This is a genomic window from Neorhizobium sp. LjRoot104 (assembly GCF_964253725.1).
Classification (GTDB): domain Bacteria; phylum Pseudomonadota; class Alphaproteobacteria; order Rhizobiales; family Rhizobiaceae; genus Neorhizobium.
This window is the reverse complement of sequence record NZ_CAXURS020000001.1, coordinates 3,116,787-3,347,472: the sequence shown is the minus strand read 5'-3', so window position 1 is coordinate 3,347,472 and position 230,686 is coordinate 3,116,787. Positions and strand designations below refer to the sequence as shown.

General features: G+C 62.0%; 170 protein-coding genes (2 of these 170 only partly in view). 99 read left to right on the top strand and 71 right to left on the bottom strand.

Annotated elements, in window-relative coordinates:
* The 14 genes from ACSQ8R_RS16645 to ACSQ8R_RS16580 form a co-directional block, all read left to right on the top strand.
* On the top strand, positions 1-64 hold the 3' end of the coding sequence (locus tag ACSQ8R_RS16645) for a manganese/iron ABC transporter ATP-binding protein (RefSeq protein ID WP_436254408.1). It extends 842 nt beyond the left edge of the window; 64 of the gene's 906 nt are visible here — the last part of the coding sequence; its start codon lies off the left edge, out of view; the stop codon is at positions 62-64.
* Positions 61-921: a metal ABC transporter permease gene (locus ACSQ8R_RS16640; protein ID WP_436254407.1), complete on the top strand. Its 861-nt coding sequence runs from the start codon at positions 61-63 to the stop codon at positions 919-921. The genes ACSQ8R_RS16645 and ACSQ8R_RS16640 overlap by 4 nt, the downstream gene beginning before the upstream one ends.
* Positions 918-1,763, top strand: a complete 846-nt coding sequence (locus ACSQ8R_RS16635) for a metal ABC transporter permease (protein WP_436254406.1) — start codon at positions 918-920, stop codon at positions 1,761-1,763. The genes ACSQ8R_RS16640 and ACSQ8R_RS16635 overlap by 4 nt, the downstream gene beginning before the upstream one ends.
* Positions 1,764-1,916: 153 nt before the next feature.
* Positions 1,917-2,303 carry a hypothetical protein gene (locus ACSQ8R_RS16630; RefSeq protein ID WP_436254405.1) on the top strand — a complete coding sequence of 129 codons (387 nt, stop codon included), beginning with the start codon at positions 1,917-1,919 and terminating at the stop codon, positions 2,301-2,303.
* A 228-nt stretch (positions 2,304-2,531) separates the two neighbouring features.
* On the top strand, positions 2,532-3,059 hold the full coding sequence (locus ACSQ8R_RS16625) for a YcnI family copper-binding membrane protein (protein WP_436254404.1): 528 nt from the start codon (positions 2,532-2,534) through the stop codon (positions 3,057-3,059).
* A 33-nt stretch (positions 3,060-3,092) separates the two neighbouring features.
* Positions 3,093-4,709, top strand: a complete 1,617-nt coding sequence (locus ACSQ8R_RS16620) for a copper resistance CopC/CopD family protein (protein ID WP_436254403.1) — start codon at positions 3,093-3,095, stop codon at positions 4,707-4,709.
* Positions 4,710-4,926: 217 nt separating this feature from the next.
* Positions 4,927-6,279 carry an oxygen-independent coproporphyrinogen III oxidase gene (gene hemN, locus ACSQ8R_RS16615; protein ID WP_436254402.1) on the top strand — a complete coding sequence of 451 codons (1,353 nt, stop codon included), beginning with the start codon at positions 4,927-4,929 and terminating at the stop codon, positions 6,277-6,279.
* 313 nt (positions 6,280-6,592) lie between these two features.
* The gene (locus ACSQ8R_RS16610) at positions 6,593-8,197 is read left to right on the top strand and encodes an ABC transporter substrate-binding protein (RefSeq protein WP_436254401.1); all 1,605 of its coding nucleotides are present in this window, start codon (positions 6,593-6,595) and stop codon (positions 8,195-8,197) included.
* Positions 8,198-8,263: 66 nt separating this feature from the next.
* On the top strand, positions 8,264-9,280 hold the full coding sequence (locus ACSQ8R_RS16605) for an ABC transporter permease (RefSeq protein ID WP_436254400.1): 1,017 nt from the start codon (positions 8,264-8,266) through the stop codon (positions 9,278-9,280).
* 1 nt (position 9,281) lies between these two features.
* Positions 9,282-10,187: an ABC transporter permease gene (locus ACSQ8R_RS16600; protein ID WP_436254399.1), complete on the top strand. Its 906-nt coding sequence runs from the start codon at positions 9,282-9,284 to the stop codon at positions 10,185-10,187.
* A 26-nt stretch (positions 10,188-10,213) separates the two neighbouring features.
* Positions 10,214-11,071, top strand: coding sequence for an ABC transporter ATP-binding protein (locus ACSQ8R_RS16595; protein ID WP_436254398.1), 858 nt, complete (start codon positions 10,214-10,216; stop codon positions 11,069-11,071).
* On the top strand, positions 11,068-11,826 hold the full coding sequence (locus ACSQ8R_RS16590; protein WP_436254397.1) for an ABC transporter ATP-binding protein: 759 nt from the start codon (positions 11,068-11,070) through the stop codon (positions 11,824-11,826). The genes ACSQ8R_RS16595 and ACSQ8R_RS16590 overlap by 4 nt, the downstream gene beginning before the upstream one ends.
* A 33-nt stretch (positions 11,827-11,859) precedes the next feature.
* Positions 11,860-12,594: a FadR/GntR family transcriptional regulator gene (locus ACSQ8R_RS16585; RefSeq protein WP_436254396.1), complete on the top strand. Its 735-nt coding sequence runs from the start codon at positions 11,860-11,862 to the stop codon at positions 12,592-12,594.
* Entirely contained in the window at positions 12,591-13,649 is a 1,059-nt protein-coding gene (locus tag ACSQ8R_RS16580; RefSeq protein ID WP_436254395.1) for a dienelactone hydrolase family protein, read from the top strand. Before ACSQ8R_RS16585 ends, ACSQ8R_RS16580 begins: the two co-directional genes overlap by 4 nt.
* Positions 13,650-14,128: 479 nt before the next feature.
* On the opposite strand, the gene ACSQ8R_RS16575 is transcribed toward ACSQ8R_RS16580, so the two are convergent.
* Positions 14,129-15,277 (bottom strand): mandelate racemase family protein, encoded by a 1,149-nt coding sequence (locus ACSQ8R_RS16575; RefSeq protein WP_436254394.1) that lies wholly within the window; start codon positions 15,275-15,277, stop codon positions 14,129-14,131.
* Positions 15,278-15,580: 303 nt separating this feature from the next.
* On the opposite strand from ACSQ8R_RS16575, the gene ACSQ8R_RS16570 reads away from it, so the two are divergent.
* The 3 genes from ACSQ8R_RS16570 (at position 15,581) to ACSQ8R_RS16560 (ending at position 18,095) form a co-directional block, all read left to right on the top strand.
* A complete protein-coding gene (locus ACSQ8R_RS16570) occupies positions 15,581-16,318 on the top strand; it encodes a FadR/GntR family transcriptional regulator (protein ID WP_436254393.1) in 738 nt (245 codons plus the stop codon).
* 88 nt (positions 16,319-16,406) lie between these two features.
* On the top strand, positions 16,407-17,339 hold the full coding sequence (kdgD, locus tag ACSQ8R_RS16565) for a 5-dehydro-4-deoxyglucarate dehydratase (protein WP_436255502.1): 933 nt from the start codon (positions 16,407-16,409) through the stop codon (positions 17,337-17,339).
* A gap of 309 nt (positions 17,340-17,648) precedes the next feature.
* The gene (locus ACSQ8R_RS16560; protein WP_436254392.1) at positions 17,649-18,095 is read left to right on the top strand and encodes a pseudoazurin; all 447 of its coding nucleotides are present in this window, start codon (positions 17,649-17,651) and stop codon (positions 18,093-18,095) included.
* 55 nt (positions 18,096-18,150) lie between these two features.
* On the opposite strand, the gene ACSQ8R_RS16555 is transcribed toward ACSQ8R_RS16560, so the two are convergent.
* The 7 genes from ACSQ8R_RS16555 to ACSQ8R_RS16525 all read right to left on the bottom strand — a co-directional run bounded on the left by ACSQ8R_RS16555 (position 18,151) and on the right by ACSQ8R_RS16525 (position 26,466).
* Positions 18,151-19,236: an extracellular catalytic domain type 1 short-chain-length polyhydroxyalkanoate depolymerase gene (locus ACSQ8R_RS16555; protein ID WP_436254391.1), complete on the bottom strand. Its 1,086-nt coding sequence runs from the start codon at positions 19,234-19,236 to the stop codon at positions 18,151-18,153.
* A 105-nt stretch (positions 19,237-19,341) separates the two neighbouring features.
* Positions 19,342-21,003 carry an ABC transporter ATP-binding protein gene (locus ACSQ8R_RS16550; protein WP_436254390.1) on the bottom strand — a complete coding sequence of 554 codons (1,662 nt, stop codon included), beginning with the start codon at positions 21,001-21,003 and terminating at the stop codon, positions 19,342-19,344.
* Positions 21,000-21,911, bottom strand: coding sequence for an ABC transporter permease (locus ACSQ8R_RS16545; RefSeq protein WP_436254389.1), 912 nt, complete (start codon positions 21,909-21,911; stop codon positions 21,000-21,002). Before ACSQ8R_RS16545 ends, ACSQ8R_RS16550 begins: the two co-directional genes overlap by 4 nt.
* Entirely contained in the window at positions 21,911-22,918 is a 1,008-nt protein-coding gene (locus ACSQ8R_RS16540) for an ABC transporter permease (RefSeq protein ID WP_436254388.1), read from the bottom strand. Before ACSQ8R_RS16540 ends, ACSQ8R_RS16545 begins: the two co-directional genes overlap by 1 nt.
* Positions 22,919-23,026: 108 nt before the next feature.
* Entirely contained in the window at positions 23,027-24,619 is a 1,593-nt protein-coding gene (locus ACSQ8R_RS16535; RefSeq protein ID WP_436254387.1) for an ABC transporter substrate-binding protein, read from the bottom strand.
* Positions 24,620-24,652: 33 nt separating this feature from the next.
* Complete coding sequence (locus ACSQ8R_RS16530) at positions 24,653-25,333, bottom strand: AroM family protein (protein ID WP_436254386.1); 681 nt, start codon at positions 25,331-25,333, stop codon at positions 24,653-24,655.
* 176 nt (positions 25,334-25,509) lie between these two features.
* Complete coding sequence (locus ACSQ8R_RS16525; protein WP_436254385.1) at positions 25,510-26,466, bottom strand: AroM family protein; 957 nt, start codon at positions 26,464-26,466, stop codon at positions 25,510-25,512.
* 145 nt (positions 26,467-26,611) lie between these two features.
* Between ACSQ8R_RS16525 and ACSQ8R_RS16520 the strand changes: the two genes are divergently transcribed.
* The 4 genes from ACSQ8R_RS16520 (at position 26,612) to ACSQ8R_RS16505 (ending at position 31,654) form a co-directional block, all read left to right on the top strand.
* Positions 26,612-27,691 (top strand): DUF917 domain-containing protein, encoded by a 1,080-nt coding sequence (locus ACSQ8R_RS16520; RefSeq protein ID WP_046611245.1) that lies wholly within the window; start codon positions 26,612-26,614, stop codon positions 27,689-27,691.
* Entirely contained in the window at positions 27,688-29,262 is a 1,575-nt protein-coding gene (locus ACSQ8R_RS16515; protein ID WP_436254384.1) for a hydantoinase/oxoprolinase N-terminal domain-containing protein, read from the top strand. Before ACSQ8R_RS16520 ends, ACSQ8R_RS16515 begins: the two co-directional genes overlap by 4 nt.
* 211 nt (positions 29,263-29,473) lie before the next feature.
* Positions 29,474-30,865 (top strand): FAD-binding oxidoreductase, encoded by a 1,392-nt coding sequence (locus ACSQ8R_RS16510; protein ID WP_436254383.1) that lies wholly within the window; start codon positions 29,474-29,476, stop codon positions 30,863-30,865.
* Positions 30,866-30,883: 18 nt separating this feature from the next.
* Positions 30,884-31,654 (top strand): FadR/GntR family transcriptional regulator, encoded by a 771-nt coding sequence (locus ACSQ8R_RS16505; protein ID WP_436254382.1) that lies wholly within the window; start codon positions 30,884-30,886, stop codon positions 31,652-31,654.
* Here ACSQ8R_RS16505 and ACSQ8R_RS16500 read toward each other — a convergent pair whose 3' ends face one another.
* From ACSQ8R_RS16500 to ACSQ8R_RS16470, 7 genes are all read right to left on the bottom strand, one after another.
* Positions 31,655-33,031 carry an FGGY-family carbohydrate kinase gene (locus ACSQ8R_RS16500; protein WP_436254381.1) on the bottom strand — a complete coding sequence of 459 codons (1,377 nt, stop codon included), beginning with the start codon at positions 33,029-33,031 and terminating at the stop codon, positions 31,655-31,657.
* On the bottom strand, positions 33,028-33,348 hold the full coding sequence (rhaM, locus tag ACSQ8R_RS16495) for an L-rhamnose mutarotase (RefSeq protein WP_436254380.1): 321 nt from the start codon (positions 33,346-33,348) through the stop codon (positions 33,028-33,030). The genes ACSQ8R_RS16500 and rhaM overlap by 4 nt, the downstream gene beginning before the upstream one ends.
* Positions 33,348-34,346, bottom strand: a complete 999-nt coding sequence (locus tag ACSQ8R_RS16490) for an ABC transporter permease (RefSeq protein ID WP_436254379.1) — start codon at positions 34,344-34,346, stop codon at positions 33,348-33,350. The genes rhaM and ACSQ8R_RS16490 overlap by 1 nt, the downstream gene beginning before the upstream one ends.
* Complete coding sequence (locus ACSQ8R_RS16485; protein WP_436254378.1) at positions 34,343-35,332, bottom strand: ABC transporter permease; 990 nt, start codon at positions 35,330-35,332, stop codon at positions 34,343-34,345. Before ACSQ8R_RS16485 ends, ACSQ8R_RS16490 begins: the two co-directional genes overlap by 4 nt.
* Positions 35,333-35,342: 10 nt before the next feature.
* Positions 35,343-36,878, bottom strand: coding sequence for a sugar ABC transporter ATP-binding protein (locus ACSQ8R_RS16480; RefSeq protein ID WP_436254377.1), 1,536 nt, complete (start codon positions 36,876-36,878; stop codon positions 35,343-35,345).
* 71 nt (positions 36,879-36,949) lie between these two features.
* The gene (rhaS, locus tag ACSQ8R_RS16475; protein WP_436254376.1) at positions 36,950-37,957 is read right to left on the bottom strand and encodes a rhamnose ABC transporter substrate-binding protein; all 1,008 of its coding nucleotides are present in this window, start codon (positions 37,955-37,957) and stop codon (positions 36,950-36,952) included.
* Positions 37,958-38,005: 48 nt separating this feature from the next.
* Positions 38,006-38,821: a DeoR/GlpR family DNA-binding transcription regulator gene (locus ACSQ8R_RS16470; RefSeq protein ID WP_436254375.1), complete on the bottom strand. Its 816-nt coding sequence runs from the start codon at positions 38,819-38,821 to the stop codon at positions 38,006-38,008.
* Positions 38,822-39,022: 201 nt separating this feature from the next.
* On the opposite strand from ACSQ8R_RS16470, the gene ACSQ8R_RS16465 reads away from it, so the two are divergent.
* Together ACSQ8R_RS16465 and rhaI are read left to right on the top strand one after the other, a co-directional pair.
* On the top strand, positions 39,023-41,119 hold the full coding sequence (locus ACSQ8R_RS16465) for a bifunctional rhamnulose-1-phosphate aldolase/short-chain dehydrogenase (RefSeq protein ID WP_436254374.1): 2,097 nt from the start codon (positions 39,023-39,025) through the stop codon (positions 41,117-41,119).
* 174 nt (positions 41,120-41,293) lie between these two features.
* Positions 41,294-42,586: an L-rhamnose catabolism isomerase gene (gene rhaI, locus ACSQ8R_RS16460; RefSeq protein ID WP_436254373.1), complete on the top strand. Its 1,293-nt coding sequence runs from the start codon at positions 41,294-41,296 to the stop codon at positions 42,584-42,586.
* A 110-nt stretch (positions 42,587-42,696) separates the two neighbouring features.
* Here the strand turns inward: rhaI and ACSQ8R_RS16455 are convergent, their stop codons facing one another.
* From ACSQ8R_RS16455 to ACSQ8R_RS16445, 3 genes are all read right to left on the bottom strand, one after another.
* On the bottom strand, positions 42,697-43,845 hold the full coding sequence (locus ACSQ8R_RS16455; protein WP_436254372.1) for a MalY/PatB family protein: 1,149 nt from the start codon (positions 43,843-43,845) through the stop codon (positions 42,697-42,699).
* 255 nt (positions 43,846-44,100) lie between these two features.
* Positions 44,101-44,346, bottom strand: a complete 246-nt coding sequence (locus ACSQ8R_RS16450; RefSeq protein ID WP_436254371.1) for a DUF982 domain-containing protein — start codon at positions 44,344-44,346, stop codon at positions 44,101-44,103.
* A gap of 73 nt (positions 44,347-44,419) precedes the next feature.
* Complete coding sequence (locus ACSQ8R_RS16445) at positions 44,420-45,577, bottom strand: fumarylacetoacetate hydrolase family protein (protein ID WP_436255501.1); 1,158 nt, start codon at positions 45,575-45,577, stop codon at positions 44,420-44,422.
* Between the two features lie 329 nt (positions 45,578-45,906).
* Here ACSQ8R_RS16445 and ACSQ8R_RS16440 point away from each other — a divergent pair, with 329 nt between their 5' ends.
* The 5 genes from ACSQ8R_RS16440 to ACSQ8R_RS16420 all read left to right on the top strand — a co-directional run bounded on the left by ACSQ8R_RS16440 (position 45,907) and on the right by ACSQ8R_RS16420 (position 51,193).
* On the top strand, positions 45,907-47,433 hold the full coding sequence (locus tag ACSQ8R_RS16440) for an ABC transporter substrate-binding protein (RefSeq protein ID WP_436254370.1): 1,527 nt from the start codon (positions 45,907-45,909) through the stop codon (positions 47,431-47,433).
* A 204-nt stretch (positions 47,434-47,637) separates the two neighbouring features.
* Positions 47,638-48,579, top strand: a complete 942-nt coding sequence (locus tag ACSQ8R_RS16435) for an ABC transporter permease (protein WP_436254369.1) — start codon at positions 47,638-47,640, stop codon at positions 48,577-48,579.
* Entirely contained in the window at positions 48,579-49,451 is an 873-nt protein-coding gene (locus tag ACSQ8R_RS16430; RefSeq protein WP_436254368.1) for an ABC transporter permease, read from the top strand. The genes ACSQ8R_RS16435 and ACSQ8R_RS16430 overlap by 1 nt, the downstream gene beginning before the upstream one ends.
* Positions 49,452-50,660, top strand: coding sequence for an amidohydrolase/deacetylase family metallohydrolase (locus ACSQ8R_RS16425; protein ID WP_436254367.1), 1,209 nt, complete (start codon positions 49,452-49,454; stop codon positions 50,658-50,660).
* Between the two features lie 20 nt (positions 50,661-50,680).
* Positions 50,681-51,193, top strand: a complete 513-nt coding sequence (locus tag ACSQ8R_RS16420; RefSeq protein ID WP_436254366.1) for a RidA family protein — start codon at positions 50,681-50,683, stop codon at positions 51,191-51,193.
* Positions 51,194-51,203: 10 nt separating this feature from the next.
* Here the strand turns inward: ACSQ8R_RS16420 and ACSQ8R_RS16415 are convergent, their stop codons facing one another.
* Positions 51,204-52,043, bottom strand: coding sequence for an IclR family transcriptional regulator (locus ACSQ8R_RS16415; RefSeq protein WP_436255500.1), 840 nt, complete (start codon positions 52,041-52,043; stop codon positions 51,204-51,206).
* A 102-nt stretch (positions 52,044-52,145) separates the two neighbouring features.
* Between ACSQ8R_RS16415 and ACSQ8R_RS16410 the strand changes: the two genes are divergently transcribed.
* Positions 52,146-53,342, top strand: coding sequence for an aminotransferase class V-fold PLP-dependent enzyme (locus ACSQ8R_RS16410; protein WP_436254365.1), 1,197 nt, complete (start codon positions 52,146-52,148; stop codon positions 53,340-53,342).
* Between the two features lie 152 nt (positions 53,343-53,494).
* Positions 53,495-55,330: an ABC transporter ATP-binding protein gene (locus tag ACSQ8R_RS16405; RefSeq protein ID WP_436254364.1), complete on the top strand. Its 1,836-nt coding sequence runs from the start codon at positions 53,495-53,497 to the stop codon at positions 55,328-55,330.
* Positions 55,331-55,349: 19 nt separating this feature from the next.
* On the opposite strand, the gene ACSQ8R_RS16400 is transcribed toward ACSQ8R_RS16405, so the two are convergent.
* The 3 genes from ACSQ8R_RS16400 to ACSQ8R_RS16390 all read right to left on the bottom strand — a co-directional run bounded on the left by ACSQ8R_RS16400 (position 55,350) and on the right by ACSQ8R_RS16390 (position 58,967).
* The gene (locus tag ACSQ8R_RS16400) at positions 55,350-56,903 is read right to left on the bottom strand and encodes an acetolactate synthase large subunit (protein ID WP_436254363.1); all 1,554 of its coding nucleotides are present in this window, start codon (positions 56,901-56,903) and stop codon (positions 55,350-55,352) included.
* Between the two features lie 99 nt (positions 56,904-57,002).
* The gene (gene gabT, locus ACSQ8R_RS16395) at positions 57,003-58,310 is read right to left on the bottom strand and encodes a 4-aminobutyrate--2-oxoglutarate transaminase (protein ID WP_436254362.1); all 1,308 of its coding nucleotides are present in this window, start codon (positions 58,308-58,310) and stop codon (positions 57,003-57,005) included.
* Positions 58,311-58,382: 72 nt separating this feature from the next.
* Entirely contained in the window at positions 58,383-58,967 is a 585-nt protein-coding gene (locus ACSQ8R_RS16390) for a cupin domain-containing protein (protein ID WP_436254361.1), read from the bottom strand.
* Between the two features lie 662 nt (positions 58,968-59,629).
* On the opposite strand from ACSQ8R_RS16390, the gene ACSQ8R_RS16385 reads away from it, so the two are divergent.
* Together ACSQ8R_RS16385 and ACSQ8R_RS16380 are read left to right on the top strand one after the other, a co-directional pair.
* On the top strand, positions 59,630-59,905 hold the full coding sequence (locus tag ACSQ8R_RS16385; RefSeq protein WP_436254360.1) for a hypothetical protein: 276 nt from the start codon (positions 59,630-59,632) through the stop codon (positions 59,903-59,905).
* Positions 59,906-60,143: 238 nt separating this feature from the next.
* A complete protein-coding gene (locus tag ACSQ8R_RS16380; RefSeq protein ID WP_436254359.1) occupies positions 60,144-60,410 on the top strand; it encodes a DUF6894 family protein in 267 nt (88 codons plus the stop codon).
* A 14-nt stretch (positions 60,411-60,424) separates the two neighbouring features.
* Here the strand turns inward: ACSQ8R_RS16380 and ACSQ8R_RS16375 are convergent, their stop codons facing one another.
* Positions 60,425-60,958, bottom strand: a complete 534-nt coding sequence (locus ACSQ8R_RS16375; RefSeq protein ID WP_436254358.1) for a hypothetical protein — start codon at positions 60,956-60,958, stop codon at positions 60,425-60,427.
* Positions 60,900-61,712 carry a response regulator transcription factor gene (locus tag ACSQ8R_RS16370; protein ID WP_436254357.1) on the bottom strand — a complete coding sequence of 271 codons (813 nt, stop codon included), beginning with the start codon at positions 61,710-61,712 and terminating at the stop codon, positions 60,900-60,902. The genes ACSQ8R_RS16375 and ACSQ8R_RS16370 overlap by 59 nt, the downstream gene beginning before the upstream one ends.
* A gap of 633 nt (positions 61,713-62,345) precedes the next feature.
* On the opposite strand from ACSQ8R_RS16370, the gene ACSQ8R_RS16365 reads away from it, so the two are divergent.
* The 5 genes from ACSQ8R_RS16365 (at position 62,346) to ACSQ8R_RS16345 (ending at position 71,747) form a co-directional block, all read left to right on the top strand.
* On the top strand, positions 62,346-64,016 hold the full coding sequence (locus ACSQ8R_RS16365; RefSeq protein WP_436254356.1) for a hypothetical protein: 1,671 nt from the start codon (positions 62,346-62,348) through the stop codon (positions 64,014-64,016).
* 123 nt (positions 64,017-64,139) lie between these two features.
* Positions 64,140-66,170, top strand: a complete 2,031-nt coding sequence (locus ACSQ8R_RS16360) for a hypothetical protein (protein ID WP_436254355.1) — start codon at positions 64,140-64,142, stop codon at positions 66,168-66,170.
* A gap of 12 nt (positions 66,171-66,182) precedes the next feature.
* Positions 66,183-68,336: a type I secretion system permease/ATPase gene (locus tag ACSQ8R_RS16355; RefSeq protein WP_436254354.1), complete on the top strand. Its 2,154-nt coding sequence runs from the start codon at positions 66,183-66,185 to the stop codon at positions 68,334-68,336.
* 10 nt (positions 68,337-68,346) lie between these two features.
* A complete protein-coding gene (locus ACSQ8R_RS16350; protein WP_436254353.1) occupies positions 68,347-69,687 on the top strand; it encodes an HlyD family type I secretion periplasmic adaptor subunit in 1,341 nt (446 codons plus the stop codon).
* Between the two features lie 974 nt (positions 69,688-70,661).
* Positions 70,662-71,747 (top strand): acyltransferase family protein, encoded by a 1,086-nt coding sequence (locus ACSQ8R_RS16345; RefSeq protein WP_436254352.1) that lies wholly within the window; start codon positions 70,662-70,664, stop codon positions 71,745-71,747.
* A 94-nt stretch (positions 71,748-71,841) separates the two neighbouring features.
* Here the strand turns inward: ACSQ8R_RS16345 and ACSQ8R_RS16340 are convergent, their stop codons facing one another.
* Entirely contained in the window at positions 71,842-73,416 is a 1,575-nt protein-coding gene (locus ACSQ8R_RS16340; protein ID WP_436254351.1) for a hypothetical protein, read from the bottom strand.
* 291 nt (positions 73,417-73,707) lie between these two features.
* On the opposite strand from ACSQ8R_RS16340, the gene ACSQ8R_RS16335 reads away from it, so the two are divergent.
* On the top strand, positions 73,708-75,285 hold the full coding sequence (locus ACSQ8R_RS16335) for an O-antigen ligase family protein (RefSeq protein WP_436254350.1): 1,578 nt from the start codon (positions 73,708-73,710) through the stop codon (positions 75,283-75,285).
* A gap of 41 nt (positions 75,286-75,326) precedes the next feature.
* Here ACSQ8R_RS16335 and ACSQ8R_RS16330 read toward each other — a convergent pair whose 3' ends face one another.
* The gene (locus tag ACSQ8R_RS16330) at positions 75,327-76,340 is read right to left on the bottom strand and encodes a glycosyltransferase family 2 protein (protein WP_436254349.1); all 1,014 of its coding nucleotides are present in this window, start codon (positions 76,338-76,340) and stop codon (positions 75,327-75,329) included.
* A gap of 244 nt (positions 76,341-76,584) precedes the next feature.
* On the opposite strand from ACSQ8R_RS16330, the gene ACSQ8R_RS16325 reads away from it, so the two are divergent.
* Positions 76,585-77,790 carry a glycosyltransferase family 4 protein gene (locus ACSQ8R_RS16325; protein ID WP_436254348.1) on the top strand — a complete coding sequence of 402 codons (1,206 nt, stop codon included), beginning with the start codon at positions 76,585-76,587 and terminating at the stop codon, positions 77,788-77,790.
* Positions 77,791-77,812: 22 nt separating this feature from the next.
* Here the strand turns inward: ACSQ8R_RS16325 and ACSQ8R_RS16320 are convergent, their stop codons facing one another.
* From ACSQ8R_RS16320 to ACSQ8R_RS16305, 4 genes are all read right to left on the bottom strand, one after another.
* On the bottom strand, positions 77,813-78,802 hold the full coding sequence (locus tag ACSQ8R_RS16320) for a glycosyltransferase family 2 protein (protein WP_436254347.1): 990 nt from the start codon (positions 78,800-78,802) through the stop codon (positions 77,813-77,815).
* Complete coding sequence (locus ACSQ8R_RS16315) at positions 78,802-79,563, bottom strand: hypothetical protein (RefSeq protein WP_436254346.1); 762 nt, start codon at positions 79,561-79,563, stop codon at positions 78,802-78,804. The genes ACSQ8R_RS16320 and ACSQ8R_RS16315 overlap by 1 nt, the downstream gene beginning before the upstream one ends.
* 104 nt (positions 79,564-79,667) lie before the next feature.
* Positions 79,668-81,155, bottom strand: coding sequence for a GumC family protein (locus ACSQ8R_RS16310; RefSeq protein WP_436254345.1), 1,488 nt, complete (start codon positions 81,153-81,155; stop codon positions 79,668-79,670).
* Between the two features lie 54 nt (positions 81,156-81,209).
* Positions 81,210-82,463, bottom strand: coding sequence for a polysaccharide biosynthesis/export family protein (locus ACSQ8R_RS16305; protein WP_436254344.1), 1,254 nt, complete (start codon positions 82,461-82,463; stop codon positions 81,210-81,212).
* A gap of 366 nt (positions 82,464-82,829) precedes the next feature.
* Here ACSQ8R_RS16305 and ACSQ8R_RS16300 point away from each other — a divergent pair, with 366 nt between their 5' ends.
* The 6 genes from ACSQ8R_RS16300 (at position 82,830) to ACSQ8R_RS16275 (ending at position 88,824) form a co-directional block, all read left to right on the top strand.
* Entirely contained in the window at positions 82,830-83,807 is a 978-nt protein-coding gene (locus ACSQ8R_RS16300) for a hypothetical protein (RefSeq protein WP_436254343.1), read from the top strand.
* 213 nt (positions 83,808-84,020) lie between these two features.
* Positions 84,021-85,067, top strand: coding sequence for a glycosyltransferase 61 family protein (locus ACSQ8R_RS16295; protein WP_436254342.1), 1,047 nt, complete (start codon positions 84,021-84,023; stop codon positions 85,065-85,067).
* Positions 85,064-85,693, top strand: a complete 630-nt coding sequence (locus ACSQ8R_RS16290; RefSeq protein WP_436254341.1) for a serine acetyltransferase — start codon at positions 85,064-85,066, stop codon at positions 85,691-85,693. The genes ACSQ8R_RS16295 and ACSQ8R_RS16290 overlap by 4 nt, the downstream gene beginning before the upstream one ends.
* 25 nt (positions 85,694-85,718) lie before the next feature.
* Positions 85,719-87,356: an AMP-binding protein gene (locus tag ACSQ8R_RS16285; RefSeq protein ID WP_436254340.1), complete on the top strand. Its 1,638-nt coding sequence runs from the start codon at positions 85,719-85,721 to the stop codon at positions 87,354-87,356.
* Complete coding sequence (locus tag ACSQ8R_RS16280) at positions 87,353-87,586, top strand: acyl carrier protein (protein WP_436254339.1); 234 nt, start codon at positions 87,353-87,355, stop codon at positions 87,584-87,586. The genes ACSQ8R_RS16285 and ACSQ8R_RS16280 overlap by 4 nt, the downstream gene beginning before the upstream one ends.
* Entirely contained in the window at positions 87,586-88,824 is a 1,239-nt protein-coding gene (locus ACSQ8R_RS16275) for a type III PLP-dependent enzyme (RefSeq protein ID WP_436254338.1), read from the top strand. Before ACSQ8R_RS16280 ends, ACSQ8R_RS16275 begins: the two co-directional genes overlap by 1 nt.
* A 23-nt stretch (positions 88,825-88,847) precedes the next feature.
* On the opposite strand, the gene ACSQ8R_RS16270 is transcribed toward ACSQ8R_RS16275, so the two are convergent.
* Positions 88,848-90,287, bottom strand: a complete 1,440-nt coding sequence (locus ACSQ8R_RS16270; protein WP_436254337.1) for an exopolysaccharide biosynthesis polyprenyl glycosylphosphotransferase — start codon at positions 90,285-90,287, stop codon at positions 88,848-88,850.
* Positions 90,288-90,641: 354 nt separating this feature from the next.
* On the opposite strand from ACSQ8R_RS16270, the gene ACSQ8R_RS16265 reads away from it, so the two are divergent.
* On the top strand, positions 90,642-92,231 hold the full coding sequence (locus ACSQ8R_RS16265; protein WP_436254336.1) for a GMC family oxidoreductase: 1,590 nt from the start codon (positions 90,642-90,644) through the stop codon (positions 92,229-92,231).
* Positions 92,232-92,273: 42 nt separating this feature from the next.
* On the opposite strand, the gene ACSQ8R_RS16260 is transcribed toward ACSQ8R_RS16265, so the two are convergent.
* From ACSQ8R_RS16260 to ACSQ8R_RS16250, 3 genes are all read right to left on the bottom strand, one after another.
* Positions 92,274-93,470 (bottom strand): glycosyltransferase family 2 protein, encoded by a 1,197-nt coding sequence (locus tag ACSQ8R_RS16260; protein ID WP_436254335.1) that lies wholly within the window; start codon positions 93,468-93,470, stop codon positions 92,274-92,276.
* Between the two features lie 332 nt (positions 93,471-93,802).
* Complete coding sequence (locus ACSQ8R_RS16255) at positions 93,803-94,438, bottom strand: 4'-phosphopantetheinyl transferase family protein (protein ID WP_436254334.1); 636 nt, start codon at positions 94,436-94,438, stop codon at positions 93,803-93,805.
* Between the two features lie 17 nt (positions 94,439-94,455).
* Positions 94,456-99,036: a MupA/Atu3671 family FMN-dependent luciferase-like monooxygenase gene (locus ACSQ8R_RS16250; RefSeq protein ID WP_436254333.1), complete on the bottom strand. Its 4,581-nt coding sequence runs from the start codon at positions 99,034-99,036 to the stop codon at positions 94,456-94,458.
* Positions 99,037-99,380: 344 nt separating this feature from the next.
* Between ACSQ8R_RS16250 and ACSQ8R_RS16245 the strand changes: the two genes are divergently transcribed.
* From ACSQ8R_RS16245 to ACSQ8R_RS16235, 3 genes are all read left to right on the top strand, one after another.
* A complete protein-coding gene (locus ACSQ8R_RS16245; protein ID WP_436254332.1) occupies positions 99,381-105,932 on the top strand; it encodes a type I polyketide synthase in 6,552 nt (2,183 codons plus the stop codon).
* Positions 105,933-106,056: 124 nt separating this feature from the next.
* Entirely contained in the window at positions 106,057-107,523 is a 1,467-nt protein-coding gene (locus ACSQ8R_RS16240) for an oligosaccharide flippase family protein (RefSeq protein WP_436254331.1), read from the top strand.
* A gap of 429 nt (positions 107,524-107,952) precedes the next feature.
* Positions 107,953-108,738 (top strand): LuxR C-terminal-related transcriptional regulator, encoded by a 786-nt coding sequence (locus tag ACSQ8R_RS16235; RefSeq protein ID WP_436254330.1) that lies wholly within the window; start codon positions 107,953-107,955, stop codon positions 108,736-108,738.
* Between the two features lie 394 nt (positions 108,739-109,132).
* On the opposite strand, the gene ACSQ8R_RS16230 is transcribed toward ACSQ8R_RS16235, so the two are convergent.
* The gene (locus ACSQ8R_RS16230; RefSeq protein WP_436254329.1) at positions 109,133-110,245 is read right to left on the bottom strand and encodes a hypothetical protein; all 1,113 of its coding nucleotides are present in this window, start codon (positions 110,243-110,245) and stop codon (positions 109,133-109,135) included.
* Positions 110,246-110,700: 455 nt separating this feature from the next.
* Between ACSQ8R_RS16230 and ACSQ8R_RS16225 the strand changes: the two genes are divergently transcribed.
* The 8 genes from ACSQ8R_RS16225 (at position 110,701) to ACSQ8R_RS16190 (ending at position 133,339) form a co-directional block, all read left to right on the top strand.
* The gene (locus tag ACSQ8R_RS16225; protein WP_436254328.1) at positions 110,701-112,035 is read left to right on the top strand and encodes a glycosyltransferase family 4 protein; all 1,335 of its coding nucleotides are present in this window, start codon (positions 110,701-110,703) and stop codon (positions 112,033-112,035) included.
* Entirely contained in the window at positions 112,035-113,135 is a 1,101-nt protein-coding gene (locus tag ACSQ8R_RS16220) for a hypothetical protein (protein ID WP_436254327.1), read from the top strand. The genes ACSQ8R_RS16225 and ACSQ8R_RS16220 overlap by 1 nt, the downstream gene beginning before the upstream one ends.
* Positions 113,136-113,712: 577 nt before the next feature.
* The gene (locus tag ACSQ8R_RS16215) at positions 113,713-115,029 is read left to right on the top strand and encodes a DUF5801 repeats-in-toxin domain-containing protein (protein ID WP_436254326.1); all 1,317 of its coding nucleotides are present in this window, start codon (positions 113,713-113,715) and stop codon (positions 115,027-115,029) included.
* 47 nt (positions 115,030-115,076) lie between these two features.
* The gene (locus tag ACSQ8R_RS16210) at positions 115,077-127,343 is read left to right on the top strand and encodes a T1SS-143 repeat domain-containing protein (protein WP_436254325.1); all 12,267 of its coding nucleotides are present in this window, start codon (positions 115,077-115,079) and stop codon (positions 127,341-127,343) included.
* 513 nt (positions 127,344-127,856) lie between these two features.
* Positions 127,857-129,215: a TolC family outer membrane protein gene (locus ACSQ8R_RS16205; RefSeq protein ID WP_436255499.1), complete on the top strand. Its 1,359-nt coding sequence runs from the start codon at positions 127,857-127,859 to the stop codon at positions 129,213-129,215.
* 18 nt (positions 129,216-129,233) lie between these two features.
* The gene (locus tag ACSQ8R_RS16200; protein WP_436254324.1) at positions 129,234-131,390 is read left to right on the top strand and encodes a type I secretion system permease/ATPase; all 2,157 of its coding nucleotides are present in this window, start codon (positions 129,234-129,236) and stop codon (positions 131,388-131,390) included.
* A gap of 38 nt (positions 131,391-131,428) precedes the next feature.
* Positions 131,429-132,679 carry an HlyD family type I secretion periplasmic adaptor subunit gene (locus tag ACSQ8R_RS16195; RefSeq protein ID WP_436255498.1) on the top strand — a complete coding sequence of 417 codons (1,251 nt, stop codon included), beginning with the start codon at positions 131,429-131,431 and terminating at the stop codon, positions 132,677-132,679.
* Between the two features lie 30 nt (positions 132,680-132,709).
* Positions 132,710-133,339 (top strand): ribbon-helix-helix domain-containing protein, encoded by a 630-nt coding sequence (locus ACSQ8R_RS16190; RefSeq protein WP_233954151.1) that lies wholly within the window; start codon positions 132,710-132,712, stop codon positions 133,337-133,339.
* A gap of 40 nt (positions 133,340-133,379) precedes the next feature.
* Here the strand turns inward: ACSQ8R_RS16190 and ACSQ8R_RS16185 are convergent, their stop codons facing one another.
* The gene (locus ACSQ8R_RS16185; RefSeq protein ID WP_436254323.1) at positions 133,380-134,357 is read right to left on the bottom strand and encodes a transglutaminase-like cysteine peptidase; all 978 of its coding nucleotides are present in this window, start codon (positions 134,355-134,357) and stop codon (positions 133,380-133,382) included.
* A gap of 262 nt (positions 134,358-134,619) precedes the next feature.
* On the opposite strand from ACSQ8R_RS16185, the gene ACSQ8R_RS16180 reads away from it, so the two are divergent.
* The 3 genes from ACSQ8R_RS16180 (at position 134,620) to ACSQ8R_RS16170 (ending at position 138,684) form a co-directional block, all read left to right on the top strand.
* Positions 134,620-135,774 (top strand): ABC transporter substrate-binding protein, encoded by a 1,155-nt coding sequence (locus ACSQ8R_RS16180; protein WP_436254322.1) that lies wholly within the window; start codon positions 134,620-134,622, stop codon positions 135,772-135,774.
* A gap of 86 nt (positions 135,775-135,860) precedes the next feature.
* Positions 135,861-136,922: an aldo/keto reductase gene (locus tag ACSQ8R_RS16175; RefSeq protein ID WP_436254321.1), complete on the top strand. Its 1,062-nt coding sequence runs from the start codon at positions 135,861-135,863 to the stop codon at positions 136,920-136,922.
* A gap of 151 nt (positions 136,923-137,073) precedes the next feature.
* Positions 137,074-138,684, top strand: a complete 1,611-nt coding sequence (locus ACSQ8R_RS16170) for a GMC family oxidoreductase (RefSeq protein WP_436254320.1) — start codon at positions 137,074-137,076, stop codon at positions 138,682-138,684.
* On the opposite strand, the gene ACSQ8R_RS16165 is transcribed toward ACSQ8R_RS16170, so the two are convergent.
* From ACSQ8R_RS16165 to ACSQ8R_RS16155, 3 genes are all read right to left on the bottom strand, one after another.
* Complete coding sequence (locus ACSQ8R_RS16165) at positions 138,674-139,933, bottom strand: O-antigen ligase family protein (protein WP_436254319.1); 1,260 nt, start codon at positions 139,931-139,933, stop codon at positions 138,674-138,676. The two genes, ACSQ8R_RS16170 and ACSQ8R_RS16165, sit on opposite strands and share 11 nt — an antisense overlap.
* 7 nt (positions 139,934-139,940) lie before the next feature.
* The gene (locus ACSQ8R_RS16160; protein ID WP_436254318.1) at positions 139,941-141,197 is read right to left on the bottom strand and encodes a polysaccharide biosynthesis/export family protein; all 1,257 of its coding nucleotides are present in this window, start codon (positions 141,195-141,197) and stop codon (positions 139,941-139,943) included.
* Between the two features lie 106 nt (positions 141,198-141,303).
* The gene (locus ACSQ8R_RS16155; protein ID WP_436254317.1) at positions 141,304-141,984 is read right to left on the bottom strand and encodes a sugar transferase; all 681 of its coding nucleotides are present in this window, start codon (positions 141,982-141,984) and stop codon (positions 141,304-141,306) included.
* A 729-nt stretch (positions 141,985-142,713) separates the two neighbouring features.
* Here ACSQ8R_RS16155 and ACSQ8R_RS16150 point away from each other — a divergent pair.
* Together ACSQ8R_RS16150 and ACSQ8R_RS16145 are read left to right on the top strand one after the other, a co-directional pair.
* Complete coding sequence (locus tag ACSQ8R_RS16150) at positions 142,714-143,010, top strand: exopolysaccharide production repressor protein (protein WP_436254316.1); 297 nt, start codon at positions 142,714-142,716, stop codon at positions 143,008-143,010.
* Positions 143,011-143,097: 87 nt separating this feature from the next.
* On the top strand, positions 143,098-144,102 hold the full coding sequence (locus ACSQ8R_RS16145; RefSeq protein WP_436254315.1) for a glycosyltransferase family 2 protein: 1,005 nt from the start codon (positions 143,098-143,100) through the stop codon (positions 144,100-144,102).
* On the opposite strand, the gene ACSQ8R_RS16140 is transcribed toward ACSQ8R_RS16145, so the two are convergent.
* Positions 144,093-145,034 carry a polysaccharide pyruvyl transferase family protein gene (locus ACSQ8R_RS16140; protein WP_436254314.1) on the bottom strand — a complete coding sequence of 314 codons (942 nt, stop codon included), beginning with the start codon at positions 145,032-145,034 and terminating at the stop codon, positions 144,093-144,095. The two genes, ACSQ8R_RS16145 and ACSQ8R_RS16140, sit on opposite strands and share 10 nt — an antisense overlap.
* Positions 145,035-145,078: 44 nt before the next feature.
* Positions 145,079-146,047, bottom strand: a complete 969-nt coding sequence (locus ACSQ8R_RS16135; RefSeq protein ID WP_436254313.1) for a glycosyltransferase family 2 protein — start codon at positions 146,045-146,047, stop codon at positions 145,079-145,081.
* 806 nt (positions 146,048-146,853) lie between these two features.
* On the opposite strand from ACSQ8R_RS16135, the gene ACSQ8R_RS16130 reads away from it, so the two are divergent.
* The 8 genes from ACSQ8R_RS16130 (at position 146,854) to ACSQ8R_RS16095 (ending at position 156,311) form a co-directional block, all read left to right on the top strand.
* Positions 146,854-148,002, top strand: a complete 1,149-nt coding sequence (locus ACSQ8R_RS16130; RefSeq protein ID WP_436254312.1) for an acyltransferase family protein — start codon at positions 146,854-146,856, stop codon at positions 148,000-148,002.
* Positions 148,003-148,005: 3 nt separating this feature from the next.
* A complete protein-coding gene (locus ACSQ8R_RS16125) occupies positions 148,006-148,803 on the top strand; it encodes a glycoside hydrolase family 16 protein (protein ID WP_436254311.1) in 798 nt (265 codons plus the stop codon).
* 69 nt (positions 148,804-148,872) lie between these two features.
* On the top strand, positions 148,873-150,033 hold the full coding sequence (locus ACSQ8R_RS16120) for a glycosyltransferase (protein ID WP_436255497.1): 1,161 nt from the start codon (positions 148,873-148,875) through the stop codon (positions 150,031-150,033).
* An 8-nt stretch (positions 150,034-150,041) separates the two neighbouring features.
* On the top strand, positions 150,042-151,052 hold the full coding sequence (locus tag ACSQ8R_RS16115; protein ID WP_436254310.1) for a glycosyltransferase family 2 protein: 1,011 nt from the start codon (positions 150,042-150,044) through the stop codon (positions 151,050-151,052).
* Positions 151,052-151,981, top strand: coding sequence for a glycosyltransferase (locus tag ACSQ8R_RS16110; protein WP_436254309.1), 930 nt, complete (start codon positions 151,052-151,054; stop codon positions 151,979-151,981). Before ACSQ8R_RS16115 ends, ACSQ8R_RS16110 begins: the two co-directional genes overlap by 1 nt.
* Positions 151,978-153,003 carry a glycosyltransferase family 2 protein gene (locus ACSQ8R_RS16105; protein ID WP_436254308.1) on the top strand — a complete coding sequence of 342 codons (1,026 nt, stop codon included), beginning with the start codon at positions 151,978-151,980 and terminating at the stop codon, positions 153,001-153,003. Before ACSQ8R_RS16110 ends, ACSQ8R_RS16105 begins: the two co-directional genes overlap by 4 nt.
* Complete coding sequence (locus ACSQ8R_RS16100; RefSeq protein ID WP_436254307.1) at positions 152,994-153,899, top strand: UTP--glucose-1-phosphate uridylyltransferase; 906 nt, start codon at positions 152,994-152,996, stop codon at positions 153,897-153,899. The genes ACSQ8R_RS16105 and ACSQ8R_RS16100 overlap by 10 nt, the downstream gene beginning before the upstream one ends.
* A 75-nt stretch (positions 153,900-153,974) precedes the next feature.
* Entirely contained in the window at positions 153,975-156,311 is a 2,337-nt protein-coding gene (locus ACSQ8R_RS16095) for a polysaccharide biosynthesis tyrosine autokinase (RefSeq protein ID WP_436254306.1), read from the top strand.
* Positions 156,312-156,350: 39 nt separating this feature from the next.
* Here ACSQ8R_RS16095 and cysG read toward each other — a convergent pair whose 3' ends face one another.
* From cysG to ACSQ8R_RS16050, 9 genes are all read right to left on the bottom strand, one after another.
* Positions 156,351-157,823 carry a siroheme synthase CysG gene (cysG, locus tag ACSQ8R_RS16090; RefSeq protein WP_436254305.1) on the bottom strand — a complete coding sequence of 491 codons (1,473 nt, stop codon included), beginning with the start codon at positions 157,821-157,823 and terminating at the stop codon, positions 156,351-156,353.
* Complete coding sequence (locus ACSQ8R_RS16085; protein ID WP_436254304.1) at positions 157,795-160,449, bottom strand: nitrate reductase; 2,655 nt, start codon at positions 160,447-160,449, stop codon at positions 157,795-157,797. Before ACSQ8R_RS16085 ends, cysG begins: the two co-directional genes overlap by 29 nt.
* 283 nt (positions 160,450-160,732) lie before the next feature.
* The gene (gene nirD / locus ACSQ8R_RS16080; protein WP_436255496.1) at positions 160,733-161,071 is read right to left on the bottom strand and encodes a nitrite reductase small subunit NirD; all 339 of its coding nucleotides are present in this window, start codon (positions 161,069-161,071) and stop codon (positions 160,733-160,735) included.
* A 4-nt stretch (positions 161,072-161,075) separates the two neighbouring features.
* Complete coding sequence (nirB, locus tag ACSQ8R_RS16075; protein ID WP_436254303.1) at positions 161,076-163,538, bottom strand: nitrite reductase large subunit NirB; 2,463 nt, start codon at positions 163,536-163,538, stop codon at positions 161,076-161,078.
* A gap of 5 nt (positions 163,539-163,543) precedes the next feature.
* Positions 163,544-164,341 (bottom strand): ABC transporter ATP-binding protein, encoded by a 798-nt coding sequence (locus ACSQ8R_RS16070; RefSeq protein WP_436254302.1) that lies wholly within the window; start codon positions 164,339-164,341, stop codon positions 163,544-163,546.
* Positions 164,342-164,352: 11 nt separating this feature from the next.
* Positions 164,353-165,246 carry a nitrate ABC transporter permease gene (gene ntrB, locus ACSQ8R_RS16065; RefSeq protein WP_436254301.1) on the bottom strand — a complete coding sequence of 298 codons (894 nt, stop codon included), beginning with the start codon at positions 165,244-165,246 and terminating at the stop codon, positions 164,353-164,355.
* Positions 165,247-165,309: 63 nt separating this feature from the next.
* Positions 165,310-166,608: a CmpA/NrtA family ABC transporter substrate-binding protein gene (locus tag ACSQ8R_RS16060; RefSeq protein WP_436254300.1), complete on the bottom strand. Its 1,299-nt coding sequence runs from the start codon at positions 166,606-166,608 to the stop codon at positions 165,310-165,312.
* Between the two features lie 351 nt (positions 166,609-166,959).
* Complete coding sequence (locus ACSQ8R_RS16055; protein WP_436254299.1) at positions 166,960-168,237, bottom strand: CmpA/NrtA family ABC transporter substrate-binding protein; 1,278 nt, start codon at positions 168,235-168,237, stop codon at positions 166,960-166,962.
* 37 nt (positions 168,238-168,274) lie between these two features.
* Positions 168,275-168,862 (bottom strand): ANTAR domain-containing response regulator, encoded by a 588-nt coding sequence (locus ACSQ8R_RS16050; RefSeq protein ID WP_436254298.1) that lies wholly within the window; start codon positions 168,860-168,862, stop codon positions 168,275-168,277.
* Between the two features lie 152 nt (positions 168,863-169,014).
* Here ACSQ8R_RS16050 and ACSQ8R_RS16045 point away from each other — a divergent pair, with 152 nt between their 5' ends.
* Positions 169,015-171,468: a DNA translocase FtsK gene (locus ACSQ8R_RS16045; protein ID WP_436254297.1), complete on the top strand. Its 2,454-nt coding sequence runs from the start codon at positions 169,015-169,017 to the stop codon at positions 171,466-171,468.
* A gap of 171 nt (positions 171,469-171,639) precedes the next feature.
* Here ACSQ8R_RS16045 and ACSQ8R_RS16040 read toward each other — a convergent pair whose 3' ends face one another.
* From ACSQ8R_RS16040 to ACSQ8R_RS16020, 5 genes are all read right to left on the bottom strand, one after another.
* Complete coding sequence (locus ACSQ8R_RS16040; RefSeq protein WP_436254296.1) at positions 171,640-171,969, bottom strand: hypothetical protein; 330 nt, start codon at positions 171,967-171,969, stop codon at positions 171,640-171,642.
* Between the two features lie 29 nt (positions 171,970-171,998).
* Complete coding sequence (locus ACSQ8R_RS16035) at positions 171,999-173,168, bottom strand: pyridoxal phosphate-dependent aminotransferase (RefSeq protein ID WP_436254295.1); 1,170 nt, start codon at positions 173,166-173,168, stop codon at positions 171,999-172,001.
* A gap of 93 nt (positions 173,169-173,261) precedes the next feature.
* Entirely contained in the window at positions 173,262-173,798 is a 537-nt protein-coding gene (locus ACSQ8R_RS16030; protein ID WP_436254294.1) for a flavin reductase family protein, read from the bottom strand.
* Positions 173,795-174,682: an aldo/keto reductase gene (locus tag ACSQ8R_RS16025; protein ID WP_436255495.1), complete on the bottom strand. Its 888-nt coding sequence runs from the start codon at positions 174,680-174,682 to the stop codon at positions 173,795-173,797. Before ACSQ8R_RS16025 ends, ACSQ8R_RS16030 begins: the two co-directional genes overlap by 4 nt.
* Positions 174,683-174,696: 14 nt before the next feature.
* Entirely contained in the window at positions 174,697-175,854 is a 1,158-nt protein-coding gene (locus ACSQ8R_RS16020; protein WP_436254293.1) for an LLM class flavin-dependent oxidoreductase, read from the bottom strand.
* 100 nt (positions 175,855-175,954) lie between these two features.
* Here ACSQ8R_RS16020 and ACSQ8R_RS16015 point away from each other — a divergent pair, with 100 nt between their 5' ends.
* On the top strand, positions 175,955-176,659 hold the full coding sequence (locus tag ACSQ8R_RS16015) for a GntR family transcriptional regulator (protein WP_436254292.1): 705 nt from the start codon (positions 175,955-175,957) through the stop codon (positions 176,657-176,659).
* Positions 176,614-178,671: an alpha-glucosidase gene (locus tag ACSQ8R_RS16010; protein ID WP_436254291.1), complete on the top strand. Its 2,058-nt coding sequence runs from the start codon at positions 176,614-176,616 to the stop codon at positions 178,669-178,671. The genes ACSQ8R_RS16015 and ACSQ8R_RS16010 overlap by 46 nt, the downstream gene beginning before the upstream one ends.
* Before the next feature lie 180 nt (positions 178,672-178,851).
* Here the strand turns inward: ACSQ8R_RS16010 and ACSQ8R_RS16005 are convergent, their stop codons facing one another.
* Genes ACSQ8R_RS16005 through ACSQ8R_RS15995 form a run of 3 tightly spaced genes read right to left on the bottom strand, consistent with a single transcriptional unit; the run spans position 178,852 to position 181,847 of the window.
* On the bottom strand, positions 178,852-179,493 hold the full coding sequence (locus ACSQ8R_RS16005) for a ThuA domain-containing protein (protein WP_436254290.1): 642 nt from the start codon (positions 179,491-179,493) through the stop codon (positions 178,852-178,854).
* Between the two features lie 17 nt (positions 179,494-179,510).
* Positions 179,511-180,614, bottom strand: a complete 1,104-nt coding sequence (locus tag ACSQ8R_RS16000) for a Gfo/Idh/MocA family protein (RefSeq protein ID WP_436254289.1) — start codon at positions 180,612-180,614, stop codon at positions 179,511-179,513.
* Positions 180,615-180,647: 33 nt separating this feature from the next.
* Positions 180,648-181,847: an ROK family transcriptional regulator gene (locus tag ACSQ8R_RS15995; RefSeq protein ID WP_345923517.1), complete on the bottom strand. Its 1,200-nt coding sequence runs from the start codon at positions 181,845-181,847 to the stop codon at positions 180,648-180,650.
* Between the two features lie 251 nt (positions 181,848-182,098).
* Between ACSQ8R_RS15995 and ACSQ8R_RS15990 the strand changes: the two genes are divergently transcribed.
* From ACSQ8R_RS15990 to ACSQ8R_RS15975, 4 genes are all read left to right on the top strand, one after another.
* The gene (locus ACSQ8R_RS15990) at positions 182,099-183,373 is read left to right on the top strand and encodes an ABC transporter substrate-binding protein (protein ID WP_436254288.1); all 1,275 of its coding nucleotides are present in this window, start codon (positions 182,099-182,101) and stop codon (positions 183,371-183,373) included.
* 106 nt (positions 183,374-183,479) lie between these two features.
* Positions 183,480-184,421, top strand: a complete 942-nt coding sequence (locus tag ACSQ8R_RS15985; protein WP_436254287.1) for a carbohydrate ABC transporter permease — start codon at positions 183,480-183,482, stop codon at positions 184,419-184,421.
* On the top strand, positions 184,414-185,298 hold the full coding sequence (locus ACSQ8R_RS15980) for a carbohydrate ABC transporter permease (protein WP_436254286.1): 885 nt from the start codon (positions 184,414-184,416) through the stop codon (positions 185,296-185,298). Before ACSQ8R_RS15985 ends, ACSQ8R_RS15980 begins: the two co-directional genes overlap by 8 nt.
* A gap of 22 nt (positions 185,299-185,320) precedes the next feature.
* A complete protein-coding gene (locus ACSQ8R_RS15975) occupies positions 185,321-186,391 on the top strand; it encodes an ABC transporter ATP-binding protein (RefSeq protein WP_436254285.1) in 1,071 nt (356 codons plus the stop codon).
* Positions 186,392-186,413: 22 nt separating this feature from the next.
* Here the strand turns inward: ACSQ8R_RS15975 and ACSQ8R_RS15970 are convergent, their stop codons facing one another.
* The 4 genes from ACSQ8R_RS15970 to ACSQ8R_RS15955 all read right to left on the bottom strand — a co-directional run bounded on the left by ACSQ8R_RS15970 (position 186,414) and on the right by ACSQ8R_RS15955 (position 192,415).
* Positions 186,414-187,034 carry a nucleoside triphosphate hydrolase gene (locus ACSQ8R_RS15970; protein ID WP_436254284.1) on the bottom strand — a complete coding sequence of 207 codons (621 nt, stop codon included), beginning with the start codon at positions 187,032-187,034 and terminating at the stop codon, positions 186,414-186,416.
* 95 nt (positions 187,035-187,129) lie between these two features.
* Positions 187,130-189,409: a xanthine dehydrogenase family protein molybdopterin-binding subunit gene (locus ACSQ8R_RS15965; RefSeq protein WP_436254283.1), complete on the bottom strand. Its 2,280-nt coding sequence runs from the start codon at positions 189,407-189,409 to the stop codon at positions 187,130-187,132.
* 305 nt (positions 189,410-189,714) lie between these two features.
* On the bottom strand, positions 189,715-191,436 hold the full coding sequence (locus ACSQ8R_RS15960; RefSeq protein WP_436254282.1) for a M28 family peptidase: 1,722 nt from the start codon (positions 191,434-191,436) through the stop codon (positions 189,715-189,717).
* A 178-nt stretch (positions 191,437-191,614) separates the two neighbouring features.
* The gene (locus tag ACSQ8R_RS15955; protein WP_436254281.1) at positions 191,615-192,415 is read right to left on the bottom strand and encodes an IclR family transcriptional regulator; all 801 of its coding nucleotides are present in this window, start codon (positions 192,413-192,415) and stop codon (positions 191,615-191,617) included.
* Positions 192,416-192,698: 283 nt separating this feature from the next.
* On the opposite strand from ACSQ8R_RS15955, the gene ACSQ8R_RS15950 reads away from it, so the two are divergent.
* The 9 genes from ACSQ8R_RS15950 (at position 192,699) to ACSQ8R_RS15910 (ending at position 204,683) form a co-directional block, all read left to right on the top strand.
* Complete coding sequence (locus ACSQ8R_RS15950) at positions 192,699-194,351, top strand: ABC transporter substrate-binding protein (protein WP_436254280.1); 1,653 nt, start codon at positions 192,699-192,701, stop codon at positions 194,349-194,351.
* A gap of 117 nt (positions 194,352-194,468) precedes the next feature.
* The gene (locus ACSQ8R_RS15945) at positions 194,469-195,446 is read left to right on the top strand and encodes an ABC transporter permease (RefSeq protein WP_436254279.1); all 978 of its coding nucleotides are present in this window, start codon (positions 194,469-194,471) and stop codon (positions 195,444-195,446) included.
* Positions 195,439-196,353, top strand: a complete 915-nt coding sequence (locus ACSQ8R_RS15940) for an ABC transporter permease (RefSeq protein WP_436254278.1) — start codon at positions 195,439-195,441, stop codon at positions 196,351-196,353. The genes ACSQ8R_RS15945 and ACSQ8R_RS15940 overlap by 8 nt, the downstream gene beginning before the upstream one ends.
* The gene (locus tag ACSQ8R_RS15935) at positions 196,350-197,366 is read left to right on the top strand and encodes an ABC transporter ATP-binding protein (RefSeq protein ID WP_436254277.1); all 1,017 of its coding nucleotides are present in this window, start codon (positions 196,350-196,352) and stop codon (positions 197,364-197,366) included. Before ACSQ8R_RS15940 ends, ACSQ8R_RS15935 begins: the two co-directional genes overlap by 4 nt.
* A 2-nt stretch (positions 197,367-197,368) precedes the next feature.
* A complete protein-coding gene (locus ACSQ8R_RS15930; protein WP_436255494.1) occupies positions 197,369-198,352 on the top strand; it encodes an ABC transporter ATP-binding protein in 984 nt (327 codons plus the stop codon).
* A gap of 12 nt (positions 198,353-198,364) precedes the next feature.
* Positions 198,365-199,372, top strand: a complete 1,008-nt coding sequence (locus ACSQ8R_RS15925; protein WP_436254276.1) for an NADPH:quinone reductase — start codon at positions 198,365-198,367, stop codon at positions 199,370-199,372.
* Positions 199,369-201,255, top strand: coding sequence for a hydantoinase B/oxoprolinase family protein (locus tag ACSQ8R_RS15920; RefSeq protein ID WP_436254275.1), 1,887 nt, complete (start codon positions 199,369-199,371; stop codon positions 201,253-201,255). The genes ACSQ8R_RS15925 and ACSQ8R_RS15920 overlap by 4 nt, the downstream gene beginning before the upstream one ends.
* Positions 201,242-203,290: a hydantoinase/oxoprolinase family protein gene (locus ACSQ8R_RS15915; RefSeq protein ID WP_436254274.1), complete on the top strand. Its 2,049-nt coding sequence runs from the start codon at positions 201,242-201,244 to the stop codon at positions 203,288-203,290. The genes ACSQ8R_RS15920 and ACSQ8R_RS15915 overlap by 14 nt, the downstream gene beginning before the upstream one ends.
* A 1-nt stretch (position 203,291) precedes the next feature.
* Positions 203,292-204,683, top strand: coding sequence for a M20/M25/M40 family metallo-hydrolase (locus ACSQ8R_RS15910; protein WP_436254273.1), 1,392 nt, complete (start codon positions 203,292-203,294; stop codon positions 204,681-204,683).
* A gap of 228 nt (positions 204,684-204,911) precedes the next feature.
* Here the strand turns inward: ACSQ8R_RS15910 and ACSQ8R_RS15905 are convergent, their stop codons facing one another.
* Complete coding sequence (locus tag ACSQ8R_RS15905) at positions 204,912-205,907, bottom strand: MDR family oxidoreductase (RefSeq protein WP_436254272.1); 996 nt, start codon at positions 205,905-205,907, stop codon at positions 204,912-204,914.
* A 32-nt stretch (positions 205,908-205,939) separates the two neighbouring features.
* Positions 205,940-206,698, bottom strand: coding sequence for a FadR/GntR family transcriptional regulator (locus ACSQ8R_RS15900; protein WP_436254271.1), 759 nt, complete (start codon positions 206,696-206,698; stop codon positions 205,940-205,942).
* Between the two features lie 216 nt (positions 206,699-206,914).
* Between ACSQ8R_RS15900 and ACSQ8R_RS15895 the strand changes: the two genes are divergently transcribed.
* The 3 genes from ACSQ8R_RS15895 to ACSQ8R_RS15885 are packed head-to-tail and all read left to right on the top strand — an operon-like array spanning position 206,915 to position 212,800.
* Positions 206,915-208,327 carry an FAD-binding oxidoreductase gene (locus ACSQ8R_RS15895; RefSeq protein ID WP_436255493.1) on the top strand — a complete coding sequence of 471 codons (1,413 nt, stop codon included), beginning with the start codon at positions 206,915-206,917 and terminating at the stop codon, positions 208,325-208,327.
* On the top strand, positions 208,328-211,804 hold the full coding sequence (locus ACSQ8R_RS15890; protein ID WP_436254270.1) for an indolepyruvate ferredoxin oxidoreductase family protein: 3,477 nt from the start codon (positions 208,328-208,330) through the stop codon (positions 211,802-211,804).
* Between the two features lie 27 nt (positions 211,805-211,831).
* Entirely contained in the window at positions 211,832-212,800 is a 969-nt protein-coding gene (locus tag ACSQ8R_RS15885; RefSeq protein ID WP_436254269.1) for a nucleoside hydrolase, read from the top strand.
* Between the two features lie 168 nt (positions 212,801-212,968).
* Here ACSQ8R_RS15885 and ACSQ8R_RS15880 read toward each other — a convergent pair whose 3' ends face one another.
* From ACSQ8R_RS15880 to ACSQ8R_RS15865, 4 genes are read right to left on the bottom strand one after another with little or no spacing between them, the layout of a single operon-like run.
* A complete protein-coding gene (locus tag ACSQ8R_RS15880; protein WP_436254268.1) occupies positions 212,969-215,065 on the bottom strand; it encodes an acetate--CoA ligase family protein in 2,097 nt (698 codons plus the stop codon).
* 10 nt (positions 215,066-215,075) lie between these two features.
* Positions 215,076-215,885, bottom strand: a complete 810-nt coding sequence (locus ACSQ8R_RS15875; RefSeq protein ID WP_436254267.1) for an enoyl-CoA hydratase/isomerase family protein — start codon at positions 215,883-215,885, stop codon at positions 215,076-215,078.
* 23 nt (positions 215,886-215,908) lie between these two features.
* Positions 215,909-216,838 (bottom strand): pseudouridine-5'-phosphate glycosidase, encoded by a 930-nt coding sequence (locus ACSQ8R_RS15870; protein ID WP_436254266.1) that lies wholly within the window; start codon positions 216,836-216,838, stop codon positions 215,909-215,911.
* Positions 216,839-216,875: 37 nt separating this feature from the next.
* Positions 216,876-217,985, bottom strand: a complete 1,110-nt coding sequence (locus ACSQ8R_RS15865) for a carbohydrate kinase (RefSeq protein WP_436254265.1) — start codon at positions 217,983-217,985, stop codon at positions 216,876-216,878.
* 129 nt (positions 217,986-218,114) lie between these two features.
* Between ACSQ8R_RS15865 and ACSQ8R_RS15860 the strand changes: the two genes are divergently transcribed.
* The 5 genes from ACSQ8R_RS15860 (at position 218,115) to ACSQ8R_RS15840 (ending at position 222,981) form a co-directional block, all read left to right on the top strand.
* The gene (locus ACSQ8R_RS15860) at positions 218,115-219,089 is read left to right on the top strand and encodes an isopenicillin N synthase family dioxygenase (protein ID WP_436254264.1); all 975 of its coding nucleotides are present in this window, start codon (positions 218,115-218,117) and stop codon (positions 219,087-219,089) included.
* 79 nt (positions 219,090-219,168) lie between these two features.
* Positions 219,169-220,206 (top strand): ABC transporter substrate-binding protein, encoded by a 1,038-nt coding sequence (locus ACSQ8R_RS15855; protein ID WP_436254263.1) that lies wholly within the window; start codon positions 219,169-219,171, stop codon positions 220,204-220,206.
* A gap of 89 nt (positions 220,207-220,295) precedes the next feature.
* Positions 220,296-221,339 carry an ABC transporter ATP-binding protein gene (locus ACSQ8R_RS15850; RefSeq protein WP_436254262.1) on the top strand — a complete coding sequence of 348 codons (1,044 nt, stop codon included), beginning with the start codon at positions 220,296-220,298 and terminating at the stop codon, positions 221,337-221,339.
* A complete protein-coding gene (locus ACSQ8R_RS15845) occupies positions 221,336-222,193 on the top strand; it encodes an ABC transporter permease (RefSeq protein WP_436254261.1) in 858 nt (285 codons plus the stop codon). The genes ACSQ8R_RS15850 and ACSQ8R_RS15845 overlap by 4 nt, the downstream gene beginning before the upstream one ends.
* Complete coding sequence (locus ACSQ8R_RS15840) at positions 222,181-222,981, top strand: ABC transporter permease (protein WP_436254260.1); 801 nt, start codon at positions 222,181-222,183, stop codon at positions 222,979-222,981. The genes ACSQ8R_RS15845 and ACSQ8R_RS15840 overlap by 13 nt, the downstream gene beginning before the upstream one ends.
* Here the strand turns inward: ACSQ8R_RS15840 and ACSQ8R_RS15835 are convergent.
* The gene (locus tag ACSQ8R_RS15835; protein WP_436254259.1) at positions 222,978-224,129 is read right to left on the bottom strand and encodes a DSD1 family PLP-dependent enzyme; all 1,152 of its coding nucleotides are present in this window, start codon (positions 224,127-224,129) and stop codon (positions 222,978-222,980) included. The genes ACSQ8R_RS15840 and ACSQ8R_RS15835 overlap by 4 nt on opposite strands.
* Before the next feature lie 135 nt (positions 224,130-224,264).
* Between ACSQ8R_RS15835 and ACSQ8R_RS15830 the strand changes: the two genes are divergently transcribed.
* The 3 genes from ACSQ8R_RS15830 (at position 224,265) to ACSQ8R_RS15820 (ending at position 226,156) form a co-directional block, all read left to right on the top strand.
* Positions 224,265-224,876, top strand: coding sequence for a LysE family translocator (locus tag ACSQ8R_RS15830; RefSeq protein ID WP_436254258.1), 612 nt, complete (start codon positions 224,265-224,267; stop codon positions 224,874-224,876).
* 90 nt (positions 224,877-224,966) lie between these two features.
* A complete protein-coding gene (locus ACSQ8R_RS15825) occupies positions 224,967-225,332 on the top strand; it encodes a nuclear transport factor 2 family protein (RefSeq protein WP_436254257.1) in 366 nt (121 codons plus the stop codon).
* Positions 225,329-226,156 (top strand): helix-turn-helix domain-containing protein, encoded by an 828-nt coding sequence (locus ACSQ8R_RS15820; protein WP_436254256.1) that lies wholly within the window; start codon positions 225,329-225,331, stop codon positions 226,154-226,156. Before ACSQ8R_RS15825 ends, ACSQ8R_RS15820 begins: the two co-directional genes overlap by 4 nt.
* Positions 226,157-226,189: 33 nt before the next feature.
* Here the strand turns inward: ACSQ8R_RS15820 and ACSQ8R_RS15815 are convergent, their stop codons facing one another.
* Positions 226,190-228,145 carry a methyl-accepting chemotaxis protein gene (locus ACSQ8R_RS15815; RefSeq protein ID WP_436255492.1) on the bottom strand — a complete coding sequence of 652 codons (1,956 nt, stop codon included), beginning with the start codon at positions 228,143-228,145 and terminating at the stop codon, positions 226,190-226,192.
* A gap of 390 nt (positions 228,146-228,535) precedes the next feature.
* Complete coding sequence (locus ACSQ8R_RS15810; protein ID WP_436254255.1) at positions 228,536-229,129, bottom strand: TetR/AcrR family transcriptional regulator; 594 nt, start codon at positions 229,127-229,129, stop codon at positions 228,536-228,538.
* A 237-nt stretch (positions 229,130-229,366) separates the two neighbouring features.
* Here ACSQ8R_RS15810 and ACSQ8R_RS15805 point away from each other — a divergent pair, with 237 nt between their 5' ends.
* Both ACSQ8R_RS15805 and ACSQ8R_RS15800 read left to right on the top strand, forming a co-directional pair.
* On the top strand, positions 229,367-229,840 hold the full coding sequence (locus ACSQ8R_RS15805; protein WP_436254254.1) for a (2Fe-2S)-binding protein: 474 nt from the start codon (positions 229,367-229,369) through the stop codon (positions 229,838-229,840).
* Positions 229,840-230,686, top strand: the 5' portion of a protein-coding gene (locus tag ACSQ8R_RS15800) for an FAD binding domain-containing protein (protein ID WP_436254253.1). It continues 137 nt past the right edge of the window; the window shows 847 of its 984 coding nt (coding positions 1-847); it begins with the start codon at positions 229,840-229,842; its stop codon lies beyond the right edge, outside the window. Before ACSQ8R_RS15805 ends, ACSQ8R_RS15800 begins: the two co-directional genes overlap by 1 nt.

Sequence of the window (230,686 nt, the reverse complement as noted above, 5' to 3'; positions counted from 1 at the left end):
GGTGCTTCGGGGCGGGAAGGCGACGACACGCGCATCGGACGAGAAAGACGGAGGACGCGAATGATCGCCGTTCTTACCGAACCCTTCACCTACAACTATATGCTGAATGCCATGTGGGTCTCGGCCCTCGTCGGCGGTGTCTGCGCCTTTCTGTCCTGTTACCTGATGCTGAAAGGCTGGTCGCTGATCGGCGACGCGCTCTCGCACTCGATCGTTCCCGGCGTGGCAGCCGCCTATATGCTTGGACTTCCCTTTTCGATAGGCGCCTTCTTCTCCGGGGGGCTCGCCGCGGCCGCGATGCTTTTCCTGAACCAGCGCACCAAGCTGAAGGAGGATGCCATTATCGGCCTGATCTTCTCCTCCTTCTTCGGGCTGGGGCTGTTCATGGTGTCGCTGAAGCCCATGGCGGTGAACATCCAGACGATCGTGCTGGGCAACATCCTCGCCATCACGCCCGAGGACACGCTGCAGCTGGCCATCATCGGCTTCGTGTCGCTGGCTGTCCTGCTCGTCAAATGGAAGGACCTGATGGTCACCTTCTTCGACGAGAGCCACGCCCGCTCGATCGGGCTCAATCCCACCGTGCTCAAGATCGTCTTCTTCAGCCTGCTGTCGGCTTCGACGGTTGCTGCGCTCCAGACGGTCGGGGCCTTCCTGGTCGTCTGCATGGTGGTCACGCCCGGGGCGACCGCCTATCTCCTGACCGACCGTTTCCCGCGCCTGCTCGTCCTGGCGGTGATCATCGGGTCGATCACCAGCTTCGTCGGCGCCTATGCGAGTTATTTCCTGGACGGGGCGACCGGCGGCATCATCGTGGTGCTGCAGACGGCAATCTTCCTGATCGCATTCTTCCTGGCGCCGAAGCACGGGATGCTGGCCGCACGCAGGCGGGCAGCCCAGGCACTGGAGGCGGCACCATGATCATCGTCGATACGCTTCTTTCGCCCTTCCAGTTCGGCTTCATGGTCAACGCGCTGGTAATCTCGGTGCTGATGGCCGTGCCGATGGCGCTTCTGTCGTGCTTCCTTGTGTTGAAGGGCTGGTCGCTGATGGGCGATGCAATCAGCCACGCCGTGTTTCCCGGCGTGGTGATCGCCTATATCGTCGGCATGCCTCTGGCGATCGGCGCTTTCGTGGCCGGCATGTTCTGCGCCATCGCTACCGGCTTCCTGAAGGAAAACAGCCGCATCAAGCAGGACACGGTGATGGGCATCGTGTTCGCCGGCATGTTCGGGCTCGGCCTCGTCCTCTATGTGAAGATCCAGTCCGACGTGCATCTCGATCACATCCTGTTCGGCGACATGCTCGGCGTCTCCTGGCGTGACATCGGCGAGGCGGCCGTCATAGCGGCGATCACGGTCGGCATTCTCGGAGTGAAATGGAAGGACTTCCTGCTGCACGCCTTCGATCCGGCGCAGGCAAGGGCCGTTGGGCTCAGGGTCAATTTCCTGCACTACGGTCTTCTCGCTCTCATCTCCCTGACGATCGTCGGCGCCCTGCAGGCGGTCGGCATCATTCTTTCGATTGCCATGCTGATCGCGCCAGGAGCCATAGCCTTCCTCCTGACCCGCAAGTTCAGCACCATGCTGCTCCTGTCTGTCGCCATTGCCGTGACCGGTTCGTTCGGCGGCGTCTACCTGTCCTTCTTCATCGACAGTGCCCCGGCCCCGACAATCGTGCTCCTGCTGGCGATCGGTTTTGTACTCGCCTTCATTCACGCCACCCGCAGGGCGGCCCGGATCGAGGCGACCGAAGCGATCTAGGAGTAGGAGGGCCATGCGCCGGTACAGGCCGGGAGTTGAGGCGCATCAAGGAACACTGTGGCGGAAAGGCGCATAGACAGACCCGACTGCGCCGTGCCAATAACAGGCGTCGAGATGGACATCCGTGGCTGGCCGCCAACCAATGAGGGGATCGTGAGAAACCGCAGAGCACCAGCCTGGAGCGTTATGCTCTCGTCGATCGCGGCCTACGCGCTCGTCGTGCAGATGGTGCTTGGGTCCATCCTTCTCGGCTCAGCGGTCGCAACGCCCCTCGTCGATGATTTTGGAAACCCGCTTTGCATTACCCATGCCGGCGGTAGCGGCCAATCCGATCACAAGGACGGCGCGAAACTGCCCGAGTGCTGCACGCAGGCATGCAGCGTTCTCGCTCCGATACTCGCACCGCAACTTTCCGACAATTTCCTGAGCAACCGGCTGGAGGCCAACTCCAGGCCGGTTCCGATCGAAGCGGATACAGGTCCCTTCGAACGTCCCGAAACCTCCCCCCGGAATCCTCGCGCGCCGCCCCAGGCGGCCTGATCGCAAAGCGCTCCAAGTCGGGCCGCTCTCTGTTTCGTAAATTCGCTCCGGCCAAACGGCGATGCCGCGGCAAAAGCCGTGCGTCGCGCCCCCGGGCCAACGGCCGTATCGGAGCACGGGCAGGATCGCTTTTTCAAACCATCAATCCACTCCCGGACCGGCGCCTTCCTGGCAGCCCGTCACCTGACAATCAGGCCGTCCAACGCACGGCCAAGCATGGAGAGTCACATGTTGAAGAAAATCACTACAACCGCCGCCATCCTCGTGGTCGGCAGCACCGCCGCTCTGGCGCATGTCACCCTGGAAGGAAAGGAAGCGCCTCTAGGATCGACCTACAAGGCGGTGCTGCGCGTGCCGCATGGTTGCGAAGGCAAGCCCACGAACACCGTGCGCGTCCAGATTCCGGAGGGTTTCTACGGCGTCAAGCCGCAGCCGAAGGCCGGCTGGACGCTCGACAAGGTCAAGGGCGCCTATGCCAAGGCCTATGACAATCACGGCTCTCCCGTCACCGAAGGGGTCAAGGAAGTCGTCTGGAGCGGCGGCAACCTCGGCGACGACGAGTATGACGAGTTCGTCCTGCGGGGCACGATTGCGGCCGATCTGAAAGCCGGCGACATGCTCTATTTCCCGGTGATCCAGGAATGCCCGGAAGGCCTCAAGGAGCGCTGGATCGAAGTGCCGGCCGCAGGCCAGAAGGCGTCGGACCTTGAACTCCCTGCCCCGGGGGTAAAGCTTCTTCAGAAGACGGGCAACTAAGCGATCGATCCACCCCGGGGAGCATGAAGGCCGATGGCGCCGCTTTGCTACAAGGCACTTTCACCGATCGGCGCTCTGCAGCGTTTCGTGTCTGCGATCCTGCTGTGGTCGGTCATGACGGCGGCGGCATTCGCCCATGCGTCCCTCAACACGACCGAGCCGCGCGATGGTTCGGTCGTGTCCACGGCCCCGCGCGTGATAACCCTGACGTTCAGCGAGCCAGTCTCGCCGACCAGCCTCAAGCTCACGCGGCCGGACCGCAGTACGGCCACTCTCAAAAGCTTCGTCCTGAAGGACAGGGCGGTCGAGATCATGCCGCCCGGCGACCTTTCGGACGGCAGCTATATCCTGTCCTGGCGGGTCGTTTCAGAAGATGGTCACCCGATCGGCGGCTCGGTCGTCTTCTCGATCGGGCAACCGAACGCCAACCCTCGGGGCGCTGCCGCCGATATCGACTGGCCGGTCCGCGCCGGCCTCTGGATTGGCAAGGTCGCGCTCTATGTCGGTGTCTTTTTAGGGGTAGGCGGCGCGTTTGCCATCCACTGGTTCGCGGACGGCTCCGGGAAGGCGCTGAGGCAGATTGCGGGTATCCTTGGCGCCGGCTTTGCAGGTGCCCTGCTTTCGGCGGGCTTTCAGGGTCTAGATACGGTGGGCGAGCCCGTTTCACGGTTCTTCACGCCGACTGTCTGGAAGGCCGGAATGGCCACGAGTTTCGGACCGACGGTCATTTTCGCGGTCGCGGCCCTGGCGCTTGCGGGGCTCGCTCTGGCCAGCGGCCGGGGCAGGGATGCGCGCTGGATATCGATTTCGGCTCTCGTAACCGCGGCTTTTTCCCTCTGCCTCAGCGGGCATGCGAGCGCGGCAGACCCGCAATGGCTGATGCGTCCGGCGGTTTTCCTGCATGTCGCGGCGATAGCGATCTGGGCCGGCGCATTGCTGCCGCTTCGGGCCGAGTTCAGAAAAGGCGGAGAAGCGGCCGGCGCGGCATTGCACCGCTTCTCGGTCTTCATCCCATGGGCCGTCCTGGTTCTTTCCCTGGCCGGCGGTGTGCTCGCCGTCGTTCAAGTCCGCACCCCGGCTGGACTGGTTACGACGGCATACGGGATCGTATTCCTCATCAAGTTCGGGTTGCTCGTCCTGCTGTTGGCCTTGGCGGCCGTCAACCGATGGAAACTCACGGCGGGTTCGAAAAACGGAGAACCGGCCGCGATCCGTCTGCTCGTTCGTTCGATCACCGTGGAAACCGTCGTCCTGCTCCTCATCTTCGCGGTGGCTGCGACATGGCGCTTCACGCCGCCCCCGCGCACCTTGATCGCCGAAGTCGAGAGGACCGCCGTGGCCACGTTGCAGACCAGCAAGGCCGTGGCCGACGTCAGGATCACGCCGGGCAGGGTAGGGGCGGTCGCGATATCCGCAGTGATCGCCAAAAGTGACGGATCTCCATTCGATCCCCAGGAAGTGACGGTTGTGCTGTCGAACCCGGGGGCGGGGATCGAGCCGATCAGGCGGAAGGCCGAGAAAGGCGGGGACGGCTGGACTGTGCCCGATATCGTACTTCCCGTTCCGGGGCGGTGGCGACTTCGCCTCGACGTGATCATCAGCGATTTCGAGATCACCAGGATGGAGGGCGAGATGGAAATCGCGCCCTGACCCCGGTCGACCTTCGAACCAACGGTCTTCATCCTTCAAGCGGCGCATCGGCCTGTCCGATCCCGGCCGCATTGATGACCTGGCAGCGGCGCGCCTGGGGAAAAATTGCGGCGGCACGAATATTCTGCAGAAACGGGACGCCGTCGTTGATTTTGCACAAGGAGAGGCGGGCGCCGGGCAGCTAGAAGCTTTCCGAAGGAAACTGAAGGAGTTCGACATGTCCGCAGCGATAATCGAGAAATACGGCGATGCACGGCTGCCGCGCTACACGAGCTATCCGACGGCTCCGAACTTCAGCACGGAGTTCGACGCACTCGATTATCCGGCCTGGCTCAGGAGGTTCCCCGAAGGACAGCCGACCTCGCTCTACGTTCACATCCCTTTCTGTCGGTCGATGTGCTGGTATTGCGGCTGTCATACCACGATCACCGAGCGCGACAGGCCCATTCTCGACTATATCGAGACATTGCACCGGGAAATCGAGCTTCTGGCATCCGCTCGAGCCGACAGTTTCAGCGTCGGGGAAATCCACTTCGGCGGCGGCACGCCGACCGTCATCAGGCCGGAGGAATTCATCGCGTTGATGGATGCGTTCCGCAACCGTCTCGGTTTCGCGAGCAGCGTCAATGCGGCGGTCGAAATCGATCCGCGAACCTTGACCGGCGAAATGGCGGCGGCGCTCGGACAGTCGGGCGTCACCCGCGCGAGCCTCGGCGTTCAGAGCTTCGACCCGAGGGTCCAGAAGGCGATCAACCGCATCCAGAGCGTCGAGACGACGATGGAGACGGTGGAGCACCTTCGCCACAACAAGATCGACGCGATCAACTTCGACCTGATCTACGGGCTGCCGTTCCAGACGGTCGAATCCTGTGTCGAGACTGTCGAAGCGGCCGTCAGCATGCGGCCGGATCGTTTTGCCGTCTTCGGTTATGCGCATATCCCGAGCTTCAAGAAGCACCAGCGGCTCATCGACGAGGCGGCGCTTCCCGATGCGCGGGAGCGTGCGCTCCAGGCATCCGCGATCGCCGAGGCCCTGGTGACGGCAGGCTATGTCAGGATCGGCCTCGATCATTTCGCCCTGCCTGGCGACGACCTCTCCGTTGCGCAGGCCGAAGGCCGGCTGCACAGGAATTTCCAGGGGTACACGACGGATGCCTGCGAGGCCCTGATCGGGCTCGGCGCATCCTCGATCGGCCGGTTGCCGCAGGGATATGTCCAGAACGAGGTTCCGCCGGGCCTCTACGCGACCCGGGTGTCGAAAGGCGAACTGCCGGTCGCCAAGGGTTACCACCTCACCGCGGAGGATCGTCTGCGCGGCGACGTGATCGAGAGGCTGATGTGCGACTTCGCGGTGGACATTTCCGCGCTTGCGGCGGCGCATGGCTTCGATGCCGATCTTCTCCTTGGGAGCAACGATCGCCTGGACGAGCTTGAACGGGACGGGCTGATCGAACGCCGGGGAGGATTTATCAAGGTCTCGGAGGATCACCGGTTCATCGTCAGAGCCGCGGCTTCGGCGTTCGATGCCTACCTGAACAAGAGCGGCAGGTCGTTCAGCAAGGCGGCATAGGGCAGAGCCGAAAAGAGAGACCCGGCACCCGCCACGCCGGACCTCCCGCGCGGCCGTGATAGCCGGCGTTTTCCCCGATCTCCTCGACGGCGTTTCTCCAGCACGGGACCACCCATCGAAACGGCAGCGGCATCCCCTCGACGGGCGATAGTCTCGTGACCTATTTCCACGTCCGTGACATCCGCACAGCGAGTTCGCCAAGAATGGGCGAAAGCGGCATTTCGGATTGACACGTGTCGTAAGACATCATATCTCTTGGATCGCATTATCCATCTGCCGGGAGGAGAACCGGCGACCCAAGGGAGGATCGGCCATGAAGCCGCTACTGAGAATGATGGGACCCGTATTGCTCGGTTCCACACTGCTTTTCCAGCCCGCCTATGCCGAAACCCCGCCCAACATGCTGGTCGTCGGCTTCTCTATGACCAATATCCTGACGCTCGATCCCGCTGCCATTACCGGCAAGGAGACCGTACAGGTTCTGACGAACATATATGATAACCTCGTGGCGCTCGACGCGGTCAATCGCGCCCAGGTCAATCCGCAGCTGGCGGAAAGCTGGACGATCGCCGACGACAACGGCTCGATCGCCTTCAAGCTGCGCAAGGGGGCGACGTTCGCTTCCGGAAACCCGGTCACCTCGGCGGATGTGGTGTGGTCCTTCAAGCGGCTGATGAAGCTCAATCTGGCGCAGGCATCATTCCTTAAAACTCACGGCTTTTCTGCCGCCAATGCCGATCAGAGCTTCACCGCTCCGGACGACGGCACGGTCGTCATCAAGCTGCCGAAGAAGGTCGATCCGCAGGTCATCGTGCAGACGCTCGGCATCGTCGGCCCGGGCTCCATCCTCGACATGAAGACGGTCATGGAGCACGACAAGAACGGCGACATGGGTGCGGCGTGGCTTACCAATAACTCCGCCGGCTCCGGTCCGTTCACGCTTGGCCAGTGGCAGTCGAACGAGCGCGTCACGCTCGAGCAGAACCCGAAATACTGGGGCGAAAAGCCGGCCATGCGCCGGATCATGATGCGCCATCTGGCGGAATCGCAGAGCCAGCGGCTGATGCTCGAAAAGGGTGATATCGATATCGCCTATTCCATGTCGGCGGCCGATCTGAAGGCGCTCGAGAGCAGCAAGGACGTCAAGATCCAGACGAATGGCGGCAGCGGCTTCTACTACCTCGCCGTCTCCATGAAGGACGAGAAGTTCCAGAAGCCGAAGGTTCGCGAGGCGCTGCGTTATCTCATCGACTACCAGGGCCTGAACGACAGCGTACTGCCCTATTTCGGCAAGCTGCGCGATCGTCCCGTTCCGGCGGGCATCTTCGGAGCCCTGCCGAATGCAGGCTACAAGCTCGACATCGCCAAGGCCAAGGCACTGCTTGCCGAAGCCGGTTATCCGAACGGCTTCTCGACCTCGCTGCGCGCCATTTCCGACGTGCCGTTCATGAGCCTTGCGACCGCCATCCAGGCGACGCTTGCGCAGGCCGGCATCAAGGCCGAGATCGTCACCGGTTCCGGCGACCAGATCTACGGTGCGATGCGCGAACGCAAGTACGAGCTTCTCGTCGGCCGTGGCGGCGGCGGTCAGTTGCCGCATCCGGACTCGAACTTCCGCGCCATCGTCTACAATCCCAACAATGCGGACGAGGCGAAGCTCACGAACTTCCAGGGCTGGCGTACGTCCTTCTATGACGAGAAGATCAACAAGATGATCGATGACGCTCTCGTCGAAGGCAACAAGGACAAGCAGATCAAGGAATACCAGGACATCCAGACCTATTACGCGGATATCGTCCCGGCGATCCAGCCCTTCTCCGAAGTGGTCGACAGTGTGGGCTTCCGGGCCGACATCAAGGGTCTCGAACTGAACCCGTCCTGGTCGACCCAGCTTCGCACGGTCAAAAAAGAACGATAAACGTCGGCTGCCGCGGCGTAGAATGCTGATGCGCCGCGGCGTCCGGTACGATCTTGAGGAAGCCCCATGAACAACGAGCGTCTCACCGCTTTCACGCGGCAGGCCGGCACCATATTGGCAACCCTTGTCGGGTTGCTGATCCTGACCTTCTGCATCGGGCGACTGATGCCGGTCGATCCGGTCCGCGCCATTGTCGGCGAAGAGGCCGACCAGGCCACATACAACATGGTCGCGGAACGGATCGGCGCGAACCTTCCTCTCTACCAGCAGTTCCTTCGCTATGTGAGCGATCTGCTGCACGGCGATTTCGGGACGTCGATCCGGACGGGGCAGCCCGTCATCAACGACATCCTGCATGTCATGCCCGCGACGATCGAGCTTGCGACCTTCGCGATCATCGTCGGGGCGGGGCTCGGCATTCCGCTCGGCATTCTCGCGGCCGTGCGCCGCAACCGGCCGGTCGACCATGTCATCCGCTTCCTCACCCTCATCGGGCATTCGATGCCGATCTTCTGGACCGGGATGATCGGCCTGATCATCTTCTATGCGGCACTGGATCTGGTCGGCGGCGGCGGCCGTCTGTCGGATTATTATATCGGCCTGGTGCCGGAGACGACGGGCTTCCTGCTGATCGACGCGATGCTGGCCGGCGACTGGGAAGTCTTCCGGGATGCGGTCAACCATCTGCTGCTGCCGGCGAGCATCCTCGGTTATTCCTCGATGGCCTATATCACCCGCATGACCCGCAGTTTCATGCTGGACCAGCTGAACCAGGAATATGTCACCACGGCGCGGGTGAAAGGGCTGTCGAAGGGCCGCACCATCTGGCACCACGCATTTGCGAACATCCGCGTGCAGCTGGTGACGATCGTGGCGCTTGCCTATGGCAGCCTGCTCGAAGGCGCGGTGCTGATCGAGACGGTGTTCTCCTGGCCGGGCTTCGGCCAGTACATCACCAACAACATGCTGATCGGCGACATGAACGCGGTGATGACCTGCGTGCTTCTGGTCGGTATCATCTTCATCGCGCTCAACCTGCTTTCCGACGCGCTCTATAAGATCTTCGATCCGAGGACGCGCTGATATGGCCGCAGAATCCCTTTCCATGCAGGATGCCGTTATGTCCGGTCGTCGCTCAAATCCCAACTCGGCCTTCCGCCGTTTCCTCGCTGTCATCCGCGAGCTTCTCGGCAACCCGTCCTCGGGTTTCGGCCTCGTGGTGATCACCATCCTGCTCCTGACGGCGATCGTCGCGCCGCTGATCGCGCCCTATGACCCGAACGTCATCAATCTGAGCAACGCGCTGAAGCCGCCGGGCGCCGAGCACTGGTTCGGGACCGACGAGCTCGGCCGCGACATCATGAGCCGCATCATCTACGGCACGCGCATCAGCCTGACGATCATCACCATCGTCTCGGTCATCGTCGGCCCGATCGGGCTTCTGGTCGGCACGACCGCCGGTTATTTCGGCGGCTGGTACGACACGATCATGATGCGCATCACAGATATCTTCCTGTCCTTCCCGAGCCTCATCCTGTCGCTCGCCTTCGTGGCGGCCTTGGGCGCCGGCCTCGAGAACGCGATCATCGCCATCGGCCTCACCGCCTGGCCGCCGATCGCCCGCCTCGCCCGCGCCGAAACGCTGACCTTCCGCAATGCGGACTATATCTCGGCCTCGCGCATGCAGGGGGCGTCGTCGCTGCGCATCATCGTCAAGTCGATCATGCCGATGTGCCTTCCCTCTGTCCTGGTGCGCATCACGCTGTCGATGGCGACCGTCATCCTGACGGCGGCCGGCCTCGGCTTCCTCGGCCTCGGCGCCCAGCCGCCGCTGCCGGAATGGGGCGCGATGATCGCCACCGGCCGGCGCTACATGCTGGACAACTGGTGGCTGGTCGCCTTCCCGGGCGGCGCCATCCTGCTCGTCAGCCTCGCCTTCAACCTTCTGGGCGACGGCCTGCGCGACGCGCTGGATCCGAAGCAAAGATAGGCCCGAAACAGCGTTAGGATTCCGCCATGGAAAACAGCCAAACACTCCTGAAGGTCGAAAATCTCCGCGTCAGCTATCGCAGCGGCAAGCTTTACAACACCGTCGTTAAGGGCGTTTCCTTCGATCTCGGCCGCGAGCGGCTCGGCATCGTCGGCGAATCCGGTTCCGGCAAGTCGACTATCGGCCGGGCGCTGCTGAAGCTCCTCCCGACGGCGAAGATCGAGGCCGACCGGATGGATTTCGGCGGTACCGATCTCATCTCCGCCAGCGAAAAGCAGATGCTGACGATCCGCGGCCGGCGCATTTCGATGATCCTCCAGGACCCGAAATTCTCGCTCAACCCGGTGCACCGCGTCGGTGACCAGATCGCCGAGGCCTATCGCGTCCACAACAGGGCATCGGCCCACGCTGCCCGGCAGAAGACGCTGGAAATGCTGGAAGCGGTAAAGATCCGCGATCCCGAGCGCGTCTACGGCCTTTATCCGCATGAAGTCTCCGGCGGCATGGGCCAGCGCATCATGATCGCCATGATGCTGATCCCCGAACCGCAGATCATCATCGCCGACGAGCCGACCTCGGCGCTCGACGTCACCGTGCGCATGCAGGTCCTGAACATCCTGAACGAGCTGGTGACCAACAAGGGCATCGGGCTGATCATGATCAGTCACGACCTCAACCTGGTGCGCAATTTCTGCGACCGCGTGCTGGTCATGCGCCATGGCGAGGTCGTCGAGGAGCGGGCCGCCCGGGATATGCGCAATTGCACGCATCCCTATACGCAAGGCCTGCTTGCCGCACAGCCGCATATCGGCGGCAGCCGCCGACCGCTTCCGGTCCTGAACCGCCAAGTCATCTCCCAGGAGACCAAAGAGGTGCGCGCATGACCGCCATCGACGTCCGCAATCTCTCGATCGATCTTGGCTACGGCCTGGCGAAGAAGCGCATTCTCGGCGATGTCTGTTTTTCGGTCGAGGCCGGCGAATCCTTCGGGCTTGTCGGCGAATCCGGTTCCGGCAAGTCGACCATCCTGCGCTGCATCGCCCGCCTTCTGAATGTCTGGGAGGGCGATATCCAGCTTGAGGGGCGGTCGGTCAACGACATGCCGTTCGTCGAATATTGCCGTGCAGTCCAGATGGTCTTCCAGGACCCCTATGGTTCGCTGCACCCGCGCCAGTCGATCCGCACGGCACTTCAGGAGCCGCTCCGCATCCACCGCATGGACCGCCAGGTCGAACGCATGGAGCGGGCTCTGGTCGATGTCGGTCTCGATCCGGCCTTCCTGTCGCGTTATCCGCACGAGCTTTCCGGCGGCCAGCGGCAGCGCGTGGCAATCGCCCGCGCGCTCATCCTCGAACCGCGCATCCTGCTTCTCGACGAGCCGACCTCGGCGCTCGACGTCTCGGTGCAGGCGGAAGTGCTGAACCTGCTTGCCGACCTGCGTGCAAAACGCAACCTGACCTATCTCTTCGTCAGCCACGATCTTGCGGTGATCGATCATATGTGCGAGCGGCTGGCAGTGATGCAGCATGGCCGCGTGGTCGAGGTGATGAGCCGGGACGTGCTGGCGACCGGCCAGGCCGCGGACCCCTATGCCCGGGAATTGATACAGGCGAGCCTCGAATACGACCACGCTGTCTGAATTTCCCGTCTTTGACGCCATGGAGGTGCCCCGATGACAGCCGAAGCCCAAGCCTCTACCTGGCGTCGCCGGGAGACCCTGAGTTCGCAGGTGGTGCGCATGATCGCCGAGCGCATCAAGCTCGGGGAATATCCGCGCGGATCCAAGCTTCCGACGGAAAAGGCGCTGATCGACGAACTGGGGGTCAGCCGGACGGTCGTCCGGGAGGCGATCGCCAACCTTCGGGCGAGCGGGCATGTGTCCATCCATCACGGCATCGGCGTTTTCGTGCGCGAGGATGCCGGCGTCACGCCCTTCCGGCTCACCGATGAAAATATGATGCGGGTCGAAAGCGTGCTGAAGGGCCTCGAACTGCGCATCGGCATCGAATCCGAATCCGCGGCTCTCGCGGCGGAGCGCAGAACCGCCGTCGATATCGCCGCCATGCATGCCGCCTTTGAATCCATGGACCGCTCGATCAGGCGGCTCGACCGCAGCACGCAGTCGGACTTCGAATTTCATTGTGCGGTCGCGGCCGCCAGCCAGAACGAACACTTCATCGGCATATTCAACTATCTCGGCGAAACGCTGATGCCGCGCATGCGCATGCAGGCGCATCAGGTTGATGACGAAACCTTCGTGGGACACCTGCAGCGCGTCAACGACGAGCACAAGGCGATCTTCCTGGCCATCGAGGACAAGAACGTCGAGGGTGCCCGCGCGGCCATGCGCAGACACTTGTCCGATAGCCGTGACCGGCTCATCGCGAGGTCGCGGAATACGCCATGATCGATGGCGAGAACATGTCGAGCCTGGCTGCGAGGCTTCGCGACACCGTTTCGTTTGGATGGAACTTCGATGCCGCAAAGGACGATTTCGCGGCCTGGAGAGAGCGGACGCGCGACGAGGTCCGCGCGGCGCTCGGTGTCGAACGCATCACTCCCGCCGGCGCTTCCGTGGTGAGCGACTGGAGGGAAGGCGGCTGCAGGGGGCAGGAGCTGCAGCTTCATTTCTCCAATGGCGAAGTCGCCGGCGCCTACCTGCTCCGGCCGGATACCGACGCCTGGACGCCTGCTGTACTTCTGCTGCACGACCACGGCTCGTTCTTTTCGATCGGCAAGGAAAAGATGATCGGCCGGCCCGGCGAACCTCCCGAAGTCGCAGCGGATGTCGATCACTGGACGGCGAAGCTCTACGGCGGGCGGCAGGTCGGCAATGAGCTCGCCCGTCGCGGTTACACCGTGCTCTGCGCGGATGCGCTCGGCTGGGGAGGCCGGAAAGGCAACGGCTATGAGGCGCAGCAGGCCCTGGCGGCCAATCTGATGCAGTTCGGGGTTTCCTACGCCTCCGTCATCCTGCGTGAGGATCTCGAAGCGATGGCTTGGCTTTGCAGATCGCCGGGCATCGACCGCGCCCGTGTGGCAAGCTTCGGTTATTCGATGGGCGGCTCGCGCGCCTGGCAGGTGGCCGCGCTTTCGGACGACGTAAAAGTCTGCGTCGCGGGCGGATGGATGGGGACGCTTCAGGGCCTCATGCAGCCTGGCAACAACCAGCTTCGCGGCCAGTCGGCCTTTTCCATGCTGCATCCGCAGATCGCCGGCAAGCTGGACTATCCGCATTTCGCCGGACTGGCGGCGCCGAAACCCGCGCTGGTCTTCAGCGGTGCCGAGGACAGGCATTTTCCGGCAGCGGCTGCTTTGGCGGCGCATGAGCAGATGCACGCGATATGGGTGGCCGCGGACGCCGCACGAAGCATCGAAACCCGGCTATGGCAGGGAGCAGCCCATGCATTTCCCGTCGATCAGCAGGACCATGCGACGGATTGGCTCGGGCGGGCGATGTGAAGCAAGACAGGTCCTTGGCGAGATGCGGACTTGGATTGGTCGAGGCCTGCTTCCTCTACAGCGAGGCGAGGTGATCACCTGTAGGGGCCGGAAACCTCGAAAAGACGCCGAAGGCCACGCGAATGCGGAGCCACACCTACTAAACAAAATGAGGTTCCGCATTCGTGTGGGCTCTCCGATTTTTGAAAAGCCACGGCAGGCGGCTGCGCGGGCTTCAGAACGTTGGGCGAAGGCGAAATCAGTGGATATCCCAAGGGCTTTTGATCCGTGGTGAGTGGATCCTCGGGCCGAGCCCGAGGATGACGATCTTGGATGTTGTGCCTCTCCTCGGTCGTCCGCCGCGCTCTCCGTCATCCTCGGGCTTGACCCGAGGATCCAACCACCGGCGATAATTTTTTACCGAGCGCAAAAAAAGAAAAAGCCCGGTCCCCAAAAGGGACCGAGCTTCTCTTCACTGCTTGGGAGGCAGATTAAGCGGTTCAGCCGACGAGATTGGCGTTGATGAAGTCGAAGTTGATGTCTTCGCCCATGCCCGGCTTGTCCGAGATATGCACGAAGCCGTCCTCGTCCATCGGATCGACGAGGGCGTTCAGGTATTCGAAGCCGTCGTCATATTCGAGGAACGGGTGCAGCAGGCCGCGTTCGTACCATTTGGCATTCTTGGTGCAGGCGGCGACGATCAGGTTCGGAGCGCCGTTGCCGTGGATTTCGCAGTTCATGCCGAAGGATTCGGCGAGATGCATGGTCTTCATAGCCGGGCTGATGCCGCCGACGTCGTGGACGCCGGTGCGCAGGATGTCGCAGGCCTTCGAGGTGATCCATTCGGCGCGGCTGAAGTGCTTGCCGCCGGCGCTTTCCGGGCCGAGCACCGGAATGTCGAGGTTCTCCGCCAGCCAGACGTAGGAGGCCGAGCTCTGCTCGTCCATCGGCTCCTCGATCCAGTCGAAGCCGAGCTTTTCGAGGCCCTTGCCGAGTTCCAGCGCTTCCGTGCGGGTATACCAGTGGAAGGCGTCGATCATCAGGTGGATATCGGGACCGACCGCCTCGCGCACCGCGGCGCAGGCCTTCAGGTCCATCTTGACGTCGGGCGCCCAGGAAACCGGCGGCATCCAGGTGTGCAGCTTGATGCCCTTGTAGCCGCGCTTGACGAGCTTTTCGCCGAAACGGCCGTAATCTTCCGGCGTCGCGAGGCCGTTTTCCAGTTCGTCGCCGCACATGATCGAGCCATAGGCCGGGATCTTTTCCCGGTAGCTGCCGATCAGCTTGTGGACCGGCATGTTCAGTTTACGGCCCGCAAGGTCCCACAACGCGCAGTCGACGATCGCGAGCGTCCGGTCGGTCAGCTGCATCGCGCTGCCGCGCTGCCAGTGGGCGAGATCCTGCCACAGCCTTTCGCGTGCGAACGGATCCTCGCCGATCAGCACCTTCTTGACGAACTTGTCGATCACGTGCGGGCGAACGACTTCCGGCGGGGCGAAGCAGTAGCCTTCGGCCCCATCGTCATCGACGATGGTCAAGAGCGCCAGGTTTACCTTGTGCGGCGGGCCGGGATGGGCATGGCCTGCGGTATCCTGATGGCGGCGCGTGGTATGGGAGAATACCCGCACATGGACGTCTACGATCTTCACGAAATTCCTCCTGTCAGAAGCAAAGGGACGAGCCTCCACCGTTCATGCATCCGTCCGGTCCTCCAGCATCGGCCGAATTGTCCGGTCGACACTGTCCGCGGCGCCGGTTCAAAGCATTCTTCCCTCGTGGACGGATCAACGGCGAATGAGCATCTGTCCGCTATGTCATAATACCTCATAGGTCATCTCATACTATAGGTCTAGGGCCCCGCGTCAATAAAATTATTCCCTTGCGCTTGACAACGGAGTGGGCTTTTACCCCTCTAAGTGGCTGAAATACCAAAGCCGAGGAACGGGCCGACATTGAAGAGAGCAGATAACATCACCGGGGAAACACCCTCGCGAAAGGGCCGCAACCTGGTCGAGACGGTAGGCCGGCGGATGCGGGACGCGATTGCGAGCGGCGCGTTGAAACCCGGTGACAAACTGCCCACGGAAAGCGGACTGACGCTGCAGTATGAGGTCAGCCGCACGGTCATCCGCGAGGCGATTGCGTCGTTGCGGGCGGATAATCTCGTCGAAGTCCGTCACGGCGTCGGCGTCTTCGTCCTGGCGCCGCAAGGCGGGCTGCAGGCGGGTTTCCGCACCGTGGATGCCAGCCGCGTTTCCTCCATCATCGAAATGCTGGAAGTTCGTGCTGCAATCGAGATCGAGGCTGCGGGTCTCGCCGCCGTCCGCTCGTCGCCGGCCCAGCAGGAGCTGATCTTCGAATGTCTCGAGACGATCAAGCGGCAGATCGCCGCCGGTGCGGCAACGGTTGAAAGCGATCGGGCTTTCCATCTGGCCATCGCGGATGCGACCAACAACCCGCGTTTCCGGGAGCTCCTGGAGGCGATCGGCAAGCAGATGATCCCGCGATCGCTGCTGCAGGAGGGGGAAATCGAGATTTCGCCGGCCGAATACCTGACCCAGATTCAGGATGAACACGCCCGTATCGCCGGTGCGATCACGGATGGCGACGATTCGGCTGCCCGCGACGCGATGCGCATGCATCTCAAGGGCAGCCAGCAACGCTATCGCTCGCTGATACGGCGTCCCTGAGATATCGGCAAAGATAATACAAGTATTGACAGTCATAATATGACTTGGTAGCTTCCCGGAAATCAACCAGGAAGGGACTGCCATGTCTATGGATCCAAATGAACTGAAGCGGGCGCTCGGCGCCGGCCTCCTGTCGTTCCCCGTCACGCCGTTCGGCAAGGATGGCCTCTTCAACCGCAAGGCCTACGAGCAGCATGTCGGCTGGCTGGCCGGTTTTGATGCTTCGGTGCTTTTCGCCGCCGGTGGCACGGGCGAGTTCTTTTCACTGGAGCCTTCCGAAATTCCGGAAATCATCGTTGCCGCCAAGGCTTCCGCCGGCAGCACGCCGATCGTTTCCGGCTGCGGCTACGGCACGCGCATCGCCGTCTCGATTGCCAGGTCCGCTGAAAAAGCCGGCGCCGACGGCATTCTGCTGCTGCCGCACTACCTGATGGATGCCAGCCAGGAGGGCCTCTACCAGCATATCAAGACCGTCTGCCAGTCCGTCGGCATCGGCGTCATGGTCTATAACCGCGACAATTCGATCCTTACGGCGGAAACGCTGGCCCGCCTTTGCGAGGCCTGTCCCAATCTGGTCGGCTTCAAGGACGGTTCCGGCGACATCGGCCTGGTGCGCAAGATCACGGCGGTCATGGGTGACCGCCTGACTTATCTCGGCGGCATGCCGACGGCCGAGCTTTTCGCGGATGCCTATCTCGGCGCCGGCGTTACTACCTATTCGTCGGCTGTCTTCAACTTCGTTCCGGGGCTGGCCCAGAAATTCTACAAGTCGCTGCGGGCCGGCGATACGGCCGCCACCAACCAGATCCTCATCGACTTCTTCTATCCGTTCATGGAGATCCGCAACCGCCAGAAGGGTTACGCGGTTTCCGCCATCAAGGCCGGCGTGCGGCTGATGGGCTTCGATACGGGTCCGGTTCGCGCCCCTCTGACCGACCTGACCGCGCAAGAAATGGAGATGATGGAGGCTCTCTGCGAGCCCTATCGCAACAACGCCCTCGGGGCGCAAGCGGCCGAATAGGCCTCCTTCCTCCACGCCGCTCCCCGGAGAGCTTCAGCCGGCAGGGCCCACCCTGCCGGCTTTTTTCGTTCCCGTGGCCGAGTGTTCGACGCCAGGAAAACGCCCCAACCGAGGGGGCGGCGCTCGTCCGGCGAGGACTTGCAGATTTGCGTTCAGCGCTCTCTGAAGACGCTTCGCCGGGCCGGTTGGGCAATGCGGCGCAAAAGCGGGCAAACTCAAAACCGGTTGTCGCAGGTCAAAGAGGACCGCCTCTTTTGGCCTAGTGTGCGTTCCGACGAAGCCGAGGGCTTCTTAGAAAAGGAGTAGGAAATGAAGAAGATCTTGGCATCCTTGGTCGGCGCGGCGATCGTCACGGCTACCTGTGCAACGGTGGTGTCGGCTGCCGATTTCGAAGTGCACATGCTCAACAAGGGCAAGGACGGCGCGATGGTCTTCGAACCGAGCTCCCTCAAGGTCGCCAAGGGCGATACCGTCACCTTCATCCCGACCGACAAATCCCACAATGCGGAAACCATCGACGGGCTGATCCCGGAAGGCGCAAAGCCGTTCAAAGGCCAGATGAACGAAAGCGTGAAGGTGACGTTCGACGTGGAGGGAGCTTATGCCGTGAAATGCTCGCCGCATGTCGGCATGGGCATGATCGGCCTCGTCGTTGTCGGCAACACGCCTGCCAATCTGGAGGCCATCAAGACCGCGAAACTGCCCAAGAAGGCTCGCGAGCGTCTCGACGCGGATATTGCTGCTTCCGGCGTCTAAGCGGGGGGCGTCCGGCGGCGGCCATTCCCTCTCCCCCTGGCCGCCGCCGCGCTGATCACCGCATCAGGCCGGCCATGCGAAGCGCGTTCTCGATGATCTGCTGGATGCCTTCAGGTTCTTTCGGCTGCCGTGAAGAGGCCGATGCCCGCTTGGGCCGGTCCGAAATGTCGGCTTTCAACGGCTCCACCCCTTCGCGGAGCAGACCCCAGCTTTTTGCCGAATGAAGCGTCGAGGATATGCCGACATCCAGCAGGTAGGGCGCGGCATTCTCGCCGTCGCGTGCGGTATCGACCGGCGTTCCGTGGCCCATGCCGGCAATGCTGTAATATTCGATGGCCTGCCTGCCGCGGGCATCCATCCAGACGGTTTTCGACTGGCCGTCGACTTTCTCCACCAGGCCCGGCCTCGCGCCGACGTCGTGAACGGCCCGCCACTGGTCGACAATCGCCTGCGCATTTGCCTCCGCAACCGTGTTGTCCTGGGTGCCCTGCCAGACCGAGATGGTCGGCCAGGGTCCCTGGTGGGAGGAAGCGGCTCGCAACCGTGACTGAAGCGCCGATGGTTCGGGCAGGCCTTGCCCCCGCATCCGGTCGAAGGCTTCCGGAACCGTCGCGGCGACGCCATAGGGCAGGCCTGCGATGATCGCGCCGCCGGCGAAAACCTCTGGATAGGTGGCGAGCATGGTATTGGCCATTGCCCCGCCCGCCGACAGGCCGCTCACATAGACGCGCGACGTGTCGATCCCATGCCGGGAGACAGCGGCGTCGATCATCTGGCGGATCGAATGCGCTTCGCCCTGGCCGCGGCGGGTATCGCCCGGAAGGAACCAGTTGAAGCAGAGATTGCCGTTGTTGGCCCGGACCTGTTCCGGAAAAAGCACCACGAAGCCGTGCTGCTCGGCGAGCTTCGACCATCCGGTTCCGTGGTCATAGCCCGACGCGGTCTGAGTGCAGCCGTGAAGAACGACGACGAGGGCGGGGTTTTTGGGAAGCAGGGAAGGGACGTAAACCCTGGCGGCCAACGCCCCGGGGTTGGACCCGAAGCTTCCGAATTCTTCAAGATGGCTGGGCGCGTCGGTCTGCTCTCGACCCAGTGATTTCAAGCGAGCAAGCCGCTCCAGCGTATCGGACAACGATCTCATAATGCCTCCTGGCAATCATTGCCGGGGTGGCAGTGATCGACGACAACGTCCCCTATATGGGTAACGTTGCTGCACTGCACAATTATTTTTTTGGAATCCGTTCCCTCACGAGCCGGCGGAAGCCGACAGGTTCGCTGCCCGCGAGGTCTTGCGTCCGCTCTCGATCAGCGCCCTGGTGTACTCGTGCTGCGGAGAGAGGAAGAGGCGTTCGGTTTCCCCCTGTTCGACGATGACGCCGCGTTTCATCACGATGGTCCGGTCGCAGATCTGCCGGATGACCGCGAGGTTGTGCGAGATGAAGACATAGGTGAGGTCCAGCTCGGCGCGCAGTTCCTGCAGGAAGTCGAGCACCTGCGCCTGCACCGAGATATCGAGCGCGGACGTCGGTTCGTCGAGGATCAGCAGGCGGGGATTGAGGGCGATGGCGCGGGCGATGCAGATGCGCTGTTTCTGGCCGCCGGACAGTTCGTGCGGATAGCGGTATTTGAACATCTTCGGCAGCTGAACGATGTCGAGCAGCGCTTCGACGCGGGCCTCGATATCGCGGCGGCTCATGTTCGTCTGGATGCGGAGCGGTTCGCCGATCGCATCGCCGATCGTGTGGCGGCCGTTGAGCGCCGAATGCGGGTTCTGGAAGACGAACTGCATGTGCCGGCGCATCAACCGCAGCGGCTCGCCGGTGAGGCCGGAGATGTTCTTTCCGTCGAAGATGATGTCGCCCGAGGTCGGCTCGATCAGCCGCAGCAGCATGCGCGCCAGCGTCGACTTGCCGGAACCGGATTCGCCGACCACGCCGAAGATTTCGCCGGTCGCGACCGATAGGTCGATGCTATCGACGGCCGTCACCTCGGTGCCGGACTGGCTGCGGTAGATCTTCCTGAGACCGATCGCTTCCAGAAGCGCGCCTGGTTTCGCCGGCTTGCCGACCGCCGGTTCGGCGGCGACCTTCGCGGCTGCCGTGTCGATGTCCGGCACGGCGGCGAGCAGTCGCTTCGTGTATTCATGTTTCGGGGCGCTCAGGATATCCGCCGTCAGGCCCTGTTCGACGATCTCGCCCTTGTACATCACCGCGCAGCGCTTTGCGATCGTGGCGATCGCGCCGATATCGTGGCTGATCATGATGACGGTGAGGTTGAGTTTTGCGACCAGCGAATTGATGAGATCGAGGACCTGGGCCTGGACCGTCACGTCGAGAGCGGTGGTCGGTTCGTCGGCGATCAAAAGGTCCGGCTTGCCCGAAAGCGCCATGGCGATCAGCACCCGCTGGCGCATGCCGCCGGAAAGCTGGTGCGGATACTGGTCGTACAACATGGCCGGGTTCGGCAGGCCGACCTGGTCGAGCAGTTCCTCGGTGCGGGCGCGGCGGATGGCCTTCAACGAAACCCCGTGGCCGGCTGCCTTTTCATGGGCGGCGATGACGTCGGAAATCTGCCGCCCGATGGTGAAGAGCGGGTTCAGATAGGTCATCGGATCCTGGAAGATCATCGAGATGCGGATGCCGCGGATCTTCGTCCAGTCCTTTTCGGGGAGCGCCGTGATGTCCTGCCCGTCGAAGGCGATCTTGCCTTCCACGACTTTCGAGGCCTTCGGGCCGATGCCGAGCACGGAGCGCACCAGCACGGTCTTGCCGGAACCGCTTTCGCCGACGATGCCGAGCGTATCGCCGCGGTTGACCGTCAGGTTGATGTCCTTCAGCACATGCACCGGGCCGTCGAAGGTGCCGATGTCGAGCCGGTAGTTCTTGATGTCGAGAAGAGGTCCGGTCATCGGTCGCGGCTCCGGGGATCGAGAATGTCGCGCAGGCCGTCGCCGAGAAGGTTGAAGCCGAGCACGGTCAGGAAGATCGCGGCCCCGGGGAAGAGCGAATACCACCACCAGTCCGGCATGTAGGTGCGGGCGACCGAGATCATCGCGCCCCATTCGGGTGCCGGCGGCTGGGCGCCGAGGCCGATGAAACCGAGGCTGGCTGCCGACAGGATCGCCATGCCCATGTCCATGCTCATCTTGACGATGATCGGCGACATGCAGTTGGGCAGGATGTGGTGCCAGAGGATCCAGGGCGTCTTGGCGCCGATCGAGCGGGCCGATTCCACGAACAGTTCTTCCTTGACGGACAGCGTCTTGGCCTCCACCAGCCGCACGTAGCCCGGCCACCAGACCAATGACAGAGCCAGCACGCAATTGGTGATGCCGGGGCCAAGAGCTGCGACGATCGCCAAAGCGAGGGCAAGCCCCGGTACCGCGAGGAAGAGTTCGGTGATGCGCATGATGACGGCACGCACCCAGCCGCCGCGATAGCCGGCGATGATGCCGAGCGGTACGCCGATGATGGCGCCGACGCCGGTGATGATCAGGCCGATCCACAGCGAGGTGCGGGCGCCGATGATGACGCGCGAGAGGATGTCGCTGCCCATTTCGTCGGTGCCGAACCAGTGAGCCGCATTCGGTCCCATCAGCTTGTTGGCCATGTTGAAGGCGCCGACCGTATCTTCCGGATAGGGCGCGAGCCACGGGCCAAGGGCCGCGAGCAAAAGGAAGAGCACGACCAGGCCGAGGCCGAGCATGGAGGAGAAGCTCTTGCCGAACATGTGCGCATAGAGCCGCCACTGGCGGATCTTGCTTTCATGCCGTTCGCGGAAGGTGAGGGGGCGTGAGAGTTCCACGGGCGTCGTCATCAGGCGCTCCTGAGGCGGGGATCGATCCACGCATAGGCGAGATCGACAAGGGTGTTGGCGACGATGAAGAAGAAGCCGATGACCAGCGTGACGCCGATGACGGGCTTGAAATCCGATGAAAGCGCCGAGGAGACGGCATAAAGCCCGATGCCCGGCCAGTCAAAGACGGTTTCGACCAGCACGGTCGAGCCGAGCATCCAGCCGAAACGCAGGCCGATCATCGCCAGGGTCGGCAGCAGCGCGTTCTTCAGCGCGTAGATCGCGACGATGCGGAACGAGGCGATGCCGTGGGCGCGTGCCGCGACGATATAATCGGATTGCAGCACCTCGATCATCTCGGCGCGGTTGACGCGCAGGATCGAGGCGAGGCAGGGGAAGGAGAGCACGATCGCGGGAAGGATGATGTGCCTGAGCGACGTCCAGAACGTATCCAGCCGGCCCGCGAGCAGGCTGTCGATCAGCAGCAGGCCAGTCACCGTTTCCGGCGGGCGGGTGATGAGCGGCAGGCGGCCGGAGACCGGCAGCCAGCCGAGATCGACGGCAAACGTCAGCTGCAGGATGATGCCGAACCAGAAGGCCGGCAGCGCGACGCCCGAGATCGAGAAGATGCGGGTCACATGGTCGATCGGTCCGTCCTTGTAGACGGCCGATAGCATGCCGAGCGGCACGCCGACGATGATGCCGAGCGCCATGGCGACGAAGACGAGCTCCAGCGTTGCCGGTGCATAACGCAGCACCTCTTCCAGCACGGGCCTTGTGGTGACGATCGACTGGCCGAGGTCGCCGGTGACGAGGTCGCCCATATAGACGACGAACTGCTCGGGCAGCGACTTGTCGAGGCCGTATTCGGTGCGGATGGTCGTCACCATGTCCTCGGTCGCGTTGGGACCGGCAACCAGGCGGGCCGGATCGCCCGGCGCGACATTGGTGATGACGAAGGTGAGTGCCGCAATGCCGATCATGGTTCCGATCAGCGTCAGCACTTTGCGGAAGGCGAATGCCAACATCGTCTTCTCCGGTGACTATTCTATCAAAAACTGCGCATGGCCCGGCCGGTTGGGATGGCCCGGGCCATGCGCATCATGCTGGCTGCAGGAGGGGACGCAAGCCAGTCACTATTCGGCCTTCACCCACATCGGGTAAAGATCGACTTCGCCGGTGAAGCGGACCGGGCTGAACTGGAAGCCCTGCAGGTAGTCGCGATGCGCCCAACGGCGGTTCTGCAGCATGCCGAAGACTTCCGGCTGGTCGGCGACGATCTGCTTCTGGATCTCGGCATAGAGCTTGGCGCGGTCATCCCAGCTGGTGGCGGCGCGGGCCTGGTCGATCATCTCCGAAACCTTCGGATTGTCGTAGAACATCATCGCGTAATACTGGCCCCAGCTCGCCTTGTGGTACTGGTAGGCGACGGCGTCCGGGTCGGTCGAAACCGGCGTGGTGAACACCGAGGTCATGGCCGGAGAGGTCTCGACCTTGGAGCCGGCGGCGACCATGTTCGGCCACTGTTCCGGCTTGACCTCGACGGTGATGCCGAGTTCCTTCAGGTTGTCGAGCAGCACGAGGCCGATGCGGCGGGCTTCTTCGAGGCCCGCGACATGCACGTAGGGAAGCGTGATGCCGCCGTTCGGGTAGGCCGATTTCGCCAGATATTCCTTCGCCTTGGCAAGATCCTTGCGCGGCATGCCCGGAACGGCGACATGGCCCTTCATGGCGTCCGGTATCGGGCTGGTCTCGAGCGAGGCGGCGCCGTTGTAGATCTGGATCAGCGCATCATAGTCGAGCGCATAGGCAATCGCCTTGCGCAGGTTGATGTCCGCGGTCGGGCCCTTCTGGGTGTTGAACTTGATGCCGAACGTGGTCATGCCCTTGTGGTCCTGGATGACCACGCCGGGGACGCGCTTGATCTGGATGTAGTCGTCCGGCGTCAGACCTTCGACGATGTCGGCTTCGCCGCGCTGCAGGGCAGCCTTCTGGGCGGCCGGCTCACGGATGATCTTGTAGATCACGCCGGCGGGACGGTTCTTCTCGCCCTGCGGCCAGCCCTTCCAGTAGCCGTCATTGGCTTCGATCTCGTAGAGAACGTTCGGTTCCCAGCGGCCGAGCTTGAACGGGCCGGAGCCGGCAGCATGGTCGGTCAGCCACTTCTGGCCATAGTCACCATCCACTTCGTGGGCCTTCACCTCGGCCGGGTTGACGACGAACCACCAGGGCAGGAAGGAGAGGAAAGGAGCATAGGGCGCCTTCAGGTCAAAGCGGACGGTGTTGGCGTCCACGGCGACGATGTTTTCCGGCGCCAGGAAGTCCTTGAGCATCCAGGCGACGCCCTTGTTGAGCTTCAGGCCGCGCTCGAAGGAGTAGCGCACCGCTTCGGCGGTCACCGGATCGCCGTTGTGGAATTTTGCGTTCTTGGCAAGGTGGAAGGTCCAGCTCTTGCCGTCGGCGCTGGTTTCCCACTTCTCGGCGAGCCAGGGCTTGATCTCAGCCGGGTTGCCTTCGTACTTGACCAGCGCATCATAGACCGACTGCTGGATCATGCGCGTCGACCAGTCGTAGCGGACATGCGGATCGAGGACCGGGATCGCCTGGCGGCCGCCGAAGACGATGACATTGCCCTTGTCGGTGCGTTCGAAGGCGTTCGCCGGCGAGGCGAGGATCGAGGAGGCGAGAAGCCCCGCGACCGCGACGGTTTTCAGGATTTTTCCGAACATTTGGTTCCCTCTGTTTTTGATGTGGCTCGGTAATCAGATCATTTGACGGACGACGCCCGCGACGACGCGGCGCGACAACAGAACGGGGGCATCGACCGCGCGGCGCACCTCGTCCAGCATTCCGGCGGAATAACCCATGCAATGCATGACGATGAGATCGCAGCCTTCGAGCGTCTTCGCCCGCTCGCCGATGTCGTCGCCGGCATAGGGCGAGGCGGCCACGAATTTCGGCTCGCCGCTGAAGACGTGGCGATCGGCGAAATCCTTCACCTGCCGTTCGAGCGGCAGGATGACGCCGAGCTTGCGGGAGGAGGCGGCGAGCGCCTCGACGGTCGAATCGACGATCCGCTGGGCTTCGACGACCAGGGTGTTTTTGAGCGGATCGATCGCCGTGCCGGTGCAGAGAAGCACGACGAAGTCGAAGCCCTGCGCATCGATCCGGCCGAGGAGCACGTTGAGCTTCTCTTCCGTGCGTGCCTTGGAGGTAACGATCTCCTGGCCGCTCTTCAGGCGCGTCGCGAAGGAATGTTCGCCGTCCACGGCGCGCATCGCGTCCAGTTCGGTCGGGCCCATGCCGTCGAGCACGCCGAACTCACGGAACTCGACGCGACCTTCCGGCAGGCCGATGCCGATCTCGGCCATCATTTCCGGAACCACGTCGATGCGTGGCGTCTGGCCGATGGTCACGAAGGCGATCTTGGATGTGGAAGGCATGCTCTTGTTCGTTCCCTGCATGGCATTGTCGACAGGGAGCCTAACGCCCGGAAGCGCGGCTTCACTATAGGGTAATGCCCCTAGAACGACATGATTCTGACAGGGTCAAGGCGATCAATTTTTAGGCAAACAGGCTTTCGCGCGCAATTTTCTTGCGCAAGCGTCATTATTTTCGATCAGGGATGACCGGCGGAGATGACCATTCGGATGAGCGCATTGGAAGAGGTGACTTCCATCTTGCTCATGACGTTCGAGCGGTGGATCTCGACGGTCTTCGGACTGATGCCGAGCTGGCGGGCAATCGCCTTGTTGGACAGGCCCTCGGCCACCAATGACAGCACCTGCCGCTCGCGCGGCGTCAGGCGAAGAAGCTTTTCCGCGAATTCCGGCGAAACGCCCGGCAGCGTTACGGGCTGAGACCGATGCAGCAGAAGCCGGATGGCGCTCGCGACGATGCGGCGGGCGAGAACCACGGGCTTGCCGCTCGCCTTTGCGACCATCTGCCGGTCGGCCTCGGTAAAACTCACGGAATTGAGGACGATGATTTCCGCATCGGCGAGATCGACCAGCGCGCTGGCCAAGAGCTTGCGGTCGCCGTCGGCGGCGTAGCTGGCGCAGATCTTGTAGGGGGCGAGCGCGGGGATATCGAGTTCGGCTATCTGCTGCTGCAGCGGCTGGATGAGGCCGACGGAAGAACCGTGCGCGGCGAGCGAAATCACCGCCGATTCCATGGCCCGCTGGGCGTTGACGGTCGGGCAGGTGCTTTCGAAATCGCGGAACAGGCCGGTCGAGAGGATGACGACCAGATCGAATTCGTTGGGCTGGAAAGCGGCGGCGATCTTCGCCATGCGCTCGGCGATCCGCGGTTTGGAGACGACGATATCGGTATTGTCGGCAAGCCGGGTGACGATGCTCTGTTCGCCCGGCCGCACTTTCAGGTCGTCGATTTCCGCCTTGGAAAGCCCGTCAAGCGCGCCGATTTCGAGCGCTTCGATGGCAACGTCGAGATTGGTCAGCATGTCCCCGATGAGATCGGCACGCGGCGTCTGGCCGACGCTCAGGAACATCACCCGATGGTGCAGTTCCGCACCTTCCGGCGAGGTCGGGGCCAGCGCATAGGGGCTCTTCGTCATGTGCAGGGAATCGGTCCTTTCGATCGTCAAACCATGATTGCGCCGAGCATGCCCAAAATCAAGGCAAGCTCATTCTAGGGGCAGTCCCCTATAGGCATCCTTCGTCACTCATGGCTAGGTTCTAGCACATTCTTCGGAGGTAAACATGATCCGTGATTTCGAAGCGGGCGAGATCGACCCGCTTGCCGTTGGCGCCTGGATTCTCGGCACCGGCGGCGGTGGCAGCCCCTATCTGGCGCAGCTCAACCTGAAAAAGCTCTACAAGGACGGCAAGCGCGTCAAGCTGATCGACCCGCAGGCGCTCGACGACGGCGATGCCGTCGCGGTCGTGTCCAAGATGGGTGCGCCGCTGGTCGGCCAGGAGCGTCTGGTCGATCCCGCGCACCTCGCCCGGGCCATGCAGCTGATGGAAGAATATACCGGCCGCAAGTTCCGCGCGGTGATGAGCGTCGAGATCGGCGGCGGCAATGCGCTGTCGCCATTTCTCGCCGGCGCCATGCTGGACATCCCGGTCGTCGATGCGGACGCGATGGGCCGCGCCTATCCGGAAGCGCAGATGACGAGCTTTGCGATCGGCGACCTGCCGATGTATCCGCTGACGCTGGTCGATTGCCGCGACAACGAGGCGATCGTCGCCAAGGCCGCGTCCTGGAAGTGGATGGAGCGCATCTCCCGCAAGATCTGCACCGAAGTCGGCTCGACGGCGGCGACCTGCAAGGCGCCGCGCACCGGCCGGGAAGTCAAGGACTGGGGCGTGCTCTACACGGTCACCAAGGCGGTCAGCCTCGGCCGCGCCGTGCTCGAAGCCCGTGCCGCCCATACGGATCCGGTCGAAGCGGTGCTCGCCCATGAAGGCGGCAAGGTGCTGTTCAAGGGCAAGATCGCCGATGTCGACCGCACCACGACGGGCGGCTTCCTGCGCGGCTCGGCAATGATCGAAGGCCTCGACGGTGATCGCGGCTCCAAGGTGGAGCTCGCCTTCCAGAACGAATGGGCGGTCGCCTTCCGCGACGGTCAGCCGATCGCCATGACACCGGACCTGATCTGCCTGCTCGACACGGTATCGGGCGAAGCGATCGGCACCGAGACGGTGCGTTACGGCCAGCGCGTCACGGTCGTCGCCCTGCCGGCGCCGGAGGTGCTGACCAGCGCCAAGGGCCTCGAACATGTCGGCCCGCGCGCCTTCGGATATGACCTGGATTTCAAATCGGTGTTTGCAGCATGAAGCGGATCGGAATTGACGTCGGCGGCACCAATACGGATGCCGTGCTCATCGATGGCGAGAAGGTTCTCTCGGCCATCAAGTTTCCCACCACCTCGGACGTGATGCAGGGCGTGGTCAATGCGATCGGCCATGTGGTCGCCTCGCAGGCGCCGGGCTCGGCCCCGGTCGATGCGGTGATGATCGGCACCACGCATTTCACCAATGCGGTGGTCGAGCGTGCCCGTCTCGATCGGGTTGCGGCGATCCGTATCGCCATGCCGGCTGGCGCCTCGCTGCCGCCGATGGTCGATTGGCCGGACGAGCTGCGCGATGCTGTCGATCCGCTCTCCTTCATGGTGCATGGCGGCCATGAATATGACGGCCGGCCGCTGGTGCCGCTCGCCCGCGACGAAGTGCGCGACGCGGCGATGAAGATCCGCGATGCGGGCGTCGATTCCGTTGGTATCACGGCGCTTTTCTCGCCGTTGACGGCGGAATGCGAGCTGGAGGCGGCGGAGATCGTCCGTTCGATTATCCCCAACGCGCGCATCACGCTTTCCCATACGCTCGGCCGCATCGGCCTTCTGGAACGCGAGAACGTTACCCTTCTGAACGCCGCCCTGCAGGGCCTCGGCCGCAAGACGATCGATGCCTTCAAGGATGCGCTGAAACAGGCCGGCGTCGATGCGCCGTTCTACCTGACGCAGAACGACGGCACGGTGGTGCTGGCGGATGTCGCGGCCGCCAACCCGGTCTACAGCTTTGCGTCCGGCCCGACCAATTCGATGCGCGGCGCCGCCTTCCTGACCGGCCTCAAGGAGGCGATGGTCATCGACGTGGGCGGCACTACTTCGGACATCGGTTGCCTGGTCGGCGGGTTTCCGCGCGAGGCCAACAATGTCGTCGAAGTCGGCGGCGTGCGCACGCTGTTCCGCATGCCGGACCTGCTGCCGATGGCGCTTGGCGGCGGTACGATCATCGACCCGGAAACCCGCAAGATCGGGCCGCGCTCGGTCGGTTACCGGATCACCGAAAAGGCGCTGGTCTTCGGCGGCGACACGCTGACGACGACGGACGTGGCGGTCGCGGCCGGCCTCGTCGAGATCGGTGATCGCGACCGGGTGAAGCATCTCGACAAGGCGTTGGTCGCCGACCTCCTGAAGCGCGTCGAGGCGATGGTCGAAGACGGCGTCGACCGGATGAAGACCTCGGCCGAAGGCGTGCAACTGATTGCCGTCGGTGGCGGCGCGTTCCTGATCCCGGAAAAGCTGAAAGGCGCGAGCGAAGTGCTGCGCGTCGAACATGCCGGCGTGGCGAACGCGCTTGGTGCTGCGATGGCGCAGGTGTCCGGCGAAGTCGACCAGGTGTTTTCCGGCATGTCGCGCGAAAAGGCGATTGCCGAGGCCGACCGGATCGCGCGCGCCCGCGCGGTCGAGGCCGGCGCCAGCCCCGATACGATCGTGACGCTCGATACCGAAGACATCCCGATCGCCTATCTGCCAGGGGATTCAAGGCGCGTGCGCGTGCGCGTCGTCGGCGATATCGCCTTCATGAAGGACGAACAGAAACGCTTGGCCGGGGCCCTGCGCTAACTCCCCAATCTCCTCCCAGGGAGAATCGGCGGGCTGGCTTTTTGCCGGCCCGCCGATTTCGTTTTGGGCCATCGGGAATTTTGCAGGTGGCGGTATCAACGGGATTTCTTGCCGGCATGCTCCGCCGGAAAAAATTCGAAGGTATATTCACTTTACCAAAATCGGTATCTAAGATGACCATCCATCGATGGCATCCGAGGTGACGGTTTTCATGACCCAAGAACTCATCCAGGCGCTCGCGCGCGAACTCGCTCCCGACGTCTTTTTCGGTGACGATATCCCGGTCCGGTTTCACAATGACTGGGGTGGCCTTTCGCCGGTGGTGCCGCTGGCGCTGGTGCGGCCGCGCACGACGGAGCAGGTCTCGGCAACGCTGCGTCTCTGCAACGAATTCAAGGTGCCGGTGGTGCCGCAGGGCGGGTTGACCGGCCTTGCCGGCGGGGCACGTCCGATCGAAAATGGCGTGGCGCTGTCGCTCGATCGCATGAATGGCATCGAGGAAGTCGATACGGTGATGGCGACGATGACGGTGATGGCGGGTACGCCGCTCAGCGTCATTCAGGCGAAGGCGGAAGAGGCCGGGCTGTTCTTCGGGCTGGATCTCGGAGCCCGGGATTCCTGCGTCATCGGCGGCAACCTTGCCACCAATGCCGGCGGCAACCGGGTGATCCGGTTCGGCATGGCGCGCGAGCATGTGCTCGGCCTCGAAGTGGTGCTGCCGGACGGCACGATCGTCACGTCGCTGAACAAGATGCTGAAGAACAATGCCGGCTACGACCTGAAACAGCTGTTCATCGGCTCGGAAGGCACGCTCGGGGTCATCACCCGCGCCGTGTTGCGGCTGCAGGCCAAGCCCGCGGAACTTGCCAGCGCCTTCTGCGGCTGCCCGGATTTTCCCTCGCTTCTGGAGCTTCTGAAGAGCGCCCGTCAGAACATGGGATCGGCGCTGACCTCCTTCGAGGTGATGTGGCCGAGCTTCTACGACTTCATGACCGGCAAGCTTCCCGGCCTGCGCCGCGCCTTCAAGGAACCGCACGGGGTCTATGTGCTGATCGAAACCGGCGGGCGCAACGCGGAAGAAAACCGGGCGCTGCTGGAACAGGTGCTGTCCGATGCGCTGGAAGCCGGCTGGGTTTCCGATGCGGTCCTGCCGTCCTCCGAACGCGAGAGCAAGGATCTCTGGGCGGTGCGCGAAAGCGTATCGGAATACGGCAAGCTGATGGGGCCGTTGACCGCTTTCGACGTCGGCCTGCCGACCAGCGCCGCCGGCCGGGTGGTGGAGGAGATCGAGGCCGCGATGAAAGCCCGCTGGCCGGATGCGATCGCGGTCAGCTACGGCCATATCGGCGACAGTAACCTGCATCTCGTCTGCAACATCCCGTCCGCCGGCGATGACCAGCCGCACAAGGAGATCACCGAACTCGTGTTCGGGTCAATCGCGCGGGAAGGCGGCACGATTTCCGCCGAACACGGGATCGGGCTCCTGAAGAAGCCGTATCTGAAACTGTCGCGCACGCCGGAGGAACTGGCGCTGATGGCGCGTATCAAGCTGGCGCTCGACCCGAACAACATCCTCAATACCGGAAAAGTGCTTTCCGTCTGAGCGGGACAGGAGGTGCCGGTGAATAGACATTTTCAGCCCGTCAAAGTGCTGCTTCCGAGCGAAGAGGTCGCGCGCCGGCTTGCCGATGCCATCCGGACCGGGTTTTTCCGGCTCGGTTCCCGCCTTCCTTCCGAACGCAGCATCGCCGAGCAGATGCAGGTCAGCCGCCCCACCGTGCGCGAGGCAATCAAGCTGCTGATCGAGGCGAATATCCTCACCGTCAGGCCGGGGGCGGGTGGAGGCACGTTCGTCAGCAGCGAGATCGTGCCGCTCGACCTGATCGTGGCGAGGCCGGACATGCGGCCGGGGGATATCGACGAGGCGATCGAAGTGCGCCGGCTGATCCTGCCCTGGGTGGCGCAGATCGCTTCGCAATATGCCGAGGACGCCGATTTCGACCGGATGCGGGAGGCGATCCGGTTCGGCCGCGATGCGCTGCCGCCGCCGGAGGTGACCAGGAGCAGCCCGGAACACATCAATTCGATCATCATCGCGACGATGCGGTTCGATCTCGCTCTCGCGCAGGCGACCCGCAACAGCCTCGTTCTGGAACTGATGGAGCTATTGTTGCAATGGGTCGAGCCGATGCGACACCGGACCCTGCATACCCGCGCGGATCTTACTCTGTCGCTCGAACTGATCGAGATCATGCTGCAGGCGATCGAATCCGGCGATCCGGCGCAGATCGCCGAGATCACTGAACGCCGTCTCGGCATTCTGGAAAACGCTCTGGAGGAGCAGACGGGACGGCGCCTGCGCCGCAACCGCCGTCCGGCGAATGTTGCCTGATCAGGCGCCCAGGTTGTCGTGCCAGGCAGCGCGATAGGCGTCGATGGTCCAGGACGGCCTGGGCACGGCGCGGCCGGGCTTGGTTTTCGGCGCGATGCCCGCCAGAAGTGCGGCGCCCTGGCTGGTGCCGGTCGAGCCGGGAAGGGCGATCACCTCGCGGCCGAGCAGTGCGGTCAGCGCCTGGAGATAGGCCGGATTGGCGGAGAAAGGGCCTTCGACCAGAACCGGTCCTTTCGCGCCGATGAGGTCGAGACAGGTCTCGGTCATCAGCGCGAGGTAAAGGCAGGCGGCGGCCCAGCGCTGGTCGGTCGAGGCGTCGGTGTCGTTGATCCATTGCCGTTCGCGGCCGGGGAAGGGGCCGGAACCGCCTGCAATGTTCGGCAGAAGCATCAGGCCTTTTTCGATGACATAAGGCATGGCCGCAAGTGCTGCTTCCGGCGACAGCGTGCCGAGTTCGGCCGTCAGCATCTCGAACTCGCGGCCGCCCATGAAGCGGCTGGAGGGTACGGCGCGGCCATAGGCATCGACATTGGCGAGGGCATCCCGGCGCGGGTCGAGATGATCGAGATCGCCGCCGACCGCAAAGCTGATGACCCAGGTGCCGGTGGAGACGACCGAAAACGGCGGCTCGCGTCCGACCAGATGCGGCAGCAGGGAGGCGTTGGAATCGTGGATGCCGCAATGGACCGGGACCGGGCGGCCTGCAAGGCCGATCCGCGCTGCGATTTCCGGCAACAGGAGGCCGAGCGCGTCGAAGGCCGAACGCACCGGCGCCATGAGGTCGCGGATGCCGAGCGTATCGACCAGTGAGGAATAGGTGCCTTCGCGGGGCCGCCAGAGATCGGTGTGGCAGCCGAGCGAGGTGACCTCGTTCGCCGCCACGCCGGTCAGCCGGAACGCCCAGTATTGCGGGTAGGTGAGGATGGCTCGGACGCGGCCAAAGGCCTCGGGAAACGCTGTCTTTTGGTAGTGAAGCTGCGCGCCGACATTCAGCCCACCGGACAGGGACGGCGAGAAGGTTTCCGAAAAGGGCGGGCGGATCGTTTGATAGGCTCTGTGGATGTCTTCCGGATATTCGTGCTCGTAGTCGAGCACCGGCAGGGCCAGTTCGCCCTCGGCATCGAGAAGCGCCGCCGATGCGCCGTGGGTCGTGATCGAGATCGCATCGAAGCCGGGATGTTCGGCAAAGGCCGACAGTGCTTCGAGCACGAAAGCCCACAAGGCCTCGATATCGTAGTGCGGGTAAGGCGGCCCCGGCAGGACGCGGTTCGGCGCACGCCGCTCGGCGATCTCCTCGCCGCTTGCGCAGTCGAGCACGACGACCTTGGCGTTTGTCTTGCCGATATCGAGGACGGCGATCTTCTGCGGTGCGCTCATGGCAGGTGGAAAACCGTCACCAGATCGCTCTGGATGGGCGAATTGTCCGGATTGGTTTCCATGATGTCGGCCATATGCGCCCACCACTTCTTCATCACCGGATGATCCGGCAGGCTTGCCATCGTGTGATCCGCCGGCCGGCTCAGCACGCCGAACAGCGTATTGGTCTCCCGGTCGAGGTGGATGGAATAGTCGCTGGCGCCGGCCTGGTGCAGGAGGTCCACCAGTTCCGGCCAGATTTCGTCATGGCGCTTGCGGTATTCCGCTTCCATGCCCGGATGAAGCTTCATCTTGAAGGCGTGTTTCTGGACGCTCATCAGCTCATTTCCTTGATACGGCGGGCGATGATCGGGATGGCGATGGTGACGATCAGCAGCAGGCCGACGAAGATAGACATGACGATGCCGGGCACGTTTAGGAGCCCCAATCCGAAGGTGACGAGGCCCATCACGATGGCGGCGATGACGACACCGGCGATCGTGCCCGCCCCGCCTAGGATCGAGACGCCGCCGAGGACGACCATGGTGACGACTTCCAGCTCCCACCCTTGCGCGATCGATGGGCGGGTCGAGCCGAGGCGTGACGTGAGGCAGACGGAAGCGACGCCGGCCATCAGCCCGGTCAGCAGGAAGAGGATGAACTTCACGCGCTCCACCGGAATGCCGGAAAAGCGCGCCGCAAATTCGTTGTTGCCGATCACATAAACCTGCCGGCCGAAATTCGTGGCGTGCAGGAGGATGCCGAAAGTTGCGGCAAGGGCGATGAACAGCACGAATTCGAAGGAAAACACCCAGGCCACATAGCCCTGGCCGAAATAGGCAAAACTCGCCGGATATTTGCCATAGGCCTGATCGCCCAGCACGATATAGGAAATGCCGCGGAAGAGGCTCATCGTGCCGATCGTCACCACGATCGACGGCAGTTTGAGGCCGGCGACGAGCAGGCCGTTAAACGCGCCACAGACGAGGCCGGTGCCGATGCCGATCGCGACCAGGCCGGGCGTGCCGATACCGGCCTGGGCTGCAGCCCCCATGGCGGTGGAGGCAAGCGCGATGATGGCGGCGACCGACAGGTCGATCTCGCCGGCGATGACGAGCAGCGCCATGGCAAAGGCGATCATCGCCTTTTCAGTGAAGTTGAACGTCGCGTCCGAGAGGTTCCAGGCATTCAGAAAGTAAGGCGATGCTAACGAATTAAAGACAAAGATCAGCACCGCCACGCCGAAGAGCAGAACTTCCCAGCTCGCCAGCAGGCGCGAGGTCTTGCTGCCGAGGCGGTCGGGGATGACCCGCTTTGCGGATGCAACGTCGCTCATGCGGAGATCTCCTTTGCACCCCGGTCACGCAGGATGATGCGGCCGGCCTTGCGCTCGGCGCGGGCGTTGAAGACGACGGCGAGCACAATGACGATGCCGGAAATCGCCATCTGGGCGAAGGGCGAAATGCCGATCACCGGCAGGGCATTCTTGATGACGCCGAGGAAAAGTGCGCCGAGCACGGCGCCGGCGACCGAGCCGATGCCGCCGGCGATCGAGATGCCGCCGATGACGCAGGCGGCGACCGTATCGAGTTCGAAGCCGGCGGCGATATCCACATAGGCGACCGCGTAGCGCGACACCCAAAGGTAACCGGAGAGACCGGCGAGTGCGCCCGACACCACGAAGGCGATGAACTTGGTCCAGCCGATATCGATGCCGGCATAGACCGCCGCCGTCGGGTTGCCGCCGGATGCGTAGGCGGCCCGGCCGAACGGCAGGCGGGTCAGCACGAACCAGGCGCCGAGCACGATGAGGAGCGCGATCCAGGAGAGTATCGGCAGGCCGAGCACCGGCATTCGGGGGACGTTGAGGAAGGTGGCGCCCATCTGGTGGGCGTTCACCCAGCCGCCGCCCGACAGCACGAAGGCCATGCCGCGATAGATGGTGAGCGTCCCGAGCGTCACGACGATCGGCGGTATCCGCAGCGCCCAGACAAGGTAGCCGTTGATCGCACCGAGCAAGGCGCCGATGCCGATCGCCATGACAATGAGCAGGGCGAGCGGCAGGTCGGGATAGGCGGCATTGGTCATGGCGACCGCCATACCGGTGAAGGCAAGGTTGGCGGCGACCGAGAGGTCAATCGACTTGGTCAGGATCACCGTCATCTGGCCGAGCGCCAGGATGATCAGGATCGAGGTGTCGTTGAAGATGTTGGCAAGGTTGCCGGGGGCCGCGAAACCCTGCGCGCGGGTGGAGAAGCCGGCGATCATGATCGCGATGATGACGGTGAGCAGGATCTCGCGGTTCTTCAGGAGGCGGTTCATCGGGTTCTCCTCACTGGTTGCCGGTTGCGGCGCGCACGAGCGCTTCGGCGCTCAGGGCTTCCCGCTCGAAGATGCCGGCGGCGAGGCCTTCGCGCATCACCATCACCCGGTCGGACATGCCGAGAATTTCGGGAAGCTCGGAGGAGACCATGATGATCGACAGGCCTTCGGCTGCGAGTTCGCTGATGAAGGCGTGGACGGCGGCCTTGGAGCCGATGTCGATGCCCTTGGTCGGTTCGTCGAGAATGATCACCTTCGGCTGTGTCGCCAGCCACTTGCCGATGACAACCTTCTGCTGGTTGCCGCCGGAAAGCGTGCCGACCGGAACGGAAAGGGCGGCGGCGCGCAGGTCCAGCCTCTCGGCATATTTGCGGGCGAGCGCCAGTTCGTTAGCGGCTTTCAGGAAACCGGAGCGGGAGGTTTTGCCGAGCGACGGCAGCGACATGTTCTGGAAGATCGGCATGGGCAGCGCCAGGCCGTGGCGACCGCGTTCCTCCGGCACGTAGACGATGCCGGCGCGGATCGCGTCGCCCGAGGAGCGGATATCGAGCGGCTTGCCTTCGAGAACCAGCCGGCCGGACGAGGGCCGGGTCACGCCGAACAGCGATTGGCAGAGTTCCGAACGTCCGGCGCCGATCAGTCCGTAGAGGCCAAGGATTTCGCCGCGGCGAAGCTCGAAGGAAATGTCACGGAATTCGGTCGGGTGGCAGTAGCTCTCGACACGCAATACCGGGGCGCCGAGCTTGACCTCGACCTTGGGGAAAACGTCCTTGACGTCGCGGCCGACCATCAGCCGGACGATCTCGTCCTGCGGCGTCTCCTTCAACCGGCCCTGGCCGACGGCGCGGCCATCGCGGAAAACCACGAAATTCTCGGCGATCTCGTAGACCTCGTCGAACTTGTGGCTGATGAAGAGGATCGCCTTGCCCTGCCGTTTCAGGCCCTCGACGATGCGGAAGAGATCATCGATCTCCTTGCGGGACAGGGCGGCGGTCGGCTCGTCCATGATGACGATGCGTGCTTCGACGGAGAGCGCCCGGGCGATGGCCACGAGATGGCGCTGGGCGATCGAGAGGTCGCGCAGGCGGATCGTCGGATCGATCTCGCTCTCTAGCTGCAGCATGAGGGCCTTGGCGCCGGAATTGATCTGCCGCCAGTCGATCGTGCCGAACCGGGTGCGCGGCGCATGGCCGAGAAAGATGTTTTCCGCGACGCTCAGTTCGTCGAACAGCACGGTTTCCTGATGGATGGCGGTGACGCCCGCGTCGATCGCGGCCTGCGCGCTTGCGAATGTGGTGGGCGCGCCGTCGATCAGGATCTCGCCCTCGTTGGGGCGGTAGATGCCGGTCAGGATCTTGACCAGCGTCGACTTGCCGGCGCCGTTCTCGCCGATCAGCGCGGTCACCTGGCCGGGATAAAGCTTGATGCTGACGCCATCGAGGGCTTTGACGCCCGGAAAGATCTGGCTGATGCCGCGCATTTCCAGGATCGGTGTTTCCGCAGCAAGCGGGGCCATGTGGGCCGTGGGTGCGACAGCGTTCATCATCGATCAGCCAGTAAATCGGAAAAGAGGTCCGGCGGTCATTCGCGACCGCCGGCAGGGGTAGTTCGCGAAGATCAGAAGATCTTGGAGAACTCGTCGATGTTCTTGGCATTATAGACGAAGGGATCGGCCATGGCGGCTTCGCCATTGTCGCCCACCTTGATCGAGCCCATGCGGCCGGCCTTGATTGCCGAACCGGGCTTGGCGTCGGTATCGCCCTTGACGAGGTGATAGGCGATCTGGGTGGCCGAGTAACCGAGGTCGATCGGGTTCCAGATGGCGAATTCCTTGGTCGCGCCGGACTTGATGGCGCCGGCCATTTCAGACGGCAGGCCGAGACCGGTCACGTAGACCTTGCCGATCATGCCGGCATCCTTGACGGCCTGCGAGGCGGCGAGCACGCCGACGGTGGTCGGGGCGACGATGACCTTGACGTTCGGCTGCGACTTCAGAAGGCCTTGAGCTTCACGGTAGGACTTGTCGGCGAGGTCGTCACCATAAACGGTGGTGGCGAGGTTGAGGCCGGGGAAGTCCTTGAGCTGCTTCTTCATCTCGGCGATCCAGGTGTTCTGGTTCGTGGAAGTGGTGGTGGCAGACAGGATGGCGAAATCGCCCTTGCCGCCGTCGAGATGATCCTTGGCGAGCGTCAGGCACATCTTACCGATCAGCTCGTTGGAAGACGGGTTCAGGTGCATGATGCGGCCTTCCTTGGCCACGGCCGAATCCCAGGAGATCACCTTGATGCCGCGCTGTGCGGCTTTCTTCAGGGCGGGGATGACGGCATCCGGATCGTTGGCGGAGATGGCGATCGCGTCCACCCCTTGAGCGATCAGCGAGTTGATCACTTCGATCTGGCCTTCGGCCGTCGTCGAGGTCGGGCCGGTATAGATGACCTGGACGCCGCCGAGTTCCTTGGCGGCTTCCTGGGCGCCCTTGTTGGCCGCTTCGAAGAAGCCGTTGCCAAGCGATTTGACGACGAGCGCGATCTTCATGTCGGCAGCACTTGCTGCCGTGGTCATTGCGGCGAAGGCAAGCGCCACGCCGAGGGCGAGTTTCCCAGTAAGTTTTTGGGCAAGTTTCATGGTTGGTCCTCCCAGTTGATCGTTCAATCTTCTCCCGCCGGTCGCTCCTCACGCGGCCGACGAGGAATCCTCCTTTGCGATGTCCGCCGAAGCGGCACCGGCGATAATCAGCTTGACGCCCGCATCCTCGATCATCCGCACGGCGTCGTCGGTCACGCCGTCATCGGTGATGACGGTGGTCACCCGCTCCAGCGGGCAGAGGATGAGGCTCGATCGGCGCGAAAACTTCGACGAATCCACCATGACGATCAGTTCCTCGGCCTGGTGCATCAGCTTCTGCTCGCTCTGGATCACCAGCGCATCGGCTTCCATCACGCCGAGTGGGCCGACCCCCTGCGCTCCGATGAACATGCGCCGGGCATAAAAATTGCGGATCGCGTCATTGTCGAAGGGCGACAGGATCAGGCTCTGTTCGCGGTAGATCGCGCCGCCCGGTATCGTCACCGTGTTCTTCGAATGCTTAACAAGATGTTCGGCTATCGCGAACGAATTCGTCATCACCTGCAGGCGGCGGGCCGACATGAAATGCACCATCTGGAACGTCGTCGTGCCGCCATTGATGACGATGGAATCGCCCTCGTCGCAGAGTTCCACCGCGCGACGGGCGATTGCGCGCTTCTTGTCGATATTGACCGATTCCGACACCCGGAACGAACGGGCGGCAAGCTGGCCGATCTGCGGCGGATGTACAGCCTCGGCGCCGCCGCGGACGCGCCGGAGCTTGCCCTGAACGTGCAGCGAAGCGATGTCGCGCCGGATCGTCGCTTCCGAGGCCTCGGTCAATTCGGCGATATCCTGCACCGTGATGACCGGTTTTTCCTGGATAGCGCTCAAGATGATGCGATGGCGTTCACGTTCGTGCATGGGGCTCCTCCTGAGCAGCAACTATTGCTGGAAAATTTACGATGTCAATCAGAAACGATCAAATTCGCTTTTATTGCGCTGCACAATGAAAGTTTATGATCGTTTATGATTGACAGGGGACGCGGCGATGCGCGATACCCGTAACAGGGAGATGGCGGCCGCCTCGCCGCCGTGAGCCGAAACATGTTGGGAGGACAAGCGATGTCGGGCCAAACCCGCCTTCTCGAAAACCGTTGGAACGATGCCCAGGCCGCCAAGCTCGATGAGCCCGGCAAGCTGCTCTATCGCTCCAACCTTCTCGGTGCCGACAAGCGCATCACCAATTACGGCGGCGGCAATACCTCGGCCAAGGTGATGGAAACCGATCCGCTGACCGGCGAAAAAGTGAAGGTCATGTGGGTCAAGGGCTCGGGCGGCGATGTCGGCACGATCAAGCTCGACGGTTTTGCCACCCTCTACATGGACAAGCTGGAAGCACTGAAGGGGCTCTACAAGGGCGTCGAGGACGAGGACCGCATGGTCGGCTTCCTGCCGCACTGCACCTTCAACCTCAATCCACGCGCCGCCTCGATCGATACGCCGCTGCACGGTTTCGTGCCGTTCACGCATGTGGACCACATGCATCCGGATGCGATCATCGCGATTGCGGCCTCGAAGAATTCGAAGGAACTGACGCAGCAGATCTTTGGCAGCGAGATCGGCTGGCTGCCCTGGCGGCGGCCGGGTTTCCAGCTCGGGCTCGATCTCGAAGCCTTCGTCAAGGCTAACCCGGATGCCAAGGGAGTGGTGCTGGAAAGCCACGGCCTATTTACCTGGGCGGATGACGCCAAGGCCTGCTACGAGCTGACGCTCGATATCATCAACAAGGCGATCGAATGGTTCGCCAAGGAGACCGAAGGCAAGACGATCTTCGGCGGTGCGGTGGCGAAGAGCCTGCCGGCGCCGGAGCGTCGGGTGATCGTTGCGAAGCTGATGCCGGAAATCCGCGGCCGGATCGGTAAGGCGGAGCGCAAGCTCGGCCATTTCGATGACCAGGACGCGGTGCTGGAATTCGTCAATTCAAAAGATTTGAAGCCGCTCGGTGCGCTCGGCACTTCGTGCCCAGACCATTTCCTGCGAACGAAAATCCGTCCGTTGATCGTCGATTTCGATCCTGCGAAGCCGGATGTCGATGCGGTTCTTTCCGGCCTCGACAAGGCGCTCGAAGACTACCGCGCCGACTACACGCGCTACTACGAGACCTGCAAGCACGACAATTCGCCGAAGATACGCGATCCCAACCCGGTCGTCTTCCTGATCCCCGGCGTCGGCCTGCTGTCGTTCGCGCGTGACAAGGCGACCGCCCGCATCGCCGGCGAATTCTACGTCAATGCCATCAACGTGATGCGCGGCGCCTCGACCGTGTCCGAATATCAGGGCCTGCCCGAGCAGGAGGCCTTTGACATCGAATACTGGCTGCTCGAGGAGGCAAAGCTGCAGCGCATGCCGAAGCCCAAGAGCCTTGCCGGGCAGGTGGCCTTCGTCACCGGCGGTGCCGGCGGCATCGGGCGTGCGACCGCCGCAAGGCTGATGGGCGAGGGCGCCTGCGTCGTGCTTGCCGATATCGACGGCGGCGCGCTCGACGCGACCAAGGCGGATTTCGAAAAATCCTTCGGCAAGGATGCCGTGCGCGGTGTTCTGCTCGACGTGACGACCGAGGACGCGGTGATCACGGCGTTTGCCGAGGCCTGCGTCGAATTCGGCGGTGTCGATATCCTCGTCTCGAATGCCGGGATCGCGTCTTCCGCGCCGGTCGAGGAGACGACGCTTGCGATGTGGAGCAAGAATATCGACATCTTGGCGACCGGTTATTTCCTCGTTTCGCGGGAAGCCTTCCGGCTGTTCCGGCGTCAAAATCTCGGCGGCAACGTCGTCTTCGTGGCGTCAAAGAACGGGCTTGCCTCTTCTCCGAACGCATCGGCCTACTGCACCGCCAAGGCTGCCGAAATCCATCTCGCCCGCTGCCTGGCGCTGGAAGGCGCCGATGCCGGCATCCGCGTCAACACGGTCAATCCGGATGCAGTGTTGCGCGGTTCGAAGATCTGGAACGGCGAATGGCGCGAACAGCGCGCTGCTTCGTCGAAGATCGAGGTTTCCGACCTCGAAGAGCATTACCGCAAGCGTTCGATGCTGAAGCTCAACGTCTTCCCGGAGGATATCGCCGAGGCGATCTATTTCCTGGCGAGCGATGCTTCGGCGAAATCGACGGGGAATATCATCAATGTCGATGCGGGGAATGCGCAGAGTTTTACGCGTTGAGCACGTTCTGCCCCTCACCCTGACCCTCTCCCCGTTCTGACGGGGAGAGGGGACGTGCCCCACGCAACGTCGGAGAGGGTTGTAGGCGGCGCGGCATATGTCCTTCTCCCCGCATGCGGGGAGAAGGTGCCGGCAGGCGGATGAGGGGCCACCAGAGCCTACGGGAGGGAATACATGACTGAACAGAAAATCTCCGCGGACATTATCGCCGCCGAAAATGAGAAGCGCTTGAGCGCGCTCAAATCCGATTATGACGCGCTCGGCGAAAACCTGTTGCGGCGTGGTCTCGATATCGAGAAGATCACCGGCGAGGTCGAAAAATTCTTCGTGGCCGTGCCTTCCTGGGGTGTCGGCACCGGCGGCACGCGGTTTGCCCGCTTCCCGGGACAAGGCGAGCCGCGCGGCATTTTCGACAAGCTCGACGACTGCGCCGTCATTCACCAGCTGACCCGCACGACGCCGACCGTTTCGCTGCATATCCCGTGGGACAAGGCGGATGCCAAGGAATTGCGCGCCAAGGGTGATGCGCTCGGCCTCGGTTTCGATGCGATGAACTCGAACACGTTTTCCGACGCCCCTGGCCAGGCGCATTCCTATAAATACGGCTCGCTCAGCCATACGGATGCCGCGACGCGCGCCCAGGCGATCGAGCACAATCTCGAATGTATCGAGATCGGCAGGGCGATCGGCTCCAAGGCGCTGACGGTGTGGATCGGCGACGGCTCGAACTTTCCGGGCCAGAGCCATTTTACCCGCATGTTCGAGCGTTATCTCGCCTCGATGGCGGAGATCTACAAGGCGCTGCCGGACGACTGGCGGCTGTTTTCCGAACACAAGATGTACGAGCCGGCGTTCTATTCGACGGTGGTGCAGGACTGGGGCACCAACTACCTGATCGCCAATACGCTGGGTCCGAAGGCCTTCTGCCTCGTCGATCTGGGTCATCATGCGCCGAACACCAATATCGAGATGATCGTCGCCCGCCTGATCCAGTTCGGCAAGCTCGGCGGCTTCCACTTCAACGATTCCAAATATGGCGACGACGACCTCGATGCCGGTGCGATCGAGCCCTACCGCCTCTTCCTCGTCTTCAACGAGCTGGTGGATGCCGAGCGTCGCGGGGTCAGGGATTTTCGTCCGGCGCATATGATCGACCAGTCGCACAACGTTACCGATCCGATCGAAAGCCTGATTTCCAGTGCCAACGAGATCCGCCGCGCCTACGCCCAGGCATTGCTGGTCGACCGGGGCGCGCTCGACGGTTTCCAGCAGGATAACGATGCGCTGATGGCGTCCGAGACGCTGAAGCGGGCCTATCGCACCGATGTCGAGCCGATCCTGGCCGAGGCTCGCCGCCGTGCAGGCGGGGCGATCGATCCGGTCGCTACCTATCGGGCCAGCGGTTACCGGAAACGGGTCGCAGCGGAACGTCCGGCCTCCGCCAGCGGTGGCGGCGGGATCGTCTGATCTGCCGCAACTCGCTCGGCGCTGGCGGGTGGGTTCCGCCCGCGAATTGGAGAATGGCCACCGGCTTCTGGCCGAGACCAATCTCCTTTATTCGACCGCGCGAACTTCGATCAGGTGTTGCGGCCGATTGCGCGTTCCATGCGGCTGAGGCCCTCCTCAAGCAGGGTGCGGGGGCATCCGAAATTGACGCGGACGAAGTTTCCGTAGGCCTCGCCGAATTCCGATCCGGCGTTGAAGCCGACCTTGCCGTGCTCGAGGAAATAGCTCTGGGCATCCGGCTCCAGGCCGAGTTCCGTGCAGTCGAGCCAGGCGAGGAACGTGCCTTCCGACTTCATGAGCTTGATCTTTGGGAAGCGGCGCGCGATTTCTGCCGACAGATAGTCGCGGTTCGCCTCGATATAGGCGAGCATCCGCGTCTTCCAGTCGCCAGCCTTCGAGAAGGCCGCAAGCGTCGCCTCAAGCCCGATGATATTGGCGTTGTCGACCATTCCAAGCCGCGCCTGATTGAACTTCTCGCGGATCGCCTTGTTGCGGATGATCGCGAAGGCGGTCTTGAGGCCGGCAATATTGTAAGTCTTGCTGGCGGCCATCAGGGTGATCGTGCGGTTCGCGGCATCTTCCGAAAGCGTGGCGATCGGCACGTGACGGCGACCGTCGAACAGGAGGTCGCAATGGATCTCGTCGGAGATGATCAACGTATCGTTCTGGCGGCAGAGGTCGGCGATCGTCTTGAGTTCGTCGGCGGTGAACACCTTGCCCGTCGGGTTCTGCGGGTTGCAGAAGAGCAGCGCCTTGGACTTTGCCAGTTCCGCAGCGAAAGCCTGGGCATCCATCACATAGCCTTCGGCCGCCGGCGTCAGCGGGGCCTCATGCCGGACGAGGTTCCAATTCGCGGGGGCTTCGAGGATGGGACGATAGACCGGCGTCTGGACAAGCACGCCGTCGCCGGGCTTGAGCATCGCGTGCAGCGCCATGTTGAAGCCGGGGACAACACCTGGAAGGAAGACGATTTCGTCCGGCGAGACGGTCCAGCCGTATTTTTCCTGCATGTCGGCGACGATGCGGGCGCGCAGTTCGTCGCGGGCGACGCCGTAGCCCAGCATCGGATGTTCGAGCCGGTTGCGGATTGCATCGACGATTTCCGGTGCAGCGGGAAAATCCATGTCGGCGACCCACATGGGCAGCACGTCGTCCGGATACTTGCTCCATTTCGAGCTGCCGGTGCCCCGGCGTTCGTGCACCGCATCGAAATCGGTCATGCTCTCAAATCCCCTGTTATCATTCTGCCGTTCAAATCGATCGGCCATCCTCATTTTCGACGCCTGCCGCGAACAGCGCAAAGCATGAAGTCGCCCTCTGTTTGTCCCTAACCGGCCGCGCGCCTGTCAACGCCTTTCTTTGCATAACCGGCGAACGCGGCGTCCGGCGCATGTCGCGGCGAGGAAGCGAGCAGCCTGGTTCGGTGCCGGGCATGGTCGGTATTGGGGAAGATGCGGATCAATCTGGCGGAAAGCTCAGGCGCGGATCAGGATGTCGGCTTCCATGGCCGCCTCGACGAAGGCTTTTCTCGCCTCTTCCGGCTTGCGTTTTCCGGCATCCACCGCGGCGCAGACGTCAAGCGCCCGGTCGAGGGCCGTGCCATCCTCGACCGGCCAGTCTTCGATCATTGCCCAGGCGGCGGCCTGCGTCGTCTCGATCGCGGTTTCGGCCGGCGGCTCGCCGATCGATATGACGACCGGCTTGTTCCAGGGCGTATTCATGCTTTTCCGTGTCCCGTCTGGTCTATGCCGGTCTCATAGACCGATTTGACGGCCGTGGCGAGGGTTGCTGCATCTAGAGCAGCCCTCGTGCTGCGAGGTTCTTCATCAGCGCCGAGATGCCGAAGTTCCAGGGAGGGCATTCGGTCGAGAGGCGCACCGTGTTGCGCAGGGTGCCGAGGCCCGGAGACGAGATCTCGACGATGTCGCCGATCTTGTGGGTAAAGCCCTGGTTCGGCACGTCGCGATCCTCGGTCGGTGCAAACAGCGTGCCGAGAAACAGCATGAAGCCGTCGGGATACTGATGATGCTCGCCGCATGTATGCTTGACGAGATCGAGCGGGTCGCGGCTGATCTGCGACATGGAGCTCTTGCCGTTGAGGACATATCCCTCCGGCCCGGTCACGCGCAGGTCGAGTTCGGCATTGCGGACGTCCTCCAATCCGTAATCCTCATCGAAGAGGCGGATGAAAGGCCCGATCGAGCAGGAAGCATTGTTGTCCTTCGCCTTGCCGAGCAGAAGCGCCGAGCGTCCTTCGACGTCGCGCAGGTTCACGTCGTTGCCGAGCGTCGCCCCCTTGATCTCGCCCCGGCTGTTGACGGCGAGCACGATTTCCGGCTCCGGGTTGTTCCAGGTCGATACGGGATGAAGGCCGACATCTGTGCCCCAGCCGACGGAGGCGAGCACCGGGGCCTTGGTGAAGACTTCCGCATCCGGGCCGATCCCGACTTCCAGATACTGGGACCACATGCCCTCCTTGATCAGGGCTTCCTTGACGCTGGCGGATTGCGGCGAGCCGGCCTTCAGGTCCTTGAGGCTGCCGCCGATGATCGTGCTGACCGTGTGGCGGATGGCCGCGGCTCTATCCGGATTGCCTGCCGCCTTCTCCTCGATGACCCGCTCGATCATCGATTGCGCGAACGTCACGCCGCAAGCCTTGATCGCCTGGAGATCGGCAGGCGCCAGCAGATGGGGACGCGACGGATCGGGCCTGCCCGTGCTGTTCCCGGCAAGATCTTCCAACGTCCCGATGACTGGGCCTGTGGCGTTCCGGACGAAGTCCGCAACATCGGCGCGCTCCAGAAGCGCGCTGAGGGTCGGCACCTCCCTGCTGGTGATATCGACCAGGCCACCGTCACGTAGCGTCACGACGCTCGGGCCAGAAGCCGCCGGATTCCAGACACGGCCGACAAAAAGGCCGTCGGCGAACCTATCGATGGGATTGTCGGTCATGTTGGTCAATCTGCCTCCCGTGAGATGTGGCCGAATGAGCCACCTTATCTTGTTTTGTTCATTCGATTGGCGCGAGCGCGTTCTCCGGCTGGCAGCCAAGGTTGTGTGTTTTCGCCGTCGAGGACGTATTCGTCCAGCCCCAGATGACAAATTAGATCGAGATTTGTCGAGACGCACTGCCGGTCGAGAGGCGCACCTTCCGCTCGCCGGAAACCTCTCGGCGCCGGGAGTTGTGCGCCTCCACCTCCCCATTGACAGGGCGGCTGCGTTCTATATTCTGTTATAAAAGCCTATATAACATAATTGTGGAACATAAACGGGAGACTACCATGAAATTGAAACTTGCATTCCTCGTTGCAACCGCGCTCGTCGCCACGCCGTCATTCCTGATGGCGCAGGAGAAGGGCGGCGTCATCAACGTCGCGACCATCGGCGAGCCGCCGACGCTCGATCCGATGACGTCCACCGCCGACCTTGTGGGCATCGTTACGCAGCACATTTTCGAAACGCTCTATACGTTCGACAAGAAGTGGGGCGTCACGCCGCTTCTGGCGGAAAGTCTGCCGACGGTCGGCGACGACGGAAAAACCTATACGATCAAGCTGCGCACCGGCATCAAGTTCCATGACGGCAGCGACATGACCTCGGAAGATGTCGTCGCCTCGCTCACCCGCTGGACCAAGCTCGCCTCGCGCGGCAAGCAGGCAGCAGGCTTCATCGAGTCCGTCTCCGCCGCCGATCCGTCGACCGTAACGATCAAGCTGAAGCAGCCCTATGCGCCGCTCGTCTCGCTGCTGGCCTTCAACAATTCCGCCGCAATCATCATCCCGGCCGAGAAGCAGGCCGACACGATGACTGACTTTGTCGGTACTGGACCCTATATGCTGAAGGAGCGCAAGGCAGATCAGTATATCCAGCTGGCCCGCTTCAAGGACTACAAGCCGCGTTCGGGCGAGAGCGATGGTTACGGCGGAGCCCGCCACCAGTATCTCGACGAAATCCGCTTCGTGCCGGTTCCGGACCCGAACACCCGCGTCGAAGCTGCCGTTTCCGGCCAGTACGATTATATCGATTCCCTGCCGGTCGAGTCTTTCGACAAACTCAAGGCCTCGAAGGCGACCCAGCCGCTCCTCCTGAAGCCGTTCGGCTATCCTGTCTTCGTCTTCAACACCGCGGAAGGGGCCGCCAAGAGCCTTGGCGTCCGCAAGGCGATCCGCCAGGCGCTCAGCATGGAAGACATGCTTGCCGCCGCCTTCGGCAGCAAGGACTTCTACGCGCTCGACGGCAACATCTACCCCGCTTCCTTCACCTGGAGCACGGATGCCGGCGTGAAGGGCAATTACAATGTCGCCGACCCGGAAGGTGCTGCCAAGGCCGCCAAGGCCGCCGGTTATGACGGCAAGCCGATCCGCATCCTGACCAGCCGCCAATACGAGTTCCACTACAAGATGGCGCAGGTGGCAGCCGAATACCTGAAGCTTGCCGGCTTTGCCGTCGACATGCAGGTGGTCGATTGGGCAACGCTCACCCAGCGCCGCACCGACAAGGCGCTCTGGGACATCTACATCACCCACAGCCCGTTCCTGCCGGAGCCGGCCCTGATCGGTTCGCTGTCGGCGAGCTCGCCGGGCTGGTGGGACACGCCAGCCAGAAAGGCGACCGTGGATGCCTTTTCGGCAGAAGCGGATCCGAAGAAGCGCGTCGAGCTCTGGGCCAATGTCCAGAAGGCCATGTATGAGGAGGCGCCTTTCATGAAGATCGGCGATTTCAACGCGGTCTCCGCGATCTCGACCAAGCTTCAGGGCGTCGATCCGGCTCCGTGGCCTTACTTCTGGAACGCGTCGATCAAGAAGTGATTGCTTCATGATCGCGACGGCAACTTCTCGCTCCCTCATCCCTGTGCTTGTCACAGGGATCCAGCAGCATCGCGTCTGCGATGCGGGAGGGTCTTCCCAGCCCAAGGACTTGGGCTGGCTGGATTCCTGTGACGAGCACAGGAATGAGGATGAGATTTTAGCTGCCGCTTGCTTTAAACAGGGCCCTGGATACCGGACACCCGAATGATACGCTACATTCTTCAACGCCTTGCCGGCATGGTCGTGGTGATGTTTCTCGTCGTCACGATCGTCTTCGTGATCGTCCGCGTGACGCCCGGTGATCCGGCTGCGGTCATGCTCGGTCCCGATGCCTCGGCCCAGGACGTCGCCGAACTGCGCACGCGTCTTGGCCTCGACCAGTCGATCGCCGTCCAGTATGTCTTCTATATCGGCCAGCTGCTGAAGGGTGACCTCGGCCAGTCGATCTTTCTCAACATGCCGGTGACGTCGGCGCTGCTCGACCGCGCCGAACCGACATTCTTCCTGACGATCTTCTCGCTTGCCATTGCAAGCGTCATCGCGCTGCCGATCGGCATTTATGCCGCCTACCGGCGCGGGTCCTTCGTGGATCAGGCCGCGACGACGGTCGCGATGCTGGCCGCCAGCATTCCGAGCTTCTGGCTTGGCCTCATCCTGATGCAGTTCTTCGCGGTGCGGCTCAATATCTTTCCGGTTTCCGGCTACGGCGGGCCCGGCGCGAATTTTGCCGAGCGCATGTATCACCTGACATTGCCGGCCTTCGCGCTCGGCCTGGTTTCCTCGGCGCTGATCCTGCGGTTCACCCGCGCCTCGATGCTCGACGTGCTCGGCGACGATTATATCCGCACCGCCCGTGCAAAAGGGCTGATCGAGCGGCGGGTCGTGCTGAAACATGCGCTGAAGAACGCGCTGATCCCGATCCTTACCGTGCTCGGCCTCACCGCCGCCGTGCTGATTTCCGGTGCCGTCGTCACCGAAACCGTGTTCGGCCTGCCGGGCGTCGGCAATCTGGTGGTCTCGGCGGTGCTGCGGCGTGACTATCCCGTCATACAAGGGGCGCTGCTGGTCATCGCCGCCCTCTACGTCCTGATCAATTTCGCGATCGACATGCTCTATCTGCTGGTCGATCCAAGGGTGCGCTACTGATGGCGGAGATTGTCACAACCAAACCGGCCATGAGCGAGGGAGCCAAGTTCTTCCGCCGCTTCCTGAAGCGCAAGACCGTCGCCATCGGGCTGATCGTCATCGTGATCTTCGTTATGCTTGCGGTTCTCGCGCCGTGGATCGCCCCCTATTCGCCGTCGAAACTGTCGATCGTCAACCGGCTGAAGCCGCCGGGCGAAATCTACTGGTTCGGCACCGACGAGTTCGGCCGCGATGTCTTTTCGCGCACCATCTATGCCGGGCGGTTGTCGCTGCTGGTCGGGGCCGCGGTAGTCACGCTTTCGGCGCTTATCGGCGTGACGCTCGGTCTACTTGCCGGCTTCTTCCAGAGGCTCGATACGCCGATCGCCCGGCTGATCGACGCAATGATGGCCTTCCCGGACATCCTGCTCGCGATCGCTCTGGTCGCGGCGCTCGGGCCGTCGCTGGTGACCGTCATCATCGCGCTGTCGATCGTCTATTCGCCGCGGCTTGCGCGTATCGTCCGGGCCTCGACGCTGGTGATCCGCGAACTGCCCTACGTGGAGGCGGCAAAGGCGCTCGGCATTTCGACCTTCCACATCATGACGCGGCACGTGCTGCGCAACCTGGTGTCGCCGATCCTGGTGCAGGGCACGTTCCTGTTCGCCAGCGCCATGCTCGCCGAAGCCGGGCTCTCGTTCCTCGGCCTCGGCGTCAGCCCTGAAATTCCGACCTGGGGAACGATGATCTCCGCCGGCCGCCAATATGTCGGCCAGGCCGACTGGATGACCTATTTCCCGGGCTTCGCCATCATTCTTTCCGTTCTGTCGCTGCAGATGGTCGGCGACGGATTGCGGGACATGCTCGATCCAAGACTTCGAAAGGACCTGTAAATGACCGGTGAAACAGCGGGCAAGCCGCTCCTCCTCACCAATGTGAAGCCGATGGCTTTTGGCGGCAATGCGGCCTCCGGCACGACCGACATCCTGGTCGGCGCCGACGGCAAGATCGCCGCGATCGGCCCGTCGCTCGCAGCCCCCGCGGATGCGCTCCGGGTGGACGGCAAGGGCGCCTTCATCTCGCCCGGCTGGATCGACCTGCATGTGCATATCTGGCATGGCGGCACCGATATCTCGATCCGCCCGTCCGAATGCGGCGCCGAGCGCGGCGTGACGACGCTTGTCGATGCCGGTTCCGCCGGCGAAGCCAATTTCCACGGGTTTCGTGAATACATCATCGAGCCGTCGAAAGAGCGTATCAAGGCGTTCCTGAACCTCGGCTCGATCGGCCTCGTCGCCTGCAACCGCGTCGCGGAACTACGCGACATCCGCGATATCGACCTTGACCGCATCCTCGAATGTTATGCCGAGAACAAGGAGCATATCGTCGGCATCAAGGTGCGGGCGAGCCATGTGATCACCGGTTCCTGGGGCGTTACCCCGGTCAAGCTCGGCAAGAAGATCGCCAAGATCCTGAAAGTGCCGATGATGGTGCATGTCGGCGAACCGCCGGCGCTCTATGACGAGGTTCTGGAAATCCTCGGCCCCGGCGACGTCGTCACCCATTGCTTCAACGGCAAGGCCGGTTCGAGCATCATGGAAGATGAGGATCTCTACAATCTCGCCGAACGCTGCGCCGGCGAAGGCATCCGCCTCGATATCGGCCATGGCGGCGCGTCCTTCTCGTTCAAGGTGGCGGAAGCGGCGATTGCCCGCGGCCTGCTGCCGTACTCGATTTCGACGGACCTGCACGGCCATTCGATGAACTTCCCGGTCTGGGACCTGGCGACCACCATGTCCAAGCTGCTGTCGGTCGGCATGCCGTTCGACAAGGTGGTGGAGGCGGTCACCCATCACCCGGCTTCGGTCATCAAGCTTTCGATGGAAAACCGGCTGTCGGTCGGCGAGCGGGCGGATTTCACCATCTTCGATCTCGTCGATGCCGATCTCGAGGCGACGGATTCCAACGGTGACGTATCCCGGCTGCAGAAACTGTTCGAGCCGCGCTACGCGGTCATCGGTTCGGAAGCCATCACCGCCAGCCGCTACATTCCGCGGGCCCGCAAGCTCGTCCGCCACAGCCACGGTTATTCCTGGCGCTGAGGCGCGTTCTTGGAAATCGCATGACAGGAGTTGACGTGAACACGTCTTCAGCAAAGGCCGCTCCCGCGGCACAGACACCTTACGATCGGCTGATCGCGCTTGGCATCAAACTGCCGCCGCCGCCGCCGCCGATCGCCAATTTCGTCACGCATGTCCGTGAAGGCAACATGCTCTATCTCTCCGGCCAGGGGCCGCGCGAGGCGGATGGCCATCTGCATGCCGGCAAGGTGGGCGCCGATGTCAGCGTCGACCTCGCCTACCAGCATGCGCGGCTCGTCGGCATCAACCTGCTGGCGGTCATGCACGAGGCGCTCGGCGATCTTTCGCGGGTGAAGCGTGTGGTGAAACTGCTCGGCATGGTCAATGCCGTGCCGGATTTCGAGGATCATCCGAGCGTCATCAACGGTTGCTCGGACCTGTTCATTTCGGTGTTCGGCGATGCGGGCCAGCATGCCCGTTCGGCGGTCGGTTTCGGTTCGCTGCCGGGCAATATCACCGTCGAGATCGAGGCGATCGTCTCGCTGAACGACTGAGGAGGCAAGGTCAGTGGTTGCGCCAACCCATCAGCTTCTCGATCCGCTGGGCGGCAGCACGGACGTGCTCCGTATAGTGGTTCTCGTCGGAAAACACCTTCTGTTCCGGCAGCACGATGGAAATGGTCGCAACGCACTCGCCCTTTCGGTCGCAGATCGGCGAGGCGATGCAGGCAACCGCGTAATCGGATTCCGCCACCTGGATCGACAGACGTTGCTCGAAGGCCTTGCCGGCCGAGTCGGACAGTGTGCGGGCGTCGATCTCGGCGCGGCCGGTCGGCGAGGTGCGGGCGCAGCGCTTGAAAAGCTCGATCCGCTCGGCCTCGGCCAGGTGCCCGACCAGAAGCCGGCCGGATGCGGTCCAGTTGAGCGGCACGCGAGTGCCGACGCGGGACGCGACCTGGTAATGGCTCGGGCCGTCGGCCATGGCGAGCACCAGCATATAGTCCCCGTCGCGGCCGCAGACCTGCACGGTTTCGCCCGCCTCCCGGCAGAGATCGTGCATTTCGTGGGTGGCGACACTCATGAAATCGAGCGACCGGGCATAGGCGAGGCCGTAATGGTAGAGCCTGGCGCCAAGCCAGATCGAACCGTCGGTATTGCGGGCGAGCATGTTCTTCTCGACCAGATCGTCGATGATCACATAGACGGTCGACAGCGGCGCCTTGATCGCCTTGGCGATCGCATAGGCGCCGGCCGGCGCACCGGTTTCGTAGAGGTGATCGATCACCTGCAGCGCGCGGTCGATGCCGCTCACGCGCGAGCGGCGCGCGCCCTTGGCTTCCGATTCCACGTCGGAACCGGTCTCGCCGGAGAGGTCTGCGGATGAGGTCTTGGCGTCCAACTCGATGTTCCCCGTGGGGCTGCTCGTGTGATTTCGAGAGGCTATTACATTACTATGGCATAGTTGTCGATGGTTATTCGCAGCCTGCCATTACTTTGGAGAAGTACAATGTCCGATGATATCCGCACCCAGATCGGCCTTCGCCCGGTCATCAACGTTTCCGGCACGATGACGAGCCTCGGCGCTTCGATCGTGGTTCCCGAAGCGATCCAGGCGATGGCGGCGATCCTGCCGCAATTCGTCGAGATCAACGACCTGCAGCGCAAGGCGAGCGCGATCATCGCGCGGCTGACGGGCGGCGAAGCGGGTTTCGTGACCGCCTCGTGCTCTTCCGGCATCAGCCTCGCGGTCGCGGGAGCCATCACCGGCAACAACCTGCTGGCGATCGAGAAACTGCCGGATACCGTGTCGGACAAGAATGAAGTGCTCGTGCAGATGGGCCATGTGGTGAGCTATGGCGCACCGGTGGACCAGGCGATCCGGCTTGCCGGCGGCAAGGTCGTGCTGGTCGGCCAGGCGACCTCGACCCACCGCTATCACATGGAAAACGCGATCACGGAAAAGACGGCGGCGGCCGTCTATGTCGTCTCGCATCACGTGGTTGACTACGGCTTGCTCAACCTCGTCGAGTTCGTCGAGATCGCCCATGCCAAGGGCGTGCCGGTGATCGTCGATGCGGCTTCCGAATACGACCTCAAGCTTTTCCTGGCGCAGGGCGCGGATATCGTCCTTTATTCCGGCCACAAGTTCCTCGGCGGCCCGACCTCAGGCATCGTTGCCGGCAAGAAAGAACTGGTGCGCAGCGCCTTCCTGCAGAACATGGGCATCGGCCGCGGCATGAAGGTCGGCAAGGAAAGCGTCTTCGGCGTCATGGCGGCGCTGGAAGCCTGGGAGAGCCGAGACCATGCGGGCATCCGCGAGCGCGAGACGGGCTATCTCAATCTCTGGAAGCGGACCCTCGACGGTCGCCCCGGCGTCACGGCGCTGATCGAGCCGGACCCGACCAACAACCCGCTCGACCGCATGCGCGTCATCATCTCCGCGCCGGAAGCGCATATCACCGCCTGGGATCTGGCCGCAGCACTTGGCCGTGGCAATCCGCCGATCATCGTCCGCGATCATGAGGTGGAGCATCACTATTTCTACTTGGACCCCTGCAACCTGCATCCGGGCCAGGAAACGATCGTCGCCGCCCGCCTGACCGAAGAGCTCGACAAGGCGCGCGCCTCCAACGAGATCATCGCGACCCCGATCGAGGAACGCAGCCGCCATCGCTTCGACGGCGCGTTACGCTGGCCGGACTGAGGAACAGCGCGGCAGACTAACCCTCCCCCTTGTGGGGAGGGTGGCCGGCAGGCGGGAGGGGTTTTTATTAGGAATAAAGACCCCTCCCCAACCCCTCCCCACAAGGGGGAGGGGCTCCTCGCATCGCCGACGACAATAAAAAGGGAACGATCATGGCCATCTCGCAAGCACAAGCCGTCCAGTCCGCTCAGCCCGTCCTCTCCGTCGAGAACCTGACGACCTCGTTCAATGTCGACGGCGAGTGGAAAACGGTCGTGCGCGACGTTTCCTTCACGGTCGCCCCCGGCGAAACCGTCGCGATCGTCGGCGAAAGTGGGTCCGGCAAGAGTGTCACCTCGCTTTCGATCATGCGGCTTTTGCAGGAAGGCACGAGCCGTATCGAGGGCAGGATCATGCTCGGCGGGCGCGATCTCCTGGCGCTCCCCGAACACGAGATGCGCAAGGTGCGGGGCAACGACGTGGCGATGATTTTTCAGGAGCCGATGACGAGCCTCAATCCGCTCTTCACCATCGGTGACCAGATTTCCGAGGCGCTGCTCTGCCACAAGGCGATGTCGGCGGCCGAGGCGAGGGCCGAGACGATCCGGCTGCTGGAGAAGGTGCGTATTCCCTCCGCTGCCTCGCGTTTCGACGAATATCCACACCGGTTCTCGGGCGGCATGCGCCAGCGCGTGATGATTGCGATGGCCTTGGCTTCGAAGCCGAAGCTGCTGATTGCCGACGAACCGACGACGGCGCTCGACGTCACCATTCAGGGTCAGATCCTCGACCTCATCAAGATGCTGCAGGAGGAGGAGGGGACGTCCGTCCTGTTCATCACCCACGACATGGGCGTGGTGGCCGAAGTCGCCGACCGGACGATCGTCATGTATCGCGGCGAGCAGGTGGAGACGGGCGTTACGCCCGACATCTTCCACCGCGGCAAACATCCTTATACGCGGGCGTTGCTCGCCGCCGTGCCGGTGCTCGGCTCGATGCAGAAATACGAGCGGCCGCTGCGGTTTCCCGTCGTCAACGCGGCGACCGGGGAATCCGATGTCCAGGTCGAGGTCGCCGACACGGTGGCCGCCAATGACCGGCCGGTTCTGGAGGTGAAAAACCTCACCAAGCGTTTCGACATCCATTCCGGCCTGTTCGGTCGCGTGAGCGGACGGGTGCACGCGGTCGAGAACGTCTCCTTCGACCTGCATGCCGGCGAGACGCTGTCGCTGGTCGGCGAAAGCGGTTGCGGCAAGTCGACGACGGGCCGAGCGATCATGCGGCTGATCGAGCCGGATGCCGGTTCGGTCGTCGTCGAGGGGCGCGACGTCTTGGCACTCGATAAACGCGAAATGCGCGAGATGCGCAAATCCGTGCAGATGATCTTTCAGGACCCGTTTGCCTCGCTGAACCCGCGCATGACGATCGGCCAGGCGATCGCCGAGCCCTATCTCGAACACAGGATGGGGACGGCGAAACAGGCAAAGGACGTGGTTGCCGACATGCTGCGCAAGGTCGGGCTGACACCCGACATGGTCAACCGCTACCCGCACGAGTTCTCCGGCGGCCAGCGCCAGCGCATCTGCATCGCCCGGGCGCTTGCGCTCGAACCGAAGGTGATCGTCGCGGATGAAAGCGTTTCGGCGCTCGACGTGTCGATCAAGGCCCAGGTGATCAACCTGATGCTCGACCTGCAGCAGAGCTTGAACCTCGCTTTCCTGTTCATCAGCCACGACATGGCCGTTGTCGAGCGGGTCAGCCATCGTGTCGCGGTGATGTATCTCGGAGAGATCGTCGAGATCGGCCCGCGCGCCTCGGTGTTCGGCAATCCGCAGCACGAATACACGAAGAAACTGATGGCTGCCGTGCCGGTGCCGGATCCCGATCGCCGCCGCGAAAAACGGTTGGTCGCCAGCGACGAACTCAAGAGCCCGATCCGTTCAGTGGACTACAAGGTCAACCCGCTCGACTACAAGACCGTTTCACCGGGCCATCTGGTCGCGATGTAACGGTTGCGGTCCGCGGTGATCAGTCGATGACGGCCTCGATCAGGAACGGGCCTTTGCGGCTCAGCGCCCCGTCGAGCAGCTTGACGAACTCCTCGATCGTCGTCGCGCGGCCAGCTTCGACGCCGAGACCCTTGGCAAGCGAACACCAGTCGAGCTTTGGCGCGTCGAGATCGAGCATGCGCTGGGCGTTGCGGCCATAGGCGTTGACGCCGACATTGGTCATTTCGCCCTGAAGGATGCGGTAGGCGCTGTTGGCGAAGACGACGGTGACAACGTCGAGCTGTTCGCGTGCCTGGGTCCACAGGCCTTGCACCGTGTACATGCCGCTGCCGTCCGCCTGCATTGCGATGACCTTGCGATCAGGCGCTCCGATCGCGGCGCCGGCTGCGAGCGGAATGCCGATGCCGATGGCGCCGCCGGTGATCGGCAGGTGCTCATGCGGGGGGAGCCCCGATGCCAGGACCGGATATTGCCCGACGGAGGTCAGGCCCTCATCGATGACGACGGCATTTTCCGGAAGGCGGCGGCCGATGGCGAGGCTGATGGCGTCGGGCGTCAGCGCGCCGCTCGGCACCTGGATGTCGTTCTGGGTGAACCGATTGCGGACGAAATCCGCATCCGGCCTGATGCCGAGTGATTCAGCGAGCGTTGCGAGAACCTCGGCGAGGTCGTGTTCGTGTTCGGCGAGCTGGATGACCTCGCAGGAGGGTGGCAGGGTGGTGCTCGGTTTGCCGGGATAGGCAAAGAAGGTGACCGGTCGCGGACCGCCGATGCAGATGGCGACCTCGAAGTCCTTGAGCGCCTCGAGCGCGAGGTCGATCTTGTAGGGAACGGGCCTGACCAGCGCACGGCCGGCGCCGCGGGCGCTGCGACCGGACGAGGTGGAGAAAAGTACCGCGCCGGTGGCGGCTGCGATGCGGCCAGCGGTTTCGACCGGCCTTTCCCGCAAGGCCTGGCCCGCCAGTAGGATCACGACGCGCTTGCCGCTGCGAAGAGCGGCGACCGAGGCTTTCAGCGTTTCGGGGTCGATCTTCGGCGGTGCCGGGATTGCGGCGGGGCCAAGCGTTTCCGGCGAAACCTCGCCCCAGGCCGCATCGGCGGGCAGGATCATGGTCGAGACGCCGCGATTGGCCAGCGCTGCGGCATAACCTTCTTCGGTGCAGCGGCGGATATCGGCGGCGCCGGTGGCGCGCCCGACCCAATGGGACATCGGCCGGGCCAGGCTTTCGATGTCGCTGGTGAGCGGCGCGTCATATTCGAGGTGATAGGAGGCGTGGTCGCCGACGACGTTCAGCATCGGCGTGCGGGCGCGGCGGGCATTGTGGAGATTGGCGAGACCGTTGGCTAGGCCGGGGCCGAGATGGAGCAGGGTCGCGGCCGGCTTATCCGCCATGCGGGCATATCCGTCGGCAGCACCTGTCACGACGCCTTCCGACAGGCCGAGCACGCAGCGCATCGCCGGCTTGCGGTCGAGCGCTGCGACGAAATGCATTTCCGAGGTCCCGGGATTGGCAAAACAGACGTCGATATCGTTCACCAGAAGGACGTCACACAGCATATCGGCGCCGTTCATGCGCTTTTCCTCAATCCTTGCGGTACGCCCGCGGGCGACCTTAGCCAAAAATCACCGCGGAGCCCGAACGGTCTCCGCGGTCGGAATGACTTGGTTCGCTCAGGCAGCCGCCGAAGCGGTCGCTTCGGAAAATGCGGCTTCGACCGAAGCTTCGAGAATGGCGAGCCCTTCCTCCAGAACCTCCCATTCGATGGTGAGCGGCGGCAGCAAACGGATCACATTGAGGCGCGTTCCGCAAGACAGGAGGATGAGGCCACGAGCTTCCGCTTCTGCGACGATGCGGTTGGTGAGGGCAGGAGATGCCGCTTTCGACTGGCGGTCCTCGACCAGTTCGAACGCTACCATGGCGCCGAGGCCGCGCACCTCGCCAATCTGTTCCATGCCCTGGCGGGAGGCGATCGCCGTTAGCCGCTCGGTGATCCGGCGGCCGACTTCGGCGGCGCGCTCGCAGAGCTTCTCATCCTCGATCACATCGAGCACGGCATTGGCGGCAGCGACGCTCAGCGGGTTGCCCGCATAGGTGCCGCCGAGCCCGCCTGGATGGGCCGCATTCATGATCTCGGCTCTGCCGGTGACGGCCGAAAGCGGAAAGCCGCCGGCGAGGCCTTTCGCCATGGTGATCATGTCGGGCTTCACGCCGGCATGTTCGAAGCCGAACATGCGGCCGGTGCGCGCCATGCCGGCCTGGATCTCGTCGGCGATCAGCACGATGCCGTATCTGTCGGCGACTGCGCGAAGGTGGACGAGGAATTCCTTCGGCGCGACATGGAAGCCGCCTTCGCCCTGGACCGGCTCGACGATGAAGGCCGCGATCCGCTCGGGATCGACATCGGCTGCGAACAGCCGTTCGAGCCCGGCGATTGCTTCCTCGGTCGAGAAGCCGAGATAGGGATTGGGGAAGGGCGCGTGGTAGATATCGGCCGGGAAGGGGCCGAAATTCTTCTTGTAGGGCATGACCTTGCCGGTCAGCGCCATGCCGAGCATGGTGCGGCCGTGGAAGGCGCCCGAAAAGGCGATGATGCCGGCGCGGCCGGTATGGGCGCGGGCGATCTTCACGGCATTCTCCACCGCCTCGGCGCCGGTCGTCACCAGCATGGTGCGGTTTTCGGCCCCGGTCGGCGCCATCGCGTTCAGCCGCTCGGCCAGCCTCACGTAGCCTTCGTAAGGCGCGACATGGAAACAGGTATGGGTGAAATTCTCGGCCTGTTCGGCGACGGCGCGCATGACTGCCGGATGGCGATGGCCGGTATTGTTGACCGCGATGCCGGCGGCGAAATCGATAAAGCGCTTGCCGTCCACGTCCCAGAGTTCGGCGTTCAAGGCTTTCCGGGCGAAGATGCCCCGGGTTCCGACGCCGCCCGCCACGGCGGCTTTCTGGCGGGACTGCAGATCTGCTGAAACGGTCATGACGATATCCCCTGAAATCGATGACCCAGCTATAGTCTTGCTCATTATTTTGAGCAAGCGAGTTTTGAAAAATCAGAGATAGGGCGGCGAGCAGGCCGAGATCACGATCGTCTGCCGGTCCGAGAGATTGCGGAACCGGTGCGGCACACGGCTGTCGAAGAGGTAGGCTTCTCCGGCTTTTAGGACGCGGACGTCGTCGCCGACCGTCACTTCCAGCTCGCCCTCGACCACGTAGCCGCCCTCCGAGGAGGCATGCTGCAAAAGGGTCTCACCGGTATCCGCATGCGGCTCGTAGATTTCGTGGAGGATCTGCAGGTTATGCGCCCGCGCATCGCCGATCTGGCGGAAGATCAACTTGCCGTCGCCGCCCGAGATAGGGGATGTGGCGACCTGTGATGTCAAATCCACCAACTCGTGCGCCGAAAAGAACGGGCCTTTCGGCGGGCTGCGTTCGGGCTCGAAAAAGTCGCCCATGCCGACGCCGAGGCCGCTGAGGATCTTGCGGAGCGTCGAAACGGAGGGGCTGACCTTGTTGGTCTCGACATTGGATATCTGAGCATGCGGTACGCCGGCCCGCTCGGCGAGCTGGCGCTGCGAAAGGCCGGCGGCAACGCGCATGGCGTTGAGGCGTGCACCGATATCGAACTTTTCATCCATCTCAAACGTCCCGGCTGTTCGGACCGGTTATGCCGTGGATCAGGATGGTGATCAACTGGATGATATTTTGAGCATGCGCTGGTCCCGGGCTTTGCCGCATCCCCGCAAAGGCCGCTGCCCGAGGCGGAGGCTGCAATCGATCGTCGCGGACCTGGATGGAGCGCCGTTCCGCCTGGGAGTGGCCTGTTTCCTCCATCGGGCGATGAAGGTGATAGGCCTATGGATATAGCCCATTTGGCGCAACTGCCTGCGACTCATGTGCGTGTTATCCTCCGCTCCGGCGGATCAGAGAGGATTTTCGCTCATGTTCAGGTGCAGGGACTGCAAGGACACGGGCTGGGTTTGCGAAGCTCATCCTGCGAAACCGTATACCGGTACCCGATGCTGCGGCTGCGGGGCGGTTGAAATGCCATGTCCCCAGTGTCTCGCGATCCACGACATGGACAAATATCCGGAGGTGGTGCGGGTCTTGCCAAGGCTGCTCGGCGCCGAGCTCAGATCGGTCCAAGGTTTCCCAGAGCGCTCCGATGCAGCGCAAACGCGGACCTGAACGCAGATTTTCCTTGAGAAAAATGTGCGCCCCCAAAAAAAGATCCTGCCCAGTTTCCTGAAGGGAACTTTATGCGCCAACATTTGTTTCCACCCGCCTGGAGGTGAGATGAATGGCGGTGTTTCTTGTCATATTGGAATTCGAGAAGGTGGAATCATACAATCGGGCGCGGAAAAGGATTCAGCCGCTAGTAACCTGCAAGTTATCCGGAACGGCATGGCTGGTGGAATACGACGGAGATGCTTCGGCGCTGCAGCGATATCTTGAGGAAATTATCCTTCAGAAGGACAGCTTGTTTGTTTCGGCGTTGAGCCATGATTGGGCGAGCATCAACATGCATGCGGCAAGGCGCTGGCTGACGGAGAGGCACGCAAACAGCCTTGGGTGATCACCCGTAAACCGGTGGTCCGGGGAGGATTTAAAGCCCAAGTTCCATGGTAAGCCGCCAATTCCAGATTGACCGGGACTGTGGGTTATTTATATATACTCCAGTGTTCTGATCGAGCCTAACCGCAGATTGGGAGATGGAGGGGCGGACGCATGGAAGTTGTCAGCGTCGCTTCTGCCGCGGGTTGGATTTCGCAGTTTCAAGTGGCCGCCACGCTATCCCCGGGAGGTTGGGTTCCATGGTGAGATATTTCCTGAACGTCGATCTGAAAGACGGTTTTATTCCGGATACCGAAGGCCTCGACTTCCTCAATATCGAGAGAGCCACAGCCGAAGTCATATCCGGAATGAGAGATCTCGTCGTCGAGCATATTCAGCAAGGAGAAGCCTTGGCTTTGCGGGCGATTTCAATCACTGACGATGCCGGCCATCTCATATCGATCGTCACGCTGGCCGATGCTCTCAACGGCTACCTGCCCGGCATAGCGGTACCTGGCCTCGGGTAAGGCCTCGTCCGGGTTCAGGTGGGGAAACCGTAACGTTCGGTGATTTCCCAGAACATCCTGTTGATCGCGACGAGCGAATTGATGCTTTCCCGGATCCGGCCGATTTCGCGCGCGTCGAGTTCCTCGATCTTCCCGTATTTGATCTCGTCCCTGCTTTCGAAGATCCGCATCGATTGGGTGATGTTGCGACCGCTGTCGGGATCAAACGAATAAATGCAGTGGTTGTACTTATTACGGAGCTTGGCCTCCTCAGAGAGGCGACGAGTGGCCTCCAGGATTTCCTTGCGGCAGACCGGCGCGGTCTTGCGCATCTTGGTCAGCCGTTCCACGAGATCGACGCGGGCCCGGGTCGTATTCAAGGTCAGGAAGATGACGATCGCCGTTTCCTTGTCCACCTTGGCCAGGCCTGCGATCATATGGATCAGCAGGCTTTCCGTATTGGTCCAGGTATAATTCAGCTGTCCGATCAGGAGCAGGATGTCCTGGAGCCTAGTACTTGTCGCCTGAGAGGGAGCGGCCGTCCTGGCCGCGGTTCGTGTCGCCTGCATTGCCCGTCGTATCCTTGCGTCTATATTCAAAATAGAGAGCGACGACTTCCGTTCTGTTATGCACGCCGAGTTTGGTGATAATGTTGTGGATATGAATCTTTACGGTATGTTCGGACAGTCCCAATGCGGCCGCGATGATCTTGTTCTGATTGCCCATGGCCATCCTGACAAGAATTTCGTTCTCACGCTTTGTCAGTTTTTCGATCGCTGATTTGCCGGTTTGATACGCGGCTGGCTTGAGATCGGCCGGGTCTTCGCCTTCCAGGGGTGCGCTTCTCTGGGCCCGATAACCCGTGGAAGGGAAATAAGTGCCACCCTTCAATATGATCCGCAGGCCCGACAGGAAGACGTCGAGATTGACATTGAACGGCAGAATGCCCTGGACGTTTTCAAGCTCTTTCGCCCTTCGATGATCGGAGGCTATCTCGCCGTCATCGGTACCCATCAGCGCAAGGGTAGCAGCAGGATGGTGCCTGGCCAGCTCCGGCCAGTACTCGGCGAGAGCCGAGGCAAGGCGGACGTCCGCCAGCACAAGCTGGACCGGATTGTCGAATTCCACCGAGGCCAGTTTCAGATCGGGCACAGTCTTGACGCTGAGCCACGGAAACTCGCTTTCGATGGCCGCCGTCATCGCGGTGGAGATTGTTCCCGGTGAGCAGATGAAGAGGAGTGTTCGGATCGCATTCATTCTCTTCAAGGCGTTTGTTGCCAGATCCAGACCGACATGTTGTGAAACACCATGCGGAATTTGCATGGATAGGCCCTCCGGTCGTTGATCGAAAGTACACGCAAAGTGGTGCTCCGAAGATCTTGTGCCAGAACGGTAAACCAAGAGCGGAATGGTGGGAATAGACCGAAGGATTTACAGAATAGATCGAATCGGCGACGGAATGTGGGTCGCAAGGTCGTTTTGACCCGAACGAACCATGATCATGCAGCGTTTCCTCCGGTGCAAAACGAGTTGCTGCATACAAAAGGCGAATTTCATTGTCTGCCTGCCTACGTCTTCTTGCTTAGAACATTTAAACCATCTGACTATGCTCACGTAGTATTCATCAGGTCGCGCTAAATCGAAATATTACCTTATTTCTTCTCCGCAATCGGGACACAGTGGTTTCATCCCGAAGCATGCGAAGAACGAGCGCCGAAGAACGCTCGTCGGCGCTGATGCGGCGAGCCGGCGACTCATGTCGCTTCTCGTTCCAAGCCTCTCGGGAAACTAGGGGAGAGAGAGAAAATCAGACATCACGAGAGAAAGACCGGCAAACGGTCGCGTTGACGCGCGCCCTGACGCCAGAGGCTAACGACTCATTTCAACCGCGACGAGCAAAGACCCCCAAAAAGATGAATGGCGGTCACGCTGTCGCAGTCATAAGAGGACTGTGTGATGGTAGATAAACGCAGCGTATTCGACACCTTGGTCGATGATCCTGATAGCCAGGAGCAGCAGCAGCAACAGCAACAGCAGGAACAACAGCAGCAGCAGCAGCAACAGGACAGCGACCAGAGCCAGACGAGCGATTCGACGAACCTCAATGGCAACGGGAATGGTAACGGCAACCTGAACCTCAACGGTAATGGCAGCCTGAACCTCAACGGCAACTTCAACGAAAACGTCAATGAGACCACTGTCGGCGTCGCTGTAGAAGTTGGTGTTGACTTCGAAGACTACCTGCCGACGGACGACGACTTTGCCGATGTCGATATGAAGGACAGTTCCATCGACGGGATGTTCAACATCCGCATCGATGACGTGCTCAATAAAGCCCTTACCGGCGAGGGCAACGATGTCGGCAATGTCATCAGTCAGGTCGCCAACATCCAGGACAATGACAAGCTCGAAAGCGCCAGCGTCAGCAATGACGGGTCGTTCGACATGAATCCCACTGCCAAGGGCGGCATTGCGCTTGCCTCCGACGGGATCAATACCGGCGGCGGCGGCGGTGATGGCGGAAGCCACGCGGATGCCGATGGCGGTGACGGTGGCAACGGCGGTACCGCTCTCGGCGGCTTTGCGCTTGGCGGTGACGGCCTGGGTGGCCTTGCTGCAAGCGTTGCGGCCGGCGGCAAGGGCGAAGGTGGCGATGCCGATGGCGGCGACGGCGACAGCGGCGATGCCGAGAGCGATGCCGATGGCGGCAAGGGCATTGGTGGCCGCGGCGGCAATGGCGGTGACGGCCTTGGTCTCGGCCTCGGTCTTGGCCTGGGCCTTGGCGCCGGGCTCGCCTTTGCAGGTGACGGCGATCAGGGCGGCAGCAATACGGCCGGCGATGGCTCCTCAGGCGGCAATTCCGGCAACTCCACCGGCGGCAATGCTTCCGACGCCGGGGACGGCGGAGATTCGAATGGCGGTGCAGCGACGACTGCCATCGGCGGCAGCCTCGGCCTGATCAATCCGATCTTCGCCGACGGTGACGGCGGTGCTGGCGGCCCTGGCGGTGCCGGTGGCGGAAACACCGGCGGTGCCGGCGGAGATCCGACCGGCGGTGCCGGCGGTGACGGTGGCGAGGCCACGGATGCCGGTGATGGCGGCGATGGCGGCGGTGCCCTCGGAGCCGGGCTTGGTGCCGGGTTCGGAGCCGGGCTTGGTGCCGGGCTGGGTGGCGACGGCGCAGCAGGCGCTGCCGGTACCGGTGGCGCAGCAACGGCCGACGCAGCTACCAGTGGCGATGCTACCGGCGGTGACGCAACATCCGGCGCTGGCGAAGGCGGTGCGGCACTCAGTGGCGCATGGGCCGATGGTACCGGTGGCGGCGCAGTCGGTGGCTGGGCATTCGGCGGCGCTGGTGCTGCCGGCGGCGATGGCGGCCTGGCCTATACCGGTGCCGGTGGAGCCGGCGGCGACGGCGGCGTCTGGGGCTCGCACAACGGTGACGATGGTTTCGTGACCGGCACGAGTTCCGCTTCGGCCGACGCTGTCATCGAAACCCACGCCTTCAACCAGGAAATCGTGATGGGTGCGAACCTCCAGCAGAATGCGATCGACATGACGATCGTTGGCGGCGGTCTCCACAGCACGGTGGCGGGCGACGATACCCACGACGACGCGAGTGTCTAATCCGACAATTGGTCTCTGCTTCACAAGCAGAGACCTTCACATCGTGGACTGCGCAGACTTCCTGCGCAGCCCCTCATTCCGAACGCCCTGTGATGCAGGCATGCTGATACAAAGGCAGCGGTCATGACGACGATGGATACAATCACCGAGGAAATCGCTCATTTCATCGGCCTCTTCCACACGAACGTCGAGGATGCGCGTCTGCGGGATAGCTACCAGGATTTCACGGTCTATACGCCCGAACAATTCATCCCAACATCCGTAGTGATCCAATCCAATTTCGAGGCGCCTTACGAGCTGCTCGGATTCGATCCGGGTGTGGTCTACAAGGCGCCTGCCACTTACACGCCGATCTGGCATCCCCACTTCGCGGCCCGATACGATCATCCACCGATTCCCACGGTGGACATCAAGACGTACTACGGCCGGCATGAGATGCCGCAGCACGAGTACCCGCTCTACGCAAACGGCAAGGCGCTCATATGGGAGATACAGCCTCCCGGTTCGGTTGCGAACTTCATCGTTCAGGCCGCCTCGCTTTCCGACAACGACAGTTTTGGCGTCGGCGGACATGGCCTGACGTTCAATCCGACGCCGGTCGACAATGGCGAGTTGCTGCAGACGGCCAAGGATGTTCTTGCGGACGCGCCCATCGGCGATCTCGAGATGCCCAAGTCCACGGCGGACCTTATCGAGATCATCAAGACCGTGGCCAGCCAGTTGGAGGCCCTTTCGGTCGATTCCGACGGCCCCATGGAAGCTTTCGTCCATCATTCCACCACGATCGAAGGCATTTACGTCAACGGCATGCTCGTCGACGAGGCGCCGAAGCTGGAGGACCATCATTCATTCGCCGAAGACGAAGATGAAGCCGATGATGCCGCGGATGCCGGTGATGAAGCCGATGCGGAGGACGATGCTCAGCCATCCAACGTCTACATCCATGCGGACGGCTCGGTCGAGGTGGAAGCCTCGGTGGAATTGGTTGGCGGCAACAATACCGTCGTCAATGACGCTGTTCTCAAGAATATCTGGACCGGCGCGACGGTAACCGCGGTGGTTGGCAATCACTTCGAGATCAACGTAGTCATCCAGGTCAATGTTCTCCAGGATACCGACGCGATTACTTCGGCCATCAGCGGCTGGACGAACGACGGTGCGCCCGATGAAATATTCAACATCGCGACATTCCAGAGGGTCGATCCGTCCGAAGGTGGCAATGCTTCGGCCCAGGCCGGCGGCGGCTATCCCGGAAGTTGGGCGGTCACTGAGATCCACGGTGATCTGTTGATCGCCAACTGGCTGGAACAGTACATTTTCATGTCCGACAATGACATCGGCATCCTGTCGTCTTCCGGCGCCACGACGAGGGTCATCGCCGGCGACAATACCAGCGTGAACCAAGTCTCGATCTACGAGCTCAGTCAGGCCTATGATCTGATCCTGATCGGCGGCAATCTGTACGATGCCAATATCATCCATCAGACGAACATATTGTTCGACAACGACGTGGTCGGCGCGGTTACCGGTTTCGAAACGACCGGTGGGGGTACGATATCCAGTGCCGGAAACCTGCTCTGGAACCAGGCTCATATCTACAATATCGGCGGCGCCGATCGCTTCGGCGCACTGCCTTCGGCCTATCTGGATGCGGCCAACGATTTTGCCGCCGGCGGAAGAGATATTTCCCAGGGCATCTTGACCGACCCGGCGTTTGCAGGAACGGCGGGGCTGCGGGTTCTTTATATCAGCGGTGACTTGCTGAACATCCAGTATATCAGCCAGACCAACATCGTCGGCGACAGCGACCAGATCGCCTTGGCGCTGAATGCCATCAATCCCCACGCGGATGCGACGTGGTCGATCTCGACCGGGGGAAATGCACTCATCAACAACGCGGCGATCGCCGATCTGGATTCCCTTGGCCGGACCTATGTCGGCGGCGAGCAATATTCCCAGGAAACGCTTTTCCAATCCGGACTGATTTCGAGCAATCCGGAATGGGCCGCGCACGATCCCGACGCGCTGGTCAATGAAGCGGTGGCTTTTCTCGACGATTCAATACCGCACACCGATCCGACCGAGCCCGGCTACGGCGTGCCTGTTGATGACGGCCACTATCAGAACGACGGACTCCAGCATGTGCTCGGATAATGGGGGAGAAACATGTCGGACGCCCAAAAAAGGGCCGACCTAGAACAGGCCCACGATCACGATGAAAGTCAGCAACTTGCCGGTGAGGACATCTATGCAAAATTGGAGCGCGCTGTGGACGAATGCCTGAAATTGTCATCCGATGGCGCAGCCCCTTCAGCAACGATATCCCGGCTGGAACCCAGAAACTCCCCGCAGAGCCAATCGCGAGCGAATGACAGCTCCTCGGGGGCCGATATCCTGCCCATGCCCACCAATGACCGGATCATCGAACCGGAAATCGAGCCGAAGCCCGTGGTGCGCGAAGCGACGGAGGCAAAGGCCCCGGAGGGCATGATCACGATCGAGGCCGATACCGGCCCCTTGCGGACCGAAGCGAAGACGTTCGGAAAGTCGCCATCGACCGGCGGCGGTCGCGGCGGCGACGGAACGTTTCACAAGCGTCTCGCCCCGGTCGATTTTTCGGCCAGCCTGCGGGCAGGCGTCAATGCCGTGCGGCGAAACCTGGCGATCGTCATGCTGTTTACCGTAGCCAGCAATATCCTGGTGCTGGCGATCCCGGTCTACCTGTTCCAGATATCGGACCGCGTGCTGACCAGCCGTTCTCTTGATACCCTGGTGATGTTGACGATCGTGATCGTCGGCGCCGTCCTGCTGCAGTCCGCCTTCGACGCGCTTAGACGCTTCATCCTGATGCGGACCGCGGTGGAAATCGCAGCGCAGCTCGGCGCTCCGATCCTGAGCGCGGCCGCCCGTGCCTCGCTTCAGAGCAATGGCCGCGAATACCAGGTGCTCGGCGATCTTCAGCAGGTCCGTTCGTTCCTTGTATCGAGGACGTTGCTCTCGTTCCTCGATGCGCCGATTGCCCCTCTCTTCGTGGCGGCGGTCTTCCTCATCCATCCGCATCTCGGCCTGATCGTGGTCCTGACGGCTCTGATGCTGCTTGTCTTCACCCAGATCAACCAGCGCATGACCGCCGAGCCGTTTGCCGAAGCCAACACGGCACAGGTGAAGGCCAACCTTCATCTGGAATCGATGTCGCGCAATTCGCAGATCATCAATGCGCTCGCGATGATCCCCGAGACGGTGCAGATCTGGGGCAGGGACACGGCAACCTCGCTGAAATCGCAGGTCATCGCCCAGGACCGGAATATCACCATAGCGGCGATATCGAAGGCCTGCCGCCTTCTGACGCAGATCGCGATGCTCGGCTGGGGCGCTTTCCTGTCGATCGAAGGGCAACTCACCGGGGGCATGGTGATCGCGGCCTCGATCATCGCAGGTCGCGCACTGGCGCCGATCGAAGGGGCCATCGAAGGATGGAACCAATACAGCCAATCCCGCGCGGCCTACGCACGGATAACGGCGCTATTGAAATCCTCACCCTTGAATTTCGACCGCCTGAACCTGCCGAAGCCGGAGGGGCGCCTCGACGTCGAACGCCTCCTTTATGTGCCGCAGGGAACCAAGCGCGTCGTGCTGAACGGTATTTCCTTTGCCCTGCAGCCTGGAGATTCCCTGGCGATCATCGGCAATTCCGGCGCCGGCAAGACCACTCTCGGAAAAATGCTCGTCGGCTCGATCCTGCCGACCTCGGGCAGCGTCCGCCTGGATCTGATGGATCTGAGAAACTGGGACCAGCGCCAGTTCGGTGAGAACATCGGGTATCTGCCGCAGGACGTGCAGCTCTTTCCCGGCACGATCAAGGCCAATATCGCCCGGATGCGGTTCGACGCGGACGATGAGCAGATCTATCGTGCCGCGATGCTGGCTGATGTCCATGAGATGATCGCCAGCCTGCCGCACGGATACGAAACCGTGGTTGCAGCCGATGGTGCTCCGCTCTCCGGCGGGCAGAAGCAGCGTATTGCGCTTGCCCGGGCATTCTTCGGCGATCCGAGGATGGTGGTGCTGGATGAGCCGAACTCCAATCTCGACAATGCCGGCGATGCGGCGCTGCTCCAGGCACTTCGCCACGCCAAGGAACACAAGATAACCGTCGCGACGATCACCCAGCGTCCGGCCCTCCTCAGCAGCGTCGACAAGATTCTGCTCGTGGTGAACGGCACCGTCGCGCTGTTCGGAATGCGGGCGGATGTCCTGAAAGCGATCGAGGCCCGGGGCATCGATATCAATACCGGTTCGTTCGGCCATCTGTTGCAATAGGGGTTGGGTCATGTCTGCCGTTGCCAAGGTACACGATCTCGAATGGTACTCGGAGGTTCCCCGGTCGGTCTGGAAACAGACGGTGGCCGGTCTGGCGCTGACGGCCGTAGCCTTTGGCGGTTTCGGCACCTGGGCCGCGACTGCGCCGCTTGCGGCGGCCGTCATCGCCCAGGGCAGTTTCGTCGCAACCGGGCGCAACAAGATCGTCCAGCATTTCGAGGGCGGGATCATCAAGGAGCTGCTGGTCGATGAAGGCGACCAGGTTGTCGAAAACCAGCCGCTGGTCAGGCTCGACGAGACCGCGTCGCAGGCCAAGAAGCGGGAGCTTTTCCTTCGGCGCATCCGGCTGGAGGCAACCGCCGCCCGTCTTTCCGCTCAGTCCGAAGGCGCCGGGGCGATGATGGTCTCGGCATACTTGAACGAATTCAAGGATGACCCGGATGTCTCCGCGATCGTCCTTACCCAACAGCTGAACTTCAGGGCTCAGCGGATGAAGCTTGCCACCGAACTTTCCCTGCTGAAGCAGAACATGAAGGCCCTGGAGTTCCGTAGCGAAGGTTACGCCCGGCATAGCGAGGCGATGTCGCGGCAGCTTGCCTTGCTCAAGGACGAATACGAAATCAAGCGGGTTCTGTTGACCAAGGGATTGTTGCGCGCAACGGAAGTCAGGGCGCTTCAGCGGGCGATCGCCGATGCCGAAGGGCAGATCGGCCGGCTGGCGTCTGAGGTCGCGGAAACCGGAGCCGAGCTCCTGAAAGCGCAGCAGGAGATATCGCACGCTGAGGACACGTACCGGCAAGAGGCACTCGACCGCCTGCAATCGATCCAGGGCGAGCGTGACGCGGCGCGTGAACAATCACGGGAAGCCGATGACGTTCTGCGCCGAGCCACGATCCTTGCGCCGGTCTCCGGCACCGTCGTGCGAACCTACTACCATACGACGGGTGGCGTTATCGAAAGCGGCAAGGGGATCATGGAGATCCTGCCTGCCGGCGTGCCGTTGATCATCGAGGCGAAGGTGCCTCGCAACGAGATCGACAGCGTCAAGGTCGGCCAGAAGGCTACGGTCCGTCTCATCGCCTTGAACCAGCGCACGACCCCGGTCCTGCAGGGCGAGGTGTTTTATGTTTCGGCGGACGCAATGGAGGATAGCAGGGCGGGGCTCACGAACCACGACGTCTACGTCGCGCGCATCAATGTCTCGTCCGATGAGATCGCCCGCGTCAAGGGATTTACTCCGCAACCCGGCATGCCAGCGGAAATCATGATCCAGACTGCGGTCAGAACGTTCTTCAGCTATTTGGCCAAGCCGGTCGTGGACAGCATGTCGAGGGCGTTTACCGAGCGCTGACAAGTCTCACCCGCACGCGCATACGCCAGGGGGCTACCTCTTAAGGCGTAGGCTTGGCTGTCCGCAATGCAAGCCCCGCAAAGCCGTTTGCCTTCGCAGGCTTCCAGCCATCGCTCCGGAGATGGTCGGGTGGGGCGGTTTTTCCAAAAGAAACCCCCGCCGATGAAACAGCGAGGGCGTCCGAAAGACGGGAAATACTTGAGGCTGACAGGACGCCTCAGGCAACATAACACCACGAGCATCGATAAATGTCAGTTCCACCAAAAGGAGAAGGCCCGACCGTTTTTCCCGTTCGAGCCTTCAGCAGTCTATTTGGCAAAAGTATTATTCCCTTATCTGGAACAGACATCAACTCAATCAAAAGGATTAGGTTCTCTCAGTCGTTGTGTCTATGACAAAATTTAATAATCACAGGTTGTTTTGCGTCTTTCCACACATGACTTCGAGGGATGTACACGGGACAGGCTTGAAATTCATTCGCCACTCGGTCGTCTAAATTAGTCGTTTGAAAATTACACTTGAGGTGTGGCCTGATTGCAATATCGTCGATCTATGATTGTGGTACTTTATAGTGCGGACTTGAGCAGAACGCCTCGGGTTTCGGCGTTGTAGACTGACCGGTTGCCAACATAGGCAGCCGGTCAGTTGTTCAGGCGACTGTCCGCCCCCCCCCGCGATGCGATTTGAGTACTATTGCCATGAAAGCGTGACATGGCGGACTGTCCCGGGACGGGGGCAGTCGGGAGCCTGTCGATCCTCGCGGCCTCGTCCTGCAGCGTGTGGCCGCGGTCTGGAGGTCGGCTCTGCGAACCACGCCCTTCTCGGTCAGGCAGCTGCCTAGCCTTATGGGCGAATTGACCCTGCCGACATCGCCAAGAGGCGCTGTCCACGCCACCTAATTGGGAGTGGGTGCTTATCTACCAGCATCCGGAAGTTGCTGTTAGGTTTCTGTCCGAGCAAAAGGGAGACGTGCGATGGACGGGCGGGTCGGTCGTTTTACGGTGGTCGATGCACTGCGCGGCGTGGCGGCGATGGGGGTCGTCGTTTATCACGCCGTTTCGGCCGGCCATGTGAAAAGCCTCCTGGAAATCTTTCCTGTCTGGGTTGAAACGGTGTTGTTGACCGGCGGGCTGGGCGTTGCGGTATTCTTCGTGCTCAGCGGTTTCGTCATCGCCCATTCACTCTACGATAAACCCATGTCGTTTCCGGAGTTCGGCCGGTTTACCCTCAGGCGGTCGCTTCGGCTGGATCCGGCCTACTGGGCCTCCATCGCGCTGACCATCGGCTTTGCTGCGTTGTCGTCATATCTGGTCGCCGGCAAGCAGATGCCCGACCTTACCGTTGCCCAGATCGTCTCCCACCTCTTTTATCTGCAGGACCTGCTGGGATATCCCGCCATCAGTACTGTGTATTGGACGCTCTGCCTCGAAATCCAGTTCTACCTTATCTACGCGTTGCTCATGAGCATGAGCGGGTTCAGGGCGCTTTTGGTCGTCGCAGCGTGCATCATCAGCCTTTTCTGGCCGCTTGGCTTCGGCCCGGATGTATGGCCTGGGCTCTTCCTGCCGCTCTGGTATGGCTTTCTTCTCGGGGTGATGGCGTATTGGGCATGGCGGCAACCGAAACTCGCGCCGTTTTTCGGAGCCTATGCCGGGCTGATCTTGTTCGCAGGCGCTTTATGGGAAGATGCCTTTGGAGTGGTTTGCTCGGTGGCCGCGCTGGTTCTTTTCGGTGCGGCTGTGTCCGGTCGGATCCGTGCCGGCCTGAATTGGCGATGGTTGCAGTTCCTGGGGCTGATCTCCTACTCGCTCTACCTGACCCACAACCTGGTTATCGGCGCGGTGTTTCGGGTCGCCGCGATGGCCGGCGCCCGTTTGCCGCTGGAGGTCCTCATTTGGTGGGTGGCGTCGCTGCTCGGTTGCGTTGCCTTTGCCTCAGTATCCTGGTTGCTGATAGAGCGGCCCAGCATGGAGTTGTCGAAACGCCTCGGCCAGCGCAAAGCCCCAGACCCGCCTTCGGAGAGCGTCGCACCGCTCACCGTTCAGCGTCTGCCGCAATGACATCGCACGACGACGAACAGGTATCCAAATCAGGGAATTACGTTCAGGCGATCGTCCAGATACGGCTCATCTCGAGACGCGAGGCAGGTGGGAGCTATCGCTGAATCCTTACCGTGTCCGATTCCGGGCGCAGTTCCTTCCGCATGAGGATTTTCTCTATCGCCAGCCACTTGGGATTGCTGTCGCTTTCATTTTCCAACAGCCCCCAACTGCCCCATTTGCTCGCGTCGGTCATTGAGGAATACAGGGCATAGGCGTCCCCGCCGGATCTTTGCCAGATATTCAGATGCAGGAGATAGAGATCCCCCATCCGCCTGTCACGGTTCGCGGCGATGAAGAGGTTCGTCAGTCTCTCGTTGTTTTCTGCGCCAGTGTGTCCGACAAGATGTTGTCCGCCTTCATAGGCGTAAAGCTTGACGCCATATTTCTTGGCGACGGAAGCCTGTCTCTCGATGACCTTCCGATTGTCGTTTAAGACCTCGTGTTCGAGTTCTGTGAACAGCTGGGCCAAGGGCCACCTGGAAACCTCTTCCGCCCGCTCGGGCGAACCGAGACCGCCGCCGAAATAGGGGGCGATCGCGAGTACGTTCGCATGCGCCCGCACGCCCTTCCACGACAGTATCGTTTCGCTGGTCCAGTCATTCACGGATTGAGCACAATAAATTCCAACGATCCTTTGTGCCTGTCCGCCAAACACTTCTTTCCATATGGCGAGAATTTCAGTTGTACGCTGGGCGTAGTAGCGTAGCTGGGCCTCGAACTCATTGCTCGAAAGTCGAAGGGCGAGCCCCTTCTGCTTCGCATACTCCGCCTGGTCGAAGCTGGAGTTCCAGACCTCGTTGGAATACTCTACGTTGACCATCAGATTTCCGTCCAAGCCGTCTTTCACCTGCTGTGCGAAGCGGCGTATGTAGTCATCGTCGGCCTGGTGAGGCATATTGAACCAGGGGTCGATTTTCAGCTCGTTGCACAGCTCGATCATGTACTCGAGCGGCATCCCGGCATCGGATCGGCCGAAGTGACCCACACGTGGCCGATCATCCCAACTGCGGACCGTCGAGTTATTGGTGGCCATCCAGTCCATGAAGCGGAGCGTCGTCATCCGCTTCAACCGTCTGAGGAAGGGCTCGCGAAACCGTTGCGTCGGCCTCTGGCCTCGTTCGTACACACGGATGTTGCGGACCGGATCGGAGGGATCGGTTTCCATCATGATTGTGGTGAAAGCGGCGTTCTTGCGAAGATTTCGCACATCATCGCGCCCAGGCAGACGCGCCTCCAGTTCGGCGCCTTCGCGATATCCGAGTTTTCCTTTGCCATCGTAATAAACAGAGAGATTTACAGGTAGATTTCTCCGTTCAGGGGAGAAAATAAGGAAGCTCTCGATCGTAGAGTTTTCCGGGACTTTCAACGGGTAACCGTCCTGTGTCATGGGCGGCAACGGCGTATCCCATGTGAAGGGGGCGCCTCTGACCTGCACGCGCCAGCGCGAAGCATTATAGGCCAGGTCGGAGAAAACCTGCTCGGTCGCCCAATAATTCATCGGGCTCAGGTTCACGCCCAAACGGTCCGGATAATCCTCCCTGACCGAGGCTCGGGCAAACGAAAAGCCGTTGAAGGGTTCGGTGGCTGCCAGACCGGCCAGCATTTGCAGAAGCGTTCGGCGTTTCACGGCAGATGTTCTCCGTTTTCGCTCGGATATCTGTTGCAGTGCCTATCGCGGAACGTAGGTGTCCACTGCCGGTCACGAGATAATAGAAGGCGACCGCAAACAAGGTACGCATTAGTCGTATTTCGCCTCCAAAGTTAGTAGGCGGAAATCCCTTTTACCGTGTGGCGACCTGTAGCCGAATGAGTAGCATTTCCGGGGAGCGGGATACCTTGCTCATTGGTGGCGATGGCAAGGAAAATATACGGTATGCAGGCGTTCCTCAGATCATTGCGGCGAGGCAAGAGACGTTAGATGCCAGAGTTTCTGCGCTCTCTTGCCTATGTACTCGTCGTCAGTGTTCCCGTCTTCTACATCGGCGGGAAGATAGCATTGCCGATAATCGGTGCCGCTGAATTCCGCCTTTGGCGAAATTGCTGGCTGTTGGCGACGATCATCACCTTCCTGTCCAGAGGTTTTTTTGACTTTGCCGTCGCCCTGGCTCTTTTGACCGTCTATATTCACCGATACTCCAGGCAGCCGGCTCTTCTTTATATAGTCCTGATGTTTGTTGCGCCCTGCGTGTCTGTTCCCGCCGGCATACCCGGCATCTTCAACAAGATTCTCGATCTCGATCCTCCTCGCTGGCTGGCGATTACAATTCTCCTGCCGGTTGCGATCAGACTTTGGAGGGACCGGGGCAACCGGGAATTCAAGGGCCTGGATGTTCTTGTGATCGCGTTCCTGGCGTATAGTTCGCTGCTCTCGGTGAGGTTGGGAGATTTCAATTCCATTCTCCGGGTCCTCGCCGGCAATTTTGTCGATATCTGCCTTCCTTATTTTGTTTTCAGCCGAGCGATACGTTCGGGCCTGGATATGAACAAAGCACTGCTCGCATTCGTCATCGGCGTAATACCCCTGAGTGCCATCGGGGTTTTGGAGATATGGAAAAGCTGGCGAATTTATTATGTCGTCGTCCAGGAATGGGATGTGTTCCTGATAACCGCCTATCTTTTTCGAGACGGGCTCTTGCGTGCTTCAACCACGTCTATCGAAGCGATCGCCTTCGGCTTCGTCTGCATGACTGGTGCCGGTTGCCTCTTGGCTCTCCGAAACCCGGTCTCGCTGGGTATCTGGCGTTATGTGGCGCTAACAGTGCTGGTGCTCGGGCTGCTTTCGAGCGTATCACGAGGCCCGTGGCTGGGCTTCGCACTGTGTGTCTTGTTCCTGAGCATCACTAGTCCGAAGAGGTCTTTCAAGCTTGCTCTAGCGGGTCTGCCCGGACTGGTCGCGTTGCTGTTCCTGCATCCGCCTTTTCTCGACCGTTTTATAAATTTGCTTCCGTTTGTCGGATCGGCGGACAAGGGCAGTGAAACTTATCGATCCAGCCTTTTCGAACAGTCCTTGATAGTTATCGATCGCTATCCGCTGTTCGGGTCGGATTCGTTTCTGAAAGAACCCGAGATGCAGGCCATGATACAGGGCCAAGGGATCATCGATATCGTAAACACCTATCTCCAAATCGCCCTATATTACGGGTTAATCGGCCTGTTCCTGTTTACCCTCTATTTTTTCGGGGTTTCTGCGAAGCTGGCGCGCAAATCATTCGGTGAAAACTCGGATACGGTGAACTACAAAGCAGTTCTTGGTCTCCTGATCGCGATGCTCATGGTCATCGTCACGACCAGCAGCGTATCTGTCATACCCTATATATATTGGACTTTCTCCGCCATGTGCGCGGCAATACTCGCGCCGAGTTTCGTCGGGAATCGGGAAGACCTTCCACAGCAAGACCCGAAACCTCTGAAGGTCCTCGGCGTGATGAGTCCAGTAGCCCGTTACAATTCCCTGGGCGATGGCAAAAAGAAGATGCGGGTGTTGGGCGTGCATTGAAGGGTCGCACGGTGCGGCCTTATCGGGCGTATAGATTTGAACTATTTATACTCGATGAGCCGCTGGCGGCGATTGATCAGCCGGTTTAGGTAGAATTGCGCGATGCCCTGCATTTCCGGGAATTTTCCCAGGACGTCGAAAGTTGCAAAAAGCAGCTTGTTCCCATGCGCCGGTCGCGCACGCCAGGCAAGGCGCAGCAGTTGGAGCGGATAGAGCAACAGAAGCGCCAGCGCAGCGGGATGCAAAGCCGCGCCGGCGATTGCGGCGAGCGGCAGCAAGCCGCCCCAGAAAACCGCGCGCCAGAGATTTCTCGTCCATATCCGGGATGGCGATCTTCGATGGAGATGAGATATCTGCGCGTAGGCATGCCCGCAACGCACGCTTCTTCGCCACCATTGGCTCAGGCGGCTTATATCCGCATCGTGGCGTGTCATCTCGGAGGGGAGGCGCCAGATTTTCCAGCCTCTGTCGCGCAGGCGGATGCAAAGTTCCGGCTCTTCTCCGGCGATCAACCCGCCGGAATAACCTCCGAAATCACCGAGGACGGAGGCTCTGATCAGGATGTCGCCGCCGCATGCCGGGACTTCGCCCGGAGGTCCGTCCCATTCGCGGTCGCACATCGCATTGAAGATGGTGCGTTCAGGATATCGTTCGCGCCGCCGCCCGAACACCAGCGCGACATCCTTGCGCATGACCAGAAAGGTCGTGGCCGTCGCGATCCATCGGATGTCGAGCTCGCAGTCTCCATCCAGGAACTGCACAAAGGCGGTATCGGGCCAGCGCCGCATGACGGCGTCGAAACCGGCATTGCGCGCGCGGGCCGCGGTGAAGGGAATTGTCATGTCCAGCGGCACTACCTCCGCGCAGAGGTCCGCGGCCGCCTCGGCGCTTCCGTCGGACGAGGCCGAATCCACATAGACCGTGCGCTCGCGATGGGTTTTGAGCGAATTGAGGCAGTCGATGAGACGCTGCCCTTCGTTGCGTCCAATCACCACGATGCCGACATCGGCACCGATCCCGGAATGACTGCGGTGCATCAGGATATCCGTGTCCATCTATGCGCATTCCCGGCGGTTGGTTTGGCGGTCGTCACCAGTCGCGATCTCCAGCCTACCAACGCGGGGTAAGCCCATATTCTATCTGTATAATTCAGGATCTCGGCTGTAAATTTACCTCTTTGGTGGAAGCCGCCCCGAGGCTCTAAGCTCTTTGTCGCACTGAGCCCACGAAGCCCTTTTTGCTATACCGGATCCAGGGGAATTGCCGGTGAATCGGCAGAGATGAAGGGATGTTTGTGGAATGCGGATTGCGTATTTCACCAACCAGTATCCGGCGCCGAGCCACACGTTCATACGGCGCGAAATCGTAGCGCTGGAGGCGAGGGGGCATCGGGTCGAAAGATATGCGGTGCGTCCCTTTCGCGGCGTCCTGAAGGATTCCGACGACATTGGAGAAGCCGGGCGTACCAGACATATCCTGCGCACCCCGATGCTGCGGGCAATGGCAAGCGTCGCCCGCCAACTTTTGGCCCGCCCCGGGAATTCTTTGAAAGCATTGGGGGGTGCGTACCGGTTCGCGAGGGCATCCGGCGGACGCTACATGCACCACCTGGTCTATTTCTTCGAAGCGATGATCCTGGCCGATTGGTGCCGCAGGGACGAGATCGATCACCTGCATGTGCATTTCGGCACGAACCCCGCGACGGTTGCGACGCTGGCGCATCAGATCGGTGGCATGAAGTTCAGTTTCACCGTCCATGGCCCGGAGGAGTTCGATCGGCCCGAAACGCTGGGGCTTGGCGACAAGATCAGGGCTTCGTCATTTGTCGTCGCCGTCAGTTCCTACGGTCGCAGCCAGTTGCTGCGCTGGGCCGACCTTGGAGACTGGCGGAAGATCGAGGTCGTTCATTGCGGTATCGACCAGCGCTATCTGAACGACGACGTGGATGGGCAGGGCACCTGCCAACGTCTCGTCTGCATCGCCCGGCTGTCCGAACAGAAAGGTCATCTCCTTCTGCTGCAAGCGGCGGCAAGCCTGCGGGCTGAGGGGATGCGCTTCCAACTCGTCCTTGTCGGCGATGGCCCGCTGCGAGGCGAAATCGGACAGCAAATCGAACGGCTCGGCCTCGGCGATACGGTCGTGCTGACCGGCATGATCTCGCAGGACGATGTGCGCAGCGAAATTCTTCGCGCCAAGGCCCTGGTCCTGCCAAGCTTCGCGGAAGGCCTCCCTGTCGTGCTGATGGAAAGCATGGCGCTGAAGCGCCCGGTGATTTCGACCTATATCGCCGGCATCCCGGAACTCGTTCAGCCGGAGAACGGCTGGCTCGTTCCCGCAGGTGATCTGGAGGCGCTGACCGGTGCAATGCGGCAGGCACTGGTCGCAAGCGATGTCGAGCTGTTTCGCAAAGGCGAGGCGGGGCGGCGTCGGACGCTCGAACGCCACGACATCAACCGATCGGCGGCGGCGCTGGAAATACTGATGGGCCGGCCGGGAGTTGTTTGAGCCGGTTACCGGCTGGAAGCGGTCAAGCGCCGCGAAATGGCCCCGAGTGGCGGATGAAATCCTGCAGCAGATGTGGCGGTCCGCTCGGGGGCTTGCCTTCCGCGAGGAGGCGGATGCGCCAGCCGATATGTCCGCAAAGCCAGGCAAGATCCGAGAGGACCGAGAACATGGCTCCATGATGCTTGAGATGGTAGCGCCGCCGGGACTCGAACCAATAGGCCGGCCGCCTGGACGGATTGACGTGGCGCGTCACGCCCGTCGATTGGCCCACCAGGTGGATGACGCGGCTTTGGGGCACGTGCCAGCAGGACCATCCGGCGCGCGCTGCCCGGATACACAAATCGACCTCCTCGTAGTAGAGGAAATAACCTTCATCGAGCATGCCGATCTGGTCCAGGACCTCCGTCCTGATCATCAGGCTGGCCCCGGAAACCCAGTCGATCCGGCTCGGCTCCTTCGGCATGTCGGGGGCGATACGCCAGCGCTCGAGCAGGCGTGTGACCGGGCCCAGCTTGGCCTCGCTTTCGAATTCATTGGCAATCGAGGGAAAGCGGAAAGCGCAGGCCTGGCCCCGCCCGTCCGGATGTTCCAGGCGGCTGCCGGCAATGCCGGCATCAGGCTTGCCGTCCATGAATTCCACCAGACGGGAAATGCTGCCGGGGCGAGCAACGGTATCGGGATTGAGGAGCAGGACATAGTCCGGCCGGCCGAAATTCTCCACGGCATGTTCGATGCCCCGGTTGTTGCCGTAGGCGAAGCCGCCATTCGTCTCGAGCGGGAGACATGCGACGTTCGTCCAGGCGTTTTCCTTTATGGCGGCCGCAATAATTTCGGCCGAGCGATCGCCAGACCCTCCATCGACGGCAATGATCCGTGTCCCATCCGGTACCGTGCCGGGAACGCTTAAGGACGCAAGGCAATCGACAGTCAGATCGGCGGTCCGATAGTTGACGATAACGACGACCAGTTTCAGCCGCGAGGCGTGGTCTTGCCGGCTATGTTCGACATCCATCAAAGGCCATGCCTCTTCGTCTTGTTCAGGACCACCTGCATGCTTTTTTCGGAGCCGAGATAGCTCCGGCAGATTTCCAGTTCCGGAAGCTTGGACTTGCCGATGGCGAGTACGATAACGGCGGTATCGGACATGTCGACGAACGGGATCACCTCGTCCGAACTCAGCATCGGCGGCAGATCGAAGAGAACGATCGTCGGCTTCAACATCTGCCGCACGAATTCGATCTGCGCCGTCATGCGGGCCAGGTCCGCCGGCAGCGGAATTCTGCCCGGCCCCCAGGCGGTCCGCAGCAGATGGCAATGAAGGCCTCGAATATCCAGCGTCGTCAGCCACCCGCGGATCGGGTCCTCGAACGGCGGGCGAGGCGCCAGTCCGAGTAGATTGCCGACTGAGGGATCCCGGAGGTTCGCATCGACCAGCAAGACATTCGATCCGGGTACGCGGGCAAAGCTAAGCGCCAGATTGATGGCGGTTACGGTGGTGCCACAACCGACTGTTGGGGCGGTCACCGAGATCACCCGCGTGTCCTGGTCCTTGTGTTCGTTCAGCAACTGGTTTCGCAGAACATCATAGGCGTGTGCCATCGGACTGTCGCTGTCGAAGGCGATGATGCGATTCGCATAGAGAAAGGTGGGAGAGACGGGCGAGAGATCCGGCTGCGGCGGACATTCCTCGTGAGGGTGGATTCCATTGACCGAGCCGTTGAGGTAGCCGGCATTCAGCTCGGCGAGACCGGTGCCGTCCAGTCTTTCCGCCATTCTTCCTCGAGCTGAGATATTCTTGATGATTTCCATAAAATTCCCTGCCCTGTCCCATCGATACCATTTTCAACTACAAGCGGTCCTGCCGGTTTCGAATGACGTCACCCTCCCGCAATCGGACTTGGGGTGGTGAATGCGGAATTTCGAAACGCCTTGGCTATGCGTCGCTTCGGCTTCCAATGTGGAATGACCACCAGGGTTTCTCCCGCCAGAGCCTGGCTGAGATCAAACGTGCCGCGAACGGTTCGGTCAAACAGATGCCCGGCGTAAATTCCCGCGGCCGCGGCCATCGCCGCTGCGGCGCAAACCATGGCGGCCAAATGGAGCCGCCGCGGTCCCGAAGAGACTTTGGCAACTTCCGGCTCCTCGATCACCTCGACCTGCTGGGCGGCGTCGCCTTCTTCCAGACGCTCGCCAAGACGCGCGGCGTCGAGCTTGCTCTGCATCTCATTCATGTTTCGCTGCAGCGAGACCTTTTCGGCTTCGTTCGCTTCGATCTGCGCTCCAACTTCGGGAGCGTGAGAGATGAGCTGCCGCAGCTTGGCGATACGTTCCACGAGGGAATTCCTTTGCGTGACGTTCTGTTCCTGGCGTGGCTTTGCCACCGCGATACGTTCCGCAATCAGCATGAGTTCGGGTGAAAGTGTCTTGATCTGTTCAGGCGTCGGCATGTTCCCCGAGACATCGTGCGGGGCGGGCGCAACCTGAGCCCGCATCTCGTCGAGACGTTGCTTCATGGCCCGGATTTGTGGATGGTTGTCCGAATAGATGACCGACTTGACCGCGAAATCACGCTCGAGTTCGAGGAGCTGTGCGTGAAAACGGGTGACCTCGGTGGTCTGCCCGACTCCCATGCGCAGCTGCGCCTCATAGATCCCGATCTCCTCTTTCAGTGCGACGGCCGCCCGATCGAGTGTTGCGAGTTCCAGTTCCTTGGTCTGAAGTTCGATCAGCAGGGTCGGGATCCGGGTGGGATGGGAATCCTTGTTTTCCTCGAGATACCTGGTCCAGGCACCTTCCCTCTCGCGGAACCGTTGAGTGACGTTATTGGCTTCCTGCGTCAGGAATTTGGTCGCTTCCGAGGCACGCGCCGTGCGGATGCGCCGGTTTTCTTCGATGACCTGCGACACGAGATCCGCAACCACATTCGCGGAAACAACAGGGTCGTCATATTTGAAGCCAATTCTGACGGAGGCATTGCTTGCGGTGCGGTCGGCGCCGTCGGTCACCGATATCAGCAGGGTGATCTGATTGCGTATGACACTGGCGAAATTGTTCTTGGCCAAGGTCTTCTGCAGATTTGGAAAGAGTTCGTGCTTGTCGGCCAGCGCCAGCAGGCTGTTTCGCGACAGGACCCGTTGCTCGATGAACAGCAGGCGGTCGTTCGATACAGTGGGCGATACGAGCGTCGTCGGTATCTGCTGGAATTCCATCAACAGCAGCGCGTCGGAATAATAGCTCCGGGGCATGGTGTAGATGAAGTAGGCCCCCAACATGAGGGTAAGCAGACCGGGTATGATGACATACAGGGGTTTTGCGAGTGCGACCTCGATAAAATAGAGGATATTGCGTCCCAACTCGTTGATCATGCTGTCGCCTCACTGCTTCGCGTACGAGATACATTGGTCATCACGAAGTCTCCCTCATTGACCCGCCCTTGCCGTTACCTCGGACGAACGGCGTTCGACGCGGGCCAGTGGCTGTAGCGCGCCAGCATCCCGGGTGTTCGCGGCGTCGGTGTAGACGACCCGCAACAGGTCGCCGGGGAGGATCGGGGTCGTCTCGGTTGCGGTGAACTCCCGAGTTTCGCCATTGGTGGTCCGAACGATCCGATAACCGAGCGCTCGCCGCTCTCTTTGCTGGTTCGAGGCCGCGCCCTCGCCATAGATCGTCATGATCCGCGTACTGTCGTCCAGTCGCGCCGTGGCCTCTTCCTGTTCGCGGCGTGCTGTATTGAGTTCGACCAGCAATTGGGTCCGTTGCGCCTGGCGCGCACTTTCATAACGGGCGATCTCCGCCATTTTTGTGCGCTCGGCGACTGCGATTTCAGATGTCAACCGGCTGACCTGTCCTTCGAGTTCGGCAATCGTGCCTTCCTGAACCATCTGCTGGGAGCCTTCAGTCACGCCTTTCGCGACGAGCCCGTTGATGCTCTGGAGGCGGCGCTTGGCCAGATCTATCCGTTTCGTCAACGTATCGGCCTGCTCCTGCAGCGCGAGGCTGTTTCGCTCCGTGAGCTGGTTTGCCTGAGCCTGGGCTTTTTCCTCCATGGTGACCGCTTCCATCCGGGCGTTCAGGAGTGATTGTTCCTGGGCAAGAGCCGGATCGGCGGCAAGGGCCTCGGCCGTGCCGATGGATTTTTCTCCGCGCATTTCCGCCTCCAGGCGGGTGATGCGCGCTCGCAGTTCGAGCAGGCGCTTTTGGGAGTGTTCGACTTCGCGTTTTATCACCACTGACCGGTCCTGATCGGCGGCCAGCAAGGCCGTACGATAGACGCCGCCGGCGACGCTGATGCCGTGAAGGACGGTCATGTTGGCCCGGTACGGATATTCGCCCGGCGTGTCGACCTCGCCGAGGACATAGATCAGCTGCGGGTTCTGGGTGTTGGGGCGCAGCATGATCGTGAGATTGGGGCTGTCTTTGAAATACGTCTTCAGCCGTCCGAGAAGCTGCGCTTCCAGTTCCGAAAGGGAGAGCCCGGCGCTCTGGATATGGCCTGCAAGCGGGAACGACAGCCATCCATCAGGAGCAATAACGACCTCGCGGGTCAGCTCAGGTTCCTGGGCAATCCACACCTGCAGCGTGTCTCCCGGTTGCAGGCGGTAAGTCGTCTGAGCTGCAACGTCCCCAAATGTCAGGCAGAGCAAAAGCCCCGCGAGACTCGTTATCCCACGCATCTGCAGACCCCCAATGATCGGTAACCCCTTCCCATCCAACCGGGATAAGAAGGGTTCATACTAGGGCGACCTTCAGCACCTGCAAACAGAGCACAAAGAGGTAAGCTTCCGGTCGCGAATCCTCCATCTAACGGATGAGCCGGAAAGTCCTGATCGACTTTAAGATGAGTACGCCCCGCACGGAGCCGCTTGCGAAACGGCCAGGTCCTATGCTCAACCGCGTCTTGGTTGAAGCCTCGGTTCGGATTTCTGCCGAGGCAATCATGCCAGATCGGGCGTCGGAGGCCGTTTCAAATGTGTTTTTCGAGGATTTTGACAGCCGCTTGCGCGACATCCGCAGTCGGCGCGCTCGCACTTGGAGCGGCCATGGTCAAGCCTGATCCAGCCAGGGCGGAGCGCGATCTCGACGCTCGGCCTGGGGCCTTTTCTGTCGGCAACCAAGACCACATCTTGCTGTCCGGGCACAGCCTGACTGATCGCCCCTATCCTGACCATCTGGAGGGAATGGCCCGGCAGGAAGGCATCTCGGTGTCCTGGAGGTTGGAAAACGTGACCGGTTCTTCTATCCAGCAGCGAACCGTCGGCAGACCCATCCCCTCGACCGACGAGCCCTACAACATTCTCATCATTACCGAACAACATCGTGTTCTGGATGCGTTGATGTGGAGCGACACCATTCGCTTCCTCCATGCCTACCATCATGCGTTCGCCGCAGCCAATCCAGCCGGGATCACATACTTCTACACCCCGTGGATAAGCATTTCCTCCCTGGAGGATCCCCACCCGTGGATCGAATATGAGAGGCTGGCTCTGCCCGTCTGGCGCTGCGTCGTGAAACGGGTCAACGACAAGATCGGGGCCTCCGGCGGAAAAAGTCACATTCGTTTCATCCCGACTTCCCTTGCGCTTGCCGAGCTTGTCGCGCGCCTGACGTCCGATCCGGCCTTCAGCGGGTTCGAGGATTGGAGTGTGACGGACCGCATGGAGGCGATCTTTTCCGACGAGGTTCATCTGACGGAACTCGGCTCCTACTATGTGGCTGCCGTGAGCTTCGCGGCGATCTACGGAGTCGATATCCGCAAGCAACAGCCGCCCGCCTCGCTCGACGCTCGGAAAGCCGAGGCGCTGAGGCTATTTGCTGCAGACTTCATGCAACGCTATCGAACAAGCAAGGCGAATGAGACGGGCGATTGCCGGGCACCGGTCCCATTCGCCTTCGCATCCCACTACGCGAACTATGTCGCGCGTGCCTACCCTCGTGAAGGCAGCTATCTCGTCGGCCACTTGCTACGCATCCGGAATATCGTCCGTTTTACCTGGCGCTTCAGGAAAGGCTTGGAGTGAACGGCCGGAATGGGCTGTCCTCAAATGGGATGCCGGACCAGGAGGGCAGCGTGAGGTTCTTTGCCCGATACGCCGAAATGAGTAACCCGATAGCCCAAAGACTAGCGGCGAAACCATTGGCAGCCATGCGAATATCTTGGTCGGGATGCGGAGTTTGGGACAAGGGAGACTCCACTTGTCCGACGCTGATTGTGCCTTGCGAGGATAGTTGGTTTGATATCGTTTTTGCCGATCGTGCATTCGCTGAGAAAAGTTGCCGGGATGCCTTTCCCGGATATCGAAGCGGTTGCCGTCGATCGTTGGACGATTGCCCCACAAACCCGGCGCTTCATTCGTCCTGCAAAGTTTTTGCCGCATCATCTCGACCGTATCAAGGGGACTCAATTCGGGCCGGTCGCAGAGGTCGTGAAGGGCTTTCGCGGAAATTACGAAACCACCCAGGAGGCCACGGTCGGTTACCGGATCAAGAATATCGACCTCATCGATGGCGTTCTCTATGCGCCGAAGTGTTCGAGAAGCCTCAGGCCCCGCAGCCGCCGGCTGCCTGTTTATGTGCCTCCCAGGCACTCGACCAGCGGGGCGCTGTTCGAGAGCTGGGTCGGCAATCGCTGGTTCGGCAACTGGCTTTCGGATGATTGCCTTACCTACCCGCTGGCGGACGAATTTGACACTCCGGTGACGACCCGGTCGATCACACGGGGCCACGAGCCGCAATATGCGTCCAAACTCGACCTCAAGCCAATCCATGTCAGCGACGTGCATTTCGACGAGGTCATCCTGTTTGGGGACAAGGGGCAGAATGAGGGCAAGAAGAAACGCGCCGATCAGCTCCGTGAAAAGCTTCTGGCATCGTCACCGCCTTTTCCCGTTCATCCCGGCGTCTTCATCCTGCGGGGGACCAGGGGAGACATCCGGCTGCTGTCGAACGAGATGGAGATCGCAGAACAGTTCGCATCGAAATATGGATTTCGGATCATCGATCCGTTGGTTTCGTCGGTTGACGATATCATCCACGCCTGTGCTGGAGCGCGTGTCGTTGCCGGTGTCGAAGGCAGCCATCTGGTTCACGGCCTGATGGTCATGCCGCCTGACTCGGCCCTGTTCGTCATCCAGCCGGCAGACCGGGTGGTTTCAGTTCTCAAGGTCATGACCGATCGTCAGGGACAGGGTTATGCCTTCGTCGTCGGCGAGGGGACCTGCGAGAACTTCCGCGTCGAGTGGAGTGATATCGACCGCACATTGGAGATGGTGCTCGCATGACTTCAAGGCTTCGTTTTCTCTATCCTCAATCCGCGGCCATGAGCGACCATAGTGGCGGGGCACCCCTGCAGGCGCCTCCTGCCTCGTTTCGCGAACTGGTGCGGAAGGACTACGAGCGCCACGGCAGGAGGATCCTCGATGCCGGCTTTGTGTCGCTGCTGGTCTATCGCTTCGGCCGGTGGGCAGGGAGCCGTCGGAGCCACGTGGCCAAAAGGTTTTTCCAGAAGATCTATGGCGCGATCAACATGGTCGTTTCGACGCTTGCGCGCGTGTGGATTCCGGCCGAGGTGACGCTTGGCGAGGGTTTTCACATCATCCACGTAGAGGGGTCGATTTCCATCCACCCGGACACCGTGATCGGAAAGCGATGCGGCATCATGCACAATGTGACGATCGGCACGAACATGAGCGCCGGCGCCCCCAGGATCGGCGATGACGTCTTTATCGGGGTGAACTCCACCATTCTTGGCGATATCCGCATCGGCGACAGGGTGCGGATAGGAGCCAATACAGCGGTGTCTACTGACGTGCCGTCGGATTCGATAGTCGTCGGTTCCCCGGCCAAAATCTATCCCCGCCTGGGTCCGTTTTCGAGCGAAAAGACAAAGACCGATGTCAGTCCCTGATCCACATCCGCTGGAGGAGTTTGCCATGAACGCGTTGACCACCAACTTCTACCAGCTTCTGGCTGACAACCTCGGCGCGAGGCCGGGCAAGCCGGCGATCATCGACGGCCACCGCGCGACGAGCTATGCCGCGGTCGGGGCCGACGTGGATCGACTGGCGGGTTATCTGCAGAGCCGCAATATCCGGCCGGGCGACCGGGTGATCGTGCACCTGCGCAAGAGCCTCGCAGAGGTCACCGCCATGTTCGCCATCGCCAAGGTCGGCGGGGTGATCGTCAACGTCAATACGCAATGGACGGTCGAGCAGCTCGAATATGTGGCCAACGACTGCGGTGCGCGCCTGATGATCGTCGAGCCGCGGGTTGCCGAGGTTCTTGGCGCGCGTAAGCTGCCTGATACGGTCGATAGCGTTCTGGTCAAAGGCAAATTGCCGGCCGAAACCATATTCGATGTCTGGGACCATCTTCCGGAAGATCTTTCAGGCGACGAGATCGCGCGCCTCGACACGGAACTGGCGATGATCATCTACACGTCCGGTTCGACCGGCATGCCGAAGGGCGTGATGCTGACCCATCGCAACATCGTTGCCGGCGCCCGGTCGGTATCGCGCTATCTGGGCCTGCGGGAGGACGACCGGTTGCTCAGCGTCCTGCCCTACAGCTTCGACTACGGCCTGAACCAGTTGACGACGATGATGCTGATGGGCGGCACCGTCGTGCACCAGGCGGTACCGATGGCCACCGAAATCGTTCTGGCCATGCAGCGGCATCGGGTGACCGGGGTGGCCGCCGTGCCACCGCTCTGGAGCCAGATCGTGCGGCTGCTGAAGGACAACCCCGTGGAGTTTCCGGCGCTCCGGCGGATCACCAATTCCGGCGGCAAGATTTCGCTCAACATCCTGGAGCAGATACCGCGGGTCTTCCCGGATGCGGATGTCTATCTGATGTACGGGCTCACCGAGGCCTTCCGCTCGACCTATCTCTCGCCGCAGAAATTTACCCGCAAGATGGGAGCGATCGGTCAGGCGATCCCCGGCGCCGAAGTCTATGTCATCAAGCATGGCGAGGGCATCGCCCATCCCGGCGAGCAGGGCGAACTCGTTCATCGCGGTCCGCTCGTCAGCCTCGGATATTGGGGCAAGCCGAAGGTGACGGAGCAGAAGATCCGGCCGTGTCCGGAACTCTGGCACCTGATCGGCGACGAACCGGTCGTCTATAGCGGCGATATCGTCCGGATCGATGCGGATGGCGATCTCTGGTTCATCGGCCGCAACGACGCGATGATCAAGACCAGCGGCTTCCGCCTCAGTCCGGATGAGATCGAGGATCTCGTCTGCCGCAGCGGCGTCGTGGCGGAGGCGGTCGCCTTCGGCGTCGATGACGAGGAACTGGGGCAAACCGTGCATGTGGCGATAACGCCGATCGGCGAGTTCGACGAGGAAGCGCTGCTGCGCTACTGCCGGCGCGCAATGCCGTCCTACATGGTGCCGCGGCAGTTCCATGTCTGGTCGGAAAGCATGCCGAGGACGTCGAGCGGCAAGCTGGCGCGGCCGGACGTGGTGCGCCTTTGTCGCGAATGGATGCAGGGCGGGGAAATTGCCCTAAGCGCGCCGCCGCCCGCAGCTCAGATCAAAGTGACCGAAACAAGGGAGAACCTGCAATGAGCCTTACCCATGGAAAGTTGATTGGTTACCTGCAGGAATCCCTGAACATCGCCCATGCGGACAGCGAGAGCGAACTGTTTTCCTCAGGTCTGCTCGATTCCGTTTCGATGGTGAACCTGCTGGCATTTATCGAACAAACGACGGGCATTTCCATTCGCGCCGAGGATGTGACGCTCGAAAATTTCGATACGCCGGCGCGGATCATCCGTTTTGCCGAAGCCAGCGCCTGATGAACCACTATTCGGCGCTCGATGTCTGGCTGCAGAGTGCGGCCGCGTCATTCGGAACCCCTTCCTATGTGTATCTGGCATCGGCGATCGAAAGCCGGTCGGCGCTCCTGAGGCAAGCCTTCGAGGGGCGTTTTGCGCTGAGCTTTGCCGCAAAAAGCAACCCCAATCCGGCGTTGCTTTCCCTTATGAAGGGGCAGGCGGAATATCTCGACGTCTCCTCCATCGGCGAATTCAGGACGGCGATTGCGGCGGGATGGGAGGCCGAGCGCATCAGCTTCACGGGCCCCGGAAAACGGCAGTTCGAAATCCGGGAGGCGATAGAATGCGGCATTGGCGAACTGATCCTGGAATCGGTGCGTGAGGCGGTGCTTGCCAACGCGGTCGCCGGCGAGCTCGGACGTGTGCAACATGTCCTGGTGCGCATCGCGCCGACCACGGTTCCCAAAGGGTTCGGCGACCAGATGGCCGGCCGGCCGTCGGCCTTCGGCATAGACTGGGAAGATATCGCAAGAGACATCCCTGACATTGCGGCTCTGCCCAATCTCAAGATCGTCGGGCTGCACATCTATTCCGGCACGCAATGCCTGAAGCCCGAGGCAATCTGCGAAAATTATCGCAATTTCATCGGCATTTTCCGGGAGGTTTGCGAAGCCTACATTCCTCGGCCGGAGAAGCTGGTGTTCGGTTCAGGGCTCGGAATTCCCTATCATGACGGCGACCTGCCGCTCGACATCTCCGCGGTGGTTGCCGGCATCGCACCGGATCTCGACGGTCTCAAGGCGTTGCCGCAATTTGCCGAAACCCGGCTGGTGCTCGAACTCGGGCGGTATCTCGTCGGCGAGGCCGGATATTTTCTGACGCGTGTCATCTCGGTCAAGGAATCGCGCGGCGTGCGGATCGGCGTCTGCGATGGCGGCATGAACAACCACCTGCCGGCTTCCGGCCATTTCGGGATGGTGATGCATCGGAACTATACGATGCACAAGGTCGGCGGGCAGGGCGAGCCGGAGAAAGTCAATCTCGTCGGCCCTCTTTGCACCTCGATCGACCGGCTTGCCGTCGGGATGATGCTGCCGCGGATCGAAGAGGGTGATCTGGTCGCCGTGCACAACAGCGGCGCCTACGGGCTGACGGCAAGTCCGATCCATTTCATCAGCCACGCGCCGCCCTGCGAAGTTCTCATCGAGGCTGCCGGGATGCGGGATGTCACCCACATCCCGGCGCCGCCATCGAGATAAGTCCGCCCGATCCCTCAATGAAATCAGTAGGCCTTGCCGAAATCGCAGATCTCGATCGCGGTGCGGACGACGATCTTCATATCCAGCCAGAACGACCAGTTGTTGATGTACCAGAGGTCATGAAATATCCGCTCTTCCATCTTCTCGATGTTCGGCGTCTCGCCGCGGCAATTGTTGACCTGGGCCCAACCGGTCAGGCCGGGTTTGACGTGCCGCCTGAAGGCGTATTTGGCGATCTGGGCGTCGTAGAGTTCGTCATGGGCGAGCGCATGCGGGCGGGGGCCGACGATCGACATCTCGCCTCGCAGGACGTTCCAGAATTGCGGCAATTCATCGATGCTCGTAGCGCGGATGACAGCCCCCACCCTCGTGACGCGGGGATCGTTCCTGGTTGCCTGGCGAATGTCGCCCGAGTCTTCCATGACGGTCATGCTGCGGAATTTCAGGATTCGAAACGAGCGGCCGCCATATCCCTTGCGGACCTGCTTGAACAGCACGGGACCTTTGGAGTCGCATTTGATGGCGATCGCCACTACAACCAACAACGGAAACAGCGAGAGGATGGCCGTCAGCGAGAAGACGATGTCGAATGCCCGCTTGGTGCTGCGTTCATAGAGGCTCAACGGCGGCCGCTGCGTCTGGAAAGCGGTCATGCTGCCGATCCTGCGGGCCGGGGCGCTGGTCAGCCGGCCGACGACTCCATCGAAGATGACATTGACCGGCAAGGCCGAGCGCCTGAGTTCTCCAAGGTAGAATTCAAGATTGGAGACGTTCGGGTCCCGCCAGACGATGAATACTTCATCTATGCTGTCGGTCTCGCTCTGCCTCAGTCTCTGCAGGGCGTTTGCCGGCAGCAGATTTTCATCCGAGAGGCGTATGATATGCGCGAGGGTCATGCCGCTTGCAGCGGCCTCGTGCTGCCAGTGTTCGGTCGAGAACTCGTCGTGGCAGATCAGCAGTACCCGCCTCATCTTGAAGGAGGCGGCCGCTGCCGCCGACGGCAGATACCAGTGCCAGAACAGGCGGGTGCAGATCAGCCCGGACAGTGAGATGACAGCGGTCATCAAGATCGCCCCGCGCGAGAACGTCGTGCCGATCTTCAGAAAGAAGATGACTGTCAGCAGGAAGCCGAGGGCGCTTGGGATAAGAATGCAGATCAACCGGATCTGTGGCCTCAGGAGCTGGATGTTCTCCGGGCTGTAGGCCTGGGCGCTATGCATGGCGAGTACGAAGATTGTCGATAGAACAAGGCCGATACCCACAAAGAGTGAGGGATCGGGCACAGATCCGAAAACGACATACTGATAGCCCGTGAAGCCGATACCGGTTGCTCCAAGAAGGTAGATGAAGTCCGCTGCGGCTGCCACATAGGCGATTACATGATATTCCAGTCCTCCTCGCGGAAGTTTGTGCTCATACGATATGTAATCGTTTCCGATGTCCGGCTCAAATGGTGTGCTCATCGTTAATAAACCCCTACCAGCGATACGAGTATAGCCGAGGAGGGAGTGGGCACAATGTATCCCGCCTACCTCCTAAGAATGATCTCCCTATTACCTACTTTTGTTGCTGGGCGGATTGAATACAATCCAAGAGGTATAACGTGCAGTTTGCAGTCATTTTTTTAGTAAATCTTTCGATGTGACTTAAAATCCGGCATAGAATTTCGTTTTATATTTCTGATGCAATGCTGATCGGTCGCTTCCGCTGAAAAAATGGACGCTGGCAGCGAGTTGAAATGCTGGGCTCTGCCTACGAATGAGCCTCGCCGGCTGAAGGCTTGACCGCCACGGCCCTTGTTTTGAGTTGGGGGGTGGATGGAGTTTGAATGGGACGTTGCCATCGTCGGCGCGGGAATGGGCGGAGCAGCAACGGGATACGCCCTGGCAATCGCCGGGCACCGCGTACTTTTCATAGAAAAGGGTCTCGCCCACTTTTCGCAGGAAGAGCGTGATGACCCCGATAGTCCGGACGAAGCGAAACGCCTGAGAAATGGCCGGTGGCCGCAGCAGATTTCCGGCTCCGTGGATGCCCGTGCCGTACGGTTTTTTCCGGCACTCGGCTGCGGCGTCGGCGGTTCGACGCTTATCTATGCGGCAGCGCTCGAACGGTTTTCCCCCAGCGACTTCAAAGCCGTCGATAAATCCGGCAGGCCGTCCTGGCCGATCCACTATGAAAACCTTGAACCTTTTTATCGCAAGGCGGAGCGCCTCCTGCATGTGCGCGGCAGCCAGGATCCGCTGCAGCCACACTCGGAGATCATCGAGCCTCCTGCCATGACGCGATGCGACCAGCATTTTTTCGAGTCGGCGCAATCGAACGGGATGCATCCCTATCGGGCTCATACGGCCTGCCGCTATATCGACGGGTGCGGCCAATGCGGCGGCTTCATCTGCCATAAATCCTGCAAGCAGGATGCGCGCCGGGCATTCATCGAGCCGGCACTGGCGACCGGCAACGCCATGATCATCGATCAATGCAACGTGGAAAAGGTCTCGGCCGACGACGAGGCGGTTACTCAATTGTCGTGCCGGAGGAACGGAGACGAGCTGGCGATTGTTGCGAAACTCTACGTACTCGCGGCCGGCGCGCTTTCCACACCCTTGCTTCTTCTCAACTCCACCAACGAATTTTGGCCGAACGGCCTTGCAAACACGTCGGACCTCGTGGGGCGCAACCTGATGTTCCACGCGTCGGACTTCTTCGCTGTCTGGCCTCGGGGCAAAACCCGTGTTTCAGAGCCGGGAAGGTCGATCGGTCTTCGCGATTTCTATGAATATCAAGGCCTTAAGCTCGGCCTCATCCAGTCCACCGGGCTGACTGCGACCGCCAACAACGTGCTTCATTTCCTGAAGTCACTGATCGACCAGAATGGCCGGGCCTGGCTGAAGCCGCTCAAGCCCCTGATGCGCATTCCGGCGATGATCGGCGCTCTTGTCTCCGGCAACGCAACGATATTCACCTCTATCCTCGAGGATTTGCCCTATCCCGAAAATCGCGTGAAGCCTGATCCGGAAGATTCCGCCAGCATCTATTTCGAATATACAATTCACAACGAATTGCGGCAAAGAATGCAGGTCTTCCGCAAGCTATATCGGAAGGTATTCAAGCGGCACCGGATGATGATGCTGGGCTCCGAAGTCAACCTTAACTACGGCCATGCCTGTGGGACGTGCCGTTTTGGTCCGGATCCCGCCACCTCGGTATTGGACGTCAACAACCGTGCGCATGACCTGGACAATCTCTATGTCGTTGATGCGTCGTTCTTCCCGACCAGCGGAGGGGTTAATCCAAGCCTGACGATTGCCGCTAACGCCTTGCGTGTCGGAGAGCATATCGCTCAGAAATTGTCCGCCACAAAGGCGAACCGGATAGAGACCTGCATGGTTTCGGATACCGTCTCCTGATCCGAGCTTCCGAAGGGGCAACGCCTTTCCGGTCTATCCCGGTCAGTGATTCCTGTTTCGATCGGTTCTGATCCAGGCCGCCCCGCCAGCCTGAAGGATATGACGCGGATAAAGCCTCAGCTTCCTGAACATGTATCCCGGAATGTCCACCATGGCATGCATGGGAAGTGTACGTCTGCCATGACGCCACCACACTACCGACAGCGCGATATCGAAAGCCAGGATGCTGATGATTGAGATCGCCAACGGCAGGATCGCAATGCCGGAAGTTGCGAGGGGGACTGCCGCAAGCAGCGAGAGCAACAGAAGCGCGGTCAGCAATGTCAGCGGCGGTATGAGCGCATCGACGACGAGAGCCAGATAGGCCCGGCTCCGCAACGTATTGACGTCGAGCAGGGTCGAGAAAAGGTGTGCCGTCAGCGCGAAGCGGCCCGCGTTCCATCGGGAGGCCTGTGTTTCGAGGCCCTTCTTCGAATATGGAAACCTGCTGCTTACGGCTGCGGCATCGCAGAAAATCGGCGCGTGGCCGGCCCGCGCAAGATCCAGCCCAAGCTTCATGTCTTCGACCAGGTTGCCGTTCGCAAGCGCGGCATCCCGCAGGGTGGCCCATGGGAATGCCATTCCCGAGCCTGTCAGTTGCGCGGGCAGCCCGAATCTCGCCAGTCCGAGAGGCCGGATCCGATTCTTCAGAAGGAACGCAAATTCGGAGACCGCAAGGTTGATGCTTTCATCCTGCGGGGCGACCATCAGATAACGCGACTGGACGGGTCTGCCGGTTGCCGCGGTCATATAGGCGAGATTGTCGAGCGCTCCCGGCTCGAGCCAGCAATCGGCGTCTATGACGACCACCACGTCCGGCGGAAGGAGGCCAAGATAGTTGACGCCAGCGTCGAGGGCATATCCCTTGCCGCGGCGAACCGGATCGAACCGTACGATGACATCCGCGCCCGCTTCACGTGCCAGCGAGGCGGTGAGGTCGGTGCAATTGTCGGCGACGACCACCAGGCGGTCGCCGTCGCGCATCTGGCTCTGGATACTGTGCAGGGTATCGATGATCTGGAGTTCTTCGTTATGCGCCGGGACCAGAACCGCAACTTTCGGTCGCCGGCCGTTCTGACGTGGCGGTTGGCTCCGCTCGCCGGTACTTCCGGCAAGACATTCAATCGCGAAAAAGACAGTCGGAACCAGAACGACGACGGACAATAACAGTGCCGCAACGATCAGTATGTCCTGTTGCATGATTTACCCTCCGGCGACGCGTCTCAAGCCGTCAATCATAGCCGGAGGGCCGAGGGTTCTAAGCTGACCACGCTACACCGTTCGAGTATGCATGGGCTCATCCTATTTCGGGGCAGGTGGAGCCACCTCGAACGTGCCTACGCCCATTTGATGGGTGCCGGATCAATTGAAGTCCGACCTCTGCGCCCAATTGTGCGATCCGATGCAATTCGTTGAGCGAATGCAGCCGGTTACGGGAAAATATGACTGAGGATTGTTGACTGTCCGCCTCACGGTAAAACGAGCTGGGCGTCGTTCCAGGGGGTACGGCGGGCCCGGAGCCGGTGGAGGCTTCAGCGGATAATCATGCCGGCGACGACATACCCGTCGCGCAGCCTGATCTGACCCACCAGCCGGTCGCCGGTCTTGAAGGGCGGGACATCGATCTCGAAATATGCGGCGAAATGCCCGTCCGCCAGGTTCAGCTCGATGCGGATGGCCTCGAAGCCGAACATCGTGCGCGTCAGGCCGTACTGGCATTTGTAGGTGCATTCCTTGGCGCTGAAGATCGCTTTCACCAATCGGCCGCGAATCCCCCATTGCTGCCGGTTGAGCCATTGTCGCTCGCGCGGGATGCAGATCTCCTGCGCATAGGTGTCGTCGAGCGGCGTCGCTTCCTCAATATCGAGGCCGAGAGCCTTGATGCCGTCCGAATGGCGGCCAATGGCCGCGACGCAGCGGGTAGTGGAGTGGCTGATACTTCCGGCGATCCCGGCCGGCCAGATCGGCGCCCGGTCCGACCCCACGGGTATGGCCATTCCCGGCAGTCCCAGATGGCGCATGGCCTGCCTGGCGCAGATGCGGCCGGCGGTGAACTCCTGTTGCCGGCTTTTCACCGCATTGGTGATCGCCGTTCTCTCTTCAGGATAGAGTTCCGAAACGTCACCGAGCAGGTCGGCTTCGGCGACCGACACGGAAGGGTCGAACATGCCCTCCAGCAGCATAGCTAGACCTTGGTCTCCACGCGAACCAGCGTGGGACGCCGTTCCATCGCGTTGCGGCGCAATGCGGCCCGCTCGGACGCCCGGCTCAACTGTATATCGGCCTTCCCCTTGCCGGAGATATGGTCGGCGAGAAGAGCAACCGTCGGGAAACGGAAGAGATCGGTGATCGTCAGATCCGGCGCCAGCTTCGCCTTCATCTCGCGATGGACCTGGACCGCCAGGAGCGAATGCCCGCCCAGAGCGAAGAAATTGTCGAATATGCCGACCTTCTCGAGCCCAAGGGCGCGACCGAAGACCTCGCTGATATCCCGCTGCAGATTGTTGGATGGTTCGATGAACGTGGCCGGTGGTGCCTGGAGCTTTTCCGTCGGTGCCGGCAGCCTGTTGCGATCCACCTTGGCGTTCGGGGTCAGGGGGAAGGCTTCCATCGTCACGAAATGTGAGGGTATCATCGCATCGGGCAGCGCCTCGGCGATATAGGCCCGTAGTTCCTGCTCGTTGACGGGAGTACCGGCTGTCCGGATGTAGGCAACGAGGCGCACGTCGCCGGGACTGTCCTTACGGGCGACCACGACCGCCTCGCGGATGCCGGCGAACGTGCCGATCCGTGCTTCGATCTCGCCGAGTTCGATGCGATGGCCGCGTATCTTCACCTGATGATCGGTGCGGCCAAGGAAATGCAGGATGCCGTTCCTGTCGAAGCGGGCAAGGTCTCCCGTCCGATAGATCCGGCCCTCCATGAACGGGTTGGGCAGGAAGCGCTCGCTCGTCAGCTGTTCGCGGTTGTGATATCCCCGCGCGACGCCGTCGCCGCCGATATAAAGTTCGCCGACATCGCCGGGCGGTACCGGATTGCAGGCGTTGTCGAGCACATAGAGCTGGGTGTTGGCGATCGGATGGCCGATCGGTACGACGCCCGTCGATGGGCCGGCGGTGAATGTCGAAGACCAGATCGTCGTTTCCGTCGGGCCGTACATATTTTCGATCGTCGCATCGGTGACGGTTCGCAAGGCTGCGAGAAGCGAGCCCTGCAGCGCCTCGCCGCCGAGGAAGAGATGGCGGACGTCACTTAAGGCGGCGCGGTCCTCGTCGATCATCATGAACATGCGGGCCATCGAGGGCGTGCATTGCAGATGAGTGACCCGATGTTTGCGGATCTCTTCCGCAAAACCGTCGCCGACCTCGTCGGGGGCGGGGTTCTTGCTGGTTTTCACCACTTCGGCCAGCAGAGGCAGCCTTTCCAGGACGATATCGTCGGCGAGGCCGAAATCGATGAGGCAGGCGATGTCGTCGACGCCGGCCGCCTTGACCTGATCCAGCCTTTCCAGCGCATCTTCGGGCGTACCGAACAGGCCGCTATCCTCGAAATAACGCAGGAAGGCGAATTCCAGGATGGCATCCATCTCCTCGGGCGCGAGCGACTGGAGGTCGATATCCATCGGCTGGGCGATGCCCTGCGGCTTCTTGAATGCCGGAAATGCCCAGGCATATTGCTTGATGAGGGCGGCTGCGCTGCGCAGATATTCCTTCATCGGGCCGCGCGCTAGATCCCGCACCTCATCGCGATCTTCACCGAGGAGGGTGTGGAGCATCAGCGTGACTTTATAGTCCGCCGGATTGCGGCCGGTCTCGGCCAGCGTCTGCCGGTAGATGCGGATCTTTTCCGCAAGCTCGTCGACCGACTGGCCGAGCAGGTGGGTCAGGACATTGGCACCCAGCCGGGCCGCTTCCCGGTAGCTTTCCGGATTGCCGGCCGTGGTGAGCCAGACAGGGAGTTCCTTCTGGACCGGTCGCGGCTGGGTTACGACCGCAACCGTGCCGCCGCCGAAATCGAAATCGACGCTGTCGCCGCGCCACAATCTGCGGACGACCTCGATGTCGCGGGTGAGGCTCGCCTTGTTCTTCGGCGGTGCGTTTTCCGGCCGCAGCACAAAGTCTTCCGGCATCCAGCCGGATGCGAAGGCGAGTGCGACGCGCCCGTTGCTGAGATTGTCGATGATCGCCCATTCCTCGGCGACGCGGGCGGGATGATGGAGCGGCAGAACGCAGCTTCCGGCCCGGATCGAGAGGTTTTTGGTGACAGCCGCGACGGCCGCGCCGGTCACCGCAGGGTTCGGATAAGGGCCGCCAAAGGCATGGAAATGGCGCTCCGGTGTCCAGACGGAATCGAAGCCGTTGGCATCGGCAAATTTCGCGCCTTCGATCAGCAGTCGATATTTGTCCGGTCCGGATCCGCCGTCATTGCCCCAGTAGAAGAGTCCGAAATCGAGGTTAGTACCTCTTCCGGCGGAAGACGTGCCCTTAGCTTTGGCTTCGATGACTTCCGAGGAATGGACAACGACCTTGAAGCCGCGGGCAAGCGTCCAGAAGAGTTCCAGAACGGAGATATCGAAGGAGAGGCTGGTAACGGCCAGCCAGACGTTGCGACGGTCCGTGGTGCGCGGCACCCGTTCGTCCATGCCCGCGAAGAAATTCACGACGTTGCGATGCTCCAGCATCACGCCCTTTGGGAGACCGGTGGAGCCGGAGGTGTAGATGACATAGGCGAGATTGCTCGAGGCGACGGCGGTTACCGGACGCTCCGCTATTGCCTGGTTTTTCAGGATATCCTCGACACACAGGAAATTGCTGCCATCGAGCGTCTCGGATTTCGCAAGGCGCCGCTCGGTCAGAACCAGCCTGGCGCCGCTGTCCTTGATCATGAATGCCAGGCGATCGGCCGGGAAATGCGGGTCGAGCGGAATATAGGCGCCGCCTGCCTTCATGATCGCGAGCGCACCGACGACCAGATCAAGCGAGCGCGGAAGATAGAGGCCGACGGTGACGTCCGGGCCGACGCCCTGGGCTATCAGCGCTTGGGCGATCCGGTTCGCCCGTTCGTCCATTTCGCGATAGGAAAGTGAGCGGCCATGGAATGCCAGGGCTTCCGCATCCGGCGTCCGATCGACCTGGCGCTCGATAAGCTGGTGAACACAGGCGGCCGTCTCGTATTCGCGCTCGGTCCGGTTCCAGTCGAAGAGGACCATGTTCCTGTCGGCATTCGACATCAAAGGCAGGTCTTGCAGCAACGTCGCGCGGTCCTCGAACGCCGAGGCCAGGACCGCAAATGCCGTCGCGAGATCCTGCGCCTGCCGCTCGTCGATACGTGTCCGATCATAGAGCAGATCGGCTCTGGTCTCGCCGAGCCGGAATGTCAGGGCGCAGCCCTCGATCTCGTCTGCGAGCGCCGGATTGGAGATGTCCGCGACACCGATCGTCAATTCCGGCGCCGCGAGGCCGGGATAACGATCGACGAGATCGCGGCAATAACCCTTACGCTCGTCCAGCACCTTCAGCGACCGATCGACATTGCCGAGCAGGTCATCGACCGAGGCCTGCACCGTGGAGTCGATCCGCAGCGGAATGGATGTCGCGAAATAGCCGGGATGGCGGGCACCGAGGTCTATCAGCCTGTCGTTCCTGTAGGCGAGGTCGAATACCGGCTGGCCGGAAACGCGGATCAGGAAGGCTGCCGTCAACGCGACGCGCTCCTGCCGCGAAAGCTGCCCGGAAAAAACCAGAGGGATGATGCGGATATCCGGGGCCTGGCCGGCTTCCGATGCTTTTATATAGGGAAGGGCGATATCGGTACCGGCTTCGAGTGCGCGGCGGAAGAAGCTCTCATGCCGCGCAAGAGCGGCGACCGCTTCCGATAGAGCGGTCTCGTCCGCCTCACTTGGAAGCGGTAGCCGATCGCCCGGACGTAGTGCCGAAGAGAGCGTGACCTGCCTCGCGCCATCCTTGCGGGCGGCCTCGAGCAGAACAGGCATGTCCGCGGTGCCGATCGTCGCGCCATGGGCACCGACGGACAGGACCAGACCAGGTTCCCCGTTCAGTTCGCCGTCGAGGATGCGAAGGTTCCTGACGGTGAAGACGTCGTTGCCGAAACGGACCTTGGGGGTTGCGAGCGGATTGAGATAGGTGGGGCCGAAATCAAGGCCGCGTACCAGACGGGAAAGCTCGCCTGCCGAAGCGGTGAAATCGAGCCTACCGGCGGCCGAAGGACGCTTGTGCTGTCCGTAATAGGTGCGGGTCGCGAAATCCTGCCGGCGCGGGTTCAGGGTGCCGCGCTCGATATCGCCGAGCATCTCGGAGAACGTCGTGATGCCGGCTTCGAAGCATTTCGTGTTCAGCGTCAGGGCGGTGTCGTCCGCGTTGATCTCGAAATGCTGCTGCGCGTAGATATTGCCTTCGTCGATCCCTCCGGTCATCGCGTGCCAGGTGATCCCGTGCCGGTCATGGCCTTCGAGGATCGCCCAGGCGGGTGTATTGAGGCCTGCCATGTCCGGCAGCAGGCCGTCATGGAAATTGGCGGCGCCGATGCGCGCATGCCGCCAGATCGCATCGGGCACCATTTTCAGGTTGGCGATGCTGAACAGCCAGTCGTAATCGTATTGGGTCAGCTGGGCGGCGTAATCGCCTTCCTGGGTTATGACCGGGACGCCCTGGGCCTCGGCCCAGTTCCTGACCGATGCGTTCGAGGTCGCTATGGCCTCGATCCTATGCCCGCGCCCCCGCAGAATTTCAGCGCATTGAACCAGCAATAAACCGCCACCGATCAAAACACACTTCAATTCGCCCATAAAGCTTGTCCCCACTCGTTGCTGTTCCAGGCATTCCGATAGAAACGGGGTGCGGTCTAAAACTCAACATGCGCCGGACCACCCATGCGGATGATCGCGCCTAAGCCTGAATTGCGGGCCGTACCCGGCTTTCCCCCATACGGATGATGATGGCTTCCAAAGGAGTAATTGCGATTGCGTCTTGGCTGGCAGCACATTGAGGCTGCGGGTTTGCGCTCGTGGATTTCAGTGGGAAGCGGAACGAGGCTCATGGCATCATTGGGGTGATGTCGTCAGGTTGGCCTCCGTGGGTTAGGGCGGTGTCGATGCTTGAGGGGTCAAACCAGGTCTGTGCCAGCGATATTGCAATCGTCGGCATGGCTTTGAGAGTGCCGGGTGCGCGCAATGTTTCGGAATTCTGGCAGAACCTGCGGGACGGCGTGGAGTCGGTCCGGACGTTTTCGCCGGAGGACCTGATCGCTGAAGGCGAAGACCCCGAGCGGATCCATCATCCCAACTATGTTCCCCGCGGCGCCGACCTTCCCGACATGGAAATGTTCGATGCGGAATTCTTCGGCCTGAATCCGAAGGAGGCGGCGATCATGGATCCCCAGCACCGCCATTTCCTGGAATGCGCCTGGGAAGCCATGGAGGATGCCGGCCGGACGCCCAACAACCAGCCCGGCCCGGTCGGTATTTTCGCCGGCTGCGGCATGGGCAGCTATTTCTATTTCAACGTCTGCAGCAATCGCAACCTGATCGACCAGGTGGGAATGTTCCTGTTGCGCCACACGGGCAACGACAAGGACTTTTTGGCGACGCGAGCCTCGTTCACGTTCGACCTGCGCGGCCCGAGCGTGAATGTGCAGACCGCCTGCTCCACCTCACTTGTGGCGGTGCACTATGCGTGCCAGAGCCTGATCTCCGGCGAATGCGACATGGCGCTTGCCGGCGGGGTGACGATCGAGTTTCCGCATCGCCGCGGATATACGTTCCAGGAAGGCGAGATCCTTTCGCCGGACGGGCACTGCCGGCCATTCGATCATCGTGCCGCGGGGACCATTTTCGGCAGCGGCGTCGGGGTGGTCGTGCTTCGCCGGCTTTCGGACGCCCTGCGCGACGGCGATGTAATTCATGCCGTGATCAAGGGCACGGCCGTCAACAACGACGGCAGCAGCAAGGCCGGCTATCTGGCGCCGAGCGTCAGTGGGCAGGCGGAGGCGGTTCTGGAAGCTCAAGGGCTCGCAGGGGTCGAGGCCGACACTATTCAATATGTCGAGTGCCACGGCACGGGTACGTTCCTCGGCGATCCGATCGAGATCGAGGCGCTGACGGCGGCCTTCCGGCAGAGCACCGACCGGACAGGTTTCTGCCATGTCGGATCCGTCAAATCGAATATCGGCCATCTCGATACGGCAGCGGGTGTCGTCGGTCTCATCAAGGCGACGCTGGCCGTCAACGAGGGAGAGATCCCGCCGACGCTCGGCTTCGAGCGCCCCAATCCCTCGATCGATTTCGAAAAGAGCCCGTTCCGGGTCAACAACAAGCTGGTGAAATGGCCGCATGCGCCGGGTCCCCGCCGGGCGGCCGTCAACTCGCTCGGGGTCGGTGGCACCAATGTGCATGCCATCATCGAGCAGGCGCCGACCCGCTATGTGCCGGAAACGGCCGAGGGCGATGCCCAACTCGGCGCCGATTCCGATCCGATGCTGCTGTTTCTCTCAGCCCGCCAGCGCAAGACGATCGACCAGGCAGCCGGGCGGCTCGGTTCGGCGATCTCCGGACAGCCCGGCCTTTCGCTCGATGACGTCGGCTACACGCTGCAGCACGGTCGCAAACATTTCGACCACCGCATGGTGGTCGCCGTCCGTGGCCGTGAGGACGCCATCGCGGTGCTTGCGAATCCCGGCAGCCGCGGTTTCGTCCATCAGCCGGTGCCGAACAATTCCGGCGCCATATTCCTGTTTCCGGGCGGCGGCGCTCAATATGTCGGCATGGCCAAGCGGCTCTACGGGGAGGATCCGACATTCCGGCGGATCGTCGAGGAGGGGCTTTCCCATCTGCCGATCGACGCAGCAAATGAAATCCGCACGGTCTGGCTCGGCGAGAATTCCGCAACGGCTGCGAAAACCTTCCTTCGCCCCTCGCTCCAACTTCCGGCCATTCTGATCACCGAGGTCGGGTTGTCCCGCCTGTGGATGGATTGGGGCGTGAAGCCGAAGGCGCTGATCGGTCACTCCATGGGCGAGAACGCCGCGGCATGTGTTGCCGGCGTGATGTCCTTCAGGGACGCCGTCAACCTGGTGCATCTGCGGGGTAAGCTTTTCGAGACTGTTCGACCCAGCGGCATGATGAGCGTGCCGCTCGATCACGACCGGCTTTGCGAGCTCCTGCCGGCATCGCTCGATATCGCCTCGGTCAATGCGCCATCGCTCTGCGTCGTATCGGGCCTCAATGAGGATCTCGACCTCTTCCGGGAGTCTCTGGCGAGGCAGGGCATCGACGCGACGCGCGTGCCGATCGACATCGCCGCGCATTCGCGGCTGGTAACGCCCATTCTCAAGGCCTTCGAGGCCTTCCTGCGCGACATTACCCTTCGCGCGCCGGCCATTCCGATCCTGTCGAACCGTACGGGCCTGCCGCTGAGTGCCGAAGAGGCGACCGATCCGATGTACTGGGTCGGCCACCTTCGCTCGACCGTTTATTTCGCGAACGGCATGGCAGCGCTGTCGGCGGAGCCGGGGCGCATCTATATCGAGGTGGGTCCGGGTCGGGTGCTGTCGTCGCTGGCAAAGGCACAAGGGTCGATCCCCGCAAACCAGGTGATCAACAGCCTGCCACATCCGGACGAGGCCGGCGACGACCGGCTATATTTCCTCTCCGCGGTCGGGCGGGCCTGGGCCACCGGCCTCGACGTGGATATCGACCGCCTGTGGCAGGGCCGTTCACCGCGCCGGGTCAGGCTGCCGGCCTACCCGTTCCAGCACAAGCGCTTCTTCATAGACCGCGCCGGAGCGAACGAAAAAGGAAAAAGCGCCGAACCCGTCCTTTCGAAGGAGCCCGATATTGCACGCTGGGGCTATCGGCCCTCCTGGAAGCAGACGCTTGCCGATTATGAACTGGGCGCGGAGAAGGAGCCGCAATCCTGGCTTTTCTTCCTCGACGAAACCGGGGTCGGCCGGAAGCTGGTCGAAACGCTTAGGACGGCAGGCCACCGGGTCGTCACGGTGTCCCTCGGCGACGCCTTCATTCGCCGCAGCGCCGAGGACTATATGCTCTGCCCGGAACTGGGCCGCGCCGGATATGATGCCCTGATTGCCGGACTTGCCGGTGATGGCGGCCTGCCGTCGCGTATCGTCCATATGTGGCTTCTGACCCAGGCGGAAACCTTCCGGCCCGGCTCGAACTTCTTCCATCGAAACCAGGAATGCGGTTTCGACAGCATGCTGCACCTCGCCCAGGCCCTGGGTGATGCGGCGAGCGTTCCGGAAATACACTTCACTGTCATCACCAACGGCATGCAGCAGGTTTCGGGCGAACCGCTGCCCTATCCCGAAAAGGCGACCGTCCTGGGTCCGAGCCTGGTCCTGCCGAAGGAGATGGCCGGCGCAACGGTCAGGGTGATCGATATCGACCTGCCGCCGAAGGCCGACCGGCAGGGCAAACGTTCCGCCTTCGCGGGTTTGACGGGGCGGGCAGAGAAGAAGGAGGCCGCCGACCCGGCGGCGTTGATCGAGCAGCTCTGGGAAGATCTGCATGCCAAGCCAGGATCCGAAATCGTTGCGTTTCGCAAAGGGCGGCGCTGGTCGCAGGTTCATCAGCGGCTGCCGTTGAAAGAAGTATCATCCGAACGGGCGACACTGCGCGAGGGCGGCGTCTACTTCTTCTCCGGCGGATTGAGCGACGTTGCTTTGGCGCTTGCCGACGAACTTGCCGTCCAGTTCCGCGGGCGGATCGTGCTTGTCGGGCGCCTGGTTCTGCCGCCACGGGAAAACTGGGAGTTCTACGACCGTACCCATGATCATGACGGCATTCGGCGGGCGATCTCGGCGATCCGCCGGTTGGAAGAGAAGGGTGCGGAAGTCCTCTATCTCGTTGGCGATGTCAGCAATCCGGAACAGATGAACCGGGCGGTCGAGATGTCGCTTTCCCGGTTCGGGGAAATCAACGGTGTCTTCCATGCCGCCGGCACGGTCGACGACGGCTTGATGCAGACCAAGACGCGCGACAGCCTCGACAGGGTCCTGACCCCGAAAGTGCTCGGCACCACCGTGCTGGATGCGGCATTCGAAAACGTGGCACTCGATTTCTTCCTGATGTTTTCCTCCACCAGCACCGATGTGGTGCGGGCAGGGCAGGTCGATTATGTCGCGGCGAACGCCTATCTCAACGCCTTCGCGCAGAGCCGTACCCATCGCGCCGGCCGCGCTACCGTGGCGCTGCATTGGGGCGTCTGGAATGAAGTCGGTCTTGCGGCCCGGGCGCTTGGCGCTTCCGAAGGTGGCGGGTGGATCAAGCCGGTTGCCGGGCCGGCTGCCGGTCCCTTCTTCCAGCACTGGAAAGAGGATGAGACAGGCTTGCCCTGGCTCGAGGCGCTGGTCAGTCCTGAGACGGAATGGATGCTCAACGAGCATCGGCTGCTCTCAGGTCAGGCGGTCATGCCGGGTACCGGCTATCTGGAGTTGATTGCGCAAGCATCTCGGGAATACGGACTTCCGTTCGAAGCGGAAGTGGCGGACCTCGTATTCCTGAGACCGCTTGTGCTGAACGACGGAGAGACGAAAGCCGTTCGCATCCGCTTGGAGCCGGCGGCGGAGCATTTTCGCGTCTTGGTTCTGGCAGGCCCGGCGGATGGCGAGGATGCGCTGTTCGTCAAGCACGCCGAAGCCGTCCTCAAGCCGCATCCGCAACAGAGGCGCGCGACAGCCGACATCGCCTCCGTCGAGTCTCAATGCTATGAGACACGGGTTTCCGGAAACGGCAGCACGCTTCGCGCAGTCCAGGAGAAGCATATCCGCTTTGGTCCCCGCTGGGCCGTCCTGCGCTCCATGGCGATGGGACGCGGCAAGGCTGTTGCGGAATTGAAACTGGACCCGCTGTTTGCCGATGATCTTGCGAAAGGCGTTCTTCTGCATCCGGGCCTGCTCGATATCGCGACCGGCTTTGCAATGCAGCTTGCCGCGGACTACGACGCCGAGACCTCGCTTTGGGCGCCGGCAACCTATGGCCGGGTGGCCCTTCACATGCCGCTGCCGGCCGAGATCGTCAGTATCGTGGAGCTCGCCGACAGCAGCGATTTCGGCGAGGGTTATGCGGCCTTCGACGTGACGATCACCGATCCTCACGGCAATATCGTCTTCGAAGCCGAAAAATTCGTCATGCGCAGGCTGGAGAACGATCTTGCGCTCGGGCTCGCATCCCAAGCGGATGCGCCGGCCGCCGCCAAAGCGAAGCCGGCCGCGCTTTCTCCGGCGATGTTGAAGCTCGGCACCCAGGTGCGCAACGGTATCCTGCCGGCCGAGGGGTTCTCGGCGCTGCAACGCGCGCTCGGCACATCCGAACCTCAGCCGATCATCAGTTCGATCGATCTCGAAACCCTGCGCGAGTGGATTGCCGCCGCTGCCGAAACCGCGACGCCGTCGGGCGACAATTTCGAGCGGCCGGACCTCGAAAGCGAGTTCGTCGAGCCGCGTAATCCGATCGAGGAAACGCTGGCCGGCTATTGGCGGGAACTGCTCGGCATCGCCAAGGTCGGCATCCACGACAGTTTCTTCGACATGGGCGGACATTCCCTGATCGCGGTCCGTCTCTTCCGGATGATCAAGAAGCAATACGGGCTCGACCTGCCGATATCGACGCTGTTCGAGGCGCCGACGATTGCCCAGTGCGCCGAGCGGATCGCCGCGGAAGTGCCGGATGCAGGCGAGGCCGCGGGACCCGAGCTCACGGCGCGTCCGCCGACGACGGCAAAGCCGGTCCATCTGGTCCTGATGAACCCCGGCAAGAATGCAAAGGCAACCCCGCTATTCATCTGCGCCGGTATGTTCGGCAATGTCCTCAACCTTCGCCATCTGGCGATGACCATGGGTGCGGACAGGCCGGTCTACGGATTGCAGGCCCGCGGACTTTACGGCGACCACGAGCCGCACGCGACATTCGAAGAGATGGCGGCCGACTACATCGCCGAAATCCGGACGGTTCAGCCCAACGGCCCCTATCTTCTCGCCGGCTATTCGGGTGGCGGCATAACCGCCTTTGAAATGGCCCAGCAGCTTCAAGATGCGGGAGAAGAGGTTTCCCAGGTGATCATGCTGGACACGCCCATGCCGCGGCAGCCCGGGTTGGGCCTGCGCGACCGTCTCAGCATGAAGCTGCAGGATATACGCCGGCACAAGATGGGATTTGTTGGCACGTATCTGAGGGATCGTCGTGCCTACCATGAGCAACAGCGGGCCAAGCTTGAGTTGGAGCATCAAGGTGAATCGCCGGAGTATTTCAACAATGTCCGGATAGAGATGGCGTTCAGGAGAGCGCTGCTCAGGTATGATGTCAGATCGTATTCCGGGAACGTCACGTTGTTTCGTCCCAAGCCCGATATATTTTATAGTCTTGGTGGCGGCCGTTACCTGAAGCAGAACCGCGATGTATTGCTGCCGGACAACGGGTGGTCCGGGCAGGTGCCGCAATTGCGAGTGTCGGAAGTGCCCGGAGACCACGACAGCATGGTGCTCGATCCGTATGTTCGTGTGCTCTCCGAGCACATGCGTGCTGTTCTTGCAGCCTCGGTCGTCTCGGCTGCACTACCCCCGAAAGCCGATGTGGAGGCTAAAGTTCAAAGCGGTGCGCCGACCCGGGAACAGGTCGCCGAGATTGCTTAGTCGATGAACTATGGCCGGATCCCGGAAATACCGATTTCGAAAAATGCCATGACGTGCTCGGGTGCGCCGTTTGTGTGCATTCGCAAGTGAACCGGAAGTCTTCCCAAAGAACGTGGAGTATTCTGTGACTGAAGCGATCGTTCCCTCGGACTGGAAGCAGGTTTCTTCCCCTCAGGCCAGGGACCGGTTGCTTCCGGACTCTTTACCTGTGACGGCTCAGCAGCCCCCGAAACGGCGTCTTCGCACTACCATCATCCAGGCCGCGGGTTGGTCGATGATGGGTTATCTCCTTTCGCAGTTAATACGCATCGCAAGTAATCTGGTACTGACGAGGCTGCTGATACCGGAAATGTTCGGAATTATGGCGGTCGCCACTATGATTCAGGTGTCGGTCGCCATGTTGTCTGATCTCGGGCTCAGGCCCGCAGCCATACAGAGCCAATTTGGCGACGACCAATCCTATCTTGATACCGCTTGGACGCTGCAGATCATCCACGGCTGCCTGATCTGGTTTACTTGCGTCCTGATAGCGATCGGCATCGGGCGTGCCGCCGAGTATGGGCTGTTCCCGGCCGGATCGGTCTACACGGTCACTTCGTTGCCAGCCATCGTGATGGGAATGTCTTTCTGTACCGTGATTATGGGGCTGCAATCCACCAAGCTGATTTCCGCGTTCCGGCACCTTGATCTTGGGCGCGTGACTTTTATCGAGATAGTGGCTCAGATCGTGAATCTGGCGGTGGCGATATCGCTTGCCTGGTACACCGGCTCGATCTGGTCATTCGTCGCATCGACGCTTCTAGCCGCATTGACGACCACCATTCTCAGTCACGTATGGCTGCCGGGTCAGCATAACAGCCTCTACTGGGAAGCTGCGGCGATAAGGGACCTTATTCGATTTGGCCGCTGGATCATGCTGTCGTCGATCCTGACGATGATAGCGGCCAACGGAGACCGCATCTTTCTCGCCGGGTGGGCCAGCCCCCTCATGCTTGGCTTCTATAGCCTGGCCTTCAATCTCATTTCGATGCTGGAAGGTGCCGGTGGCAGGCTGTTTTCAAACGTGGCAATGCCAGCCCTGGGCAGGATCGCAAGGGAGCGCCCGGAGCAGCTCAGCTCGATGTTCTGGAAAATGCGGCTTCCGCTGGATCTCGTCTTCATCGGAAGTGCGGGTGCAATCTATTCGAGCGGTGCGGCAATCATCGATGCGCTCTATGATGATCGCTATCGAGATGCCGCCCCAATCATCCAGATATTGTCGTTCAGCCTTCTCATCATGCGCTTCGGTCCCCTGTCTGCGATTTATCTCGCCGTCAACGAGCCGCGCAATCAAACGGTCATGAATTTCATTCGTGCGGTTTCAAGCTTCATATGCCTGCCGCTCGGTTATTACCTGTTCGGGTTCGAGGGCGCGGTATGGGCGGCCGCCCTTTACGGACTGCCGGTCTTTCCTGCAATTCTTTACTTCAATCACCGCCACGGCCTCAACAATTTCCTCTATGAAGCAGGTGTGTTGTTGGCGTGGCCTCTGGGCTATCTGGCTGGAAGTATTGTAACGGGCATCCTCCACAATGCCGGCCCGCTATTTTAGCCGGGAGCGGCCCGAAACCTCCAGTTCCACTGGCTTGATATACCGGCCTGTGGAGCTACCGCGCGCCGAATCTGCCCGGATTTCGATGGCTTCCAGTCCGTGGCGGCGGCTGCCCCGAAACGCAACTTGTTGCGTCGGAACGGGGCAGGTATCCGAAAGATCTCGGGGAGGGCTAGGGTCGAGCTTTATGGGAGCATTTTGACGTGCACGTTAACTATAAGCGGATATCCAATTCCTTATCGGAACTTAGCTCGCCGCTTTGATAAATATTTTTATCTATCTGCTTACTTGCGGATAGACTAAATTACGTATCTGCTGTATATTGACCTTAATAAAAGGTTGAAAGGTGTAAAGACAGTCTGTTGGCGTACTTATAGTTGCGGTTCCTGAAGAGGACAATCTATCCTAGACTTCAGGTAAGGGGGTAAGATGAGTTCCACACCAAGCGGCTACAGCCGTTCTCCTGCTGTGGCAGAATCCTTTCGCATTATGAATGATATCCCGAAGCTCGCCGAAAGAGATGATCGAGGCAGCGAGGGAGCGAACCACGATGGATGCCTTGTGATCATCGACGCGAGAGCGCTTGATCGCGAATGCCTTGCCAAAGCCCTCATCGGGCGTGGCCTCGAGATGGATGTCTGCGCCGTCGGCTCCATCGAAGAATGGAAGCTGGAAAAAGATCTCTATCCGCCGGTGCAGGCCGTCCTATTCAATATAGGCAGCCGAAAGGCCGATGATGCCGCACTTGCGAGCGACATTTCGAAAATGACGACCGAGTTCAAGTCGCCGCCGATCATCGTACTCTCCGACTCCGACGATCTCGCACAGGTCGTGAAGATGTTGGAATATGGGGCTCGAGGTTTCATTCCCTCCTGCGTCGGCATCGGCGTCTGCGTGGAAGCGATCGGCCTGGCCGTTGCCGGCGGGATTTTCGTTCCGGCAAGCAGCGTTCTCTCCATGCGGCACCTGGTCAGCGCTGCGACGTCGGCGGCGGAACACCGGCCGCTTTCGGGAATGTTCACCCTGCGCCAGGAAGCGGTGGTCGAAGCCCTTCGCAAGGGCAAGGCCAACAAGATCATCGCCTACGAGCTCAATCTGCGGGAAAGCACCGTCAAGGTCCATATCCGCAACATCATGAAGAAGCTGAAAGCGACGAACCGTACCGAGGTCGCCTACAAACTCAACGATCTCTTCCCATACGGAGCGGCTAACTAGCCGTTCCACGCTTACCTGGCGGACCGACCCGAGATATCACGGCTGCGAAGTCGAGCCTTCGCAGCTGCGTGAAGGATACCATAAAACCACATCATGGCCGACAGGGGCATTGCAGCGGCACTGCGTCCTGGCCTGAAAAGCTCTCGACAAGGACAGTCTGTCGAGGCGGGTGGTCGTGCATATGCCATTGCATCTAGCGAAAGACATGAGAGCGGCGCAGCGCGCCAGTTCGAACATTGATAGTTCATCTGTTCGTCTCCTATCTGACAGCTGGGTGATACCGGAAAGAGGTCCGGTGAACCGCGCCTGTGAGATCGACTTCCTGTGTCGTGGCAAATCAGATGCGCTCATCAAGCTCCGACGGACATCCCCATCGTGGGGATGGGCGACGGCGCTAGGGGCTTGGCTTCGGCAGAGCCTTCCAGTTCGGGTCCGGCCAGATGAAGGGGTTGCCCCCGGGGTTCGGATGGATTTCGGCGAAATAACTCTGGCAGCGACCCGCCTCGTTCGGTTCGCCGACCTGCGCCCAGAAGCTTCGGCAGACTTTTTCGACGATGACTCGCCGGCATTCCGCCATGTTCGGCGGCTGCGAGCTTTCCCGCTTCAGAAAATCGCGGGTTACCGTCCATGCAATCTTCTGCAGCTCGCTGGCAAGATCCCGTGGCACGGTTGGCGGTGCTGCGGCGCCCTCGGGTGATTGGCGATAGATCGAGGCATAATGGACCGCGGCTACAAAATAGACGCCCATGTCGGTCAGATGGACATCGTCGCGGAATATCCGATTGAGCTTTTCCCTGGTGGTTCCGGTCAGGCCGACGACCTCTCCATCAAGCGTCTTTTTCACCAATTCCACGAGAGCCGTTCCGGCAGGCACGACGAAGAGATTGGCCGGGCGCTTTTCCGCCTGCAACGTCAGCTTCACTTTCTCCGTTACGCATTGCCATACGACCGATGAATTTGTCTCGTGTTCCAACCAGGGAGACGGATTGTCCTTGTCGATGCCAAGCCAGGTGTGGACATAAAGGGTTCGGCCCTTCGGGTTGCCGTCAAGCAGGCGGTCGTGAAAATGGCGCAGATAGCCAATCGCGTTTTCCCAGACGATCATGTTCAGTAAATGGTGGTTTTCCGCCGCGACAACGGTGTCGTAAGGGCGGCCAGTGGCGATGCGTCGCGGCCGGAGCAATTCCTCGACGACATCCATCCGATCACCATTGCGGTTCTTCCCGTATCTATATCCGGCCCAGCTCAAATCCTGGTCGTTGTCACCCCGCGTCCTGTACCTCAGCGGGGATCCAATGACGATCTGCTGTTCCCAGGCAATACTTTTACCGCGGCTTTTGGCGATCATCTCGACCCAGTTGGGCAGGGGATTATCGATCAGGCTATGTCCGGTGAAAAAGATCTGAGCCGACTTTAGCGGGGCTTCGCCTGGGCTGATCTCCTGTGAAGACGCCGTGTCCGACATCAGCCACGCCAGGGACAGGATGATGGTACGCATCGCCGTCATGTGAATTCCATCTTTATTGAGCAAGGGGACAGTTTCTACACATAGATAAATGCGACCCGGAAGAATAAACGCCGGAGATCCTGTCCAGCATCATGTACAAAAGGCGTAACCTTCGCGTCTCCGAGATGTGGCTGTCAAACAAAGGCCAATGGAAAACCCGGACCGTCGGCGTGCCCGAGGTCATTGCCTTGCAAAAGCTTCTCGGGTTCGAGCGTATCAGCACGATCGCTGCATGTTCTGGCATCGTCCCCTTTATGCCGAGATGGCCGCCGGACAGGGCGGGAATGCCGCCGATTGTCGCTCGCGATTGAGCTTCGGGCGCCCATGAGCCATGGCTTGCGCCACTGAAGGCGTCTCTCACCTTCTTTAGGTGTAGCCGCAGGATGCATTAGTGGGCGTTGCTCAAATATCAGGGGTGCCAGAAAATGGCGGCGATGTCTTCGCAAGGTTAGCACATGAGCTCGATCGATAAGGTACTGATTGTCGCTGAACACGCCTCCCTGAAGTTCGGTGGCGAAGCTTCCCTTCCGTGGCATTATTTCACCCGATTGCGCGCCCGGGGCATAGAGACCTGGCTTGTCGCTCATGAACGTACCCGGGATGAACTGACTTCTCACGCACCCGACGCCGTCAGCCACATGCATTTCATCAGCGACACCTGGCTGAATATCCTGATGTGGAAGCTGGGGCAGCGCTTGCCTGACTCACTCGCCAACATCAGCGTCGGCTATATCAGCCGCGTTGCCACGCAGATGACCGCGCGGCGCATAACTCGCGAGCTGGTGCACAAGCTGGGTATTCAAGTGGTGCACCAACCAATTCCCGTCTCCCCGCGTGAGCCGTCCCTCATCGTCAACGTGGGTGCGCCGGTGGTTATCGGACCCATGAACGGCAACATGTCCTATCCGCCTGGCGTTCACCCGAAGGGCAGGACAAGTGGTTGGGGTGATTTTCTGTTTAAGGTCGGGCGGCGTTTGTCAGACGGCATGCATCTTTTAATGCGCGGCAAGCGAGAAGCGGCGCTGCTATTGGCGGCCAACGAGAGAACCCGCGCAGTGCTACCCACGAATATCGGCGGCACGGCGGCGATGCTTGTGGAGAACGGCATCGACGCCGAGCTCTGGACGCCGCGCAGCTACGCCGAGGACCCGTCGGGGAAGCCGGTTCGTTTCGTCTATCTGGGGAGACTGGTGGACTGGAAGGCGGCGGATCTTCTCCTGATGGCGTTAGGACGGGTCAAAAGCCGGGAACCCGTGGAACTGGATATTGTCGGTGACGGACCGATGCGCGGTAAGCTCGAAGCGCTGGTTGAGGCCATGGGATTGGCCGACCGGGTACGCTTTCTCGGTTTTTTGCCTCAACGGGACTGTGCAAGGGTTCTGCAGCAGTCGGATGTTTTCGTCATGCCAAGTATTCACGAATGCGGCGGTGCCGTCGTTCTTGAAGCCATGGCCGTAGGTTTACCCGTCATCGCGACAAAGTGGGGCGGGCCTGAAGACTATCTGGACGATGAATGCGGCGTCCTCGTTCCGCCGACGTCCCGAGACGACATTGTCGCAGGATTCGCCGAGGCGATGCAGCGTCTTTCCGACGACGTGAACCTACGGCGTGGCCTTGGGAAAGCCGGCCGCGCGAAGGTGCTTAGGCACTTTGATTGGGACGACAAGATCACGCACATAATCCAGCTTTACGCCGTGGCGATCAAAAACCGGATGACGACCGCCGAAGACGACGATGTCAATCCGGACGAACGGGCAGGACAGGTCGTCTTGAACGTTGGAGGTAAGTGATGACAGTCCCGCCAGCCGAGCCGACGCGTGCGATTTGTGTCTACGAGGACAGGCCCTATCATTTCACGGGGGTCAAGCTCAGCTTGCTCAGTCTGATGAACCGCTTTCCCGGGGCGGTATTGTATGTCGGTCACCGCTCCCTGCCCGAGAACTTCAGGGCTTGGATGGCAGATTTCCCCTTCATCCGGGAACTGGTCTTCGATGGCAACGAGATCGGCGGTTTCGATGTGAAGCCGGCGGCGCTGCTTCGCCTTCTCGATCTCGGGCATTCGGAGGTTTTTTGGTTCGATTCCGACATACTCTGGATGGGCGCCGGAACGGCCGGGCTGGACAACCTGCCTCGTGACATTCTTGTCGCTACGGAAGAGACCTACTGGGCGCAGCAGCAAGGAAGCACAAAGCGTACCCTGCATTGGGGCATGAAACCGGGACGTGCCCTGACCGCAACGGTGAACACCGGCATCCTGAGGGTGACAGAAGATCATCGGCAACTTCTTGAAGCCTGGGCCGAGCTTCTGCACCACCCAAGCTATCGGCAGGCGCAAGCCAAGCAGGCTGCGGAACGGCCCATGCACATGCTTGGCGATCAGGAGGTGTTTACCGCTCTCCTTGGCTCCGAAAGATTTGCCGGCATCCCCCTCAAATTGCTACGCCGAGGGTTGGATATCGCCCAGTGCTTCGGTCCTGCCGGCTGGACCCCGTTTGAACGCCTGCAATGCCTGCTGCGCGGGCATCCACACTTCATTCATGCAATGGGTGTCAAGCCTTGGACGCGAGTGAAAGCCAAGTATACGTTTTGGAGTGCTTTGAGGGAGCGAAACCTACGCGCCTATTACGACGCGGTGTCCATGGAACTTTCCCCCTACCGTGTGGCTGCCAAGAAATATAGCTCGCAACTGCGCGAGGACATTTCATGGCTCCAGCCCCAGACGCTTCCCGCCTGCATCTCCGTCTTTGTGTTCCGCGACCACTTCCTGGCTCAGGGCATGCCGCTGGCGATGTTCGATTCCCTTACCCGGCGATTGCGTCGTTGGCTTGGGATCGCCCGGTATCGAGAATATGACGAATACATCCTGCAAACTTCGCCGCTACGCCCGTAGAGCGCTTGCATCTCACCAGCCGGGTCCCGCCGGAGGGCAGGCGTTCCGCGGCAACAGGGCCGGATTTTATTAAAATTTTAAAGAGTATAGATTGGATGGTCATTCCTCTATTCTTGAGGAATTGCCTGATCAGCAAGATGTTGGCTGTCCAGTCTTTTGTCCTGCAGGATTTCCAAAGCAAACGCAATGCGCCGCTTCATTGAACTTCAGCGATGTATATTTCGCTCGGTCTCTTCAATGGTCATCCCTATTGCGCAGCCGTCGTAACCGGCAGCCGAGTCTGGGACCCGAATCAGCACCCTTTCACAGGCGAATCGATCACCCGAGGCGCGAGATCTTCGATCAGGCCCATCGGCTGATCATAACAACCACCCCTATTATCTCCTGGGAAACCATGTTTTCCGGCCGATAGGGCAAGATGTGTGGCTTTAATGCGTCTTCTGCCGCCGCAGTTAACCTTCTGTGAATAATTCCCTCCCCCGCACATAACCGGCTATATCCCGAAGGTTAAGGAAGTCTTGCTTTATATTTGGGGGCGGAGTTGATTGCGGCACAGTTTTTATTGGGGGTTAGAGTCATGTCCGTTGAAGATCCGCGCCTGTCGAACATCTCGGAAGAAAATCTGACTGAGAATTTCTCGTCGGAAATCCAGGAAGAGATCGCAGCCTCTTCTACGCCTTCTCCGATCGAGCATGAGATCCAGGTGGCGCAGGCCGGTGATAGCCGCACGCCGACAACGAACCGCATACCGACCGATCCGAATGCGCCGGCCGCTGCTCCCGCGGCCCCGGCTGCGGAAGTGGCCCCGGACGCCAACAACATCGTTCACCTGGCGACGAGCGTGTCGATCGACGATATTCGGGTCGATGGCGCCAACCTCATCCTGGTGCAGGCGGACGGAACCGAGATCGTCATCGTCAACGGCGCGGCCAAGATCCCGACGATGCTGATCGGCGAGGTGGAGGTCCCCCAGCAGGTGCTCTTCGCGGCCCTGGAAGACAGCGGCATCAACGTCGCAGCCGGCCCGGACGGATCCTTCAGCGCCAGCGGGCGCCCGGACAGCTCCGGCGCTGACTTCGAAGATTCGATCCAGCAGAGCCAGAACGACCCCATTCAGCTCGCCTCGCTGCTCGGCGACACGGAATTTGGCGATGGCGGAGGGCTTGATGACCGGACGGCGGCGGACGATCAGCCGGACGCCTTCGACATGGGGTCGCCGTTCATCTTCTCCGAATCGGTTCTGGCCGATGACGTCGTCGGCAACGAGACGATCACGGGCACGCTCGCTTTCGACGGTGGTGACGATTTCGGCATTGTCTCCTCGGTGAATTACCAGAGCACTTCCGACATGGCGGAAGGGACCGGCAGCGGTGTTGCTGCGCCGCTCACGTCCGGCGGTCAGCCGGTCACGGTGTCGACCTCGGCTGACGGCCTGACGGTCACCGGCACGATCACCGTTGGCGAGACCACGGTCACCGTTTTCACGCTGACGGTCACCAACCCGATCACCGGCGCCTTTACCTACACGCAGTCGCAGCCTCTCGACCATCCGGATCTCGGCGAGATCGGTGCCGATGACGCCCTGCGACTGAACTTTACGTTCACGGTCACAGACAAGGATGGCGATTCCGATACCGGTTCGTTCTCGATCGAGATTGGTGATGACGGCCCGGTTGCCGTTGCTGGCAATGCTTCCACGGTCGAGGACGAATCCGTCAACGGCGGAAACAATGAAAGCGAGGAGGAGCCGAATAATATCAGCGCTTCCGTCGAGCATGTTTCCCTCAACATTCACTGGGGGCGGACTCCGCAAACGCTGGCGGTACGAACGACCGCTCGGTTGCTTTCACGAATGACAATGTCGCGGTTGCCGGCGAATACGGCGAATCGCTGACCTCGCTCGGTCTTGCCGTTCATACCGTCGTTCTCGGAGATGGTACGTTGGTCGGTTACACCGGTGAAACGGCTCCGACCTCGGCAGAGGGTGAAGGTGCCGGCAACGTGGTGTTTTACGCTACGCTTTCCGATCAAAATAATGGTGAATATAACTTTTACCTGGTCAAACCGCTTGATCATGCGGAAGGCGGCGAAGAGAATTCGTTGACGCTGACCTTCAACTACACGGCGACGGATGCGGACGGCGACACGTCGTCCAGCACGTTCACCGTCAGCGTTGTTGACGACATCCCGACTGTTGGGAAGCCGGTCGAGCTCAGCGGCGTAGATGAAGACGATCTCCCGCTTGGCAGCGATTGGCCTAGGGAATCTCGGACCAGCTCTGCTGAACTGGGTATCTCCTGGGGCGCTGACGATGCGAAGGTCGGCGATGCCGGTGCGACCACACACCGTGCGCTGAGCTTCAGCGGACTTTCATCAGCCCTTGCAGGCCTGACATCAGACGGTTACGCGCTGCAGGCAGGTGAGGTCACCTCGCTCCCCAATGGCGGTGAAACGGTCACCATCTACAACACGCATGGTGACGCGGTCTTCAAGCTGACGCTCGACCCGACGACCGAAGGCGGGAACGCCAAGTTCGAGCTGCTGGGCAATCTGGATCATCGTGCCGACGGCGAAGCCGTCGATCAGCTCACCCTCAATTTCGGCTTTACCGCGACCGATTCCGACGGCGATGCCGTCGATGGCGGCTTCTCGATCGTTGTGGCGGACGACGCCCCTGTGTGGCTCGGTGCCACCAGCAGCGCCGTCGAAGAAGAAGAACTGCCTGGCGGGAATGAGGATACGGCCGGTTCCGGCGATGCTGACTTCAAGTTCTTGGGTGCCACGATCGACGTGACCCAGAAGTCCTCCTTCGGTTCGCTCGGCATTCTCTGGGGTGCCGACAACAATAACCCGACGCCGGGCGCCGGCCTCAACGATCGCTCCGTTGTCTTCGGTGGCATCGTCGAAGGCGCTGTGGCGACCTATGGCAATGATGTGGCGCTTAAGTCAAACGGCGAAGATGTCAAATATCATCTTGCTGACGACGGCCGTACTTTGATCGGTTATACCGGCGAAAACTTCGAAGGCGGCACGGTCGTCTTTACCGTTACCGTGAGCGATGATGGCTTCCTCGGTGCCGGCCGCTACGACTTCACTCTCAATGCGACGCTCGATCACCCGGCCGGTGGCAGCGAAAACAAGATTGATCTCGATTTCGGCTTCACCGCGACCGATTCCGATGGCGATAGCGTTGGCGGCTCCTTCACCGTATCGGTGATCGACGATACGCCGATCCAGGGCGCTGTCGGCGTCAGTGCCGGCCTCAACGAAGACGATGTCTCGACCTATTCGACGACGGACGCGACGTCGGCGGATATCCGCAAGACGAGTGCCGTTTCGCTCGGCATTTCCTGGGGTGCCGACGACGACGTTCGTGGCGTCGGCGACACCTATGGCCGCACCGTCGGTTTCGCTAACTCTGCCGGGACCATTGCTTCAACCATCACCACGACCGATGCTTCGACCTTCGGCCTGAGCATCACCGGCGGCGCGCTGACCTCGGGCGGCAATGCGCTGAGCTACGTGCTGACGAGCGACGTCAACGGCGGCCAGACGCTGACCGCCTACGTCCAGGGCACGGAAACCAAGGTTTTCCAGATCGTTCTCGATCCGACGTCCTCGAAGGGCTCCTACACGGTCGAGATCTTCAACGAACTCGATCACGCCGAAGGCTCGAATTCCGCAACCCTGTCGTTCAAGTTCGTTGGAACGGATGCGGACGGCGACCACGCGGCAGTCGGGACCGCGACGGTCACGATCGCGGATGACCAGCTTGTCGTCGGCAACCCGCAGAGCGGCGATGTCGATGAAGACGGTTACCCGCAGCTCGCATCCGGTGCCGGCAATCCAGGTCCGCTCTTCTGGGGCGGGGATTCGCTGCTGGTCGATACGGTCACGACCCGCAACCTCAACATTTCCTGGGGCGCGGATGACGCGAACAAAAACGTCAACGGCGGCTACGTCGGCGCGCAGGTTGCGGGCGATCGCTCGGTTGTCTTCGGCACCAATTCCGTCCCGACGGACCTGACCTCGAACGGCTTCAAGATCGTTTACGAAGTTGGCGCGAACGGCACCGAACTCGTTGCATACCGCCAGCAGAACGGCAGCTACTATGACGCCGACGGCAACGTCGTCGATGCGGCATCGAAGGCTTCGGCGGCAGTCTTCAAGGTCTCGCTTTCGGATGCGGGCTCCGGCTCCTACACCTTCACGCTGCTCGACAATATCGACCAGGCACGTGGCAATGAAGAAAACAATACCGACCTGAACTTCCAGTTCGTCGCGCGGGATGCGGATGGCGATCAGGTCACCAAGAGCTTCTCCGTATCGATCGATGACGATACGCCGGTCCTGAGCCTCTTCCCGAGCTCCAGCGGCGTGGACGAAGACGATATCGGTACGGCCGCCGGTGCTTCGACCAACTCGCTCAACATCTTCTGGGGCGCTGACCGGGGTAACGCGGTTGCCGATGGTGGTCAGTCCAATGCGGATGGCGACCGTTATGTCGTCTTCGACGGCAATTCCGCTCCGAACGGCCTGACCTCCAATGGTCATGCGATCCGTTACGAGACCAGCTTGAACGGCACCTTGCTGACCGCCTATCGCTACGAGGGCGGCCACTACGTCGGCGCAAACGGTGAAAATCTCGGTGCCGACAAGGCAGGTGCCGCGGTCTTTACCGTCGGCCTGTCCGACCAGGGTTCCGGTTCCTATACCTTCACGCTGATCGACAATCTCGACCATAGCGGTTTCCAGGGCGGCAAGATCACGCTCGGCTTCGACTTCACTGCGGTCGACGGCGATGGCGATGATGCCGACGGCTCGTTCTACGTTTCGATCGATGACGACACTCCCTCGCTCACCAGCGTCGCTGCTTCGTCCGTGGACGAAGACGGCCTCGGCGGCAATGCCGGCGAGAGCTATCCGGGTGCTACGGGCACCAATGCGGACCTCGCCGGTACATCGACGACGACGGGCGCCGTCAGCCTCGGTGTCAACTGGGGTGCGGATGCGGACATCAAGTCCGAGTATCTGGGCGACAACCGCGACTACGATGACGATCCGATCGGTCGCGAGATCAATTTCGTGCGTGCCAGCGGTGGCTTTGTCATCGAAATCGGCACCGGCAAGATCAGCGACAACAACGTATCGAGCTATCTCGGTTCCGCGTTCGCGAACCTGAGGTCGGACGGCGCCTCGCTCGACTATCGCATCGATTACTTGCGCGATGCTTCGGGCAACTGGAATGGCGGCTATGTCCTGACGGCCTACAAGGACGGTACTGATCCGAATACTGCCGCAAACCAGGTCTTCAAGGTCACTCTCGATCCGACCGCGGCAAACGGCAGCTACAAGTTCGATCTTCTCGGCAATCTCGACCACAGCGGCGCGAATGCCGAAGACAATCTCGACCTCACCTTCAACTTCCGCGCGACGGACTCCGACGGCGATCCGACCGGCCGCGGCAGCTTCACCGTGACGATCGATGACGATGCGCCAATTGCAAGCGTCGTGACCGTTGCCGGCAACACCCTTCTGGGCGACGAGACGGCGGGCGCCGACGCCGGCACGGACGATGTGACGGGTGCACCTCCGAGCGCGTTCTCCAGCCTCGGCACGGCTCTCGGCTGGTCGCAGCAGGCGAATATGGTTTCGACGGCCGGCAACAGCTACGGCGCCGACGGGGCCGGCTCTCAGTCCCTGGCTCTGACGAAAGCTGACGGTAGTGTATTCAATGGTGAAAGCTCCGGCATCCAGACGCTCAATGGCTCGGATGTAAAGCTCTACACCGAAGGTAACCTGGTGGTCGGCAAGGTCGGTGCTACCGTCGTGTTCGCCCTGTCGATCGATGGCAACGGTACGGTTTCGATGGCCCAGTACCAGCCGATCAAGCATGGCGACCCCGCCAATTCGAACGAAACCGTCAGCGTCAACGGCGTCTACGTCACGACGACGATTTCCGATCGCGAAGGCGATACGGCACATGCGACGACATCGACCGCTCTCGACATCAAGGTTCGGGACGATGCGCCGACCGTTTCTCCGACGCAGACGGGCGTGACCGTCGACGAGGACGGTCTCTCCAGCGGCAATGGCGGATATGCTGCCTATACGGATGACGCCGTTTCCAACTCCAAGACCGCCAGCGCAAACCTCAGCTACAATTTCGGCACGGACGGTCTGGCCGGTGAAGCGACGAACATCGTCTTCCAGACAAGCAATCTTGCAAGCCTCGGATTGAAGTCGTTCGGCACCAGCCTCAGCTACGCGTGGGACAACAGCACCAACACGCTGACGGCGACCGCCGGTAATTCCGGTCCGGTTGTGTTCACGCTGAAGGTGACGGATGTTTCCACAGGTGCATACACCTTCACGCTTGAGCGGCCGCTGGATCACAGCACCACGACCGGCGCGAACAAGGAAGACGATATCAATATCGACTTCAACTTCACCATCCGGGATGGCGACGGTGACCCGGCAAGCGGTACCGTTCGGGTGACTATCGACGACGACGCGCCGTATATCGGTTCGCCGGAGGCGGAAACCGTCTCGGAAGTCAATCTGCCCTACACTCAGGGCGACGAAGCAAACGCCGATACCGACAACTCCACCGTCCAGCGCGGCAACCTCGACATTCATTGGGGTGCGGACAACCGCGACGCCAGTTTTGGCCCGGACGTCTCCGTCCGTTTCGGTGCCAACAGTGCGCCTTCGGGCCTGACCTCCAACGGCGAGACCATCAGGTATGATGTCGATGGCACGACGCTGACTGCCTATACCGGCAGCGGCTTCGGCACCCGGATCATCTTCACTGTTTCTCTCGACGACAATGGCTCGGGTCAGTATACGTTCAGGTTGTACGATAATATCGACCACACCGGTGCAGATGCGGCGAGCAAGACGCTCAGCTTCAACTTTATCGCGGAAGATTCCGACAACGACGAAGCGGCCGGCAGCTTCAACGTCACCATCGCGGATGGTGGGCCTTCGGTTGGCGTCGTCGAAAACGAGACCGTCAACGAGAACAATCTGCCGACAGATCTCGGCGACGCATTCCTGGCCGACACCGATTATTCGACGATCCAGCGCGGCGATCTCAACATCAACTGGGGTGCCGACGACAACAATTCCGGCTCGGCCAACCGCTCCGTGACCTTCAATGCCGCTCTCAACGGTGCAGACTCGGGTCTGACCCATGACGGCACGGCGATCATGTATACGCTGTCGCCCGATGGAACCGTGCTGACTGCCACGGCAGGTGCTACCACCGTTTTCACCGTCTCGCTCTCCGACTCGGGTGACGGCTCTTACACTTTCATCCTCAATGACAATATCGATCACCTGGGTGCCAACGGTTCCAGCGCAACGCTGAACTTCGGCTTCACGGCCAAGGACAGTGATGGCGATACGGCCCCCGGTTCGTTCGCTGTCACCATCGTCGACGACGCGCCGGAAGCCGACACGCCTTCGCGCCGGACGCTCGAAGAGGACAACGGCAGCCCGGCGGTCAGCAATGTCTCGCTCGGCATCGATTGGAAGAGTGACGACAGCAACAGCGGAAGCGCAAACCGCTCGGTGGCCTTCGCCAACGCAACTCCGGCCGCCAACATCACCAACGCAGCCGGCCAGCCGATCACGCTGACATCCAACGGGCAGACCCTGTCTTACGCCTTGCTGGCGGGTGTCCTGGTTGCCTATGTCAACGGCGATCCGGCAATCGCGGCCAATCGCGTGTTCGAAGTGTCGCTCAGCGACAATGGCAGCGGAAGCTACACGTTCACACTGCATCAGCCGCTGGATCATGGCGCGCCGATCAGCAATGATGACGCCTATCTGGATCTGCGGTTCCTCTACACGGCAACCGACAGCGATGGCGACGGCGACAATGCCAGCTTCACGGTCCGTGTGGATGCCGCCGGTAATGTCACCAATAACGGCAATGACATCAGCTATGACGACCTCAACTCCGGCGTATTCGTCAATCTGGGTGACAGCTCCGTCACCGTGAACGGCCAGACGGTGGCCGGCGATACGGCGACCGACCTTGCTGGAGTTACCGACAAGGTTCTCGGCATCGACCGGATGAATGGTATCGGCAACGTCACCGGTGGTGACGGCAACGACATCCTGGTTGGCAGCAACCAGGCCAACACGATCCGGGGTGGTGACGGCAACGACACCATCATCGGCAACGGAGGCGACGACACGCTCGAAGGCGGCGCCGGCAACGACCTGTTCATCTACAAGGTCGGCGATGGCAATGACCGCGTCAACGGCGGTACGGAAACATCCGCAACATCTCCGAACTACGACGTTCTGCGTGTGGAGGGTGACGCTCAGGCTCGCACCTTCAACATCGGTATTGCTTCCGGTGGTCCGTCGATCAATGCGGGAGCCGGCAATGCCGCTGATATCGCGGTAAGCTATAACGGCCCGAGCAGCGCCGCGATCCGTGCCGACGAAATCGAAGGCATCGACATCGTCGCTGGCAGCGGCGCAATCACCGTCAATGTCGGCAGCCTTGCCGGCTCTGCGGTTCTGCCGAACACGATCCATGTGACGGGCAGCAATTCGACGACGGGCGACGTGGTCGATGCGAGCGGCATCACCTCCGCAAATCCCGTCTCCGTGGTCTTCGACGGCAACGAAGGCAATGACAGCTTCATCGGCGGCGCCGGCAAGGATACGGCCAGGGGTGGTGAAGGCAACGACACCCTCACGGGCGGCCTCGGCGCCGACATTATCGAAGGCGGAGCCGGCAACGACGTCATCAACCTGGGGGCAGACCAGACCGTCGGCGGCCTGGCCACAACGCTGGACAGCATCGACGGCGGTGCCGATTACGACAAGATTGTCCTGACCACCGGCTCGCAGGGCTTCCTGCTCGATGGCAACGTCACCACCATCAGCCGTGTCGAAGAAATCGTCGGCACGGACGGCAACGACACCATTACCCTGCGCGACGACTACCTCAGCGATCAGGCCAATGGTGGAGTGACCATCAACGGCGGCAACGGCAACGACACCATTACGGGTGGCAAGGGCAATGACGTCATCACGGGTGGCGTAGGCATCGATACCCTCAGGGGCGGCGCGGGTGCCGACACGCTGATCGGCGGAGCCGACAACGACGTGTTCTGGGGCGGCAAGCATTCCGACAACCTGTTCGGCAACGGCACGACCAATGTCGGCGACGACCTCTATGCAAAGGCCGGCGAGCAGGACAAGGCGATGTTTGGAAGTGATCCTTCCAACTATGAAGTCACCTGGAACGCGGCTTTCCAGACCTGGGAAGTTCTGGCCAAGTCAGGCGCCGTCGAATTTGGCGGCACCACCGGGCCTGGCCTGAACGTCGATCGCCTGTTCGGCATCGAACTGATCCAGTTCGCCAACGGTGTCGTGCTTGACCTGACCGATCCGATTCGTGTCTTCAACGGCGCCAATCTCATCGGCACCTACGACACCATCCAGCAGGCCAACGACGCATCGACCACACTTGCGGGCTACCGCATCGAGCTGGTCGGTACAGTTACCAATGAACTGGCGACGATCACCAAGAACAACCTGACGGTCGTCGGCGGAGCTGAAGACACCGGCATCGTGCTGACCTTGAACGGTGCCCAGGACATCACCCTGCAGGGCGATGCTCCGATCAACGTCATCGGCGACGGCCAGGCGAACACGATCCTCGGCAATGATGGTGCCAACGTCATCAAGGGCGTGATGGGCAGCGATACGCTTAACGGCGGCGCAGGCAACGACACCTTCGTCCTCGGTGCGGACGTCACCGGTTCCGGTACCCGCAATATCCAACTCGGCGACGGCAGCCTCCTGGCGGTCAGCATCGCCGGTCTTGCCGGCACGGCCGATAAGGTGGTCGGCGGTACAGGAAGCGACACGATCATCCTCGAGCGGGACGGCAAACCGGGCTTCGTGGCCGACTACAGCACGGCTCCCGGCTACCTTGCCGGCGTCGAGAAGATCGTCGGTACCGATGGCAACGACGTCATTCTTCTGGCTGCAGGCTCCACCGCGGACGGCGGACCGATCACCCTCGAAGGCGGTAACGGCGATGACACCCTCGGCGGCTCGAATTCCGCCGATATCATCAACGGCGGGGACGGCAACGACCTGATCTCCGGCCTCGGCGGCAACGACATCCTCGAAGGCGGTGCCGGCAGCGACGAAATCTGGGGCGGTGCCGGCGACGATCAGATCGATGGCGGCAGCGGAAGTGACAATATTACCGGTGGTCTTGGCAATGACACGATCAACGGCGGGACCGGTGGCGATACCTTCAACTATACCATCGGCGATGGTATCGACACCATCGATGGCGGCAGCAGCTCTGACGTTCTGCTGACCAATGGCAGAGCCACGGCGGAATCCGCCATTGTGTCGCTTACCGCGACCGGCTTTACCGTTGATGTCGATGGCGACGGTATTATCGATGTCACCGCTACCAACGTCGAAACGGCTATCATCTATCAGGCCGATGGCGCCGACCGGATCACCGTCCGCGGCCAGGATGACGCCGAGACGATCATGATCCAAGGAGATTCCAGTCTGCTGCATGTCCATGGCAGCGGCATGCCGTGGATCTCCGGCATCAGCACTTCGGAGCTGATCATTGAGGGCAAGGGCGGTAACGACGTCATCGATGCCAGTGCGGCCAACACTCCCAATGTCCAGAATCCGCAGCCGCCGGTATCGCTGATACTGGACGGTGGGGACGGCAACGACACCATCACCGGCTCGATCGGTGCCGATAGCATCTATGGCGGCGCCGACAACGATACGTTGATCGGTGGCAAGGGCGGCGATCTGCTTGACGGCGGCAGCAACGGAACGGTCGGCTTCAACAAGCCGCTCAACCCGGCATCGGGCGATGCCGCGGCGATCATTGCTTCCGCTGTCGGTGGTGACACCGCGGACTACTCGTCGCTGACAACGGGCGTGCTCGCCAACCTCGGCGACGCCGCAACCTGGCCGGCCATTATCCCGGCGCACAGCGCAATCGATAGTAACGCTGCCAATGATGCGGTCGGAACGGATACGCTTGTCGATATCGAAAACCTGACGGGCGGCGCCGGCAACGATATTTTGGCTGGCAATGGAAACGACAACATCCTCAAGGGCGGCGCAGGCTCCGATACGCTTCTTGGCGGCGCGGGCAACGACCTGCTCATCGGTGGCGACGACAATGTCAGTGACGGCCTCTATGCCGGTGCCGGTGATGACGTGCTCATCCTCGGCAATGGCGGCGGTACCGCCAAGGGTGAAGGCGGCAACGACCTTATCTATGGCGGCTCCGGCGGCGACTGGCTCTACGGCGAAGACGACAGCAACCCGGACCCGGCAGATGCCGGCGACGACATCATCTTCGCGGGCGCCGGCAACGACCATGTCGAAGGCGGCGGCGGTGCCGACCAGCTCTACGGCGAGGACGGCAACGATACGCTGATCGGCGGCAAGGGCAACGACATCATCAATGGCGGCGATGGCGACGACACGATCCAGTGGTCCGTCGGCGACGGCCTGGATGTCATCGATGGCGGTGCCGAACTCGTCGGCGGTCGCGACCTGCTGCGCGTTGTCGGTTCCTCGGCAGACGAGCAGTATGCGATCTGGAGCGTCGCGGCCTATAACGCCGCCCACTCCGGGGCGGAATATATCGGTCCGGCCGAAATTCTGCTGACCGTGAACGGCGCGCTGGCCGCCGCGGTCAAGGAGATCGAAGATATCGTCATCCAGGGCGGCGGCGGCGCTGATACTCTTGCCGTCAACGGCAACTTTGCGGGTACTTCGCTGCTTACCTCGACCATCACCTATGAAGGCGGAGAGGGCGATGAAACCTTCGACGTTTCGGAGCTGACGTCCGGCCATAGCGTAGTCGTCAAGGGCGCCGGTGGAGCCGACGTGCTTGTCATCGGTAACGAGGGCGGAGAAACCGTCTGGAAGGACGTGATCGTCACGCAGGATCCGGTCAGCGGCGAGTTCACGATCTCCCTGCCAAACGGCGGCCCGGTCCTCAAGGCGACCGGCGTCGAGAGCTTCCGGTTCGCCGACGGCACGGTCACTGCAGCCCAGTTGATCGAGGAGGCGCCGACTGACCTGACGACGTTGGGTCTTACCGTCGCCGAGAATTCGGCTGCGGGCACGGTTGTCGGAAGTGTTCAGGGCGTCGATGTCAACGGTTCGATCGACCCGCTGAGCTATGCCTTCCTCCTCGCCGACAGCTCGACGTCGCTGACGTCGGCAGACGGCAGGTTCGTGATCAATACCTCGACCGGCGAGATCACTGTCGCTGCGGGTGCGGTTCTTGACTACGAGACGACCCCGTCAATCGACCTCTCGGTGCTCGTGACGGACAGCAAGAACGGCAGCTATTCCGAGACATTCAGCGTGCAGCTGACCAACGTCAACGAAGCGCCTGTTATCACCGGCGACCTTGCGCTTGCTGTCAACGAAGGTGCGACTGTTGCCGTAACCTCTCAGGATCTTGGTTTCAGCGATCCGGATGACATTGGCACGGGTGTGATCTTTACCGTCACGGCTCCAACCAATGGTTCGGTCCTCGTCAACGGTCTTGTGGCGTCCTCGTTTACAGGTCAGCAGCTTGCCGACAACCTTGTCAGCTTCAGGCATGACGGGTCGGAAACCACTTCCGGTTCCTTCGGCGTCAGCCTGGAGGACGGGAACGAAGATGGCTCGCCGGCGGCAACGGCTACAGTCAATGTCACTGTTACCCCGGTGGATGATCAGAATAACGTGATCACCGTCACAGGGCAGGCAACTGTTGATATGACGAATTACGGTAAGATCGTTTACGATGACGGGAACGGAATTAATCCCTCTGGAACCACAGCTGCGACGGTCAGTAATTTTGGTGCCACAGACGTTGTTGTGATTAGAGAGGATGGGGCAATTATTTCGGACGGGGCGTTCCAGAGTGTCGTTTCTCCGAATACCGACATTAACGCTGGCGTGAAGATTGTTCAGTTGCTTTATAGTCAGGTTGTTACATCGAACCTTTCAGGTGATTCCAACAGCTCTACGATCGAAGGGTTTATTGCTAGTGCTACGAAGAATTTTCCGGCGGCTGGGAATTACACATTCATCGTATATTCCAGTGGGGCCAATAACGCGGATGCTGGTATTTATGCAGTGAAAATCTCAGATCCCAACAATCCCGTGAGCAATGGTAGCAGTCAGCATGCAAGCGATATTGTAGTGGAGCACGTGATGACGCTTGTCGGCGTTGGATACGGTTCGCTCACGTCTGAGAACTTTGTAGGCGCCACAGACCCCATCATCCTCGATCTCGACCACAACGGCTTCACCTTCACCTCGGCCGATGACGGCGTGAAGTTCGACATCGATGCCGATGGCCACAAGGATCAGGTCGCCTGGACCAAGACCGACGGCATCCTGGCCTATGATGTCGATGGCAACGGCAAGATCGACAACGGTTCGGAAATCTTCACCCCGAACTTTGCCGGTGGCGCGCATGCCGGCGGTGTGGCGGCGCTTTCGACGCTTGACGTCAATCATGACGGCAAGATCGATGCTTCCGACACGGGCTTCGACAAGCTGCTGGTCTGGCAGGATGCAAACGGCAACGGTATCAGCGACGCTGGCGAGCTGAAGGGCCTTCACGACTACGGCATCACCGGCATTTCGCTCGATGCCGACAGTGCGGAAGGTTATATCGACGGCCAGGCGCTGTTTGCTGAAGGCACGTTCACCTATGCCGACGGTTCGACCGGCTCCTTCGTGGAGGTCGGGTTCGACACTCTGTTGAGCGATGGACCCGACCACGTGCTGGTCGGAACGGACGGTGACGATATCCTCGCCGCCATGCCGGGCCTGACCCAGATGACCGGCGGTGCCGGCGCGGATACGTTCGTGCTCGATCCTTCGGCGCTGCACGAACTCGACATGGCCGACGTCATCACCGACTACAAGTCGAGCGAAGGCGATGCGGTGGACGTTTCGAAGCTTCTCGACACCTTGCTTGGTCACCAGGCAACCGGTGAAGAGGCCGCTGCGAATGTCCGCACCACCATCGCCGGGAACGACACGACGGTTAGCGTGCAGGTCGCGACCGACAGCTGGAAGGACGTTGCGGTGCTTCAGAATCACACTGAAGCGGTCAAGATCCTCTTCGACGACGACAAGCACGCGGCAAACATTTCTCACGTCTAAGTGAAGTTTGCCCAAAATCTGAAACAACGGGAAAGGCGCGCAGGCGCCTTTTCTTGTTTCAGCAAATGCTGATCAATAAAATAATACCGAAATTTGGGTCTCTCCAATTTTATACGCTTTTGAAGCGTTGCGTGATTTGCGCCCGACTATGGGAAGCGGCGGTCCAATGTGTCTCGGAGGCTACACAAGAGGTAAATGTATACGCCTGGAGAATGAGACAGCAAACCACAGGTTTTTAAGCTGCTATTTTGACTTCTTAATTTCATGTTAAAAAACAGCTACATAGATAGTTTCCATTTAGTAATTAACTCTAGTCGGTGGAATATTTAAAGCGGGCTTGGGCCACCGAATGAGAAATGATAATACTTCCCAACGAAATCGCCGCAGTATATGAATGCCGCAATGGGGTTTACATCGGCGAGGGGCTTCCGATTGTTTAAGAGCAAAAGAACTTGGGCGACACTGTTGGCGACCGTAGCCTTGGGGGTTGTGTTTAGCGCACCTGCCAACGCGATGACGCTCGATGAAGCAGTAGCAAAGACCCTGAAAACCAATCCGCAGATCATGCAGGCGGTAGAAAATCGCGAGGCTGTGGAGTTCGAACTCCGACAGGCGCGAGGTCTTTATCTTCCTTCCATAGATCTGCAGGCGGGTGTAAGCCGACGTAGACTGTCAAACAGCAGTACGGGCACGCTGACTCGTGACTACGAGAACTTCAAAGGCTCCGATGCGAGCCTGACGATTACTCAAACATTGTTTGACGGCGGCAGCCGACGCTCTCAGGTCGAGCAGCAGGCATCGCGCGTTGATGGCGCTTCGTTCCGCGTTGTTGAGCGGTCCGAGTCGCTGGCTCTTCAAGTCACTCAAGATTATCTTGAGTATATCCTGCAGTCCAAGATCGTCGGTATCGCCCAGCAAAACGTCGCTTCCCACAACCAGATCCTCGGCGATATCGGCGCCAGCATCCAGGGTGGTGCGCTGACCGACGCCGACCGCCTGCAGGGCCGCGAGCGCCTCGAGGCGGCCCGTGCCCGGTTGCGCGAAGCCCAGGAAGAGCTGGAGCTCACCAAGATCCGCTTCCTGAAGACGGTCGGGGAACCGATCGGTCCGGTCAAGGTGCCGGTATCGCTCGCCAAGTTCATCCCGAAGACGCTCAACGACGCGATCTTCATCGCCAAGAAGAACAGCCCGCAGATTCACGCCGCCGATGCGGACGTCGATGCGGCTGATGCCGGTGTGCGTGGCTCGCGTTCCAGCTACCTGCCGAAGGTCGATCTTCAGGGTAGCGCACGTGTCGGTAACGACATCGACGGCAACCAGGGCAATACCAACGACGTTCAGGTTGGTGTGACCGCCCGTTGGAACCTCTATCGCGGCGGTATCGATCAGGCCCGCGAGCAGGAGCAGATCCGCCGCGCAAGCGAACAGCGCTACGGTTTGGCGCAGGCACATCGCGAGGTTGAAGAATCCATTCGTTCCGCATGGAACGAGCGCAGCGGCCGCGGCGAACTGTCGACGATCCTGGCGCGCCAGTCCTCGACGAACGGCAGCCTCGTCTCCTCGTATCGCGAGCAGTTCAAGGTCAACCAGCGTTCGCTTCTCGACGTTCTGGATGCCCAGAACACCCGTTTCAATACCAGCATTCTTGCGGAAACCGCACGATTTGCTTCGCTTTTCGCCGAATACAAGATCCTGGCCGCGTCGGGCAGTCTGCTTCAGTCGATGAAGCTCAAGCCCGTCGGTCAGGCTGAGGCGTATGCCCGGAATGAGTTTGCTGTCCCGGGTGGCGTCACGAATCCTGGCTATGTCGAAGTTGACTCCCGTCAAAAGGCTGGCATGCCCATGGATCTCCTGGCGCCGATCCGACAGTAACGGATTGGCAAGGACCAAATGCTCAACGTAAAGCTCGACCACGCAGACACGACGCCGTTTCGGACATTTAAAACTGCATTCAGGTCTGTTGCGAGTTTTTACGGACGCCCGACATCGGACATCGTCCTGTTCTCCGGATTGCCGGATGAGATTTCCGAATCTCTTGAACTGGACGATGTCGAACATCTGGCGCAGCGCATCGGGCTGGAAGTCCTTCGTCATGGCGAACGCGAGTGCCGCGAGGGCAATTTCGACTGTCCCGCCATCATCGTCTTCGAGAACGGCGGCGTCCTGCCGCTGCTGGAAGTCGATGTGGATGGAAACTACGTCACAGACCTGGTTCCGGCGTCGGGAAATCCCGTCACGCTGACGCGTCATGAGCTCGTGGCGCTAAAGCCGAGCTTCGGCTTTGCCTTCACGCTTTATTACCAGAACGCGTCCGACAATGCCTCCGTCGGAACGGCCGGGGAAATCGAGCGCCGCCACTGGTTGTTACGGGCCCTGGTTCCCTATTGGCGCACCTATATGCGCGTCATCATGGCAGCGCTGTTCATCAACCTGATCGCGCTCGGCTCGCCGCTGTTCACGATGAACGTCTACGACCGCGTGCTTCCCAACAAGGCGTTTCCGACGCTCTGGGTGCTCGCCATCGGCATCACGCTTGCCTACACGTTCGATTTTCTCCTGAAGACTGCCCGCGCAGCACTCATCGATCATGCCGGACGAAACGCGGATCTGCGTCTTTCCCAGATGATCTTCGACAAGGTGTTGAACTCGACGCTCGCGTCGCGTCCGCTGTCGACGGGCGAATATGCCAACCGCGTCACGCAGTATGAGTTCGTCCGCGAGTTCTTCACGTCCAACACGGTCGGCCTGCTGATCGATACGGCGTTCGTGTTCATCTTCCTGATCGTGATCTATATGCTTTCAGGCTGGCTTGTGGTGATCCCGGCCGTGGCGCTGGTGCTGTCCGTGCTGATCGGCCTGCACGCCCAGGCCAAGATCGGCCACCGCATGGCAGCCGCCACCAACGAAGCGTCCCGCCGTCAGTCGTTGCTGGTCGAGACGATTTCGACGATCGAGACCGTCAAGAGCCTTCGCGCCGAAGCGGGCATGCTGCGTCGCTGGCAGGAACTAATGAAGCTCTCGAGCCGCACCAGCGAAGAAATCAAGCATGTCTCCTCGAACGCCGTAAACCTCACCAATCTTGTCCAGCAGATGGTCAGCGTTCTGATCGTGATTGCCGGCACATACGAGTTTTCCGAAGGTCATCTGGCAATGGGCGCGATCATCGCGACCGTCATGCTGGCAGGCCGCGCGGGGGCGCCGCTTGGCCAGATCGCCATGGCGCTTGCCCGTTTCCGGCAGGCGATGACATCGCTCAAGATCCTCGACAAGATAATGGAACAGCCGGAGGACCGTCCGTCCACGGTGGGTTTCGTGAACCGCGAGATAAAGCGGGGCGGCTTCAGCTTCCAGAACGTCTCCTTTCAGTATCCGGGATCCGATTACAAGGTCATCAACCAGCTTTCGCTGACCGTCGCTCCCGGCGAGCGGGTGGGGATCATCGGCCGCATCGGTTCGGGCAAGACGACGCTCGGCCGCCTTCTCGACGGCCTCTTCCTGCCGTCCGATGGTCGCCTGCTGATCGATGGCGTCGATATTCGCCAGTATCACATGTCCGAAGTCCGCTCCGCGGTCGCAGTGGCCGGGCAATCTTCCGACCTGTTCTCGGGGACGGTGAAGGAAAACCTTCTGATCGGCCGTGCCGATGCGACGGACGAGGAATTGCTCGACGTGTCGCGCATGACCGGTGTCGATGAGTTTGTTTCCAACCATCCGCGTGGTTTCGACATGCCCGTCGGCGAGCGTGGCAGCAATCTCTCCAGCGGCCAGAAACAGGCCTTGGCGATCGCCCGCCTGCTTCTGACCAAGCCGAAGATCGTGTTCCTCGACGAGCCGTCAGGCGCCATGGACCTTGCGAGCGAGCGCCATCTGCTCGCCAAGCTATCGACCGCATTCAGCCGCGAGACGACGCTGTTGATCGCAACGCACCGCTTCAGCATGCTGGAACTGTGCGACCGGCTCGTGGTGATCGATAAGGGCCGCATCGTTGCCGATGGCCCGAAGGCGGCCGTGCTCGAGGCGATGCAGCGCAAGGGAGCAAAGCCGTGAGCAGGGGCGTTCACGACAATCCCCCGTTTTTCGCCCGCATGCTGGTCGGCCTGGTGGCGGCCTGCATGGCGACGTTCCTCGCCTGGGCAGCGCTGGCGGAGATCGACGAGATCGCCCGCGGCGAAGGCAAGGTCATCCCCGTTTCGAAGACGCAGATCATCCAGTCGTCCGAAGCCGGGGTCGTCCAGGACATAGCCGTTCAAGTCGGCCAGATTGTCCGCAAGGGCGATCTGATCGTTCAGCTGAACAATACGACAACCGAATCCACGCTCGGCGAATCCGTTGCCAAGGCGAGGGCGCTCGGCGCCAAGATCGCACGCCTGCAGATGGAAGAGAAAGGCGAGTACGACCAGCTGTTCGTATGCCCGGCCGATGTCCTGGCGGTCGCCAAGAACGTCTGCGACAACGAAGATCGGCTGTTCCAGGCCAACAGGGCCAGTTACAAGAACAAGTTCGACGTGCTTCAGGAGCGCATGAAGCAGCGGCAGAACGAACTCAGCGAAGCCAATGCTAACATCGATCGGCTTGAACAGAACATCGCCTCCTCGACGCGGCAGCGCGATCTTTACGGTCCTCTCGCCAAAAAAGGGCTGGTCTCGCAGACACAGCTTCTGACGATCGAAAGCCAGCTTACGGACCAGCAGGGCCAGCTCAAGGTCTACCAGGAAAGCCTGATACGCCTTCGCGGTGCCGTCGAGGAAGCAAAGCTTCAGGTGGGGGAAATTTCGCTGGCTATCCGCCAGCAGGCCCTGACGGACAAGGCGCAGGCCCTCGCGGAGCTCTCCGTCATCGACGAAACGATCCGCGGTGCTTCGGACCGCGTCAAGCGCACCGATATTCGCTCGCCGGTCGATGGCATCGTCAATACGCTCGAAGTCAATACGATCGGCGCCTACGTGGATCCGGGCCGTGTGGTGGCCGGCATCGTTCCGACGGCCGACACGCTGCTGATCGAGGCACGCATATCACCACGCGATGTCGCGTTTATCCGCCGCGGGCAGCCGGCGATCGTCAAGATCACAGCCTATGATTTCGCGATCTTCGGCGGGCTCGACGGCGAAGTGACCAATGTTTCGGCTGACAGTATCGTTGAGAAGGAAAAGGGCGAGACCTATTATCTCGTCCAGGTCAAGACCAACAAGTCCGAGCTGGAACGCAACGGCAAATCCTATCCGATCATTCCCGGCATGATTGCGTCCGCAGAAATCATGACGGGCCGCAAGACAGTCCTCAGCTATCTTATGAAGCCTATCAATCGGGCGCGTTCCGATGCGCTCACCGAACGGTAGAGCCTTCCAATGAAATCAGGTGCGCTTTCAATGTCCGGCATCGAACCTGCGGGCGATCCGCTGCCGATCATCGACAAGGAAGAAGTCGAACCGCGTTTTCGCGCGGTCGTGGCGCGCAATGGCGAGCGCCGCGGTATCAGGCTCGAGAAGATCTATTGGGAAGGCCTCAGCCGCATGTCGGCGGCGGGCAAGATAACCACCGGCGATCTGGTACAGTACACGGCGGCCCAGATGCCGGAGGGGGGCAATCTCACCTCGCTGCTGCGTGTCCTCAGCCTCAAATGGGCGCTTGGGCGGCTGGCGACGGTCGAGGAAGTCTCGTCGCTGGAAAATCTCGGTGCGCTGGTTCAGGCATCGCCGTCCCCGACCGTCGTGTTGACACGCGAAAAGCGGCTGCAGTTCTTCAACGAACCGTTTCTTGTCATGCTTCGGCAACGGCTGGTCGGCGAGGATACCTCGCAGCTGATGAAGACCCTGAAGTTCTCGATCGACACGCAGATCGAAGACGCAATGGATACGCTGCAGATGAACCGCGGCAAGACCTTGAATACCGGCTTCACGATCTCCTGCGCCAGGCAGGTCATCAAGGGTCAGATCAATCTGGCGCTTGCACCGGCACACGAAAAACCGATGCTGATCGGTTATATTTCCCGTTATTGACGTCCAGGGCCGGAGCGCATCGCATCCCGGCCCGGAGAGCTTAGAAGTTTACACCTTCGCCGGGCGCGATCTTTTCCAGCGGCGTTGCCATTGCAACAGTCTGGTCCTTGCGGCGGGAGCCGTGCAGGAAGCCCTTGCCGGCCTTGATCGAATAGAGCGGCATGTAGTCGGGAAGCTGCGTATCCAGGAGAACCTGGTTGCGCATGTTGTCGAGGATGAAGAACTTGCCGCCGGCTTCGACCGAAAGAACGGCGTGGTAGAAGTGCCGCTTCTGGTCGAACAGGACGACGATCGACATCTGGTCGGGGTCGATGCCCTCCGCGCGAAGTGCCGCCATTTTGAGGATTGCGAAATCTTCGCAATCGCCCTGCTGCTGGCTCAGCGTTTCGCGGGGTGTGCTCCAACGGTCGGTAACCTTGTAGGCGTCCTGGTCGGTGCGGTAGCGGATGGACTGGTTCACCGCGGCGTTGACGGCGTTGAGCTTGTCGCGGATCGACGATTGCGATGTGTTCAGGCCGACGAGCTGGATGGCGGCGAAGGCCGGGCTGCAGCCCTTGCCGTTGCATTTCACCGCGGTCCCGTTGTCCATTTCCTCGAGGGCGGGGGCGAGCTTCTTCAGGGCGGCAAGGCGCTTGAAGGGGATGGCGACCGTGTCGAACACGGCGCCATTGGGCGCTCTCGGCTCTACACGCTTGGATGGAGACAGGTCGGCCGGCTTGATTGCGACCTCGACCACGCCCGCAGGTCTTGCCGCGGGCAGAGCGATCTTCGAGCCGAGCTGGCTGAATGTCTGAAATGCTGCGGCAACCTGTAAGTTCCCCAACGCAAGCGAAGCCATGATGGAGAGCGATGTGGGAAGATATTCCAGGACGTGGCTTCCGATAACTGCTACGCCGGCGCCAGTATTGACCGAAGGCGTTTCGTTTGTGATCGGAGCGGAGATTGCCGTAGAAGCAATGAATGGTAACGCGAGAACTGTAGCGATTGCAATTTTCAGAGTATTCTTCTTATTCGCCATTTTTTATCTCCCTTGATAGAGAGATACTAACAATCGCTGCTGAATTTCTGGTTCTTGAAGATAGATAATCTATAAATAAGTTATTTGAGAGAAAACGTGTAAAATTTTATATTCCGGCGTGAGTGCTTGTTAATGACTTTTGTCTGAGCTAGCATGCCGTTGCAACAACCAAGAAGGCCGCAGAGTGGTCCAGGAAATGCCCCAAGGACGTTCGTTTTTTTACCGTTCAGATCTTGCCGCCGTTACTTATAAGACCTTCCGGATGACGACGATCCTGCGTCCGGTACGCATATCGCTGCTTGGCTTGTTGACAGCCGCTATCCTGTCCGGATGCGAGTCCTCGTCCGTTGCCGACAAGGTTCTCGACGACAAGGCGCTGAAGCCGCCGCCATCCGTGGTTGAGGAAACATTCGGGCGTGGTTCGACGGAAGTAACCCTGCTCCTGACCAAGGCGCCGAACGGCATCTATGAGGGGGCGGCACGCGATATACGCGATGGTGCGGCGCTTGCCATCGGCGAACTTGACGATGCCGGCGTCATGAAGATCAAGGTGATCGACGTGGCGGAGGGGCCGGCTGCCGTGGCCCCGGCGCTGGCGGCGGCCAGGGCCCGAAATTCCGGTCTGCTGATCAGTTACGCGCCGCAGGCGACGACGGCGGCGATTGCCGCCATTCCGGCCGATCAGCGTCCGCCGCTGATCAATCTTTCAAGCCCTGTGACCGGCGCGAAAGTCTTCAATTTCGGGTTCGACGAGGTGGCGAGTGTGGCACGGGGCGTGCGCCCGGTCATCACCTCCGGCCATAAGAGGGTTGTCGTCCTGACGCCCAACAGCATGGCCGGTGTCGATGAGGAGCGCCTGAGATCTGCGGTCGCTCAGGCCGGCGGTGCCTTGATCGGCGTTGTTCGTTATGATCCAGCCACGCCGCCTGGTGACTTGCTTACCCGCAACAAGGCTCTGCTCGATGATGCCGGCGCCGTGGTGCTGATGGGGGATTCTGCGGCGGTCGGTGCTATCCTGAAGGGCGTCAGGACCTCTTTCGCCAAACTGGCCGTGGTCGGAACCAGCCATTGGCCGATAGAGCTTTATAGCGATCCGGCTGCCAATGGCGTTATCATCGCAGCGGTCGATCCCGACGCCTCCCAGTTGATCGGCGAGCGATATCGCCGCTTCAACAAACGTTCGCTTTCGGTCTATGCCGCGGAGGGTTACGACAGTGTCGCGGTCGCTGCCGGGCTCGTCAGAGGCAAGGGTGCAACGGCACTGACGCCGGAGGCGCTGACGACGAAGACCGGATTTCGAGGCGTTACGGGCCTTTTCCGGTTCACGCCGAGCGGAATGGCGGAGCGCAAGATCGGACTTTACAAGATCGAGGCCGGCCGGTTGGTGGCCATTGAGCCGAAGGCGGTCAGCTTTTAAAAAATCAGGTGCCGTTGCCGGTGGTGAAGATCCCACCGCAGCCGAGAGGGCCGAATATCATCCAACGGAGAAACCGGGAGATCTGCATGGTTGAGTATCGCTATCTGGGCCGGAGCGCTCTCAAGGTTTCGCCGCTGACGCTGGGGGCCATGATGTTCGGCAACCAGACGCCGGACGATGTCGCCTTGCGCATCATCGACAAGGCGCGCGACCAGGGGATCAATTTTATCGATACGGCCGACGTCTATCACGACGGCAAGTCGGAGGAGGTTGTGGGGCGCGGTATCAAGGCGCATCGCGACGAGTGGGTCGTGGCGACGAAATTCGTCAATTTCCACAACAACAAACCCAATCAAGGCGGACATTCGCGCAAATGGGTCTTCCAGACGGTCGAGAACTCGTTACGCAATCTGGGCACTGATTATATCGACATCCTCTATTTCCACCGCTCCGTTTTTGATGCGCCTCTGGATGAACCGATGCGGGCCATCGCCGATCTGATCAAGGCCGGCAAGCTGCGGTATTTCGGCGTTTCCAATTTCCGCGGCTGGCGTATCGCCGAGGTATCCCACCTCGCCGACCAGCTGGGAATCGATCGGCCGATCGCCAGCCAGCCGCTCTACAACATCGTCAACCGTACGGCGGAAGCCGAGCAGTTGCCGGCCGCTGCCGCCTACGGTCTCGGTGTGGTTTCCTACAGCCCGCTCGCGCGCGGGATCCTCACCGGCAAGTACAATATCGGTGAGGCACCGCCCGCCGATACGCGTGCCGGCCGCGGGGACAAGCGCATGTACGACGTGGAGTTCCGCGAGGAGTCCATCGCGATCGCCAAGCAGATCGCTGCGCATGCGCAAGCGAAGGGGATCGCGGCTGGCGATTTCGCGCTTGCCTGGGTGCTCAACAACCAGCTGGTCACATCGGCGATCGCCGGTCCGCGCACCGAGGAGCATTGGGACGGTTATGTCCGCGCGCTCGAGGTCAAGCTGGACGCTGAGGACGAGGCGCTGGTCGATCGTCTGGTCGCCACCGGCCATCCCTCGACACCGGGCTTCACCGACCCCGCCCACCCGGTCGAGGGTCGCGTCGCCCGTTCGGCAGGGGGATCGGCATCGGTCGCTCCGCTTGCGCGCTCGCACCGCGTCCCCTAGCCGATACAGGTGATCGGGACGCGGCTGGTTCTGCGAGGAGCGCTCGATATCGGAAGCCGGGAATTCGTCGAGCCTCATCCGTATGGGCGGTTCCATTTCTGCAGGCCTGCTCTATGTGCTGGTGATCCAGGGTCCTCTCCCAAAGGCATTCATGGCTCCAGCAGATTCTGAGACGGAAACGACGGATGTCTGCATCGTCGGCGCAGGCCCTGTCGGGTTGGCGCTCGCCTTGAAGCTGGAGAAACTCGGGCTCACCGTAACCCTGCTGGAAATGGGCGCGGGCGGCGCGGCGGAGAGCGCCGGTTCCGGCGGTATGGAATTTATCAACGACCATCATGCTCCTTCGATGGCGATGTCCCGTCCGGGCATCGGTGGTGCGTCGGCACTCTGGGGTGGCCGGTGCGTCACGTTCGACGATCTGGATTTCGAGGTGCGGGATCATGTGCCGTTTTCCGGTTGGCCAATTCCCCACAAGGAGCTTCGCCGCCACTATCCGGAGGCTCTGACATTCCTCAATTGCAATGCCGGCGAGCCTGCCCTTCAGTCGATCGGCGTCTCGGACAACAGCATCGACACCAACGCCTTGGAGCGATGGAGCCGTTTTCCGGATCTGGGGCCGATTTATGCGGAGAGGCTCAAGGCTTCCAGGCGCATTCGCCTTGTGAACGCGACCGTCACCGGTATCATGCTCGATGCGTCCGATGGCCGTGTCGAAGGTCTCACGGCCTACGGTGCCGGGCAGGAACGCCAGATCAAGGCAAGAACTTTCGTCCTCGCCGGAGGAGGGCTGGAAAATGCCCGCCTGCTGCTCGCCCTGCGTGAGCGGCGGCCAGAAGCGCTGGGCAGTCCCGACGGTCCGCTCGGCCGTTTCTACCAGGGACATCTGACTGGCTACATTGCCGTGCTGCAATTGGACAAGCCCAGGCTCGCGAACCACTTCGCCTTCAGTGTGGATGGCGAAAACCATGTCTTCCGTCGCAGGCTGCAGATCACCCCGGCGGTCCAGGCGGAAGAGAAGCTTCTCAACTGCGTCTTCTGGATAGACGCGATTTCGATTGCCGACCCCGTGCATGGCTCCGGCGCGCTGTCGCTCATCTATCTGTTCCTGAAGATGTTCGGTCTCTATCGACGTCTCTCGAAAGGCCTGGCTCCGACGGCCAGGGGGCTCGAGAATATCGACCGCCGACAACACTGGCGGAATATCCGCACCGATCGCCAGTCGGCTGCCGATCTGTTCGGGTCGGCCCTCGACATGTTGGAGCGACGCATTCAACCGTGGCGCATGCTCATCAATCCAAAAGGCCGTTATCTGCTTCGCTACCATGCCGAACAGGTGCCCAATCCGGAGAGTAGGGTCCACCTGCACCCTCGGGGCGGAGCCGTCGCGCAGGCCACTCTTGTCGTCGATTATCGGGTGACCGAACAGGACCTGGATTCCGTCCTCAAATCGCACGAGATTCTGGATGCGTGGCTACGACGAACCGGGGTTGGCCAACTGGAGTATCTGCACGACACACCCCAGCGCCGGCAGGCGGTGCTCAGCCAGGCATTCGACGGTTATCACCAGATCGGCCTCAGCCGCATGTCCAACAATCCCGACGAGGGGGTGACCGATGCCGATTGCCGCGTGCATGGCATCGGCAATCTCTATCTCGCTGGCAGCGGCCTGTTCCCGACGGGAGGCCATGCCAACCCGACCTTGCCGGCCGTGGCGCTGGCGCTCCGGCTCGCCCAACACCTTTCCGAAAAGCTCAGGCGATGATGGTCCGCCCGCGACCGGCGGGGTAGGCGAATGCGGAGGAATTCTTGCGAAGGGTCAGCCGGCCGGCCGCGTAGAACATCAGGAACGAGCCGATCTGATAGGGGAAAAGCACATCGACCTCCACGAAAGCCCGTATCAGCAACAGAACGCTCAGCGCGCATAGCAGCGTCGATCCGGGATCGCGGTTGCGGCTCAGCATTGCGTTCAGATGGCCGAAGACGTTTGTCAGCATGATCATGCACAGCAGGGCGAGCCCAACCAGACCGGTCTCGACGGCGACCTCGATGAACGTGTTGTGGAAATGGAAGCCGCTGCGGCCGGTGATGAAGAAATCGTCCCACAACCTCTCGGCATCGGCGAAGCCAGGAACCCAGTAACCCTGATAGCCAATGCCCAGGATCGGGTTCTCGCGGATCGCCTCGATCCCCTGCTGCCAGAGATAGGTCCGTCCCGTCAGCGTCGAATCCTTGCCGAATATACCGAGGACCGCATCGACCGCGCCGATCTGGAGCGCCCCGATTACCGCGACCACTCCGATCACCACCAGTCCGGCGACCAGCAGCTTGCGGTGATTGGGGGAGAGCTGCGCGACCGGCATATAACCGAGGCAGAGCGCCAGGACGCCGGCCGTGGTGATGGCGGAAGTCGCCGATTGCGAGGCGAGGAGGCAATAGGCGCTCAAGAGGCCGACGCCGCCCGAAGCCATCAACCACAGACCTTTCTGCCGCCAGATGAGCAGATAGGAGGCCGCGAACAAAAGGCCGAGCGAGGCGTAGAAACCGAGCTGGTTCTTGGAGGAGAAGGCGCCGACGAAACTGTAGCTGCCGTCGATCGCGTCGTAGAGGTAGGTCCCGAACAGCATGGAATAAAGGAGCACGATCGCCGTGCCCACGATCGCGCCGCGGGTCAATGTCAGCACGCTGATCGTGCGCATGGCGATCAGCGCGCAGACCACATGCGTCAGGTATTGTATCGCGGTGCGCAGCGAGATGCCGAAGGCCGGCGACCAGAAGGCGGATATGAAGCAGAACAGCGCAAATCCGAAGATCCAGAGATATTTGAGATAGTTGCCGAGAGCCTGCCGATAATCGGCGAGCAGCAGCAGGAACCAGACGCCGTAATAGGCGAGGATCGAAATCTGCCCGAACCGGCTCGAATAGGCGAATACGAAGAAGGACAGCGCGACCGCAGCCACGCCGTAGACTTCATTTCGATCCGGGTCGATCAGCGCAGATTTGGCAATCCTCATGCGATCCTCATTGCATCAGGAGCTCGGCGGTGACTTTCACGACGTCGCCGGGCAGAAGCTTGTCGTTTTCGCCGACGACAACCTCTTTCGGGCCGTGGCCATCGTCGCGCACCACGGTGTACTTGATGGTGGCAGACTTGCCCGAAGGGTCGAATTTCAGCGCCTCGGCCGATTGAGCCACGGCTTCCGACATCAATTCGCGGCTGGTGCCGAGCTGAAGACCGAGCTTATCGAGTTCGGCCTCGGTGTTCTGCAGTTCCTGGGCGCGCTGGGCCTCCCAGTCGTTGCGCAGGTTGATCTCGTCCTGGTTCGCCTTGTTGATATCCTGCTTGGCGCGAAGTGTTGCCGTGTCGATATCGAGGAGGTTCCCTTCGATGGTCGCGGCCCTTTCCTCAGCGGTGATGCGGCGGCTGGATGTCGCCAGCCCCTGTTCGGTCAGCTTCGCCATCTTTTCGCGGTCCTCGCTGACGAGCTGCAGCTGCCGCTTCTGGGTATCGGTCTTCTGGCTGAGCGACTGGACTTCGTTTTCGAGCAGCGTGCGCAGGTCGCCGAGCGCCTTCAACTGGAGCTCGTAGCGTTCGCGCCGCGATTTCATCAGCGAAGCTTCGCTGGCGATTAGTTTGTCCGCGTTGGCCACCTCCTTGAGCTCCGGGGGGACTTTCAAGTCGGTGGCGCCGGCGACTTCCGCCAAGAGCCGGGCGCGGCGAGCGACAAGCCGGCCGCGCTGGGAGTCGTAGACAGAGGCATCGCCGCGGGCATTGATGAAATCGCGGGCGAAACGCTGGCCCGAATCGGACCGCAAAAGACCGCCGGCGAGGCTGATGGCCTTCAGCACCGTCAGGTTGGGAGTATAGGGATATTCGCCCGGCGTATGCACGTCGCCGGCCAGGAAAACCGGCCGGAACTGGGCGATTTCCACGGACGCCGACGGCAGGTTGCGCAATGCGAATTTGCCGCGCAATTCCTCGCCGATCGTCTTTGCCACCTCGCCCGCCGTCTTGCCGGCCGCCGGTAGGTCGCCGATGAAGGGAAGCGAGAGCGATCCGGTCGGCCCGATCGTATACTCGCCGCTCACCGCATCCCAGTTGCGGATCGTGCCATCCGCCGGTTGCCACTCTGCGACGCGGATGCGCAGCTTGTCCATCACGCCGAGGCGATAGCCGGTCTCGTCCGCAGTCGCGCTGCCGGCCAGGGCGATTGTGATCGCACCGGCCAGAAAACATAAAGCACGCAGGCCCCTTGCGGAGGCGGTTTGTGTCTGCATGGATTTTTCCTTCAAAAGGCGCGGAACCAGGTCCGCGCTCGAAGCCCGCCAAATTCGCCGAACCCGTCAGGGAACGACGCCTAGGCAGAGGGTATGGACTGTCTGATCAATAACTGCCGCGCGCCATGCAGACGGCGGGGATCGTTTTGACGATGATGGCGACATCACCGATGAGCGACCAGTTCTGGACGTACTGGGTGTCGAATGCGATCCGGCTGTCATAGGAAACGTCATTTCGGCCGCTGATCTGCCAAAGCCCGGTCAGGCCTGGCCGCGTGCTGAGATAATAGGCCGCAAAGCTGTCGTAGAGGTTCAGTTCCTCGTCGACCACAGGGCGCGGGCCGACAACGCTCATGTCACCCCGCAGAATGTTGAGAAGCTGCGGAAGCTCGTCGAGGCTGAGCTTGCGCAGCACCGTACCGACCACCGTCACGCGGGGGTCGGACTTGAGTTTGCGGGTCGCTCGCCATTCCTCCGCGGCCTGCGGGTTGGCTTTCAGGTGGTTGCGCAGGACTTCGTCGCCGTTTACGGCCATCGTGCGAAACTTCAGGCATTTGAAGATGCGGCCGTTATGGCCGATCCGAGGATGCCCATAAAGAATGGGCCCATGGTCGGAAAGCTTCACCAACGCCGCGATCATCAGGAAGATGGGACTGAACAGGATGAGGGCCAGGGCGGCGGCGGTGATGTCGAAACTTCGTTTTGCCAAGCCCCCGGTTGGGAGAGTCATGCGGGCTTGGTCTGACGTTGAGAACGGCGAACCTGCCGAACGTGTCGCTGACTTCATAGAGTGAACTCCACTTAGGTTTTGCGATAGTCGGTGCCATTACGGCGCGTCATTGAGCGTTAATGTGATAATAAGTCTGTGTTCGCAATTTGATGAAGATCAAACTTTTCCGCCAGCCGCATGGGGCAGGGGCCGGGGGCCGATTCCCAACCCGCGATTGGGCGGGAACAACTTGGGAGATATACGCCGGAAGTGCAGTCAATACTGTAGACGGCGTGTAAAATAGGCCACGTAGTCAATATTGGCATCTTGGTTCAAACTTATCCCCCCTTACTCGCCTGTAGGCCCGCTAGTCATAAATCGCGCAGCTGCTTGGCGAGGGGGACCAAAGTAGCTTGCGGCTGGGACCAAAGGCCCACTCCTGCTGCGTCGCAATACAATGCTGCAATGCAACAATGGCTCACGGCGTCGGCTGAGCTTTGTAACAAAAGTTGATCGGCTTCGGTGCGGGTTGAGGGAGTCGATCACGAAATTCGTTCCAACCCCGTTGAATCCCGGCAGAAATGCGGCAAAATCGGGGCGTGGCGCTTGTGGTACTGAGATAAACACCGATCCATTGCCTGCAGTATTTACGGCGGAACCTCGCGGACCTTACGAAAGTTTCACCATTGGGCTGGCATATCCGGATTGGAAAACTTGAATCCTCTCGGCCAGACACATAAGGTTATTCTATCGGGAGAGGAGCCTGAGAACCCACGAACGGAACATTTATGTTCGGGAGGAAGGATCATGTACGCGCCGCGCGTCTTTATCAGCATGACAGGGACTCTGCTCGTGTTTGCGGTGGCGGCGTACTTTATGACCGGATCGCTCTATACGGCATTCATACAGACGCTGATCTGTGCCGTCCTGATCCAGGCAGGGTATTTTGTTGCCATCCTCTATCTGGTCCGCCGTGAAAAGCAGGTTCGGGATGCAGTAATAACTTCGGATACCGCGGCGACTGCCAAGAACTCGAAGGACGGCAGCCGCCGTGACGGGCTTCGTGCCGACCCCGCCCCCCACCTCCCGGCCGGCGATACCTGAAGGAAATCGCGCTTTTTTCTGCCCGTTTCACACCAGGGCCATTTTCCTGAGCCCATAGTTGCGTTGCGATGCAACATGGAGTGGGCTATGGCGGAAAACGCTTCTCAGACGATCTGCGTCATCATCGCGGTCAAGAATGGCGCGGAAACCATTGGAACTGCGATCCAATCTGCCTTGAATGAGGCGCGTGTCGGCGAGGTCGTGGTTGTCGATGACGGATCGACCGACGGCACTGCCGATGTCGCGCGCGGTGCCGATGACGGGTCGGGACGGCTGACGGTTGTTTCGTTCGAACAGAACCGCGGCCCCTCCGCGGCCCGCAACCACGCGATTGCCATATCGGGCGCGCCGCTGATCAGTATCCTCGATGCCGACGACTTCTTCTTCCCCGGCCGGTTCGCGCCGATGCTGGAGGAGGAGGGCTGGGACCTCATCGCCGACAATATCGCCTTCATCCACGAACCGAGCGAACTCCTCCGTCCAGAACGGTTCGAGACCCGGGCGCGGACGATGTCGCTTACGGAATTCGTGGAAGGAAACATCTCCAAGCGCGGCGTCAAACGCGGCGAGACGGGTTTCCTGAAGCCGGTGATGCGCCGGGCGTTCCTCGACGCCCACGGCCTTCGTTATAACGAGAACATGCGTTTCGGCGAGGACTACGATTTCTACGCCCGGGCGCTCGGCAAGGGCGCCCGCTACAAGGTGATCGAGCATTGCGGTTATGGCGCCGTCGTGCGCCAGGATTCGCTGAGCGGCCGGCATCATACCGACGACCTGCGCAAATTTTACGAGGCGGACGACGCGCTCCTTGCCGATCCGGTGCTCAGCGAGGAGGAGAGGGCGGTGATCGTCCGGCATCGTGATCATACGCGCGACCGCTACGAGCTGCGTGCCTTCCTCGACATCAAGTCGCAGGCCGGCAATGGCGCGGCCATCCGGCACCTGCTCTCCCGTCCGCAGGTCCTGCCGGCCGTTGCGACGGGCATCTTCCTCGACAAGCTCGATCTCCTGCGGGTCCGGTCGTCCGGGCCGCAGGCCCAGCCGGCTCGCGTGCGCTATCTTCTGCCCGGCATACCCGCCGCTCAGAAATAGTCGCGGCGTATCCCCTCCAGCATCGTCCGGAATCTCTCCTTGCGCTCGTCCAGAACCTCGATCGGGCTGAGCCGCGGCTCCGCACGGCTTGCCTGCCAGAGCGCCAGCACCGATGGAGCTGCAAGCAACTGCTTTGCCATGCCGCGAAGGCCGGCCCGCGAGGGCGTAAGGGTAATGACCTCGCCGCTCTGCGGCTCCGGTGCCGCCTCATGCGCGGGTTGCTGGCCGTCGAAGCTGATGCCCCAGAAGCGCGAGCGTTTGGCCACCGCTTCTGCGCGAGTGGAAACCGGCACATAACGCGGTTCGTATGTCGTCCCCACCGATGAGGCCCAGTCGTTCCATTTGAAATTGTTGATGGAACGGGAGCTGCTGACGGCGACCCACGGCACCCGGAAGGCATCCGCCAGGATTGCGCCATGCATTGATTCGGCGATGATCAACTCCGACTGGGCGATATGGCGGATGACCGATTTCGCCTCGCCGCGCGGATCGAGATAGGTGAGGCCGACGGGCTCGCAGACGGCGTTCCACATGCCGAACTCGGCCGATTCCCAATGGGGGATGAAGGTCTTCCTGTGGATTTTCGGCAGGTTCTGGAATTCCGGCATGTCGGCGATCATCGCCGCCGGATCGGTGATCGCCTTGTCGGCTGAAATGCCGAGTTTGGCGGCTGTCAGCGGACCGCGAACCGCCCGCACGTCCCATTCCGCCGGGTTGGTGACATCAGGCGGCGTGCCATAACCGTAGCCGCTGCCGATGACCAGCTTCTTCTGGCCCGCGGGCAGCAGGACCGGATTGAGGACCGTGCCGACGCCGACCAGCAGGACTTCAGGATGGACGTCGCGAAAACCGGGAAGCAGCGCATCCCAGAGCCAGAGATTGAGGTCGTCGCCGAAATTGCCGTGATGCGATTCCCAGTAGTACGCTTGCATGCGGGCCTCCGTGGGATGGTGAATTCAAAAGGAAACGCAGTCATTTAGCGTGCGTTGCGGCCGAGTTTTCCGGCCCCGAGTTCGAACGCCGCCCGGATCAGTGCGGGATCGCGTATCACCCAGCGGGCAAGCAGGCCGAGATCCGGGGCCTGACGGCGTTTCACCCGTCCGGCCTGGCTCCAGAGTGCCTGCCGCCGGGCGGTGTCTTTGTAGGATGCGATCGAAGCGACGTCGCCGGGGCGGGAACGGAAACGTTCCTCCAGCGTATCGAGCGCCACCCAGGTGTTGAACTGCTGTCGCAGGAACTGCGGCGAGCGGTTGTCGATGCTGTGGAAGATGTTGAGGCCCATGCCGCGGGCCGCGCCTTCTTCGTCGCAGAGCAGGGTTCGCTTCGATTTCAGGATGCAATCGACGAAGAAAAGCACGTCTTCGGCCGCCAGCCTCAGCGAGGGCTCGAAACGGACCGTTTCGAAGACCGGCCTGCCGATAACCATGCAGGACAGATGCAGGAAACTCCAGTTCTTCAACATGACGCTGGCGAGGTCCGGCATTTCGATCAGGAGCGGGTTTTCGGAAAGCCGCGTGCCACCCTCCGCCTGTTCGAGTTCGGCCATGCCGAAATGGTAATAGAACTCGTCGCTTGCCTGCATCGACGCCCAGTAGCACTCCGCATCGAAGCGGGTCATGCTCTCGAAAGCATTCTTCAGATGATCCGGCAGCCAGACGTCGTCCGAATCGAGAAGCGCCGCGTAACGGGTGACAGCGGGTACGCTGTCGAGGCCGGTATTGCGTGCCGCACCCGGCCCGCCGTTCTGCTGGCGGATTACGCGGATGCGGGATCTCCAGGCATCTTCAATGCCTTGAAGCTCCATGTCCGCGGATTGGGGTGACTCGTCGTCGACAATGACGATATCGAAGTCCTGATAGGTCTGATCGAAAATCGATTTCAGTGCACGGCGGAGAATGCCGGCTTCCTTTTGGAAAAATGGGATAACAACCGTGAACATCGCCATGTTTTTTCCCCTGCCTCTTCAAAGAATTACAAGCCCCTGACGTTTGCCGGGCTCCGGGTTGGCGGCAGTTTGCTGCCGTATCGAATGACCTCCCGTAACAGGATTTGACCATCTGGCTCCCGCCAAGGCGTGGTGGAGCGCGCTATCAAAGACCGTTACATTCGGGCTGAAATTTGTCACGGGCTGCAATCTGGCAAGAGCGTTGGCCCGGGAAGATCCCGGATCGGTACCGCTGGCAGTGTTTTCGGCGAGGATCGACAATGCTCTCCTGCGCATCTTTGCAGCGCAGTTAACGACGCGTTACCTGGAGGCAACAAGGGCCTTGCCGGGGCGATCCTTCGACCGCGGTTTTTTTGCCGATAGAGCGCGCATTTTGCAGAAAACCTTCGACCTCATCCCCCCGGGAACTGGGACGACGCGGCGGGTGGGGGCTTCGCCTGATTGTGTCGCAGGTTTGCCCGGATTCTGCCACATTGTGAGCCGCGTGCGAGGCGTTGAGGTAAATGGATACGAAAGGGCTAGCCGTTTCGGCCTATTGCAAAAAGATTTTTTTGTGCTTTTGCGGTGCAGCATTCCGAGCCCTCAATTCAGCCCTGAGCCCCTGAAAATCCTAACTCCGCGGAGGCAAGCCCGGCTCCCGGACGCGAGGCTCATTGAGCGCGAGGACTTTCGCGCGGGTTGCTTTTTTGCTGCGCCGCCACATTTTCCGCCAAACTGGACGTGATCCTTTTTGCTGACTGCGGGCTCAAGTCTGCTCTGATTGAAACGGTGGTGACGGGAGGCACTGCCCAAAAAGGGTGACTCGTTTGACTGTCGATGCAAACATATCCTCCCGTATCAATCTGATGCGTATCCTGCTGATCTCCGGCATACTCTTTGTCCATGTGCCGTACGATTCCGCGACCAGCCCTTTCCTGGGGCTGAACGGCTTCTTTGACTGGCTCAGGGTTTTCCTCGGGGATAGCCTTTTCCGTATCGGCGTGCCGTGCCTCAGCGCGATTTCCGGCTATCTGCTGTTCCAGCGGGGTTGGGAGATGTTCGACTATGCCAAGACGCTTCGCTCCAAGGCGAGGACTGTCCTGGTGCCTTTCCTGCTGTGGAACCTCGGCCTGCTCGGGGCCGTGCTCGTCATCCAACCCCTGGACGTCGGGATTGGGTATTTCCCGGATCTCTGGAACCTCTCTGCCCGGGACTTCCTGAGCAACGCATTCGCCACGGAAGACCTGCCGATCAATATTCCGCTCTACTTTCTGCGCGACCTGATCGTCTGCATCATCCTGTCGCCCGTCCTTGCCATGCTGGTGCGGCGTTTTCCGGCAGCGACGCTTGGCGTGCTGTTCCTGCTAGCGATCATTCCCGGGTTGACGCTCGTCATCGTCCTCAAGAAATCGATCCTGTTCAGCTTCACCCTCGGCATCTTCCTGGCGCTCCACCGGGTGGACCTCAAGGTTGCGGACCGGTTTGCGGGGCTGGGTACGGTGGCGATGCTCGCCGCAGCAGTGCTGCTGTCCATCGGCCTTTATTGGACCGGCCCGGATTTTCCCTGGCCGCTCGACATGGCGCGCAGTGCGCTTTCGATTGTCGGCGCCGGTGGCTTCTGGCTGATGTCGGCGATCGCCATTCGTTCATGGACCGGCCAGCGGCTTGCCGCCACCGGAAGCCTGAGCTTCTGGATGTTCTGCACCCATTACCCGCTGCTCGTCCTGATGTGGATGGCGTGGAACCGCGTGGTGGGTGACGACCTCTATCCGCTCTTCTACGCGGCCGCTGCCGTCGGAAGCTTCGGCATCCTCTTTGTCAGCAACCGCCTCGTCTCGCGCCGAATGCGCGGTCTGTACGAGGTATTGACGGGCAGCCGCGGTCGCAAGGCCAAGCTTTCGGCCGCCTCCAAGTCCCACTCGCCCGCCCGGGCCAACCATCCCGGCGAACCCGCAATGACACAACAGCATAGGTGAAACATGACGGCCAAGGCCAGACAGATTCAACTAACCTGCCAGGTTATCATCGCTGCCGCGGTGTCTGGACTTCTCTCCCCCGCAGCACACGCCCAACAGGGTGCTGCGGGTCAGTCCTTCGTGGAGAACTTCGACAGCCTCGACCGTTCCGTCTGGTACGTCTCGGACGGCTGGAACAACGGCAAGCACCAGAACTGCACCTGGTCGAAGAAGCAGGTGAAGGTCGAAGGCGGTGCCTTGCAGCTCACCTTCACCGGAGACAAGACCGGCGACCGCGACTTCGCCTGCGGCGAAATCCAGACCAAGGCGCGTTTCAGCTATGGCACCTATGAGGTGCGCATGAAATCCGCCACGGGCTCGGGGCTCAATTCGGCGTTCTTCACCTATATCGGGCCGACCGACAAGAAACCGCATGACGAGATCGACTTCGAAGTTCTCGGCAAGAATACCGGCCAGGTTCAGCTCAATCAGTATGTGTCCGCCAAGGGCAACAACGAAAAGCTCGTGCCGGTCGCTGGCGGCGCGGACAAGGGTTTCAACGACTATGCCTTCATCTGGGAGGAAAATCGTCTTCGTTACTTCGTGAACGGCAAGCTCGTCCACGAAGTAACGGACAAGACGAAGATACCGCAAAACCCCCAGAAGATCTTTCTCAGCCTGTGGGGCACCGACACGCTGAAGCAGTGGATGGGCGCATTCTCCTACACTCAACCGACCTCGATGACCATCGACCGGATCGCCTTTACGGCGATCGGCGAGAAATGCCGCTTTCCTGAATCCGTGCTTTGCACGCTCGGCTGAGCCGCCTTGGCGGCTCGACAAATGGAGTTGGACGATTTGACCTTGAACGTTCTCTATCTCGCGCATGACATGGCCGATGCGGCCATCCGGCGGCGTGTGCTGACCTTGAAGGCCGGCGGTGCGACCGTCACCGTCGCGGGCTTCGAGCGCGGCTCGAGCGTGCTTGCCGACGAGCGGGACGTGACGACCGTTTCATTCGGGCAGACGGCGGACGGGCGTTTTGCGCAGCGTATCGGAGCGGTTCTTGCCGCTCGCATGAGGCTGAAGCGGACGCTGGCGGGTATCGACAAACCCGATGTCATCATCGCCCGCAACCTGGAGACGCTGGCGCTTGCCGGACGTGCTGCTTCGATGTTCGGCCACCAGGCTCCCGTGGTCTACGAATGCCTCGATATTCACCGCCTGCTTCTCGACGAGGGAATGAAGGGCCGCCTGATGCGTCAGGTGCAGTTGTTTTTCGGGCGCCGCGCCAGCCTGCTGATCACCAGCTCCCCGGCGTTCGTCGAGAATTTCTTCAAGCCGCGCTCCGGTCTCGACCTGCCGATCCTGCTTCTGGAAAACAAGGTGCTTGCCCTTGAGGCCGGACGGGTTTCCGGGCCGCTCCAACCCCGCCCGCCGGAGCCGGGCAAGCCCTGGCGGATCGGCTGGTTCGGGGCGATCCGCTGCCGCAGGTCGCTCGATCTGCTGATCGATTTCGCAGCCCGGATGGAGGGGAGGGTCGAAATCGTGTTGCGCGGCCGCCCGGCTTACAGCGAGTTCGACGATTTCGATGCCAAGGTCGCTGCCGCACCGCATGTCGAGTTCCATGGCGCCTATCGCAACCCCGAGGACCTGGCGGCGATCTACGGCGACGTGCAGTTCACCTGGGCGATCGATTTCTTCGAGGAAGGACTGAATTCAAGCTGGCTGCTGCCGAACCGCCTCTATGAAGGCGGGTTGTTCGGCGCGGTTCCTGTCGCGCTCGCAGGCACCGAGACCGGCCGTTTCATCGGCAAGCGAGGCATCGGCCTGGTCCGCAACCACGTGACGGCGGAGACCCTTGAAACGCTGTTCAACGAGATGACGGAAGCACGCTACGTCGATCTCTTTTCCCGGCTTGCAGCCGTCGAACGCAGCCAGTGGGTGACCGGGCCGGCGGAATGCCGCGCCCTTGTTGCCCGGCTCGCTGCCCTGCATCCCAACGTCTCGTCGCCGGCGGAAGTGCCGGCCGTTTCAACCGTGCAATCGTGAGGTGGAGTATGGTTTTGCGTTCTCACTCCAATGCCCAGATGGCCGATATCCGGACGCTTCTGGTGATCCCGTGCCTGAACGAGGCGGCGACGATCGCGCCGCTGCTGCACAAGCTGAACGGTCAGCGCGGCGACCTGGACATGTTGATCGTCGTCGCCGACGGCGGCAGCCAGGACGGCACGCCCGATATCGTCCAGAACCTCATCCCGGAAATCCGTGACCTGGTGCTCATCGGCAACCGCAAGCGCATCCAGAGCGCGGCCATCAATCTCGCCGTCGACCGTTTCGGGGAGGATCGCGACTTTCTCATCCGCATCGATGCGCATGGGGATTATCCGGACGGCTATTGCAGGACCCTGTTGCAGGAGGCGATCGACATGGATGCCGATTCCGTCGTGGTCGGCATGGAGACCGTCGGTTTCGGCACCTTCCAGAAGGCGACCGCCGTGGCGCAGAATTCCAAGCTCGGCAATGGCGGTTCGAAACATCGCGCCGGTGGCGGTGGCGAATGGGTCGATCACGGCCACCACGCGCTGATGCGGATTTCGGCCTTCCGGGCCGTTGGCGGTTATGACGAGAGTTTCAGCCACAACGAGGATGCCGAACTGGACTTTCGGCTGCGTGCCGACGCCTTCCGCATCTGGATGACTGCCAAGACCTACATGACGTATTATCCGCGTTCGAGCGCTTCGGCGCTGTTCCGGCAATATCTCGCCTATGGCCGCGGCCGGGCGAAGAACCTCGTCAAGCATCGCTCTATTCCGAAGCTCCGCCAGGCGATCCCGCTTGCGGTGGCGCCCGTCGTCGTCGGCGCGGTGCTTGCGCTCCTTTATTGGTGGGCGGCCATTCCGATGGCCATCTGGGCCGCCGCCTGCCTCGGTTACGGCTTCTGGCTGGCCGTGGGCAAGAACAATCCCTACGGCCCGCTCGCCTCGCTTTCGGCGATGATCATGCATTTCGCCTGGTCGGCCGGCTTCTGGCTGGAACTGATCGGCATTCGACGACGGAGGACCGCTTGATGACTGCAGGGGAAAAGCCGGTCCGCATCGATATCGGCATCTGCACCTACCGGCGGCCGGAACTCGCCGAAACGCTGACCTCGCTCTTCGAGATCGCCGTTCCGGCGGCTGCGGAATTGCGCCTGATCGTCGCCGACAACGACGCGGGTCCGAGCGCACGCGGGCTGGTGGACGGCTTGCGAGAGCGTTCGCCGTTCCCGATCCGCTATGTACATTGCCCGAAATCGAATATCTCGATCGCCCGCAATGCCTGCCTCGCCGAAAGTGACGCGGACTACCTCGCCTTCATCGACGACGACGAGACGGCGGAGCCGCAGTGGCTGGTCGGGCTCGTATCGACGGCGAAACTGACCGGAGCAGATGCGGTCCTGGGGCCGGTGAGGGCTGTCTACGGTGCGCAAAGCGCCGATTGGATGCGCAGGGGCGATTTCCATTCGACCATGCCCGTCTGGGTCGGCGAGCAGATCAGGACCGGTTATACCTGCAATACCCTCCTCCACATGCGCTCGCCGGTCGTCGCGGGCCGCAGGTTTGCGCTTTCGCTCGGCCAGAGCGGCGGCGAGGATACGCATTTCTTCACCGCCTTGACCGATGCGGGAGGGCGTATCGCATTCGCACCGGATGCCGTGGTCGAGGAACTGGTTCCCGAAAAACGGGCAAGTTTCTCGTGGCTCGCCAAGCGCAGGTTCCGTTCCGGGCAGACGCATGGTCGCATCCTTGCGACAAAGAATTCCGGCCTCGGCCGCCTCAGGCAGACCGGACTTGCGGCGCTGAAGCTCGGTTATTGCCTGGCGGTGACGGCGGCAACCATTCCCTCGCCGGTCACCCGCACTCGCTACGCTCTTCGTGCGGCACTCCATGCCGGCGCGGTCACGGGCACGCTCGGCATCCGCGAGATCCGCCAATACGGAGCGGCCGAAGCCACATGACCACGCATGATACGCAGGCCCCGGATTTCCGGCCAGACGTGAGCTTTGTGATTGCGGCTTACAACGCCGAGGAGACGCTCGCGCGCGCGATCGACAGTGCGCTTGCGCAGATCGGCGTGACGCTCGAAGTGATCGTCGTCGATGATTGCTCCACCGATGGGACGCGGGCAATCGTGCAAGGTCATCCGGACAACCGTGTCAGGCTGATCGCGCAGGCGGTGAATGGCGGGCCGGCTGCCGCGCGAAATGCCGGACTTGCCGCGGCAAGGGGTCGTTGGGTCGCCATTCTCGATTCCGACGACACGGTTTATCCCGTCAGGCTTTTGACCATGCTGGAGCGGGCGGAGGATGCGCAGGCGCAGATCGTCGTCGACAATCTCGACGTCATCCCGTTCGACCACGGCGAGCCCCATGCGATGTTCTCCAGGGAGGCGCTCAGGCGGCGGTCGATGATGACGCTTGCCGATTTCATCGGCTCGAACGTGATTTTCCAGTCGACCTTCAACTTCGGCTACATGAAGCCAATCTTCGAACGGGCATTTCTCGTCGAGCACGGCCTGCGCTTCGACGAGGCGTTGCGGGTCGGCGAGGACTATCTGCTGCTTGCTTCCGCCTTGGCGAGCGGTGCGCGGTGCGCGATCGTGCCGGAGATCGGATATGTCTATCACCTGCGTCAGGACTCGATCTCGCGCGTCCTGGAACAGGGCCATCTGGATGCGATGCTCGCTTCCGACCGCGCTTTTCTCGCCCGCTACAAGCTGGATGCAAAAGCTTCGGCTGCCCAGCGCAGGCGCACCCGCAGCATCCTCGAAGCGGGTTCGTTTCTCACGCTTGTCGACGAAATCAAGAAGGGTTCCGTCGGCGGCTTCCTGAAAACGGCAATCGAAAACCCACGTGCGCTGCGACTGCTGCGCATGCCGATTGCCGTTCGCATGCGTCGATTGGTGAAACGGCCGACGTCAACTGAAAATCCGATCAATAGGGCGGGGGCGCCCTCAGAAAGGACGAAGGAATGGACATGAAAAGACCAGTTCGAAAGGCGGTGATACCCGTCGCAGGCAACGGCACTCGGTTCCTGCCGGCCACCAAGGCCATGCCGAAGGAAATGTTGACGATCGTCGATCGACCCGTGGTTCAATATGCGGTCGACGAAGCCATGCAGGCGGGAATCGAGAACATCATTTTCGTGACCAGCCGCAACAAAACCGCGATCGAGGACTATTTCGACAGCGCGCCGGAGCTCGTCGCGACGCTGACCCGCTCGGGCAAGACTGTGCAGGTTACCCAACTCGAAAAGATGCTGCCGGTCGCCGGCACCGTCAGCTATACGCGCCAGCAGGTGCCGCTCGGGCTCGGCCACGCGGTCTGGTGCGCCCGCGAACTGGTCGGTAACGAGCCCTTCGCGCTGCTTCTGCCCGATATGGTCTCCTACGGTCCGCAGGGCTGCATGGCCGGTCTGATGGATCTCTATGAAGAAGTCGGCGGCAATGTCTTCGCGGTCGAGGAATGCGCACCGGAAGAGACGTCGAGCTATGGTATCGTGGGTGTCGGCCATAGCGTATCGCATGGTTTCGAGGTGACGGAGATGATCGAAAAACCGAAACCTGCCGAAGCGCCGTCCAACTATTACCTGAATGGGCGCTATATCCTGCAGCCGGAAATCTTCGAATTGCTGGCCCGGCAGGAACGCGGCGCCGGTAACGAAATTCAGCTGACGGACAGCATGCACAAGCTTGCGCAGGTCCAGCCGTTCCATGCGCATCCCTATCAGGGACGCACGTTCGATTGCGGCAGCAAGCGCGGCTTCATCGAAGCGAATGTCGCCTTCGCCATGCTTCGACAGGACATGGGGGCAGAGATCTACGCCTCCATCAAGGAACTGATGATGTCGCACGAAACGCGGGTCAAAGCCGCCTGACGCGAACTCAAATCACACGAGACGGATGGCGGCGGTTTCGCCATCCGTTCCCCAAAGCTCCAGAAAGCGAGCCCTATGGATCAGGTAAACTTCCGGCCGAGAACGATATTCCCGAGCGAAACGCGGGATAACGACACGTTCATCGATCTCGACAAGCTCTGGGCGGCTGCGATCCGTCGTTCGGGCGTCATCGTCGTCTGCCTCATCGCGACCGTTGCCCTGGCGGGGCTCTATCTGGTGATGGCGCAGCCGGTCTACACCGCCCTGACGCAGATCCTCATCGACGAAAACCTTTCCCGGTATGCCGACGACCCGCAGGACAGCCAGTCGGCCCAGCAGATCGACAACCGCATGTCGAGCGCAGTCGAGATTTTGAAATCCAAGGCATTGGCCGTGAGGGTGGTAGACAAGGCCAAACTCGATCAGAACGAGACGGTGGTCAATCCGCCGCAGTCGCCGGTCGATCTGGCCAAGGGCGCCATCCGCAGCGTCGTCGCGCTTCTGACACCCGGCAGCCCCCCGCCTTCCGAGGAGAATATCCGGATGGGCCGGCGCGAAAAGGCAGCCGCCGTCCTGCAGCAGTCGCTGACCGTGGAGCGCGTCGGGCGCAGTTCGGTGATCGCATTGTCCGTGCGTTCGCCAGATCCGCAGCTTGCCGCGATGATCACGCGGACCTATGCGGAATCCTATCTTACCGAACAGCTCAACGCCAATTTCGATGCGACCGAGCGAGCTTCGCTATGGCTGCAGGAACGGCTGAACGACCTCAACAGCCGCTCGCAGCAGGCCTCGCTTGCCGTCGAGCAATACAAGACCGAACATGGCCTGGTTTCGCCGCGCGGCGAACTCCTGTCGACGCAGCAGCTTTCGGATCTGAACAGCCAGCTGATCGTGGCGCAGGCCGATGCGGCGACCGCTTCGGCGCGCTATAACCAATATCAGGCGATCATCGCCAAGGGACCGGATGCGGCTGTGCAGAACGCCGTCGTTTCGGCGCGTGACACCGACAATTCAGTCATCCAGGATCTTCGCAAGCGTTACATCAACATTTCCGATCGCGAGCAGGGCATCGTCCAGCAGTTCGGCGCAAGCCATCCCCAGGCCGTCGCGCTCAAGGCGGAAAAGAGCGATCTTTCGCAGCAGATCTATCGTGAACTGCAGCAACTGACAGGCAGCTTCCGCAACGAGTTGGAAGTGGCGAGTTCGCGTGAAAAGTCGCTGCGTGACAGTATCGAGCGGGTCGCAGGCCGTAATTCGGAAGCCAATGTCTCGATGGTCCAGCTGCGCGAACTGGAGCAGAAGGCGGCGGCGCTGAAGACGCTCTATGAATCCTATCTGGGGCGCTTCGAAGAGGCGACGCAGCGGCAATCCTTCCCGATTGCCAAGGCTCGCGTGATCTCCGACGCCGGTCTGCCGACGGCTCCGTCCAGCCCCCGCAAGACGCTGACCATGGCGCTTTCCATCGTGCTTGGCCTGCTGATCGGCGGAGCGGCGGCAACGCTTCTGGAATTCCGCGAGAGGTTCTTCCGGACCGGCGACGACGTGCAGGAGAAACTGGGGCTGCGCTTCCTCGGCTACCTGCCGAAGGTGAGCGGCGCCAGTGCGGAGGAGACGCCGCCGCCGGCACCGACCGACGCCGAAGCGGCCGGAGCGCCTCCCGGCAACCCGATCTCGTTCCGACGCTTGATGCGGGTCGCGGTGGAGGCGCCGCGCTCGCAGTTCGCCGAAACGCTGCGCAATGCCAAGCTTGCGTGCGATATCATGCTGCAGGAGCGGAAGTGCCGGGTGATCGGCGTGGTCTCCTGCCTGCCGGGCGAAGGTAAATCCATGGTCGCCGCCAATTTCGCCGGGCTGATCGCCTCGACGGGGGTTCGCACGCTGGTGATCGACGGCGACCTGCGCAACCCGGGGCTCAGCCGCATGCTGGCCTCCGAGCCGGAAGTCGGGCTGGTCGAAGTGGTACTCCAGCAGACGCCATGGACCAATGCCGCGCGGGTCGATCGCCGGTCGCGCCTGACGATCCTGCCGATGACCACGCGCAGCAAACAGCTCGCCCATACGAGCGAACTCCTCGCTTCTTCGGGCATGAGCCACTTCCTCGAAAGCATCAAGGATACGTTTGACGTCATCGTCGTCGATCTGGCCCCGCTTCTCCCGGTGATCGACGCCAAGGCCTTCGAGCCCTATGTCGATGGTTTCGTCTTCGTCACCGAGTGGGGCGTGACCCCTGCAAAGGCGGTACAGTCGGTCATGCGGTCCGAACCGCAGATCGCCGCGAAAACCGTGGGCGTGATCCTCAACAAGACGGAGATGTCGGAACTGCATCGCTATGCCGATCCGGGCGCGCCGGAACGGCTGCACAGCAGCTACGTCTCCTACTACAAGGAAGGCTCCATCTCGGCGCCCCGGTAGACCTGTTGTTCAAGGGGCGGTCCGCCGCCCCTTTTTTCGTCAGGCGCTTGCCGCGGCCTGGTCGCTCCACCGCGTGCAGTCAGCGATATCCGCCTGGCGAAACACGTGGCCGATGCCGATCAGCACGGGTTCGTCGATGCCGATCTCTGCCATGGCCGCAGCCATGTCGTTCAGCCGTCCGGCCCAACGCCGCTCGTTCGGCCGGGTCACCGCGCTGACGATCACCACCGGCATGTCGTGCGTCATGCCGGCGTCCGTGAGCTTGCTCACAATCGCTCCCGCGGTACGCCCCGCCATGTAGTAGATGGTCGTGGTTCGTGGATCGGCGAGGCTTTTCCAGTCGAGATTGTCCGGCAGCACGCCCTTGCGCGAATGGCCGGTGACGAAGCGAACACCCTGCGCATGGTCGCGGTGGGTGAGCGACACGCCGAGCCGCGAAGCCATGGCGCTGGCCGAGGTGATGCCTGGCACGACATCGACCGCGATGCCCTCCCGCTCCAGGCACTCGATTTCCTCGCCGGCGCGGCCGAAGACCATCGGATCGCCGGATTTCAGGCGGACGACGCGTTTGCCGGCCTTGGCGAACCTCACCATCATGTCGTTGATGTCTTCCTGGCGGCAGCTCACCCGGCCACCTCGTTTGCCCACCAGCATGCGCTTTGCCTCGCGGCGCGCGAGTTCCAGCACCTCGTCGGAGACAAGGTCGTCGAACAGGATGACGTCAGCCGCCTGCAGGGCGCGCACCGCCTTCAATGTCAAAAGCTCTGCATCGCCCGGGCCGGCGCCGACGAGGGTGACGCGGCCCTTTTCGACCGAGGATGTCGCCAGGCGGCCCGCATCGGCTAGGATCGCGGCTTCGCTCTCCGATCCTGGGTCGCTGCCGAAAGCGCGGTCGACGAAACGTTCCCAGAAGGCGCGCCGCTGAGGGCCGGGGGCGAGGCGATCGTTGATCTTTTCCCGCAGCGCCTGGGCGAGTTCCGCCCAGCTTTTCAATGAGGCCGGCAGCAGGGTTTCGATGCGGCGGCGGATCGCCTGGGCGAGGATCGGGGCGGCGCCATCCGTCGAGATCGACACCACGACCGGCGAGCGGTTGACGATCGAACCGAACTGGAACTGGCAGAAGGAAGGCTTGTCGATGACGTTGACTGGCACGCCGGCTGTGCGGGCGGCATCGAAGAAGGCTCGCGCTTCCTCTTCGTCCTCGCAATCAGCAATCGCAATCGCCGCGCTTTCGAAAATCGAAGCGTTCCAGGCTTGCGGATGATGGATGAACTCGCCCTGCGGATGTTCCGCGCCGCGTCCGATCAGCCGTTCGAAAGTCTCGGAGAGCTCTTCCGCATAGACATGCACCTGCGCTCCGCAGGCGGCGAGAAGCTCTGCCTTCCAGGCAGCGGCATCCGATCCGCCGGCGACGACGACACGCCGGCCTTCGAGCGCCCAGAAGACCGGGAGTTTCGCAAGCGGCGCCATGCGGGCCGGCACCTCATTCCGCGGCTGCTGCAAGACATCCATCGATGATCCCCCTGATTTCGGCGCGGCAGGAGCCGCAATTGGTGCCGGCATTGGTTTCTCTCCCGACCGCCTCGACGCTGTGACAGCCGGCTCGCACGGCGCCGATGATCCGGTTGACGCCGACCGAAAAGCAGGAGCAGACGGTGGCGCCGGGGTCCGGCTGGTCGGCGCCGGGGCGACCGGCAACGATCGCGAAGCGCTTGCGCAGGTCGGCGTGTTCCACGGCAAGCTGGCCGATCGCCCAGTTGCGCGCGACAGCGACCGGCTCGTTCGCAAGGAAAAGTGCGGCAAGCAGCCTGCCGCCCTCGAAGAAGGCGAGGCGCAGGTCGCCGGATTGATGGTCGGCATAACCGAGCGGCTCGATCCCTGCCGGAATGGCAAAGGTGGCACGGCACCACGCCACCCAGTCCTCGACCGGGTCCGCGAAGGCGAGCTCGATCCGCCAGCCGCCGTCGGCCTTGGCGAGTGCCCAATAATCCGCCTGCGGGTTCAAGGGTTTGATGGCGGAAACGGCGAAGCCGTAGAAGCAAGCGGCGAATGGCCGGGCGGCAATCGCGACGTTCTTCGAGGCCGGCTGACCGGAAAACGGGTCGGTGACGGGCGCGACCAGCGCATCGACGCGGGCTTTCGCGGCGAACTGATCGTTCCAGTGCATCGGCACGAAGACGTTCCCGCGCGCCTGGCGTTCGGTAATAAGGGCGCGGACGACAGCCCTGCCGTGCGGGCTTTCGAGTTCGACCAGGCCGGCGCCGCGAATGCCGAGTTCCATCGCATCGCGCGGATGGATTTCCGCGAAGGGCTCGGCGATATGGCCCGAAAGCCTGGCACTTTTGGCCGTGCGCGTCATCGTGTGCCAGTGGTCGCGGATGCGGCCCGTGTTCAGGGTCAGAGGATATTTTTCGTTGGTGCGGTCGGTGGCCGGGGCCTGGACGGGGATGAAACGGGCCTTGCGGTCGGAATGATAAAAATCGCCATCGGCGAAGAAGCGGGTTTCGCACGGTGCGATGCCGGCTGATTGCGGCCACTGGAACGGTGTCAGCCTATTGTAGGCTGAACCGTCAACCCCGGCATATGCGCCGATATCGAAATCCCGGCCGCCGTCATTCTCGAAGGCCGACAGTGCCGCATGCTCGGCAAAGATCTCGGCAGCAGATCGGTACTCGAAACCGGCAAAGCCCATCCGCCTGCCGATTTCCGCCATCTGCCACCAGTCGGCCCTGGCCTGGCCGGGCGCGGAGAGGAACCAGCGCTGGCGGGAGATGCGGCGCTCCGAATTGGTGACGGTGCCGTCCTTTTCGCCCCAGCCGAGCGAAGGCAAGAGAACATGCGCGTGGCGGGCGGTATCGGTGTCGCGCAGAATGTCGGAGACAACCACGAAGGGACAGGTCTTGATGGCGGCCTCGACCGCATCGGCATCCGGCATGGAAACGACCGGGTTGGTCGCCATGATCCACAGCGCCTTGATCCGACCGTCGGCGACGGCGCGGAACATGTCGACGGCCTTCAGGCCCGGCTTTTCGACGATCGTCGGCGAAGCCCAGAAACGCTGTACCCGGTCGCGGTCTTCTGCGCTTTCGATCGCCATATGGGCGGCGAGCATGTTGGCGAGGCCGCCGACCTCGCGGCCGCCCATGGCGTTCGGCTGGCCGGTGAGGGAGAACGGTCCCATGCCCGGGCGCCCGATGCGGCCGGTGGCGAAGTGACAGTTGATGATCGCATTGACCTTGTCCGTTCCTGACGCCGACTGATTGACGCCCTGACTATAACAGGTGACGACCTTCTCGGTCGTTTCGAACAGGCGGAAGAATTCGCGAAGCTGCATGGCGGGAAGGCCGGTGCGTTCCATGAGCTCGGTGAACGAGAGGGCGGAAGCGGCAGTGAAAGCTTCGCCAAATCCTTGCGTATGGGCGCCGATATAGTTCTGGTCGATGGCCGGGCTTTGCGCCAGATGGGCGAGCAGGCCCATGAACAGCGCCACGTCGCCGTCCGGCCGGATGCCCAGATGCAGGTCGGCTATATCGCAGGTCATCGTCCGGCGCGGATCGATGACGACGACCTTCATGGCCGGCCGTGCGGCCTTGGCGGCGGCCAGCCGCTGATAGATCACCGGATGGCACCAGGCGAGGTTGGAGCCGGTGAGGATCACCAGATCGGCGAGCTCGATATCCTCGTAGGTTCCGGGAACGGTATCGGATCCGAAAGCGCGGCGGTGGCCGGCGACGGACGACGACATGCAGAGCCTTGAATTGGTGTCGATATTGCCCGAGCCGATGAACCCCTTCATCAGCTTGTTGGCGACGTAATAGTCTTCGGTCAGCAACTGGCCGGAGACGTAGAAGGCGACCGAATCCGGCCCGTGTTCGGCAATGGTTTCCGAGAATTTTTTCGCGACGAGATCGAGCGCCTCGTCCCAATCCGTCTGCCTGCCGTCGATTTCAGGGTCAAGGACGCGCCCGTCGAGATCAATTGTTTCGGCCAGCGCCGAGCCCTTCGAGCAGAGCCGGCCGAAATTGGCCGGATGCTCGGGGTCACCCTTGACCGTTACGGCGCCAGAGTCCGCCACTGTGGCGATGACGCCGCAGCCGACGCCGCAATAGGGGCAGGTGGTTTTGGTTTCAGTGGGCATGGGGGTGCCCCCTTAGACGGCTGCGGGTGTGGCCACCCCCCTCAAGGCGGGAGTTATCGCATATGGAACGTGAGGTGGTGCGGCATTCCGAACCCTCCCCCTTGTGGGGAGGGTGGCCGGCAGGCGGGAGGGGTTTTCGCGTGGAGCCAAGACCCCTCCCCAACCCCTCCCCACAGGGGGGAGGGGCTCCACGCAGCCTCGCACCTCCATATGCGATAGCCCCGCCCTGGAGGGTGGAAACGTCCGGCAGGACAGAGGGGGGTGTCTCCGCACGCATCAGGAGCTACTCCGCCGCCGCCAGCATCTGATTCTCAAGTGCGATGAAGAGCTTGCCGTCCTCGTTGCGGACCGGGATGGTGCGCACCTCGCCTTCGTCCGCGCCGAGCGCCTTGCCCGTCTCCAGCGAGATTACCCAGTTGTGCAGCGGGCAGGTGACCGACGTGCCGTGAACGATGCCCTCCGAGAGAGGCCCGCCCTTATGCGGGCAGCGATTTTCGATCGCATAGACATCGTGTTCGCCGGTGCGGAAGACGGCGATCTTCATCAGGGGTGTCTTCACGCAACGCGCGCCAAGCAGCGGTATGTCGGAAATGTCGCCGATCGGGTGCCAGTTCATGTCCATCTCCTCACTCGGCTGCATGCGAATAACCGACTGTTGCCATCGGCTTGAACTCGTGTTTGTCCTTGCCGGAGACGCGCTCCGACCAGGGATCGACCTGGGCGAATTTCTGGGAGAAGACAAAGCGCTCGTAATAGGCCTGGCGCTTCTCCGTATCGGTCATGATCTGCCGGCGGATCTCGTCGAGGCCGATGCGCTTGGCCCATTTGTAGATGCGCTCCAGGTAGCGGCCCTGTTCGCGGTACATCTGCGTGAGCGCGACGATATGTTCGAGCGCCTCGTCCTCGGTCTTCACCAGCCCGAGCACTTCCGTGCCCTTGATGTCGAGGCCGGCGGCGCCGGCAAAATGGATCTCGAACCCTGAGTCCACGCAGATGACGCCGATGTCCTTGCAGGTCGCCTCGGCGCAGTTGCGCGGACACCCGGAGACGGCCAGCTTCAGCTTGGCCGGTGTCCAGGAGCCCCACATGAATTTCTCGATGCGGATGCCGAGACCGGTCGAATCCTGGGTGCCGAAGCGGCACCAGTCGGAACCGACGCAGGTTTTCACGGTGCGCAGGCCCTTGGCATAGGCCTGGCCGGAGATAAAACCGGCCTTGCCGAGATCGGCCCAGACGGCAGGCAGGTCTTCCTTTTCGATGCCCAGCAGATCGATGCGCTGGCCGCCGGTCACTTTCACCATCGGGATTTCGAACTTGTCGACCACGTCGGCGATGGCGCGCAATTCGCTCGAATTGGTGACGCCGCCCCACATGCGCGGCACGACGGAATAGGTGCCGTCCTTCTGGATGTTGGCGTGGACGCGTTCGTTGATGAAGCGCGACTGGTAGTCGTCGGCATATTCATCCGGCCAGTCGCAGACGAGGTAGTAGTTGAGCGCCGGGCGACACTTGGCGCAGCCGCAGGATGTCTTCCATTCGAGTTCCTGCATGACGGCCGGAATGGTCTTCAGGCCCTTCGCCTTGATCAGGCGGCGGACGTCGTCATGGCCGAGTTCGGTGCAGGTGCACATCGGCTGCACGGCCTTCGGGTTGTAGGCGTCGCCGAGCGTCAGAGCCATCAGCTGTTCGACGAGGCCGGTGCAGGTGCCGCAGGAAGCGGACGCCTTGGTGTGGGCGCGCACGTCGTCGAGCGACGTCAGGCCCTTGGCGGTGATGGTCGAGGTGATCTTGCCCTTGCAGACGCCGTTGCAGCCGCAGATTTCCGCATCATCCGGCAAGGCTGCAACGGCCGCCATAGGGTCCAGCGGGGACCCTCCCTGGTAGGCCTGGCCGAAGATCAGCGTGTCGCGCATCTCCGAGATATCGGTCGCCTTCTTCTTCAGGTCGTTGAACCAGGCGCCGTCGGAGGTCTCGCCGTAAAGGACGGTGCCGATGATGCGGTTGTCCTTCAGAACGAGGCGCTTGTAGATGCCGGCGGTGGCATCGCGCAGCACGATTTCCTGGCGGTCGTCGCCATCGGCGAAATCGCCGAGGGAATAGAGGTCGATGCCGGTGACCTTGAGCTTGGTCGGCGTATCGGAATGCACGAAGGCCGGCTTCGTGTCGCCCGCCAGATGCGAGGCGGCGATGCGGGCCATCTCGTAGAGCGGGGCGACGAGGCCGTAGACCATGCCGCCCACTTCGGCGCATTCGCCGATGGAATAGATGTCGCCGTCCGAGGTCTGCATGCCGGCATCGACGACGATGCCGCGATTGACCGCAAGGCCTGCTTCCTTGGCGAGACCGGCGCTCGGCCGGATGCCGACGGCCATGACCACCAGCGTCGCCGGAATGATCGTGCCGTTGTCGAGTTCGACGCCCTCGACCTTGCCATTGCCGATGATCTGCTTGGTGTTGGCCTTGCAGATCACCTTGATGCCGCGTTCCTCGACCGCCTTCTGCAGCAGGTAACCGGCAGCCGGATCGAGCTGGCGCTCCATCAGCGTCGGCATCACATGCAGCACCGTCACGTCCATGCCGCGCTGGGCAAGGCCGGCGGCAGCTTCGAGGCCGAGCAGGCCGCCGCCGATGACAATCGCCTTTTCGCGCGACTGGGCGGCGAGCAGCATGGCCTGGACGTCGTCGAGGTCGCGATAGGTGATGACGCCCGGCAGGTCCTTGCCCGGTACCGGGATGATGAAGGGCACCGAGCCGGTGGCGATCACCAGCTTGTCGTAGCTCTCGGTGACGCCGTGATCCGAAGTGACGGTCTTGGCGGCGCGGTCGATGGCGACGATCTTGTGGCCCTTGTAGAGCGTGATGCCGTGGTCGATGTACCAGCCGTCGCCGTGGATGACGATCTGCTCGAAGCTCTTTTCGCCGGAGAGAACCGGCGAGAGCATGATGCGGTCATAGTTGACGCGCGGCTCGGCGTTGAAGATCGTGACGCTGTAGCGGCCGGGCGCCTGTTCGAAGAGATGTTCAAGCATGCGCCCCGGGGCCATGCCATTGCCGATGATGACGAGTTTTTCAATCCGTGTTTCTGGCATGGTCGTTACTCCGCGGCTTCGACGAAGCGGTGGCGTTCGTAGAGGAATTTCAGCACCGCCTCGCGGCACTTGAGATAGGTTCGGTCGGAGGCGAGCTCGATGCGGTTGCGCGGCCGGGGAATGGTGACGTCGAGGACTTCGCCGATCCTGGCGGCCGGGCCGTTGGTCATCATCACGATGCGGTCGGACAGCAGCACCGCCTCGTCTACATCGTGGGTGATCATCACCATCGTGTTGCCGAGCCGCGAGTGGATCTCCATGACGGCATCCTGCAGATGGGCGCGGGTCAGCGCGTCGAGCGCGCCGAAGGGCTCGTCGAGCAGCAGGATCTTCGGCTCCATGGCGAGCGCCCGGGCGATGCCGACGCGCTGCTTCATGCCGCCCGAAATCTCGGAGGGGCGCTTGTCCTTGGCATGTCCCATCTGCACCAGATCGAGATTGGCCATGACCCATTCGTGGCGTTCGGCCCTGCTCTTGGTGCGGCCGAAGACTTTCGAGACGGCCAGGTTGACGTTTTCGTAGACGGTCAGCCAGGGCAGCAGCGAATGGTTCTGGAAAACGACGGCGCGTTCCGGACCCGGCGCATTGACCTCGCGGTTTTCGAGCAGGACCGCGCCTGCGGAGACGGGCGTCAGGCCGGCAATGAGGTTCAGAAGCGTGGACTTGCCGCAGCCGGAATGGCCGATGATCGAGACGAACTCGCCTTTTCCGATCGTCAGGTTGATGTCCTTCAGCACCTCGGCGCGATTGCCGCCGCGGTCGAAATGTTTGTCGATATGGTCGAGCTTGAGATAGGCGTTCATGGGTCCGCTCCTCAGTTTGCCGAAGCGCCGCGGGTGATGATCTTGCCGAGCGCGGAGACCAGCTTGTCGAGGGCAAAGCCGACGATGCCGATATAGGCGAGGGCAACGATGATGTCGGGCAGGCGCGACGAGTTCCACGCATCCCAGATGAAGAAGCCGATGCCGACGCCGCCGGTCAGCATTTCAGCGGCGACGATGGCCAGCCACGAGAGGCCGATGCCGATCCTGAGGCCCGTGAAGATGTATGGGGCTGCGGAGGGCAGCATGATCTTGAAGAAGAATTCGAACTGGTTCAGCCTCAGCACCTGCGCGACGTTGCGGTAATCCTGCGGTATGTTGCGCACGCCGACGGCGGTGTTGATGATCACCGGCCAGATCGAGGTGATGAAGATCACGAAGATAGCCGAGGGGTTCGAGTCCTGGAACGCGGCGAGCGACAGCGGCAGCCAGGCAAGCGGCGGCACGGTGCGCAGCACCTGGAAGATCGGGTCAAGACCGCGCATCGCCCAGATCGACTGGCCGATGACTGCACCAATCAGCACCCCGGCGACAGATGCAAGCCCGAACCCATAGGCGACACGCTGCAGCGACACGAGGACGCGCAGTCCCAGGCCGATATCCTGCGACCCGTTGTAGAAGAACGGCGAAACGATCAGGTCGTAGCTTTCCTGCCAGACGACATGCGGCGACGGGAGCGAGGCGCCCGGCGCCGAACAGAGGACCTGCCAGACCAGCAGGATCAGCGCCAATACGATGACCGGTGGTACGACGTTACGCAGTGTCGCCATGCCGAGGTGCTTGAAATCGATCCTCGAAACAGGCTTGCCGGAAAAAGGAACGATTTTGGCTGCCGGTTTTGCGGCGGCGATTGCGGAGACATTTTCTTTTTTTGCCAGGGCGGACATGCGCGCGCTCCTCAGAAAGGGAAAAAGGCCGGCGCGTGCGTCCACGCGCCGGAGGTGGGGAAATCAGGACGCCGCCTTGATGGAGAGGCTGTCGAGATAGGCCGAGGGGTTTTCCGGATCGAAGACCTTGCCGTCGAAGAAGGTTTCCTTGCCGCGCGAAGAGGAAGCCGGAATGTCGGCTGCCGCGACGCCGAGATCCTTGGCCGCGTTGCGCCAGATGTCCTCGCGGTTCACCTGGTTGACCAGCGCCTTGATGTCGGTGTCTGCGGGGAGGTAACCCCAGCGGATATTCTCGGCGAGGAACCAGCTGTCGTGGCTCTTGAACGGGAAGGAGGCATGGTTCCTCCAGAATTTCATGAACAGGCTGGTGCCCTTCACGTCGCGGCCGTTGCCGTAGTTGATGTCGCCCTTCAGGCGGCCGAGGACGTCCTTGGGGGGCACGTTGAACCACTGGCGCTTTCCGAGGATGTCGGCCATCTCTTCCTTGTTGGCCATGCTGTCGGCCCATTGCTGGGCTTCCATCACGGCCATCAGCAGGGCCTTGGCGGCATTTGGGTTCTTCTCGACCCAGTCGGCACGCAGTCCAAGCGCCTTCTCCGGATGGCCTTTCCAGAGCTCGCCGGTGGTGGTGGCGGTGAAGCCGATGCCCTGGTTGACGAGCTGTTCGTTCCAGGGTTCGCCGACACAGAAGACGTCCATGTTGCCGACCTTCATGTTCGCCACCATCTGCGGCGGCGGCACGACGATGGTCGAGACGTCCTTGTTGGGATCGATGCCGCCGGCGGCAAGCCAGTAGCGGATCCAGAGGTCGTGGGTGCCGCCCGGGAAGGTCATGGCGGCCTTGATCTCCTTGCCCTCGGCCTTCTTCTTCTCAAACGCCGCCTTCAGCTTGGAGGCGTCGAGCTGCACGCCGGTGTCGGCATATTCCTTGGCGACCGAGATGCCCTGGCTGTCGAGGTTGAGGCGGGCAAGGATCGCCATCGGCACGGGCTTGTTGTTCTGGGTCACCTTGCCGGTGTGCATGAGGTAGGGCATCGGGGTCAGAATATGAGCTCCGTCGATGCCGTTCGAAGCGCCGCCGAGCACGAGGTTGTCGCGCGTGGCACCCCAGGAGGCCTGCTTGGCGACATCGACCTCCGGCAGGCCGTATTTTTCGAAGAGACCTTTTTCCTTGGCGATGATCAGTGGGGCAGCGTCGGTGAGCGCGATGTAGCCGAGCTTGACGCCCTTGACTTCCGGGCCGGCCGCAGCAGCGAAGGCGCCGGACGGGAATGCGGTCTTGACGGCGCCGACAAGGGCGGCGGTGGCTGTGGTCTTGATCAGGCTACGGCGGGTGATGCCGCTCGTCAGAATCTTGGTCATGCGCAGGTTCCCTCTGCTGGTTCTTCAAGAATTCAGGCACAAAAAAACGCCGCTTGGAGATTGCGCCCGCGGAAACTGGGAGGAGTTTCCGGGCAGCAAAAACCTTGCGACGTCGATGTCTTTGGAAGCGCTTATGGCGCGCTCATCTGCCCCGATCGCCGTTGACTGGGGCGATTACTGATAAGCAAGCAGCGTGCCAAGTTGGGTGATATTGATTAATGCGTTGAAAAGGAACGCATTTTTCTGATGCGAAAGTTCTGGCTTAAATTGTCGGCAACCGGTGCGGCTGCAACATTTTTGTGCGTCTGCTAAATCGAATGCGCGCAATTGCTGTGCAGCGCATCTCCGGTTTCAAATTTCATGACGGTCGGGATGGGCTGCGAGTGCGCTGCTGACGGCGAAATTTTCGACATAGTTCGCCATCCTGGAAGGGTCGAACACATGGCCGTCCATAAAACGGTCGCCGTCCCGGTCTCCTTCGATGCCGACGTCCGGTTCCGTCGGTCCGATACCGAGCGCTGCCCGGTAAAGATCGGGGCGATAGGCCGCGGCGGCGATACGCAAGCCGTCCTCGCTGAACTCCACCTGGCCCCAGCGGATCATCTGACTGTAGAGCCACAATGCATGGCTCGGCCGCGGATAGTTTGCAAATCCGCGGTGGAAGGTGAAATAATCGGCAATGACGCGGCGGTTTCCCTTGGCATCCAGGTTGAAGGCGCCCGACAGCACGTGGCGGATGATATCGACTGGTGCGGCGATAAAACGTGGGGACGCGAGTACTTCGGCGAGCGAGTCGTAGTTCTCCGCCCTGTCGCACCAGCGGGCCGCGGCATCGAGGGCGACGATGAGGCGGGAGACTATCTCGGGATGGCTTTCGGCCCATTCTGGCCGCATGGCGATGACTTTTTCCGGCGCCGAGGGCCAGATATCCTGCTTGGCGGCGACGATGCGGCCGACGCCGCGTTCGGATGCGACCATGTTCCATGGCGCGCCGACGCAGAAGCCGTCAATGGCGCCGGCTGCCAATGCATCGGAGGTCATCGGCGGCGGCACGACGACGAGTTTCACATCCGTGTCCGGGTTTATTCCGCCGGCTGCAAGCCAGTAGCGGAATTCGTAGTTGTGGGAGGAGAAGGGATAGGTCACGCCGAACATCGGCAGTGCTTCACCGCGTTCCCTCATGGCTTCGAGCACCTTGGCGAGCGCCTTTGCGTTCTCCAGTGCGCTTGCGGTTTCCGATATTGCGCCCACCTCGCGCATGCGCTCGAAAAGCCGCGTCGAAAGGGTGATCGCATTGCCGCCGCGACCGAGCGAAAACGGCGTGATCGTCGGCGAGGGGTTGGAGCCGAGGCCGAGCATGGAGGCGACCGGCATCGGCGACAGCATGTGGGCGATGTCGAACTGACGGAAGGCGAGGCGGTCGCGGACGTTGGCCCAGGAGACGTCCTTGACGAGATCGAGGGTCAGCCCCTCCTTGGCGGCGAAGCCGAATTCGGCGGCGGCGATCAGCACGGAAGCATCGACCAGCGGAATGAAGCCGGCGCGCAGGACCTTCGGCCCCTCGCCATTGGCGCGCACGGGGGCGGCGAGATTGGTTCCGGATCGGTCTGTCTTGGTCATCATGTTCACTCCGGCTCTCTCCCGGACATTTCGGTACCCGGAGCCATCACATCAACAGGCCCGCGGCCGTCACCACGCTCTGGGCGATATCCGAGATCTTCTTCTTTTCGTTCATTGCCGTCTGGCGCAGCAGCGCAAACGCATCTTCTTCCGACAGCCCGCGCATCTTCATCAAAATGCCTTTGGCCCGCTCGATCACCTTGCGCTCTTCGAGCGCCGATTTAGCCTCGGCGAGTTCCCGCTGAAGCCGGCTGAAGGCGTTGAAGCGGCTGACCGCCATGTCGAGGATCGCCTTGACGCGCTCCTTCTTGAGCCCGTCGACGACATAGGCCGACACACCCGCATCCATCGCCGCCTCGATCAGTGCCGTATCGGAGCGATCGACGAACATGGCGATCGGCCGGCTGACGGTGCGGGTCAGCTGGAACAGATGCTCCATCATGTCGCGGTTGGGGTTCTCGATATCGATGACGATAACGTCCGGCTTCAGCGTTTCGATGATGCGCGCGACGCCCTGGACCTCGTGGATGACGGTGACATTGCTATGCCCAGCCTCCCGCAGCCCTTCCTCGATGATGGAAGCGCGGATGGCATTTTCATCGATAACCAGAATGGTAAGATCGGGTGGCGGCATTCTTATAGTGATGACGCAGCGCAGCAATCTTGGCAAGGGTGACCGCTGCTGCGATCAATTCATGACATCATTCGCCGCTCGGAAAGAACCGGTTAACCTTTATTTTCTACTTCCTGTGAGAATGTGCCCTTCCCGTATCTCGTCTGGTTGTCATGCAGTTCTCACGCAATAATCACCCTCAGAGTTCTGACCTTTCCAACGCCGAAGACGACGCTGTCGACCCGGCGCAGCAGGCTCGTCCCTCGCAGAGCCTTGCCGATTTCAACCAGCCGGTCCTGGAGCAGGCGCCTTGGCAGGCGGCTTTCCGGCTGGCGCCGAACGTGCGGTTCACCCGCACGCCCGAAAGCGTGCTGGTCCGCAAGCCAAATGCCGGACAGGCTCACGAGGAGCCGGTGCCGGCGCCATTGCCCGAGGAGATCGAGGTCATTCCCTCCGAGGTGTTTTTGACGGCCGTTGCGCATGATTCGCCGGTGACCTACCAGCCATCCGCCGCTCCGCTCGAACAGATCGCAGGCCTGCAGCAGCTTGCAGCGACGATGCGCTACCATGTGCCGGAAACCCATCCGGTCATCGTCACCCATCCCGAGCCGGTTCAGGAAGCCGCGCCCCCGGTCCCCCCCCGCCAGGATATCGCGATCTCCGACTTCGCCTTCTGGGACGCCATGCCGTTCGAGCTCGAAGGGCCAGTGGTCATCGAGGCCCAACTCCTGCCGAGCGAACCGGAAATCCTGCCGGCCATCGTTGCGCAGCCGGGCGCGCCCGTCACCGACCTCTATCGCGAAGTGCCGCGCCGGACTGCAGCCAGAGCCGTCGTGGTCGCGCCGTCTCCGAGACCGGAGCCGGTCAAGGCGCCCGAGCCTGTGGCCCCGCTCCGGGTCGCTCCGCACCGCGTGGTCAAAGCCAAGGCACAGGTCGTCGTCGAGCCTGTGCCCGCGCCTGTCGTGCAGCAGGCACCGGTACCCGCGCCGGTCGTGGCCGCCGAACCTGCTCCCGTACAACCTGCCCCCGTCCAGCCCGAAATCGCGCGCCCGCGCTCCGTGCGGCCGGCAGAGGCGGAATACGAATTCCCGCCGATCTCGCTCCTGCAGGAACCGCAGGGCGAGCGCGGCCAGGCGATGCAGCCCGATGCGCTGCAGCAGAGCGCCGGCCTGCTCGAAAGCATTCTCGAGGATTTCGGCATTCGCGGCGAGATCATCGACGTCCGGCCGGGTCCGGTCGTGACGCTCTACGAATTCGAGCCGGCGCCGGGCGTCAAATCCTCGCGCGTCATCGGCCTTGCGGACGATATCGCCCGCTCGATGTCGGCGCTGTCGGCCCGCGTCGCCGTGGTGCCCGGCCGCAACGTGATCGGCATCGAGCTGCCGAACGCGACCCGCGAAACCGTGTATTTCCGCGAGCTGATCGAATGCGAGGACTATTGGGAAACCAAGCATCGCCTCGCGCTCTGCCTCGGCAAGACGATCGGCGGCGAACCGGTCATCGCGGAACTTGCGAAGATGCCGCACCTGCTGGTCGCCGGCACCACCGGTTCGGGCAAGTCGGTCGCCATCAACACGATGATCCTGTCGCTTCTCTACCGGCTGCGGCCTGAGGAATGCCGGCTGATCATGATCGATCCGAAGATGCTGGAGCTCTCCGTCTATGACGGCATTCCGCACCTTCTGACCCCTGTCGTGACCGATCCCAAGAAGGCCGTCCTGGCGCTGAAATGGGCGGTTCGCGAGATGGAGGATCGCTACAAGAAAATGTCGCGGCTGGCCGTGCGCAATATCGACGGCTACAACCAGCGCGCCGCGAGTGCCCGCGAAAAAGGCGAGGTGATCACCGTCAGCGTCCAGGCGGGCTTCGACCGGCAGAACGGCGAGATCCTCTACGAAGAGCAGGAGATGGACCTCTCGCCGATGCCTTATATCGTCGTCATCGTCGACGAGATGGCCGACCTGATGATGGTCGCCGGCAAGGATATCGAAGGCGCGATCCAGCGGCTGGCGCAGATGGCGCGCGCCGCCGGCATCCACCTGATCATGGCGACGCAGCGTCCTTCGGTCGATGTCATCACCGGCACGATCAAGGCCAATTTCCCGACCCGCATCTCCTTCCAGGTCACCTCGAAGATCGACAGCCGCACGATCCTCGGCGAACAGGGTGCCGAGCACCTTCTCGGCCAGGGCGACATGCTGCACATGGCCGGCGGCGGGCGGATTTCCCGCGTGCATGGCCCGTTCGTCTCGGATGCCGAAGTCGAGCTGGTGGTCCGCCACCTCAAGACCCAAGGCCGGCCGGACTATCTCGGCACGGTCACCGAGGACGAAGACGACGAGGAAGACGAGGACGTATCGAGCCAGGAAGCCGTGTTCGACAAGAGCGCGATGGGCGGAGACGACAGCGACGAGCTTTACGACAAGGCCGTCAAGGTGGTCATGAAGGACCGCAAGTGCTCGACTTCCTACATCCAGCGCCGCCTTTCGGTCGGTTACAACCGCGCCGCCTCGCTGGTCGAACGCATGGAGCAGGAAGGTCTGGTCGGGCCGGCCAACCATGTCGGCAAGCGCGAGATCATCGCCGGCGGCCGGTCTAGTACCGCGTCGGAGGATTTTGGGGACTAAGGCGTGCCCTCCAGGCTCCTCATCCCTGTGCTTGTCACAGGGATCCAGCCAGCCCAAGTCTTTGGGCTGGGAGGAGTCTTCCACCGCGCCGACGCGCGGTTGCTGGATTCCTGTGTCAAGCACAGGAATGAGGGTTGATGGGTGGAAAGTTCTGCCCGGATATTCACGTTCTTACCGCTGACGGCAGATGAAGGGCAGGAAGCTGCTCGCCGTACCGAAATTCATGGCGGCCATGGTCAGGGCATTGGCGAGCTTGATCTCTTGGGGCGAGTGCGGGCAGACATCCGCACCGCTCGAACATCCGTCGGCGATGAATTTCTCGTTGCCCTTGATGAAGTCGTCGCCGACGCCGTCGAGCCCGATGAAATCCTTCGCCTGGCTCCAGGCGCGCTCGTAGCGCACGCATTTTTCCTTGGCCCAGGCCTTGACTTCAGTGTCCTCGGCGCGGGCGGTACTGAAACCGGTCAAAGCAACGGCAAGGATCAGCAGAATTCTGGTCATCCGGTGTCCGGTCCGATGGTTCCGGTGAATTACCGGCCGCGGATATAGTCGCTGAGCCGGTTCGCCGCGTCCTCCACCTGTAGCGGATCGCGCAGGAAGCAGGCTCGCATGAAACCCTGTCCACCCGGGCCGAAGGCGGTTCCCGGCGCGAGGCCGACGCCGGTCTTGTCGACAATCCTGAACGCCTCCTCGCGGCTGTCGGTGACGCCGTCGATCTTCAGGAAGGCGTAGAGCGCGCCGGCGGGCTTCAGCGTTTCCACCCGGTTGGTGGCGATCAGCGCATCGCAGAGGATGTCGCGGGATTTTCGCGCCCGCTCGATATTGGTGCGGATGAAGTCGTCGCCCTGCTCGAGGGCGGCAATCGCGCCCTTCTGCATGAACTGGGCGACGCCCGAGGTCGAGTACTGGATGAGGTTGGTCAGCGTCTGGCCGATTTCCGTCGGCGCCACCATCCAGCCGACCCGCCAGCCGGTCATGCACCAGTTCTTCGAGAAGGAATTGGCGAAGATGATCCGGTCTTCCGGTTCCATGATGTCCATGAGTGATGGCGCGCGGGCGCCTTCGAAATAATAGAGGCCGTAGATTTCGTCGGCGATGATCCACAGGCCATGCTTGCGGGCAAGATCGAGGATCGCCTTGAGATCGTCATGGGTGGCGGTCCAGCCGGTCGGGTTGGACGGCGAGTTGATGAAGAGCGCGCTGGTCTTCGGGGTGATCGCCGCCTTCAGCCGCTCGATATCGAGCATCCAGCGGCCGTCCACAAAAGCCAGCTCTGCCGGAACGGCCTTTGCCTCGGAGACGCCGATCGAGTTCACCACATTCGGCCAGGCCGGTGTCAGATAAACGATCTCGTTGCCGGCGGAGGCGACCGTCTGGATGGCGAGCACGATCGATTGCATGCCGGAACCGGTGACGTAGATATTGTCGACCGACAGATCCTTTGCATAGTGCCGCTGGTAATAGCGCACGATCGCTTCGCGGAGCGCCGGAATGCCTTGCGTCCAGGTGTAGAAGGTTTCGCCGGCAAGCAGCGCCTCGCTGGCGGCGCGGGTGATGAAATCGGGGGTCGGCAGGTCGCCTTCGCCGATCCAGAGCGGCATCAGGTTTTCGCGGCCTCGGGCATAGGTAACGATTTCGCCAATGCCGCTGCGGGGCGCTGCCGCGGCGCGGGCGCTGATCTCCGGTCTGATGATTGTCATGGATTGCCCTGTCGATCTCGGCTGGTTTGTCGCAAAACTGACTTGGCCCAACCGCGCCCGCGGGTCAATATTTCCGGCGCCGGATTTTGTTCTTTACTGGCTGGTGGTGCTCGCGAAGCGTCCGAAGGTGCCGCGCGAGAAACACAAAGGATCGCCTTCCCGGTGGGCAGCGCGCAGCACCCGCCCGAGGATCAGCGTATGATCGCCGGCATCGTGCATCGAGGAGAGCTCGCATTCGAAGCGAGCCAGCGTGCCGGGTATGACCGGCACGCCTTCGTGGTTCTGGTTCCAGCAAAGCTCCTCGAACCCGAGGCCGCCGCGCGTGAAGCGGGCGCTCAAGCGATCCTGGTCGGCGCTCAGCACATGGATGGCGAAATGGCCGGCCGCCGTGAACGCCGCGTGGCGCGACGAACTTTTGGCTGGCGACCAGAGCACCAGCGGCGGATCGAGCGACACCGAAGCGAAGCTGTTGACCGTCATGCCGATCGGGCCATCCGGAGTCGTTGCCGTCACCACAGTAACCCCGGTCGTGAAGGCCCCGAGCGCGTTGCGATAATGCCGCGCGGTCGATGCGTCCGGAATGAAGATCTGTTCGCTGGAGATGCTTGCGGTGTCGGCAGTGATCATCATGGTACCTGCTTTCCGATTGCGGCTGTGTAGAGTTCGAACCAGGTCTGGCGATCGATCGTCACCTTCGCGGCGTCGGCGATCGTGGCGATACGGCTGAGATTGTTGGTGCCGAGCACCGGCAGGATGGCGGCGGGATGGGCGAGCAGCCAGGCGACCGCGACGGCTGTGGCATCGACGCCCTGTTCCGTCCCGATCCGCTCAAGGACCGACATTAGGCCTTCATTGGTGAAAAGCGAGCCGCCGCCGAGCGGCGACCAGGCCATCGGCGCGATGCCGCGTTCCTGCAGCCAGGCGAGGTCGCCATTGGTGAAGGCATCTGCCGCGACAAGGCTGAGCTCGATCTGGTTGGTGACCAGTTCTGCCTCCATGGAGGATTGCAGCAGGGAGAAATCCCAGGGGCGGAAATTCGAAACGCCGACAGCGCGCACCTTGCCGGATACGACCAGCGCGTCGAGCGCCGGGCCCGTCTCGTCCGGATCCATGAACGGGTCGGGCCGGTGGATCAGGAGGAGATCGATATGGTCGGTGGCCATGTCGCGCAGCGAGGCCTCGACCGAGGCGTTGATATGCGCGGCGCTGGTATCGTAGTGCTTGCCGCGGACGGCGGAATGGCGGCCGGCCGGCGCGACGATGCCGCATTTGGTGACGATCTCGATTTTGTCACGCAGCGAAGGCGAGGCTTTCAGCGCCCCGCCGAAAATCGCTTCCGCCGTATAGCCGCCATAGATGTCGGCCTGGTCCATGGTGGTGATGCCCTGCGCCAGGCAGGCTTCGATCTTCGCCTGGACATGTTTCGGCGAGGTATCGGCGTCGTCGCCGATCCGCCACATGCCGTAAACCAGGCGGCTGAGCTGCAGCTCGGGCGAAAGTTGAATGCGGTCCAGGTGGTGAGGGGTCATCAGTGTCGTCTCCCGTTGCCGAGCGGCGTTGCGGGTGTCTCGGCCGGCACGCGGCCATAGGCATGCGGCAGTGAACAGGTCTTGAGCTCGGGCAGCACCTTCTGGCCGAAATGTTCCGCTTCGTCGAGATGCGGGTAGCCCGAAAAGATGAAAGCCCGGATGCCCATCTTCTTGTAGGCCTCGATTTCCGAAAGCACCTGGTCGGCGGAGCCGACAAGTGCCGCGCCGCAGCCGGATCGGGCCCGGCCAATGCCAGTCCAGAGGTGAGGTTCGACATAGCCGAACTTGTCGGCAAGCTCGCGAGCCTTGGCCTGGTGCGAGACGCCGAGCGAGGTGCTGTCATGGGCGCGGCTGCGGATCAACTGGCCGTATTCGTCGTCCAGTCTGGAGACCAGATGCTCCGCATAGTCGCGGGCTTCCTTCTCCGTGTCGCGGACGATCATGTGGATGCGCAGGCCGTAGTCGAGCGTCCGGCCATGGGCGGCGGCGCGGGCGTGGACTGCCTTCATGCGCTCGGCCAACTGGTCCCTGGTTTCCGGCCACATCAGGTAAACGTCGCATTGGGCGCCGCAGAGCTCAAGCGCATCCGGCGAATAGCCGCCGAAGTAAAGAAGCGGGCCGCCGTTCTGCTGGTAGGGCCTTGCCGGCTCGGTGGAGACGCCCTTGAAATTGTAGACTTCGCCCTCGTGATCGATCGTGTCGCGGGTCCAGGCCTGTCGGAGGATCTGCACGACCTCGTGGCTGCGGCGATAACGGAAGGCGCTGTCGGCGACTTCGCCGGGGAAATCGGAGCTGATGACGTTGAGCGTCAGCCGGCCCTTCAGCATGTGGTCGAGGGTAGCGATGGTGCGGGCGAGCATGATCGGCTGCATCTCGCCGCAGCGGATCGCGGCCAGCAGATTGATCCTGTCCGTGATTTGCGAGGCGGCGGCGGCGAAACTCAGCGTATCCTGGCCGACCTGGTAGGATGAAGGGCAGAGGATGTTGCGGAAGCCGAGCGCCTCCGTGCGCCTGACGATGTCGGAACAATGTTCCCAGCTGGATCTCAGCGCGTCGTCGGGGACGCCGAGATAGGCGTAGTCGTCCGAACATAGGGCCGCGAACCAGGATACTTCGGCCGCATCGAGATCCGGGGATGTTATAGGCACGATAGTCATCAAATCCTCCTCAACCTTCGACTTGCATATCACCCGCTTTCGTGTAAATCAATGGTGTATCAATTTTAATGCGTTGTTCCCGGGGAGGGGGAAACGGCTTATGGACAGTTATCCGGGCAGTCTGCCGATCTATATGCAAATCGCCGAACTTCTGGTGCGCGACATCGCGGCCGGCCGGCTTGTCGATGGCGAGAAGCTGGCGCCCGAGCGCGACATGGCGGTGCAGCTCGGCATCGCGGTCGGCACGCTGCGCAAGGCGCTGGCGGAGTTGCAGAACCGCGGGCTTCTGGAGCGGGTGCAGGGATCCGGCAACTATGTCCGGGCGATCAGCGACCCGAAGAGCGTCTATGCCATGTTCCGGCTGGAGTTGATCCACGGCGGCGGCCTGCCGACGGCGGAATTACTCGACGTGATGCGGCTCGACAAACCCAAGGATCTGCCGAAATTCGGCTTTTCGCCGGAGGGGCATCGCATCCGCCGCATCCGGCGGCTGTCGGGCAAGGTCGCAGCGCTCGAGGAGATCTGGCTGGACGGCTCCTATGTGGCGGCCATCGCGCCGGAGGAGCTGTCGGAATCCCTCTATCTCTATTACCGCACCCGGCTAGGCCTTTGGATCGCCCGGGCGGAAGACAAGATCGGCCTCGACACCGTGCCCGACTGGGCGCCGTCGGGATTCGGCCAGAAGCCGGGAGCGCCGATCCCTTATGTACTGCGGACGAGCCAGGCGCAGGACGGCGCCCTGGCCGAGGTTTCCCGCACATGGTTCGACCATTCCGTGGCGCGTTACGTATCGCGGCTGCGGTAGAAACAATCGAGTACGACAAGATGAAATTCGAGACGACACAAGACGGTTTTTCCATTTCGCTGAACGGCCGCGTCATCCTGCGGCACAGCGCTGCCTCGCCCTGCATCTTCGTCGGCCACGGGCAGGAACGGATGGACATGTACCGCGGCAATTTCGAGGTCGAGGACTATATCGTCGAGCGCAGCGCGCTGCGCCACGCGGATGTCGATGGCAACATGATCAGCCTCTCGGATGCGGAAGGCCGGGCACCGCGGCTGGAACTGACCGTCTCGGAAACGGCCGTGCATTTCCGGTCGCTGGACGAGAGGATCAACCGCTTCTGGATCCGCATCCATGCGGAGAATGACGAGCATGTCTGGGGCGGCGGCGAGCAGATGTCCTATTTCGACATGCGCGGGCGCCGTTTTCCCTTGTGGACTTCGGAGCCGGGCGTCGGCCGCGACAAGACCAGCGAGATCACCTTCAAGTCGGACCTGAAGGACAAGGCCGGAGGTGACTATTACAACACCAACTATCCGCAGCCGACCTACGTCTCCTCGGCGCGCTATGCGCTGCATGTGGAGACGACCGCCTATTCCGTCTTCGATTTCCGCCGCAAGACGTTTCACGAGATCGAAGCCTGGGCGGTGCCGGAGCGGATCGAGTTGTTCGCCGCACCGAGTTTCGTGGAATTGGTCGAGGTGCTGTCGTTGCGCTTCGGGCGGCAACCGGAACTGCCGGACTGGGTCTACAAGGGCGCGATCATCGGCCTCAAGGACGGCGTCAATTCCTTCGCGCGGCTGGAAAAAATGCGCAACGCGGGCGTCCAGGTCTCGGGCCTCTGGTGCGAGGACTGGGTCGGGCTTCGCCAGACCTCGTTCGGCTCGCGCCTCTTCTGGGACTGGCAGGCGAACGAGAGCCGCTATCCGGGCCTGCGAGAGAAAATCGCGGAGCTGAACGGGGAGGACATTCGTTTTCTCGGCTATGTGAACCCCTATCTCTGCGTCGATGGTTCGCTCTTTCCCGAAGCGGAGGCGGCGGGTTATTTCGCCAGGGATCAGCTTGGTCGAACTGCCATCGTCGATTTCGGCGAGTTCGATTGCGGCGTCGTCGATTTCACCAATCCGGAAGCCGCAGACTGGTTTGCCGAGGAAGTCATCGGCCGTCGCATGCTGGATTTCGGGCTGACCGGCTGGATGGCCGATTTCGGCGAATACCTGCCGATCGACGTGGAGCTTGCGAACGGCATCGACGCCAAGCTGATGCACAATGCCTGGCCGACGCTCTGGGCCGAGGTCAATGCCAAGGCGATCGCCAGCCGCGGCAGGACGGGCGAGGCGCTGTTCTTCATGCGGGCCGGCTTTACCGGGGTGCAGAAACATTGCCCGCTGCTGTGGGGCGGCGACCAGTCGGTGGATTTTTCGCGCCATGACGGGCTCGTCACGGTGATGTGCGCGGCCCTCTCGTCAGGCCTGCTCGGGAACGCCTATCACCATTCCGATATCGGCGGTTACACGAGCCTGTTCGGTAATGTCCGAACGCCGGAACTCCTGATGCGCTGGGCGGAGATGGCCGCCTTCACGCCGGTCATGCGCAGCCACGAGGGCAACCGGCCGCGCGATAACATCCAGATCGACCAGGATCCCGAAGTACTGGAACATTTCGCCCGGATGACGCGGATCTACGTGCATCTGGCGCCGTATCTGAAGACGCTGTCCACCGAGGCCGCCGCGCGAGGCCTGCCGGTGCAACGGCCGCTTTTCCTGCATTATGAGCATGATCCGAAGACCTACGCTATTCAGGATGCTTACCTCTACGGCTCTGAGTTGCTGGTCGCGCCCGTGTGGCATGCGGCGCAGGAGGTGCGCAGCGTCTATCTGCCGAAAGGGGCAGATTGGGTGCATGTCTGGAGCGACGTGGAATATGCAGGCGGGGAAGAGGTGACGGTGGCATCGCCGATCGGTTGTCCGCCAGTGTTTTATCGCAAAGGTGCGTCGTTTGCGGAGACCTTCAAGGCATTGAAAGGAATGTAGGTAAGAGGCGGTGCGGCATTCCTGACCCTCCCCTTGTGGGGGTCCGGAGGACGGGACGGGGCAAGCGACCCGTCCCCGGTTGGTGGCCGGCAGGCGGGAGGGGTTTTATTCGGAGTAAAGTCCCCTCCCCAACCCCTCCCCACAAGGGGGAGGGGCTCCATGCGCCGTCTCAGTCCAGTCTCAACGCGCCGCCCAGTTTGCTCCGCGCCTAAAGATCGTCTTCATCTGGGGCACGTCGAATTCCTTGGCCTGGTGGCCGAGCGAGGAGTAGAAAACCCGGCCCTCTCCGTATTTCCGCTTCCAGACCACCGGCATGACGACGCCGTCGATCCAGTAGGCATGGTCGCCGGTAAACGTGGTCGTCGCCAGCACCTCGTTCGAGGGATCGACATGCATGTAATATTGCTCGGACGTGTAGGGGAAATCGGTGATCCCCTCCATCAGCGGATCGCCCGGCTTCGTGATGTTGACCGTGTAGTCGATGATATTGCCGGGATGGGCGACCCACTGGCCGCCGATGATGAACTGGTAGTCAACCGACTCGCGAAAGGCGTCGCCCGCGCCGCCGTGGTAACCGGCAATGCCGACGCCGCTCTGGACGGCCGCGGCGAGGTTCTTCACCTCCTCCTTCTCGATCTTCGACATGGTCATGATCGGCACGATGAGGCTGAGGTCATGGATGGACGGATCGGCGAAGGCTTCGGTCGAGTGTTCGAGATAGACCTTGAAACCGTCCTCCTCGAGCATGTCCTTGATGATCTCGGCACATTCCTGCGGTTCGTGGCCGCTCCAGCCGCCCCATACGATGAGTGCTTCACGCATTTTATTCGTCCTCCAGATTATTTCGCCAGCTGGCCGTCAACAAGCGATTCCGACAGTGGAGCGGGCCGCTCCGTCGCCGTGGTGATCCTGATCGTGCGCCCTTCGGCGGAGGCCGTGTGGAAGGCTTCCATGACCTCCAGCACATGCAGCGCCAGATTGCCGTTCGCCCGGTGGGGGCGGTTGGAACGGATCGCATGCGCCATGTCCGCGACGCCTATCGAGCGGTAGTTGCCGTCCGCATAGGGGAGGGTGGCGGGCTGGTCCTCGAACTGGCCACCCTTCTTCAGATAGCCGACAGGTCCCTCGAAACGGTTCGGATCCGGCACGATCAGCGTGCCTTCGGTGCCGTAGACTTCGAGCGGCACATGTTTGTGGCCGGCAACGTCGAAACTCATGCCGATCTGCACCACCGCGCCATTGGCAAAGGCCATGACGCCCGCCACATGGGTTGGAACATGCACCGGAATGCGCTCGCCGTTGCGCGGTTCGCTGGTGATGATGCGCTCCTTGCGGGGCGTGATCGCGAAACCCGCGACCTGTGATACAGGGCCGAGCATGTTGACGAGATCGGTGATGTAATAGGGGCCCATGTCGAGCATCGGACCACCGCCGACCTCGTAGTAGAAGGCCGGGTTCGGGTGCCAGCGCTCGTGGCCCGGGCACATGAAGGTCGCCGTGCCGCCGACGGGCAAGCCGATGACGCCCCGGTCGATCAACTCGCGGGCCGTCTGGTGGCCGCCGCCGAGAAAGGTGTCGGGGGCAGCGCCGATGCGCAGTCCCTTCGCCTTGGCGGCCTCCGCCAGTTTTTTCCCTTCCGCGAAATTAATCCCGAGCGGTTTTTCCGAATAGGTGTGCTTGCCGGCATCGAGCGCCTGCAGGGCAACGGCGACATGGGCCTTCGGGATCGTCAGGTTGACGATGATTTCTACCTTGGGATCGGCCAGCAGTTCATCGACCGTGCGGGCCTCAAGATTGAACTCGGACGCCTTCGCCTCGGCCAGATCACGGTTGAGATCGGCCACCCCGCGGATATCGAGGATCGGAAAGGCTGATGTCATCGCCTTCAGATAGGCGCCTGAAATATTGCCGCATCCGATGATGCCGATACCGACTTTATCCATGATTTCCTCCCGAAAAATGCTGAAATTTGCGCCTCAGAGCGCCGGCCCGGTGGTGCTCCAGGGCGATTCGTAAAGTTCGTAAAGCGCGACTGCGGCAGCCCCCTGCGCCCAGAAATCATCGGTCGAATCGTCGAAGACGAGTTCGCTGACGCCTTTCAGCGAGGGCGGGATGGCGAGCGCATAGGCGTCGCGCAGGCTGTTCAGGAACGGCTCGCCCAGCGCCAGCGACGAGCCGACGAGGATGACGCGCGGCGGCGCGAACAGCGTGACGATATTGGCGATGGTCAGCCCGACGGCCTCGCCGGCGCGAACGGCCGCGCCGATCAGCCGGTCGTCGTCGGCCTGGATCAGCGCCTGGACGTGGGTCATGCCGCGGCCGAGCCGCACCGCCTCGGCAAAACGCCCGTCGGCCTGCTGTTCGCCGAGGATGGCGCTTTCGCCGGCCTGGCTCGAAAGTCGCACCATGCCCTGCGGTCCCGTGCCGAGCACGAGGTCGCCGAGATTGTGGCTGAGGCCTCCGGCGCCGCGAAAAAGCCGGTTGCCATGCAGCACGCCGAGGCCGAGCGTCTGTTCGAGCGAGATCAGGACCATGTCCTGCAGGTCGCGGGCCTTGCCGAACCAGTGGTGGCCGAGGGTAATGGCATGGGCATCGCTCTCGACGATCGTCGGCGTCGACAGGCGCGTGGACATTTCGGCGGCAAAATCGATGTTGATCTCGCGAAAAATCGGGCTTGAGCGGATATGCCCGGTGCGGTGTTCGATGACGCCTGGAAGTCCGAGGCAGACGCTGTCGACATCCTCCAGCGACAGGCCGGCATCGACGACGCAGCGGCGGACGCCGTCCTCGACGAGGTCGGCGATGACGGCGATCGGCTGGCGGTCGATACGGATCGGCAGGGTGAGCTTGGAGAGCACGTCGCCGCGGAAATTGGTGACCACGAAGACCATGCGGCTTGCCGCGATCTTGGCACCGACGACGCGGGCGGCATCCGGATTGACTTCCAGCATGACGCGCGGCCGGCCGCGCACCGCCTCGTTGCGGATATCGCCCTCGTGGCGGGTCAGGATCAGCCCGTCGTCGAGAAGCGAACCGGTGATGGCGGAAACGGTGGTGGTCGAGAGTTCGGTGCGTTCGGAAATTTCGACGCGAGAAATGGGGCCGCGCCGCCGGATCGTATCAAGCACATTGAGGCGGTTGATGGCGCGCAACAATTCGGGATCGGCGGTCTTCATTTTCTGCGCACTCGTCGGCTTCTGCACCGAACTGCTATTTAATTCGAGGTGCAAATTAAATCCGCTTTGTTCTAGAGCCGATTTTGTGCTGCTTGCAATAGAAAAAAGCGACGAATGCCGCATTTTTTGCCAAAATATTCCAATCTCGTGCAAAGCTATTGACAGATGCGGCAGGCTTGCCGATTATTTAATTCGGATACAGGAATAAAGCTTTGGGAGGAGCACCTTCAATGTCCAACAGATACCACAGAATGCGTCTGATTTCCGCCACCGCCGTAATTCTCGCCGGTGGCCTGTTTACGGCCGGCGCTGCCGCAGCGGACAGCGTCATTCGCTGGATGCATGTCGAGCAGGTGCCGGGGAACGTCGCCGTCTGGAACCAGATCGCGAGGGATTACGAGGCCAAGCATCCCGGGGTCAAAGTCGAGCTGCAATTCCTGGAAAACCAGGCCTTCAAGGCCAAACTGCCGACGCTTCTACAGTCGAACGATGCGCCAAGCATCTTCTATACGTGGGGTGGCGGCGTCCTGAAGGCGCAGTCCGAGACCGGCACGTTGCGGCCGATCAATGCGGCGATCGACGCGAATGGAGGGGAATGGCGCAAGTCGGTCAACGCCTCCGCCGTCGACGGCCTGACCTTCGATGGCAAGGTCTGGGCGTCGCCCGTCAGGACCGGCCTCGTTTCCTTCTACTACAACAAGGAGCTGTTCAAGAAGGCGGGTGTCGATGCCTCGAAGATCGCAACCTGGGACGATTTCCTCGGTGCGGTCAAAACGCTGAAGCAGGCCGGCGTGACGCCTATTGCCGGCGGCGGGCGTGACAAGTGGCCCCTGCATTTCTACTGGAGCTATCTCTCGATGCGCGAGGCGGGGCAAAAGGGCTTTGCCGATGCGAAGGCAGGCAAGAACGACGGCTTCGCCGGCAAGCCGTTCGTCAAGGCGGGCGAGCGTCTGGCCGAACTCGGCAAGCTTGAGCCATTCCAGAATGGCTATCTGGGCGCAACCTGGAACGACGCGCTTGCCGCCTTCGGCGATGGCCGTGCCGCGCTCATCCTGAGCTTCGAGAACACGCCTGCGACCCAGGCGTCGAATTCGACGAGCCGCAAAGGCCTTGCCGACGACAATATCGGTCGCTTCCCGTTCCCCGTCGTCAGCGGTGGTGCCGGTGTGACCACCGACAGCTTCGGCGGTCTCAACGGATGGGCGGTCACCAAGAACGCTCCGCCTGAAACCGAGGACTTCCTCCGCTACATGGCAAGCATCGACGTGCAGAAAGTGCTCGCCAGGGATACTCAGATCATGCCCGTCGCCAAGGGTGCGAGCGAAGCGATCTCCAAGCCGCTGCTGAAGGAAGTCGCCGAGGCTCTTGGCAAGGAAACCTGGCACCAGAACTTCCTCGACCAGGATCTCGGTCCCAATGTCGGTGCGATCGTCAACGACATCAGTGTCGAGGTGGTCTCCGGCGGCATGAAGCCGGCTGACGCAGCGCAGCAGATCGAGGATGCCTATTCTCTCGAGCGAAAGTAAGCACAGTGCCGGCGCTCCCGCTCCTTAAGGTTCCAGCAACCCTGGGAGCGCCGGTTCCCGCCCTTGCCTGACGCCGTCCTGCGCAGCCCGAAAGGCTCGAAAATCGATGAGCGATACGCTGATATCTGCCAATGCCGTCCCATCCGGGAATACACTTGCGGTATCGCGGCGCCGCAGGCGGTCCCTGGCCAACAGCAAGTGGCCGGTGCTGGTCCTGTTCCTGCCGCCGGCGCTTCTTCTGTTCACGGTGCTGGTCATTCTGCCCATGGGCGAGGCCGCCTGGTATTCCTTCTACAACTGGAACGGCTATGGCAGTCCGACGCAGTGGGTCGGCTGGCGCAACTACCAGCTCATTTTCCGCAACAGCGCCTTCACCCAGGCACTGATCAACAACGGCCTGATCGTGCTCGCCTCGCTCTGCGTGCAGGTGCCGCTGGCGCTCTGGCTGGCGACGATGATCTCCAGCCGGATCAAGGGCGCGCTGTTCTTCCGGCTGATCTTCTTCCTGCCCTATGTACTTGCGGACGTCGCGGCCGGCATGATCTGGCGTTTCGTCTATGACGGGGATTTCGGTCTCGTGGCCGGTATCTCGCAGATGCTCGGTGTCGAGGCGCCCTTCTGGCTGGCCGACCGGGACCTGGCGATGTACGCGATCCTGGGCGTGGTGGTCTGGAAGTATTTCGGCTTTCACATGATGCTCTTCATCGCCGGTCTGCAGGCGATCGACAAGAGCGTGCTCGAAGCGGCCGACATCGACGGCGCGACCGGTTTCCAGAAATTCCGGCTTGTGACATTGCCGCTGCTCGGCTCCACCGTGCGCCTCTCCGTCTTCTTTGCGGTCGTCGGTTCGCTGCAGCTGTTCGACATGATCATGCCGCTCACCGGCGGCGGGCCCTCGAACTCGACGCAGACGATGGTGACGTTCCTCTACAATTTCGGGGTGACCCGCATGCAGGTCGGGTTCGGCAGCGCCGTCGGCGTGGTGCTGTTCGTGATCTGCGTGACGCTCGCCTTCAGCTACAAGCGGGTATTCATGCGCAATGACTGAGATCTCGACAGCACAGCCCATCGATGCCGCCAGCGCCCCGACGTCCGGCCAGCGCATCCGCGCCGGCACGCAGGTCTATATGTACGTGTCGCTGATCATCGTGGCGGCAATCGTGGTGGTGCCGCTGATCAGCACCGCGCTCGGCGGCTTCAAGACGCTGGGCGAACTGCGTGGCAATCCTTTCGGCCTGCCGACGGAATGGCAGTGGTCGAACTACACGGACATCATCGTCAGCAAGCGCTACTGGCTGCAGATGAGCAATTCGCTGATCATCGCCCTGCTGACGGTGTTCCTGACGCTGACCTTCGGCGCCATGGCCGCCTTCTGCTTCGCGCATCTCCGCTTCTTCGGCGCCAATTACCTGGTCAACTATTTCCTGATCGGACTGATGTTTCCGGCCGCGACCGCCATCCTGCCGCTTTATATCCGCATCCGCGATCTGGGGCTCATCGATACATACTGGGGCGTGGTGCTGCCGCAGGTGGCGTTCGGCATGGGCATGAGCATCATGCTGTTCCGCAACTACTTTCGCAATCTGCCGTCGGAACTCTTCGACGCGGCCTTCGTGGACGGCTGCGGCTACATGCGGTTCTTCTGGCATATCACGCTGCCGCTGTCGCGGCCGATCATCGCGACCGTCGGCATCATCTCCTTCGTCGGCAGCTGGAACAGCTATATCGTGCCGCTGATCATGCTGAATTCGGAAAGCCGTTATCCCTGGCCGCTCGGCATCATGATCTACCGGGGCGAATTCAGCACCGAATGGCAGCTGGTGCTGGCCTTCATCACGCTCACCATCCTGCCCACCATCATCGCCTTCTTCCTGGCCCAGAAGCACATCATCGCCGGCCTGACCGCCGGTGCGGTGAAGTCCTGAGCCCCGACCCGGAGTAACTCGCATGGCATCCGTCGAACTCAGACAAGTCCGCAAGGCCTACGGCGCACTCGACGTCATTCACGGTATTTCCCTGTCGATCGAGGATGGGCAGTTCATCGCCCTGGTCGGCCCTTCCGGCTGCGGAAAATCAACCCTGCTGCGGATGATTGCCGGGCTTGAGGAAATTACCGGCGGGGATGTCGTCATCGACAATGCGGTCGTCAACGAGTTGACGCCGCGAGAGCGCAATATCGCCATGGTGTTCCAGTCCTACGCGCTTTATCCGCACATGACGGTCGCGGAAAACATGGGCTTCAACCTGCGGCTTTCCGGCACCCCGAAGCCGGTGATCGCCGAACGCGTCGCCGAAGCCGCCCGCATGCTCGACCTCATGCCGCTTCTCGACCGCAAGCCGGCGCAGCTTTCCGGCGGGCAGCGCCAGCGCGTTGCCATGGGCCGGGCGATCGTCCGCAACCCGGCCGTCTTCCTGTTCGACGAGCCGCTTTCCAATCTCGACGCCAAGCTGCGCGTGCAGATGCGCGCCGAGATCAAGCAACTGCACCAGAAGGTCGGGACGACGTCGATCTACGTCACCCACGACCAGATCGAGGCGATGACGCTCGCCGACCGGATCGTCGTGCTCAACCAGGGCCGGGTGGAGCAGGAGGGCACGCCGATGGAACTTTACAAAAAGCCGGCCAACCTCTTCGTCGCGGCCTTTATCGGTTCTCCGGCGATGAACCTTCTCGATGGCACCGTGGATGGCGATGGCGGCGAGGCGGCCGCGCGTCTGAGCGACGGAACGGCGATCCGTATCGCGCCGGACCGCAAGGTGAAGCGCGGCCAGGCGATCAAGGTGGGCCTGCGCCCTGAACACCTCAGCCCCGGCGTCGGGGGAACGGCGCTTGCGGGGCAGACGCTGCTGGTCGAGCCGACCGGTGCACAGACCCACATCATCTTCGACCTTGCCGGCCATCCGGTCGTCGCCATCGTCGATGGCGAATACCCGGCCCGCTACGGCGCCCGGTTCGAAGCCAACATTCCGGCCGAGCAGGTGCATGTCTTCGACCGCGAAACGGGAATGGCCCTGTAGGCCGGCGTTGTCCGCAACAGCCTCAGTAGCTTTCGAGCCTGATGTCGGCGGGCCGAGAGTGCGTAAGGATATAGCGACCGTTCGGCAGGTCGTTGCCATCGAGTTTCCACGCGATCTCCGCTTCGTTCAGCCCGTAATGCACCCAGCGGGCCTTCAGCCGCTCGCGCAGCACTTCCTCCGAAGGGCCAACGAAGATCGTAAGGTCGAACATCGCGGCGAGCCGCGACCAGGGTGCCTCGTCGATCAGCAGGTAATTGCCTTCCGCCAGAACGATATGGGTGTCGGGGGAGATGGCGCGGGCCGAGGCGATGGCGATCTCGCGGGACCGGTCGAAGACCGGCACCAGCACTTCTTCGTCCCCCTGCCGCACCGCACTCAGGATATCCGCGAAACCGCGAACGTCAAAAGTCTGCGGCGCGCCCTTGCGGGGCAACAGGCCGCGGGCTTCGAGGAGGCCGTTGTCCATGTGGAAGCCGTCCATCGGCAGGATTTCGGTCGCTTCACCGCGCGCTAGCAGGGCTTCGTGCAGGGCGTCGGCGAGGGTGGATTTTCCGCCGCCCGGCGGGCCGGCAATCGCGACGATGAAGCGCCGCTTGTCTTTGGCGCGGCCGATGACGGTGTCGGTGATGTCGTCCAGTGTCATAGCGCCGAGGCCCTGCGTTCCATTGCTTTGAAGAGGACTTCTAGCGTTCCGCAAGGCATTCAGGCAATCCACCGACAGACGAAACAGGGCTCGGATCAAGGACCCTGTCGAGCATCCTCCCTAGCCGCTCTGATGGCTTCCCAGACCCTGTAAGGGGTTGCAGGCATGTCGAAATCCCTGACGCCGGCCGATCGAAGCGCATCCAGGACGGCGTTCATCAGGGTCGGCAGGGCGCCGGTCGTGCCGGCTTCGCCGCCGCCCTTGACGCCGAGTACATTGGTGGGCGAGGGCGTCGGCAGGTCGAAGAAGCGCGGCGTCGGCATGAAATCGGCGCGCGGCATGAAATAGTCCATGAACGTGGCGGTCAGCATCTGGCCGCTGTCGCGGTCGTAGACGATATGCTCGCCAAAGACCTGGCCGGCACCCTGGGCAAGGCCGCCATGCATCTGGCCTTCGAGCAGCGTGTGGTTGAGGACATGGCCCGCATCGTCGATGCCGATATAGGAGGTGACCCTGGTCTCGCCGGTATTCGGGTCGATCTCCACTTCGGCGACGTGCACGCCGCCGGGGAAATTGCGCTCCGGCTGGATCGAGGCCAGCGTATCCAGGGCATTGCCATCCGGCGTGACGTGGCGGGCCGCCAGTTCCAGGAGCGAGATCGACATGTTGGTGCCGGCCACCTTGTAGTGGCCGTGGTCGAATTCGATGTCGGTTTCCGAGGCTTCCAGCGCTTCGGCGGCGAGGTTCAGGCCCTTCTTCACCACTTCGCGGGAGGTGACCGCCAGGGACGCGCCGTGCGAGGCCATGGTGCGTGAGCCCATGGTGCCGGCGCCTTTGAGCTTGTGGGGCGCATGGACGCTGTTGGCGCGCAGGTTGACGAGGTTCTCGTCGATGCCGAGTTCCCTGGCGACGAGCCGCGGCAGCACCGTCTCGTGGCCCTGGCCGGCGGAGCCGGAAAGCGTGTAGAGCGTCAGCGTGCCGTCCGCCTCGAAACGGATCTCGGTTTCTTCCGGCATGTGGCCGCCGCCCGAGGGCTCGATGAAGATGCCCATGCCGATGCCGCGCAGATTGCCGCGCTTTTCGGCTTCCTTCCGGCGGGTTTCGAAACCCTTCCAGTCGGACATCGAGACGGCCTCTTCCAGCATCGCGACATAGCTGCCGCTGTCGTAAATTGTGGTCGGGGTCTGGTAGGGATAGGCATCGTCGGGGATCAGGTTCTTCCGGCGGATCTCGATCCGGTCCATGCCGAGATCGGTGGCGGCCTGATCGACCAGCCGCTCGACGAAATAGTTGATGTCCGGACGGCCGGCACCGCGATAGGCGGCGATCGGCGAGGTATTGGTGAAGGCGAGGCGGTTCAGCCCGTAAACCGCGGGGATGCGGTAACATCCCGTGCCGGTCAGCATCGGATTGAGCACGTTGATCAGCGCGCCGGGCGGCGAATGATAGGCGCCGAGATCGCAGACGATGTTCATCCGGATGCCAAGGAACTCGCCGGTTTCGCCGAGCGCCAGTTCGCCGGTGAACCTGACGGCGCGGCCGTGATAATCGGCGAGGAAGCTTTCGGTGCGGCTGGCCGTCCAGCGTATCGGCCGACAGAGTTTCCTCGCTGCGAGCATGATCGCTGCATATTCGGGATAGGCCGCGCCGCGGATGCCGAAGCTGCCGCCGACATCGCCCATGTGGTGGCGCACCTTTTCCGGCGGATGGCCGGTGAAGCGGGCGAGACCATCGGCAAGGCCCGTGCCCTGGCTGGCGGAATAGACGTCGAAGACGTCCGTCCCGGGATCATAGGCCGCCATGAAGGATTTCAGTTCGAGCGGGTTGGCGGCGACGCGCTGCGACTCGACCGTCAGCGTCGCGACATGCGCGGCCTTGGCGAAGGCCTCGTCGGCCGTCGCCTTGTCGCCGAAACCGTGCAGGAAAACGAGATTGCCCGGCACGTCGTCGAAAAGTTGCGGCGCTCCCTCTTCCAATGCCGCCTCCGGGTCGATGATCGCCGGCAGGTCTTCGTACTCGACCGCAATCAGCTCGACCGCGTCGGCGGCCGCCTCGGCGCTATCTGCCACCACCATCGCGACCGGTTCGCCGACGAAGCGGACACGGCCGGTCGAAAGCGCATAACGGTCGGGTGCCTTGATCTTCATGCCATCGACGCCGGGGAAGGAGACCAGCGGCCCAGGGGCGATCAGGCTGGCCTCCAGCGCGTCCTTGCCGGTGAGTACGATATGGACGCCGGGGGCCTCAAGCGCCGCCTCGACATCGATCGACACGATGCGCGCATGCGCCTGGTCAGCTCTCAAGAATGCGGCGTGGAGCTGGTTATCCAGCACCTTGTCGGCGGTATACGCGCCCTGGCCTGTAATAAGTCTCATGTCTTCCCGGCGACCGGTGAAGACCTCATGATCACTGCTCAAAACATTCTCCCACGCCAGGCGATTTCGGCCGGATGCGCCTCTTCGGCCTCTGTGCAGAGATTCAGACGCCCGGTGGATGGGTATCCCATCCGACGGCCGCAGACTGCTGCCGGCGGCGGACGCTAATGCATGAATTCAACTGAGACAAATGCGATTTTATACTATCACTATAATTTCTGGGGCAGGGAGCAGGCGCGATGATTGGAGGAATCATAGAAGCCCGCGCCAGTCTCCCGGCGCGGGCTTTTGTCCATGGATGACGATCAGGCGGCGCGAACCAGCTGTTCTGCCTGACGCAGCGCCGAGATCACGCGGTTCTGGCCGCGCACGAGCTGGGTCCTGGCAAAACCGAGCTTTTCCGGGCCGAGCTTGTCGAGGTCGGCGGCGGTCGAGAGGGCCGGCAGTTCCGGGATCGGCAGGGCCGGGTCGTGACGGAAGCGCTGCTCGCGGGTGTAGTTGAGCGGCACCAGGATGCGGGCGAGCCTCTGGATCACGTGGTTCGCAGACTTCGGCTCGATCTTGCCGGAGTCGATGCCGGCATAGAATGCGGCCAGCGCGTCGGCGAGCGATTCGACGGCCTTGCGGGCAGGCGAAAGGTCGAAGCGGTTGCCGGCCTTGTTCTGGTAGGTGTCGACGGTGTGGAGGAATTCCTTGGCCGTTGCGCGCCAGTCGAAGGGCAGGATCTTTGCATTGGCATTGCGCAGCACGGCGAGCAGATAGACCTTGATGTCGCGCAGCATGATGTCCTTGTCGGCGATCTCCAGCGTGTCGTTTTCGGTGTGCCAGGCGATGTTCGCGCCGCAGCCGCCGACCGTGTAGTAGCCCTTCTCCTCGCGGTCCCGTTCCGTCATGGTCGAGGACAGCATCAGGTAGCTTGAAAGGCCGATATTGTTGAAGGAATAGTCGCCGGCGCGGTGCGGGCGTTCGGCTTCCGCCTTCTTGCCGGCCACTTCCTCGATAACGTCGGAAAGGAAGGCTTCCGTCTCGGTCATCATGCAGAGATTGATGAATTCCGTCGCCCAGCGGCAGCCGGGGCTGTCGCAATTGACCGAGGCGACGCAGTTTTCGTCGAGGTCGAGCGCGAAATTGTCGGAGAACCAGGTGGAGCCGGCATAACGGCCGGTCGAGTGGCCGGGCCACCAGCAGATGCGGATCGAGCGTTTCAGCTTGTCGCGATTGGCCCACAGCACGCGGGCGATTTCGAGCAGCGTCGCGTCGCCGGTGGCGTTGTCGCCGACGCCGACGTCCCAGCTATCGAGATGGCCGTGCAGGAAGACGTATTTGTCCGGCTCCTCGGTGCCCTTGATGAAGACTTCCGGCAGTTTCGACTTGAACCAGCCTTCCTCCATGTCGGCGAAAATGGTGACTTCGGCGCCGGTCCTGGCAAGCTCGATCAGCGCATCGCCGCTTTCGTGATTGACGGCGACGGCGGGAATGGAGGGCTTGCGGGGCAGGTCGTCGAGATCGGGCGTGCCCCAGACGGTGGTGCAGGTGCCCCAGTGGATATCGACGCCGGGATTGATGGCGATGACGCCGACCGCACCAAGCTCGGTGAACTGCGAAACGAGTCCTGGGTTGGCGAAGCCTTCCGAGAGAACCACCTTGCCGCGGACCCGGGCGGCGAGTTCGCCGGTGCCATCGACGGTCTTCTCAAACATGGTCGAGATCGCCTTCGGCTGGAGGCTCGCGATGTAGACGATCTCGCCCTTCACGCCCTTCGATGCGTCCAGCGAATAGGACGGCGGCTTGGCGCGGAAGGTCTTGCCTCCGGCTTCGACGCGGGCGAGGCCCGGCAGGCTGAGGAAAAGGTCGGCCTCGTGCATCTTGACCTCGACGCCGTGATTGGCGAGCCGCGCGGCGACCTCGTCCATGGCGCGGTTCACGTCGGTCGGATGTTCGCGCTTGTAGGTCGCAAAGCTCTCCACCAGAGCCCAGGGTTCATCCAGCTTCACCGCTCCCAGAACGGCAGATTCGATCTCGTTCATATCCGGTACTCCCCAAATTGTTTTATCTAGTGAAACGATGTTTCATGATACGCGAAAAAGCTAACAGAGGTTCGGAGACCCCGCAAGCGGCTTCGAAGGGCTAGAAATCGCACTGACGAAAACGGGCGCCGAAGCGCCCGCGGATTTCCGGATGATTGGAGAGAGGCCTGATCGGGCCTCAAGCCCTTGATTTCACGAGGCCGTTTTCGCCGGGGCCATGGATCGAAAGGCGCTCGGAAATTTCCGCAGCGGCTTCGAGGGCGGCCTTCAGGTGGCTTTCGCGCCGTTCCTCGTCGAAACGGGCGACCGCACCGGCGACAGAGATCGAGGCGATGATGGTGCCGTCGGCGCCGGTGATCGGGGCGGCCACCGAGAACGCGCCTTCGTCGAGATCGTTGAGCACGATGTTGTAGCCGTTGGCGCGGATGCGTTCGAGCATCTGGCGCAGTTTCACCCGGTCGGTGATCGTGTAGGGCGTGAAGGCTTCGAGCGGCTGGGAGAGCGCCGCGTCGATGACCGAGGGATCCGAGTAGGCCAGCAGGAGCAGCGATCCGCCGCCCGCATGCAACGGACCGTTGCGCCCGGCCTGGGCAAAAAGCCGGATCGAATGCCGGCCGGCGCGGGTCGCCAGAACGTAGGTCTTGAGGCCTTCGCGCACGACAAGGTTGACGTTCTCGGAGGTCCGGTCGCGCAGCGCATCCATGACCGGGCGGGCGGCGTAGAGCAGTGCTCCGTCCTTGCCGAGGCGCTCGCCGAGCACGCCGATGCGGTAGCCGAGCGCGAATTCGGCGCGTTCCGGATCGCGCGACACGAAGCCGCGTTCCTCCAGCGTGTGCAGCAGCCGGAAGACCAGCGATTTGGTCATCCCCAGCGATTTCGCAAGCGAGGTGACGCCCTGGTCCGGACGGTCGGCAAGGGCTTCCAGAAGGGCGAGCGCCCGGTCCACCGCCGCGATCTTGTAGTCTTTTGGTTCGGTCATCGGATGGTCTCCTCCGGCATGTGGTTTGGATTGCTTGAAGCTTCTTGCAATCTTCTTGGAATGTGTTTTACTCGCCATCAATGCGAAACGATGTTTCACAGAATAAAACATTGAGGGCCGGGTTGCAAATCTTTAGGAGGCGCTCATGGAGAATTCTGTGGATTGAGTATCGGCAGCGAATGCGCGGGAAACGTGTTCGAAGGCTGATTTCGGATTTGCGATGCGGAGGGAGAAAACCCTCTGCCAACAAGAGAATAGTCAAGCTATTCAGAGGAGAACGACTATGAAGTCCGTTTTGAGAAGTGCATTTGCAGCTCTTGTGGTGACGGCCGTCGCTCTGCCCGCCTGGGCCGGCGATCCGATCCGCAAGATCACCATCCTGTCGCGTCCGCAGGCGGGCCAGCAGGCAGAATTCCAGTCCGTCCAGCTGATCGCCCAGGAATGGCGCAAGCTCGGCCTCGACGTCGAGGTCCGGGCGATCCCCTGGGAGCAGATGTCGGACGAGGTCTGGTACAAGCGCGACAGCTGGGACTCGACCGCCTGGCAGATGGTCGGGCGGCCGGAGCGCTCCGACCCCGACGAGCTGATCTTCAACCTCTTCCATTCCTCGACCGCCAAGGACGGCTACAATTTCGCGGGTTACCTGAACAAGGATTACGACGCGACGGCCGAAGCCCAGCGCGGCGAGATCGATCCGGCCAAGCGCAAGGCGCTGGTCTTCAAGGCACAGGAGATCCTTTCCAAGGATCAGCCCTACATGATGCTCGTGCATCCGAAGTCGACCTTCGCTTTCGACAAGACCGTCTGGAAACCGGAATCGGTCGTCACCCAGAGCGGCATCGGCATCCGCAACACCTGGACCTTCCTCGGCATCGAGCCGGCGGGCGCGAAGAAGGACCTGATCATCAACTCGTCCGACAATATCAAGGCGATCAACCCGCTCTATATCTCGGGCAGCGTCGACAGCTGGATCACCGAACTGGTCTGGGACCGCCTGCTGCGCGTCGGCCCGGATGGCCTGCCGAAGGCATGGGCCGCCGAGAGCTTTACCTGGAAGGACGGCACCACGGTCGATGTGAAGCTGAAATCCGGCATGAAGTGGCATGACGGCAAGCCGGTCACCCCGGAAGACGTCAAGTTCTCGTTCGAAGCGGCAGTCGGCGGCGAAGCTCCGATGTACAAGCCCTTCGCGACGAATATCGATGGGATCACCATCAGCGGCGACGTCATCACCTTCAAGCTGAAGAAGCCGGCCGCCTCCTTCGTCACCTCCAGCCTTGCCAAGGTCAACCTGATCCCGAAGCACATCTGGGAACCGATCCTCAAGGATCTCGCCACCAAGCCGGAAACCGCGGAAAGCTATCAGGAGCAGATGCCGATCGGCTCCGGTCCGTACAAGTTCACCAGCTGGGCGAAGAACGAGTCCGTCACGCTTGCCGCCAACAAGGACCACTTCGCCGCGCCGAAGGTCGATCGCTGGATCCTGCGTATCGTACCGAACGCCGAAGCCGCGCTCGGTATGCTGCGCTCGGGTGAAATCAACTTCATGGGCGAGTTCACCGGCGATCCGCAGGTGCTCATCGATGCCGCCAAGAAGGACGGCGACCTGGAGGTGGTATCCACCGTCGACATGGGCTTCCGCTACATCGCCTTCAACGAACGCCGTGCTCCATTCAACGATCCGGCCTTCCGTCGCGCGCTGTCCGAAGCGGTCGATCGCCAGCTGATCGTCAAGGCCGCCTATCGCGGTTTCGCGGTCGCCTCGAACTCCATCGTCTCTCCGGCGCTGGAATACTGGCATGACAAATCGGTCGTCGACAGTTTCAAGGCCGGACAGGCGGTCGCGGCCAAGACCCTGAAGGATGCCGGTTATACGCTGGAAGGCGGCAAGCTCCATTATCCGGGCGACACCAAGGAAACCGTCGCCGCCAAATAATCCTCGCGGAGGCGGCGGATTGTTCGGCCGCCTCCCTTTTTTGCCTGACGCTTGACATCGGCAGCCTCGCCTTACCTCCCGAACGCGGCGCCGAGCCAAGAGAAGGAATTTTTTCAGATGAAGAATTTCAAGGCCGTGGGCGGCAGGTTGCTGCAGCTCGCTCTGGTTTTATGGGCGGTGGTGACCATCCTGTTTCTGATGTTCCGGCTGATGCCGGGAAATCCGATGGCCGCCTATATCGACCCGACCTTTACGCTCGAGCAGCAGCAGCAACTGATGGCTCAGTTCGGCCTCGACAAGCCGCTGTGGCAGCAGTACCTGATCTATCTCGGCAACCTTCTGCAGGGCGAACTCGGCCAGAGTTTTCGCTACCGCGAGCCGGTCGGCCAGCGCATCTGGATCCTTTTGCCGAACACGCTGATCCTCACCTTCTCCTCGCTGATCGTCGCTTATGTCTTTGGCATCCTCGCCGGCGCCTATCTCGCCTGGCGCCGCGGAAGCTGGGTGGAGCAGGCGGCCATTCCGCTGGTGCTCACCACCCGCGCCATGCCGGAATTCTGGCTCGGCATGGTGATGCTGGCGATCTTCTCGTTTTCGCTCGGCTGGCTGCCGGCCGGCGGCACGCGCGCTCCGGGCGCCGAATATTCCGGCTTTCTCGATCTCTATACATCGCGCGACTTCCTCGCCCATCTGGCGCTTCCGGCGGCGACGCTGGCGATCTACAGCCAGGGCCTGCCGCTTCTTCTGATGCGCTCCAACATGCTCGACGTGATGAAGGAGGACTTCGTCACCATGGCCCGCATCAAGGGGCTGTCGAACTGGACGGTGGTGGTGCGCCACGCGGCCCGCAATGCGCTTTTACCGGTCATGACCTCGTTCGCGATTGCTGTCGGGTACCAGCTGCAGGGCAATGTCGTGGTGGAATCGGTGTTCTCCTGGCCCGGCCTCGGGCGCGAGCTGGTGAACGCCGTCGCGGCGTCCGACTATCCGCTGGCGCAGGGCGCCTTCTTGATGATCGCGCTCGTGGTGATCTTCATGAATCTGCTCGCCGACCTGCTCTATGCCTTCCTCGATCCAAGGATTTCCCATGCCTGAGATCGCCGCAGCCGCCATCATCAAATCGAGACGCCCTCATATCCTTGCGCGGATGTTCCGGGCGCTGAGGCTGCCGATGAACGACCCGTTCGCGGTCGCCGGCCTGCTCATCTATCTGGTGTTCATCGTCGTCGCCGTGTTTGCCGATCAGATCGCCACGCACGACCCGACGGAAATTCTCTATACGCCAGCCTACGATCTCGCGGCGGACCTCCGGCCGGGGCAGGATGGTTTCATCATGGGAACCACCAGCCTCGGCCGGGATATATTTTCGCAGCTCGTCTACGGCAGCCGCTCGGCGCTGCTGATCGGCATCACCGCCGCCTTCATGGTGGCGCTGATCGGCTCGATCATCGGTCTCGTCGCCGGTTATTTCGGCCGCTGGGTGGATGCCATCCTGATGCGGCTGGCCGATATCGCCTTCGGCATTCCCTTCCTGCCCTTCGTCATCGTGCTTGCCGCCTTCCTGCGGCCGTCGATCTGGAACGTCGTCATCGCCATGGCGCTGGTGCTCTGGCGCGATACCGCCCGCGTCATCCGCAGCCAGGTGCTGACGCTTCGCACCCGCGGTTATGTCGAGGCAGCAAGGGTGGCGGGGTCGTCCGACTTCAAGATCATCCTGCGCCACATCGCGCCGAACATCCTGCCGCTCTCCTTCCTCTACGGATCGATCGCGATCGGCTGGGCGATCCTGACCGAGGCGTCGATCAGCTTCCTCGGTTTCGGCGATCCGGATTCGATCAGCTGGGGCTACATGCTGCAGGATGCGTTCGCCAGCCAGGCGCTCGCCAAGCAGGCCTATTACTGGTTCGTGCCGCCGGGCATCTGCATCATCCTCGTCGTCAGCGCGGGCTTCTTCGTCACCCGCGGTTATGAAAACATCCTGTTTCCGAAGTTGAGCCGATGAGCGAGCCCCTTCTTTCCGTCAGGGACCTTCGGGTCAGCTATCAGGTGGGGCGCAATTTCGTCCATGCCGTGGATGGCGCCAGCTTCGATATCCCGCGCGGTTCGATCACCGGGCTGGTCGGCGAATCCGGCTGCGGCAAGACCACCGTCGCCCGGGCGCTGACGCGGGTGATCGCCGAGAATGCGTCGATATCAGGCGGGCAGATCCTGTTCGACGGCAAGGATCTGGCAAAGATCCCGGAAAGGGAGATGAACGCGCTGCGCTGGCGCGATATCGCCTTCATCCCCCAGAGCGCGATGAATTCGCTCGATCCGGTCTATACGGTCGAATACCAGCTTGCCGAAGTGCTGCGCCGGCGCGGTGGCATGGGCCGCAAACAGGCCAGGGCCCGTTCCGAAGAACTGTTCGAGATGGTCGGCATCGATGCCAATCGCCTCAACGACTATCCGCACCAGTTTTCCGGCGGCATGCGCCAGCGCGTGGCGATTGCGCTGGCCTTAGCGCTCGACCCGAAGCTGATCATCGCCGACGAACCGGTGACGGCGCTCGACGTCATCGTGCAGCGACAGATCCTCGACCAGCTGAAGGAGTTGCAGACGCGGCTCGGCGTCTCCGTGATCCTCGTCACCCACGACATCTCGGTCGTCGCCTATATCTGCGACCGCACCGTGGTCATGTATGCGGGCAAGGTGGCCGAATCCGGCACGATGCAGGCGGCGCTGACCGCGCCGTCGCATCCCTATACGATGGGCTTGCGCAACGCCTTCCCGGATCTGCAGGGGGCCGCCTCCGGCATCCTGACGCCGATCGAAGGCGCGCCGCCGAACCTTGCATCGCCGCCGGCCGGCTGCCGGTTCAAACCGCGCTGTCCTTTCGCGCTCGACATCTGCGGCACCGAGCCGCCGGTCGTCGAGGTCGCGCCGGGTCATCCGGTGCTCTGCCATCGCGCCAACGAGAGCGCTGCCTTGCGTATCGAAGCCGCCAGGACGGAGACATGGATGGTGCCGGCATGAACATGATCACCAAAAGGCCGGATATCCTCGTCTCTGTCTTCGATGCCAGGCTGCATTATGCCGTTGGCGGTGCGTTCGCGGCGATGCGCGGCAAGTCGACGGTGGTGAAAGCCGTCGATGGCGTCAGCTTCGACATCCGGCGGGGCGAAAGCGTCGGCCTGCTCGGCGAATCCGGCTGCGGCAAGACCTCGATGGGCCGGCTGCTGCTGAAGCTCGAGGAAAAGACCGGCGGCACGATCCATTTCGATGGCGAGGAGATCGGTGCTGTCCGCGGCCGCGGGCTGAAGAGATTCCGCTCCAAGGCGCAGCTGATCTTCCAGAACCCGTTCGATGCGATCAATCCGCGTTTCACCATTCGCCAGACGCTGGCCGAGCCGCTGGAAAACGCCGAGATCCCGAAGCGCGAGCGCGAGGGCCGGATCATCGCGGCGCTCGAACTGGTCAAGCTGCCCGAGCCGGCGCAATTCCTCGACCGTTATCCGCACCAGCTTTCCGGCGGCCAGTTGCAGCGCGTCGTGATGGCGCGGGCGTTGATCCTGCAGCCGGAATTCGTGGTCGCCGACGAGCCCGTTTCGATGCTCGATGTTTCGGTGCGCGCCGGCGTGCTGAACGTCTTTCGCGACGTCCGCGACCGGCTCGGCCTCACCGCCATCTATATCAGCCACGACCTGGCGCTGGTGCGTTACGTCTGCGAGCGGACGATCGTCATGTATCTCGGCCGGATCATGGAGGACGGGCCGACCGAGGATATCGTCCGCGAGCCGCTGCATCCTTACACGAAGGCGCTCGTCGCCGCCGTTCCTGTTCCGAACCCGGACCAGAGCCATGATCCGCTGCCGATCGGGCGTGGCGCGCCGGACCCGCGCAATCCGCCTTCCGGCTGCGTGTTCCGCGACCGCTGTCCGGCCGCTCATGCGCGCTGCGCGGCCGAAATACCGCTGCCGAAGCCGGTCGGAACCCGCACCGTCGCCTGCCACCTGTACTGATTGGAGTTGTCGATGCTTGCCGCCTTTTACACACGCACCGGTCCCGCCGCGGAGGTTCTCTCCGTCGGCGAGATGGCTGCACCGGTCGCCGGCCCCGGCGAGGTGCTGGTGCGGGTGCATGCGTCCGGCATCAACCCGGCCGACGTGAAGCGCCGTGGCGGCTGGCGCGGCATGGGCATGGATCACAAGCTGATCATCCCGCATACGGACGGTGCCGGTGAGATCGTCGATGTCGGTCCTGGCGTCGACAAAGGCCGCATCGGCGAACGGGTCTGGATGTGGAATGCCCAGGGCGGTTACGGCGAGGCGGGCCGCGCTTTCGGCACCGCTGCCGAATACATTGCGATTGCGTCACATCAGGCGGCGAAACTTGCGGATGCCTTGAGTTTTGCCGATGGCGCCAATCTCGGCGTGCCAGCCATGACCGCCTATCGCGCGGTCTTCTCGGATGGGCCGGTCACCGGCCAGACGATATTCGTCAACGGTGCGGCCGGCGCCGTCGGCCATTTCGCGGTGCAGATGGCGGTCGCCGGCGGAGCAAGGGTGATCGGCACGGTCAGCACGCCGGAAGCCGCGTCGCATGTGATGGAAGCGGGCGCCTTCGCCACCATCGACCGGAAGCGGGAAGACGTGTCGGCCCGCGTCCTCGAACTGACCGACGGGGAAGGTGTCGATCGCGTCGTCGAAGTCGATTTCGGGGCAAACCTGGAACTCGACGCCGCCGTGCTGAAACGCAACGGCACGGTCGCCTCCTATTCGTCGAGCAGCAATCCGACGCCGGTGCTTCCCTACTATGCCTTCGCAGCCAAGGGCGCCAACCTGCGTTTCATCCAGGGTTTCCTGATCCCGGAAGAGCAGCGGCTGGCGGGTGAAAAGGTGATCGCCGAACTTGCCGATGCCGGCAGGCTGAAGGTCGCGATCGGCGCGACATTTCCGCTCGAAGATATCGCCATGGCTCACGAGCGCGTCGAGCGCGGCGGCCTCGGCAATGTCGTCGTCCTGATCGGAGGTGCCCGATGAGCACCCGATCGATCCATTCCACAGCATCCAACGAGGATTCCAAGATGTACAATCCCAAGGAAAGCGAGAGCACGCCCGCCCGGGCGGTAAAACCGGAAGGGTCCGTCTGCGATCCCGTCTCGCTCGAAATCATCCGCGGCGCGATCGCGGCCGCCCAGTCGGAAATGGAAGCGCTGCTCGAACGCACCGCCATCTCCGCCTTCATCCGCGAGAAAAAGGATTTCTACACCGCGCTGTTCGACGGCGAGGGCGTGATGGCGGTCGGTTCGATGGTGCCGGTGTTCGGCGACATGACCGGCCCGGTGTTCGACAAGTTCCCGGCCGAGACGATGAAGCCGGGCGACCTCTACTGGTACAACGACTGCTACGGCTCGCGCGGTGCGGTCTCCCACTCCAACGACCAGGTTCTGCTCGCCCCCGTCTTCAAGGACGGCAAGCGTTGCGCCTTCGTGATGAGCTGGGCACACTTCGCCGATATCGGCGGCATGCGTCCGGGTTCGATCAGCCCGGATGCGACCGACATCTACCAGGAAGGCATCATCATCCCGGTCACCAAGCTGATCGACCAGGGCGTCACCAACGAGGCGACGCTTGACATCTTCCACCGCAATTCCCGTTTTCCCGAGCAGAGCATCGGCGACATGCGGGCGCTGATGGCGAGTGTCGATGTGGGTGTGAAGCGCATCGGCGAAATCCTCGACCGGTTCGGCTCGGATGTCGTCGGGGATGCGCTGGCCCAGCTTTTGACCCGCACCCGCAAGCTGGTGCGCTCCAAGCTCGCCGAGACCTTCGACTACGGCACGCACAAATTCACCGACGCGATCGACAGCGACGGCCATGGCAACGGCCCGTTCAAGATGCGCCTGTCGCTGACCCGCGAAAAGCTGGCGAATGGCGAAGACAAGTTCACCTTCGATGCCACCGAATCCGACGACCAGGCGCCGGGTCCGATCAATTTCCTGATGAACCGCGGCGTGCCGGGCATGGCGCTCGGCCTTTTCTATCTCGGTGGCGATCCGGGCCAGGTCTGCAATGCCGGTGGCCCGCAGGCTCTGGATGAGGTGAGATTGCGCCAGGGTTCGTTCCTGCAGCCGAATTTTCCGGCATCGCTCGGCATGCGCGGCCTGACCATGATGCGCGTGCTGTCGGCCTTGAACGGCCTCGTCAACACGGCGGGCGGCAAGGCGCCGGCTGCGAACTCCGCCTATGTCATCACCATCATGCGCGGCAACTACAAGGATGATAATGGCGACCTGAAGCGCTTCCTGCTCGCCGATGGCATCGGCGTCGGTTACGGCGCGCGGCCGGATGCGGACGGTATCGATGCCGTCTATTTCGTGGCGCAGGAGAACTATCCGGTCGAGTTCCTCGAAGTCGGTTATCCGGTGCGGCTGCGCACCTACGGTGTGGTCAAGGATTCCGGTGGTGCCGGCCAGTTCCGCGGCGGCTGCGGCATCATCCGCGAGTACGAGATTCTGGCGGAAGACATGATGCTCGCCGTGCGCATCGACAGCGTCAAGAACCCGCCTTGGGGCATCAAGGGCGGCATGGGGGGCGGCACCGGTCGCGTCACCATCAATCCCGGCCGGGCAGACCAGCGCATCGTGCCGCCGCTTTCGGACGGCAACCGGCTCGTCAAGGGCGACGTGCTGCGCATGGAGACCGGCGGAGGCGGGGGCTACGGCCATCCGTTCGACCGCAATCTCGATGCGGTTCTCGAAGACGTGCTCGGCGGTTTCGTCAGCGCCGAATCCGCCGAACACCTCTACGGCGTCGTCGTCAAGGGCACCAAGGTCGATCAGGCAGCCACTTCGGCCCTGCGCGCCAACCGCCCCGCTACCCGTGCATTCCATCGTCAGGAGTATGTCGATGTCCTCGCCTGAGACCTCAATCGATACGTCGCTTTCCGTCGCCGTCGATATCGGCGGCACCTTCACAGACGTCGCGCTGCTCGACCGTGCCACCGGCAAGGTCTGGCGGGCGAAGACGCCGAGCGTTCCCTCCGATCCGTCGGAAGCCTTCCTCAATGGCATTCGCCTTGCGCTCACCGATGCCGGCCGCGAGGCGTCGTCGCTGGGCCAGGTCCTGCATGGCACCACGGTCGCGACCAATATGATCCTGGAAGACAAGGGCGCCCGCACGGCGCTCGTCACCACCAAGGGTTTCCGTCATGTGCTGAACATCGGCCGCCAGGACATTCCCCGCAAGGCGAACCTCTATACCTGGGTCAAGCCCGAGCGGCCGGTGCCGGCCTCGCGCATCGTCGAAATCAATGAGCGCATCGCCGCCGGCGGTGCCATTCTCGACGCTCTCGACGAGGGCAGCGTGCGCGCGGCTGCGGAAGCGATCCGCGGCATGGACGTGGAAGCGGTCGCCGTCTGCCTGCTGCATGCGTTCGCCAATTCCGCACATGAGAAGCGCGCGGCGGAAATCCTGCGCAAGGAACTGCCGCATCTCGCTGTCACAACCTCTACTGATGTTCTACCGGTGGTGCGCGAATTCGAACGCACGCTGACGACGGTGCTCAACGCCACCGTCATGCCCGGTGTCACCACCTATGTCGGCCGTCTGGAAAAGCGGCTGGACGACGAGAAGGTCGCGGCCCCGCTGCTGCTGATGCAGTCGAACGGCGGCGTGGCCGGTGCTTCCACCATCCGCCAGGCGCCGGCGCTGACGGCGCTGTCGGGTCCCGCCGCCGGCGTGGTTGGTGCTCGATCCGTTGCCGCGGCCTGCGGCATCAAGGATATCATCACCGTCGATATCGGCGGCACCAGCGCCGATATCTGCCTGATCAAGGACGGCAAGATCGGCCTCACCCAGCACGGCAAGGTCGGCGAATGGCCGCTGCCGCTGCCGATGGTCGATATGGTGACGATCGGTGCCGGCGGCGGTTCGATCGCCAAGGTGGCGGATGGTACGCTGACCGTCGGGCCGCAGAGTGCCGGCGCTCGCCCGGGTCCGGCGGCCTATGGCCATGGCGGCGAAAACCCGACCGTCACCGACGCGCATGTGGTGCTCGGCCATCTGCCGGCCCGCCTTCTCGGCGGGCGCATGGCGCTGGATGTCGAGGCTGCCCGCAAGGCGGTCGACGGCAAGATTGCCACCCCGCTCGGTCTTTCGACGGCAACGGCCGCCCGCGGCATTCTCGCGATCGTCGACAACCACATGGTCGGCGCGGTGCGCGTCGTCTCGGTCGAGCGCGGCCATGATCCGCGCGACTTCACGCTGGTCCCCTTCGGCGGCGCCGGCCCGCTGCATGGCTGCGCGCTTGCCGAACTGCTCGGCATTTCCCGTATCATGATCGCGCCGGCGCCCGGCATTCTCTGCGCCGACGGCCTGCTGGCCGCCGACCTCAAGGCGGAGTTCAGCCGCACGCTGCCGAAGGCTGGCGCCGTGGATGTGGCGGCCGCCAACGGCATCATCGCCGAGCTCAAGGCCCAGGCATCCGGCTGGTTCGACATGGAAGGCGTGGCCGAAAAGGACCGCCGTATCGCGACCGTTGCGCTTCTGCGCTACCACGGACAAGGCGGCGAGCTTGCTGTGACCTGGGGCGAGACCCGCGAGGCGGTGGAAGCCGCCTTCGCCGCCGAACACAAGGCTCTTTACGGCTTCGTGCTGGAAGCTGCGGTCGAGCTGGTGACCCTGCGCGTCGAGGCCGCCGGCATGACTGTGGAACCGCCGCCGGCCATTCTGGAGAAGGGTTCCGACGTCACTCCGTTCGACCATGTGCCGGTGCATTTCGAAAGCGGCGTGGCAAGCGTTCCGGTCGTTGACCGTTCGACGCTTGGTGCCGGCGCCACATTCCAGGGGCCGATGATCCTTACCCAGCTCGACACGACGACATTGGTCGCGCCTGGCTGGAGCGGCACGGTACACGGTTCCGGCGCCCTTCTTCTGACCCGCAAGCAGGATGCATGAGATGCCAGAGAACCAGACTGAGCAAAACACCGATCTCGACCGCGTCTTCGCGCATATCGAGGAAAACCGAGAGAGCTTCATCGAGCGGGTGATGGACTATGTCCGGCATCCCTCGATCAGCGCCCAGAACAAGGGCATCGCGGAAGTGGCGGCCATCCTCGTCGACATGCTGAACGGCATGGGCATGGAGGCGACCACCATCCCCACGAAAAACCACCCGATGGTGCTCGGCCGCATGGAAAAGCAGCCGGGCAAGCCGACGGTGCTTCTCTACGGCCATTACGACGTGCAGCCGCCCGAGCCCTACGAACTCTGGCTCAGCCCGCCCTTCGAGCCGACGATCCGCGACGGCCGCATTTATGCGCGCGGCATCGGCGACAACAAGGGCCAGCATTTCGCCCAGCTGATGGCGCTGGAATCGCATCTGAAGGTTACTGGCGAACTGCCGTGCAACGTCATTTTCCTGCTGGAGGGCGAGGAGGAAATCGGCAGCCCGCATATCGCCGAGTTTGTCGCCGAACATGCCGACAAGCTGGATGCCGACCTCGTCATCACCTCCGACGGCCCGCTGCATGAATCGGATACGCCGATCATCACATTCGGCGTGCGCGGGGTTGCCTCCTTCGAGCTGCGCGCTAAGACCGCCAATCGCGATGCCCATTCCGGCAATTTCGGCGGCGTCATGCCGAACGCGATCTGGAAGCTGGTGCATCTGCTCGCGACGATGAAGAACGACAGGGGCGAGATCACCATCGACGGCCTTCACGACGTCGTCGTGCCGCCGACCAACATGGAGCGCGAGGCGGTCTCGAAGCTGCCGCTCGATCTCGATGCGATCAAGGCCGATCTCGGTATCAAGGAACTCGACCAGCCGCTCGACCGCGGTTATTTCGACCGGCTAATGTTTCATCCGACGCTGACCATCAACGGCCTGCATGGCGGTTACGGCGGCCCGGGCCAGAAGACGGTGCTGCCCTGCGAGGCTTTTGCCAAATGCGATATCCGCCTGGTGGAAAGCCTGACGCCGGACTATGTGTTCGAGAAGGTGAGGGCGCATGTGGCGGCCCACGCGCCGGATGTGGAGTTCATAGCCCTCAACGCCATGCTGCCCTCGAAGACGCCGATGGACAGCCCGTTCGCCCCTGTCATCCAGGACGCTATCTTCACGGCCCGCGGCGTCGAGCCGCTGCTCTATCCGACGGTTGGCGGCTCGCTTCCTGATTACGTGTTCACCAAGATTCTGAAGAAGCCCGCGTTCGTGGTGCCTTACGCTAACGCGGACGAGGCGAACCATGCGCCGAACGAGAATTTGAAGCTGGATTTGTTTATTGCAGGCATCAAGACGGGCGCGGCGCTGCTGACGAAGCTGGGTGAGATGAAGCTTGAGGGTTAATTGGGGATGCGGACCTGTGTCATCACAATGCCGTCTGCCTCTCCTCCTCCGCCGTCATCCTCGGGCTTGACCCGAGGATCCATCTGCTTGGCGAGGTGTCTTCTTGCAGTCAGCCCTCGTGGGCTTGGCCTGGATCCTCGGGTCAAGCCCGAGGATGACGGAGGCGGGGAGGGCGATCTTGCTCTGCGTCTAACTGGTTGAGCTGACGGACAGAAAACCGCCGCCGACCTATTTCGTCACATCGATGACCACGCGGCCACGGATCTTGCCCGCAACGATATCCTCCGCCAACTGCGGCAGGTTCGACATCGGCTCTGTCGTCGTAATCTCCGCCAGCTTAGCCGGATCGAGATCGCGGGCGAGCCGCGACCAGGCCGACAGTCGTTGCTCCCGCGTGGCGATCACCGAGTCCACGCCGATCAGCGTCACGGCTCGGAGAATATGCGGGAGCACGGTGCCTGGAAGGTCCGCGCCGCCGGCAAGGCCGCAGGCGGCGATGGCGCAGCCGCGCATTGTCTGGGAGAGCGCGTTGACGAGGGTCGTCGAGCCGACCGAGTCGACGCCGCCCGTCCAGCGTTCCTTCTGCAGCGGGCCGCCCTTTTCGGCAAGCACGGCGCGGTCGATGAAGTTGCTGGCGCCGAGCGAGGCGAGGTAGTCGTGGGTTTCCGGACGGCCGGTAGAGGCGGTGACGTTGTAGCCGCGGGCCGCGAGAAGGGCTATCGCCACCGAGCCGACGCCGCCGGCGGCGCCGGTCACCAGCACTTCTCCTTCACCCGGCTTGATCGAGCCCCATTTTTCCAGCGCATCGACGCAGAGCGCTGCGGTATAACCGGCCGTGCCGATCGCCATCGCCTGTTCCATCGAAAAGGCGTCCGGCAGGCGGATCAGCCATTCCGTCTTGACCCGCTGGTAGCGGCCGAAGGCGCCCCATTCGGTTTCGGAAAGGCCCCAGCCGTTCAGAACCACCTTGTCGCCGGCCTTCCATTCCGGCGAACGGGACTCGACCACGGTGCCGGAAAGGTCGATGCCGCCGATCATCGGCAGGCGCCGGGCGATCCGGCCCTTGCCAGTGATCGCCAGGCCGTCCTTGTAGTTCAGCGTCGAAAAGGCGATCTCGACCAGCACGTCATTGTCGGGAAGATCGGCGATCGAGATTTCTCTGAAGGCGCCTTTCGGCTTGCCGTCGATAGCGTCGATGACCATGGCGGTGAAGGTCTCGGTCATGTCTCTCTCCCGATGTTCTGGTGACGTTTCTGTTAGGCGGAGGGCTGTGCGGTGGCATCGCGCCTGGCGCGGGCGTCGAGCACGGCGGAATAGCTTTCACGCACATAGGCGAGCAGCCGTGTTAGTGCATCGGCCGCTCTCGCATCCGCGCGGTCGCGCACGGCATCAACGATTTCCTGGTGCAGCGAGGCGACGTGGCGGCGTTCGCGCACACGGAAGACGATCATGTTGGTGATCGGTATGAAAGCCTCGATGACGGTGTACATCATCAGTTTCAGGGGGCCGTTGCCGGTCGATTCCACCAGTGCCCGGTGAAAGCGCACGTCGGATGCGCAGAAATCCTCGTCGCTGACCGCCTCGTTGAGCTGCACCGCGATCTCCGCTTCCATTGCGGCGAGGTCCGTTTCGCTGCGGTTTGCGGCGGCGAGCCGGCAGCAGACGGTTTCGGTTTCCAGCCGGGCGGTGATGATCTCTTCGATGTCGAAGGCGCCGATGCCGACGAGCAGGGTGGCAGCCCCGGTGATCGCCTTGGAAAGGCCCTCCGGATCCGGCCGCTTGACGAAATTGCCGCCGGTCGGGCCGCGCTTGGAATGGATGAGGTTCTGGGCGGCGAGACGCTTCAGGGCCTCGCGCACGGTCGGGCGGGAAATGCCGAAACTTTTGGCGAGCTCTTCCTCGGTCGGCAGGCGTTCGTCGATCTTCAGCCGACCGTCCATGATCGCCGAACGGATGTTGTCGGACACCTGCCTGGCAATGCCCGTGCGGACAACCTCGTCGTATTTGAGGATCATGTTATCCTTCCCGCGTATTCCTGGGGCTCAGTCTCCTGTCTGTAGTGATGCCATGGCGGCGGTGAAAAGGCTACTGCTTTTTAAATATAGGTTTGACAAATAGGGGAATGGGAATAACTTCGCCCCAAGAAAAGAGGGAACGAGAGAATGGGCGCAACCGCATTCGGTGGAGCCGGAGCGCAGGGCAATGAAGCCGGCATTGCGGAGGAGAGCATCTTGTCCTCCGATCGCGTGAACCGTCTTCTCTCCAGCCTCGAAAACCGGCTGGATGCCGCTGCGATCCTTGCCGGCGATGCGATTTCGGATGGGTATGCCGCCGATGCGACCGCTCGTGGCAGCCGACCCGCCGCTGTCCTGCGTCCGCGCAACACCGAAGACGTTTCCGCCATTCTCTCCATTGCCAATGAACTCCGCCAGCCGATCGTCGTGCAGGGCGGCCGCACCGGGCTTTCCGGTTCCTCCCGGCCGGTCGATGGCGAGGTCTCCATCTCGCTCGAACGGATGAACGGCATCGAGTCGATCGACGTCGCGGCCCAGACGATGATCGTCAAGGCGGGCACGCCGCTGCAGGTCGTGCAGCAGGCGGCGAGCGATGCGGGCCTGTTCTTCGGTGTCGATATCGGCGCCCGCGGCACGGCGACGGTGGGCGGCAATATCGCGACCAATGCCGGCGGCATCCGGGTTCTGCGTTACGGCATGTACCGGGCGCAGGTCATGGGGCTGGAGGCGGTGCTGCCGGACGGCACGATCCTCTCCTCGCTCAAGGGGTTGCCGAAGGACAATTCCGGCTATGACCTCAATCCGCTGTTCATCGGCACCGAAGGAACGATCGGCGTCGTCACCCGCGCCTGCCTGAAACTGCATCCGAAACCGCTGGTCGAGCGCAACGCCTTCGTGGCGCTGCCGTCGCTGAAGGCGGCGCAGGACCTGCTGGCAAGGCTTCGGGTCGAGCTTTCCGGTCTGCTCTCCGCCTTCGAGGCGATCTTTCCGAATGTCTACGAAGGCACGATCGACTACTCGGGCATCCGTCCGCCGGTCGAAAAAGGCGCCGGCATGTATGCCATGGTCGAGATCCAGGGGCAGGCGCCGGATCAGGACAATGAGCGTTTCGAAGCGGCTCTTGCCGCCGCATTGGAAGACGGGCTTGCGACCGAAGTGGTGCTCTCCAATTCGCTGCGCGAGTTCAACGGGCTCTGGGGCATTCGCGACGGCATCAACGATTATTTGTTTGGCACCGGCGTGATGATCGGCTTTGACATTTCCGTGCCGCTTTCCCGCATGCAGGAGTTTCTCGACAGGGCGGCACGCGCCGTGGACGAGATCGATCCGGAGGCGCGGACCTATATTTTCGGCCATCTGGGCGATGGCAACCTGCATTACTGCATGTTCAGCCATCACGAGAAAAAGGTGGCCGAGGCGATCTTCTCGGGCATCGAGGCGGTCGGCGGCGGCGTTTCCGCCGAACACGGTATCGGCACGGACAAGGTGAAATACCTGAAATATGCCCGAAGCGAATCCGAGATCGCCACGATGCGCCGGCTGAAGATGGCCTTCGACCCGAACTATATCCTCAATCGCGGCCGGGTCTTCGAGGCGCCGGTTTCGCTGCAGCAGGCGGAGCGAGCCTAGATGTCGATCCATGCCGCACCGGACACGAACCTCTTGGACAGCAAGGTCAGCCTCGACGACCGCTACACGCTGGAAAAGGGCAGAATCCTGGTGTCGGGCACGCAGGCCCTGGTGCGGCTGCCGATGATCCAGCGGGCCCACGATCTGGCGCGGGGGTTGAATACCGCCGGTTATGTATCTGGTTATCGCGGTTCGCCGCTCGCGGGCTTCGACCGCGAGATGGCGCGTGCGAAGAAGTTTCTCGACGCTGCCCATGTGAAATTCCATCCGGGGCTCAACGAGGACATGGCGGCCACCGCCGTCTGGGGTACGCAGCAGACCGGCATGTTCGAGGGCGTGCGTTACGACGGCGTGTTCGGCATGTGGTACGGCAAGGGGCCGGGCGTCGATCGCAGCATGGACGTGATCCGACATGCCAACGCGGTCGGCACCAACCCGAACGGCGGCGTGCTGCTTTTGGTCGGCGACGACCACGGCGCGGTCTCCTCGACGCTGCCGCACCAGAGCGAGCACAACCTGATTTCGGCCATGGTGCCGCTGCTGTCACCCGCCGGCGTCGGCGAATATATCGAATACGGATTGCTCGGGATTGCGATGAGCCGCTATTCCGGCGCCTGGATCGGCTTCAAGTGCCAGACCGAGATCGTCGAATGTTCGGCGACCGTCGATCTCGATCCGGACAAGCCGCAGATCGTTATTCCCGAAGAGACCTTCGCGCCGGACGGCCTGTCGCTGCGCTGGCCCGACGGGCCGCATGCGATGGAACTCAGGCTTGAGCGCAAGATGCTCGCCGTGCAGGCCTTCGCCCGCGCCAACCGGATCGACCGCCCCGTCTGGGGAACCACCGGCCGCGCCCGGCTCGGGATCGTTTCGACCGGCAAGTCCTGGCTCGATCTCCTCGGCGCCCTTGCTCTGCTCGGCATCGATGAGGCTCGGGCCGCCGAACTCGGGATCGCGCTCTATAAGGTCGGTCTGGTCTGGCCGCTGGAGCCGCAGGGCATTGCGGATTTCGCTTGCCGCGTCGATGAACTGCTGGTGGTCGAGGAAAAGCGCTCGATCCTCGAAGACCAGATCAAGGCGCAGCTCTTCAACCTCTCCGCCGAACGGCGTCCGCGCGTATTCGGCAAGGCCGGCGAGGGTGGTGCGACGTTGCTGCAGGCGATTGGCGAGATCGGCACGCTGTCGGTCGCGAAAGCGATCCTCTCCCGGCTCGACACTCTCGATGAGGCGCTGCAAGCCAAGGCGCGCTTCATCGAGGAAATGTCGATCGCCATGGGCGTCGAGGCGACTGCCCTGAAGCGCGAAGCCTATTTCTGTTCCGGCTGTCCGCACAGCATATCGACCCGCCTGCCGGCGGGGAGCCGCGCCTCGACCGGCATCGGCTGCCACATGATGATCATCGGCAACGAGGACCGCAACACCTCGACCTTTACCCAGATGGGCGGAGAGGGCGGTGCCTGGATCGGCCTGTCGCCCTTCACCGACGAGAAGCATATCTTCGTCAACATGGGCGATGGCACCTATTTCCATTCCGGCCTGCTCGCCATCCGCGCGGGGATCGCGGCGAAGGTCAACGCCACCTACAAGATCCTCTATAACGACGCGGTCGCCATGACCGGCGGCCAGAAGCATGATGGCGATGTCACCGTGCCGGGGATCGTCGGGCAGATGCTGGCCGAGGGCGCGGCGCGCGTCGTGGTGGTCGCCGAGCGGCCGGAAGTCTGGCAGGGCAATCTTCCGCGCGAAGTCTCCATCCATCACCGCGACGAGCTCGACGCCGTTCAGCGGGAGCTGCGCGACGCGCCCGGTGTGACGGTGCTTGTCTACGATCAGGTCTGCGCCGCGGAAAAACGCCGCCGACGCAAGCGTGGCGCCTATCCGGTCTCCGACAAGCGCGCCTTCATCAACGAACTGGTCTGCGAGGGCTGCGGCGACTGTTCCGCCGTATCCAACTGCATCTCGATCGAGCCGCAGGAGACCGAGTTCGGCCGCAAGCGGCGCATCAACCAGTCGAGCTGCAATACGGACCTGTCCTGCATCAAGGGGTTCTGTCCGAGCTTCGTCACCGTCGAGGGCGGCAGCATCCGCAAGCCGGCGGCGAAGTCGAAATCGGTGAAGACGGACGATCTGCCGCTGCCGACCTTTACCGCGAGCTTCGAGACGCCCTACAGCATGCTGCTCGCCGGCATCGGCGGCACTGGCGTCATCACCGTCAGCGCCATCCTGGCGCAGGCGGCGCTTCTCGACGGGCTGGCACTGGTGACGCTCGACCAGACCGGACTTGCCCAGAAGAACGGTTCGGTCGTATCGCATATGCGGCTGGCCAAAGATCCGGCGCAGATCAACGCGGTGCGGGTCGGCCCCGGCGAGAGCGACCTCGTGCTCGGCTTCGATATCGTCGTGGCCGCCCAGAAGAACTCGCTCGCCTCGTTTGCGAAGAACAAGACGCGGGCCGTCATCGACGACCATTTCGCCCCGACCGCCTCCTTCGTGAAGGACACGACCATCGATTTCCGCCAGGAGGCGACGCTGAAATCGCTGCGCCGCGCGGCGGGCGACGATGCGGTTGAAACCGTTGCGGCAACCGATATGGCGACGGCGCTGCTTGGCGATGCGATCGCCTCCAACATGTTCCTGCTCGGCCATGCCTGGCAGCGCGGGCTGGTGCCGATCAGCCTCGCCGCCATCGACAAGGCGATCGAGCTCAACGGCACCGGGATTGCGATGAACCGCGCCGCCTTCGGCTGGGGCCGACGGGCCGCAGTCGATGTGGAGGCCGTCGCCCGCGAGGCCGGACTGGCGAAGACCGAACCGAAGGCGGAGACGCTTGAAGAGATCGTCGCCCGTCGCGCGGCCTTCCTCTCGGACTACCAGAATGCCGCCTATGCGGCGCGTTATGCCGGACTCGTCGATATCGCGAAATCAGCCGAGATGCGGCTGCGCGGCGTGACCGGATTTGCCGAGGCGGTGGCGAAGAACGCCTTCAAGCTGATGGCCTATAAGGACGAATACGAGGTCGCCCGCCTGCATCGCGACCGGAGCTTTGAAAAGAAACTCGCCGAGCAGTTCGAAGGCGATTTCAGGATCAGGCATCACCTCGCGCCGCCGATGATCGCGAAGATCGACCAACGCACCGGCCATCCCGCCAAGATCGCGTTCGGCGCCTGGATACGGCCTGCATTCCGGGTGCTCGAAAAGTTGAAATTCCTGCGCGGCACGTCCTTCGATCCCTTCGGCCGCACCGCGGAGCGGCGGATGGAGCGGCAGCTGGTCGCGGACTATTTTAGTCTCGTGACCGAGCTTTCCGAGGGGCTCGATGCCCACGGCCATTCGATCGCCGTCGAGCTTGCCGGGCTGCCGGACATGGTTCGCGGTTTCGGCCATGTCAAACTGGCCTCCGTCCAGCGCTACGAAAAGCGCAAAACCGATCTCCTTGCGAAATGGCGGGCGAGGGAGCCGCTCACCCATGTCGCGTAACAGTCATCGTTCCTGAGAGTTTTCCGCATGGCAGAGAAGATCATCATCGATACCGACCCCGGTCAGGACGACGCGCTGGCAATCCTGCTGGCGCTCGCAAGCCCGGAAATCGAGGTGCTGGGGATCGTCGCCGCTGCCGGCAACGTGCCGTTGTCGCTGACGACCAAGAACATCCGTAAGATCTGCGAGCTTGCGGGTCGTCCCGAGATCAAGGTGTTTGCCGGTTGCGACCGGCCGATGAGCGGGCCGCTGGTCACGGCCGAACATGTGCACGGCGCGACCGGGCTCGATGGCGCGGACCTGCCCGAACCGACCATGCCGCTGCAGGACAAACATGGCATCGATTTCATCATCGAGACCATTGAGAGCGAGCCGGCGGGCAGCGTCACCGTCTGTACGCTCGGACCGCTGACCAATCTCGGCAAGGCGCTCACCAGGGTGCCGGAAATTGCCGGCCGCATCCGGCGCGTGGTGCTGATGGGGGGCGGGCTTTTCGAGGGCGGCAACATCACGCCGGCCGCGGAATTCAACATCTATGTCGATCCGCCGGCCGCCGCCGTGGTGTTCGGCTCGGGCGTGCCGATCGTGATGATGCCGCTCGACGTCACCCACAAGACGCTGACGACCCGCGCCCGCGTCGCGGCGATCGGCACCCCGCTATCCGATGCCGTGGTCGGCTGGCTCGACTATTTCGAGCGTTTTGACGTCGCCAAATACGGCAGCGATGGCGGGCCGCTGCACGATCCGAACGTGATCGCCTATCTGCTGAAGCCGGAACTTTATTCCGGCCGGCTGTGCAACGTCGAGATCGAGACGGAGTCCGAGCTCACCAAGGGTATGACCGTCGCCGACTGGTGGGGCGTGTCGGGCCGGCCGAAGAACGCGATGTTCATGCGCGATGTGGATGCGGACGGGTTCTATGCGCTGCTGACGGAGAGGCTGTCTCGACTTGCGATCCAGCGGACGGAAATGCCGATGAAGTTGCGGCTGGTGTAATGGCCCACCCTCATTCCTGTGCTTGTCACAGGAATCTAGCCACGCGAAGTCCTTCGCGTGAAAAGACTCTTTAGCGCCGCAGACGCGACGCTGCTGGATTCCTGTGACAAGCACAGGAATGAGGGAGTGTGGGGCGGATGCTCGGTTCCAAAAGCACCCGAACCACCACTATCGCGGAATGATCAGCGCATCGAGAATGCGCACGCCCTTGCCCTCCGGCAGGACTGCGACCGGGTTCAGGTCGATCGCCTCGATATCGTCACCATAACGGGCCGCAAAGTCCGATATTTTGACCAGAAGTTCGGCGAGTGCCCTGCGATCCGCCTTCGACGCACCGCGATAGCCTTCCAGCAGTGACGCCAGTTTCGTTTCCCCGATCATCGCGTCGGCGCGGGCGAGGTCGATCGGCAGGAGGTCGAAGGCGCTGTCCTTCACCAGTTCCACCAGCACGCCGCCGATGCCGACGACGAGGCCGAAGCCGAAGGGCTCGTGGCGGATGAGACCGACCAGCGCCTCGACACCGCCCGTGATCATTTCCTGTACCGAGACGCCGCGCAGGTCGGCGGTCGGGGCATAGGCGCGGGCGTTCGACATGATGGCGTCGAAGGCGGCGCGGGCTTCCGTTTCCGAAGCGATGCCGAGTTTCACGCCGCCGGCCTCGGTCTTGTGCAGGATATCCGGCGACTCGATCTTCAAGACGACCGGGAAGCCGAGTTTCTGAGCAGCTTCCGCGGCTGCGTTGGCGGTCGTGACCAGATGTTCGAGTGGGACAGGCAAACCTTCCACGGAGAGCAATTGTTTGGCCTCGCGTTCCGTCAGTGAACTTACAGGGAGGCTCTTTCCGGCTGTGGTCGCTATGCCCGGCCAGGAGACGAGCCTGTCCTGTGCGATCACGCCATGAACGGCCGTCAGCGCGCTTTTCGTGCCGCGCAGCACCGCCACGTTCGAAAGCTTCGCCTCGACTTCCGGATGATGGCCGGAAGAAAGGTTGCTCATGAACACGACCGGCGCCTTGCCTGTTTCCGCATAGTCGGAAACCGCTTCGGCGATGCCGAGATATTCGGAGGCGCAGAAGTCGTCGAGGCCGGTGGGGGCATCCTGCGTCGCCACGATCAGGCCGATCGATGGATCGTCGGCGAGTGCGTGCAGGGCATCGCGATAGATGTCGCCGTTGGCAAAGACGACGCCTGTCGTGTCGAGCGGATTCTGTGGTGTGGCGAAGGGCGGCAGCAGCGCTCTTACCCGCGCGGCCGTTTCGGGCCGCAGCTCGGGCAGCGAGAGGCCAACCTCGTCGGCGATGTCCGAGACATGTGCCACACCGCCACCGGAGACTCCGATGATTGCGACGCCGGGTTTGGTGGGCCGCTCCTTGAGGTTCAGGCAGAGCGTCGCCGTCTCCATGAACCCGTCCATATCAGGCACTTCGATGATGCCGACCCGGCGGAAGAAGGCCCGGTAGGCGTCGTTGCTGCCGGCGAGCGAGCCCGTATGGGCGGCGGTCGCCTGGGCACCGCGTTGCGAGCGGCCGGCGCGCAGCGCGATCACCGGCTTGCCCACAGCGTGCATCCGCTCCATGGCCGCCGCCAGCCTTTGCGGTTCGCGAATCGCTTCGACGACAATGCCGACGGCGCTGGTGTCGTCATCCGTGGCGAGGAAATCGAGATAATCGGGAATGTCGGTCGCGGCGCTGTTGCCGGAGGAGACGATATGGCTGAGGCCGAATCTTCCCGTATTGCCGAGCGCAATCGCGCTGGCGCCGGAATGGGAAAGGATCGCGAAGCGGCCTTTTTCCAGATTGGCTGAGAGGCTGGAGGAATAAAGTGCGGCGCCCGAGCCGATGTTGAAGAGACCGAGGCAGTTCGGCCCGCAGATCGCCATGCCGTAACGCTCGGCGATCTCGACCAGTTGCCGCTGCCGCTCGCGGCCGGTTTCGTCCAGTTCGGCAAAACCGGAGGCCAGCACGACCGCCGCCTTGACGCCGGTGCTGCCGGCCTCTTCGAGGGCGGCGATCGCCTTGTCGGCGGCGATGCCGATCACGGCCACATCGGGAGGCACATCAAGTGCGGAGAGGGAGGGCGAGGCGGGAAGCCCGAAGATCGTCCCCGCCTTGGGGTGTACCGGGATGATTTTTCCCTGATAACCGAAGCGCATCAGGTTCTTCATCACGTAGCTCGACGAGGCGTCGGCGCGCTCGGTGGCGCCGACGACCGCGACGGATCGCGGTGTCATCAGCGCCCGCATCGCTTCCGGCGTCCTGCCCGCCATGGCCAAGGCCTCAGTCGAGGCCCTTGAAGGGGTCGTCACGGAAGGCGAGATATTCCTTCAGCGACATTTTCGCGAGGTTCGCCATCCATTCGCGGCCTTGCTTGGTCACGTGGAGGGCGGCGATCGCCTCGATATTGTACTGGAAGGACGGCATCAGGCCGGCGACCATCTGCTGGTTGTTGATCGAGGCCTTGGTGTATTTCAGCGCCGGCACCGGCATGCGGGCCAGCTTGCGGGCGAGGTTCTCGGTCTTTTCCTTGAGCTGGTCGGCGGGCACGACCTTGTTGATCAGGTGCATGCGCAGCGCCTCTTCTGCATCCACCATGTCGCCGGTGAACATCAGCCAGCGCACGTCGCGGGTGGCGAGCAGCCAGGGCATCATCAGCGCCGGAGGGCCGGAATTGTGGCGCACTTCCGGTTCGCCGAACTTGGCATTGTCGGCGGCGATCGCGAGGTCGCAGCACATCATCAGTTCGAGCGCGCCGGCAAGCGCATAACCGTTGACCGAGGCGATGACCGGGATCGGGGCGCGCCAGATATTGAGCAGCGCTTCGGCGTTCTCGGTCATGTCGACGCGCCAGAAGTCGATATCGACGTCGAAGTCGTCGCCCTGCAGGTCGTAGCCGGAGGAGAAGGCGCGGCCCGCGCCGGTAATCACGAGGGCGTTGACGTCTGGGTCGGCCACGGCTGCGGCGACCGCGGCGTCGATCTCGCGAATGACCGGCTTGTTCATCGCGTTCATCTTGTCGGGGCGATTGATGGTGATCGTCGCGAACTTGTCGGTAGCGTCCTTTTCGTAAAGAATCGTCTCGTAGGTCATGGCAGTTCCCCTTGTTCTTGAAATTACTTGCCGGCCTTCTTCAGCGCCGCATAGGCGACGGCCATCTTCGCGGCCAGCCGCGCATTGTTCCTCACCAGCTCGATATTGGCCTTCAGGCTCTCGCCCTGGGACAGTTCGTTGATGCGGGCGAGCAGGAAGGGCGTCAGTTCCTTGCGGCCTATGCCGCGCTCATCGGCCTCGCGCACGGCGTCTGCTATGGTGCCGTCGATGAAATCCGGGGTCAGAGCCGCCGCTTCCGGGATCGGGTTGGCGATCATCAGGCCCGTACCGGTGCCGAGCTGGTGGTGCAGGAACATTGCTCTCGCGATCTCTTCCGGCGTGTCGAGCCGGTGGTCGGCCTTGAAGCCGCTCTTGCGGGTGAAAAAGGCCGGGAAATCGTCGGTGCCGTAGGCGATGACAGGCACGCGCTGGGTTTCGAGATATTCCAGCGTCTTGGCGATATCGAGGATCGACTTCACCCCGGCGCAGACGACGGCGGTTTTCGTGCGGCCGAGTTCGGTCAGGTCGGCGGAGATGTCGAAGGTCTGTTCGGCGCCGCGATGCACGCCGCCGACGCCGCCGGTCGCGAAAATGTCGATGCCGGCGAGATCGGCCATCAGCATGGTGGCGGAAACGGTGGTGCCGGCCGACTGGCCGCGGACCATGGCGACGGCGAGGTCGCGGCCGGAGGCTTTCACGACGCCTTTGGCCTGTGCCAGTGCTTCCAGTTCGCTGTGTTCGAGGCCGACGCGCAGTTCGCCGTTGACGACGGCGATGGTGGCAGGGATGGCGCCGTTTTCGCGGATCACGGCCTCGACGCCGAGCGCGGTTTCGAGATTGGCCGGGTAGGGCATGCCATGGGTAATAATGGTCGATTCGAGCGCCACGACCGGACCGCCGGCGGCGATCGTTTCGGCCACTTCACGGCTGAGCTTCGGTTTGATGAGGGCCATTTCGGTATTCCTTAGGTCGATGTTCGGCGACTGAGGTTCAGCCGGCCAGTCGGTGCATATTGGCTTCCAGGAAGCGTTCGGACAATTCCGTATGGACGCTCGCGGTGCTTTCCGTCGTCAGCGTACCGAGCAGCGCGCCGGTGCGGGCCGCATGATAGGTATCTTCGCCGTGGAGGATGCGGTGCAAGGTGCCGGCGATCATGGCGTCGCCCGCGCCGGTGATGTCGACCGGCCGGGCATGCACGGCCGGAAAGGTGCGGGCGCCTTCGGTGCCGGCGACCGCAATGCCGCGCGGACCCATGGTGACGACGGCCTCGCGGGCGCCGGCGGCCTGCAGGGCAAGGGCTGCTTCCCTGGCATCGTCGATCGTCTCATGCGCCTTGCGTCCGAGGACCGCATTGGCTTCGTCGATGTTCATGAACAGCAGGTCGACACCTGTGAGATCCCTTGGCAGGCGGGCTGCCTTGGGGGTCGAGACCGCGTCGATCGCCAGCCTGAAGCGGGCCCCTTGACGTTTGGCGATCAGGGCGGCCAGCGTTTCGGCCGGCAGGTTGCAGTCGGAAAAGACCCAGCTCGCGGCGGCGAGATGCGGCCAGATGCGCTCGATATGGCTCGGCAGCAGCAGGTCGAAAATGCTCATGTCGGCAATGCCGAGCACGAGGTCGCCCCTGGTGTCGAGGATGGCGGCATATTCGGCCGTCGGGCGCTCGGTGGTGGTGATGATCTGGCTGACATCGATGCCGCGGTCGCGCATGTGCTTCAGCACCGCCCGTCCGCCTTCGTCGTCGCCGACGATCGATACGAAACTGGTCGTGGTGCCGAGAAGCGCCAGGTTTTCGGCGACGTTGCGGGCGACGCCTCCGAGGCTGCGGACGCCATCGACCGGGTTTGAAGTTTCGAAGACCAGATCCTGCCTGGCGCGGTATTTACGGTCGAGCACGGCGCCGCCGATGCAGACGGCGCGGGTTTCGGCCGGCATCACATAACCGCGGCCGAGGATATAGCCCTTCTGCATCAACTGGACGATGTGGGCGGCAACCGTCGAGCGCGCCAGCCCGAGCATGGTGGCGATCTCCTGCTGGCCCGCGAACGGGTTGTCCTTGATGATTGCGAGGACGGCCGCTTCCTGTGGCGCAAGGTCATCCATGTTCAGTCGATCGTCCTTGGGGCGAGCTTGGGGGCGAGAACCACGTTTGCAACTTCGTTAATTTTGATATGGACAACAACAGATGTTTTTGTCAACATCTGTTTGTCAGATGTGAATTGGAGGAAGGCCGTGTCCGTTTCTAGTGCCAATCCCGCGTCATCCCATGGTGCCGCCCCCGGCATCCCGGTGATCGATGTCGGCCCCTTCATCCGCAACGAGGCAGGCGCCTCCGCTGTCGTGAGGACCATCGAGACTGCCTGCCGCGATACCGGCTTCTTCCTCGTCACCGGCCACGGCGTTTCGCCGGAAGTGACCTCACGGCTCTACAATCTTGCCCGCGCCTTCTTCGATTACCCGCAGGACTGGAAGAAGACGCAAGGGCGCGGCACCGGCGTTCAGGGCGGCGTCGCCTTCTCGCCGATCGCCGAAGAGGCGCTTGCCGCGACGCTCGGGATCAAGACGCCCGGCGACTACAAGGAAAGCCTCAATTTCGGCCGGAACCTGCCCGGCGACGCGTGGCCGAACAGGCCGGATGGGCTGGAGCAGGCGTTCCGCGACTATTTCAGGGAAATGGAAACCCTCGCCAAGCACATGCGCCGCATCTTCTGCCAGGCGATCGGGCTCGATCAGGATTATTTCGAACCCTCCTTCGAAGACCATCTCTCGGCGCTGCGCGTCATCAACTACCCGGAACAGGACGAATCGCCGCTGCCGGGGCAGATGCGCGCCGGCGTCCATACCGACTACGGTTTCATGACCATCCTGCGCTCGGAGGCTTCGGCCGGCGGGCTGCAGGTGCGCAACCGCGATGGCGAATGGCTCGACGCGCCGTCGATCGAGGGCGCCTATGTGATCAACATCGCCGACGCCTTCATGCGCTGGACGAATGACGAATGGGTCTCGACACCGCACCGCGTCGCCAATCCGCCGAGCGGTTTCAAGGGCACGGCGCGCCGTCAGTCGATCCCGTTCTTCCTCAATCCTTCCAAGGATACCGTGATCGAATGCCTGGCTCCGTTCGTAAAGGGCGGCGCGAAATACGAGCCGATCACCTATGGCGAATATATCGACCTGAAGACGAAACAGGCTTTTTCGAAAGGCTGATACCAACCATTTCGTGCGCAGAAGCGGAGAACCGCCGGCACAGCAAGGTCTCGAAAGACCATAACAAGGGGAACTGGACATGATGGATTTGACAAGGCGGCAAACGCTTGCCGGAATGAGTGCACTCGCTGCGGCCGGCCTTTTCGGCCTTCCGGCGCGGGCGCAACAGAAAACGCTGGTCGTGCCGACGCTCGGCGGCGTGTGGGAACAGTACTGGCGCTCGACGGTCGCTCCCGCCTTTACCAAACAGACGGGTGCGGCCGTGACGCTCGACGTCGGCAACGGCCGCGTCTGGGGCGCCAATCTGCGGGCGGCGGGCACCGCCAAGCCGCCCTATTCGATCGTGATGACCAACGAGGTGTTCGCATCCGGCCTACGCAAGGAAGGCTTTTTCGAAAAGCTCGACCTCACCAAGCTGCCGAACTACGCCGACCTCTATCCGCTCGCCAAGAAGACCGACGGCTGGGGCGCGATCGGCGCCGTTTCGCCGATCGGCATCGGCTACCGCACCGATCTGGTGAAGACCAAGCCGAAGTCCTGGAAGGACCTTTGGAACAATCCGGAGTTCAAGGGCAAGATCGGCCTCTACAACTTCGCCAACAGCGCCGGCAAGATGGAACTGCTGCTGTTTTCGAAGATATTCGGCAAGGACCAGTATGACGTCGATGCCGGTTTTGCAGCACTTCAGAAGCTCGGCTCGGTGATCCAGGTGGACTTCAACATGTCGACCGGTCTCGCTTCCGGCGAAATCGTCGTCGCACCGTTCGACTTCGGCGAAATCGCCCGCCTGCGCCGCCAGGGCCTGCCGGTCGACTGTATCATCCCGGAAGAGGGAATGTTCATGTTCGACCAGACCATCAACATCCTCACCAACGCCCCGGAAAAGGAACTGGCCTACCAGTACGCCAACTTCCTGCTGTCGCCGGAAGTGCAGGGGATGATGATGAAGGAGTTCTTCATCTCGCCGACCAATTCCAAGGTCGTCGTGCCGGCCGAACTCAAGGTCGATGTGCCGGTTTCCGGTGCCGACATGGACAAGATCCTCACCTGGGACTGGGGCTTCGTCAACGAGAAGCAGGGTGAGCTCGCCGAACGCTGGGCGAAGACCGTCAAGTGATTTCCCCAACTGCGATCATGGCCTGCCATGAGGGCAGGCCATGATCGGCTTTTTCGGGGTCCGGCTCTTCAAATGGAAAGTGGAATTTCATGACAGAGGTTAGCATCGAAAAGCTGACCAAGGACTACGGGCAGGGGCCTGCGGTCAACAGCATTTCGGTCAGGATCGCGGAGGGCGAGTTCATCTCGCTGCTCGGGCCATCCGGCTGCGGCAAGACGACGACGCTGAAGATGATCGCCGGTTTCGAGGATGCGACCGAAGGGGCGATCCGCTTCGACGGCCGCGACGTCGTGCATATGCCGGTCGAAAAACGCGATATCGGCATGGTCTTCCAGAACTATGCGCTCTTCCCGCATATGACGGTGGAAAAGAACCTCGCCTTCGGGCTGGAAATGCGCAAGACGCCCAAGGACGAGATCCGCACCCGCATCGCCAAGGTGCTGGATATGGTGCAGCTCACCGGGTTTTCGGAGCGTTATCCGCGCCAGCTTTCCGGCGGCCAGCAGCAGCGCGTGGCGCTCGCCCGCGCTCTTGTCATCGAGCCGAAGATACTGTTGCTCGACGAGCCGCTCGCCAATCTGGATGCCAAGCTGCGCGAGGAGATGCGCGTCTTCATCCGCGACCTGCAGCGACGGGTCGGCATCACCACCGTCTACGTTACCCACGACCAGGCGGAGGCCATGACCATGTCCGACCGGGTGGTGGTGATGTTCGGAGGCCGTATCGCCCAGATCGGTACGCCGTCCGATATCTATGAGCGGCCGGCCAATCTCGAGGTCGCCGAATTCGTCGGACAGGTGAACATCATCCGCGGCAAGGTCGGCAACAGCGTCGTTTCGACCGCCTTCGGCGATGTGCCGGTCAGCGGGGACTTCGCTGACGGTGCCGAACTGATGCTGGCTTTGCGCCCGGAAGCGGTCGAGCTCCTGCCGATCAACTCAGGCGTTACGGGCGCTCCGGCCAAGGTTCTGTCCAGCTATTATTCCGGCAGCCTCGTCGATTACCGGCTGGAACTGGCAGGCGGAACCGTCGTCAACGTCCAGACCTTTCCGCGCACCCGGTTTGCGGATGGCGAACAGGTGCTCGTGCATGCCCCCGCCGACCGCTTCTGGCCGCTTGGAAGTGCGGCATGAACGTCCCGGCCAAGAAACGTTTCGGACCGCTGCTGCTGATCGCGCCCGCCGCGATCCTGCTCGGCGTCTTTCTCGTGCTGCCCTATCTCAATATCGTCGTCATGAGCTTCCGCATGCCGGGGCAGGGCACGCCCTATGGGCCGGGTTTCACCTTCGGCAATTACGGCAAGTTCTTTTCGGATTTCTTCTATGTCCAGCAGGTCATCAACACGCTGTGGATCGGCTTCCTGACGACCTTCATATGCCTGGTCCTCGGTTATCCGGTCGCCTGGCAGCTGGCGCGCGGAGCCTCGGCCTTTCGCGCTGTCGGTTATGCGCTGGTGCTCTCGCCGCTTCTCGTCGGCATCGTCATCCGCAGTTACGGCTGGACGATCCTGCTCGGCAATAACGGCATCATCAACCGCACGCTGGCGGGGTGGGGCCTGATCGATGGGCCGCTGCCGCTGATGTACAACGCGCTCGGCATCATCATCGCGCTGGTGCATGTCTTCCTGCCCTTCATGATCCTGCCGATCATGAGCGCCATTCAGGGCATCGATCCGTCGCTGGAAGCGGCGGCGCGTTCTCTCGGGGCGTCGAAGGTCACCTCCTTCCGGCGCATCACGCTGCCTTTGTCGCTGCCGGGCATCCAGGCCGGCTGCATCCTCGTCTTCGTGCTGTCGCTCAGCGCCTATGTGACGCCGTCGCTGATCGGCGGCCTGCGGGTCAAGACCATGGCGGTGACGGTGGTGGACGCGCTGATCGATACGTTCCAGTGGCCGTTCGGTTCGGCGCTGGCGCTGATGCTGTCGGTGACCGGCGCGATCTTCGTCGTGATCTTCGGGCGGCTGACCGTCATGAAATGGAAGGCTTGAGACGCATGTCGAAACCGTTCTTCACAGTCTACTGCCTGATCATCTACGCCTTCCTGCTGGCGCCGATCGCGGTCGTCGTCATCGCCTCCTTCAATGCCGGCGCCTTCCTCACCTTCCCGCCGCAGGGGCTGTCGTTCCGCTGGTACCTCGTGTTCTTCAACAACGAGGTGTTCATGCGGGCGATCCGTACATCGCTATGGATCGCGGCGCTGACCACGGTGATCTCCGGGATCATCGGCACGATGGCGGCGATGTTCTATGTGACGCATGCCGGCAAGCTGAAGGAAACCGTGCGGGTCGCCATGCTGGCGCCGCTGCTGCTGCCGGAAGTGCTGACGGCGATCTCGCTGCTGTTCTTCGTCTATTCGGTCGGGCTCGGGACGCAGAATCTCGTCGGCATGATCGTCGGCCACGTGCTGATCACGCTGCCCTTCGTGTTCATCAACGTCTCGGCCTCGATGGAGAGCTACGATCCGGCCTGGAGCCTTGCGGCGCAGAGCCTCGGGGCAGGGCGGTTCACCCGCTTCCGGCGGATCATGCTGCCGCTGATCAAGCCGGGCGTCATCGGCGGCTGCCTGTTCGCCTTCATCATCTCGTTCGACGTCTTCACCATTTCCTTCATGCTGAAGGGAGTCGGCATGTCGACGCTGCCGATCCAGCTCTTTGACTACCTGCGCACCAATTTCACGCCGGAAGCGGCAGCCGTCTCGACCTGCTCGATCGTGCTGACGATGGCGGTGGTGATCATTTCGGAAAAGGTGCTCGGCCTGCGCATCCACCGTTTCTAGTATAGTTTGCCGCGGGCGGTGACCGGCCAGAGCGCCTCGACACGGCCGTTTCGCACGCAGACATACCAGTCGTAGAGATTGCAGGTCGGGTCGCAATGGCCCGGCACGAGGCGCAGTCGGTCGTTGAGCTTCAGCGTATCCCTTGGGTCCTCGATTTTGCCGTGTTCGTCGGACGCGCTGATGAACTTGAGGTCGGGGCGTTCGAACACCGTGGGCAGGCCGCTGTCGATCGAATGCGCCTTGAGGCCCGCATCGCAGATGGCGCGGCCGGAGGCGGGCTTGCTCATGATCGAGGTCAGCACGAACAGCGCATGGTCGAAGCCGCCGACCGTGCCGTTTCCCTCCGTCGCGCGGACGCGGGCATAGTCGGCATCCATGAAGATGTAGGAGCCGGGCTGGATCTCGTTATAAAGGCCGGATGCGCCTTCGAGATTGTGGGTGCCGGTTCCCGCGCCGGTGATGATCTTCGGTTCCAGTCCGGCATCGCGCAGCAGGTCCGCCGTCTCGCTCGCCATGCCGACCGCCTTTTCGATCGCGGCACGGCGCTCCGCCAGGTCGTAGATATGCTGGGCGCTGCCGTGATAGGCCTGGATGCCGGCGAAGGCGAGGTTCGGTGAGGCGGCGACCGTCTTCGCCAGTTCGACCGCCGGCGCGCCGGGCAGCACGCCGCAGCGGCGGGCGCCGCAATCGATCTCCACCAGCACGTCGAGCGTCACGCCATGCCGGGTGGCTGCTTCGGAAAGTGAGGCGACGACCGCGGGATCGTCGACGCAGACGGTGACATGCGCGCTCTTTGCGAGCCTTGCCAGCCGGGTGATCTTTTTCGGATCGGCGACTTCGTTGGCGACGAGCACATCGGTGACGCCACCGCGCACCAGCGCTTCGGCCTCCGACACTTTCTGGCAGCAGATGCCGACGGCGCCGCCACTCTGCATTTGGTAGAGCGCGACATCGGCGGACTTGTGGGTCTTGGCATGCGGGCGCAGGCGCACACCCATGGTCTCGGCATAAACCTTCATCCGCTCGACATTCCGTTCGAAGGCGTCGAGGTCGATGATCAGCGCCGGGGTCTGGATGGCGTCAACGGTGTCGCCGACGGCTGCCGGCACGTCATAGCCTATGTCGAGGTCTTCGGGAGAGGAGGTCATGAGGTCGGGTCCGCAACGAGTTGGCGCGACGATAGGTGCCTCGGCCCGCCCAGGCAATCGCAGGCCTGCAATTTCGTTCAAGATCGCCGATCGGGTCTTCGGTAGCTGTGGGAAAATCTTTCGAAAGGATAACCCATGAGCCTGGAATTCCTGATCACCTCCCTCATCGTCGTTGTTTCGCCGGGCACCGGCGTGCTGATCACGCTTGCCGCCGGTCTGTCGCGCGGAGCGCAGGCGAGCCTGATTGCCGCTTTCGGCTGCACGCTCGGCATCCTGCCGCATATGATCGCGGCGGTCTCCGGCCTTGCGGCGCTGCTGCATACAAGCACATTGGCCTTCGAGATCATCAGATATCTCGGTGTCGCCTATCTGCTGTTCATGGCGTGGCAGGTGCTGAAGGAAAAGGGGGCGCTTACGGTGGAGGCGGAGCGGAAGCCGAAATCCGCCTGGCAGGTCATCGTGTCGGCCATCCTTGCCAATCTACTCAACCCGAAACTGTCGATTTTCTTTTTCGCCTTCCTGCCGCAGTTCGTCGGCCTGGACGAGACCGCGCCTCTTCTGCGTATGACCGAGCTCAGCCTCGTCTTCATGCTGATGACTTTTGGCGTTTTCGTCCTCTATGGGCTGTTCGCCGCTTCTGTGAGAGATCACGTGATCTCGCGGCCGAGTATCCTCGCCTGGATGCGGCGCGTCTTCGCCGGTGCCTTTGTGGTGCTCGGTGCAAGGCTTGCGCTTTCGGCGCGATAGTTATTACCTGTCGCGTAATTGAGACGATGCATGCCCTCCCGCATGATCCCCCTGCCTGCAACGAGCCGGGCGATCTCAAGGAGAAAAGACATGACCGATGCGAACACCAATGCCGAACGTTATCTCGCCATCTGGAACGAGACCGATGCTGTCCGCCGCAAGGCGATGATCGCCGAGGCCTGGGCGGAAGATGGGCTTTACGTCGATCCGTTGATGCGCGGAGAAGGCCATGAGCGGATCGGATGCCTGGTCGAGGGTGTCCAGGCGCGGTTTCCGGGCTTTCGCTTTACGCTGATCGGCGCGGCCGACGGTTATGACGACAACCTGCGCTTCTCCTGGGCCCTTGGCCCGGAAGGTGGCGAAGCGCTGATCAAGGGCACGGATTTCGCCATCCTGGAAAACGGCCGCCTGAAGTCGGTCCATGGTTTCCTCGATCAAGTTCCGGCCGCCGCATGACCACGCTTTCGTCCGCCCGTCCCCTCGGTGATTTCCTGCGTGAATGGCGCCGCCGCCGGCGCATGAGCCAGCTCGACCTGGCGCTGGAGGCCGAAATCTCGCAGCGCCACCTGAGCTTCATCGAGAGCGGGCGGGCGGCCCCGAGCCGGGACATGCTGCTGCATCTGGTGGAGCGGCTTGACGTGCCGCTCCGCGAGCGCAATCCGATGCTGCTCGCCGCCGGTTTCGCGCCGGTCTTTGCCGAGCGCAAGCTCGACGATCCGGCATTTCAGCCGGCGCGGCGGGCGATCGATATGGTGCTGAAGGGTCACGAGCCGTTTCCGGCACTCGCGATCGACCGGCACTGGACGCTGGTCGCCGCCAATGCCGCGGTGGCGCCGCTGCTCGCCGGCGTCACTGACCGGTCGCTGGTCGAGGGGTCGGTCAATGTCCTGCGGCTCAGCCTGCATCCGCGGGGCCTGGCACCTCACACCGCCAATCTTGTCGAATGGCGCAATCACCTGCTCGAACGGCTGCACCAGCAGATCTCGGCGACCGGCGATCGCGTTCTTCAAGAACTGCTGGAAGAGCTGTCCGGCTATCCGATGCCGGAAGGGGCTTCGAAATCGGTTCCGAAACATGACTATGCGGGCATCGCCGTGCCGATGGAATTGCGGACGGAGGCTGGGCTTTTGTCCTTCATCTCGACCACGACGGTGTTCGGAACTCCGGTCGATGTAACATTGTCGGAACTGGCGATCGAATCCTTCTTCCCGGCCAATGACGAAACGGCCCGGCTTCTGCGCCAGATGGCGGAAACCGGGCCGTCGAAAAGCGGCGGTTAGTGGGTTTCGAAGAGAACGCTTCTGGTCCGCAGATCAGAAATCGGTCCACTGGGTTTCGGCGGCTGCGGCAGCCGCGCCGCCACCGAAGGACTTGCTGACGCGCTGCGCAAGGCGGCGAGCCGGGGATTCCTGCGGCGCCGCGTTGCGGCCGACCGGGGCCGGAGCGGAACCATAGGCAGGCCGCTGCATGCCGGACCGCTGGCCGCCTTCAGAGAGCTTGAAGCGGGTGAGGAGGTCACGCAACTTGGTGCTCTCCGAGGCGAGGTTGGCGCCGGCGGCGTTGGTTTCCTCGACCATCGCGGCGTTCTGCTGGGTCACCTGGTCCATCTGGTTGACGGCCGAGTTGACTTCGGCCAGGCCGACCGACTGTTCGCGGGCGGCGGTGGCGATCGCATTGATATGTTCGTTGATGGTGACGACGTGGCTCTCGATCGTCTTCAGCGCATCGCCGGTCTCGCGGACGAGCTTCACACCGTTCTGAACTTCGACGCCGGACTTTCGGATGAGATCCTTGATCTCCTTGGCGGCGTTCGCCGAACGCTGGGCGAGTTCGCGGACTTCCTGGGCAACGACCGCAAAACCCTTGCCGGCCTCACCGGCGCGGGCTGCCTCGACGCCGGCATTCAGCGCGAGCAGGTTGGTCTGGAAGGCGATCTCGTCGATCACGCCGATGATGTTGGAGATCTGGCTGGACGACTGTTCGATGCGCTGCATCGCATCGACGGCGTTGGCGACGACCGCGCCCGACTGGGCGGCGCTGGAGTTTGCCTGCAGGGCGATCGTCTTTGCCTCGTCCGCGCGCTTGGAAGAGTTCGAGACGTTGGCGGTGATCTCGTCGAGGGCGGCCGCGGTCTCTTCGAGCGAGGCCGCCTGCTGTTCGGTGCGCTTGGAAAGGTCGTCGGCGCTCTGGCTGACTTCGCGCGAACCGCTGTCGATCGATTGCGCCGATCCGGCGACTTCCGAGAGCGCCGCACCGAGGCCGGATACGGCCGAGTTCAGGTCTTCGCGCAGGGCTTCGAAATCCGGAGCGAAGGGCTCGTTGAGCTGGAAGGCGAGATCGCCGGAGGCAAGGCGGCGCAGGCCGGCTGCAAGGCCGGAGGTCGCTTGCTGGAGGCGGGCCTGAGCCGAAGCTTCCGCCTCTTCCTGCAGACGGGTCCGGTCGGCTTCGGCCTGGGCGCGCGCTTCGTCCGCCTGTTCCTGAAGCTGCCTGTTGGAGATCGCGGCCTGGCGGAAGACTTCCACGGCTCCGGCCATCGCGCCGACTTCGTCCCGGCGCCCTGCAAAGGGAATTTCGGTATCGGTGTCGCCTGCGGCAAGGCCGCTCATCGACGCCGTGATACGCTGGATGGGGCGGGCGATACCGGACAGCACGTAGACGGCGGCGCCAACGATCAGCAGGAAGACGACGGCGAGGATAAGTTCCATCGTGGTGACCGCGGTGGAATAGGTCGTTTCCGCCTTGGCGGTTTCGAGGGCCGCCTCGTCCGTGTTCGATTTGACCAGCCTGGTCACGGCTTCCATGACCGGCTGGATGGTGATGCGCATCTTTTCCATTTCGACGCGGGCGCGGGCGTCCGAGGCCTTACGGGAGAAGTCCAGCATCTTCTGCCCGTTAAGGACGTATTTGTCGATGCCCGTCTGGATCTGGTCGATGATCTGCTTTTCCTGATCGCTGGAGACCAGCGGCTTGTAGATCTGGAGAGCGGCCTTGAGAGCATCGGACTGCTGGGCGATCAGCTTTTCCGCATTGTCCATGCCGAAGTCCGAGGTCGTCGTCAGATGACCCATGTAAGCGACCGTCATTCCGAGAATGGCCGTCTCGATATTCTTCGAGGCCTGGACGCTCGGCATCGAGTTTTGCGAAATCGTCGTGAGATTTCCGGCGACATTGGAAAGCGAGGAAATGGCCGCCCAGGCGAGAACGGCGACGAGTGCCGCAATCGCGCCGAAGACGGCGATCAGCGAACTGCGAATGGAGAGACGGGACATGAGGTTCGGCTCCGGAATGGTGAAGCCTCGAATGAGGCGACGCGTTTTCACGCGCAGATCTGATATCTGGCGGTGTGGGAAGAGGGCCGGTCTCATACCCGCCCTTGCGCTACACCGGATGGCGGTCGCGCGGTAGCCGGAGACTAAGGTCAAACTCTTTAACGACAGATTGAATTTTGATAGTGTAGAATGACTTTTGATGGATTTCGAGGCGAAAATCCCAATTTCCTCGTCTGCTATCCGTTTATTTTATAAGGATAATATTGCATACGGATCGCCTGAGTAGCAGGATACCTGTCAATCAAGGATTGTTTGATTTTCCGTTCAAGCGGCATTGCGAGATCTAGCCCGGGCGGCAGGCCGTCCCGATAGAGATCCGATGCCTGGGCGCTATTTGCGGGTCCGAAGGCCGTCCATCAGCAGGCCGATCAGCCGGTGCGACCGTTCCCGCCATTCGGGCGATTCCGGCATCGAATAGATGCTCGACAGCGCGTGCAGCAGATCGGTCGTTTCGATGTCGCTGCGGATATAGCCCTTGTCGCCGGCGCTCTTCAAAAGGTTTTCCAGCGCGCCGCGGATCAGCCCCGAGCCCTCGGAAAAAAGCGAGGAGTTCGACGTCATGAGGATGCGCAGGCTGTTGGCCATGCCGCGCTTGGTGGCGATATAACCCACGAAGCGCCGCATCCATTCCTCGATCGCGATATCGGGCGCATGTTTCTGGGCAAGCTCGGTCGCGGCGGCGGCGAGGCTTTCCAGCTCGCGACGATAAACGACCTCGACGAGATGTTCGCGGGTCGGGAAATGCCGGTAAAGCGTGCCGATGCCAACGCCGGCCTGCCGCGCTATATCTTCGAGCGAGGTCTCGACGCCTTTTTCCGCAAAGGCTGCGGCCGCGACTTCGATCAGCCTTTCGCGGTTGCGGCGGGCATCGGCGCGAAGCCTGTTCGGTACTGGCGATGCTGTCTTCGGCTCGGCCGAGGCCAAAATGCTACTCCAGAGCAAAGGGGGCTTGACGAAAATCCGTAAGCCGCTAGTTTAAACGGAGGCTCCTCCGATTATTCGGATTGCCTTCCACTTCTTAGTCCAGAGGGGAACGGATGTCATGCCGAAATGTGCCGGTGCTTCTCTCGCCAGGCATCAACCAGGACATCGCAGCCTGTTGGCCAGTCCGTTCCAGACTTTGGACTTCTCATTATCGTGACAATGGCAGGAGCTTGATCCATGACACGAACCATCCATCTTTCGCTCGACATCAACGGCAGGCGCCACGAACTCGATGTCGAGCCGCGCGTCACCCTGCTCGATGCGCTGCGCGAACATCTGGCGCTGACTGGCACCAAGAAGGGCTGCGACCAGGGCCAGTGCGGCGCCTGCACCTGCCATGTCGATGGCAGCCGCGTGCTCTCCTGCCTGACGCTCGCAGCCCAGGTCGAAGGCCGGCAGATCACCACGATCGAGGGGATCGCCGCCGAGAACGGCGAGCTGCACCCCGTCCAGGCCGCCTTCGTCGAGCATGACGCATTCCAGTGCGGCTATTGCACGCCGGGCCAGATCATGTCGGCGGTCGCCTGCATCCGCGAGGGGCATGCGGGGTCCGATGAGGAAATCCGCGAATACATGTCCGGCAATATCTGTCGGTGCGGAGCCTATAACAGCATCGTCGCGGCGGTGCGCGAAGCGGCGGAGATGGCGTGATGAGAGACTTTTTCTATCTCCGCGCTTCCTCGGCCGACGAAGCTCGCGAGGCGGCGACGCAGGCAGGCGTCATGCTACTTGCCGGCGGCACGACGCTGCTCGATCTCGCCAAATGCGGTGTGATGGAACCGGAAACCGTCGTCGACATCACCTATCTCTCCGGTCTCGGCGAGATCGAGGTTGATGAAAAGGGCGCGACGATCGGCGCGCTGGCCAAGATGGGCCAGGTCGCCGACCACGCCTGCATCCGTGCCGCCTTCCCGGCGGTTTCGGAATCGCTGTCGCTGGCGGCCTCGGCCCAGCTTCGCAACATGGCGACGATCGGCGGCAACCTGCTGCAGCGGACGCGCTGTTCTTACTTCCGCGAGCCGGACGTGTTTCCGGCCTGTCACAAGCGCAATCCCGGCTCGGGCTGTTCGGCAATGGGTGGCATCACCCGCAATCATGCCGTCCTCGGCACCAGCGATACCTGCATCGCCAGCTATCCCGGTGACCTCGCCATTGCCCTTGTCGCCTTCGACGCCGTGGTCGAACTCGGCGCGCGGATGGTCTCGGTTGACGACTTTTTTCTCCTGCCCGGCAATACGCCGGAGCGGGAAACCGTGCTGGAACGCGGCGAGATGATCACCGCGATCACCGTGCCTGCCTCTGCCGCGGCGAAAAACTCGACCTATCTGAAGGTCCGCGACCGGCAGTCCTATGAATTTGCGGCGGCCAGCGCTGCGGTCGGGCTGGAATTCGAAGCGGATGGCAAGACGGTGCGCGATATCCGCGTCGCTCTCGGAGGCGTCGCCACCAAGCCGTGGCGGGCGCGCGGGGTCGAACAGGCCCTGATCGGCAAGGTGC

Bases quoted from the DNA above. Each gene is read 5' to 3' on its own strand.
- ACSQ8R_RS16640 (WP_436254407.1), top strand. From the start codon at position 61: ATGATCGCCGTTCTTACCGAACCCTTCACCTACAACTATATGCTGAAT.
- ACSQ8R_RS16635 (WP_436254406.1), top strand. From the start codon at position 918: ATGATCATCGTCGATACGCTTCTTTCGCCCTTCCAGTTCGGCTTCATG.
- ACSQ8R_RS16625 (WP_436254404.1), top strand. From the start codon at position 2,532: ATGTTGAAGAAAATCACTACAACCGCCGCCATCCTCGTGGTCGGCAGC.
- ACSQ8R_RS16620 (WP_436254403.1), top strand. From the start codon at position 3,093: ATGGCGCCGCTTTGCTACAAGGCACTTTCACCGATCGGCGCTCTGCAG.
- hemN (WP_436254402.1), top strand. From the start codon at position 4,927: ATGTCCGCAGCGATAATCGAGAAATACGGCGATGCACGGCTGCCGCGC.
- ACSQ8R_RS16610 (WP_436254401.1), top strand. From the start codon at position 6,593: ATGAAGCCGCTACTGAGAATGATGGGACCCGTATTGCTCGGTTCCACA.
- ACSQ8R_RS16605 (WP_436254400.1), top strand. From the start codon at position 8,264: ATGAACAACGAGCGTCTCACCGCTTTCACGCGGCAGGCCGGCACCATA.
- ACSQ8R_RS16600 (WP_436254399.1), top strand. From the start codon at position 9,282: ATGGCCGCAGAATCCCTTTCCATGCAGGATGCCGTTATGTCCGGTCGT.
- ACSQ8R_RS16595 (WP_436254398.1), top strand. From the start codon at position 10,214: ATGGAAAACAGCCAAACACTCCTGAAGGTCGAAAATCTCCGCGTCAGC.
- ACSQ8R_RS16590 (WP_436254397.1), top strand. From the start codon at position 11,068: ATGACCGCCATCGACGTCCGCAATCTCTCGATCGATCTTGGCTACGGC.
- ACSQ8R_RS16585 (WP_436254396.1), top strand. From the start codon at position 11,860: ATGACAGCCGAAGCCCAAGCCTCTACCTGGCGTCGCCGGGAGACCCTG.
- ACSQ8R_RS16580 (WP_436254395.1), top strand. From the start codon at position 12,591: ATGATCGATGGCGAGAACATGTCGAGCCTGGCTGCGAGGCTTCGCGAC.
- kdgD (WP_436255502.1), top strand. From the start codon at position 16,407: ATGGATCCAAATGAACTGAAGCGGGCGCTCGGCGCCGGCCTCCTGTCG.
- ACSQ8R_RS16560 (WP_436254392.1), top strand. From the start codon at position 17,649: ATGAAGAAGATCTTGGCATCCTTGGTCGGCGCGGCGATCGTCACGGCT.
- ACSQ8R_RS16555 (WP_436254391.1), bottom strand. From the start codon at position 19,236: ATGAGATCGTTGTCCGATACGCTGGAGCGGCTTGCTCGCTTGAAATCA.
- ACSQ8R_RS16550 (WP_436254390.1), bottom strand. From the start codon at position 21,003: ATGACCGGACCTCTTCTCGACATCAAGAACTACCGGCTCGACATCGGC.
- ACSQ8R_RS16545 (WP_436254389.1), bottom strand. From the start codon at position 21,911: ATGACGACGCCCGTGGAACTCTCACGCCCCCTCACCTTCCGCGAACGG.
- ACSQ8R_RS16540 (WP_436254388.1), bottom strand. From the start codon at position 22,918: ATGTTGGCATTCGCCTTCCGCAAAGTGCTGACGCTGATCGGAACCATG.
- ACSQ8R_RS16535 (WP_436254387.1), bottom strand. From the start codon at position 24,619: ATGTTCGGAAAAATCCTGAAAACCGTCGCGGTCGCGGGGCTTCTCGCC.
- ACSQ8R_RS16530 (WP_436254386.1), bottom strand. From the start codon at position 25,333: ATGCCTTCCACATCCAAGATCGCCTTCGTGACCATCGGCCAGACGCCA.
- ACSQ8R_RS16525 (WP_436254385.1), bottom strand. From the start codon at position 26,466: ATGACGAAGAGCCCCTATGCGCTGGCCCCGACCTCGCCGGAAGGTGCG.
- ACSQ8R_RS16520 (WP_046611245.1), top strand. From the start codon at position 26,612: ATGATCCGTGATTTCGAAGCGGGCGAGATCGACCCGCTTGCCGTTGGC.
- ACSQ8R_RS16515 (WP_436254384.1), top strand. From the start codon at position 27,688: ATGAAGCGGATCGGAATTGACGTCGGCGGCACCAATACGGATGCCGTG.
- ACSQ8R_RS16510 (WP_436254383.1), top strand. From the start codon at position 29,474: ATGACCCAAGAACTCATCCAGGCGCTCGCGCGCGAACTCGCTCCCGAC.
- ACSQ8R_RS16500 (WP_436254381.1), bottom strand. From the start codon at position 33,031: ATGAGCGCACCGCAGAAGATCGCCGTCCTCGATATCGGCAAGACAAAC.
- rhaM (WP_436254380.1), bottom strand. From the start codon at position 33,348: ATGAGCGTCCAGAAACACGCCTTCAAGATGAAGCTTCATCCGGGCATG.
- ACSQ8R_RS16490 (WP_436254379.1), bottom strand. From the start codon at position 34,346: ATGAGCGACGTTGCATCCGCAAAGCGGGTCATCCCCGACCGCCTCGGC.
- ACSQ8R_RS16485 (WP_436254378.1), bottom strand. From the start codon at position 35,332: ATGAACCGCCTCCTGAAGAACCGCGAGATCCTGCTCACCGTCATCATC.
- ACSQ8R_RS16480 (WP_436254377.1), bottom strand. From the start codon at position 36,878: ATGATGAACGCTGTCGCACCCACGGCCCACATGGCCCCGCTTGCTGCG.
- rhaS (WP_436254376.1), bottom strand. From the start codon at position 37,957: ATGAAACTTGCCCAAAAACTTACTGGGAAACTCGCCCTCGGCGTGGCG.
- ACSQ8R_RS16470 (WP_436254375.1), bottom strand. From the start codon at position 38,821: ATGCACGAACGTGAACGCCATCGCATCATCTTGAGCGCTATCCAGGAA.
- ACSQ8R_RS16465 (WP_436254374.1), top strand. From the start codon at position 39,023: ATGTCGGGCCAAACCCGCCTTCTCGAAAACCGTTGGAACGATGCCCAG.
- rhaI (WP_436254373.1), top strand. From the start codon at position 41,294: ATGACTGAACAGAAAATCTCCGCGGACATTATCGCCGCCGAAAATGAG.
- ACSQ8R_RS16455 (WP_436254372.1), bottom strand. From the start codon at position 43,845: ATGACCGATTTCGATGCGGTGCACGAACGCCGGGGCACCGGCAGCTCG.
- ACSQ8R_RS16450 (WP_436254371.1), bottom strand. From the start codon at position 44,346: ATGAATACGCCCTGGAACAAGCCGGTCGTCATATCGATCGGCGAGCCG.
- ACSQ8R_RS16445 (WP_436255501.1), bottom strand. From the start codon at position 45,577: ATGACCGACAATCCCATCGATAGGTTCGCCGACGGCCTTTTTGTCGGC.
- ACSQ8R_RS16440 (WP_436254370.1), top strand. From the start codon at position 45,907: ATGAAATTGAAACTTGCATTCCTCGTTGCAACCGCGCTCGTCGCCACG.
- ACSQ8R_RS16435 (WP_436254369.1), top strand. From the start codon at position 47,638: ATGATACGCTACATTCTTCAACGCCTTGCCGGCATGGTCGTGGTGATG.
- ACSQ8R_RS16430 (WP_436254368.1), top strand. From the start codon at position 48,579: ATGGCGGAGATTGTCACAACCAAACCGGCCATGAGCGAGGGAGCCAAG.
- ACSQ8R_RS16425 (WP_436254367.1), top strand. From the start codon at position 49,452: ATGACCGGTGAAACAGCGGGCAAGCCGCTCCTCCTCACCAATGTGAAG.
- ACSQ8R_RS16420 (WP_436254366.1), top strand. From the start codon at position 50,681: ATGACAGGAGTTGACGTGAACACGTCTTCAGCAAAGGCCGCTCCCGCG.
- ACSQ8R_RS16410 (WP_436254365.1), top strand. From the start codon at position 52,146: ATGTCCGATGATATCCGCACCCAGATCGGCCTTCGCCCGGTCATCAAC.
- ACSQ8R_RS16405 (WP_436254364.1), top strand. From the start codon at position 53,495: ATGGCCATCTCGCAAGCACAAGCCGTCCAGTCCGCTCAGCCCGTCCTC.
- ACSQ8R_RS16400 (WP_436254363.1), bottom strand. From the start codon at position 56,903: ATGAACGGCGCCGATATGCTGTGTGACGTCCTTCTGGTGAACGATATC.
- gabT (WP_436254362.1), bottom strand. From the start codon at position 58,310: ATGACCGTTTCAGCAGATCTGCAGTCCCGCCAGAAAGCCGCCGTGGCG.
- ACSQ8R_RS16390 (WP_436254361.1), bottom strand. From the start codon at position 58,967: ATGGATGAAAAGTTCGATATCGGTGCACGCCTCAACGCCATGCGCGTT.
- ACSQ8R_RS16385 (WP_436254360.1), top strand. From the start codon at position 59,630: ATGGCGGTGTTTCTTGTCATATTGGAATTCGAGAAGGTGGAATCATAC.
- ACSQ8R_RS16380 (WP_436254359.1), top strand. From the start codon at position 60,144: ATGGTGAGATATTTCCTGAACGTCGATCTGAAAGACGGTTTTATTCCG.
- ACSQ8R_RS16375 (WP_436254358.1), bottom strand. From the start codon at position 60,958: ATGCAGGCGACACGAACCGCGGCCAGGACGGCCGCTCCCTCTCAGGCG.
- ACSQ8R_RS16370 (WP_436254357.1), bottom strand. From the start codon at position 61,712: ATGCAAATTCCGCATGGTGTTTCACAACATGTCGGTCTGGATCTGGCA.
- ACSQ8R_RS16365 (WP_436254356.1), top strand. From the start codon at position 62,346: ATGGTAGATAAACGCAGCGTATTCGACACCTTGGTCGATGATCCTGAT.
- ACSQ8R_RS16360 (WP_436254355.1), top strand. From the start codon at position 64,140: ATGACGACGATGGATACAATCACCGAGGAAATCGCTCATTTCATCGGC.
- ACSQ8R_RS16355 (WP_436254354.1), top strand. From the start codon at position 66,183: ATGTCGGACGCCCAAAAAAGGGCCGACCTAGAACAGGCCCACGATCAC.
- ACSQ8R_RS16350 (WP_436254353.1), top strand. From the start codon at position 68,347: ATGTCTGCCGTTGCCAAGGTACACGATCTCGAATGGTACTCGGAGGTT.
- ACSQ8R_RS16345 (WP_436254352.1), top strand. From the start codon at position 70,662: ATGGACGGGCGGGTCGGTCGTTTTACGGTGGTCGATGCACTGCGCGGC.
- ACSQ8R_RS16335 (WP_436254350.1), top strand. From the start codon at position 73,708: ATGCCAGAGTTTCTGCGCTCTCTTGCCTATGTACTCGTCGTCAGTGTT.
- ACSQ8R_RS16330 (WP_436254349.1), bottom strand. From the start codon at position 76,340: ATGGACACGGATATCCTGATGCACCGCAGTCATTCCGGGATCGGTGCC.
- ACSQ8R_RS16325 (WP_436254348.1), top strand. From the start codon at position 76,585: ATGCGGATTGCGTATTTCACCAACCAGTATCCGGCGCCGAGCCACACG.
- ACSQ8R_RS16320 (WP_436254347.1), bottom strand. From the start codon at position 78,802: ATGGATGTCGAACATAGCCGGCAAGACCACGCCTCGCGGCTGAAACTG.
- ACSQ8R_RS16315 (WP_436254346.1), bottom strand. From the start codon at position 79,563: ATGGCGGAAAGACTGGACGGCACCGGTCTCGCCGAGCTGAATGCCGGC.
- ACSQ8R_RS16310 (WP_436254345.1), bottom strand. From the start codon at position 81,155: ATGATCAACGAGTTGGGACGCAATATCCTCTATTTTATCGAGGTCGCA.
- ACSQ8R_RS16305 (WP_436254344.1), bottom strand. From the start codon at position 82,463: ATGCGTGGGATAACGAGTCTCGCGGGGCTTTTGCTCTGCCTGACATTT.
- ACSQ8R_RS16300 (WP_436254343.1), top strand. From the start codon at position 82,830: ATGGTCAAGCCTGATCCAGCCAGGGCGGAGCGCGATCTCGACGCTCGG.
- ACSQ8R_RS16290 (WP_436254341.1), top strand. From the start codon at position 85,064: ATGACTTCAAGGCTTCGTTTTCTCTATCCTCAATCCGCGGCCATGAGC.
- ACSQ8R_RS16285 (WP_436254340.1), top strand. From the start codon at position 85,719: ATGAACGCGTTGACCACCAACTTCTACCAGCTTCTGGCTGACAACCTC.
- ACSQ8R_RS16280 (WP_436254339.1), top strand. From the start codon at position 87,353: ATGAGCCTTACCCATGGAAAGTTGATTGGTTACCTGCAGGAATCCCTG.
- ACSQ8R_RS16275 (WP_436254338.1), top strand. From the start codon at position 87,586: ATGAACCACTATTCGGCGCTCGATGTCTGGCTGCAGAGTGCGGCCGCG.
- ACSQ8R_RS16270 (WP_436254337.1), bottom strand. From the start codon at position 90,287: ATGAGCACACCATTTGAGCCGGACATCGGAAACGATTACATATCGTAT.
- ACSQ8R_RS16265 (WP_436254336.1), top strand. From the start codon at position 90,642: ATGGAGTTTGAATGGGACGTTGCCATCGTCGGCGCGGGAATGGGCGGA.
- ACSQ8R_RS16260 (WP_436254335.1), bottom strand. From the start codon at position 93,470: ATGCAACAGGACATACTGATCGTTGCGGCACTGTTATTGTCCGTCGTC.
- ACSQ8R_RS16255 (WP_436254334.1), bottom strand. From the start codon at position 94,438: ATGTTCGACCCTTCCGTGTCGGTCGCCGAAGCCGACCTGCTCGGTGAC.
- ACSQ8R_RS16245 (WP_436254332.1), top strand. From the start codon at position 99,381: ATGCTTGAGGGGTCAAACCAGGTCTGTGCCAGCGATATTGCAATCGTC.
- ACSQ8R_RS16235 (WP_436254330.1), top strand. From the start codon at position 107,953: ATGAGTTCCACACCAAGCGGCTACAGCCGTTCTCCTGCTGTGGCAGAA.
- ACSQ8R_RS16230 (WP_436254329.1), bottom strand. From the start codon at position 110,245: ATGACGGCGATGCGTACCATCATCCTGTCCCTGGCGTGGCTGATGTCG.
- ACSQ8R_RS16225 (WP_436254328.1), top strand. From the start codon at position 110,701: ATGAGCTCGATCGATAAGGTACTGATTGTCGCTGAACACGCCTCCCTG.
- ACSQ8R_RS16220 (WP_436254327.1), top strand. From the start codon at position 112,035: ATGACAGTCCCGCCAGCCGAGCCGACGCGTGCGATTTGTGTCTACGAG.
- ACSQ8R_RS16215 (WP_436254326.1), top strand. From the start codon at position 113,713: ATGTCCGTTGAAGATCCGCGCCTGTCGAACATCTCGGAAGAAAATCTG.
- ACSQ8R_RS16205 (WP_436255499.1), top strand. From the start codon at position 127,857: ATGACGCTCGATGAAGCAGTAGCAAAGACCCTGAAAACCAATCCGCAG.
- ACSQ8R_RS16200 (WP_436254324.1), top strand. From the start codon at position 129,234: ATGCTCAACGTAAAGCTCGACCACGCAGACACGACGCCGTTTCGGACA.
- ACSQ8R_RS16195 (WP_436255498.1), top strand. From the start codon at position 131,429: ATGCTGGTCGGCCTGGTGGCGGCCTGCATGGCGACGTTCCTCGCCTGG.
- ACSQ8R_RS16190 (WP_233954151.1), top strand. From the start codon at position 132,710: ATGTCCGGCATCGAACCTGCGGGCGATCCGCTGCCGATCATCGACAAG.
- ACSQ8R_RS16185 (WP_436254323.1), bottom strand. From the start codon at position 134,357: ATGGCGAATAAGAAGAATACTCTGAAAATTGCAATCGCTACAGTTCTC.
- ACSQ8R_RS16180 (WP_436254322.1), top strand. From the start codon at position 134,620: ATGACGACGATCCTGCGTCCGGTACGCATATCGCTGCTTGGCTTGTTG.
- ACSQ8R_RS16175 (WP_436254321.1), top strand. From the start codon at position 135,861: ATGGTTGAGTATCGCTATCTGGGCCGGAGCGCTCTCAAGGTTTCGCCG.
- ACSQ8R_RS16170 (WP_436254320.1), top strand. From the start codon at position 137,074: ATGGCTCCAGCAGATTCTGAGACGGAAACGACGGATGTCTGCATCGTC.
- ACSQ8R_RS16165 (WP_436254319.1), bottom strand. From the start codon at position 139,933: ATGAGGATTGCCAAATCTGCGCTGATCGACCCGGATCGAAATGAAGTC.
- ACSQ8R_RS16160 (WP_436254318.1), bottom strand. From the start codon at position 141,197: ATGCAGACACAAACCGCCTCCGCAAGGGGCCTGCGTGCTTTATGTTTT.
- ACSQ8R_RS16155 (WP_436254317.1), bottom strand. From the start codon at position 141,984: ATGAAGTCAGCGACACGTTCGGCAGGTTCGCCGTTCTCAACGTCAGAC.
- ACSQ8R_RS16150 (WP_436254316.1), top strand. From the start codon at position 142,714: ATGTACGCGCCGCGCGTCTTTATCAGCATGACAGGGACTCTGCTCGTG.
- ACSQ8R_RS16145 (WP_436254315.1), top strand. From the start codon at position 143,098: ATGGCGGAAAACGCTTCTCAGACGATCTGCGTCATCATCGCGGTCAAG.
- ACSQ8R_RS16140 (WP_436254314.1), bottom strand. From the start codon at position 145,034: ATGCAAGCGTACTACTGGGAATCGCATCACGGCAATTTCGGCGACGAC.
- ACSQ8R_RS16135 (WP_436254313.1), bottom strand. From the start codon at position 146,047: ATGGCGATGTTCACGGTTGTTATCCCATTTTTCCAAAAGGAAGCCGGC.
- ACSQ8R_RS16125 (WP_436254311.1), top strand. From the start codon at position 148,006: ATGACGGCCAAGGCCAGACAGATTCAACTAACCTGCCAGGTTATCATC.
- ACSQ8R_RS16120 (WP_436255497.1), top strand. From the start codon at position 148,873: ATGGCCGATGCGGCCATCCGGCGGCGTGTGCTGACCTTGAAGGCCGGC.
- ACSQ8R_RS16115 (WP_436254310.1), top strand. From the start codon at position 150,042: ATGGTTTTGCGTTCTCACTCCAATGCCCAGATGGCCGATATCCGGACG.
- ACSQ8R_RS16110 (WP_436254309.1), top strand. From the start codon at position 151,052: ATGACTGCAGGGGAAAAGCCGGTCCGCATCGATATCGGCATCTGCACC.
- ACSQ8R_RS16105 (WP_436254308.1), top strand. From the start codon at position 151,978: ATGACCACGCATGATACGCAGGCCCCGGATTTCCGGCCAGACGTGAGC.
- ACSQ8R_RS16100 (WP_436254307.1), top strand. From the start codon at position 152,994: ATGGACATGAAAAGACCAGTTCGAAAGGCGGTGATACCCGTCGCAGGC.
- ACSQ8R_RS16095 (WP_436254306.1), top strand. From the start codon at position 153,975: ATGGATCAGGTAAACTTCCGGCCGAGAACGATATTCCCGAGCGAAACG.
- cysG (WP_436254305.1), bottom strand. From the start codon at position 157,823: ATGGATGTCTTGCAGCAGCCGCGGAATGAGGTGCCGGCCCGCATGGCG.
- ACSQ8R_RS16085 (WP_436254304.1), bottom strand. From the start codon at position 160,449: ATGCCCACTGAAACCAAAACCACCTGCCCCTATTGCGGCGTCGGCTGC.
- nirD (WP_436255496.1), bottom strand. From the start codon at position 161,071: ATGGACATGAACTGGCACCCGATCGGCGACATTTCCGACATACCGCTG.
- nirB (WP_436254303.1), bottom strand. From the start codon at position 163,538: ATGCCAGAAACACGGATTGAAAAACTCGTCATCATCGGCAATGGCATG.
- ACSQ8R_RS16070 (WP_436254302.1), bottom strand. From the start codon at position 164,341: ATGAACGCCTATCTCAAGCTCGACCATATCGACAAACATTTCGACCGC.
- ntrB (WP_436254301.1), bottom strand. From the start codon at position 165,246: ATGTCCGCCCTGGCAAAAAAAGAAAATGTCTCCGCAATCGCCGCCGCA.
- ACSQ8R_RS16060 (WP_436254300.1), bottom strand. From the start codon at position 166,608: ATGACCAAGATTCTGACGAGCGGCATCACCCGCCGTAGCCTGATCAAG.
- ACSQ8R_RS16050 (WP_436254298.1), bottom strand. From the start codon at position 168,862: ATGCCGCCACCCGATCTTACCATTCTGGTTATCGATGAAAATGCCATC.
- ACSQ8R_RS16045 (WP_436254297.1), top strand. From the start codon at position 169,015: ATGCAGTTCTCACGCAATAATCACCCTCAGAGTTCTGACCTTTCCAAC.
- ACSQ8R_RS16040 (WP_436254296.1), bottom strand. From the start codon at position 171,969: ATGACCAGAATTCTGCTGATCCTTGCCGTTGCTTTGACCGGTTTCAGT.
- ACSQ8R_RS16035 (WP_436254295.1), bottom strand. From the start codon at position 173,168: ATGACAATCATCAGACCGGAGATCAGCGCCCGCGCCGCGGCAGCGCCC.
- ACSQ8R_RS16030 (WP_436254294.1), bottom strand. From the start codon at position 173,798: ATGATGATCACTGCCGACACCGCAAGCATCTCCAGCGAACAGATCTTC.
- ACSQ8R_RS16020 (WP_436254293.1), bottom strand. From the start codon at position 175,854: ATGACTATCGTGCCTATAACATCCCCGGATCTCGATGCGGCCGAAGTA.
- ACSQ8R_RS16015 (WP_436254292.1), top strand. From the start codon at position 175,955: ATGGACAGTTATCCGGGCAGTCTGCCGATCTATATGCAAATCGCCGAA.
- ACSQ8R_RS16010 (WP_436254291.1), top strand. From the start codon at position 176,614: ATGGTTCGACCATTCCGTGGCGCGTTACGTATCGCGGCTGCGGTAGAA.
- ACSQ8R_RS16005 (WP_436254290.1), bottom strand. From the start codon at position 179,493: ATGCGTGAAGCACTCATCGTATGGGGCGGCTGGAGCGGCCACGAACCG.
- ACSQ8R_RS16000 (WP_436254289.1), bottom strand. From the start codon at position 180,614: ATGGATAAAGTCGGTATCGGCATCATCGGATGCGGCAATATTTCAGGC.
- ACSQ8R_RS15995 (WP_345923517.1), bottom strand. From the start codon at position 181,847: ATGAAGACCGCCGATCCCGAATTGTTGCGCGCCATCAACCGCCTCAAT.
- ACSQ8R_RS15990 (WP_436254288.1), top strand. From the start codon at position 182,099: ATGCGTCTGATTTCCGCCACCGCCGTAATTCTCGCCGGTGGCCTGTTT.
- ACSQ8R_RS15985 (WP_436254287.1), top strand. From the start codon at position 183,480: ATGAGCGATACGCTGATATCTGCCAATGCCGTCCCATCCGGGAATACA.
- ACSQ8R_RS15980 (WP_436254286.1), top strand. From the start codon at position 184,414: ATGACTGAGATCTCGACAGCACAGCCCATCGATGCCGCCAGCGCCCCG.
- ACSQ8R_RS15975 (WP_436254285.1), top strand. From the start codon at position 185,321: ATGGCATCCGTCGAACTCAGACAAGTCCGCAAGGCCTACGGCGCACTC.
- ACSQ8R_RS15970 (WP_436254284.1), bottom strand. From the start codon at position 187,034: ATGACACTGGACGACATCACCGACACCGTCATCGGCCGCGCCAAAGAC.
- ACSQ8R_RS15965 (WP_436254283.1), bottom strand. From the start codon at position 189,409: ATGAGACTTATTACAGGCCAGGGCGCGTATACCGCCGACAAGGTGCTG.
- ACSQ8R_RS15960 (WP_436254282.1), bottom strand. From the start codon at position 191,436: ATGAACGAGATCGAATCTGCCGTTCTGGGAGCGGTGAAGCTGGATGAA.
- ACSQ8R_RS15955 (WP_436254281.1), bottom strand. From the start codon at position 192,415: ATGACCGAACCAAAAGACTACAAGATCGCGGCGGTGGACCGGGCGCTC.
- ACSQ8R_RS15950 (WP_436254280.1), top strand. From the start codon at position 192,699: ATGAAGTCCGTTTTGAGAAGTGCATTTGCAGCTCTTGTGGTGACGGCC.
- ACSQ8R_RS15945 (WP_436254279.1), top strand. From the start codon at position 194,469: ATGAAGAATTTCAAGGCCGTGGGCGGCAGGTTGCTGCAGCTCGCTCTG.
- ACSQ8R_RS15940 (WP_436254278.1), top strand. From the start codon at position 195,439: ATGCCTGAGATCGCCGCAGCCGCCATCATCAAATCGAGACGCCCTCAT.
- ACSQ8R_RS15935 (WP_436254277.1), top strand. From the start codon at position 196,350: ATGAGCGAGCCCCTTCTTTCCGTCAGGGACCTTCGGGTCAGCTATCAG.
- ACSQ8R_RS15930 (WP_436255494.1), top strand. From the start codon at position 197,369: ATGATCACCAAAAGGCCGGATATCCTCGTCTCTGTCTTCGATGCCAGG.
- ACSQ8R_RS15925 (WP_436254276.1), top strand. From the start codon at position 198,365: ATGCTTGCCGCCTTTTACACACGCACCGGTCCCGCCGCGGAGGTTCTC.
- ACSQ8R_RS15920 (WP_436254275.1), top strand. From the start codon at position 199,369: ATGAGCACCCGATCGATCCATTCCACAGCATCCAACGAGGATTCCAAG.
- ACSQ8R_RS15915 (WP_436254274.1), top strand. From the start codon at position 201,242: ATGTCCTCGCCTGAGACCTCAATCGATACGTCGCTTTCCGTCGCCGTC.
- ACSQ8R_RS15910 (WP_436254273.1), top strand. From the start codon at position 203,292: ATGCCAGAGAACCAGACTGAGCAAAACACCGATCTCGACCGCGTCTTC.
- ACSQ8R_RS15905 (WP_436254272.1), bottom strand. From the start codon at position 205,907: ATGACCGAGACCTTCACCGCCATGGTCATCGACGCTATCGACGGCAAG.
- ACSQ8R_RS15900 (WP_436254271.1), bottom strand. From the start codon at position 206,698: ATGATCCTCAAATACGACGAGGTTGTCCGCACGGGCATTGCCAGGCAG.
- ACSQ8R_RS15890 (WP_436254270.1), top strand. From the start codon at position 208,328: ATGTCGATCCATGCCGCACCGGACACGAACCTCTTGGACAGCAAGGTC.
- ACSQ8R_RS15885 (WP_436254269.1), top strand. From the start codon at position 211,832: ATGGCAGAGAAGATCATCATCGATACCGACCCCGGTCAGGACGACGCG.
- ACSQ8R_RS15880 (WP_436254268.1), bottom strand. From the start codon at position 215,065: ATGGCGGGCAGGACGCCGGAAGCGATGCGGGCGCTGATGACACCGCGA.
- ACSQ8R_RS15875 (WP_436254267.1), bottom strand. From the start codon at position 215,885: ATGACCTACGAGACGATTCTTTACGAAAAGGACGCTACCGACAAGTTC.
- ACSQ8R_RS15870 (WP_436254266.1), bottom strand. From the start codon at position 216,838: ATGGCCCTCATCAAACCGAAGCTCAGCCGTGAAGTGGCCGAAACGATC.
- ACSQ8R_RS15865 (WP_436254265.1), bottom strand. From the start codon at position 217,985: ATGGATGACCTTGCGCCACAGGAAGCGGCCGTCCTCGCAATCATCAAG.
- ACSQ8R_RS15855 (WP_436254263.1), top strand. From the start codon at position 219,169: ATGATGGATTTGACAAGGCGGCAAACGCTTGCCGGAATGAGTGCACTC.
- ACSQ8R_RS15850 (WP_436254262.1), top strand. From the start codon at position 220,296: ATGACAGAGGTTAGCATCGAAAAGCTGACCAAGGACTACGGGCAGGGG.
- ACSQ8R_RS15845 (WP_436254261.1), top strand. From the start codon at position 221,336: ATGAACGTCCCGGCCAAGAAACGTTTCGGACCGCTGCTGCTGATCGCG.
- ACSQ8R_RS15840 (WP_436254260.1), top strand. From the start codon at position 222,181: ATGGAAGGCTTGAGACGCATGTCGAAACCGTTCTTCACAGTCTACTGC.
- ACSQ8R_RS15835 (WP_436254259.1), bottom strand. From the start codon at position 224,129: ATGACCTCCTCTCCCGAAGACCTCGACATAGGCTATGACGTGCCGGCA.
- ACSQ8R_RS15830 (WP_436254258.1), top strand. From the start codon at position 224,265: ATGAGCCTGGAATTCCTGATCACCTCCCTCATCGTCGTTGTTTCGCCG.
- ACSQ8R_RS15825 (WP_436254257.1), top strand. From the start codon at position 224,967: ATGACCGATGCGAACACCAATGCCGAACGTTATCTCGCCATCTGGAAC.
- ACSQ8R_RS15820 (WP_436254256.1), top strand. From the start codon at position 225,329: ATGACCACGCTTTCGTCCGCCCGTCCCCTCGGTGATTTCCTGCGTGAA.
- ACSQ8R_RS15815 (WP_436255492.1), bottom strand. From the start codon at position 228,145: ATGTCCCGTCTCTCCATTCGCAGTTCGCTGATCGCCGTCTTCGGCGCG.
- ACSQ8R_RS15805 (WP_436254254.1), top strand. From the start codon at position 229,367: ATGACACGAACCATCCATCTTTCGCTCGACATCAACGGCAGGCGCCAC.